The organism is Mycobacterium sp. RTGN6 (assembly GCF_033804605.1).
In the GTDB taxonomy this organism is placed as follows: Bacteria; Actinomycetota; Actinomycetes; order Mycobacteriales; family Mycobacteriaceae; genus Mycobacterium.
The window spans coordinates 172,448-344,359 of sequence record NZ_JAPZKZ010000010.1; the positions used below are offsets into that span (position 1 = coordinate 172,448).

General features: G+C 66.3%; 168 protein-coding genes, 2 pseudogenes and 1 riboswitch (1 of these 171 running past the window's edge). Of the genes and pseudogenes, 89 read left to right on the top strand and 81 right to left on the bottom strand.

Annotation, left to right across the window (positions count from 1 at the left end; genetic code table 11):
- Positions 1–547 carry the 3' portion of an alpha/beta hydrolase gene (locus SLQ33_RS24095; RefSeq protein ID WP_319456403.1) on the top strand. Its footprint begins 290 nt before the window's first position, so only the last 547 of its 837 coding nucleotides appear in the window; its start codon lies off the left edge, out of view; the stop codon is at positions 545–547.
- 21 nt (positions 548–568) lie between these two features.
- On the opposite strand, the gene SLQ33_RS24100 is transcribed toward SLQ33_RS24095, so the two are convergent.
- The 3 genes from SLQ33_RS24100 to SLQ33_RS24110 are packed head-to-tail and all read right to left on the bottom strand — an operon-like array spanning position 569 to position 3,376.
- Positions 569–1,657, bottom strand: a complete 1,089-nt coding sequence (locus SLQ33_RS24100; protein WP_319456404.1) for an adenosine deaminase — start codon at positions 1,655–1,657, stop codon at positions 569–571.
- 4 nt (positions 1,658–1,661) lie between these two features.
- A complete protein-coding gene (locus SLQ33_RS24105; protein WP_319456405.1) occupies positions 1,662–2,972 on the bottom strand; it encodes a thymidine phosphorylase in 1,311 nt (436 codons plus the stop codon).
- On the bottom strand, positions 2,969–3,376 hold the full coding sequence (locus SLQ33_RS24110) for a cytidine deaminase (protein ID WP_319456406.1): 408 nt from the start codon (positions 3,374–3,376) through the stop codon (positions 2,969–2,971). The genes SLQ33_RS24105 and SLQ33_RS24110 overlap by 4 nt, the downstream gene beginning before the upstream one ends.
- A gap of 207 nt (positions 3,377–3,583) precedes the next feature.
- On the opposite strand from SLQ33_RS24110, the gene sdhC reads away from it, so the two are divergent.
- Genes sdhC through SLQ33_RS24130 form a run of 4 tightly spaced genes read left to right on the top strand, consistent with a single transcriptional unit; the run spans position 3,584 to position 7,035 of the window.
- Positions 3,584–4,012, top strand: a complete 429-nt coding sequence (sdhC, locus tag SLQ33_RS24115) for a succinate dehydrogenase, cytochrome b556 subunit (protein ID WP_319456576.1) — start codon at positions 3,584–3,586, stop codon at positions 4,010–4,012.
- Positions 4,009–4,479 (top strand): succinate dehydrogenase hydrophobic membrane anchor subunit, encoded by a 471-nt coding sequence (locus SLQ33_RS24120; RefSeq protein WP_319456407.1) that lies wholly within the window; start codon positions 4,009–4,011, stop codon positions 4,477–4,479. The genes sdhC and SLQ33_RS24120 overlap by 4 nt, the downstream gene beginning before the upstream one ends.
- Positions 4,480–4,493: 14 nt before the next feature.
- Entirely contained in the window at positions 4,494–6,248 is a 1,755-nt protein-coding gene (sdhA, locus tag SLQ33_RS24125) for a succinate dehydrogenase flavoprotein subunit (protein ID WP_319456408.1), read from the top strand.
- A 1-nt stretch (position 6,249) separates the two neighbouring features.
- On the top strand, positions 6,250–7,035 hold the full coding sequence (locus SLQ33_RS24130; RefSeq protein ID WP_319456409.1) for a succinate dehydrogenase iron-sulfur subunit: 786 nt from the start codon (positions 6,250–6,252) through the stop codon (positions 7,033–7,035).
- Between the two features lie 97 nt (positions 7,036–7,132).
- On the opposite strand, the gene SLQ33_RS24135 is transcribed toward SLQ33_RS24130, so the two are convergent.
- Entirely contained in the window at positions 7,133–7,954 is an 822-nt protein-coding gene (locus SLQ33_RS24135) for an LLM class flavin-dependent oxidoreductase (protein ID WP_319456410.1), read from the bottom strand.
- 146 nt (positions 7,955–8,100) lie between these two features.
- Between SLQ33_RS24135 and SLQ33_RS24140 the strand changes: the two genes are divergently transcribed.
- Positions 8,101–8,709: a carboxymuconolactone decarboxylase family protein gene (locus SLQ33_RS24140; RefSeq protein ID WP_319456411.1), complete on the top strand. Its 609-nt coding sequence runs from the start codon at positions 8,101–8,103 to the stop codon at positions 8,707–8,709.
- Here SLQ33_RS24140 and SLQ33_RS24145 read toward each other — a convergent pair.
- On the bottom strand, positions 8,642–9,592 hold the full coding sequence (locus SLQ33_RS24145) for a sigma-70 family RNA polymerase sigma factor (RefSeq protein WP_319456412.1): 951 nt from the start codon (positions 9,590–9,592) through the stop codon (positions 8,642–8,644). The two genes, SLQ33_RS24140 and SLQ33_RS24145, sit on opposite strands and share 68 nt — an antisense overlap.
- 165 nt (positions 9,593–9,757) lie before the next feature.
- Here SLQ33_RS24145 and SLQ33_RS24150 point away from each other — a divergent pair, with 165 nt between their 5' ends.
- From SLQ33_RS24150 to SLQ33_RS24165, 4 genes are read left to right on the top strand one after another with little or no spacing between them, the layout of a single operon-like run.
- The gene (locus tag SLQ33_RS24150; RefSeq protein WP_319456413.1) at positions 9,758–11,272 is read left to right on the top strand and encodes an APC family permease; all 1,515 of its coding nucleotides are present in this window, start codon (positions 9,758–9,760) and stop codon (positions 11,270–11,272) included.
- A 25-nt stretch (positions 11,273–11,297) separates the two neighbouring features.
- Positions 11,298–12,158 (top strand): universal stress protein, encoded by an 861-nt coding sequence (locus tag SLQ33_RS24155; RefSeq protein ID WP_319456414.1) that lies wholly within the window; start codon positions 11,298–11,300, stop codon positions 12,156–12,158.
- A 58-nt stretch (positions 12,159–12,216) separates the two neighbouring features.
- Positions 12,217–13,566, top strand: a complete 1,350-nt coding sequence (locus SLQ33_RS24160; RefSeq protein ID WP_319456415.1) for an NAD-dependent succinate-semialdehyde dehydrogenase — start codon at positions 12,217–12,219, stop codon at positions 13,564–13,566.
- Entirely contained in the window at positions 13,566–14,729 is a 1,164-nt protein-coding gene (locus SLQ33_RS24165; protein ID WP_319456416.1) for an ankyrin repeat domain-containing protein, read from the top strand. Before SLQ33_RS24160 ends, SLQ33_RS24165 begins: the two co-directional genes overlap by 1 nt.
- A gap of 13 nt (positions 14,730–14,742) precedes the next feature.
- Here SLQ33_RS24165 and SLQ33_RS24170 read toward each other — a convergent pair whose 3' ends face one another.
- Entirely contained in the window at positions 14,743–15,939 is a 1,197-nt protein-coding gene (locus tag SLQ33_RS24170; RefSeq protein ID WP_319456417.1) for an enhanced intracellular survival protein Eis, read from the bottom strand.
- Positions 15,936–17,411 carry a gamma-aminobutyraldehyde dehydrogenase gene (locus tag SLQ33_RS24175; RefSeq protein ID WP_319456418.1) on the bottom strand — a complete coding sequence of 492 codons (1,476 nt, stop codon included), beginning with the start codon at positions 17,409–17,411 and terminating at the stop codon, positions 15,936–15,938. Before SLQ33_RS24175 ends, SLQ33_RS24170 begins: the two co-directional genes overlap by 4 nt.
- A gap of 124 nt (positions 17,412–17,535) precedes the next feature.
- On the opposite strand from SLQ33_RS24175, the gene SLQ33_RS24180 reads away from it, so the two are divergent.
- From SLQ33_RS24180 to SLQ33_RS24195, 4 genes are all read left to right on the top strand, one after another.
- Positions 17,536–18,057 carry an Lrp/AsnC family transcriptional regulator gene (locus SLQ33_RS24180; protein ID WP_319456419.1) on the top strand — a complete coding sequence of 174 codons (522 nt, stop codon included), beginning with the start codon at positions 17,536–17,538 and terminating at the stop codon, positions 18,055–18,057.
- Positions 18,054–19,439: an aspartate aminotransferase family protein gene (locus SLQ33_RS24185; protein WP_319456420.1), complete on the top strand. Its 1,386-nt coding sequence runs from the start codon at positions 18,054–18,056 to the stop codon at positions 19,437–19,439. The genes SLQ33_RS24180 and SLQ33_RS24185 overlap by 4 nt, the downstream gene beginning before the upstream one ends.
- 18 nt (positions 19,440–19,457) lie before the next feature.
- Positions 19,458–20,456 carry an SMP-30/gluconolactonase/LRE family protein gene (locus SLQ33_RS24190; protein WP_319456421.1) on the top strand — a complete coding sequence of 333 codons (999 nt, stop codon included), beginning with the start codon at positions 19,458–19,460 and terminating at the stop codon, positions 20,454–20,456.
- Positions 20,457–20,637: 181 nt separating this feature from the next.
- On the top strand, positions 20,638–21,873 hold the full coding sequence (locus tag SLQ33_RS24195) for a D-alanyl-D-alanine carboxypeptidase family protein (RefSeq protein WP_319456422.1): 1,236 nt from the start codon (positions 20,638–20,640) through the stop codon (positions 21,871–21,873).
- 15 nt (positions 21,874–21,888) lie between these two features.
- Here SLQ33_RS24195 and SLQ33_RS24200 read toward each other — a convergent pair whose 3' ends face one another.
- Both SLQ33_RS24200 and SLQ33_RS24205 read right to left on the bottom strand, forming a co-directional pair.
- On the bottom strand, positions 21,889–22,644 hold the full coding sequence (locus SLQ33_RS24200; RefSeq protein WP_319456423.1) for an SDR family oxidoreductase: 756 nt from the start codon (positions 22,642–22,644) through the stop codon (positions 21,889–21,891).
- 15 nt (positions 22,645–22,659) lie between these two features.
- On the bottom strand, positions 22,660–23,433 hold the full coding sequence (locus SLQ33_RS24205) for an IclR family transcriptional regulator (RefSeq protein ID WP_319456424.1): 774 nt from the start codon (positions 23,431–23,433) through the stop codon (positions 22,660–22,662).
- A 164-nt stretch (positions 23,434–23,597) separates the two neighbouring features.
- Between SLQ33_RS24205 and SLQ33_RS24210 the strand changes: the two genes are divergently transcribed.
- The 7 genes from SLQ33_RS24210 to SLQ33_RS24240 all read left to right on the top strand — a co-directional run bounded on the left by SLQ33_RS24210 (position 23,598) and on the right by SLQ33_RS24240 (position 32,252).
- Positions 23,598–24,560: a hypothetical protein gene (locus tag SLQ33_RS24210; protein ID WP_319456425.1), complete on the top strand. Its 963-nt coding sequence runs from the start codon at positions 23,598–23,600 to the stop codon at positions 24,558–24,560.
- A 158-nt stretch (positions 24,561–24,718) separates the two neighbouring features.
- Positions 24,719–26,269 (top strand): APC family permease, encoded by a 1,551-nt coding sequence (locus SLQ33_RS24215; RefSeq protein ID WP_319456426.1) that lies wholly within the window; start codon positions 24,719–24,721, stop codon positions 26,267–26,269.
- Between the two features lie 148 nt (positions 26,270–26,417).
- Positions 26,418–26,933 (top strand): hypothetical protein, encoded by a 516-nt coding sequence (locus SLQ33_RS24220; protein WP_319456427.1) that lies wholly within the window; start codon positions 26,418–26,420, stop codon positions 26,931–26,933.
- Between the two features lie 34 nt (positions 26,934–26,967).
- On the top strand, positions 26,968–28,404 hold the full coding sequence (locus SLQ33_RS24225; RefSeq protein WP_319456428.1) for an aminobutyraldehyde dehydrogenase: 1,437 nt from the start codon (positions 26,968–26,970) through the stop codon (positions 28,402–28,404).
- Position 28,405: 1 nt separating this feature from the next.
- Positions 28,406–28,732, top strand: a complete 327-nt coding sequence (locus SLQ33_RS24230; RefSeq protein ID WP_319456429.1) for a hypothetical protein — start codon at positions 28,406–28,408, stop codon at positions 28,730–28,732.
- 1 nt (position 28,733) lies between these two features.
- Complete coding sequence (locus SLQ33_RS24235; protein WP_319456430.1) at positions 28,734–30,464, top strand: NAD(P)/FAD-dependent oxidoreductase; 1,731 nt, start codon at positions 28,734–28,736, stop codon at positions 30,462–30,464.
- A 39-nt stretch (positions 30,465–30,503) separates the two neighbouring features.
- Complete coding sequence (locus SLQ33_RS24240; RefSeq protein WP_319456431.1) at positions 30,504–32,252, top strand: dihydroxy-acid dehydratase; 1,749 nt, start codon at positions 30,504–30,506, stop codon at positions 32,250–32,252.
- 21 nt (positions 32,253–32,273) lie between these two features.
- Here the strand turns inward: SLQ33_RS24240 and yhjD are convergent, their stop codons facing one another.
- Genes yhjD through SLQ33_RS24255 form a run of 3 tightly spaced genes read right to left on the bottom strand, consistent with a single transcriptional unit; the run spans position 32,274 to position 34,818 of the window.
- A complete protein-coding gene (gene yhjD, locus SLQ33_RS24245; protein WP_319456432.1) occupies positions 32,274–33,296 on the bottom strand; it encodes an inner membrane protein YhjD in 1,023 nt (340 codons plus the stop codon).
- 36 nt (positions 33,297–33,332) lie between these two features.
- On the bottom strand, positions 33,333–34,361 hold the full coding sequence (trpS, locus tag SLQ33_RS24250) for a tryptophan--tRNA ligase (RefSeq protein WP_319456433.1): 1,029 nt from the start codon (positions 34,359–34,361) through the stop codon (positions 33,333–33,335).
- Between the two features lie 25 nt (positions 34,362–34,386).
- On the bottom strand, positions 34,387–34,818 hold the full coding sequence (locus tag SLQ33_RS24255; protein WP_319456434.1) for a MarR family transcriptional regulator: 432 nt from the start codon (positions 34,816–34,818) through the stop codon (positions 34,387–34,389).
- Between the two features lie 51 nt (positions 34,819–34,869).
- On the opposite strand from SLQ33_RS24255, the gene SLQ33_RS24260 reads away from it, so the two are divergent.
- A complete protein-coding gene (locus tag SLQ33_RS24260) occupies positions 34,870–35,508 on the top strand; it encodes a TIGR03086 family metal-binding protein (protein ID WP_413467737.1) in 639 nt (212 codons plus the stop codon).
- Here the strand turns inward: SLQ33_RS24260 and SLQ33_RS24265 are convergent.
- Positions 35,478–36,299, bottom strand: coding sequence for an exodeoxyribonuclease III (locus SLQ33_RS24265; protein ID WP_319456436.1), 822 nt, complete (start codon positions 36,297–36,299; stop codon positions 35,478–35,480). The two genes, SLQ33_RS24260 and SLQ33_RS24265, sit on opposite strands and share 31 nt — an antisense overlap.
- 9 nt (positions 36,300–36,308) lie before the next feature.
- Positions 36,309–36,623 (bottom strand): hypothetical protein, encoded by a 315-nt coding sequence (locus tag SLQ33_RS24270; protein WP_319456437.1) that lies wholly within the window; start codon positions 36,621–36,623, stop codon positions 36,309–36,311.
- Positions 36,624–36,848: 225 nt separating this feature from the next.
- On the opposite strand from SLQ33_RS24270, the gene SLQ33_RS24275 reads away from it, so the two are divergent.
- A complete protein-coding gene (locus SLQ33_RS24275) occupies positions 36,849–37,688 on the top strand; it encodes an alpha/beta hydrolase (protein WP_319456438.1) in 840 nt (279 codons plus the stop codon).
- Here SLQ33_RS24275 and SLQ33_RS24280 read toward each other — a convergent pair.
- Together SLQ33_RS24280 and SLQ33_RS24285 are read right to left on the bottom strand one after the other, a co-directional pair.
- Entirely contained in the window at positions 37,669–38,886 is a 1,218-nt protein-coding gene (locus tag SLQ33_RS24280; RefSeq protein ID WP_319456439.1) for an NADP-dependent isocitrate dehydrogenase, read from the bottom strand. The genes SLQ33_RS24275 and SLQ33_RS24280 overlap by 20 nt on opposite strands.
- Positions 38,887–38,906: 20 nt before the next feature.
- Positions 38,907–41,147 carry an NADP-dependent isocitrate dehydrogenase gene (locus tag SLQ33_RS24285; protein WP_319456440.1) on the bottom strand — a complete coding sequence of 747 codons (2,241 nt, stop codon included), beginning with the start codon at positions 41,145–41,147 and terminating at the stop codon, positions 38,907–38,909.
- Positions 41,148–41,427: 280 nt separating this feature from the next.
- Positions 41,428–41,548: riboswitch (SAM riboswitch) on the top strand.
- 141 nt (positions 41,549–41,689) lie between these two features.
- Here SLQ33_RS24285 and SLQ33_RS24290 point away from each other — a divergent pair.
- The 5 genes from SLQ33_RS24290 to SLQ33_RS24310 all read left to right on the top strand — a co-directional run bounded on the left by SLQ33_RS24290 (position 41,690) and on the right by SLQ33_RS24310 (position 46,014).
- Entirely contained in the window at positions 41,690–43,027 is a 1,338-nt protein-coding gene (locus SLQ33_RS24290) for a bifunctional o-acetylhomoserine/o-acetylserine sulfhydrylase (RefSeq protein ID WP_319456441.1), read from the top strand.
- Positions 43,028–43,032: 5 nt separating this feature from the next.
- On the top strand, positions 43,033–44,151 hold the full coding sequence (gene metX / locus SLQ33_RS24295; RefSeq protein ID WP_319456577.1) for a homoserine O-acetyltransferase MetX: 1,119 nt from the start codon (positions 43,033–43,035) through the stop codon (positions 44,149–44,151).
- Positions 44,148–44,882, top strand: a complete 735-nt coding sequence (locus SLQ33_RS24300) for a class I SAM-dependent methyltransferase (RefSeq protein WP_319456442.1) — start codon at positions 44,148–44,150, stop codon at positions 44,880–44,882. The genes metX and SLQ33_RS24300 overlap by 4 nt, the downstream gene beginning before the upstream one ends.
- A 128-nt stretch (positions 44,883–45,010) precedes the next feature.
- Positions 45,011–45,379, top strand: coding sequence for a type II toxin-antitoxin system prevent-host-death family antitoxin (locus SLQ33_RS24305; protein WP_319456443.1), 369 nt, complete (start codon positions 45,011–45,013; stop codon positions 45,377–45,379).
- Positions 45,376–46,014 (top strand): zeta toxin family protein, encoded by a 639-nt coding sequence (locus tag SLQ33_RS24310; protein ID WP_319456444.1) that lies wholly within the window; start codon positions 45,376–45,378, stop codon positions 46,012–46,014. The genes SLQ33_RS24305 and SLQ33_RS24310 overlap by 4 nt, the downstream gene beginning before the upstream one ends.
- Here SLQ33_RS24310 and SLQ33_RS24315 read toward each other — a convergent pair.
- The 8 genes from SLQ33_RS24315 to SLQ33_RS24350 are packed head-to-tail and all read right to left on the bottom strand — an operon-like array spanning position 46,001 to position 54,245.
- Positions 46,001–47,524 (bottom strand): FAD-dependent monooxygenase, encoded by a 1,524-nt coding sequence (locus SLQ33_RS24315; RefSeq protein WP_319456445.1) that lies wholly within the window; start codon positions 47,522–47,524, stop codon positions 46,001–46,003. The genes SLQ33_RS24310 and SLQ33_RS24315 overlap by 14 nt on opposite strands.
- 5 nt (positions 47,525–47,529) lie before the next feature.
- A complete protein-coding gene (locus tag SLQ33_RS24320) occupies positions 47,530–48,123 on the bottom strand; it encodes a TetR/AcrR family transcriptional regulator (protein ID WP_319456578.1) in 594 nt (197 codons plus the stop codon).
- A gap of 59 nt (positions 48,124–48,182) precedes the next feature.
- Complete coding sequence (locus SLQ33_RS24325) at positions 48,183–49,040, bottom strand: SDR family NAD(P)-dependent oxidoreductase (protein WP_319456446.1); 858 nt, start codon at positions 49,038–49,040, stop codon at positions 48,183–48,185.
- 1 nt (position 49,041) lies between these two features.
- A complete protein-coding gene (locus tag SLQ33_RS24330; RefSeq protein ID WP_319456447.1) occupies positions 49,042–50,286 on the bottom strand; it encodes an NADH:flavin oxidoreductase/NADH oxidase family protein in 1,245 nt (414 codons plus the stop codon).
- On the bottom strand, positions 50,283–51,749 hold the full coding sequence (locus SLQ33_RS24335; RefSeq protein WP_319456448.1) for a class I adenylate-forming enzyme family protein: 1,467 nt from the start codon (positions 51,747–51,749) through the stop codon (positions 50,283–50,285). The genes SLQ33_RS24330 and SLQ33_RS24335 overlap by 4 nt, the downstream gene beginning before the upstream one ends.
- An 11-nt stretch (positions 51,750–51,760) precedes the next feature.
- Positions 51,761–52,354 carry a carboxymuconolactone decarboxylase family protein gene (locus SLQ33_RS24340; protein WP_319456449.1) on the bottom strand — a complete coding sequence of 198 codons (594 nt, stop codon included), beginning with the start codon at positions 52,352–52,354 and terminating at the stop codon, positions 51,761–51,763.
- On the bottom strand, positions 52,354–53,271 hold the full coding sequence (locus tag SLQ33_RS24345) for an alpha/beta hydrolase (RefSeq protein ID WP_319456450.1): 918 nt from the start codon (positions 53,269–53,271) through the stop codon (positions 52,354–52,356). The genes SLQ33_RS24340 and SLQ33_RS24345 overlap by 1 nt, the downstream gene beginning before the upstream one ends.
- Positions 53,268–54,245 (bottom strand): enoyl-CoA hydratase/isomerase family protein, encoded by a 978-nt coding sequence (locus SLQ33_RS24350; protein WP_319456451.1) that lies wholly within the window; start codon positions 54,243–54,245, stop codon positions 53,268–53,270. The genes SLQ33_RS24345 and SLQ33_RS24350 overlap by 4 nt, the downstream gene beginning before the upstream one ends.
- 147 nt (positions 54,246–54,392) lie before the next feature.
- Here SLQ33_RS24350 and SLQ33_RS24355 point away from each other — a divergent pair, with 147 nt between their 5' ends.
- Entirely contained in the window at positions 54,393–55,100 is a 708-nt protein-coding gene (locus SLQ33_RS24355) for a TetR/AcrR family transcriptional regulator (RefSeq protein WP_319456579.1), read from the top strand.
- 9 nt (positions 55,101–55,109) lie between these two features.
- On the opposite strand, the gene SLQ33_RS24360 is transcribed toward SLQ33_RS24355, so the two are convergent.
- On the bottom strand, positions 55,110–55,820 hold the full coding sequence (locus tag SLQ33_RS24360; RefSeq protein ID WP_319456452.1) for a TetR/AcrR family transcriptional regulator: 711 nt from the start codon (positions 55,818–55,820) through the stop codon (positions 55,110–55,112).
- 190 nt (positions 55,821–56,010) lie between these two features.
- Here SLQ33_RS24360 and SLQ33_RS24365 point away from each other — a divergent pair, with 190 nt between their 5' ends.
- The 5 genes from SLQ33_RS24365 to SLQ33_RS24385 all read left to right on the top strand — a co-directional run bounded on the left by SLQ33_RS24365 (position 56,011) and on the right by SLQ33_RS24385 (position 60,771).
- Positions 56,011–56,985, top strand: a complete 975-nt coding sequence (locus SLQ33_RS24365; protein ID WP_319456453.1) for an enoyl-CoA hydratase/isomerase family protein — start codon at positions 56,011–56,013, stop codon at positions 56,983–56,985.
- 4 nt (positions 56,986–56,989) lie between these two features.
- A complete protein-coding gene (locus tag SLQ33_RS24370) occupies positions 56,990–57,949 on the top strand; it encodes an alpha/beta hydrolase (protein ID WP_319456454.1) in 960 nt (319 codons plus the stop codon).
- 117 nt (positions 57,950–58,066) lie between these two features.
- Positions 58,067–58,519: a hypothetical protein gene (locus SLQ33_RS24375; protein ID WP_319456455.1), complete on the top strand. Its 453-nt coding sequence runs from the start codon at positions 58,067–58,069 to the stop codon at positions 58,517–58,519.
- A 1-nt stretch (position 58,520) separates the two neighbouring features.
- Positions 58,521–60,074 (top strand): hypothetical protein, encoded by a 1,554-nt coding sequence (locus SLQ33_RS24380; protein ID WP_319456456.1) that lies wholly within the window; start codon positions 58,521–58,523, stop codon positions 60,072–60,074.
- Between the two features lie 13 nt (positions 60,075–60,087).
- The gene (locus tag SLQ33_RS24385; RefSeq protein WP_319456457.1) at positions 60,088–60,771 is read left to right on the top strand and encodes a DUF169 domain-containing protein; all 684 of its coding nucleotides are present in this window, start codon (positions 60,088–60,090) and stop codon (positions 60,769–60,771) included.
- A 298-nt stretch (positions 60,772–61,069) separates the two neighbouring features.
- Here SLQ33_RS24385 and SLQ33_RS24390 read toward each other — a convergent pair whose 3' ends face one another.
- Positions 61,070–62,845, bottom strand: coding sequence for an acyl-CoA dehydrogenase (locus SLQ33_RS24390; protein ID WP_319456458.1), 1,776 nt, complete (start codon positions 62,843–62,845; stop codon positions 61,070–61,072).
- 110 nt (positions 62,846–62,955) lie between these two features.
- On the opposite strand from SLQ33_RS24390, the gene SLQ33_RS24395 reads away from it, so the two are divergent.
- Entirely contained in the window at positions 62,956–63,540 is a 585-nt protein-coding gene (locus SLQ33_RS24395; protein ID WP_319456459.1) for a TetR/AcrR family transcriptional regulator, read from the top strand.
- A 59-nt stretch (positions 63,541–63,599) separates the two neighbouring features.
- On the opposite strand, the gene SLQ33_RS24400 is transcribed toward SLQ33_RS24395, so the two are convergent.
- The 7 genes from SLQ33_RS24400 to SLQ33_RS24430 form a co-directional block, all read right to left on the bottom strand.
- On the bottom strand, positions 63,600–64,448 hold the full coding sequence (locus SLQ33_RS24400; protein ID WP_319456460.1) for an alpha/beta hydrolase: 849 nt from the start codon (positions 64,446–64,448) through the stop codon (positions 63,600–63,602).
- A gap of 41 nt (positions 64,449–64,489) precedes the next feature.
- Positions 64,490–65,491, bottom strand: coding sequence for an NADP-dependent oxidoreductase (locus tag SLQ33_RS24405; protein ID WP_319456461.1), 1,002 nt, complete (start codon positions 65,489–65,491; stop codon positions 64,490–64,492).
- 140 nt (positions 65,492–65,631) lie between these two features.
- Complete coding sequence (locus SLQ33_RS24410) at positions 65,632–66,558, bottom strand: short-chain dehydrogenase/reductase (RefSeq protein WP_319456462.1); 927 nt, start codon at positions 66,556–66,558, stop codon at positions 65,632–65,634.
- A gap of 62 nt (positions 66,559–66,620) precedes the next feature.
- Complete coding sequence (locus SLQ33_RS24415) at positions 66,621–67,223, bottom strand: TetR/AcrR family transcriptional regulator (RefSeq protein ID WP_319456463.1); 603 nt, start codon at positions 67,221–67,223, stop codon at positions 66,621–66,623.
- A 188-nt stretch (positions 67,224–67,411) separates the two neighbouring features.
- A complete protein-coding gene (locus tag SLQ33_RS24420) occupies positions 67,412–68,215 on the bottom strand; it encodes a strictosidine synthase (RefSeq protein WP_319456464.1) in 804 nt (267 codons plus the stop codon).
- A 44-nt stretch (positions 68,216–68,259) separates the two neighbouring features.
- Entirely contained in the window at positions 68,260–69,120 is an 861-nt protein-coding gene (locus tag SLQ33_RS24425; RefSeq protein WP_319456465.1) for an alpha/beta hydrolase, read from the bottom strand.
- A gap of 547 nt (positions 69,121–69,667) precedes the next feature.
- Positions 69,668–71,176 (bottom strand): amidase, encoded by a 1,509-nt coding sequence (locus SLQ33_RS24430; RefSeq protein ID WP_319456466.1) that lies wholly within the window; start codon positions 71,174–71,176, stop codon positions 69,668–69,670.
- A gap of 107 nt (positions 71,177–71,283) precedes the next feature.
- On the opposite strand from SLQ33_RS24430, the gene SLQ33_RS24435 reads away from it, so the two are divergent.
- Together SLQ33_RS24435 and SLQ33_RS24440 are read left to right on the top strand one after the other, a co-directional pair.
- Complete coding sequence (locus SLQ33_RS24435; protein ID WP_319456467.1) at positions 71,284–71,865, top strand: TetR/AcrR family transcriptional regulator; 582 nt, start codon at positions 71,284–71,286, stop codon at positions 71,863–71,865.
- Between the two features lie 124 nt (positions 71,866–71,989).
- Positions 71,990–72,340: an SRPBCC family protein gene (locus SLQ33_RS24440; RefSeq protein WP_319456468.1), complete on the top strand. Its 351-nt coding sequence runs from the start codon at positions 71,990–71,992 to the stop codon at positions 72,338–72,340.
- A 71-nt stretch (positions 72,341–72,411) separates the two neighbouring features.
- On the opposite strand, the gene SLQ33_RS24445 is transcribed toward SLQ33_RS24440, so the two are convergent.
- Positions 72,412–73,707, bottom strand: coding sequence for a helix-turn-helix domain-containing protein (locus tag SLQ33_RS24445; RefSeq protein ID WP_319456469.1), 1,296 nt, complete (start codon positions 73,705–73,707; stop codon positions 72,412–72,414).
- Positions 73,708–73,852: 145 nt separating this feature from the next.
- Between SLQ33_RS24445 and SLQ33_RS24450 the strand changes: the two genes are divergently transcribed.
- The 8 genes from SLQ33_RS24450 (at position 73,853) to SLQ33_RS24485 (ending at position 81,768) form a co-directional block, all read left to right on the top strand.
- Positions 73,853–74,809, top strand: a complete 957-nt coding sequence (locus SLQ33_RS24450) for a 3-hydroxyacyl-CoA dehydrogenase (protein WP_319456470.1) — start codon at positions 73,853–73,855, stop codon at positions 74,807–74,809.
- Between the two features lie 2 nt (positions 74,810–74,811).
- Positions 74,812–76,329 carry an NAD(P)/FAD-dependent oxidoreductase gene (locus SLQ33_RS24455; protein ID WP_319456471.1) on the top strand — a complete coding sequence of 506 codons (1,518 nt, stop codon included), beginning with the start codon at positions 74,812–74,814 and terminating at the stop codon, positions 76,327–76,329.
- Positions 76,326–77,201, top strand: coding sequence for an alpha/beta fold hydrolase (locus tag SLQ33_RS24460; protein WP_319456472.1), 876 nt, complete (start codon positions 76,326–76,328; stop codon positions 77,199–77,201). Before SLQ33_RS24455 ends, SLQ33_RS24460 begins: the two co-directional genes overlap by 4 nt.
- The gene (locus tag SLQ33_RS24465; protein WP_319456473.1) at positions 77,198–78,307 is read left to right on the top strand and encodes a zinc-binding dehydrogenase; all 1,110 of its coding nucleotides are present in this window, start codon (positions 77,198–77,200) and stop codon (positions 78,305–78,307) included. Before SLQ33_RS24460 ends, SLQ33_RS24465 begins: the two co-directional genes overlap by 4 nt.
- Positions 78,304–79,353, top strand: coding sequence for an NAD(P)-dependent alcohol dehydrogenase (locus SLQ33_RS24470; RefSeq protein WP_319456474.1), 1,050 nt, complete (start codon positions 78,304–78,306; stop codon positions 79,351–79,353). The genes SLQ33_RS24465 and SLQ33_RS24470 overlap by 4 nt, the downstream gene beginning before the upstream one ends.
- A gap of 29 nt (positions 79,354–79,382) precedes the next feature.
- Positions 79,383–79,913 carry a 2,4'-dihydroxyacetophenone dioxygenase family protein gene (locus SLQ33_RS24475; RefSeq protein WP_319456475.1) on the top strand — a complete coding sequence of 177 codons (531 nt, stop codon included), beginning with the start codon at positions 79,383–79,385 and terminating at the stop codon, positions 79,911–79,913.
- 31 nt (positions 79,914–79,944) lie between these two features.
- Positions 79,945–81,009, top strand: a complete 1,065-nt coding sequence (locus tag SLQ33_RS24480; RefSeq protein ID WP_319456476.1) for an alpha/beta hydrolase — start codon at positions 79,945–79,947, stop codon at positions 81,007–81,009.
- Between the two features lie 96 nt (positions 81,010–81,105).
- A complete protein-coding gene (locus SLQ33_RS24485) occupies positions 81,106–81,768 on the top strand; it encodes a hypothetical protein (protein WP_319456477.1) in 663 nt (220 codons plus the stop codon).
- A gap of 135 nt (positions 81,769–81,903) precedes the next feature.
- Here the strand turns inward: SLQ33_RS24485 and SLQ33_RS24490 are convergent, their stop codons facing one another.
- The 4 genes from SLQ33_RS24490 to SLQ33_RS24505 all read right to left on the bottom strand — a co-directional run bounded on the left by SLQ33_RS24490 (position 81,904) and on the right by SLQ33_RS24505 (position 84,972).
- Positions 81,904–82,383: a DUF3237 domain-containing protein gene (locus SLQ33_RS24490; protein ID WP_319456478.1), complete on the bottom strand. Its 480-nt coding sequence runs from the start codon at positions 82,381–82,383 to the stop codon at positions 81,904–81,906.
- A gap of 50 nt (positions 82,384–82,433) precedes the next feature.
- Positions 82,434–83,420 carry a quinone oxidoreductase gene (locus SLQ33_RS24495; RefSeq protein ID WP_319456479.1) on the bottom strand — a complete coding sequence of 329 codons (987 nt, stop codon included), beginning with the start codon at positions 83,418–83,420 and terminating at the stop codon, positions 82,434–82,436.
- Complete coding sequence (locus SLQ33_RS24500) at positions 83,417–84,430, bottom strand: NADP-dependent oxidoreductase (protein ID WP_319456480.1); 1,014 nt, start codon at positions 84,428–84,430, stop codon at positions 83,417–83,419. Before SLQ33_RS24500 ends, SLQ33_RS24495 begins: the two co-directional genes overlap by 4 nt.
- Before the next feature lie 86 nt (positions 84,431–84,516).
- Entirely contained in the window at positions 84,517–84,972 is a 456-nt protein-coding gene (locus SLQ33_RS24505) for a DUF4345 domain-containing protein (RefSeq protein ID WP_319456580.1), read from the bottom strand.
- Positions 84,973–85,461: 489 nt separating this feature from the next.
- Between SLQ33_RS24505 and SLQ33_RS24510 the strand changes: the two genes are divergently transcribed.
- Positions 85,462–86,286 (top strand): SDR family oxidoreductase, encoded by an 825-nt coding sequence (locus SLQ33_RS24510; protein ID WP_319456481.1) that lies wholly within the window; start codon positions 85,462–85,464, stop codon positions 86,284–86,286.
- A gap of 23 nt (positions 86,287–86,309) precedes the next feature.
- Here SLQ33_RS24510 and SLQ33_RS24515 read toward each other — a convergent pair whose 3' ends face one another.
- Positions 86,310–86,915 carry a helix-turn-helix domain-containing protein gene (locus SLQ33_RS24515; protein WP_319456482.1) on the bottom strand — a complete coding sequence of 202 codons (606 nt, stop codon included), beginning with the start codon at positions 86,913–86,915 and terminating at the stop codon, positions 86,310–86,312.
- A 93-nt stretch (positions 86,916–87,008) separates the two neighbouring features.
- Here SLQ33_RS24515 and SLQ33_RS24520 point away from each other — a divergent pair, with 93 nt between their 5' ends.
- The 4 genes from SLQ33_RS24520 (at position 87,009) to SLQ33_RS24535 (ending at position 90,133) form a co-directional block, all read left to right on the top strand.
- Positions 87,009–87,902 carry an alpha/beta hydrolase gene (locus tag SLQ33_RS24520; RefSeq protein ID WP_319456483.1) on the top strand — a complete coding sequence of 298 codons (894 nt, stop codon included), beginning with the start codon at positions 87,009–87,011 and terminating at the stop codon, positions 87,900–87,902.
- Positions 87,903–87,919: 17 nt separating this feature from the next.
- Positions 87,920–88,801, top strand: a complete 882-nt coding sequence (locus SLQ33_RS24525; RefSeq protein ID WP_319456484.1) for an alpha/beta hydrolase — start codon at positions 87,920–87,922, stop codon at positions 88,799–88,801.
- An 80-nt stretch (positions 88,802–88,881) separates the two neighbouring features.
- Positions 88,882–89,595, top strand: a complete 714-nt coding sequence (locus tag SLQ33_RS24530) for an SDR family oxidoreductase (protein WP_319456485.1) — start codon at positions 88,882–88,884, stop codon at positions 89,593–89,595.
- Positions 89,596–89,653: 58 nt separating this feature from the next.
- Positions 89,654–90,133 carry a nitroreductase family deazaflavin-dependent oxidoreductase gene (locus SLQ33_RS24535; protein ID WP_319456486.1) on the top strand — a complete coding sequence of 160 codons (480 nt, stop codon included), beginning with the start codon at positions 89,654–89,656 and terminating at the stop codon, positions 90,131–90,133.
- A 261-nt stretch (positions 90,134–90,394) separates the two neighbouring features.
- Here the strand turns inward: SLQ33_RS24535 and SLQ33_RS24540 are convergent, their stop codons facing one another.
- Entirely contained in the window at positions 90,395–90,991 is a 597-nt protein-coding gene (locus tag SLQ33_RS24540) for a TetR/AcrR family transcriptional regulator (RefSeq protein WP_319456487.1), read from the bottom strand.
- A 73-nt stretch (positions 90,992–91,064) separates the two neighbouring features.
- Positions 91,065–93,182 (bottom strand): Ig-like domain-containing protein, encoded by a 2,118-nt coding sequence (locus tag SLQ33_RS24545; RefSeq protein WP_319456488.1) that lies wholly within the window; start codon positions 93,180–93,182, stop codon positions 91,065–91,067.
- Positions 93,183–93,195: 13 nt separating this feature from the next.
- Here SLQ33_RS24545 and SLQ33_RS24550 point away from each other — a divergent pair, with 13 nt between their 5' ends.
- The 3 genes from SLQ33_RS24550 to SLQ33_RS24560 all read left to right on the top strand — a co-directional run bounded on the left by SLQ33_RS24550 (position 93,196) and on the right by SLQ33_RS24560 (position 95,216).
- Complete coding sequence (locus tag SLQ33_RS24550) at positions 93,196–93,462, top strand: hypothetical protein (protein ID WP_319456489.1); 267 nt, start codon at positions 93,196–93,198, stop codon at positions 93,460–93,462.
- Positions 93,463–93,483: 21 nt separating this feature from the next.
- Positions 93,484–93,765: a hypothetical protein gene (locus SLQ33_RS24555; protein ID WP_319456490.1), complete on the top strand. Its 282-nt coding sequence runs from the start codon at positions 93,484–93,486 to the stop codon at positions 93,763–93,765.
- Between the two features lie 284 nt (positions 93,766–94,049).
- Complete coding sequence (locus SLQ33_RS24560; protein ID WP_319456491.1) at positions 94,050–95,216, top strand: ROK family transcriptional regulator; 1,167 nt, start codon at positions 94,050–94,052, stop codon at positions 95,214–95,216.
- Here the strand turns inward: SLQ33_RS24560 and SLQ33_RS24565 are convergent.
- Both SLQ33_RS24565 and SLQ33_RS24570 read right to left on the bottom strand, forming a co-directional pair.
- A complete protein-coding gene (locus tag SLQ33_RS24565; RefSeq protein ID WP_319456492.1) occupies positions 95,213–95,506 on the bottom strand; it encodes a DUF3017 domain-containing protein in 294 nt (97 codons plus the stop codon). The two genes, SLQ33_RS24560 and SLQ33_RS24565, sit on opposite strands and share 4 nt — an antisense overlap.
- Entirely contained in the window at positions 95,503–96,360 is an 858-nt protein-coding gene (locus tag SLQ33_RS24570) for a bifunctional methylenetetrahydrofolate dehydrogenase/methenyltetrahydrofolate cyclohydrolase (protein ID WP_319456581.1), read from the bottom strand. The genes SLQ33_RS24565 and SLQ33_RS24570 overlap by 4 nt, the downstream gene beginning before the upstream one ends.
- A gap of 28 nt (positions 96,361–96,388) precedes the next feature.
- Between SLQ33_RS24570 and SLQ33_RS24575 the strand changes: the two genes are divergently transcribed.
- Both SLQ33_RS24575 and SLQ33_RS24580 read left to right on the top strand, forming a co-directional pair.
- Positions 96,389–97,588 (top strand): NADH:flavin oxidoreductase, encoded by a 1,200-nt coding sequence (locus SLQ33_RS24575; protein ID WP_319456493.1) that lies wholly within the window; start codon positions 96,389–96,391, stop codon positions 97,586–97,588.
- Positions 97,589–97,634: 46 nt separating this feature from the next.
- Positions 97,635–98,840: an IS4 family transposase gene (locus SLQ33_RS24580; RefSeq protein ID WP_319456494.1), complete on the top strand. Its 1,206-nt coding sequence runs from the start codon at positions 97,635–97,637 to the stop codon at positions 98,838–98,840.
- A 212-nt stretch (positions 98,841–99,052) separates the two neighbouring features.
- Here the strand turns inward: SLQ33_RS24580 and SLQ33_RS24585 are convergent, their stop codons facing one another.
- Complete coding sequence (locus tag SLQ33_RS24585; protein WP_319456495.1) at positions 99,053–99,562, bottom strand: hypothetical protein; 510 nt, start codon at positions 99,560–99,562, stop codon at positions 99,053–99,055.
- A 63-nt stretch (positions 99,563–99,625) separates the two neighbouring features.
- On the bottom strand, positions 99,626–100,189 hold the full coding sequence (locus SLQ33_RS24590) for a TetR/AcrR family transcriptional regulator (protein ID WP_319456496.1): 564 nt from the start codon (positions 100,187–100,189) through the stop codon (positions 99,626–99,628).
- Positions 100,190–100,231: 42 nt separating this feature from the next.
- Between SLQ33_RS24590 and SLQ33_RS24595 the strand changes: the two genes are divergently transcribed.
- Both SLQ33_RS24595 and SLQ33_RS24600 read left to right on the top strand, forming a co-directional pair.
- Complete coding sequence (locus SLQ33_RS24595; RefSeq protein ID WP_319456497.1) at positions 100,232–100,627, top strand: nuclear transport factor 2 family protein; 396 nt, start codon at positions 100,232–100,234, stop codon at positions 100,625–100,627.
- 51 nt (positions 100,628–100,678) lie between these two features.
- Complete coding sequence (locus SLQ33_RS24600) at positions 100,679–103,351, top strand: ATP-binding cassette domain-containing protein (protein ID WP_319456498.1); 2,673 nt, start codon at positions 100,679–100,681, stop codon at positions 103,349–103,351.
- Positions 103,352–103,354: 3 nt separating this feature from the next.
- On the opposite strand, the gene SLQ33_RS24605 is transcribed toward SLQ33_RS24600, so the two are convergent.
- Positions 103,355–105,916 (bottom strand): helix-turn-helix transcriptional regulator, encoded by a 2,562-nt coding sequence (locus tag SLQ33_RS24605; RefSeq protein WP_319456499.1) that lies wholly within the window; start codon positions 105,914–105,916, stop codon positions 103,355–103,357.
- 101 nt (positions 105,917–106,017) lie between these two features.
- Positions 106,018–106,215, bottom strand: a complete 198-nt coding sequence (locus tag SLQ33_RS24610) for a hypothetical protein (RefSeq protein ID WP_319456500.1) — start codon at positions 106,213–106,215, stop codon at positions 106,018–106,020.
- Between the two features lie 168 nt (positions 106,216–106,383).
- Between SLQ33_RS24610 and SLQ33_RS24615 the strand changes: the two genes are divergently transcribed.
- Positions 106,384–108,054 (top strand): GTP-binding protein, encoded by a 1,671-nt coding sequence (locus tag SLQ33_RS24615; RefSeq protein WP_319456501.1) that lies wholly within the window; start codon positions 106,384–106,386, stop codon positions 108,052–108,054.
- A 1-nt stretch (position 108,055) separates the two neighbouring features.
- On the opposite strand, the gene SLQ33_RS24620 is transcribed toward SLQ33_RS24615, so the two are convergent.
- Genes SLQ33_RS24620 through SLQ33_RS24640 form a run of 5 tightly spaced genes read right to left on the bottom strand, consistent with a single transcriptional unit; the run spans position 108,056 to position 112,957 of the window.
- Entirely contained in the window at positions 108,056–108,622 is a 567-nt protein-coding gene (locus SLQ33_RS24620; RefSeq protein ID WP_319456502.1) for a pentapeptide repeat-containing protein, read from the bottom strand.
- A 2-nt stretch (positions 108,623–108,624) separates the two neighbouring features.
- Positions 108,625–109,203 carry an ATP/GTP-binding protein gene (locus SLQ33_RS24625; RefSeq protein ID WP_319456503.1) on the bottom strand — a complete coding sequence of 193 codons (579 nt, stop codon included), beginning with the start codon at positions 109,201–109,203 and terminating at the stop codon, positions 108,625–108,627.
- Entirely contained in the window at positions 109,184–109,570 is a 387-nt protein-coding gene (locus SLQ33_RS24630; protein ID WP_319456504.1) for a DUF742 domain-containing protein, read from the bottom strand. The genes SLQ33_RS24625 and SLQ33_RS24630 overlap by 20 nt, the downstream gene beginning before the upstream one ends.
- A gap of 7 nt (positions 109,571–109,577) precedes the next feature.
- Positions 109,578–109,988: a roadblock/LC7 domain-containing protein gene (locus tag SLQ33_RS24635; RefSeq protein ID WP_319456505.1), complete on the bottom strand. Its 411-nt coding sequence runs from the start codon at positions 109,986–109,988 to the stop codon at positions 109,578–109,580.
- Positions 109,985–112,957 carry a HAMP domain-containing sensor histidine kinase gene (locus SLQ33_RS24640; protein WP_319456506.1) on the bottom strand — a complete coding sequence of 991 codons (2,973 nt, stop codon included), beginning with the start codon at positions 112,955–112,957 and terminating at the stop codon, positions 109,985–109,987. The genes SLQ33_RS24635 and SLQ33_RS24640 overlap by 4 nt, the downstream gene beginning before the upstream one ends.
- 253 nt (positions 112,958–113,210) lie before the next feature.
- On the opposite strand from SLQ33_RS24640, the gene SLQ33_RS24645 reads away from it, so the two are divergent.
- Positions 113,211–113,675 carry a tRNA (cytidine(34)-2'-O)-methyltransferase gene (locus SLQ33_RS24645; protein ID WP_319456507.1) on the top strand — a complete coding sequence of 155 codons (465 nt, stop codon included), beginning with the start codon at positions 113,211–113,213 and terminating at the stop codon, positions 113,673–113,675.
- A 7-nt stretch (positions 113,676–113,682) separates the two neighbouring features.
- On the opposite strand, the gene SLQ33_RS24650 is transcribed toward SLQ33_RS24645, so the two are convergent.
- Positions 113,683–114,336: a nitroreductase family protein gene (locus SLQ33_RS24650; RefSeq protein ID WP_319456508.1), complete on the bottom strand. Its 654-nt coding sequence runs from the start codon at positions 114,334–114,336 to the stop codon at positions 113,683–113,685.
- Positions 114,337–114,359: 23 nt separating this feature from the next.
- Between SLQ33_RS24650 and SLQ33_RS24655 the strand changes: the two genes are divergently transcribed.
- On the top strand, positions 114,360–114,773 hold the full coding sequence (locus SLQ33_RS24655; protein ID WP_319456509.1) for a TIGR03667 family PPOX class F420-dependent oxidoreductase: 414 nt from the start codon (positions 114,360–114,362) through the stop codon (positions 114,771–114,773).
- A 100-nt stretch (positions 114,774–114,873) separates the two neighbouring features.
- On the opposite strand, the gene SLQ33_RS24660 is transcribed toward SLQ33_RS24655, so the two are convergent.
- The gene (locus SLQ33_RS24660) at positions 114,874–118,167 is read right to left on the bottom strand and encodes an error-prone DNA polymerase (protein ID WP_319456510.1); all 3,294 of its coding nucleotides are present in this window, start codon (positions 118,165–118,167) and stop codon (positions 114,874–114,876) included.
- A 101-nt stretch (positions 118,168–118,268) separates the two neighbouring features.
- Here SLQ33_RS24660 and SLQ33_RS24665 point away from each other — a divergent pair, with 101 nt between their 5' ends.
- Together SLQ33_RS24665 and SLQ33_RS24670 are read left to right on the top strand one after the other, a co-directional pair.
- Positions 118,269–118,976 (top strand): DUF899 domain-containing protein, encoded by a 708-nt coding sequence (locus SLQ33_RS24665; protein ID WP_319456511.1) that lies wholly within the window; start codon positions 118,269–118,271, stop codon positions 118,974–118,976.
- Entirely contained in the window at positions 118,973–119,452 is a 480-nt protein-coding gene (locus tag SLQ33_RS24670; RefSeq protein WP_319456512.1) for an ATPase, read from the top strand. The genes SLQ33_RS24665 and SLQ33_RS24670 overlap by 4 nt, the downstream gene beginning before the upstream one ends.
- On the opposite strand, the gene SLQ33_RS24675 is transcribed toward SLQ33_RS24670, so the two are convergent.
- Entirely contained in the window at positions 119,449–120,423 is a 975-nt protein-coding gene (locus tag SLQ33_RS24675) for a GlxA family transcriptional regulator (protein ID WP_319456513.1), read from the bottom strand. The genes SLQ33_RS24670 and SLQ33_RS24675 overlap by 4 nt on opposite strands.
- 51 nt (positions 120,424–120,474) lie before the next feature.
- Here SLQ33_RS24675 and SLQ33_RS24680 point away from each other — a divergent pair, with 51 nt between their 5' ends.
- The gene (locus SLQ33_RS24680; protein ID WP_319456514.1) at positions 120,475–120,867 is read left to right on the top strand and encodes a cupin domain-containing protein; all 393 of its coding nucleotides are present in this window, start codon (positions 120,475–120,477) and stop codon (positions 120,865–120,867) included.
- 11 nt (positions 120,868–120,878) lie between these two features.
- Here SLQ33_RS24680 and SLQ33_RS24685 read toward each other — a convergent pair whose 3' ends face one another.
- Positions 120,879–121,226 carry a DUF1330 domain-containing protein gene (locus SLQ33_RS24685; protein ID WP_319456515.1) on the bottom strand — a complete coding sequence of 116 codons (348 nt, stop codon included), beginning with the start codon at positions 121,224–121,226 and terminating at the stop codon, positions 120,879–120,881.
- Between the two features lie 56 nt (positions 121,227–121,282).
- Positions 121,283–122,149, bottom strand: coding sequence for a MaoC family dehydratase (locus SLQ33_RS24690; protein ID WP_319456516.1), 867 nt, complete (start codon positions 122,147–122,149; stop codon positions 121,283–121,285).
- 89 nt (positions 122,150–122,238) lie between these two features.
- Between SLQ33_RS24690 and SLQ33_RS24695 the strand changes: the two genes are divergently transcribed.
- Complete coding sequence (locus SLQ33_RS24695; protein ID WP_319456517.1) at positions 122,239–124,248, top strand: SDR family oxidoreductase; 2,010 nt, start codon at positions 122,239–122,241, stop codon at positions 124,246–124,248.
- 9 nt (positions 124,249–124,257) lie between these two features.
- The gene (locus tag SLQ33_RS24700; RefSeq protein WP_319456518.1) at positions 124,258–125,301 is read left to right on the top strand and encodes a nucleoside hydrolase; all 1,044 of its coding nucleotides are present in this window, start codon (positions 124,258–124,260) and stop codon (positions 125,299–125,301) included.
- Between the two features lie 70 nt (positions 125,302–125,371).
- On the opposite strand, the gene SLQ33_RS24705 is transcribed toward SLQ33_RS24700, so the two are convergent.
- From SLQ33_RS24705 to SLQ33_RS24720, 4 genes are read right to left on the bottom strand one after another with little or no spacing between them, the layout of a single operon-like run.
- Complete coding sequence (locus tag SLQ33_RS24705; protein ID WP_319456519.1) at positions 125,372–125,794, bottom strand: organic hydroperoxide resistance protein; 423 nt, start codon at positions 125,792–125,794, stop codon at positions 125,372–125,374.
- On the bottom strand, positions 125,791–126,237 hold the full coding sequence (locus tag SLQ33_RS24710) for a MarR family winged helix-turn-helix transcriptional regulator (RefSeq protein WP_319456520.1): 447 nt from the start codon (positions 126,235–126,237) through the stop codon (positions 125,791–125,793). Before SLQ33_RS24710 ends, SLQ33_RS24705 begins: the two co-directional genes overlap by 4 nt.
- A 53-nt stretch (positions 126,238–126,290) precedes the next feature.
- Complete coding sequence (locus SLQ33_RS24715) at positions 126,291–127,841, bottom strand: DNA polymerase Y family protein (protein ID WP_319456582.1); 1,551 nt, start codon at positions 127,839–127,841, stop codon at positions 126,291–126,293.
- 46 nt (positions 127,842–127,887) lie between these two features.
- Positions 127,888–128,595 carry a hypothetical protein gene (locus tag SLQ33_RS24720; protein ID WP_413467736.1) on the bottom strand — a complete coding sequence of 236 codons (708 nt, stop codon included), beginning with the start codon at positions 128,593–128,595 and terminating at the stop codon, positions 127,888–127,890.
- A gap of 301 nt (positions 128,596–128,896) precedes the next feature.
- On the opposite strand from SLQ33_RS24720, the gene SLQ33_RS24725 reads away from it, so the two are divergent.
- The 10 genes from SLQ33_RS24725 to SLQ33_RS24770 all read left to right on the top strand — a co-directional run bounded on the left by SLQ33_RS24725 (position 128,897) and on the right by SLQ33_RS24770 (position 138,552).
- Entirely contained in the window at positions 128,897–129,148 is a 252-nt protein-coding gene (locus SLQ33_RS24725; RefSeq protein ID WP_319456521.1) for a hypothetical protein, read from the top strand.
- Between the two features lie 96 nt (positions 129,149–129,244).
- Entirely contained in the window at positions 129,245–130,858 is a 1,614-nt protein-coding gene (locus SLQ33_RS24730; RefSeq protein ID WP_413467738.1) for a protease pro-enzyme activation domain-containing protein, read from the top strand.
- Positions 130,858–132,084, top strand: a complete 1,227-nt coding sequence (locus SLQ33_RS24735; protein ID WP_319456523.1) for a zinc ribbon domain-containing protein — start codon at positions 130,858–130,860, stop codon at positions 132,082–132,084. The genes SLQ33_RS24730 and SLQ33_RS24735 overlap by 1 nt, the downstream gene beginning before the upstream one ends.
- Entirely contained in the window at positions 132,081–132,800 is a 720-nt protein-coding gene (locus tag SLQ33_RS24740; RefSeq protein ID WP_319456524.1) for a hypothetical protein, read from the top strand. The genes SLQ33_RS24735 and SLQ33_RS24740 overlap by 4 nt, the downstream gene beginning before the upstream one ends.
- Positions 132,801–132,960: 160 nt before the next feature.
- Complete coding sequence (locus SLQ33_RS24745; protein ID WP_319456525.1) at positions 132,961–133,938, top strand: alpha/beta hydrolase; 978 nt, start codon at positions 132,961–132,963, stop codon at positions 133,936–133,938.
- A 5-nt stretch (positions 133,939–133,943) separates the two neighbouring features.
- Positions 133,944–134,771, top strand: a complete 828-nt coding sequence (locus SLQ33_RS24750; protein WP_319456526.1) for an SDR family NAD(P)-dependent oxidoreductase — start codon at positions 133,944–133,946, stop codon at positions 134,769–134,771.
- A 29-nt stretch (positions 134,772–134,800) separates the two neighbouring features.
- Positions 134,801–135,721, top strand: a complete 921-nt coding sequence (locus tag SLQ33_RS24755; RefSeq protein WP_319456527.1) for a ferritin-like domain-containing protein — start codon at positions 134,801–134,803, stop codon at positions 135,719–135,721.
- Positions 135,722–135,724: 3 nt separating this feature from the next.
- The gene (locus SLQ33_RS24760) at positions 135,725–137,221 is read left to right on the top strand and encodes an NAD(P)/FAD-dependent oxidoreductase (protein WP_319456528.1); all 1,497 of its coding nucleotides are present in this window, start codon (positions 135,725–135,727) and stop codon (positions 137,219–137,221) included.
- A 1-nt stretch (position 137,222) separates the two neighbouring features.
- Positions 137,223–138,131 carry a MerR family transcriptional regulator gene (locus SLQ33_RS24765; RefSeq protein WP_319456529.1) on the top strand — a complete coding sequence of 303 codons (909 nt, stop codon included), beginning with the start codon at positions 137,223–137,225 and terminating at the stop codon, positions 138,129–138,131.
- A gap of 10 nt (positions 138,132–138,141) precedes the next feature.
- Complete coding sequence (locus SLQ33_RS24770; RefSeq protein WP_319456530.1) at positions 138,142–138,552, top strand: VOC family protein; 411 nt, start codon at positions 138,142–138,144, stop codon at positions 138,550–138,552.
- 6 nt (positions 138,553–138,558) lie between these two features.
- On the opposite strand, the gene guaA is transcribed toward SLQ33_RS24770, so the two are convergent.
- From guaA to SLQ33_RS24785, 3 genes are all read right to left on the bottom strand, one after another.
- The gene (gene guaA / locus SLQ33_RS24775) at positions 138,559–140,130 is read right to left on the bottom strand and encodes a glutamine-hydrolyzing GMP synthase (protein ID WP_319456531.1); all 1,572 of its coding nucleotides are present in this window, start codon (positions 140,128–140,130) and stop codon (positions 138,559–138,561) included.
- A gap of 9 nt (positions 140,131–140,139) precedes the next feature.
- Positions 140,140–140,616 carry a DUF1003 domain-containing protein gene (locus SLQ33_RS24780; RefSeq protein ID WP_319456532.1) on the bottom strand — a complete coding sequence of 159 codons (477 nt, stop codon included), beginning with the start codon at positions 140,614–140,616 and terminating at the stop codon, positions 140,140–140,142.
- 76 nt (positions 140,617–140,692) lie between these two features.
- Entirely contained in the window at positions 140,693–141,376 is a 684-nt protein-coding gene (locus SLQ33_RS24785) for a hypothetical protein (protein WP_319456533.1), read from the bottom strand.
- Positions 141,377–141,591: 215 nt separating this feature from the next.
- On the opposite strand from SLQ33_RS24785, the gene SLQ33_RS24790 reads away from it, so the two are divergent.
- The gene (locus SLQ33_RS24790; protein ID WP_319456534.1) at positions 141,592–142,995 is read left to right on the top strand and encodes a TIR domain-containing protein; all 1,404 of its coding nucleotides are present in this window, start codon (positions 141,592–141,594) and stop codon (positions 142,993–142,995) included.
- Between the two features lie 10 nt (positions 142,996–143,005).
- Here SLQ33_RS24790 and SLQ33_RS24795 read toward each other — a convergent pair whose 3' ends face one another.
- From SLQ33_RS24795 to guaB, 4 genes are all read right to left on the bottom strand, one after another.
- Entirely contained in the window at positions 143,006–144,742 is a 1,737-nt protein-coding gene (locus SLQ33_RS24795) for a GMC family oxidoreductase (protein ID WP_319456535.1), read from the bottom strand.
- A 190-nt stretch (positions 144,743–144,932) separates the two neighbouring features.
- Positions 144,933–145,346, bottom strand: a complete 414-nt coding sequence (locus SLQ33_RS24800; RefSeq protein WP_319456536.1) for a hypothetical protein — start codon at positions 145,344–145,346, stop codon at positions 144,933–144,935.
- Between the two features lie 43 nt (positions 145,347–145,389).
- A complete protein-coding gene (locus SLQ33_RS24805) occupies positions 145,390–146,526 on the bottom strand; it encodes a GuaB3 family IMP dehydrogenase-related protein (RefSeq protein ID WP_319456537.1) in 1,137 nt (378 codons plus the stop codon).
- 10 nt (positions 146,527–146,536) lie between these two features.
- Positions 146,537–148,078: an IMP dehydrogenase gene (guaB, locus tag SLQ33_RS24810; protein ID WP_319456538.1), complete on the bottom strand. Its 1,542-nt coding sequence runs from the start codon at positions 148,076–148,078 to the stop codon at positions 146,537–146,539.
- Between the two features lie 164 nt (positions 148,079–148,242).
- Between guaB and SLQ33_RS24815 the strand changes: the two genes are divergently transcribed.
- A complete protein-coding gene (locus SLQ33_RS24815) occupies positions 148,243–148,647 on the top strand; it encodes a DUF5319 domain-containing protein (protein WP_319456539.1) in 405 nt (134 codons plus the stop codon).
- 13 nt (positions 148,648–148,660) lie between these two features.
- Here the strand turns inward: SLQ33_RS24815 and SLQ33_RS24820 are convergent, their stop codons facing one another.
- The 3 genes from SLQ33_RS24820 to SLQ33_RS24830 form a co-directional block, all read right to left on the bottom strand.
- A complete protein-coding gene (locus SLQ33_RS24820) occupies positions 148,661–149,860 on the bottom strand; it encodes an anti-sigma-D factor RsdA (protein ID WP_319456540.1) in 1,200 nt (399 codons plus the stop codon).
- Positions 149,853–150,431 (bottom strand): sigma-70 family RNA polymerase sigma factor, encoded by a 579-nt coding sequence (locus SLQ33_RS24825; protein WP_319456541.1) that lies wholly within the window; start codon positions 150,429–150,431, stop codon positions 149,853–149,855. The genes SLQ33_RS24820 and SLQ33_RS24825 overlap by 8 nt, the downstream gene beginning before the upstream one ends.
- Before the next feature lie 90 nt (positions 150,432–150,521).
- Positions 150,522–151,301 carry a hypothetical protein gene (locus tag SLQ33_RS24830; RefSeq protein ID WP_319456542.1) on the bottom strand — a complete coding sequence of 260 codons (780 nt, stop codon included), beginning with the start codon at positions 151,299–151,301 and terminating at the stop codon, positions 150,522–150,524.
- A 444-nt stretch (positions 151,302–151,745) separates the two neighbouring features.
- Between SLQ33_RS24830 and SLQ33_RS24835 the strand changes: the two genes are divergently transcribed.
- Positions 151,746–152,036: a WhiB family transcriptional regulator gene (locus SLQ33_RS24835; protein ID WP_319456543.1), complete on the top strand. Its 291-nt coding sequence runs from the start codon at positions 151,746–151,748 to the stop codon at positions 152,034–152,036.
- Here SLQ33_RS24835 and SLQ33_RS24840 read toward each other — a convergent pair.
- The gene (locus tag SLQ33_RS24840) at positions 152,001–152,882 is read right to left on the bottom strand and encodes a DUF4349 domain-containing protein (protein WP_319456584.1); all 882 of its coding nucleotides are present in this window, start codon (positions 152,880–152,882) and stop codon (positions 152,001–152,003) included. The two genes, SLQ33_RS24835 and SLQ33_RS24840, sit on opposite strands and share 36 nt — an antisense overlap.
- On the opposite strand from SLQ33_RS24840, the gene SLQ33_RS24845 reads away from it, so the two are divergent.
- Entirely contained in the window at positions 152,836–153,153 is a 318-nt protein-coding gene (locus tag SLQ33_RS24845) for a hypothetical protein (protein ID WP_319456586.1), read from the top strand. The genes SLQ33_RS24840 and SLQ33_RS24845 overlap by 47 nt on opposite strands.
- Here SLQ33_RS24845 and SLQ33_RS24850 read toward each other — a convergent pair.
- On the bottom strand, positions 153,079–153,663 hold the full coding sequence (locus tag SLQ33_RS24850; RefSeq protein ID WP_319456544.1) for a TetR/AcrR family transcriptional regulator: 585 nt from the start codon (positions 153,661–153,663) through the stop codon (positions 153,079–153,081). The two genes, SLQ33_RS24845 and SLQ33_RS24850, sit on opposite strands and share 75 nt — an antisense overlap.
- Before the next feature lie 102 nt (positions 153,664–153,765).
- Here SLQ33_RS24850 and SLQ33_RS24855 point away from each other — a divergent pair, with 102 nt between their 5' ends.
- The 7 genes from SLQ33_RS24855 to SLQ33_RS24885 all read left to right on the top strand — a co-directional run bounded on the left by SLQ33_RS24855 (position 153,766) and on the right by SLQ33_RS24885 (position 161,978).
- The gene (locus tag SLQ33_RS24855; RefSeq protein ID WP_319456545.1) at positions 153,766–154,842 is read left to right on the top strand and encodes an alpha/beta hydrolase; all 1,077 of its coding nucleotides are present in this window, start codon (positions 153,766–153,768) and stop codon (positions 154,840–154,842) included.
- Between the two features lie 311 nt (positions 154,843–155,153).
- A complete protein-coding gene (locus SLQ33_RS24860) occupies positions 155,154–155,969 on the top strand; it encodes an ABC transporter ATP-binding protein (RefSeq protein WP_319456546.1) in 816 nt (271 codons plus the stop codon).
- A complete protein-coding gene (locus SLQ33_RS24865) occupies positions 155,966–156,796 on the top strand; it encodes an ABC transporter ATP-binding protein (protein WP_319456547.1) in 831 nt (276 codons plus the stop codon). The genes SLQ33_RS24860 and SLQ33_RS24865 overlap by 4 nt, the downstream gene beginning before the upstream one ends.
- Positions 156,793–158,646: an AMP-dependent synthetase/ligase gene (locus tag SLQ33_RS24870; RefSeq protein ID WP_319456548.1), complete on the top strand. Its 1,854-nt coding sequence runs from the start codon at positions 156,793–156,795 to the stop codon at positions 158,644–158,646. Before SLQ33_RS24865 ends, SLQ33_RS24870 begins: the two co-directional genes overlap by 4 nt.
- On the top strand, positions 158,643–159,530 hold the full coding sequence (locus SLQ33_RS24875; RefSeq protein ID WP_319456549.1) for a branched-chain amino acid ABC transporter permease: 888 nt from the start codon (positions 158,643–158,645) through the stop codon (positions 159,528–159,530). Before SLQ33_RS24870 ends, SLQ33_RS24875 begins: the two co-directional genes overlap by 4 nt.
- Complete coding sequence (locus tag SLQ33_RS24880; RefSeq protein WP_319456550.1) at positions 159,527–160,651, top strand: branched-chain amino acid ABC transporter permease; 1,125 nt, start codon at positions 159,527–159,529, stop codon at positions 160,649–160,651. The genes SLQ33_RS24875 and SLQ33_RS24880 overlap by 4 nt, the downstream gene beginning before the upstream one ends.
- Before the next feature lie 25 nt (positions 160,652–160,676).
- Positions 160,677–161,978 (top strand): ABC transporter substrate-binding protein, encoded by a 1,302-nt coding sequence (locus SLQ33_RS24885; RefSeq protein WP_319456551.1) that lies wholly within the window; start codon positions 160,677–160,679, stop codon positions 161,976–161,978.
- Positions 161,979–161,988: 10 nt separating this feature from the next.
- Here the strand turns inward: SLQ33_RS24885 and SLQ33_RS24890 are convergent, their stop codons facing one another.
- Entirely contained in the window at positions 161,989–162,702 is a 714-nt protein-coding gene (locus SLQ33_RS24890) for an enoyl-CoA hydratase/isomerase family protein (protein WP_319456552.1), read from the bottom strand.
- A 262-nt stretch (positions 162,703–162,964) separates the two neighbouring features.
- On the opposite strand from SLQ33_RS24890, the gene SLQ33_RS24895 reads away from it, so the two are divergent.
- Positions 162,965–163,429: a cyclic nucleotide-binding domain-containing protein gene (locus tag SLQ33_RS24895; protein ID WP_319456553.1), complete on the top strand. Its 465-nt coding sequence runs from the start codon at positions 162,965–162,967 to the stop codon at positions 163,427–163,429.
- On the opposite strand, the gene SLQ33_RS24900 is transcribed toward SLQ33_RS24895, so the two are convergent.
- Together SLQ33_RS24900 and SLQ33_RS24905 are read right to left on the bottom strand one after the other, a co-directional pair.
- Positions 163,426–164,937, bottom strand: a complete 1,512-nt coding sequence (locus SLQ33_RS24900) for an adenylate/guanylate cyclase domain-containing protein (RefSeq protein ID WP_319456554.1) — start codon at positions 164,935–164,937, stop codon at positions 163,426–163,428. The two genes, SLQ33_RS24895 and SLQ33_RS24900, sit on opposite strands and share 4 nt — an antisense overlap.
- A gap of 108 nt (positions 164,938–165,045) precedes the next feature.
- Positions 165,046–166,281: a cation:proton antiporter gene (locus SLQ33_RS24905; RefSeq protein WP_319456555.1), complete on the bottom strand. Its 1,236-nt coding sequence runs from the start codon at positions 166,279–166,281 to the stop codon at positions 165,046–165,048.
- A 412-nt stretch (positions 166,282–166,693) separates the two neighbouring features.
- Between SLQ33_RS24905 and SLQ33_RS24910 the strand changes: the two genes are divergently transcribed.
- A complete protein-coding gene (locus SLQ33_RS24910) occupies positions 166,694–167,425 on the top strand; it encodes a hypothetical protein (protein ID WP_319456556.1) in 732 nt (243 codons plus the stop codon).
- Between the two features lie 78 nt (positions 167,426–167,503).
- Here SLQ33_RS24910 and groL read toward each other — a convergent pair whose 3' ends face one another.
- Together groL and groES are read right to left on the bottom strand one after the other, a co-directional pair.
- Positions 167,504–169,123 (bottom strand): chaperonin GroEL, encoded by a 1,620-nt coding sequence (gene groL, locus SLQ33_RS24915; protein ID WP_319456557.1) that lies wholly within the window; start codon positions 169,121–169,123, stop codon positions 167,504–167,506.
- An 83-nt stretch (positions 169,124–169,206) separates the two neighbouring features.
- Positions 169,207–169,509, bottom strand: coding sequence for a co-chaperone GroES (gene groES, locus SLQ33_RS24920; protein WP_070356489.1), 303 nt, complete (start codon positions 169,507–169,509; stop codon positions 169,207–169,209).
- A 259-nt stretch (positions 169,510–169,768) separates the two neighbouring features.
- Here groES and SLQ33_RS24925 point away from each other — a divergent pair, with 259 nt between their 5' ends.
- Positions 169,769–171,208, top strand: a complete 1,440-nt coding sequence (locus SLQ33_RS24925; protein ID WP_319456558.1) for an HNH endonuclease signature motif containing protein — start codon at positions 169,769–169,771, stop codon at positions 171,206–171,208.
- A gap of 14 nt (positions 171,209–171,222) precedes the next feature.
- Here the strand turns inward: SLQ33_RS24925 and SLQ33_RS24930 are convergent.
- The 3 genes and pseudogenes from SLQ33_RS24930 to SLQ33_RS24940 form a co-directional block, all read right to left on the bottom strand.
- Positions 171,223–171,363, bottom strand: a pseudogene (locus SLQ33_RS24930) (hydrolase); the annotation flags it as partial.
- A gap of 3 nt (positions 171,364–171,366) precedes the next feature.
- Positions 171,367–171,807, bottom strand: a complete 441-nt coding sequence (locus SLQ33_RS24935; RefSeq protein WP_413467735.1) for a nuclear transport factor 2 family protein — start codon at positions 171,805–171,807, stop codon at positions 171,367–171,369.
- Positions 171,804–171,912 (bottom strand): annotated as a pseudogene (locus SLQ33_RS24940) (hypothetical protein); the annotation flags it as partial. The pseudogene SLQ33_RS24940 and the gene SLQ33_RS24935, both read right to left, overlap by 4 nt.

Sequence of the window (171,912 nt, forward strand, 5' to 3'; positions counted from 1 at the left end):
CGTCTTCGGGTCCAGCGGCGGCGCGGTGACCGGGCTGGCGCTCGTCACCCGCCATCCCGGCCGGGTGGGGACGCTCATCGCGCACGAACCGCCGGTGACCGTGCTGCTCGCCGACGCCGCGCAGCAGCGGGCGGCCGCCGAGGACATGGTCGAGACGTTCCACCGCGACGGGCCCGAGGCGGCGTGGATGAAGTTCATGGCCAACGCGGGCTTCGACATGAACGCACGCGACAGCGGTGCACCAGTGGGACCCGAGCCCACCCCCGACGAACAGGCCAAGCAGCTCTCCGACATGACGCGGTTCTTCGATCACGAGATGCGGGACACCATCGCGTACCGCCCCGACGTCTCAGCGCTGAAGGCCTCGTCGACCAGAGTCGTCGTCGGCATCGGCGCCGACTCGCGGCAGCTCTTGACCTGTCGGACCTCGACCGCGCTGTGCGAGCAACTCGGCTCGTCGTCCGTCGACTTCCCCGGTGAGCACGTCGGGTTCATTGGCGCCCCAGGCGAGTTCGCGGACCGCGTGCGCGAGGTGCTCGCCACCTAGCGGTCGCACGTCTTGCGGCCGTCAGCCGATCAGCACCGCGTAGCGCGGCTTGATGACGTCGTCGATGAGCGACAGCCGTTCGTCGAACGGGATGAACGCCGACTTCATCGCGTTGATGGTGAACCGCAGCAGATCGCTCCAGCCGTAGTCGAACGCCTCGACCAGGCGCAGCATCTCCTGACTCATCGTGGTGTCGCTCATGAGCCGATTGTCGGTATTGACGGTGACGCGGAATCGTAACCGGGCCAACAGATCGAACGGATGGCCCTCGATGCTCGGTGCGGCGCCGGTCTGCACGTTGCTGCTCGGACACAGCTCGAACGGAACCCGCTTGTCGCGCAACAGCGACGCGAGCCGGCCGAGCTTGACCGATCCGTCGGGCATGCGCTCGATGTCGTCGACGATGCGCACGCCGTGGCCAAGCCGGTCGGCACCGCAGAAGGCGATGGCCTCGTGGATCGACGGCAGCCCGAACGCCTCGCCTGCGTGAATCGTGAAGCGGGCGTTGTTGGTTCGCATGTACTCGAACGCATCGAGATGACGGCTCGGCGGGTAGCCGGCTTCCGCCCCGGCGATGTCGAAACCGACGACACCCTTGTCGCGGAACCGAATCGCGAGCTCGGCGATCTCGCGGGACCGGGCCGCGTGGCGCATCGCGGTGACCAGGCACCGCACTGTGATCGTCTTGCCCTCCGCGGCCGCCGCCTTCTCCCCCTCGGCGAACCCGGCCAGCACCGCGTCGACGACCGCATCCAGTGACAACCCACGGTCGATGTGCAGTTCGGGCGCGAATCGCACCTCGGCGTAGACGACGGAGTCGGCGGCCAGGTCCTCGACGCATTCGAAGGCCACGCGATGAAGTGCCTCCGGAGTCTGCATCACGCCGACGGTGTGTGCGAACGGCTCCAGATAGCGCACCAGTGACCCGCTGTGCGCGGCCTTGCGGAAGAACGTCGCCAACTCGTCGACGTCGTTGGTGGGCAGCTCGTCGTAGCCGAACTGATCGGCCAACTCCACTACTGTCGCGGGTCTCAGCCCGCCGTCGAGATGATCGTGCAGCAGCGCCTTGGGCGCATGCCGGATCATGTCCAGCGTCAGCGGAGTCGTCATCTATCTACTCTCCTTGGGCCGTGATCCGGTCGATGATGAGGGGACGCTCCTGGGGCACGGAGTCGCCGACGTTCCAGCCGCCGTCCAGCTCGGCCAACGCGGCGCTGAACCGCTCGGGGGTGTCGGTGTACAGCGTGAACAACGGCTCGCCAGCGGCGACGGGCTCGCCGGGCCGCCGATGGATGCGCACCCCGGCGCCGAACTGAACCTGATGACCAGCTGCCGCGCGGCCGGCACCGAGCCGCCACACTGCCAGTCCCACCGCCATCGCATCTATGTCGCCCATGGTGCCACCGCGAGGCGCGATCACGGTCTCGGTTTGCGCACCGATCGGTAGCGGTTGCGACAGGTCGCCGCCCTGGGCGGCGACGAGCGCGCGGAAGCAGTCCATGGCCGAGCCGTCGGCCAGGGTGTCGGCCGGGTCGATGCCGCACACGTTCACGGCGGCGAGCATCTCGCGCGCCAGCGCCAAGGTCAGCTCCACGACGTCCTCGGGGCCGCCACCCGCCAACACGTCGAGCGACTCGACCACCTCAACGGCATTGCCCACGGCCCGCCCCAGCGGTGCGTTCATATCGGTCAGCAGGGCCGTCGTACGCACGCCGTTGGCTTCGCCGAGCGCCACCATGGTCCGGGCAAGTGCGTAGGACTCCTCCTCGGTCTTGAGGAACGCCCCCTTGCCCACCTTGGTGTCGAGCACCAGTGCGTCGGCGCCCTCGGCGAGCTTCTTGCTCATCACCGAGCTGGCGATCAACGGCAACGACTCCGTGGTGCCGGTGACGTCGCGCAGCGCGTAGATCTTGCGGTCGGCGGGCGCCAAGTCGCCGGCCGCGAAGACGGCCGCACCGATGTCTTGAAGTTGTTGCCGGATCTGCGCTTTGGACAGTTCGGCGGTGAAGCCCGCGATGGACTCCAGCTTGTCCAGCGTGCCCCCGGTGTGACCAAGCCCGCGCCCCGCGGCCTGCGGCACCGCGGCACCGCACGCCATCACGACGGGCACCAGCGGGATGGTGATCTTGTCGCCGACCCCACCGGTCGAGTGCTTGTCCACCAGGCGCAGCGGCTTGCCGTCACGCCGCAGGTCACCGAAGTCGAACCGCTCCCCCGACGCGACCATGGCGTGCGTCCACCTGGCGATCTCGGCGGACGTCATCCCGCGCAGGAAGATCGCCATCAACAGCGCCGACATCTGTTCGTCGTGAACCCGACCGTGGGTGTAGCCGTCGATCACCCAGTCGATGGCCTCGTCGGTCAGCACGCCGCCGTCGCGCTTGGTCCGGATGACGGTCGGAGCGTCGAACGTGAACTGGGTCACGGGGTTTCCCGCCGGTGGAGGTCCTCCGGCCCGAACGCGTCCGGCAGGAGCTCGCCAAGTGGCCGCGGACCCGCAGGATGGTCGATCAACATCCCCGGCCCACCATGTTCCAGCAGCACCTGACGGCACCGTCCGCAAGGCATCAACAGCGCGCCCGAGCCGTCCACGCACGTCAGTGCGACCAGGCGGCCACCACCGCTGGAAACTAGGGCGCAGGCCACGGAGACCTCGGCACAGAGACCTAGGCCATATGAGACATTCTCCACATTGCACCCCACGACGACCCGCCCGTCGTCGACCAGTGCCGCCGCCCCGACCGGAAATCCCGAATATGGCGCGTAAGCCCAGCTCGATACCTGGATTGCCTTGTCCCGCAGTAGTTTCCAGTCGATCTCTGACGTCATGTCAACCTCGCCGGATCGATTCTGAATGCATTCCGAAGCTCCTCGTTCCGCAACCTCGCACGTGAGGTAGGTAACCCTCATTTCGGCGCATTTCGCGCAATGTCGGGTAACGGTAGTTCGTTTAGCAGTACAACGGGGTTTAGAGTCGCCCCGAGGTTCGGGCAACCGGCCGAACCCGAGCGTCCATCGATGGCGTTGGAGGTCGAGTTGAGCACGGCGACAACCGGTGGTTCCGACATAGCCGCCCCGAGATCGTCCCCGCGGCGGCGCCGCTCGCTATACCGCGGCGACCCAGGCATGTGGTCGTGGGTCCTGCACCGCATCACGGGTGCGACGATCTTCTTCTTCCTGTTCGTGCACGTGCTCGATACCGCCCTGGTCCGGGTGAGCCCACAGGCCTACAACGAGGTCATCGACACCTACAAGACCCCGATCGTCGGCCTCATGGAGATGGGCCTCGTCGTCGCGGTGCTCTATCACGCGCTCAACGGCATCCGCATCATCCTGATCGACTTCTGGGAGCACGGGCCCAAGTACCAGCGGCTGATGCTGTGGATCGTGCTCGGCATCTGGATCACGGTGTTCATCGCGGCCCTCGGCGTCATCGGAATGCACATGGCGGAGCAGTTCCTGTGAGCGCGCCGTGGACGCCCCACCACCGTGAGGACCGCATCGCCCCGGTGCTGGAGAAAGAGCACGACCGCCCGGCCAGTCTGGACCATCCCCGCGCACCGCGGCGGCCGCGGGGCATCCCGTACTTCGAGAAGTACGCCTGGCTGTTCATGCGGTTCTCCGGCGTAGCGCTGGTATTTCTGGCGCTCGGCCACCTGTTCATCATGCTGATGTGGAGCGACGGGGTGTACCGCATCGACTTCAACTACGTCGCGCAGCGCTGGGCCTCGCCGTTCTGGCAGATCTGGGACATGGCCCTGCTGTGGCTGGCGATGCTGCACGGCGCCAACGGCATGCGCACGATCATCGGCGACTACGCCCGCAAGAACACCACCAAGTTCTATCTGAATTCGCTGCTGCTGCTGGCGACCGGGTTCACGTTGGTGTTGGGCAGTTATGTGCTGGTCACCTTCGACGCGAACATCTCGTGAGCGGGAGTTTGTAAATGATTCAGGAACATCGCTACGACGTCGTGATCGTCGGCGCAGGCGGCGCGGGCATGCGCGCCGCCGTCGAGGCCGGCCCACGGGCACGGACCGCGGTGCTGACCAAGCTGTACCCCACCCGCAGCCACACCGGCGCGGCGCAGGGCGGCATGTGTGCGGCGCTAGCCAACGTCGAAGAGGACAACTGGGAGTGGCACACCTTCGACACCGTCAAGGGCGGCGACTACCTCGCCGACCAGGACGCCGTCGAGATCATGTGCAGGGAAGCCATCGACGCGGTGCTCGACCTGGAAAAGATGGGGATGCCGTTCAACCGCACCCCCGAGGGCCGCATCGACCAGCGCCGGTTCGGCGGGCACACCCGCGACCACGGCAAGGCGCCCGTGCGCCGGGCCTGCTACGCCGCAGACCGCACCGGCCACATGATCCTGCAGACGCTGTACCAGAACTGCGTCAAACACGACGTCGAGTTCTTCAACGAGTTCTACGCGCTCGACATCGCCATGACGGAGACGCCTGCCGGACCGGTGGCCACCGGCGTCATCGCCTACGAGCTGGCCACCGGCGACATCCACGTCTTCCACGCCAAGGCGGTCGTGTTCGCCACCGGCGGATCCGGCCGGATGTACAAGACCACCTCCAACGCCCACACCCTTACCGGCGACGGGCTGGGCATCGTCTTCCGCAAGGGGCTTCCCTTGGAGGACATGGAGTTCCACCAGTTCCACCCGACGGGCCTGGCAGGCCTCGGCATCCTCATCTCGGAGGCCGTGCGCGGCGAGGGCGGCCGACTGCTCAACGCCGACGGTGAACGCTTCATGGAACGCTATGCGCCGACGATCGTCGACCTGGCGCCCCGCGACATCGTCGCCCGCTCCATGGTGCTCGAGGTACTGGAGGGCCGCGGCGCGGGACCCAACAAGGACTACGTCTACATCGACGTGCGCCACCTCGGCGCGGACGTGCTCGAGGCCAAGCTGCCCGACATCACCGAGTTCGCCCGCACCTATCTGGGCGTCGACCCGGTCACCGAGCTCGTCCCGGTCTACCCGACGTGCCATTACGTCATGGGCGGTATCCCCACGACGGTGAACGGGCAGGTGCTGCGCGACAACACCACTCCGGTACCGGGGCTGTACGCCGCGGGCGAATGCGCGTGCGTCTCGGTGCACGGCGCCAACCGGTTGGGCACCAACTCGCTGCTGGACATCAACGTATTCGGCCGCCGGGCCGGAATCGCCGCGGCGAATTACGCGTTGGGGCACGACTTCGTCGACATGCCGCCGAATCCGGCCGAGATGGTGGTCGGCTGGGTCGGCGACATCCTCTCCGAGCACGGCAACGAGCGGGTGGCCGACATCCGCGGTGCGCTGCAGCAGTCGATGGACAACAACGCCGCGGTGTTCCGCACCGAGGAGACGCTCAAGCAGGCGCTCACCGACATCCACGCGCTCAAGGAGCGGTACGCACGAATCACGGTGCACGACAAGGGGACGCGCTACAACAGCGACCTCCTGGAGGCCATCGAATTGGGCTTCCTCCTGGAGCTGGCCGAGGTTACCGTGGTCGGCGCGCTGAACCGCAAGGAGTCACGCGGCGGCCACGCCCGCGAGGACTACCCGAACCGCGACGACACGAATTACCTGCGCCACACCATGGCCTTCAAGGAAGGTACGGATCTGCTCAGCGACATCCGGCTGGACTACAAGCCCGTCGTCCAGACCCGGTACGAACCGATGGAACGGAAGTACTGACGTGAGCGCACCCACCATCGACAAGCCCGAAGCCGGCGACCCACCGCTGCCGCCCGTGCCCGACGGCGCGGTGATGGTCACGATGAAGATCTCCAGGTTCAACCCCGAGGCGCCCGACGATGCAGGCTTCCAGAGCTTCCAGGTGCCGTGCCTGCCCAGCGACCGACTGCTGAACCTGCTGCACTACGTCAAGTGGTACCTCGACGGCACGCTGACGTTCCGGCGGTCGTGCGCGCACGGGGTGTGCGGGTCGGATGCCATGCGCATCAACGGCGTCAACCGGCTGGCCTGCAAGGTGCTGATGCGCGACTTGCTGCCCAAGAAGCCGGGTAAGCAGTTGACCATCACCATCGAGCCGATCCGCGGGCTACCCGTCGAGAAGGACCTCGTGGTCGACATGGAGCCGTTCTTCGATGCGTTCCGCGCGGTCAAGCCGTTCCTGATCACCAGCGGCAATCCGCCCACCAAGGAACGCATTCAGAGCCAGACCGACCGCGCCCGCTACGACGACACCACCAAGTGCATCCTCTGCGCGTGCTGTACGACGAGTTGCCCGGTGTTCTGGAACGAGGGGTCGTACTTCGGGCCCGCCGCGATCGTCAACGCGCACCGGTTCATCTTCGACAGCCGCGACGAGGCGGCCGCGGAACGGCTCGACATCCTCAACGAGGTCGACGGGGTGTGGCGTTGCCGCACGACGTTCAACTGCACCGAGGCGTGCCCTCGCGGCATTCAGGTGACCAAGGCGATCCAAGAGGTCAAGCGCGCGCTGATGTTCGCCCGCTAACCACCCCTGTTCCCCTCTCCTTCCGCGAGCGCGCGTGTCTGCGGGCGACACGCCGATGTTCGGCCGGAGTTTGCGCGCGCTCGTCGACGCGGTAGATCTACTCGGGCCGGGGTGGACCGTCCTGCAGCCTCGTCCGTACTTCGTCGAGCGAGCTCCCCGCAGGCGCGACGTACTCGATCCACCACGTCGCCCCTGCCTCGGCTACAGCACCGACGGTCTCGACGTCGTCGGACCCCGTCGTCTGGCCGAACCGCAACACGTCGAACCCTTCTGTTCCGCCGCGTATCTCACCGATGTAGTCGACCGCCCGCCGAACGTCGTCGGGCGCTACCTCGAGGCCGAACTCGCCGGCGACCACTACGCCGTCCCATCGTGCAGCGCGGCGTAGCGGCTTCTTGGCTGGCCAGGTTGCCGCCACCCACAACGGGACCCGTGGCCGTTGAACCGCTGGCGCAAAGGCCTCGCACTGAACGCGATAGTGGACGCCTTGGTGGTTCACCGGCTCGCCGGAGAGCAACGCCGACAGCACCTCCAGGGCCTCGTCGAATTGAGCCGCTCGGTCGGCTTGATCGCCGACGTCGCCGAAGGACACGTAGTCCGGAAGGTGCGGGTACCCGGCGCCCGCGCCGAGGGTGATTCGGCCGCCCGAGAGTTGGTCCAGCGTGAGGAGCTCGCGGGCGAGCTTTCCCACATGGCGGCGCGGCACCGGTGTCACCAACGTGCCCAGTCGAATGGCTTCCGTACGCAACGCCATGGCCGTCAGGGCCACCCACGGGTCCGCCACCGGCTCGATGAACTGCAGGTGGTCCCAGATGAAGAAGCCGTCCCACCCGGCGGCCTCGGCCTGCGCCGCCAAGTCCGCGAGTACCCGGGCGTCACCGCAGAAGTCGAAGTTCGGTGTGTAGAAGCCGAAGCGCATTGCGCCATCGTCGCAGCTCGACTTCCACCCGCGAGCGCGCGCAATGTTCGGATCTCGAACGGCGTGTCGCCCGCAGACACGCGCGCTCGCGGAGAAGGCGGGCAAGAGGGGTGTCACACATCGGAGGGCTGCCTCGTCTGATGGATATGACTACGCAAACGCCTCGCATCGAACCGCTGTCCCCCGAGAAGGCGCCCCTGTTGGCGCGGCTGATGTACCGCTACGCCAAGCGTCGTTTCGGCGAAGTGCCCGTACCCTTCGCCGTCGGCGCACACCACATGCCACTCCTCGTCGCCAATGCGGTTCACGAAACGCTCTTGGAGCGGGGATCGAATAAGCTACCCGCCAACGTCCGCGAACTCGCGGTGTACTGGACTGCCCGCACCGTCGGCTGCTCGTGGTGTGTCGACTTCGGCGCCATGCTGATCCGGCTCGACGGCCTCGATGTCGAAAGGCTCAAGTCCGTCGATGAGTATGCGACTTCTCCGCTTTTCACCGACGACGAGCGCGCCGCGATCGCCTACGCCGACGCGATGACGACCGACCCGCACACCGTCACCGATGAGCAAGTGGAGGACCTACGTCGTCGCTTCGGTGACGCAGGCACCATGGAGCTGACGTACCAGATCGGGACCGAGAACATGCGCGCCAGGATGAACACCGCGCTCGGCATCACCGAGCAGGGCTTCAATTCCGGAGATGCGTGTCGGATTCCGTGGGCTGACCAGACGACTGAGCCAACGGCGACGCCGTGAACTTGTCCGGGTTGGCGACGTCCCAGATCGCAGCGACCTTGCCATCCCGGACGGTCAGCGCCTGAATGTGAGGCTGGACCTCGGGCCATTCACCGTCGGTGTCCACCCGCTCGTTGTAGAGCCCGAGTTCGCCGTTGACGAGGGCCAACTGCGCAACCTCGAGCAGCTTCGGTCCGTACCGGGCCGACAGCCCGAGGATGAACCGGGCCACCTTGTCGGCACCGTGGATGACGCGGGCGGCGGTGGGCGCCTTGCGGTTCGAGTCGCCGGTGAACGTGATGTCGGGATGCAGAACGGCGACCACGGCGGTCAAGTCTCCGGTCGCAATCGCCGCCATGAGCTTGCCGACCACCTCGTCGTGTGACGCATCGCGCGCGGGTGCATCGGCGTCGGCGACCATCCGCCTTGCCCGGGAGGCGAGTTGGCGGGCGGCCGGTGCGTTGATGCCGAGCACGTCGGCGATCTCGCCGAACGGCACGGCGAAACCGTCGTGAAGCACGAAGGCGACCCGCTGATCGGGGGTGAGCCGCTCGAGCACCACCATCGCGGCGAAGCGGGCGTCCTCGTCGGCGACTACTGAGGCGAGTGGGTCCGATCGATCGAGTGGCGTCACGACGGGCTCGGGCAGCCATTCGCCGAAGTAGGCCTCCCGCCGGTGAGCCGCAGACCGCAACCGGTCGAGCCCGATGCGGCTGACCACCGTCGTCAGCCAAGCCCGTGGCTCGACGATCGCCTCGCGGTCCGTCCCGAGCGCGTCCCACCGCAGCCACGCATCCTGAACTGCGTCCTCGGCGTCGGCGAACGTGCCCGTGAGCCGGTAGGCGACCGACAACAGGTGCGGTCGCAGCCGCTCGAACTCGTCCGTCAGCTCCGCGGTGGTCACGAAACCAGCCTAGTGAGGACGCGGGAGCACCTGAGCCAGCGCGACGGATTCCTTTGCTAAAACGTCGAGAAGAGGAGGATTCCGTCGTCGTTGCGGCATTTGGCAACCGAACGAGAATCTCGAAGTAGAGGGCCAGGAAGTTCACAGGCCCGTATATTCCTGCCCATGGCAGTCAAGGAAGAATCGGCGTCGGGCGTGGTCGTGACCGACAAGGGTCTGCAGGCCGGAGCGCTCGGCCTCGTCGGCAACGTCGTCATCGGGCTGGCCGCGGTGGCGCCGGCGTACAGCCTGGCGGCGACCTTGGGCTACGTCGTGCTCAACGTGGGCGAGAAGGCCCCGGCGATGTTCGTGCTGGCGTTCATCCCGATGCTCCTGGTGGCGTTCGCCTACAAGGAACTGTCTCAGGACACGCCCGACTGCGGCACGACGTTCACCTGGAGCACAAAGGCTTTCGGCCCATGGATCGGCTGGATCGGCGGGTGGGGACTGGCCGTGTCGGCAATCATCGTGCTGGCCAACGTCGCCGAGATCGCGGCGGTCTACCTGTTCAAGTTCCTCGGTCAGGACGAGCTCGCCGAGAACCTCTGGGCCAAGGTCGCGCTCGGATCGTTCTTCATCATCTCGATGACGCTCGTCAGCGCTCGCGGCGTCGTGCTCTCCGAGCGCATCCAGAACGTGCTCATCGCCATCCAGTTCGGCGTGTTGATCATCGCGAGCATCTGGGCCCTCATCCGGGTGTTCTCCGGTACCGCTGGGGCACAGGCGATCACGCCGCAGCTCTCCTGGCTCTGGCCGAGCGGGCTGGACATGTCCTCCATCGCTGCGGCGATCATCCTGTGCATCTTCATCTACTGGGGTTGGGACGCCTGCCTTGCCGTCGGTGAGGAGACCAAGAATCCCGGCAAGACGCCGGGCATCGCGGCCGTCATTACCACGCTGATCCTGGTATTCACCTACGTGCTGGTGGCGTACGCAGTCCAGTCCTTCGCAGGCTTCGGGTACGTGGGCATCGGCCTGAACAACGCCAACAACACCGACGACGTGCTCACCGTCCTCGGGGAACCCGTCGCCGGACCGATCCTCGCATCGCTTCTACTGCTGACGGTTTCGGTGTCCGCGCTGTCGTCCACGCAGACCACCATCCTGCCCACCGCGCGCGGCACGCTGTCGATGGCCGTCTACGAGGCGATACCGAAGCGGTTCGCCAGCGTGCACCCGAAGTACATGACGCCCGCCTTCGGCACCATCGTGATGGGCTTAGCCGCGCTGTTCTTCTATCTGGTGCTGACCTTCGTCTCGGAGAACGCCCTCGCCGACTCGGTGGCCTCGCTGGGCCTGGCAGTCGCGTTCTACTACGGCATCACCGCGTATGCCTGCGTGTGGTACTTCCGCAAGACGCTGTTCCAGTCGGCCCGAAACCTGTTCTTCCGCGGCATCTTCCCGTTGCTGGGTGCCGTGGCCATGACGCTGGCGTTCGGCAAGAGCGCGTGGGACATGATGGCGCCCGACTACGGCTACACCGCGTTCGGCCCGCTGGGCGGCGTCTTCGTGCTCGGCGTCGGCATGTTGGTGCTCGGCATCCCGCTGATGCTGGCGTGCTTCGCATTCGGCACCAAGCGGTTCTTCCGCGGCGAGACGCTCAACGCCTCGACCGAGGTGAAGGTCCCGGACACCTTCTAGTCCCCTCGAGAGATTGGGTACCACAATGCATTTGACGGTCGGCTATCTGGCCACTCCTACGGGCGACGACGGCGTGGCCCTGGCCAGCGCGCTCGCCAAGACCTTCGGCGCCACCGTCGACGTCGTCCTCGTCGTCCGCGAAGAATTTCCGGATGGTCACCCCGGCCGCGCCGAGTACCAGCGGTTGTTGGTACGCAAGGGCGAGGAGTGGGTCGCCATGGCGGTGTCCACACTGGCCGCCAACGGGGTCAGCGCGAACTCGACAGTGCTGGTCGGTGAGTCGTTCGCGGAATCGCTCGTCGGGTTCGCCGAACAGAAGTCCTCGGACCTGATCGTGGTCGGTGGCGCGCGGGACGGGTTCTTCGGCGGCCACACCATCGGCCCGGTGACCGGGGCACTGCTGCACTCCTCACCGATCCCGGTGGCCCTGGCGCCGCGGGGGTACGCCGACGATCCCGACGACGCGATCACGTCCGTCACCGCTGCCATCCCCACGAAGGCGGGCGACGACAACCCGCTGCCCTTCGCCCTCACGCTGGCCAGCGCTGCCGGCCTGGGCATCAGGATGCTGTCGCTCGTGTCGGCCGAGAACCTGACCGAGGCCTCGAGCGCGCGCGAGCTCCGCCAACTCCAGGTATCGGCCGCCGAGGCGAATCTCGTGGTGGCCGCGCGCGCCGTCCCGGATGCACCGGAGATCGAGTCGCTGGTGGCCGACGGCACGACGGTGGAGTCGGCACTGAAGAAGCTCAACTGGGACGATGGCGATCTGCTGGTCGTCGGATCGAGTAGGTTCGCCGTGCCGCGGCGGATCTTCCTCGGCTCAACGGCCGCCCGAATCCTGGCCGGCGTCGACGTCCCCGTCATCGTCGTGCCGAAGGACGAGTAGACAGGAAGGGACGGCGATGTGATTCGCCGTCGAAGACGAAACAAGGAGTGAATTCGCCATGAGCACGTCGATGTACGCGGTCGTTGATCCGTCGACCGGCGAGTTGGTCAAGGAGTACCCGACCGCCAGCGACGAACAGATCGAGGCGGCCGTCGCGGCGGCGGCCAAGGCCCACCGCGAGTGGTCGCGTGGGTCGACGGTTGCCGAGCGCGCCGCCCTGATCCGCAGAGTCGCCGCACTGCACGTCGAGCGGAAGGCCGAGCTCGCGAAGATCATCCAGCGCGAGATGGGCAAGCCGCTGGACCAGTCCGAAGGCGAGGTCGACTTCAGCGCGGCCATCTACGAGTACTACGCCGACAACGCCGAGAAGTTCCTCGCCGACGAGCCCATCGAGCTCGTCGATGGCGAGGGTTCGGCGCTGATCCGCCGCGGCTCGGTCGGCGTGCTGCTCGGGATCATGCCGTGGAACTACCCCTACTACCAGGTCGCCCGGTTCGCAGGCCCGAACCTGACGCTGGGCAACACCATCGTGCTCAAGCACGCCCCACAGTGCCCGGAGTCGGCAGCCGCGCTGCAGCAGATCTTCACCGACGCCGGCTACCCCGAGGGCGCCTACGTCAACGTCTACGCCACCAACGAGCAGATCGCCGAGGTCATCGCCGACCCACGCGTGCAAGGGGTTTCGCTGACGGGATCGGAGCGCGCCGGCGCTGCGGTCGCCGAGATCGCGGGCCGCAACCTCAAGAAGGTCGTACTCGAGCTCGGCGGCTCGGATCCGTTCATCGTGCTCAGCTCCGACGACCTGGACGGCACGGTCGAGGCCGCCATCGACGGCCGCTTCGAGAACACCGGGCAGGCCTGCAACGCCGCCAAGCGGATCATCGTCGCCGAACACCTCTACGATGACTTCCTCGACAAGTTCACCAAGAAGGTGCTTGAGAAGGCCGACGGCCTTGCGCCGCTGTCATCGGTCGCCGCGGCCGAGCGCCTCGACGATCAAGTGAAGCGGGCCGTCGCCGACGGCGCCACGCTGGTCTCCGAGGGCGAGCGCAAGGGTGCGTTCTTCCCACCCGGTGTGCTCACGGGCGTGTCCCCCGAGTCGCCGTCCTACCGCGAGGAGCTTTTCGGCCCGGTGGCGACCGTCTACAAGGTGTCCTCGGAAGAGCAAGCCGTCGACGTCGCCAACGACACGCCGTTCGGGCTCGGCTCGTACGTGTTCACCACCGACGCCGAGCAGGCCCGACGCGTCGCCGACAAGATCGAGGCGGGCATGGTGTTCGTCAACGCGGTCGGGGCCGAGGGCGTCGAGCTCCCGTTCGGCGGCGTCAAACGGTCGGGCTTCGGGCGCGAGCTCGGGCGCTTCGGCATCGACGAGTTCGTCAACAAGAAGCTCATCCGCATCAGCTAGTGCCCGAGTCCGACGGCAACGTTGTCGAACAGGCGCTGTTGTGGCGTGCCACGCTGAACTACAGCGAGCTGCCCGAGCTGGCCGACGCCCGCGCGATGCTGGCCGAAAACCCCGCTTTGGCAGCAGCGTCGGCGTACACGATGGCCGCCTGCGGGCGGGCGGACGACCTCGGGGTGCTGCTGCGTGACGACCCGACGCTGGTCTCGCGCCAGGGCGGGCCGCACGGCTGGGAGCCGCTGCTCTACGCGTGCTATTCACGGCTCGACACCGGCGACGCCGTGCGGACGGTGCGGGTGTTACTCGACGCGGGCGCCGATCCGAACGCAGGCTTCCTGTGGCGCCGGTTGGCGTCTCCGTTCACGGCGGTCACGGGTGTGCTCGGCGGCGGTGAGCGCGGTGAGCCGCCGCACCACGACTCCGTCGCGCTCGCGAACCTGTTACTCGACGCCGGCGCTGATCCCAACGACAACCAGGCCTTCTACAACCGGGCTTTCGAGCCGGACGATTCGCACCTGCCACCGCTGCTCTCTCACGGCGCAGGGCATCCCCACCCCAGCCCGTGGCGTGACCGGCTCGGCACCGCATATCCGACACCGGTCGAGATGGTAGGCGAGCATCTGCGCAGCGCGGCCGAGCGCGGCTACGTCCACCGGATCCGGCTGCTGCTCGAGCACGGCATAGACCCGAATACCGTTGGCTACCACCCGATTCTCGGCGACCAGACCGCCTACGAGGTCGCGGTCCGGCACGGCCATCGCGAGGCCGCCGACCTGCTCGCGGCGGCCGGTGGACGCAGCGACCGACTCGAGGAGGTAGATCTGCTGTTGGCGGCGGCCTTCGCCGGGGACGCGGCCGCCGTCGACGGACTGCGCCGTCCAGACCTGCCGCAACGACGGCCCGACGCGATGCGGCTGGCCGGCGAGCAACACGGGATCGCGGCGCTGGCCCTGCTGCTCGGCCTCGGGTACGACGTCAGCGCAGCCGGCCAGTGGCGGACGACGGCGCTGCACGAAGCGGCGTATCGCGGTGACGTGGCGACCTGCCGGTGGCTGGTCGAGCGCGGGGCGGACCTGTCAGCCCGGGAGGAGCGGTTCTCGGGCACCCCCGCCGACTGGGCGGCTCACGCCGGGCACCTCGACCTCGCCGAGGAGCTCACCCCCTGAAACGCGCGGCGCGTCAGAAGTGAAAACCGAGCTGTGCCGGAACGTCGCTGCGGAAGGCGGCGTCAAGGCGCGCCAGCTGCTCGGCATCCCCGCCGCGGATTCTGTTGGCCACCGCCAACGTCGCGGCCCGATGCACGCCCAGATACAGGCTGGCAAGGACGTCGAGGTCCATCGTGAACTCAGGTTCGGCATCCGTGCGGACACACACGGCGCGCCCGTCGCTGACCCGGAGCGCGAATCTGCCTCCGTCGGAACGGAACCCGTCACCGACCTCGAGCACGGTGTCGAGGTCGGCCGGATAGGTCCGCGCCTGCAACGTCGCGGCCACGTCCATGATACGCAGCCATAGCCCATCCTCCGAGGCGGTGGTCCGCACCAACCGCGGATCGTCGAGCAGGTACGGCAGCGGATCGTCCGGATGGCTCGACGTGGTGATCGTCTCGACCAGGTCAAGGCCGATCAGCGCGCGCCACAGCGCCACGTGAGCCTCGGGTGTCGCGGCCGTGAACTGCTCCACGCGAACGGTTTTCGCCGAGCCTTGGTGCATCCTGTACAGCAGATACCCATCCGCGTGGAGGAAACAGAACCAGGACGTACCGCCACCCCGCGAATCCTCCCAGTCGGCGAGCAAGTCATCCCAGAGCGGCGTCGGTCGCTGCAGTCCTCCCGGCGTGCCGCGACGATAGCGGTCGTAGATCGCGGCGAGCTCGTCGCGATGCTCGCGCGGCCGCACGATGCGCACCCCGCCGGGATCGGGCGCGTCGCGGTGGAACCGCGCGAAGCGCCGGTCCAGGGTGAGTTCGGTCTCGATCGTCGCGGGGCCGTAGCCGAAGCGGCCGTATATGCCGCCCTCCGACGCGGTCAGCGCGGCGAACGGGTAGCCCGCATCGGCGAAGCGTTGGTGCAGTTCGGTGTACATCGCCCGCAGCAGACCCCGCCGCCGATGGGTGGGCGCGACGCCGACCCACGTGATGCCCGCGACGGGCACCACCGCTCCACCGGGCACCGTGAGCTTCATGCCCAGGTAGTGCGCCATCCCGACGATGTCGTCACCGTCGCTGACCACCACCGAGCTTCGTGGCGGCATCAACGTCCGCCACGCGGCGAACGTCTCGGGATGCCAGGTCGCACCGAAACTGGTGGCCGTCAGCAGCGCGACGCCGGGCCAGTCACCCTCGGTGATGTCGCGCACGACCAAGCCGTTGCTCATCGCTTACTGAAGATGATTCGGTGCCAATCCTTTTCGGCGACCGCGGTGATGTCGCTCATGACGTGCTTGATGGTCAGGTACTCCTCGAACGAGTAGTCGCTCATGTCCTTGCCGAAGCCCGAAGCGCCGACACCGCCGTGCGGCATCTCGCTGATGATCGGGATGTGGTCGTTGATCCATACGCAGCCGGCCTTGATCTCGCGCGACGCCCGCTGCGCCCGGTAGACGTCGCGCGTCCATGCCGACGCCGCCAACCCGTAGTCGGTGTCATTGGCTTGCCGGATCGCGTCGTCGTCGTCGGTGAACGAACGGGCCACTAGCACCGGGCCGAAGATCTCGTCGCGGTAGACCTCCGACTGCTCGTCGACGTCGGCGATCAGGGTGGGCCGGTAGAACGACCCGGGTCCGTCGGGCGCGGAGCCCCCGGTGACGATCCGGCCACCCTCACTGGTCGCGCGGGCCACCATGCCCGCTACCTTGTCGCGGTGCGCGCTGGTGATCAGCGGCCCGAGGTCGGTGTCCGGGTCGTGCGGGTCGCCGACGACGATCTTGCCCATGAGTTCGCCGACGCCGGCGACGAAGTCGTCGTACAACGGCTGGGCGACGATCGCGCGGGTAGCTGCGGTGCAGTCCTGCCCGGTGTTGATCAGCGACGCGGCGACGGCGCCGTGGATGGCGGCGTCCAGGTCGGCGTCGTCGAACACCACGAACGGCGCCTTGCCGCCGAGCTCCAGCTGGGTGCGGTGCCCGTGCTGCGCCGCGGCGGCCATCACCCGGCGACCCACCGCAGTCGACCCCGTGAACGTCACCAGGTCGACGCCGCCGTGCCCGGCCAAGGCGGTGCCGACGTCGTGGCCGGCGCCGGTCAGCACGTTCAAGACGCCGTCGGGCAGGCCCGCCTCGCTCGCCAGCCGGGCCAGGGTCAGCGTCGTCAACGGCGTGATCTCAGCCGGTTTGATCACCACCGAACACCCAGCGGCCAACGCGGGCAACACCTTCCAGACCGCCATCTGCAGCGGATAGTTCCACGGCGTGATGGTCGCGACGACGCCGATGGCCTCGCGGCGGATGCTCGAGGTGTGATCGCCCGAGTACTCGGCGGTGGCCTTGCCCTCCAGGTGCCGAGCCGCGCCTGCGAAGAAGTCGATGTTGTCGATGCTGCCCGGCACGTCGAACTCCGTCGCCAGCCGCACCGGCTTGCCCGTTTGACTGACCTCCTCGGCGACGAGCGCCTCGGCGTTGGCGTCGGCCAGCTTGGCCAGCTTGGCCAGCACCGTCGCCCGGTCCACCGGAGTAGCGCTCGCCCATCCGGGTAGGGCCTTGCGTGCGGCCGCCACGGCAACGTCGACGTCGCCGGGGGTGGCCGCCGCGTATTCGGCGACCACGCCGCCGGTCGCCGGATTCACGATTCGAAGGGAATCGCCGCCCGTCACGACCGCGGCACCGTCGATCCAACTGCTCGCAATAGCCATGGCTCCACGCTAGCCGAGCACCGGAACGAACGGCTACGCATTACTACGGTGCTGGCCGCTTCGAACGCGCGGTTTCCTACTAATTAGTTGCTTCGAACGACGGATTCCGTGCACAATCGTGGGCATGGTCAAGCCGGACGTACCACCCGGCGCCCAGGCCGTCTCGTTGCGAATCAACCAGTCCCGGCCCGGCGCCGCGTTCCAACTCGACGAGCTGTCCAAGGCGATCATCGAAAAGCTGCAGCAGGACGGACGCCGATCGTATGCCGGCATCGGCAAGGCCGTCGGGCTGTCCGAAGCGGCCGTTCGCCAGCGGGTTCAACGCATGGTCGACGCGGGCGTCATGCAGATCGTCGCGGTGACCGATCCCATGCAGTTGGGCTTCGCACGCCAGGCGATGATCGGGATCAGATGCACCGGCGACACCACCAAGGTCGCCGAAAAACTCGCCACCATCGAGTCCGTCGACTACGTGGTGCTCACCGCCGGATCCTTCGACGCCATCATCGAGGTGGTCTGCGAGGACGACGGCGACCTGCTCGACCTACTCAATACGAAGATCCGCGCCGTCCCAGGGGTGATATCCACCGAGACTTTGGTTTACCTCAAACTAGTTAAACAGCAATACAATTGGGGCACGCGATGACTATCACCGAATCACGAACCGACCTTTCGACCGACTTGGGCGCCAAGGCGCGCCGCCACCTCTGGGGCCACTTCGCCCGGCACGGCGACGACATCACCCCGCCCATCATCACCAAGGGCGAGGGCGTCCACATCTTCGACGACAAGGGCAAGCGCTACATCGACGGGCTCTCCGGCTTGTTCGTGGTGCAGGTCGGCCACGGCCGCAAGGAGCTCGCCGAGGCCGCCGCCAAGCAGGCCGAGCAGCTGGCTTTCTTCCCGTTGTGGTCCTATGCCACCCCGCCGGCCATCGAACTCGCCGAGCGAATCGCGGGTTACGCGCCGGGCGATCTGAACCGCGTCTTCTTCACCACCGGCGGCGGCGAGGCCGTCGAGAGCGCGTGGAAACTCGCCAAGCAGTACTTCAAGCTGACCGGCAAGCCGGGCAAGTACAAGGTGATCTCGCGGTCCATCGCCTACCACGGCACGCCGCAGGGCGCCCTCGCCATCACCGGCATTCCCGCCTTCAAGGCGCCGTTCGATCCGCCGACCCCCGGCGGTTTCCGGGTGCCCAACACCAACATCTACCGCGCACCCGCGCCTTATGACACCGATCCCAAGGCGTGGGGCCGGTACTGCGCCGACCGCATCGCCGAGGCCATCGAATTCGAGGGCCCCGACACCGTGGCCGCGGTGTTCCTCGAGCCGGTGCAGAACGCGGGCGGCTGCTTCCCACCGCCGCCCGGGTACTTCGAGCGGGTCCGCGAGATCTGCGACGAGTACGACGTGCTGCTGGTCTCCGACGAGGTGATCTGCGCCTACGGCCGCATCGGATCGATGTTCGCCTGCAACGACTTCGACTACGTCCCTGACATCATCACCTGCGCGAAGGGGCTGACGTCGGGCTACTCGCCCATCGGGGCGATGATCGCCAGCGATCGGCTGTTCGAGCCCTTCAACGACGGGCAGACGGTGTTCGGGCACGGCTACACGTTCGGCGGGCATCCGGTGTCCTCGGCCGTGGCGCTCGCCAACCTGGACATCTTCGAGCGCGAGGGCATCAACGCCCACGTCAAGGAAATGGCGCCGGCGTTCCGCGCCACGCTCGAGAAGCTCTACGACCTTCCGATCGTCGGCGACGTTCGGGGCGAGGGCTTCTTCTACGGCATCGAGTTGGTCAAGGACAAGACGACGAAGGAGACCTTCAACGACGAGGAGTCCGAGCGGCTGCTGCGCGGCTTCCTCACGCCTGCGCTGTGGGAGGCCGGCCTCTACTGCCGTGCCGACGATCGCGGAGACCCAGTGGTGCAGTTGGCTCCCCCGCTGATCAGCGGTCAGAAGGAATTCGACGCGATCTACGACATCCTCAGCAACGTCTTGGGTGAAGCGAGTCGCATGCTCTAACCGGGTACGCTCACGCGCGTGACCGCCGAGACCAAGCCCGACATCACTCCGGTTCGCTGGCAGCCGCCACGTTCCCGACCGCTGCCACCGCCGGATCTGAACCGTCGGCTACGGATCGTCTTCGTTGGAGCGCCCGGTCCAGAGGACGTCGTCGTCGACTCCGACGGCGCCCTCTGGACCGGCGCTGCCGACGGAAAGATCATCCGGATCGACGGCGACACCGGGACTACCACCGAGGTCGCCGACACCGGCGGCCGGCCGCTCGGACTGGCCGTCGCACGTGACGGTCATCTGCTGGTGTGCGACAGCCATCGCGGACTGCTGCGCATGGACAGGGCCACCGGCGAGCTCGAGACCCTGGTGAGCGAGGTGGACGGCCGCACGCTGACGTTCTGCTCGAACGTCGTCGAATCATCGGACGGCACAATCTATTTCACCGAGTCAAGCAACAAGTTCCGCTTCGAGCATTACAAGGGCGCGATGATCGAGACCAGCGGCGGAGGCTCACTGTTCCGCCGCGATCTCGACGGCACCGTGACCACGCTTGCGACGGGGCTGTACTTCGCTAACGGCGTGACGCTGACCGCTGACGAGTCCGCACTTGTGTTCGCGGAGACCCTGGGCGCCCGCATATCGAAGTACTGGCTCACGGGTTCGCAGGCCGGCACGATCACACCGCTTGCCGACGAACTGCCCGGCTATCCCGACAACATCTCGACCGGTCCCGACGGCCGGATCTGGGTGGCGATGGTGGCCGACCGCAACGCAGTGGTCGAACGGCTGGCACCCAAGGCGCCCGCGCTGCGGAAGCTGATGTGGCGTTTGCCGTACGGCTGGCTACCGGATGCCAAGCCCATGGTGTGGGTCATCGCGTTCGATCCCGACGACGGTCGCGTGCTGACCCAGCTTCGCCAACGGCATCCGGCGTTCGGGGCATCGACCGGTGTCGTGCAGCACGGCGACCGGGTCTGGGTGGGCGGCATCGGTTCGCCGACGGTTGCGTACTTCGATCTGTAGCGACGCCCCATCGCCAACGTCGAGATAGCGGTGGCGGCGAAGAAGTTCGAGTGACGCTGACGCCTACCGCTATCTCAACGCCGTCGACGACGGGCCCGCGACCCCACTGGTAGCAATAGTCACTCTGGTAACAGCGTGGCAACCCGGAAATCGGCCCGCGATCTCCTACTCTGCACACACGATGGCTACCTTCGGACCTGCGTCGCGCCGCCTCGCCAGCCTGGCTGCGGCCGCAGCTTTCTTGACCGCGCCGGCGTTCGTCGGCATCCCCGTGGCAACCGCCGATCCCGAGGCGGCGCCCGACGCCAACACCTGCCCGTACCGGGTGGTGACGCCGCCTGCGGTGGACTCCTCCGAGGTACCGGAGGCGGGCGACCCGCCACTGCCGATGCCCGTGCCCGCCTCCCCGATGGGCGGGGACGCGCTCTCCGGGTGCGGCATCATCACCGCGCCAGGCACGCCGCCCGTCCCCGGCGACGTGTCCGCCGAGGCGTGGGTGGTGGCCGACCTCGACACCGGTGACGTCATCGCGGCCAAGGATCCCCATGGGCGGCACCGCCCCGCGAGCGTCATCAAGGTGCTCGTGGCGATGCAGGCCATCAAGGAACTGCCCATTCACAAGGTGGTGGCCGGAACCCAGGACGACGCGAACGCCGAGGGCACCAAGGTCGGCGTCGGCGAGAACGGCTTCTACTCGATCAACGACCTGCTGCATGGGCTGCTCATGCATTCCGGCAACGACGCCGCCCATGCGCTGGCCATGCAGCTCGGCGGCATGGACACCACGCTCACCAAGATCAACCAGTTGGCGGACAAGCTCGGCGGCCACGACACCCGTGCGGCGACACCGTCGGGACTCGACGGGCCGGGGATGAGCACGTCGGCCTACGACATCGGGCTCTTCTACCGCTACGCCTGGCAGAACGCGGTCTTCACCGACATCGTGTCCACCCGCACGTTCGACTTCCCGGGCCGCGGCGACGTTGGCTACCCGATCGAGAACGACAACAAGCTGCTCGACAACTACCCCGGCGCGCTCGGCGGCAAGACCGGCTACACCGACGACGCCGGGCAGACGTTCGTCGGCGCCGCCAACCGCGACGGCCGCCGACTCGTTGCCGTGATGCTGCATGGCACCCGGTTGCCGATCGCGCCGTGGGAGCAGGCCGCCCACCTGCTCGACTACGGCTATGCCACTGCCCCGGGAACGAAGGTGGGCACGCTGATCGAGCCCGACCCGTCGCTGATAGCCCAAAACCTAAGCCCCCTCGGCACTCCCGCCACGCAGGACCTCGCCGCCACGATGCCGCCAATCGACGCCACGCCAGTGCGGGTGGGCGTCGGCGTCGTCGGGGCGATCATCGTGGTCGGCTTGATGATGGGCGCCAGGTCGATCAACCGCCGCCCCCAGAACTAGCGTCGCGCGGCAGTCCTACTGGGCGGTGTATCCGCCGTCCACCTTGATGGTGGTTCCCGTGACGTACCGCGATTCGTCCGAGACCAGGTAGACGACGGCCGCCGCGACATCCATCGGTTCGGCCAGTCTGCCCAACGGAATCCGGGAAAGAACGTCACGCTCAGCCTGCTCGGCGCTGTTCGTACCTGCCAGCCACGCATCGTAGAGCGGGGTCTTCGTCATCCCCGGCGCGACGTCGTTCACCCGAATCCCGCGCGGCGCCAGCTCGACTGCCGCAGACAGGGTGAGCGCATGCACCGCCCCCTTCGACGCGGCGTACACCGCCATCGTCGGCACGCCCGCGAACGCCAGCCGCGAGGTGATGTTGACGATCGAACCGCCGTGGTCGGACATCGACCCGACGGCGGCCTGGATCATCGCGATCGTCCCGAACGTGTTGACCTCGAACACCTGTCGGATGCTGGCCATGGGTGTCGACTCCAGCGAGTCGGTGTGGTCGAGGGCGGCATTGTTGACCAACGCGTCGATGGCTCCGAATGATGCGACGCATTCGTCGACCACGGCGGTGGCCGCGTCGGGATTGGTGATGTCGGCCACGACGAAACGCGCGCGTTCACCTAGCGCTCGGGCCAATTCGTTCCCACGGTCAGCAGCTCGCCCGGTCGCCAGCACGCAGGCGCCGTCGGCGTGCAATCGTGCTGCGGTCACCCGACCGATCCCCGACGTCGCGCCCGTGACGACGACCGCCTTTCCAACGAGCCGCTCAGCCATGCTCGACCAGAGGCGTCACGGGAGCTTGAGTGAGATCTCGCGGGCGCCCGCGATCACCTGTGCGCCAGCGTGTTCGAGGTTCTCGGGTGTCGACCGATGAGTGAGGAAGCTGATGCTGAGCGCATAGCGCGAAGGCCCTCCGTTCGCGGTCGGCACCGCTGCGGCGACGCACGTGAGCTCTTCATCGGCCTCTTCGTGGTCGAAGGCGAAGCCCCGCTCACGTATCTCCCTGATCTCGGCGGCCATCTTCTTCATCGACGTGATCGTGTGTGGGGTCAACTCGGGAAGGCCGCCCGAAGCGACGAGGTCGCGCCACACGCTGTCGGGCATGGTCGCTAGGAGCGCCTTTCCCAACGCGGATGCGTGCCAGGGATCGGACTGCCCGACGTCGCTGACCTTCTTGACTGCGCGCCGCCCCTCGACGACCTCGACGATGACGACGCTGCGCTCCTTGTGCGCGGCGAAGTTCACCGTCTCGTTGAACTCGAGCACCAGGCGCTCCATGGTGGGCAGTATTGCGTCGGACGGCACCTGGCCGGAGAACGCGCGCTGACCCAGCCGGAAGAGCTCCCAGCCGAGCCGGTACTGGTTCGTGTTGAACCGCTCGACGTATCCGAGCGAGCCCAAACTGTTGAGATAGCGCAGTACGGTCGCCTCATTGAGCGCTGTGCGCCTTGAGATCTCGGTCAGATTGCCGGATTCCGCGTCGGCGACCGCGGTAAGAATTCGGGCGGTGCGTTCGACACCGATCAGGTTCGAACCCTTCTCAGGTGGCGGCGCTGCTTTCACCCAGTGAAGGTTACCAGTACCCAGTGATCGACCGCCGCGCGCCGCCAGCGCCTGGCGCCTTCCTGTTGACACATCCCCGGCCCTCTTCTAGATTTCATTTAGCGCAGTTCAGTATCACTCAATGAAAATCCGATTTCCGGAGTCCGTTCCTCGAAGGAGACGCGATGCCCACCCCATCCGAGAGCCGTTCGCCCAAGGTCGACGGAGCCAGCATTCTTGCTTCGCAAGGCTTCTTGTCGGCCGACGACTACGCGCTCACCCCGTCGGTGAAAGCATTCGAGGACGGCGGCCAGTACCGGTTGGAAATCTCTGGTGTGGAGCGCCTTTCGACGCTCGAAGCCTTGCTGGACGAGTCGGACAAGCAAGGCGTCTTCATTCACCGCGTCATCGCCTTCGGGGGCGGCACCACATTGCTGAACACTGCGGAACTGCGCGACGTGGCCGTCCTCGCCGCCGAGCACGACATCGAATTGATCGCCGTTCCGGGTCCCCGAACTGGATGGGACCTCGGTCGACAAGCGCTGAGCAGCGAGGGCCAGGCCGGCGGGCGCCGGGTGCGGGGTCTCGACAACGTCCGGTATCTACTCGACGACTACCTGCGGATGTTCTCGACGGGCATCCGGGGCGCACTCGTGTGGGACGAGGGCGTGCTCGACATCTTGAACAAGGCCCGCGATGCGGGGCAGCTTCCGGCCGACGTCAAGTTCAAGATCTCGGTGTATGCGGGCCATGCCAATCCGGCCGCGATCAAGATTCTGCAAGAGTTGGGCGCCGACAGCGTCAACCCCGTCGGCGACTTGAGCCGACCGATGCTCGCCGCCATCCGGCGGTCAGTCGACCTGCCGCTCGACGTCTGGGCCGAGACCTTCGAGTCCTTCGGTGGAATGAACCGGTTGTGGGAAGCCGGTGACATCGCGCGCGTCGCGGGCCCGGTGTACTTCAAGATCGAACCTGGCGAGTCCGAAGCCGTCATGTACAACGGCTGGGTCCGGCCCGAGTTCCACGAAGAACTCGTTCGTCACAAGGTGCGCCACGCCGCCATCCTCAACGAACTCGTGCTCACCAGCGCCCCCGATGTCGTGGTGTCACCGCGGCCACGGACCGCCGCGCGCGCCCTCGCCAACTGACCGCAGCACGTGCCACAGCGCGCCACGCGCTCGACATGAGGAGGTGAGTCACTCCCCTCACCCAGCCTCAGTTCGCAGACACTCCTGCCGAGCAGGAGGACGAAAGGTTGGCCCACCACGGATCGTTAGCCGCCCCAATTCACGAGAGATGAACGACTATGGAGAACGTCACCAAGTCCCTGCAGCCACCGCGACGGCCGATAGAGGCGCCGCCGTCCCCACCAGCCGGCGGTTCCCCGCCCGGCGGGCGGCGCAACCACGGGCTCAAGGAGAACAGCCTCGGCGTGCCGAGCATCTTCTTCTACATCATCGCCGCCGCATCGCCGCTGACGGTCGTGGTGGCGTTGTACCCGATCATCATCGGCGCCGGCAACGGCATCGGCATGCCGGGCGCGTTCGTGATCGCAGCGGTCGTGCTGATGATCTTCGCGGTCGGCTACGTCGCCATGAGTCGCCATGTGACCAATGCGGGCGCGTTCTACGCCTACGTCACACTCGGACTCGGCCGTATCGCCGGACTCGGCTCGGCCTCGCTCGCGATCTTCGCCTACAACGCGATTCAGGCCGGCCTGTACGGCGGGTTCGGCTACTACGCATCCGAGCTGCTCAATCCGAGACTGGGCGTCGACATCCCTTGGTGGGCTTACGCGTTCGTCGGTCTGGTGCTGTGCCTCGGGCTCGGCGTACAGGGCGTGCACTCCGGAGCCAAAGTGCTCGGCGTGTTCATGACGCTGGAAGTCACGATGATCACGGTGCTCAGCGTCTTCAGTCTGTCCGGCGACAACGTCCCCGTATCGGACTTCTCGCTGCAGCCGTTTAGCCCCAGCGTCGTGCTCGGCGGCGCGCTGGGCGTTGCGCTGATGTTCGCCCACGCGTCGTTCATCGGTTTCGAAGGCTCGGCGATCTACGGCGAGGAAGCGCGAGACCCCGCACGGACCATTCCCCGCGCGACGTACCTGTCCATCGCCTTCATGGGCATTCTCTACGCGGTGTCGGGCTGGCTCATCATGAATGCGCTCGGCCTGGACAAGGTCGTCGGGATCGCCAATGAAACCGGTGGCAACTTCATCTTCGTTGCGAGCGACACGATCATCGGGCACAACATCTCGCTGATCTTCCAGATCCTGATCGTCACCGCGACGTTCGCGGCCATCGTCACCTTCCACAACAACGTCGCCAGGTACATGTTCTCGCTCGGCAGGCAGGGGCTTGTGTGGAAGCCGCTCGGCTGGACGCTGGCGCGCCGCCAGACACCGTGGGTCGCGTCGGTGGTGCAGAGCGTCATGGTCGGGGTCGTCATCGCACTGTTCGCCCTATTCGATCAGGATCCCTTCGCGACGTTGTTTACCTGGGCGACGGGCATCGGCACGATCGGCGTGATCCTCTCGCAGCTCGTTGCGGGGGTGGCGATCTTCGTCTTCTTCCGCAAGTCGGACGTCGACAAGCGCACGTGGAACACCGTCATCGCGCCGATCCTTGCCGTGATCGGCCTCGGCGGCTTCTTCGTGTTGACGTTGAACAGCCTGGACGTGCTCCTGGGCGTGCACGGCGCGACGGCGGTGCTCATGCTCTCGCTGGTGTTCGTCGCACTCCTGGCCGGAGCGGCATACGGCGGCTACCTGCGGTTATTCGCCCCGGCGCGGTACGCACTCGTCGGCGAGGCGCTCAACGAGCGAGAGTTGGCCGAGCCGGCACCCGAAGCGGTGTAGGCCTGCTTCGCTGAAAGCCAGCAGGCGTGCGGTCCGTTAGGTACGTTTGTACGTATCGATACGTACAAACGTTCCTAACGGAAGGTGAGCGATGACATCCGCTCCGCGACGGGCACGTCGTCACGATCCCGAGAGAAAGGAGCGCATCGTGGAATCGGCGCTCGTGGTGCTTGCCCGCGACGGCGTCGCAGGCATCACGCATCGTGCGATCGGCGAAGCGGCCGACGTCCCACTCGGCTCGATCACGTATCACTTTGCGACGCTGGACGACATCGTCCAACTCGCGTTCCAGACGCACGTCGACAGGTTGGCGACTCGCTTCGAGGAACGGTTGGCGGCGTGCGAACCCGGAGCGGATCTCATCGAGTGCATCGTGCTGGCGATCACCGACGATCTCGCCGCTCATCCGAACGAACTCGCCGTGACCTACGAACTGTACGGCGACGCGGTGCGCAGGGCTGACAACAAGCGCATCACCCAGGAATGGATGGAGCGCGCGGAAGACGCCCTGGCTCAACACTTCGACCGTGCCACCGCACGCCTCATCGACGTCGTGATCGAAGGCTTGATGGTGCACATGTCCATTGCCCAACAACCGATTCCGAAGGACGCGGTGCGCGCACTCCTGACCACGGCCGCCAACGCCGGCAACGCCGTTCATTGAATACCCCTGCCAAACACTGAAATTGGAGTTGAGCATGACCTTCCACAGCAAGATGTTCATCGACGGCAGCTGGACCGAAGCGTCCGACGGCGCGGTCGACCAGGTACCCGCCCCGACGACCGGGCAGACCTTCGCCGAGATCGCACACGGGACCGTCGCCGACGTCGATCGCGCCGTGGCCGCCGCGCACGCCGCATTCCCCGACTGGGCAAGGACTCCCGTCGGCGAACGGGCACGGGCATTCCTGCGACTCGCCGACCGGATCGAGGATGACCAGCGCACCCTCGCCGAGATCGAATCGCAAAACGTCGGCAAGCCGATCGGGCTGGCGCTGGAGGAAATGGAGATGATCCCCGATCATCTCCGGTTCTTCGCCGGTGGCGCCCGCACCATGGAAGGGCGCGCGGCAGCAGAGTTCGTCCGCGGCAAAACGAGCATCATCCGCCGCGATCCACTCGGTGTCGTCGGCTCGGTGGCGCCGTGGAACTACCCGCTTCTGATGGCGATCTGGAAGATCTCCCCTGCGCTGCTGACCGGGAACACCCTGGTACTCAAGCCCTCTGAGCACACGCCCTTTTCCCTGCTTCGACTCGCCGAACTCGCGCAAGACCTGTTCCCCGCCGGGGTGTTCAACGTCGTCACCGGCGACGGCGAGCACGTCGGCGCCAGGCTGGTCTCGCACCCGACGGTACGGATGTCGTCGTTGACCGGTTCGGTCGACACCGGACGTGCGCTGATGCGAGCCTCGGCCGACTCCAACCTCAAGCGCCTGCACCTCGAACTCGGCGGCAAGGCACCGGTGTTGGTGTACTCCGACGCCGACGTCTCGCTCGCGGTCGGCAAGATCATGGAGGGCGCGTTCTGCAACTCCGGCCAGGACTGTATGGCTGCGTCCCGGCTCTACGTCCACGATGCCGTACACGACGACCTGGTCTCGGGTATCGAAAAGGCGGTCAAGGAACTCAATCTCGGAGACATCGCCGACGAGAACACCACGATGGGCCCGGTGATCACGGCCGCCCACCGCGATCGGGTCGAGGGATTCGTGGCCCGCGCCAAGGCCACCGGTCACACCGAGCTGATTCAAGGCGATAACCCCGGCACCGGTTTCTACACCGCCCCCACCGTGGTCGTCGGCGCACGGCAGGACGACGAGATCGTCCGGACCGAGGTGTTCGGACCGGTCACGTCGGTGACGAAGTTCGGTGACAACGACGACGTCATCGGCTGGGCCAATGACACCGAATACGGTCTCGCGGCTTCAGTTTTCACCAACGATCTGGCGCGGGCCATGACCGCGTCGAGCGAACTGCAGTTCGGCACCGTGTGGATCAACGACCATCTGCCCGTCACACCCGAGATGCCGCACGGCGGGTTCAAACAGTCGGGTAACGGCAAGGACATGTCCGTCTACGCGCTCGAGGAGTACACCGGGATCAAGCACGTGATGATCAACCGCGAGAGCGCCTGACATGGCCGTCAGCGCGGTGAACACGTTCCGCCTCCGGGCCGGGGTCAGCATTGCCGACTTCGAGAGCTTCTCGGTCGAACTCGATCGGCCGAGGTGCCTGGCCTTCGACGTCGTGTTGGGATTCGACGTCTTCCTCGTCGATCGAGTCGGCTCCGCCGGTGTCGACGTCGTCGAGGTCATGACGGTCACGTCGTGGCCGGAGTGGGAACGAGTCCGCGACGCAGCACCGGAGCTCAAAGCCGTCGTCGAGAGGTTCGACGAACTCGTCGAACCCGGCAGCGTATCGACGCTGCTCACCCGCAAATCACCACTGCACCAGGAGCTCTGACATGTCGACGAAGCAGGACTACGACGCCATCGTGATCGGAGCTGGCCACAACGGCTTGGTCACGGCGAACTATCTGGCGCGCGCCGGGAAACGAGTGCTGGTGCTCGAGGCTCGCCCCGTGGTGGGCGGCGCTTGCGTGACAGAGGAATTGATCCCCGGTACGAAGTGGTCGTCGTGCGCGTTCATCGCGGGGCTGCTGCGGCCGGAAATCATCACCGAACTCGAGCTGGCACGGTTCGGCCTCGAGCTGTACCAGGGTGATGCGCTGTCCTTCAGCCTCTTCCGCGACGGGACATCCTTCACGATGTGGAAGGAGACCGACCGTACGCTCCGCGAGTTGGAGAAGCTCAACAAGAACGACGCCCAGTCCTTCCTCGACTTCGGGGTGCGGCTGCAACGCTTTGCCGGACTGGTCACTCCGTATCTGCTGACTTCCCCGCCGGAGCGCTCTGAGGTCATCGCCGCCTTCGAGGCAGCGGGCGAGCAGACGCTCTTCAACGAGTTCACGCTGCTCTCGGTGCGCGATCTGCTCGACCGGTATTTCGAAGACGAACGACTCAAGAGCATGCTGACGTTCTTTGGGATGGTGTCGATCTTCGGTGGCCCATCCTCGCCTGGCACGGCCTACACCTACGGCCACCACTCCTGGGGAGAGTTCAACGGCAACTTCGGGCAGTTCGGCCTGGCCCGCGGCGGAATGGGCGCCATCACCGAGGCGCTCGCCGCCGGCGCCCGCCACTACGGCGCCACGATCCGCACGTCGACTCCCGTCGACAAGGTGGTCGTCGAACGAGGTGTGGCGACCGGGGTACGCCTGCACGATGGCTCCGTCATCACGGCCGCACAGGTGTTCTCCAACGCCGACCCCAAGCGATCGCTGCTGCGGCTGATCGAACCAGGAGTGCTCCCGGCCAAACTCGTCCACGACGTCGAGAACATCGACACCCGCGGCTCGATGGCCAGGATCCATCTCCTGATCGACGAACTGCCGCAGTACCTTCCGTTCCCCGATGCCAAGGCCGGGCCGCAGCACCACGGCCATCAACTGCTGGGCCCCAGCCGGGAGGCTTTCGAGGAGGCCTACGAAGCGCAACGCCGCGGGACGTTCCCGAGCACCTTCGTCATCGAGGCGGTTACGCAGTCGGTGACCGACGACTCGCTCGCGCCGAAGGGACTGCACACGATGACCCTGGGGATCCAGCAACTCCCGTCCGAACTCACCGGGACCACCTGGGCCGTGGAGAAGGAGAAGTGGGCCGACCTGGTGCTCGAGGAGTTGTTCACCTACGCACCCAATCTGCGCGACCACATCCTCGACCGAGCGATCATCACCCCCGACGACTTGGCCAACGAGTACCTGATCACCGACGGGAACATCTTTCACGGCGCGATGATGCTGGACCAGCTGTTCGGGGCGCGCCCGATTCCGGAGTTGTCGAATTACCGCACCCCGGTGCGCAATTACTACCTCTGCGGATCCGGCACCCATCCTGGCGGCGGGGTGATGGGAGCCAATGGTCACAACGCCGCCAAGGTCGCCCTCACCGACACCGAAGGCATCGCCGCGCCGACGAGCGCGACCGGCATCGGGGCAGGCCCTCGCAGACCACCCTGGCAGCAGCGGCTGTTGGGCGCCCTGATGTCCACCAAGGCTGGGCGCTGGGTCGGCTACCGGGCGGCCCGACAGCCCGCGCTGCGCAAGATCACCGCGTACGCCGCCCGCGTCCGATAAGCACCGGCTCGGCCCGAAGTTCAAGAAGGAGCAGCGGTGATGCCATCATCCAACGGTCTGAGAAGTGCCAAATGGTTTGCGGGAAGCGATGTTCCCGGTTTCGTGCATCGATCGGCGATGCGGGCGTCCGGCTTCTCGCGGATGGCGTTCGACGGCCGACCGATCGTCGGGATATGCAACTCTTGGTCGGAGGTCGTCAACTGCAACATGCACTTTCGTGGCCTGGCCGACTCGGTGCGCCGAGGGGTGCTGGCGGCAGGCGGATTCCCGCTTGAGTTTCCGACCATCTCGCTCGGCGAACAGCTGATGAAGCCGACCACCATGTTGTTTCGCAACCTCATGGCAATGGACGTCGAAGAGTCCATCCGCGCCTACCCCTTCGATTCCGTCGTCCTCCTCGGCGGATGCGACAAGACGGTTCCCGCACAGCTCATGGGAGCGGCCAGCGCAGACGTTCCCGCCATCGTCCTGACCGGCGGCGCCGCCGCCCCGGCAGTCTTCGAGGGTAAGCAGCTCGGGGTGGGAACCGACCTCTGGGAGTACATCGACGACGTCCGGGCCGGCCGGAGGTCGATGGCCGACTACGAGCGACTCGAGGCTGCCGCAGGGCCGTCGCGAGGACACTGCCCGGAGATGGGGACCGCCTCGACGATGGCCACTCTGGTCGAAGGACTCGGCATGACGCTGCCAGGAACGGCGGCGGTGCCCGCGATGGACTCACGCCGGCTCCAGGTCGCCGAGGAGTGTGGCGCGCGGGCCGTCGGATTGGCCATCGAGCGGCTCCGGCCGTCCCAGGTGCTCACTCGCGAGGCGTTCGACAACGCCATCACCCTGATGCTGGCGGTCGGCGGGTCGACCAACGCGATCGTGCACCTGCTGGCCATCGCCGGCCGCGTAGGAGTTCCGTTGTCGCTGGCACGCTTCCACGAGCTCTCCGCGCGCACGCCGTTGTTGGTCAACGTGCGGCCAGCCGGCCAGCATCTCGTCGAGCAAGTCTTCCACGCCGGCGGAATACCGGCCGTCATGAAGGCAGTCGAGCCGCTGCTGCACACCGATGTCGTGACCGTCACGGGCAAGACCGTCGCCGACAACATGCCGACCGCCCCGGCGACCGACACGTCCGTCATCGCCTCGTTGAGCGAGCCGTTCCAGCTGCCGCAGGGCCTGGCGGTGGTACGCGGCAACCTCGCCCCCAACGGCGCGGTGATCAAGTGCAGCGCCGCCAGCCCCAAATTGCTGGTCCATCAGGGCCCCGCGGTCGTCTTCGAGGACATGCGAGACATGATGAAGAGGTTCGACGACCCCGACCTCGACGTGACGCCGGATTCCGTCCTGGTGCTCCGATCTGCCGGCCCGCGCGGTGCCCCAGGCATGCCCGAGTGGGGCCAGCTGCCGATACCCAGCAAGCTGCTGAAGCAAGGCGTCACTGACATGGTCCGCGTCTCCGACGCCCGAATGAGTGGAACCGCCTACGGGACGTGCGTTCTGCACGTCAGCCCGGAATCGGCGGTTGGCGGCCCGCTGGCGCTGGTTCGGGACGGTGACGCCATCGCACTCGACGCCCACGCGGGCAGGCTCGACGTGTTGCTCTCGGACGCCGAATTGTCCGCGCGGCGAGCGGAGTTGGTGCCGACGCCGACTCGGCACGTGCGGGGATACACCGCCATGTACGTCGAGCGAGTGCTGCAGGCCGACCAAGGATGCGATTTCGACTTCCTCGTCGGGCACTCAGAGCGGCCCGACGAAGAACCCGAGGCGATATTCGAGGGGTGGATCGGCGGATGGTGACATCACTGCCACAGTCGCTCGCTAACGCCGCCAGAGTCGCGAAAGCCCAAGCGCACCAACGGCACCGACCGCGACGGCAGCGAGCGCACCACCCACGCCCAACCCGTTGGAGACCTCGACACGGGTGGTGATCACCGCCGGTGCCGGCGGGGCGACGGGCACCCTCTCCAGGGTGTCAGCGGACGTCGCCGCCCACGCCGTCGCGAACAGGATCAGCCGAGCGGTGATGTACGCGAACACCATCAGGCCGAGCACCGGTCCGAACGTCGCGCCTGCCGGGCCGGTCAGCACCGTCTTCAGGTAGATCGACGCCACCTGTTTGAAGATCTCGAAGGCGACCGCCGCGAGCAGTCCCGCGCGGGCGGCGCTGCGCAGGCTCACGGATTCCCTCGGCAGCCGCGCGATGATCCACGTGAAGAGCAGCCAGGAGATGCCGAGGGCCACCACGTAGGAGGCGACCCGCAACAGCATGCCCAAGGCGGGAAAGTCGGGGATGCCGATCCAGCCGAGCACGGCTCGCATCACGGAGCCGTTGCCCAGCGCCGTCAGCGCGATCGTGACGATGATGGCGCCGAACGCCGACAGCAGCGCGATCAGATCCGACAGCTTCTTCGTCACGAATCCTGGTGGCTCGCCGCGCTGGTGGCCCCACATCTGGCTGAGCGCCTCGCGCAGGTTGGCCATCCAGCCCAGGCCCGCCCACGCGGCGGCGGCCAGGCCGATGATGCCGACCGAGGTCCTGGAGTCGATGGCCGAGTCCATCAGGCCGATCAGTTGCTGGCCGAGATCGCCGGACACGGCACCCTTGATCTTCTCCTCGATGTCCGCGAGCAGCTCGGGCCTACTCGCCAGGACGAAGCCACCCGCCGCGAATCCGACCATCAGCAAGGGGAATAACGCGAAGATCGTGAAGTAGGTGATGCCCGCGGCGTAGAAGTCGCCCTTGCTTAAGTTGTAGCGATCCTGTGCCCGCATGATGCGGTCGAACAAGGGAAACCTGGTGCGCAGCCGGTCCATCACGCCTGGTTTGGCCGGTTCGGTCATCCCAGCCTCCTGAGCGTTCAGCGGGCCCAGACTCTCCTAGCGGGCACTGTGCAGAAACCCTAATCGGTCGTACACCCGCTGCAACGTCGTCGCAGCCACCCCGGTTGCCCGCTGCGCCCCCGCCGCCAACACCGCGGTCAGTTCGGCCGGATCGGCCAGCAGTTCGTCGACCCTGGTCTTGATCGGGGTGACGAACTCCACGACGGCATCGGCGGTGTCCTTCTTCAGGTCGCCGTAGCCGCGCCCCACGTAGCCCTCGACGAGCTTGTCGATGTCGGTTCCGGTGACCGCCGACTGAATGGTCAGCAGATTCGACACGCCGGCCTTATTCACCTGGTCGAAGCGGATTTCGCGCTCACTGTCGGTGACCGCCGAACGGATCTTCTTGGCCGTCTTCGCCGGATCGTCGAGCAGGCTGATCAGCCCGGCCTCGGTGGCGGCGGACTTGCTCATCTTCGCGGTCGGGTCCTGGAGGTCGTAGATCTTGGCGGTGGCCTTGGGAATCAACACGTCGGGCACGACGAACGTGTCCGGGAAGCGGGCGTTGAACCGCTGCGCGACGTCGCGGGCCAGTTCGAGGTGCTGACGCTGGTCCTCGCCGACGGGAACCAGGTCGGCGTCGTAGAGCAACACGTCGGCGGCCTGCAGTACGGGGTACGTGAAGAGCCCGACCGTCGTCGCCTCGGCACCCTCCTTCTGCGACTTGTCCTTGAACTGCGTCATCCGCGACGCCTGCCCGAAGCCGGTGAAACAGCCCAGCACCCAACTCAATTCGGCGTGGGCGGGCACGTGGCTTTGCACGAAGACGGTGGACCGGGCCGGGTCGATGCCCAGCGCCAGGTACTGCGCCGCGGTGACCAGCGTGCGGCGCCGCAGTGTGGCGGGGTCCTGAGGCAGCGTGATGGCGTGCAGGTCGACGACGCAGAAGTACGCGTCGTAGCCGTCTTGGAGCCCGACCCACTGGCTGACCGCCCCCAACGCGTTGCCGAGGTGAAGGGAGTCGGACGTGGGCTGCACGCCGGAGAAGACGACCTGCGTCTTCGTGCCGTTGATCTCAGTGCTCATGATGACTTCGATCCTCCCATTGGCGTCATCCGGTTTCTTCGCGGGTCAACCGCTCCAGCACCCGCAGGAACACCCGACGCTCGTCGGCGGACAGCTGTGCCAGCCGGCGCTCCTCGCCGCGTTGGATCTCCGCCTGTGCGGCGTCCTTGGCCGCACGGCCGGCGTCGGTGATGGCGAGCAGTCGCACGCGGCGGTCGTCGGGATCGGGGTGACGCTCGATGTGCCCCCGCTGCTGAAGCTCGTCGAGCGTGCCGATGATGCGCGTCTTGTCGGCGCCGATCGCCTCAGCGAGCGCGGCCTGAGTGCGCACAGGCGAGCGGTCGAGGGCGAGCAACACGACGTACCCCCACATGGTCAGGTCGTGGGCGGCCAGCACCGGCAGTTCCGCGGCCACCAGGTCTCTCAGCAGCGGGGTCAGCATCGCCGCGAGGTCGTCGCGCCGTGGCGTCGTAGGCATCGCAACATGCTAGGCGTTGCCATATCGTATGTAGTCGCTTACGATATGCGTATGCCTACCGATACCCCCGACATCCGCCCCTTCCATCGCACCGCCGTGCTGAACTCCATCGAGCTCGTCGCCGCCGTCCGCCCCGCCGAGCTCGACGCGCCGACCCCCTGCGCTGGCTGGACCCTGGCCGATCTACTCGCTCACATGACCGTCCAACACCACGGGTTCGCCATGGCCGCAAGGGGTTACGGGGCAGACGCCGAACTGTGGCGGCCCGAATCCGTGATCGACGCGGTCAGGACCGACCCAGCCACGACGTACGCCGACGCCGCCCGCGACGTGCTGGAGGCCTTCGCCGACGACGCCGCGCCCGACGCGTCGTTCGCGCTTCCCGAGTTCGGGCCTGGCGCCACGTTCCCCGGCGCCATCGCGATGGGCTTTCACTTCATCGACTACGTGGTCCACGGTTGGGACGTCGCCGCGGCACTAGGTGTCCCGTACGTTCTGCCGGCCGACGTCGTCGGCGCGGCCTTGCCGCTCGCGCTCGCCGTACCCGACGGGGAGTTCCGCGCGCTCGACGAGGTGCCGTTCGGTCCTGCAATCCAGCCGGCGACCGGTGACGACCTGGACCGGATCCTGCGCCACCTCGGTCGTCGACCCGACTGGGCTCAGGCGTACTCCACCGTCACCGGCGCGTGATCCGACCACCGCAGCGCGTAGGCGTCGGCCCGTTCGACGCGGGCCGACAACACGCGAGCCGCCAACGGCGCGGTGGCCAACTGATAGTCGATGCGCCACCCCGCGTCGTTGTCGAAGGCCTTGCCCCGCCACGACCACCAGCTGTACGGGCCGGGCACGTCGGGGTGCATAACACGGACGACGTCCACCCAGCCGGTGGCGAGCAGGTCGGTGAGCCACTGCCGTTCGCTGGGCAGGAAGCCGGCCTTCTTCCGGTTGGCCTTCCACGCCTTGATGTCCAGCTCGGTGTGCCCGATGTTCCAGTCCCCGCACACGACGGCGTCACGCCCGTCTTGCCGTAGCACCGCCATCCGCGCGGCCACGGCCGCCATGAACCGCTCCTTCTCCAACTGGCGGTCGGTCTCAGCTTCACCGGTCGGGAAGTACACGCTCGCGACCGTGAGGTCGCCCGTATCCACCTCGAGATAGCGTCCGTGCGAGGCGAACTCGTCACCGGCCCCGGCCGAAGTGTGTGAAGTGGGCCCGATCAGCACACGCGTGATCGGATGCCGGCTCAGCACGGCAACGCCGTTGCGGCCCTTGAGGTGTGGGTCGGCCGAGGCGAGGTGCCAGCCGTCCGCCAGTGCCGGCGTGAGGGCGTCGGCCAGCTGCTCGTCGTCGGCGCGCGTCTCCTGCAGGCACACCACGTCGGCCGTGGTTTCCTTCAGCCAGGCCAGTAGGCCGAGATTCTCGGTTGATCGCTGCCTGACGGCGGCGCGGATACCGTTGACGTTGATGGTGCTCACGATCACCGGCCGACCCTAACCGAGGTCGCCGAAGCGGCGGTGCAGCGACTGCTTCGGGACACCGAGCACGCGGCCGATCTCGCCCCAGGAATATCCGGCGACGCGGGCGGCCCGGATGGCGTCCGCATACCGTAGTCGGGCGCGGTCGAGGTCGTCGCGGGCTTCGGCCAGTTCTCGCCGGCTCGCACCACTGGCAACCTCGACGAAGACGGGATCGGGCCCAGTCGGTAGGGGTGGCCGCGGCTGCGCTTGCTCGATCTCCTCCAAAGCCTCCCGGCGCTTCGCCGCAAGCACCGGGTCAGAAGCCCACCACGGTTCCTTCGCCTCCATGGGAAGCACCTTCCGCTCCGCAGCGTCAACATTTGATGACGGCGCACAAAATCATGTCCCCCACCTACGACACGAACAGCCGCGCGGGGTCCCGACTCGGCGCCTCCATCGGAGGCACCTTCCGCTCCGCAGCGTCAACATTTGATGACGGCGCAGAAAATCATGTCGCCTGCCTCCGACACGGCTTCCTTGCGGTACCGGCGGTATCACCCTAGGGTCGGCCCCATGCCCGAACGCGACCCGATCCACGAAGGCTCCGGAGCGCCAATTCTCTTGCTACACCCATTCTTGTGCTCGCAGAACGTGTGGAACACGGTCGCAGGCCAGCTCGCCGACACCGGCCGCTTCGAGGTGCTCGCACCGACGATGATCGGCCACCGCGGCGGGCGCAGGGCCGGGTCCTGGTTCCTCGAAACCGCAGCGCTGGTGGACGACGTCGAGCGGCGCATGGACGACCTCGGGTGGCAGACCGCGCACGTCGTCGGCAATTCACTGGGCGGCTGGGTGGCCTTCGAACTGGAGCGACGCGGCCGGGCGCGGACGTTGACGGCCATCGCCCCGGCCGGCGGCTGGGGGCCGCATTCGGCGACGAAGTACGAGACGGTGCTGAAGTTCCTGCTCGGCGGGCCCGCGCTGATGGCCGCGCGCCTGCTCGGGCCCCGCATCATCGACCTGCCGTTCGCCCGCCGGTTGGCGACGCTGCCCGTCAGCGGCCCCGCCGACGGCCCGAGCCACCCCGACCTGCTCAACCTCGTCGACGACGCCACCCACTGCACGGCGTACTGGCAAATGCTGATCAAGACACTACGACTGCCCGGGCTGCTGGAACTCGCCAGCGTCGCCGCACCGACCCAGCTGGTGCTGTGCGAACGGGACCGGGTCTTCCCCACCCCGCGGGGCAACCGCTACTTCATCGACAACCTGCCGCCCAGCGCCACGGTCACCAGGCTCGACGGGCTCGGCCACATCCCGATGCTGGAGGCGCCTGGCATCATCACCGAGCTCATCACCGACTTCGTCGACGCCCACACCGAACCCGAGCGGGCTAGTTCAGCGCCCGCTTGAGATGGTCGGCAATGGTGCCGAGGTACTCCTCGCTGGTCTCCCACGGCTGGTCGGGGCCGATGAGCAGCGCGAGGTCCTTGGTCATGTGCCCACCCTCGACGGTGCCGATCACCACGTCCTCGAGCGTCTCCGCGAATTCGATGACCGCCGGTGTGTTGTCGAGCTTGCCGCGGTGCTCGAGCCCACGCGTCCACGCGAAGATCGAGGCGATCGGGTTGGTCGACGTCGGCTTGCCCGCCTGGTGCTGCCGGTAGTGGCGGGTGACGGTGCCGTGCGCGGCCTCGGCCTCGACGGTCTGGCCGTCCGGTGTCATCAGCACCGAGGTCATCAGCCCCAGTGAGCCGTAACCCTGTGCGACGGTGTCGGATTGGACGTCGCCGTCGTAGTTCTTGCATGCCCAGACGTAGCCGCCCTCCCACTTCAGGCAGGAGGCCACCATGTCGTCGATCAGCCGGTGCTCGTAGGTCAGCCCCTTGGCGTCGAAGTCCTCTTTGAACTCCTCGTCGAAGATGCGCTGAAACTCGTCCTTGAACATCCCGTCATAGCCCTTGAGGATGGTGTTCTTGGTCGACAGGTAGACCGGGTAATTCTGTTGCAGCCCATACTTGAACGACGAACGGGCGAAGTCCTGGATCGACTTCTTGAAGTTGTACATCCCCATGATGACGCCGCCGTCTTCGGGGATCTCGACGACGTCGTGCACCATCGGCTCGCTACCGTCGGACGGGGTGAACGTCACCGTGAACGTGCCGCCCTGCTCGACCTTGGCGTTGAAGGCGCGGTACTGGTCGCCGAAGGCGTGACGGCCGATGATGATCGGCTTCGTCCAGCCTGGCACCAGTCGCGGCACGTTCTCGATGACGATCGGTGCGCGGAAGATGGTGCCGCCCAGGATGTTTCGGATGGTGCCATTGGGCGACAACCACATCTGCTTGAGCCCAAATTCCTTGACCCGCGCCTCGTCGGGCGTGATGGTGGCGCACTTGACGCCGACGTGGTGCTTCTTGATGGCGTTGGCGGCGTCGACGGTGACCTGATCGTCGGTCGCGTCTCGATGCTCGATGCCGAGGTCGTAGTAGTCGAGGTTCACGTCGAGATACGGTTGGATCAAGGTCTCCTTGATCAGCTTCCAGATGATGCGAGTCATCTCGTCGCCGTCGAGTTCGACTACCGTGCCTTCGACCTTGATCTTCGACATGCGCGTCCGCCGTCTCTCCGTCAGCTCTTCGACGACTCCAAAACGGCGTTGAACGTCTCGCTCGGACGCATCACCGCCGTGACCTTTTCGGGGTCCGGGTAGTAGTAACCACCGATGTCGACCGAATCTCCCTGCACCTCGTTGAGTTCGGCCACGATGGCATCCTCGTTCTCGGCCAAATTCTTGGCGAGTGGTGCGAAGTGTTCGGCGAGTTCCTTGTCCTCGGTCTGGGCGGCGAGTTCCTGCGCCCAGTACATGGCGAGGTAGAACTGGCTGCCCCTGTTGTCGAGCTCACCGGTCTTGCGCGACGGGTTCTTGTTCTCGTCCAACAGCTTTCCGGTGGCAAGGTCGAGCGTGGTGGCCAGCAACGTGGCGCGCTTGTCGCCGGTCTTGTTGCCCAGATCCTCGAGGCTGGCCCCCAACGCGAGGAACTCCCCTAGCGAATCCCAACGCAGGTGGTTCTCCTCGACCAGCTGACTGACGTGCTTGGGCGCCGAACCGCCTGCGCCCGTCTCGTACAACCCGCCGCCTGCCATCAGCGGCACGATGGACAGCATCTTGGCGCTGGTGCCCAGCTCCAGGATGGGGAAGAGGTCGGTCAAGTAATCACGAAGGATGTTGCCGGTCGCGGCGATGGTGTCCTGCCCGCGCATCGCGCGCTCGATCGTGTGCCGCATGGCGCGTTCCTGCGACCGGATCGAGATGTCGAGCCCCTCGGTGTCGTGGTCGGCGAGGTAGGTATTGACCTTCGTCCGCAGCTCGTTCTCGTGCGGACGCCACACGTCCAGCCAAAACACCACCGGCATACCGGAGTTGCGCGCCCTGTTGACGGCCAGCTTCACCCAGTCGCGGATCGGGGCGTCCTTGACGACCGGCATGCGCCAGATGTCGCCCTCTTCCACGTTCTGCGTCAGCAGCACCTCATCGGTGGCGTTGTCGACGATGTTGGCCACGCCGTCTTCGGGAATCTCGAACGTCTTGTCGTGGCTGCCGTACTCCTCGGCCTTCTGCGCCATCAGGCCGACGTTGGGCACCGTGCCCATGGTTGTCGGGTCGAACTGGCCGTGGGTCTTACAGAAGTTGATGATCTCCTGGTAGATGCGGGAGAAGGTCGACTCGGGGTTGACGGCCTTGGTGTCCTTGGTCCGTCCGTCGGCGCCGTACATCTTGCCGCCGAGCCGGATCATGGCGGGCATCGAGGCGTCGACGATGACGTCGCTGGGCGAATGGAAGTTCGAGATGCCCTTGGCCGAATCCACCATGGCCAGCTCGGGCCGGTGCTCATGGCAGGCGTGCAGGTCGCGGACGATCTCCTCGTGCAGCGATTCGGGTAGCGACTCGATCTTGTCGTACAGGTCGGAGAGCCCGTTGTTGACGTTGACCCCCAACTCGTCGAACAGCTTCTGGTGCTTGGCGAACGCGTCCTTGTAGAAGACCTTCACCGCATGGCCGAAGACGATCGGGTGGCTGACCTTCATCATCGTCGCCTTGACGTGCAGCGAGAACATCACGCCCGTCTCGTAGGCGTCCTGCATCTGCTCTTCGTAGAAGTCGCACAGCGCCTTCTTGCTCATGAACATGCTGTCGATGATGTCGCCGTCGTCGAGCTTCACTTCGGGCTTGAGCACGATCGTCTCGCCGCCCTTGGTGATCAGCTCCATCCGGACGGTGCGCGCACGGTCCAGCGTCAACGACTTCTCGCCGTGGTAGAAGTCGCCGTGGCTCATGGTCGCCACGTGGGTGCGCGACGCCTGGGACCACTTGGCCATGCTGTGCGGATGCTTCCTCGCGTACTCCTTGACCGCCCTGGGCGCGCGGCGGTCCGAGTTGCCTTCGCGCAGTACCGGGTTCACGGCGCTACCCAGGCACGTGCCGTAGCGCTCCTTGATCGCCTTTTCCTCGTCGGTCTTCGGATCTCCCGGGTACTCGGGAAGGTCGTAGCCCTTGGCCTTCAACTCCTTGATGGCGGCAAGCAGCTGAGGCACTGAGGCGCTGATGTTCGGCAGTTTGATGATGTTGGTGTCGGGCAGCTGTGTCAGCTCTCCGAGCGCCGCGAGGTTGTCCGGCACGCGCTGCTCTTCAGTGAGGTAGTCGCCGAACTCCGCGAGGATGCGCGCGGCCACGGAGATGTCGCTCGTCTTGACGTCGATGCCTGCGGCATCGGCGAAGGCGCGCACCACCGGAAGGAAGGCGTACGTCGCAAGCAACGGCGCCTCGTCGGTCAGCGTGTAGATGATGGTTGGCTGCTTGGCGGCAGTCATGGTCACTCTCCCGGCGTCACGGTCGTCAGAATCTCAGGGCTCGCGATGAAGCGGCGGCCATCAGTATCGCTTCGAATACGAACCTACGCGTGACACACGGGCGCGAAGACACCTCCCCCGACATCGTCGCGGCGATCGATCGCTGTCCCCCGACGCTCGCAAATGGGTGGATTCTCCCGATGTCCCCACCCCTGCCCTCGGCCGAGAATTCGAGCATGCCGAAAGGCCACCGAAAGTAGTCACTGGCATCGATACGAGGTCGTGAGCTAGGCTTCGTTTCGGTCATGAGTGCCAGCGTCAAGCCCCGGCTCGCTGGCCGGCAACCCTCCAACCGCGGTGGGGTGCCCCGGGTGATTGACCAGGTTGAGTAGCTGAACCTAGCTACACGGCAAGCGCGGGTCCGCAGGACGGGCCCCCCGAGAGACAGGGAAACCTGATGTGGAGGCCTGTTATGTGTGTGTGCCGTTGAGCTTATTCGCGATCCCCATTACTTCGCGCGCGCTCGCGTCGGCGACGCCGCACATCCCTAGGAGAGACATTCCATGACCACCCCGGAAGAAGACCCGACCGCCGGTTGGGCGTTCGAGACCAAGCAGATCCACGCCGGACAGACCCCGGACACCGCTACCCATGCGCGCGCACTGCCGATCTACCAGACCACGTCGTACACGTTCGACGACACCGCGCATGCGGCGGCGCTGTTCGGCCTCGAGGTCACCGGCAACATCTACACGCGCATCATGAACCCGACGCAGGACGTGGTCGAGCAGCGCATTGCCGCGCTCGAAGGCGGCGTGGCTGCGCTGTTCCTGGCGTCCGGCCAGGCCGCCGAGACGTTCTCGATCCTCAACCTCGCGTCGGCGGGCGACCACATCGTCTCCAGCCCGCGGCTGTACGGCGGCACGTACAACCTGTTCCACTACACGCTGCCCAAGCTGGGCATCGAGACCACGTTCGTCGACGATCCCGATGACCTCGATTCCTGGCGTGCGGCGGTCCAGCCGAACACCAAGGCGTTCTTCGCCGAGACCATCTCGAACCCGCAGATCGACATCCTCGACATCGCGGGCGTCTCGGGTGTGGCGCACGAGAACGGCGTGCCGCTGATCGTCGACAACACCATCGCGACGCCGTACCTGATCCAGCCGATCGCGCACGGCGCCGACATCGTCGTGCACTCGGCCACCAAGTACCTCGGCGGACACGGCACGGCGATCGCGGGCGTGATCGTCGACGGCGGCAACTTCGACTGGACGCAGGGCCGCCACCCCGGCTTCACCACCCCTGACCCGAGCTACCACGGTGTGGTGTTCGCCGAGCTCGGTCCGCCCGCGTTCGCGCTCAAGGCGCGGGTGCAGTTGCTCCGCGACCTCGGCTCGGCGGCGGCGCCGTTCAACGCCTTCCTCATCGCGCAGGGCCTGGAGACGCTGAGCCTGCGCATCGAGCGGCACGTCTCCAACGCGCAGAAGGTCGCCGAGTTCCTGTTCAGCCACGACGGCGTCGTATCGGTGAACTACGCCGGGCTGCCCAGCTCGCCGTGGTACGAGCTCGGCCGGAAGCTGGCACCCAAGGGCACCGGCGCCGTGCTGGCGTTCGAGTTGGCGGGTGGCATCGAGGCCGGCAAGGCGTTCGTCAACGCGCTGACGCTGCACAGCCACGTCGCCAACATCGGTGACGTGCGGTCGCTCGTCATCCACCCCGCGTCGACCACCCACGCGCAGCTGTCTCCCGAGGAGCAGCTGGCCACCGGCGTGACGCCCGGACTGGTCCGGCTGGCGGTCGGCATCGAGGGCATCGACGACATCCTCGCCGACCTCGAGCATGGCTTCGCCGCCGCCAAGGCATTCTCCGGGGTGCCGCAGACCGCGGTGTCGGTGTGACGACCTTGGAGAGCCCGGTCGTCACACACGAGTTGCCCGCCGAAGGCGAGCTCTCCGTGGTGAACATCGGGTCGCTGACACTCGAGAACGGCGCCGTGCTCGACGACGTGTCCATCGCCGTCCAGCGGTGGGGTGCCCTGTCGCCCACCCGCGACAACGTCGTCGTGGTGCTGCACGCGCTCACGGGCGATTCGCACGTCACCGGCTCCGCCGGTCCGGACCACCCCACCGCCGGTTGGTGGGATGGCGTGGCCGGACCGGGGGCGCCCATCGACACCGGCCGCTGGTGCGCGATCGCCACCAACGTGCTGGGCGGGTGCCGGGGGTCCACCGGACCGAGTTCGCTCGCACCCGATGGAAAGCCTTGGGGGTCAAGGTTTCCCGCGATCACGGTGCGCGACCAGGTGAATGCCGACATCGCCGCGCTGAAGCTGCTCGGCATCACCGAGGTGGCAGCCGTCGTCGGCGGGTCGATGGGCGGGGCGCGAGCGCTGGAGTGGGCCGTCGGCCACCCCGACACCGTGCGGGCGGCGTTGGTGCTCGCCGTCGGGGCGCGTGCCACGGCCGACCAGATCGGCACCCAGTGCGCCCAGGTGGCGGCCATCAAGGCCGACCCGAACTGGTGCAACGGCGACTATTACGACACCGGGCGCACCCCTCACGTCGGCATGGAGCTCGCCCGTCGCTTCGCGCACCTCACCTATCGCGGCGAGGTCGAGTTGGATGAGCGGTTCGGCAACGACGCACAGGGCAACGAACGGCCGACGGCCGGTGGCCGTTATGCCGTGCAGAGTTACCTGGACCACCAGGGCGACAAGCTCGCAGCGCGGTTCGACGCGGGCACGTACGTCGCGTTGACCGACGCGTTGAGCAGTCACGACGTCGGCCGCGACCGTGGCGGGGTGCGCGCCGCGTTGCGCGGCTGCGCGGTGCCCGTGATCGTCGGCGGCATCACGTCCGACCGGTTGTATCCATTGCGCCTGCAAGAGGAACTGGCCGCGCTGCTGCCTGGCTGTCCTGGGCTCAACGTCGTCGACTCCAAGTACGGCCACGACGGCTTCCTGGTCGAGACCGACGCCGTCGGCGAACTGATCCGGCAGACCCTCGAGGTGGCCTCACGGTGAGCGACGGGGCAAGGCAACGGCGGTCGCTTTCGTTCGGTGAGGAGGCCGCGGCCTACGAGCGCGGCCGTCCGTCGTATCCGCCGGAGGCCATCGACTGGTTGTTGCCGCCCGGCGCCCGTGACGTGCTCGATCTCGGCGCGGGCACCGGCAAGCTGACGATCCGGCTGGTCGAGCGCGGGCTCGAGGTGGTCGCCGTCGACCCCATCCCCGAGATGCTCGAGGTGCTCAGCAGCTCGCTGCCGGACACCCCCGCACTGCTCGGCACCGCGGAGGAGATCCCGCTTCCGGACGACAGCGTCGACTCGGTGCTGGTGGCGCAGGCCTGGCACTGGTTCGACCCGGTACGCGCCGTCAAGGAGGTGACCCGCGTGCTGCGACCGGGTGGCCGGCTCGGGCTGGTGTGGAACACCCGCGACGAACGGCTCGGCTGGGTCAAGGACCTCGGCCGCATCATCGGCCACGAGAACGACCCCTTCAGCCAGAAGGTGTCCCTCCCGGAGCCGTTCACCGACGTCGAGCGGCATCAGGTCGAGTGGACGAGTTACCTTACGCCGCAAGCGCTCATCGACCTGGTGGCGTCGCGCAGCTACTGCATCACCTCGCCGACGGAGGTGCGCACGCAGACGCTCGACGAGGTCCGCGAGCTGCTGGCCACGCACCCGGCGCTCGTCAACATGACGGGCTTGGCGCTGCCGTACGTGACGGTGTCCATCCGCGCCACGCTGGCCTAGGTTTCCCTCCGCCGAGACTGCTCACAGATCGCTCCAGCGGCCGATTTCGCGATCTCTGCGCAGTCTCGGCGAAGTGGGGTGAGTCAGCACATAGTGGCTAAAATGGCCATTTCGGCTATTATGGGTATATGTCCAGCTTGAGCTTCCGCAACAGCGACGGCGATCTCGTCGACGTCCCGTCGGTGCCTGCCACCCGCTTCAAGAACGAGTTCGGCGCGATCTTCGAACAGGCCGCCCTCGGCGGCGCCGTGGCCATCACCAAGCACAACACCCCCAAGGCGGTGCTGTTGTCCTACGCAGAGTTTCAGGCGTTGACACGCTCGAGCTCACCGGTGCTAGATGAGCTCGACGAGGAATTCGACGCGCTGCTGGCGGGGATGCAGACGCCGGCCGCGAAGGCCGGCATGGCGGCGGCGTTCGACGCATCGCCCGAAGAGCTCGGCCGCGCGGCGGTCAAGGCGGCCCGACCGAAGCGTCGCCGCGCCCGCGCTGAATGAGCCGACGGGCGGCCCCGCGGCTGTACGTCCTGGCGGGCGTCAACGGTGCGGGCAAGAGCAGCATCGGCGGCGCGATGATCCGCGCGGCGGGCGCCGAGTACTACAACCCAGACGAGGCGGCCAAGGCACTCATCGCCGCGAATCCGGGGCTGGAGCAGGTCAAGGCGAACGCCGCGGCCTGGCGGCAGGGCAAGCGTCTGCTAGAGCGGGCGGTCGCCGAGCGGCTGGACTTCGCATTCGAGACGACGCTCGGCGGCGGCACCATGACCCGGATTCTGGCCGAGGCCGCAGCGGCCGGTTTCGAGGTGCGGATCTTCTACGTTGGCCTGTCCAGTCCGGAACTGCACATCGAGCGGGTGCGGCAGCGCGTGCAAGCCGGCGGCCACGACATCCCCGAAGCCGACATCCGGCGGCGGTGGCGGCACAGCCGGATGAACCTGGTGCGGCTGCTTCCGGTGCTCACCGAGCTACGCGTCTACGACAACTCGGCTGCCGCGGATCCCGCCGCCGGTGACCCGCCCAAGCCGGTGCTCGTGCTCCACATCGTCCGAGGGGAAATCGTCGGCCCACCAGAGCTCAAGGGCACACCGGCCTGGGCCCGCCCCATCGTGGCGGCCGCGCTCAAGCTGAACTGACCGTGAGTTCGCTTCCGCACCAACGCGACAACGCCGTGTGCAACCGCGTCAGATCGTCGGTGCCGAGCTCGTCGGCTGCCCAGGCGACGTAGCCGTCGGGCCGGATCAGCAGGGCTGCGGCGGGCCGGTCCGCCATGCTGCCGGTGACGACGTCCACGCGATCATTGGGCACCTCGAGGCCTCCGGTCAGGTCGAGCAGCACCGGACGCCCAGCGTGGAGCAACCCCGCGACGCGTCGGCCGTCGTCGAGCACCAGCTCGGGCACCATGCGGCCCGACAGCGGATGGTCGTCGCCGACGTCGTAGCGGACGTCGGAGCCTGCGAGCAGGTGTGCCATGTGTTCGGCAACGCTCGGCTGCTGCAATAGTTCGTCGAAAAGTTTTCGCAGCGCGGCGATCTCGGGTCCGGGCCCGAAAAGGGCGGTCTGAGACATCGAGTGCATCATCACCCGCTCGCCGACGGGATACCGCTCGGACTGGTACGTGTCGAGAAGTCCCGCCGGCGCCCAGCCGTTGACGGCGGCCGCCAGCTTCCAACCGAGGTTCACCGCGTCCTGCATGCCCAAGTTCAGCCCAGGCCCGCCCATCGCGGAATGCACGTGGGCGGAATCGCCGACCAGGAAGATGTTGCCCGCGCGGTAACGATCGGCCTGCCGGGTGTTCTGCCCGGCGATGCGGCGCAACGCATGTGGCCCTGGACCGGGCGGTGGCTCGACGGGCAGCTCCACGCCGAGCACCCGACGCGCGCTGTCGCGCAGCTCGTCGAGCGTCATCGGCTCCAAGTCATCGCCGGGCTCATCGAACTCGATGGTCCCAACCATCGACCGCTCACTCTCGAACGCGGCGTAGATGAATCCGCCGTTGTCGAGTCGATTGTGCCCGAAGGGAAGTGGACCCACGCCCGGCACGTCGATGCCACCGTTGGGGCCGCGCATTTCCTCCGGAACTCGCACGTGAGCGACTCGGGCGATCGTGTTGGACGTGTGGCCAGGGAAGTCGATGCCCGCCAGCTTGCGAACGATACTGCGGCCACCGTCGGCGCCAACGAGGTACGTCGTCTCCAGCGTGTACGTCCCATCCGGTCCCGACACCTCGACAGTGGCGCCGTCGGCGCGTGTCTGGACGCCGGTCAGCTCATGGCCCCAGCGGATTTCGACACCGAGTTCGCGTGCTCGCTCATCAAGAAGCTGGACTAGCTTTGGCTGCGCCATCATCAGCGCATACATCGGGTTGTCGGGAACGCCGAAGAGCGGCACCGACATTCCGCTGAATATCCACTGGTAGGCGGGGTGCGGCTGCTCGTCGGATCCGGTGAACCTCTGGTAGTGCCCACGCATATCCAGTTGTCGAACCACCTGGCCGACCATGCCGTTGGCCTTCGGCTCGTCGCTGGGCCCGGGCAGGCGCTCGAGCACGACGGGCCGCACACCAGCCAGCGCCAGCTCGCACGCCACCATGAGCCCGTTCGGGCCTGCACCTGAGATAACTACGGGGACTCGGGTTTCAGACATCGGCATCACCTTTCGGGTAGTCCGGCCGCGACGTCGGCAAGTCCGCGGCGAAGGAGTTCGGTATAGGCCACGGGTGGATCGGCATAGGCGTAGGCCTCCATCGCCGTCTCGCCGACTGCCCGGACGACCGCAGTGACCAAGCGCGGATACATATCGCGAGCCGGATCGGTCCCGGTGCGTTCCGCGATCGCGTCGACCCAGTCGGCCATTAGGTCCTTGGTCAGCGCGGCACGCAGATCCCGGGCCGACAGGAGCTCCCGGATCACGGCCAGCTCCCCGGGCGTCGGCCGCATGTCCGTGGCGCCTTCGGCTTCCAGTGGCGCAAGCATGGCCTCTGTGATCGCCGACCACAGCGGCTCGTCGGCGGGCCGCTCACGGAAGGCGGCGAGGCTCTGTCGCGTTCGGTCGACCTGCCGGAAGGCGACGGCCTCGTACTTGCCCGTGAAGTAGTTGTTGAAGGTCCGCAGAGACACCCCGGCCCTGTTGGCGATGTCTTCGCGAGTGACGTTCGCCAGCCCGCGCTCCAACGCGAGCTCCAAGGCGGCATCGCTAAGCGCCCAGCGGGTGTCGGCCTTCTTGCGTTCTCGCAGCCCGAGCATCTGATGGCGGGTCATGCCGCCAACGTAGCCGAATATTGCACGCCGGGCAAGATTGCCTGTTAGGCAATATTTGGATGCGACGAGCGGCGTTCGAGTTGGGCAAGGGCTCGCTGTACCGCGGCGTCGCGCGCGAGCCTGGCGTCGACGATCGGCCCAGCCACGCCTCGAAGCGCGGCGACGGGCTTCCAGCGGCCGGGAACCATGATGGAGGTTCGCCGGCGCGCGAGTCCGTCGACGATCGCGGTGGCCGCGGTCGTCGGTTGGATTCGCTTGAGTATGAACTTGGGCATCACCGAGAGCAGGGCGGATACGTGTGGATCGGCGTCGATGCCCTGACGGATCATGTCGGTTTCGATGAGCGAGAAGTACGCCGTCATGGCCGACGCTCCATGGCTTGCCAACTCGACGCGAAGGCCACGGCCGAGCTGCTCGACCGCAGCCTTGCTCATCGCGTAGGGAATGGCACCCGCCCCATTGAGGTAGGCGAACACCGAACTCACGAGCACGAGCTGGCCGCGGCTGCTGATCACCGATTCCAGCGTGGCCGCCACCGTGTTGACGACGCCAGCCACGTTCACGGACATGACACCATCCACTTGGTCGGGCGTGAGTGTGCGGAATGTGCCGCCACGGCCGAGCACGCCTGCGTTGGCAATGGCGATGTCGATGCGCCCAAACTCCTCGCGTGTTCGCCGCACGGCGTCCTGGACGGAATCGAACTGGGTCACATCGCATTTCACTGCAAGGGCGTGACCGCGTGGCAACGCGGCGGCGACGGACTGCGCCGAAGATGGATCAACGTCGGCCAGTACGACTCGGGCTCCGCGCCGAGTCAGCGCGGTGGCGGTGGCTGCACCAAGCCCGCGACCGGCACCGGTGATGAAGACGACCTTGTCGGCGAGTGAATAGCGCGTCATGTCAGAGCCCACGCTTGCGCCCGAATGAGGTGGTGCCGTTGCGGCGCAGCATCGCCAGTGTGGTGGCGATGCGTCCGCGGTTGAGGTCGGGTGTGAGGCCGGCGCCCAAGCGGTGCAATTGGTCGGTGTGCCAGGAGAGTTCAAGAATCCCGTCGACTGATTTGAGATCCATGAAACGGCCTAGGACCCGGCGCATTCCGGCGCGCACGTGGTGTGAGGCAAGAACCTGTTCGCGCCCGGAGAGGATCATGTAGGCGGCGTCCGTCGTCGTTGCAGTCGGCCGGCCCAGGCCGATGACGTCGCACTCACCGCTGAGCACCGCGTCGTGCATGGCGGTGCGAGAACGGAACCCGCCGGTGACCGCCAGCGGAATGTCACCGGCAAGGCTGCGTACGGTGCGGGCATACTCCAGGAAGTAGGCTTCGCGCGCGCGGGTGCTGTCGGCGGCCTTGCCCATCATGGCGGGCTGTTCGTAGCTGCCGCCGCTGACCTCGATCAGATCGACGCCTTCGCGCGCCAAGGCCGCCACCACCGCACGGGATTCCTCTTCGGTGAATCCGCCGCGCTGGAAGTCGGCCGAGTTGAGCTTGATGCCAACGGCAAAGCTCGGTGAGACCCGGGCGCGGGTGCGGCGCACGACTTCGAGCACGAAGCGCATCCGCCGCTGCGGGTCACCGCCCCACTCATCGTCGCGCTGGTTGGACAACGGGGACAAGAACTGTGCGACCAGGTATCCATGCGCGCCGTGGATTTGCACGCCGTCGAAGCCCGCGGTCTCGCATACCACCGCCGCGGTCGCGAAACGTTCGATGATGTCTTCGATCTCATCGGAGGTCAGCTCTCGTGGGGTGGCCGCACCGGGGAAGTTCAGCGCCACCGGGCTGGGTGCCACCGGGGTATGTCCGAGCGCGAGCGGGTTGGACTGGCGCCCTGGATGATTGAGCTGCACCCAAATCGGAACCCCGGCATCCTTGGTGGACTTCGCCCACCGCGACAACGCGTCCAGGTTGCGCTCGTCCTCGATGACGACGTTGCCCGGCTCGCCGAGCTGCGTACGGTCGACCATCACGTTGCCGGTGACGATCAGACCGTAGCCGCCTTGGCTCCAGCTGGTGTAGAGCCGCTCGAGCCGCTTGTCGGGAGAGTGCTTCTTGTCGGCGAGCCCCTCGTTCAGCGCGGCTTTCATGATCCGATTGGGCAGCACCTGGCCACACGGCAGAGTGAGCGGGTCTTGTAGGGAAGTCATGACGATGTTCCTCTCAGGTGGGCTGCGCGCAGCGGAGCCTTGTCCGTCTTGCCGACGGCGTTCTTGGGGATGCCGTCTAGGACGGTGATCGAGGTGGGGCGCTTGTAGCCAGCGAGCGTGCGTGCGCACAGCGCGTGCAGCGCTTCGGGATTGACGGTGCGGCCGTCTCGAGGTGCCACGTAGGCCGCGACCACCTCTCCCCACTTGTCATCGGGCACACCGATCACCGCGGCCTCCAACACCGTGGGATCGCCGGTGAGAACATCCTCGATCTCCTTGGGGTAGATGTTCTCCCCGCCGCGGATGATCATGTCCTTGGACCGGCCCACCAATGTCAGATATCCGTCGGTGTCGAGGTGGCCGACGTCGCCGGTGTGCAACCAACCGTCGACGATGACGCGCGCGGTCTCATCGGGGCGACCCAGATATCCGCGCATGACGTTGGGTCCGGCGATGAGAACCTCACCATCGGTGCCGGTCGGTACCTCGGTTCCGCCAGCGTCGACGATGCGGATCTGCTGACCCGGGAACGCGATTCCCACCGTGCCCGCCCGGCGTTCACCGGTGACGGGGTTGATGGTGGACGCACAAGTCGCTTCGGACAGGCCGTAGCCCTCGATCAGGGGAAACCCGTAGCGGGCCTCGAACCGGCCCAACAATTCTGCGGAAGCGGGGGCGGCCCCACAGATGCCGAACCGCACCGACGACATGTCCGGGCGAACGTCGTCGGGCAGCGCGGCTAGCAGGGTGTAGATCGTGGGCACCGCCGAAAAGAACGTGGGTCGGTGGCGTTCGACGGTGTCGAAGAAGGTGTGCGGGTCAAACCGCTCGGCGATGCCGACACTGGCACCGGCCAGCAGCGGCATCAGCACGCTGACCACGATGCCGTTGACGTGAAACAGCGGCAGGATCAGCAGACACCGATCCGTCGGCCCGATGGCCAGCGCTTGGCGTCCCATCTCGGCCATCGCATCGAGGTTGGCGTGATCGAGCATCACGCCCTTGGGCACCCCGGTGGTGCCACTGGTAAAGATCAGCAGCGCCAGCGTCGAGGGATCCACGCGCAGTGGTGGATCCGAGCCGAGGACCTCGTGGCGCATCTCACTCACCGCCAGGGTGTTCACCCCGCCGGGAACGGTCGCGTCGTCCTCGGCGACCAGCAGCCGTGCGCTGGAGGCCTCAAGCTGCCGAACGACCTCGGCCTCGGTCAGGCTCGGGTTGACCGGCGTGACCGTCGCACCCAACCGCCACGACGCGAACAACACCACCACGAATTCGACCCGGTTGCGCAACTTGACCGCCACCACGTCGTCGGCACCGACACCAAGCTCGTGAAGCTGACCGGCGACTGCCCGCACACGCTGCAACAACCCAGCGTTGGTCAACGACACGGTCCCGTCGGACACAGCGAGCCTGTCCGGATCTGCGTCTGCACGAACATCCAGTAGAGAAGCAAATGTCATGGCGAGCGGGCCTATTCGGGAGCCGGTATCGCGAACATGGTGAGCGTCGCGCACACCGAGTGATAGATGCCGATGAGGAACGCGATATCGATCAATCCCTTTGTTCCGAAACTGATTTCGGCCGCCTGGTAAAGCGACTCGTCGACCCGGTGATGGACTGACAGTTGCTGGGTCAGCCGCAGCGCGATCGTCTCGTCATAACTGAGGTCGTCTGGTAGCCCACCAGTGGCCACCACCCGAGCGGCATCCTCGGAGAGACCCGCCTTGCGGGCTACGGCCAAATGGGCATAAAGCTCATAGTCGGCCTGCCAGACGGCGCCCACCGAGAGGATGACGACTTCGCGTACCCGCGCACTCAACGATGTGTGCATCTGCTCGGCGAACTGCAAATCCAAGAACGGCGCAGCGATGGCAGGGTTGAGCAGCGCGGGGTTGAACGGACCGATGAGTCGTCCATCTGCTGCGGTGCTTTGGAATTGGGCATCATTCGCCCAGGGGACGATCTTGGTCGCCATGCGGTCGAAGATCTCGCGCTGTGCGGGGTTCAGCTCAGCGGGATCGGCAAGCGGCAAGCGACCGCCCAGGGTGTCGGTTTGATCGGACATCAAACGACTGCTCCCGCGGGCTGCAGCTGGCGAGTGAGAAACTCGACCTGGTCGCGTACTAACGCCTCGAATGGCTCGCCGAGGTAGAAGGCGAAATGGCCAGCGTCGTAGCGTTTGATCTCCCCCTTGGGGGCAGTGCGCGCGTATCGCAGGGTCTGGGCCGGCGGCGTGACGCTGTCGGTGTTGCTGACACAGAACAGGATTGGGAACTTGATCTTCTTCGCCGCACGTCCGGGCCGGTAGGTGGCGATGGTCGGAGCGACCCGTGCCGCTACCTCGTTCCGGAAAGTCGTGTTGGGTGGCAGGAGCGCCTCGTAGCCGGGCAGGGCATCCGGGGCGTTCATCAGGGCCAGCGACCCGGGAGGGCCTGCGAGCGGGATCATCGCGGGTGGCCTGCGCAGGACCATGGATGCGAAATCCCTTGCTACTGACGGCAACACCTTGAGGGATTCCGTCGGGCCCAACGCCAGTGCCGAGGCTAAACCGTCGGTGAACGGGCACTGGGACACCGCGGCCTTCAGTTCAGGATGGCGTGAGGCGACTGTGATGGAATGACCACCACCAAAGGAACTACCCCATACCGCAATTCGCGTGCCGTCGAGGTCGCGTCGAGTCTTCGCGTACACGATCGCGGCGTCCCAGTCGGCGAGCTGTCGCTTGATCGACAGGAGCTGCCGAGGCTGGCCGCCGCTGTCGCCGAAGTGCCGGTAGGTGAAGGCCAACGCGGCGATACCCGCCTGGGCGAAGCGCTCGGCGAACGCGTCCAGGCGCATCTCACGTGTGGCGCCAAGGCCGTGCCCGAGGATGACCACGGGCGGCGACGTGGCGCCGGTGGGCAGGTAAAGCCATGCGGCACAGGTGTCCTCGCCGGAGGTGAACGAGACGTCCTGGCGGGTGTACGACTGCGCGGTGCTCATCGCTTTGCCGCCCCGTTGGTCGAGCCGACCCGCGGCACTCGGCCCGATTCGAGCGCTTGCGCGTAGGTATCCGGGGAATACAGGGGTAGCTCGCCGTTGGACTCCGTATCCGAAAGGTACTGGAGCATCAGTTCCTGACCTTCCTCGGACTGATCGGTGCCGAGGAACTCGGTGCGCTCGACGTGTAGGCCTTCCGACAGCGACATCGAGCCGCCGAAGTACACCGACCTCTTGATGGCCTCGACCGACCCCTTGGTCCGCTTGCCGAAGTACTCGGCAAGTTCTGTAGCCCGAGTGACGACGTCGTCAAGTGCCACCACGTCGTCGACGGCCCCATTGGCGAGCGCCTGCGCGGGCGTGAATGGCTTGCCCTCGAGGATCGCGACCAGCGATTTGTGGGTGCCGATCAGCCGGGTCAGTCGCTGGCTGCCGCCACCGCCCGGCATGATCCCGAGGAGCACTTCCGGCTGACCGATGAAGAACTCCCCATCGGCCATGACGCGCAGATCGCACGCCCAGGCGAATTCCGCGCCCAGACCAAGAGCCGAACCGTTGAGGGCCGCTACGAAGATGACGCCGCTGGCGTTCATACGCAAGAACGTCGCGTGCAGGCGATCGAGCTGTCCCGTTCCCCGAAGCGGGGTCTTGTTCAGAACCGACTCGGGGACGCGGGCACGGTCTAGGCCTCTGGCCAGGCGCAGCACAGCCGAGGCGCTCCGTCGGTTCAAGTCCGGGACCGCCGCACCCTCGGCCTGGAGCCAGCGCACGTCGGCATGGCTGACGAACCGGCCGGGACGCGCGCCGGTGAACACGACGGCGTGGACGCCTGGATCACGGTCGACGCGGTCCACCAATTCATCGAGCTGATCGGCGAGTTGAAGGCCGAACAGACTGTGCGGGCCGCCGTCGACCCGCACGATCAAGGTGGCTCCGCGGTCCTCGACGTCGAGGTGGCCGGTAACTGGTTGTGACATGAGCGTTGCTCTCCGTGATGACTTCGTAGGGTTTCGGAGGTGTGCTATAACGAAGTTATGAACTACCATAACAAAGTTATTCCAGGCGTGGCAAGCGTCACTTTGAACGGGCCTTGAAGGCGCGGTCAGCCGGAAAGTCAGGTGAACATGCGGGACATGTCAGAAGGCGCGGCGCCCGATGGCGTGCCGGAGCGACTCGTTCGGGCCACCATCGGCCTACTGGCCGAGCAAGGGCCGTCCGCCATCAAGGCGCGCACGGTGGCCTCCGCGGCTGGACTGTCGACGATGGCGGTGTACAGCCACTTTGGCGGGATACCCGAACTCACGCTCGCCGTCATCGACGATGGCTTCAGGGAGCTCGACAGGGCGTTCTCTCGGGTGCCGGTGACGGATGATCCGATCGCGGATCTCGCAGGGCTGGCATTGACATGTCGGTGGGTTGCCCGCGAAAACCCTCATCTGTATGACTTGATGTTTGGGCTGTCCACTCGCGCGACGTACCGACCGCAGAACGATCCAGCCGGTCGATTGAGTGGACGATCGCTAGCCTTCCGAGGTGTCTACGCCCGCGTCGAAGAAGCGTGCGCACGGCTCGTGAGGTCGGGCAGAGTCCGGCCCCAGGAAACGGATGTCATGGCCGCTCAATTGTGGAGTTTCGTGCACGGCTTCATCACCCTCGAGCTCGCGGAGACCTTCGCCGATTGTGACGATCCCGTCGGACGTCTGCTCTTGCCGATGGGTGTGAATCTTTCTGTCGGACTGGGAGATACGCGAGAACGTGCTCAGGCCTCGCACGAAACGGCTGCGCGCCTATTTGGCTCGATCACTCAACGCGAGCGTCGGGCGGCGAACTGAAGCGAGGGCTCACACGGGGTCCGCAGTCATCGCGAGCGATGCGGCGACTGCAGCAGTGTGAGAGGCCTCGGTCAGCTCGGCAGTGTCACCCAACCCGACCAGCACGTTCACCATCATCGGTTGCAGGACCTGGCGGACGGGATCGTCGAACGGTGCGAAATGTTCGCCCAATTCCAGGGTGACGAATCCGTGGACGGCGCTCCAGAGTTGGGGAGCGATCGTTTCAGGGGGTTCGTCGCGACGTACGCGGCCGCTGCCCACCAGTAGCGCGCATGCCTGGACCAGATGCGCGTAGGCCGCTTGGAATTCCTCGGACCGTCCGCTTGCGCCCGAATGCGCGGTCTGTTGCGGCCGATAACTACCGCGCGTGGAGAGTCCGAACATCAAGTCGTAGAGGTGGGGATTCTCCTGAGCGAACTTGCGATGCGCCAATGCCATCGCGAACAGAGTGGTGACCGGATCGTCGCTAGCGGGAGCGGTGACGAAGGCCCGACTCAGATCCCGAAATCCCTTGTCGACGACGGCTTGGAGTAACTCGGGCAGTCCGCCGAGGTGGTAGTACACCGCCATCGTCGATACTCCCGCGGCCTCGGCAACCGATCGCGCCTTGATCTCAGACGGCCCCTTCTGCGCGAGCAACGTCGTCGCAGCCTCGACCAGTCGCTCGACGGTTTGTTCAGGAGCCAATCGCGGCGCCGTCTCCTTGCGGGGTTTGGCCATCGGAGCCGCACACCTCCTGTTAGGGCTACTTAGAAGTCGTGAAAACGAGGCTACAAGCAAGGCGGGCACGTCGTCCGACGGCGCTCGGCGAAGACGACGTCTTTCAGGCGGGGGTTGTCATGTGTGACCCAGCGCACTATCTTTGTAACGAAGTTTATAACGAAGTTCTAGCAGAGGAGCGCCAGCTCTCATGTCTCCCCAACAGCACATCAGGCGTCGAATCAACACCGAGGAACTCGACGGTGGGGTGATCGTCGCGCGTTTTGATGGTGACGACCTCGGACTGTTCTGCCGCGACGATGCTCCTGAACTGTCCGCCCTCGTCGAGCGCGCCGACCGCGATCGTGACGTTCGCGCCGTGGTGTTCACCGGGTCGCATCCGCACCGATTCATCAGTCATGCCGATCTACGGTGGCTGCAAGAAGACGGTTCGGTTATTCCGCCGGTCGGACGCGGCGTCACGAGCGTGGTTGCCAGGGTCGCCCACCAGTTCGGCCGCAACAAGCTCACCCGTTGGGTAGCGAGCAAGACGCCGATGACGGGCGCCGTCCAGCTCGACCACGTGCACGAGACGTTGCTCCGCATGACCACCAGCTCCACGATCTTCGTCGCGGCCCTCAACGGGTCGGCGCTAGGTATGGGCGCAGAGCTCGCGTGGGCGTGTGATCTGCGTTTGATGTCCGAAGGCGACTACGTCATCGGGCATCTGGAGGTCCTGCTCGGATTTCCGCCCGGCGCCGGTGGCACTCAGCGCCTGCCTCGGCTCATCGGCTCACATCGTGCGCTCGTCGCGATCCTGGAGGGACGGCCCTTCTCCTCCGAGGAAGCACTGGCAGTGGGGGCGATCGATGAGATCGTCGCCGCCGATCGGCTGATTTCCCGGGCCGTCGAACGAGCCGTATATCTCGCCGCGCGACCGACCGAGGCGATCAAGGCCATCAAGCGGGCAGTGAACGTGGGTGGATCGTTGTCGATGGCCGAAGGGCTGCACCTCGAACGCGCCGAATTCCTGGCCTCACTGCCCCAGCGGCAGGCCCAAGAGCTCATGCTGCGCTATCTACGCGCTACCGCCGAAGCCGGTGAGTTGCCGCTGTACCAGCCCGGCGGATACGCCGCCGCCCTCGCGCACGGAAACACTGCCGTCGACACCACGACCAAGGTCTGAAGACATGGCACGAAAGGCAACGGCCAAATTTCGCCGCCGCACCGTGGACTTCCGGTCGGGCGACTCCTTCTGCTCGGCCTGGCTATACCTACCGGTTACTGCATCCGAGGCACCAGCGCCCGTCGTCGTGATGGGGCACGGTTTGGGCGCCACCCGGGAGCTGGGACTGGCGCCATACGCCGAGCGATTCGCCACTGCCGGCTTGGCAGTGCTCGTCTTCACCTATCGCCATCTTGGCGACAGCGGCGGCGAGCCACGCCAACTGTTGTCGATGTCCAAGCAGCTCGCCGATTGGGACGCCGCCATCGAGTACGCGGCCGGCCTGCCGGAAGTCGACCGTAGCCGAGTCGCGGTGTGGGGAAGCTCGCTGGGCGGCGGGCACGCCATTGCCGTCGCTGCCCGCCATCCAGAGCTTCGCGCCGCGGTCGCTCAGTGCCCCTTCACCGACGGGCCGGCTTCGGCGGGCTCGCTCGGTGTGCGGGAATCCTTGGTGCTCTTCGGTTTCGTGGCACGCGACCTCCTGGCGGCGATGCGAGGCAAGGAGCCGGTCTGCGTGCCCGTGGCGGCCGCACCCGGCCGGCCGGGGCTCATGACCGCACCCGATGCGCTGCCAGGGATGCTGGCGCTGCTTCCTGACGGCTACGAGTGGGTGAACCGTGCAGCGGCTCGAAGTGTGGTGAGCCTGATCCGTTATCGACCGGGCCGATCGGCCAAGAGAATTGCCGCGCCGATCCTGATCTGCATCAGCGCAACCGATTCCGTCGCCCCTCCGGTGCAGACCGAGCGTTATGCGCGCCAGGCGCCACACGGCGATGTTCGGCTCTATGCCGCTGGACATTTCGACTTCTACCTCGGGGACGCATTCGAACAACTGGTCAGCGAGCAGGCAGAGTTCTTGGTCAGCCACCTGCAACCGACGCCTGTTTCGAGCGCCCCTTCCGGGCTGACCGCCACGGACGGGTAGCGGATGTCGAATGCAACGCTGCGAATGTTGCTGTGGTTCCTCGGGCAGTGCATCGAGCAGGGAGCTCGATTCATGCCATCGGTGCGCTCACAAATCACCCGAACGCTGACCTTCGAGTTGTCGGCCGGCGAAAGCGTCGCCCGGCATTGGGCCTTCGACGGGCAGTTACGTCGCGCCACAACACATTCCGGACATGCCACGGCACCGGATTGCTCGGTGCACATCAACTCGAGTTGGCAAGCTCTGCGCACGCTGAGCTCGCCGCGCACGGTCGACAAGATCGTGCATGGCCTCCACGACAGCACGGTCGAGCTTCATGGCAGCGCGTTCGTGCTGCTCTGGTTCTACGGCCTGACCCGAAAATTCGTCAAGATCGGCCGCGCAAGCGGACCCCGCCACCGGATACCCGATCCGTACCTCGCCCATGACGACGCCGCGTGCGGGGCCGAGACGATCGTCATCGAGCCGGCCGTCGTGCGCCTTGATCCAACGTGGACGGCCGCATGGAAAGCGCGCTCGACGTTATCGATGGTCCGCGCCTGCACTGACGAACCCATGCTGGAACCCTGACATGACAACGACATTCGCGCGTCACGCGGATACTTCAGCGGCCGCGGAGGGACTCAACGACCGATCCTTGGGCTGGCTGAGGTTCCTATGGGACAAGGCCACCACCGACGACGATTGGTCCGATCAGGGCGAGCCGCATCTGTGGTGGGACCGCTACAGCGAGCCACCGATGTGTGCCTTCCCCCGGTTCGATCTCGCCATGATGGGCTACGTCCTGCCGATGATGCTGGAAGCGACCCCGGCGTGGCGGGAGGGCTACACCCGGATCCTCGACGAGTTGGCGCGTCGCTACGTGAGCTTCTGGGGCGGCATCGACTGGAACACGCTCATCGGGCCCGACCCTGGCGTCGACAAGTATCCCCCCGAATGGCTGATGGTGGTGCCCGAGCATCTGCGCGGCCGGTACTCCCTGCCGGGCTGGACCGGAAACGGCATAGAGCCGTGGGGGCTGCAGCCGGACCCGGTCGGCTGTGACGGCAACCTGTTCTATCGGGGGTGGCTGAACCTGCTGTTGGGCATGCGCCACTACGTGTCGGGCCAGCCGACACACACCACGCCGTTCGAGGTTTCCGGCTACCAGAACCGACGGTTTTCTTGGACGCACCAACGGATTGCGCAGTTCATCTCTGATCAGCTGGTGGCGCGACCGCAGGGGGCGCACTGCGAGAACACCAAGATCTGGCCGTTCTGCATGAGCGCCGCCGGGTTGGGTCTCAAGCTCTACGACTCGTTGTTGCACACGTCGGTCAACGAGCCGTTCGTGGATTGGATTGCCTTCGCCAAGAAGCACTACATGGGCCGTGACCGGAAGGGCCGCATCGATTGGGTTGCGTTCTACTACGACCCCATCGAGCAGGCGACGATGACGTTCCCGGGTCCGCTGAACGCCTACAGTGCGCTCTGCCTCCTGCACTACATCTATCCGCAGGACCCCCAACTCGGCATCGACCTGTATGAGTCTGCGATGCGTCAGCTGGGCTGGAGCAACCGCAAGGTGCCGGTCGTTCAGTTGGCCGACGACCCGCAGATGCTGTCCATCGGACTGTGGATGGCCCGTGAGATCGGTGACACGACTACCTGGGAGCGTCTGCGCGCGGTATCGGAAAGCCAGTTCGAGCCACGGTTTTTCGGCGAAGACAACAGCCGCTTCGCGTACTGGCTCGGCCGAGGTGAACCATGGCCGCGGGGCCAGCTCAACGCCACCATGATGATGATCGAATGCGCGGCCCCCGGTGCCTGGTCGCGGGTGTTCACTTCCCCGAACACCACCATGTACGACGAGCCAGCGGTGCGGGACGTTGACTACCCGTTGATCGGTATTCGACGTACCCACAACGATATTGCCCGCCGAGTGCTGGAGCTCGACACTTTCGCCGCCACCCCGTCACGACGGGGAACGCCGACGACGTTAACGGTCGACAACCTCCCGGACGACGCGGCGATATCGCTGGAAATCGACAACCACACCTGCGACACCTGGCACCGGTCACGATCCGGTGCCGTAGCGATCGACCTCGACATCGACACCCACCGGATCCGTCTCACCTACTCCTGAAAGGTATGCGCACGTGAACAATTCAGCCGTTCTGGCCCGCCGATTGTCCGAGCTCCTCGGTCTCACCGACGCACCGGTAGCAGTGAGCTTCGACCCTCCCCCGCACGCCGACACCGCGACGCCGGTTCCGGCGCAACCGGCCGGATGCTGTTTTTGGGGACCAGCACAGCAGCGCCGCCTCGACACCGTTGCGGCCGATCACGCAAACTGCAGCGTCGGCAGTTACACGCATGGCCTGATCCCACTCGAACAGGCCGCCGCCGGCGCGGACACCGCCGCCCTCGTGGGGAGCGGCTGGGTCGACGAGGCCGACCTTATGGCCGCGGCCGCATTGCCGTTCCGCCCGTCCTCGATCACCTACCAGCCGCTGGCTGAGGCGGAAGACCCGGACGTGGTCCTGGCCAGACTCTCACCGACCGCTTTGATGACGCTGCTCGGAGCCATCCCCGAGCTCATCCTGGCCAGCAAGCCACAATGCGTGATCGTTCCCCTCGCCCACGCCGGGCAGGTCGCGGTGAGCCCTGGATGCGCGGTCAGCCGGACCCGGACCAACCTCGGAGCAGACGAGTTGACATGTGCGATCCCGGCTCGTGAACTCGAATCGCTCATCGAGCGTCTGGAAGCCTCTACGGCCGCGGACCGAGCCGTCAGCGAATTCGCGGCGGCGGACATGCAACGCAACTTCAGCACGGTCTGACCGTCATTCAGCTCGAGAAACTCCATCCCACCCGTCAGAGAAAGGCCGATGAACCATGTCCGACTACATAGCGGGCCTGTCCTGCCTTGCGCTCGTCGTGTCGCCACTATTCATCCCGATAGCCGTCACCGTCGTCGATTGGGTCCGTAACCGGCGCCCTACCGATCCCGCCGACACACCGGCCGCCGGGACTCCACACCATGCACCGGAACCGAAGGCTGTACGACGCGCCGGGTTGGCGTGAGTGCCTGCTGTCGAGGTGCGGAGCCGAAGGTGTTCAACCCCACCAGCCCAGGTTCTAGAACCAGGCGGCGTGGGCCTCGACGGTGGTGCGATCGAGGCTGGCCAGCAGCTCGAACTGCGGGCCGACCTTCGGCAGCTCGTAGGTGAAGAAGTACTGTGCCGCCGCGCGCTTTCCCTCGTAGAAGTCGCCTTGATGGTCGCTGGCGGCGATCAGCTGCTCGAGCCAGATCCATGCCACCACGATGTGACCGGCCGCCTCGAGGTAGATCGTCGAGTTGGCCAGGGTTGTGCTGACATCGCCTGCCGCCCAGAGGGTCGCGGTGATGTCGACCAACCGCAGCACGGCTAGGCGCAGATCTCTCGCGTACCCCGCGGTGTCGTCGGACTCCAATGCCTTGTCGATGGTCTTGTTGATCCGCTCGGCCAGCAGTGTCAGCCCAGCGCCGTCCTGCATGACGACCTTGCGGCCGAGCAGGTCCAGGCCGTGAATGCCGTGCGTGCCCTCGTGGATCGCGTTCAGGCGGTTGTCGCGGTAGCACTGTTCGACGTCGAACTCCTTGGTGTACCCGTATCCGCCGTGCACCTGGATGGCCAGGCTGTTGGCCTCCACGCACCACTGCGACGGCCAGCTCTTGGCGATCGGGGTGAGGACCTCCAGCAGCAGGTGAGCGCGATCGCGGTCGGCGCCCGTGTTGGTCCGCTCCTCGTCCACGAGCACCGCGCAGTACAAACCGAGCGCCAACGCGCCCTCGACATAGGACTTCTGCGCCAACAGCATTCGCTTGACGTCGGCGTGCTCGATCAACGCCACCTGCGGCCGGGCCGGGTCCTTCGCGTCGACCGGACGGCCCTGCGTGCGCTCCTTGGCGTAGGCAAGCGACGCCAGGTACCCGGCGTACCCGATCGCCATCGCCTGCATTCCCACCTGGTTTCGCGCCTCGTTCATCATGTGGAACATGTAGGCAAGGCCCTTGTGCTCCTGACCGACGAGATAGCCGACGGCGCCGGGTTCGTCCGCGGTCGCGAAGGTGCCGTCGCCGAAGTTCAGCAACGCGTTCGTGGTGCCGTGATTGCCCATCTTGTGGTTCAGGCCGACCAGGGCGACATCGTTACGAGTGCCGTCGGGCAGGAACTTCGGGACGATGAACAGCGAGATGCCCTTCACGCCCGGTCCGCCCCCGGGCGTTTTCGCCAGCACGAGGTGCACGATGTTCTCGGCCAACTCATGGTCACCGCCGGTGATCCACATCTTCGTACCGGTGACGCGGTAGGTGCCGTCGGCGGTGGGGGCGGCCTTCGTCGTGATGTCGGCCAGCGACGAGCCGGCGTCGGGCTCGGACAAGCACATGGTGCCGAAGTAGCGGCCCTCGAGCATCGGGCGAACCCATGTGTCGATCTGGTCCTTGGTGCCGTATTCGGCGAGCAGGTTGGCGTTGCCGACGGTCAGGTTGACGTACGCCGCCGTGCTCGGGTTGGCCGCGCGGAAGAACGACAGCGACGCCTGCGCCAGCACCGTCGGCAGCTGCATTCCGCCGATCGCCTCGTCGAAAGAGCCCGCCAGCAGGCCGGCTTCACTGAACGTGTCCAGCGCGCTCTTGACCTCGTCGATGATCACGACCTTGCCGTCGGGGCCGACCGAGGGCTGGTTCTGGTCGCTCTTCTTGTTGTGCGGCGCAAAGCATTTCGTCGCGATGTCCTCACTTAGGTCAAGGACGGCGTCGAACGTGTCACGGGAATGTTCGGCGAAATGGTCGCGCTTGGTCAACTCCACAACGTCGAGCCACTCATAGAGCAGAAAGTCGACATCACGCCGCGAGAGGAACTCAGCCATGTCGGGGTGGCCTTTCGTGTCGGCATTAGCGATCGCTCATTTTATGAGCGTTCGCTAATAATGCACTTCGCGTCGACGCATGTCAAATGCGTGTAGGATCACCGACCGTCATGACCATCGATCGAAGCGCAGATTCAGCTGCGGCCGAGCGCATGCGGCGGGCCGCGATCGACGCGTTCGCGGAGGCGGGATACGGCGGCAGCTCAACGCGACAGATCGCCAAACGCCTCAACATGAGCGCGACGGCCATGTACCCGCACTACCGCTCCAAAGAGGATCTGCTGTATGCCATCGCGATGGAAGGCCACAGCAGCCTGCTGGCCGCGCTGAAGGAGACCGACGACCCCACCGCCAGCTACACCGAGCGGCTGCGGGCGGTGGTGGCCGCATTCGCCGCCTGGCACGCCGAGAACCACAAGCAGGCCCGCGTCGTGCAATACGAACTGCACGGCTTGACGCCGGCCCACTACCGCAGGATCGCGCCATTACGCCACCAGGTGACCGACGTCATCACGGAGATCGTGGCCGGCGGCGTGACCGCCGGCGAGTTCAACGTCGACAACGTCGACGAAGTGGTGATGGTCATCTCGTCGCTGTGCGTCGATGTGTGCCGATGGTTTCCGTCCAAACGACACCGCGACGCACACAAGCTCGGCGACGTGTACGCCGGAGTGGCCGAACGGCTGGTGCACTGAACATGCGCCGGGCAACCAGAGCCGATCTCAGTATCGAGTGTCTGGTCAGTCCAAAGCGATTACCAGAGAAATTCCAGAACCTGCGGCACGAACTTCTCGTGGCACTGGAACACGCCGCCGTGGCCGGAGTCCGGGTAAATCCGGAGCGACGAGTTCGGGAGCCGGTGGGCGAGGTCGAACGACGCCCTGGTTGGGAGCATCCGGTCGTCCTCACCATTGGCGACGAGCACGGGCTGCTCGATCGAAGAAAGGTCCATGGGGTCCTGGGCTCCCCATCGGTGAATTGCGAAGAGCTGCGCGGCAACTCCCCGTGGTGAGGTGCGCTTCACGCGGTCTCGGGTGCGCTCCTTGAGTCGGTCCATATAGGCCGTCGCCGCAGCCTTGCCGTTTGCCGTCCGGGTAAAGAAGAGGTAGGGCTTGGGGTCGTTGAGAGTGAGCAGCCCATGCAGCGTGTCGCCGATCAGCCTTCTCGAGAAATTGCCGACGCCGTCGCCGCCCGCTGGCCCCGTGCCGGCAAGGATGATCCTGCGGACCAACGCGGGCTTCTTCGTCACGATCGCCTGCGAGATGAATCCCCCCAGCGAGAAGCCCATCAGGTCGACTTGCTCGAGGCCGAGTGCTCGGGTGAAGGCGATGGCGTCGTCTGCCATGGCCGAAACGGTGGTGGGCGTTCGCCCCTGAGTTCCGCCGATGCCGCGGTTGTCGAAGGTGATCACGCGCCGCTGTGACGCAATCCCGTCGATGACCCGGGGGTCCCAGTCGTCGAGCACCGCGGTGAAGTGGTGCAGGAAGACAACGGGCACCCCGGTGCTCGACCCGAACTCGCGATAGGCGAACCGCGTTCCGTCGACCTCGACGCTCATCGTCGGCGAGCTGTTCGCAGTCCTTGGCTCGGCGTGCTGGCTCATCGTTTCCTCTCGTTCATGGCCTAACTGATTGGCGCACAACATCAGTCGTGCGTGACGATGACTTTTCCGGCCTTGACTTTGCCGCTCTCGACGTACGCGAGCGCTTCGAGCGTCTGGTCGAACGCAAAGGTTCTGTCGATGACCGGGCGGAGGTGGCCCGCGTCGTAGAGGGCGGCGAGCTTGCGAAGCTGCGAACCACTGGCGCACATGAAGAAGAACGAGTAGCGCACGCCGAGCTTCTTGGCGGCACTGCGGACCTTGCGGCTCAGGAAGGACAGCACGAGCTCGAAGGGCTTCGGGGCGCGAAGTTGTTTGGCGAATCCGGCATCGGGTGGGCCTGCGACGCCGATCGCCAGGCCCCCGGGTTTGAGCACGGTCAGCGACTTCATGAGGTTGTCGCCGCCGAGCGAGTCCAGCACGAGGTCATAGCCGGAGAGGACTTGGGAGAAGTCCTTCTTGGTGAAGTCGATGACGACGTCGGCTCCGAGCTCGCGGACGAGCGCCTCGGTGTCACCGGTGGTGGTGGTCGCCACGTGCGCCCCAAGGTGTTTGGCGAGCTGGATCACGGTGGACCCGAGCCCTCCGGCACCGGCGTGGACGAGCACCTTCTGTCCGGGCTTGACTTGGGCCTTCTCGACCAAGATCTGCCAGGCGGCCAGGGCGACCAACGGGACGGCGGCAGCCTCGTGCAGAGTGAGCGAGGCCGGCTTGTGCGCGACATCGTTCTGGTCGATCGCGATGTATTCGGCGAACGTCCCGATGCGTAGGTCGCGGGGCCGCGCAAACACCTCGTCGCCGACCTTGAAGTCCTGGACGGTCGCACCGACCTGAGTCACGACACCAGCGACGTCGTGGCCGATCACGAAGGGGGGCTTGTATTTGATGAGCTGCTTGAACTCACCGTTTCGCACCATCTTGTCCAGTGGGTTGATGCTGGCCGCACTCACCCTGACGAGGACGTCACCGCTGCCGACCTTCGGCTCCGGTACCTCTGCGGCGCGGATGCTGTCCTTGCCGTACTGCGCGACGACGAATGCCTTCATGTCTGTTCTCTTCCATCGGAGATCTTGCTCGCGGCTTCGGATTGGTCCCGACCCGAGATAACTTCGTTATAATCAACGGTAACTTCGTTATGCCTATTCCGCAAGGCGCAGGGTCGTCGTGAAAAGTCGGGTGAAAGGCGCTATCGAGCGACGGGTTCAATCGCCGCGGCGTTGGCCGAAGCGACTGAGGCCGAATGATTTTCGGAGCGAGGGACGAGTTGGTCGTGTCTTCCCAATGCCTCGACCTCCCGCTCGAGCGTCGGAGTCACCTCAGCCGCGAATCGCCTCATCCATGGCCATGCGGCCGGCGAGTTCAGGGCGGCCTTCGCCCAGTTGGCGACTACAACGGCACGCGGCACGTAGACGCGGCTGCGCCGGCGCACCAGTCCCTGGACGATCGCAGCGGCCGCACGGTCGACGCTTGTGGTGACGTTGCCCGGATACGGCAACCGCGCGCGCAAAGCCTGGAATGAGGGCAGGTCCTCCTCAGCGCCTCGGACGAGATCGGTGTCGATCCACGAAGGGTGGACAAGCCCGACAGTGATCCCAAGGTGCGCCACCTCTTGGCGGTACGCGAGCGCGAGCATCTCGACTCCGGCCTTGCTTGCGGCGTAGGAGGCCAGCCCGGCAATCGGTGTGAAGGATATCGCCGATGCCACCACCATCGCGTGGCCTCGATTGCGCTCCAGATGGGGCGTCGCGTACTTGAGCGTGCGGAAGACGCCGTTCAGGTTGATGTCCAGGACTCGCTCGAACGATGCCTCGTCAGCCTGCCGCACCGTCCCATACGCGGCCACCCCGGCATTGGCGAGGACGATGTCGATGCCGCCCATGGTCTGTGCGCAATCATCAATGGCCGACCGCAAGGCGGCGCCATCGCGCACATCGGCCTCTCGCCAAGACGCACCAGCGCCCAGGTCGTCGGCGAGGGCGCGCAACCGATCGGGCTCGAGCCCGATGAGGGCCACGCGAGCGCCACGGGCGGCGGCAAGTCGGGCCACCTTCTCCCCGATTCCACGTGCGGCTCCGGTAATTACCAGCTTTCGACCCGACAGGTTACGACGCATGAGGTCAGCATAACTTCGTTATACCCCGAGTGCAATGGGTCACGCCCGGTCCCTACGATGTGTCAAGAACGGAGGAGGACGCGTACTTGGTTCTCGATATCGTGCATTATTTCGTCGACGGAGCTGGCGATGTTGATCGTCGCCGCCATGCTGAGCAGCATGGCCGAGGATATGGTGCGCGCGAGCGTGACAGCGTCGGTGGGGCTGATGTTGCGATCCCGCTGTAACGCGGCAGCGATCATTTCCTCTGTTTGGAACATCAGCCCAAGAGCTTCACGGTGATGAGGTTCGTCAGGGTCGCCGAAGACTACTTCCCGCAGGTACGTACGCCCGTTGTCGACTTGGGTGCGGTTGCATTCCACAATCGGACGGATGATCGCGATCACCGCGTCGAACACGTCAGTGGTCCGCTCCGCTGCCGCTGCGCCGTCCCTGATTGCGGTGGCGTAGCTGGAGTTCTGCACCAGCAGCAGGAGCTCGCTCTTGGTCTTCGCGTAGAGGAAGAGCGTGCCCGTGCCAATGTCGGCCTTGTCGGCGATCTGCTGGGTGGTGACCTCGTCGACGCCGCACTGGCCAAAGAGCTCCCGAGCGGCCGCAGTGATGCGATCGAGCTTGTCCTGTTTGTTTCGCTCGCGCCGACCGACCGGCTTGGACACTGTTGACATGCACTGTTCCTCACGCGGGTGAATATGAATACACTCGTTTTTGAGTGTAGTCACCATTAACTTCGGCGCCGACTCGCACTGTCAGCGCAGACTGGCCCCTCGATCACTCGCGGGGCCAGTTTGCGTTCCGCGAAGCCGAAAGGCGACCGCGAATCGCGCGAATCATGTTGAGCTCGAGGATCTTCCGCCTACTGCCGGTAGTGCGACAGAATTGCGCCGTCGCTCACAAACGTCAGGGCCTCGGATACCTCGTAGGCATGGATGGCGGACGCCACCGGTGCCAGCATCTCGGAGAGGTTCCCGGCCGCATGGCGCTCGAAGAACGTCGCGCGCCCGTGCGCGTCCGCGAACCCCAGGATCAGTGAGGCGTGGAATCGTTCGCTAACCGGGTTGTCGTGCGCGACGTCCGGTGTGTCCCACAACTGCTCGATCCAGGGCAGGAACGTCTGGGTGCGCAGCTCCTTCAGCACCCCCGTGTCGACGAGCGCGGGGACCAGGTCATTCTTGATGACCTTGCGGAAGTCCCTGGCGCTGACACCGTCCCTCCTGCGCAGGTAGGTCAACGCCCGAGCGCCGACTTTCTCGCCGGGCCCGGCGACTTCGTACCAGCGCGACGAGTTCGGCGGCCCGGCGTAGAGCAGGGTGCGGCGAAACACGTTGATCTCATCCTTGTAGGCCAGCCGGGTCTGCGCGCGCCCCAGCAGCGGCGACAACGTGGACCGGAAGGTGACTTCGGCAACGCCGTCGACCTTGCGATCGGCAGGGATCCTGGTCTCGACACCTTCGGTGGCGGGCCAGAGCCCGGGGTTGATTTCGGCGAGGTGGATCTGCCGGTACTCATCCAGCCCGGGGGTGGCCGAGATGATTCCCGAGTGCGGGCCCTTCCAGTGGTCCATCCCTGTCTGCCGGGGCTGGTCGGTGCGCACCCACAGCAGGATGGACGAGGTGAGGCTCTTCGCCTCTACCTTCGGTGCGGACGCTAACTTGCTCATGATCATTCCTACTTTCGTTGTTTCGGTGTGGTCCGGGATGGCGGTCAGCTGCCGAGGAACTCGGCGGCGACGGGGGCGAACTGCTTGTGGAACTGGAAGACGCCGCCATGGCCCGAGTCGGGGTAGATGATCAGTTCGGAGCCCTTGATGCGGCGGTGCATATCCTCGGAGAGCACGGAGGGGACCATGCGGTCGTTGTTGCCGTTGGCGATGAGGGTGGGCTGGGTGAACTTCGACAGGTCCGACGGAGCGGAGCGGCCGAACTTCTGGATCGCCTTCAGCTGGGTCCGGAACTTCGTGATGCTGATCGGCTTGTCACGGTCGACCGTGCGCTCCTGCGTGCGCTTGACGAAGGTCTTTCCGGCGGCCTTGCCGGCGGCGTTGCGGTTGAAGAACAGGAACTCCCTGGGGTCCGACCGGGTGAGCGTCGCGCGGAGGATGTCCCAGTAGGTGACGCCGACGACCTTGTCGATGTCCTTGCCGCCGCGCGGCCCGGTTCCGGTCAGCACGAGCTTGCGGACGAGATCGGGGTGCTTGACGATCAGATCCTGGGCGACGAAGCCGCCCAGCGAGAAGGTGAACGCGTCGATCGTGTCGAATCCGAGGGCCTTGATGAAGGTATAGGCGGCGTCAGCCATCGCCTCGACGCTGTCGGGCACCTGCCCGGTGGTGGCGCCGACACCCTTGTTGTCGAACGTGATGACGTGGCGGTTCTTCGCGATGGCGTCGACGATGCGCGGGTCCCAGTAGTCCATGGTCGCCCCGAGGTGGACGAAGAAGACGACGGGGATGCCGCCCTTCGGCCCCAGCTCCCGATACGAGTAGGTGACGCCGTCGGCACGGATGGTGCGGGTCGGTGCTTTCGCGTACGAGGTGATGATTGGTTCGTTGTTGCTGGTGCTCATGATGAGCCTCCTAGGTAGTCGATAACTGAGTATGCTCAATTATGAGCATAGTCAATTTATCCTGTCAAGTGCCAGCGCCCATCGATTCGTTCTCGCCGTCGAATTCGTGCGACACCGACGACCGACTTCGATCCGTCGGCTGGTCACGAGGGGTTTCCGTGGTGGGCTGCGCAGACACGGGCCAACTCCACCGCGCGGCGGCCGAACCCCTCGCCGATGAGCAGCAGGCCTTCACGGACGTGTTCCACTGACACGATTGCGCCTGAGAATCGGTATCCGCGAAACTGGGAACAGATCGGAATGGAGTCGGTCGAGCAGTCGGGCCGGTAGATGGAGTGTTGGCGATGCTCGTCGTCAGCAAGTGGCCGCTGAGGGCGTTGAGCACCGACAGGCGGCACACGAGGCGCTGGCCGCGGTCACCGATCCAAACGTCGATCCTGACCGGCGAACATGGCATCGCGCCTACGCCGGCCCTGATCCCCATGAAGAAAGTGGCTGCCGAATGCAGTTGGTCGCCGACAACCTCTTCTGGATTGCGCGGGAGTTGTCAGGCGGTGCTGATGACGGACGAGCGGTGTTGCGGCGGGATGCGGTAGCCGCCCAGGATCTCGGTGAGCAAGGCGGCGAACTCCACGGTGGTGCGGTCTCCCCCGGACGGTCCCATCACCTGGATGCCGATGGGCAGACCCGCCGCGTTGGTGGTGATGGGCATCGTCGTCGCTGGAGTTCCGGCGATGTTGGCCAACGCGCTCCATTTGGTTTGGTCCCAATAGGAGCGGGTGACACCGTCGACGTCGATGGTCCGGCCAAAGCGGTCGTGATCCTTGTTGTGATGGCCGGGTGCAGCGGTCGGTGTGACCGGCAGCAGCAGCACGTCGAAGTCCTTGAAGAATCCGGCCCAGCGGTGTGCGATTTCCCGACGTGCCGCATCGCGGAACAGCCACGCCCGGTGGCTTTGGATCGTCCCGCGCAGAGCGGCGGCAGCGTCGCCGCGCGGGCTCATCAGTGAGCGCGCGGCAAGGGCACCGGCGAAGCGCGGACTCATCGTGGAGCGGTCGACCGAGAATGCGGCCATCACCAAGCTCAGGAAGAGGTCGTGTGAGGTCGTGAGATCTACGGGGAGACTTGCGGGTTGCTCGACGACCCGTGCGCCGGCGTCGCGCAGCGCGGTCACGGCGTCGTCGATGGCTCGGTGGGTATCTTTGTCGATTGGGCAGGCGGCGTCGTCAGCCCATATCGCGACACGGAAGTCCTTGAGCCTCGTTGCCCGCGGCGGAGCGAGGGTGTAAGAGAACCCGCCGTCGGGGTTCAGGGGGCCGACGGTGGCTTCCAGCGCAGGGATGATGTCGCGGGCACCCCGCACCTGCACCCCCGCACAGGCCATGTCCGGTTCACCCCACCGCCCGGGATCGCCAGGCCCACCGGGGATGTGGCCGGCCAGAGGAACCGACTGCCACGTCGACTTGTGTCCGTAGAGGCCACAGAAGTGAGCCGGAATCCGGGTGGAGCCACCGATTTCGGACCCGTAGTCGAAGCTCGTCAGCCCGGCCGCGGTCGCGGCCGCGCCGCCACCGGCTGACCCGCCGGATGTGCGCGAACGATCCCATGGGTTGTTCGTCCGGCCGAAAACTGGATTGCTGGCCTGCACGTCCGCATTGCCGGTTGGCATGTTGGTCTTGCCAACGATGATGGCTCCGGCGCGACGTAGTCGGGCGACGGCCTCGGCGTCCTGGGCCGGCACGTAGTCGGCCAGGTCGGGTCGACCACATACCGTGCGCATACCCGCGGTCTCATAGCTGTCCTTGACGGTGATCGGAAGGCCGTGCAGGGGGCCGAGATCAGCTCCCCTCGACCGCGCGTCATCGGCCGCGCTCGCGGCTTGCCGCGCAGCGTCCGCGTCGATGGTGACGATCGCATTCAGCGAGGCGTTGTGCGTGCTGATGCGCGAGAGGTACAGCTCGACGAGTTCGACGCTGGACAACTCCCCGGCGGCTAGCGCCGCAAGTTGTTCCGTTGCCGTCAGCCAGGCGAAATCGTTTGAGGCCAAGGAGGACACAGACTTCTCTTTCTACTGGTGGCGATGGCCAGTGAAACACGCTCGGTATACCGATCAGTCTACTAGCTAGGTCGCCACCATAGTAGACCGAATGGTATACTACAAGTATGCGAGTAGCAGAGCGGCTCACGTCAGCCACGGCCACGCTGATGCAACGACACGGAGTCGCCGGCACCGGTATTGCGGAGATCTTGTCGACCAGCGGCGTGACGCGCCGGTCGATCTATCTGAACTTTCCCGGCGGTAAGGCCGAACTGGTCGCGGCGGCAACACGTTCAGCGGGCGACGAGCTGACAACGACGTTGCGTGACTGCATCGACAAGCCGGATCCGATCAGGGCGTTTACGAACGTCTGGACGGAAACCTTGATCAGCACTGACTTCGAAGGTGGTTGTCCGATCGTGGCGGCGGCATTCAGTCGTGCCGAAGCCCCCGAGGCCGCCAGCACCGCCGCCGAGGTGTTCGCCGAATGGGGCCAGCTGCTAGCAGGCAGGCTCCGTGACGACGGCATCAATCATGCTGCAGCCCAATCGTTGTCGACAACAATCGTCGCCGCGCTCGAGGGTGCAGTCATGCTTTCGCGCGCCGCGCGGTCGACCGAGCCACTCGAGCAGGTCACTCATCACCTCGACGAACTCGTCGCTCAGCACCGTCCGGCTCAACCCCGAGCTCGGCGCCGTCGGCGGTAACGCTACCCGCCCGCTGACTACACCGACCAGTTTACAGCATGGCCATCGGCGCGTACGGTCACATTAGTACACCAATCGGTTTACTAGTGTGACGCGCCCGAATCACCGATGGAGTCGAAGCCTGATGGCGAATCCTTTGACGAGTTCGATCAGCATCGCCAAACCCCCCGGAATCCTCTGGAACCTGTTGACCGCAGCCGAGGGACTCACCGACTGGTATGACAACTGGGATGCGGTTGACTACACGGGCGATCGAGGGTTTCTGCGAGTCGGGTCGACGTTCCGCCTTTTGCGCCAAGGCAACTCCGCATGGTGCCGCGTCACGCTCGCGGATCCACCGCATCTTCTTCGTTGGCTCGAGGTCGCCGACGGCGGGGTAACGGTCGCCGTCGAATTCCGCCTCAAGTCAGATGAGACGGGCGGCACCGTACTTATCCACACCAAAACGGCGATCGAACCCGATGCCGCAACGTAAACCTGTCAGTGTGCTCTGGGGATAGGTTGCGCAGCGTGAAGCTCCGGCCACGACCGGAGTGATCCCGGTCGCTAACTGACCCGGTCGGATTCAAGTCTTCCCAACGCGGGCAATAGGGTCAGCGCGACTTGGAGGTCAAGCGCGTCGGCGCCGACAGTGCGTCCGAGGAGGTCCTCGGCCTGCCGGACTCGGTAGCTGACGGTGTTGGGATGCACTCCTAGGCGCGCTGCCGTCCGGGTGCGGCTGCGATTCTCGCGCAGATAGGTCGCCAGCGTGATTGCCAGCCGGAATGTGAGCTCGTCATTCGCGGTCAACGGCCCGAGGATGCTGCTGACGAATGCCGACGCGTGGTCGCCGTCCGCGGTACACAGCGCCGCAACGGCGACGTTTCGGTACCGAGTGATTGGTCCACCTTGCGGCGCGACCAACGCGGCCACCCTCCGCCCATGGTCGGCCTCGTTGTGAGTACGGCGGAAGCCCTTGAGGTCATAGCCGGGCTCGCCCACCGCGATGCTCACTCCCTCGGGCAAGCCCAGCGTTCGCGGGCCGTCCTCGAAAACGTCCATGGCATCCGTTGCGAAGGCGCCGCGGCCACTGAGCCAAGCGGCCACAGCAAGAGAACCCGACGGATGGGTAATGCTGGTTTCAGCGGCGACAGACCGGGCAATCTCGGCGACCGACGCACTCAGTGTCGATAGCGCGTCACGCTTGTCAGGGACGTGGTCAACCCACGCGAGCACACCGATGTGGTGGCGAGTCAGGTCATAGCGCAAACGTTTTGAGGCAGCCTGGCCGTCACGCTCGCGGTCGCCGAGGATGTCCTCGATCGCTGCGGCCCGAGCCGCGGCAGCGCCGCGCATCCAGGTCTCCCGCTCCAACTCATATGCGTCATTGGCGCGGGTCATCGCCCGATCAACGAAGGCGAAGAGCCACCCCGTCGTCAATTCCAACGCCGTCGCAAGATCGGCCGCGTCTCGTGAAGCCGCGGTGATACGAGTGAACAGCCACTTCCACACCTCGTCCTGTGCCAGACGATAGAACCGCATGTGGCCGGCGAGCGGGACGTGCCGCCAGACCGAAGAACGAAATATGGCAGCCGTCGACGGCGGCAGCTCGGCCCGTGTCGGGTCCCCGGCGACCTCAATGATCTGGGCCAGCTGTCGCAGGCTCTCCTCGGTGCTGGCCAGTGCCTCTTCGACGATCTGAGCATCGGGGAACAGCTCCGGCACCTCTGCCTTGACACGGGCGACCGTCCGCTCGGCAAGCTCAGCGGCAGAGGCGCGCATCTGCGCCGCGGTGGGCTGCAGCACTTCTCGCCACACGCGTCGCGCAGCGGGTTGCCGCATCGGCGGCCAATCGACCTCCATGCCGCTCGAATCTACCCGCGGTTGTTACCTCGTAACAACGGGGCACGAACATGTTGGCGTTTGTGTACGAGCGGACGACCACACAAGCGCCATAAATTGTGCCAACACTCACATTGGTGCTCGGTTGATCGGAGGGAAGGCCCTAGTGTCCCGTCTAGACAGGGTGACGCTGCTTGGATCTGGCGTGCTTGGCGGTCAGATCGCTTGGCACTGTGCGTTCAAGGGCAAGTCGGTCGTCGTGTACGACATCGCCGAGGACGCCATCGCACGCTGCCAGGCGGCCCAGGACCAATACGCCACGATCTACCAGTCCGACCTCGGCGCCACCGACGCGGACATCGCCGCCACGAAGGAGCGGCTGACCTTCACGACCGAGCTGGCCACTGCAGTGGCGCGGGCCGATCTGGTGATCGAGGCGGTGCCGGAGATCCCCGACGTCAAGGCCGCCGTGTACAAGGAGCTGGCTGAGCTCCTGCCCGTGCACACGCTCATCGCGACGAACTCCTCGACACTTCTGCCGAGCGACTTCGCCGCGGCAACCGGGCGTCCGGAGAAGTTCTGCGCGCTGCACTTCGCCACCACGATCTGGCGGATGAACTTCGCCGAAGTCATGGCTCACCCCGCCACCTCCAACGAGACCCTCACCGAGGTGACGGAGTTCGCGATCGAGATCGGCATGATTCCCATCCCGGTTCGCAAGGAGCACAACGGCTATGTCGCCAACAGCTGGGTCGTCCCCATGCTCAATGCCGCGCAGACCCTGGTGACCAACGGGATCGCAGCACCTGAGGACGTCGACCGCACGTTCATGATCGCCGGATCCCCCGTCGGCCCGTTGGGCATGATCGACATGATCGGCATGACGACCACCTACAACGTCCTCGCGCACTGGGGACCGGTGAACGGCGATGCGCAGATGAACGCCAATGCCGACTACCTCAAACAAAACTTCCTCGACCGAGGCCTACTCGGAATTCAGACCGGCAAGGGCTACTACGAATACCCCAACCCCGCCTACCAACAACCCGAATTCCTCGACGTCCCAGACATCTCGGTCGTCCCCAGCATCGTCGCCAAGATTTCGGCGTCGGGAGTGGAGTGATAATGCGCAGAACAACCACGCAGACAACGCAACTCGAGCACGTCGACGTGCTGATCGTCGGCGCCGGAATTGCCGGCATCGGTCTTGCCTGTCACCTGAGCAGGAAGCAGCCGGGCCGGACTTTCGCCGTCGTCGAGGCGCGCGACGCAATCGGTGGAACGTGGGACCTGTTCCGCTACCCGGGCATTCGGTCCGACGCCGATTTGTATACCTACGGCTTCGGGTTCAAGCCGTGGACCAGAGACAACGCGATCGCCGACGCCCACGAGATTCTCGACTACCTGCAGGAGACGATCGACGAGAACGACCTTGCCCGACACATCCACGTCGGACACAAGGTGCTTCGCGCGGACTTCTCACGTGAGCAGGCGCGCTGGACCGTCACCCTCGAGCGTGCCGGCGACGGCGAGCAGTTCAATGCCACCTGCGGCGTATTGGTGTCCGCTGCCGGCTATTTCGACTACGACCAGGGTTACACCCCCGACTTCGCGGGACGAGAAGACTTCCGCGGCGACATCGTCCACCCGCAGCAGTGGCCCGAGGATCTCGACTACGCCGGCAAGAAGGTCGTCGTCATCGGCAGTGGGGCCACGGCCGTGACGCTGCTGCCCGCTATGGCCGACACCGCCGGCCACGTCACGATGTTGCAGCGTTCACCCTCCTACGTCATACCGATTCCGCGTCAGGACCCGATTGCCAACAGGCTGCGCCGGCTGCTGCCGGACACCGCCGTGCACACGATCGCGCGCAAGCTCAACAGCGCTCGCACATATCTGATAGTCGCGCTCAGTCAGCGGTACCCCAAGTTGGTCAGGCGCCTGGTCCGCTGGATCAACACCCGCGCACTGCCCGAGGGATACGCGGTCGACACCCACTTCAATCCGCGATACAACCCGTGGGATCAGCGGATGTGCATGGTGCCTGACTCCGACATGTTCAAGGCCATCTCACGTGGCGCGGCGTCGGTGGTCACCGACCGCATCGTCCGGTTCACCGAGCGGGGGATCCTGCTCGAGTCGGGCGGCGAGCTCGACGCCGACATCGTCGTCACCGCAACGGGTCTGAAAATGGTGCCGTTCGGAAAGATCGACCTGCACGTCGACGGGCAGCCCATCGACGTTCACGAACACCTGATCTACAAGTCCATGATGCTCAGCGACATCCCCAATTTTGCCTTCATCATCGGCTACACGAACAATTCGTGGACCCTCAAGGTCGACCTGGTCGCCGATCATCTGTGCCGGCTGCTGGCCCACATGGATCGTCACGGGTATGAAACCGTCACACCGGTTGCCCACAACGAGATTGGCGCCCGGCGACCGTACATCGACATGGGATCGGGGTACCTCAGTCGGGCCATGCACCTGTTCCCCCAGCGTGGTTCGGACGTCCCGTGGGCGGCGGACCAGGACTACAAAGTCGACCGGGTGCAGCTGGGAGCGGTCGCCGATCCGGCCTTGAGGTTCACCGAGTCCATGATCGACTCGACTGCGACCTCCGCCGAGGTGGTCACCGTATGAGCGTTCCCAGCTTCATCTCGGTAAACGGACGACGCACCCGCGTCCGCATCGAGGGCGACTCTGCCAACCCGCCGATGCTGCTGCTGCACGGCGTCGGCCGCAGTCTTGAGGACTGGGCCCCTCAGTACCTACGCCTGGCCGACACCCATCGGGTGATCGCCCTCGACCTCCCCGGCTTCGGCTTTTCCGCCCGAGCAGACGAACCCACCACACTGAAGGTGCTGGCACGGGGGGTGCTCGAAACGCTCGACACGCTGGATGAGCGGCGACCAGTGCAGGTGATCGGCAACTCTCTCGGCGGAGCCGTCGCGCTGCAACTGCTCGTCCTCGATCCGGACCGGGTGGCCGGCCTCGTGCTGGCCAACAGCGCGGGCTTTGGTGCCGAAGTCGCACTCGTCCTGCGACTGCTGACAATTCCCGTCCTCGGGGACCTCGCAACTCGACGCACCACCCGCGCCAGCGCATTGTTCACCGAACGGATGCTCTACGACGACCCGGCACTGGCGACAACTGCACGCATCGAGCATGCCCTGGCCATCGCCGGCCAACCAGGCGCGGGCGCCGCGATGCACGAAATCTCCAGCGAACTAGTCACCCCGCGCGGCATCAAGCCGCGCTGGCGTGCCGACCTCCTCGCCGCGGCCGCAAAGCACCCCCGCCCCACTTTGATCATGTGGGGCGACCGTGACCGCATCCTGCCACCACATCATCTCGACTCCGCCCGCCGACTGCTCCCACACGCGCAGACGCATCTGTTCACGGGCATCGGTCACGCGCCGCAGCTCGAGTGCCCCGACGAGTTCGCCGACCGCGTCCACGCTTTCATCGCCGACACAGAGGCTCCCGCCGCGAACGCAAGGAGTCACCGATGACGATGACTGCAGTCGTCATGCGCAGAGGCAGGCTCGAGCTGATCGACGCGCCGATCCCACGGCCCCAATCGGGAGAAGTTCTGGTCAGGACACTCGCGACGGGAATCTGCGGGAGCGATCTACATGCCGTTTCGCACGGCGCCGAACTCGTGGCGGGTGTGCGGGCGGTCGCCGGGTTCGAGCTGTTCGATCTCGACGAGCCGATCGTCCTCGGCCACGAGTTCTGCGCTGAGGTAGTCGAATACGGACCCGGCTGTCGCGAGAAGTTTCCGCTGGGCAGCCGAGTGGTGTCGGTACCGATTCTTCTTCGGCCGCAACCGGTTCAGATCGGTTTCGGCGGTGTCGCCACACCCGGCGGATACGCCGAGTACATGGTGTTGTCAGAAGATCTCCTCATTCCGGTGCCCGACAACGTCGCCGACGACACCGCCGCGCTTGCCGAACCGCTGACCGTCGCGCTGCACGCCGTCAATCGGGGTGACCTCGGATCCGACGATGTGCCCATCGTTATCGGCTGCGGCCCCATCGGACTCGCAGTGATCGCGGTGCTCAAGATGCGCGGCATCGGCCCGATCATCGCTGCGGACTTCTCGCCGGCGCGGCGTTCGTTGGCGTCGGCCCTCGGCGCCGACATCGTGGTCGACCCGCGCGAGACGTCGCCGTACGACTCGTGGCAGTCGGTCGCGGCCGTGACGGACCCGGCGCGCTACGGCCGCCAGACCACGATGTTCCCGGAGTTCGCGTTCCGCCCGTCGGTGGTGTTCGAGTGCGTCGGCGTTCCCGGTGTCATTCAACAGATTCTGGCGGGTGCCGCCCCATGCTCCAAGGTCGTCGTCGCCGGCCTGTGCATGGAGCAGGACACCTTCCAACCCACGTTCGCCATCCTCAAGGAGATCGATCTGACCTTCTGCATCTCCTACACATTCGAGGAATACGAACAGTCGCTCGCGCACCTCGCCGCAGGCGAGCTGCGCGTCGATCCACTCATCACCAGTCGTATCAGCCTTGACGGCGTGCCCGCCGCGTTCGCCAGGCTGGCCGACCCGGAGTTGGACGCCAAGATCATCGTCACTCCGACAACCCGCAACACGAGAGGACTCACATGACCACCACGACTTCCGCATACGCCGCAACGTCGGCCACCGAGCCGCTGACCAAGACGACGATCACACGCCGCGCCGTCGGTCCGCACGATGTGGCCTTCGACATCCACTTCGCCGGCATCTGCCACACCGACATCCACATCGTCAAGGAAGAGTGGGGCCCAGCGCCCTACCCGGTGGTCCCGGGCCACGAAATCGCCGGTGTCGTCACCGAAGTCGGCCCCGAGGTGACCACGTACAAGGTCGGTGACCGCGTCGGCGTCGGCTGCTTCGTCGACTCCTGCCGGCAGTGCGCGAACTGCCAAGCCGGCCTCGAACAGCACTGCACCGGCAGCGGTATGGTCCTCACCTACGGCGGGGTCGGCACCGACGGCGAGCCCACCCAGGGCGGCTACAGCGGCACGATCGTCGTCGACGAGAACTACGTACTGCGCATCCCCGACAGCGTCCCGCTCGACGCCGCGGCACCGCTGCTGTGCGCCGGCGTCACGGTGTACTCACCGCTGCGACGCTGGAACGCCGGGCCGGGCAAGCGAATCGCGATCATCGGCCTGGGCGGGCTCGGCCACCTGGCCGTCAAATTCGCCAAGGCGATGGGCGCCGAGGTGACCGTGCTGAGCCAGTCGCTGAAGAAGATGGAAGACGGTCTGCGGCTGGGCGCCGACCACTATTACGCAACCAGCGACCCGGACACCTTCACCAAGCTCGCGGGCAGCTTCGACCTCGTCGTCAACACCGTCTCCGCCAAGTTGAACATGGGCGACTACCTGGGTCTGCTGGTTACCGGCGGCACCCTGGTGGAACTCGGCATGCCCGCACATCCGCTGGAGGTGCCGGCCTTTCCGCTCGCCGCTGGGCGCCTCAATGTGGCGGGTTCGCTCATGGGCGGAATCGCGGAGACCCAGGAGATGCTCGACTTCTGCGCCGAGCACGACGTGGCCGCCGAGATCGAGGTCATCGCACCGGATTACATCAACGAGGCGTATGAGCGCGTGCTGTCCAGCGACGTGCGCTACCGCTTCGTCATCGACACCTCGTCGCTGCGTTAAGGCAGACAAAGAAAGTAGTGAGGGAAACCATGACCATCGAATCGACCGCGAGCAAGGTGCCCGTCTTCTCGCTCCCGCAGACCGAACTGCTCACGCTCAACGTAAACGATGTACCGATCATGAAGGACGCCCTGGGGCCGGGGGTCAACTTTCAGCCACTGTTCCTCGACCCCGAGATCGGCGTGTGGTCGGTCCTGGGCACCTTCGCTCCCGGAGCGGAACTGCCCATCCATCTGCACACCGGTGGCGTGCACGGATACACGCTGAAGGGCAAGTGGATTTACCGCGAATACCCGGATCAGCCGCAGACCGCCGGCTCGTATCTGTATGAGCCGGCCTCGTCGGTGCACACGTTCTACGCACCTGCGACGAACACCGAGGACACCGTCGTGCTCTTCATCGTGAACGGCGCCAATGTCAGCTTCACCGATGACGGCCAGTTCCATTCGGTGCTCGACGCGCTCGCCGTCCAGAAGCTCACCGAACAATGCGCACAGGCCCAGGGACTGGACACCGTCAAGTACCTGACCGGCGGCACGGCGAAGTACACCGCCGAATAGCCCGACAATCCAACGCAACACGGAGGCGACGATGCCACTATCTGAATGGGAATCGCGGACGGTTCGAGCGAACGGGCAACGGATACACGTCCGGATCGCCGGTTCGTCGGGGCCGATGGTGTTGTTATGCCACGGATTCCCCGAGTCCTGGTACTCATGGCGACACCAGCTCGATGCATTGGCCTCGGCGGGCTTTCGCGCGGTCGCGATGGACATGCGGGGGTACGGTCGGTCCTCCAAGCCCGCCGAGGTTGCCGCCTACCGGATCACCGAGCTGGTCGCCGACTGTGTGGGCGTTGTCGAAGCGCTAGGTGAGCCCACCGCCGTGATCGTTGGCCATGACCTTGGGGCGCCGGTGGCGTGGACGGCGGCATGGACACGGCCTGATGTCTTCCGGGCAGTGGTGGGGCTGAGTGTGCCGTTCGGTGGGCGCGGGTTGGCGGCGGTGCCGGGCAGTCCCTTCGGCGAGCTACGACCCACTGTGGCGCACCGCCAACTGGCCGGCCCCGACATGTTGTTCTATCAGGATTACTTCTCGCTTCCCGGTGATATCGCGGCGCGCGAAGTGGAACAGGATCTGCGGAGCTGGCTGATCGCGGGGCTTTACAGCCTGTCCGCGGACCGGCCGCTGCCGCCAGAGCTTGCCGGGGTGGACCTAACGTCGTTGCCCGAGGACATGGTGCGCGAATTCGTCCGCAGCGCAATGTGTGTGCCGCAAGGGAGCACCTTCGCCAGCGTGCTCGAACGGCCGGAGAAGCTGCCGGGTTGGCTCGGCGAGGACGACCTGGAATTCTATGTGTCCGAGTTCGAACATGGCGGGCTGAATGCGCCGCTGAATTTCTACCGCAATGCCGACGTGGACTGGGAGGTGCTCGGCCAGTACCAAGACAAGCCGGTTACCGTGCCCGCCTTGTTCATCGGCGGTGACCGCGACGTCGTCACGATCTGGAGTCAGGAGGCCATCGCTCGGGCGGAAGAAGCGCTCACCGATCTGCGCGGGTCGATCATTCTGCGCAACTGTGGGCACTGGATCATGCAAGAACAGCCGGATGCGGTCAACAAGGAGCTCTTGGTATTCCTCCAAGACCTGTCGTGAAGCCGTCGTCGTTGACGAACAGCCTGGTAATCCCACTGCGGCAAGGCCGAGGATTAGCCTGTCGAGTCCACCCACCCGAGGGAAGCGGGCGACGCCATGGCGAATCGTGAGGTCGGCGCCGAACAAGCTGATAGTGAGCCAAGCCCTGCGGCAGTCGCGTTTGTGACCACCGAACATTTCACCCTGCAAGGTGCCCGCTCGTCGACGATCGCCGAGGCAACCGGTCGAGCGACGATGTTTATTGGCGCACTCAGCGGGAGCCTGGTTGCCCTCGGGCTGATCGCCACCGCCGCTGGCGTCCACACGACGTTCTACGCTTTCGCGCTCATCCTGTTGCCCACTCTGGCCGGTGTGGGGCTGGCGACATTCAACCGGACGCTGCAATCAGGTGTCGAGGACTTGGCCTACGCGATCCGGATCGCCCGGCTGCGCGGCTATTACTTTCAGCACGCGCCCGAACTGGTCGATCATCTGTTCAGCGTCCCGCCCGAGGAGCGGCTGCGCCTGCAGGGGATCGGGGGTGGGCGCTGGCAGAAATTCGTGACCATCGCGGCGATGGTCGGCCTCGTCACCGCCGTGCTGGCCGGCTCGGCGGCCGGGCTACTGGCAGCCATCGTCTTCAACCGCTTGCTCCTCCCGGCGCTCATCCCGGCGCTCATCGCCGGCCTCTCGATCGCCGCCGTCGTGTTCGCCGCACTGATCCGCTTCCAGGTCTCGACCTGGAAGCGGGCGGCAGCGCTCATGCTCGACGAGGAATGACGAACGCTCCACGGCCGGGCCTGATTCGGGCGCGCGGACGCGTCAGGCGCTGACGCCCTGCGGCAGGAGTGCGTCGCCGAGCATGCCCCAGTACTGCATCGCAGGCACCTGCGCACCTCCCGACATGTCCGCGGCTTACGTCACGCGGTAGATGCGTGCGTTCACACCCGAGTCGGGGGCGAACCGACCCTCGTAGATGAACACGTTGTGGTTGACCCAGGCGTATCGAGGGTCTCCCGTCTCCAGCGCAACCGCAGCTCGCATGTACTGATCCTCGAACTGAGTCCCGCCGCCGGTCCCGACCGCAGCCGCAACGGCCTCGTTCATCTCGACGTGCCCGGTGTATGACGCGTAAATGACTGCGCCGTCAGAGGTTTCGAACTGGGCGCGGGCATCCAGCCGGCCCCATCCGTCCGGACCGACCAGGAACCAGTCCCCACCTCCGGTCAACACGCGTCCTGAGACGCGCTCGCCGACCAGTTCGCCTTCGACGGTTTCGAAGAACATCCTCATTCCGTGCGGGCCGGGCCCGATCGCCACCGGTGCCTTTACCTTCGCGTTGAACTCGAACTCGAGCTCGAGCCCGACGCCAACCGCTGCGTCTGTACTGCTCATTGCTGACCGCTCCTTTTGGGGTTGATTGGCCGGGGGCCTATGCAGACTTGTTAGACATCCCAGGGCTGCAACACGACCTTGCCCGTGGTCTTGCGGCCTTCGAGGAGTCGATGGGCTTCTGCCGCCTGCGACAGCGGCAGCACCGTGCCGACCTGAAGCGACAGCGAACCGTCCGTGACATACCCGATGAGTTCCATCAGCGTGGACACCGTGAGCTCGAGATCGGTGGTGTAGGCCCCGATGTAGAACCCCGTCACCGTGTGATTGGGCACGGTGAGTCGCCAGGGGTCGATCGACGCCGACTCGCCACTGGACTGGCCGATGAACACCATTCGCCCAAAGGGCGCCAACGCGTCGAGCGCCTGGCCGGTCGTGTCACCGCCGGCCGTCTCTAGCACCACGTCCACGCCGCGTCCGTCGGTGAGCTCCCGAACCTGCTCGCTCCAACCTGGCGCCGTGTAGTCGACCGATGCATCTGCGCCGAGGCCTTCGGCCATGGCCCGCTTCTCAGGCGTACTTGCCGCGGCGATGACGTTGCCGGCCCCATAGAGCTTGGCGAGTTGGACTGCGAACGACCCGACCCCGCCGGCGGCGGCTTCGACGAGGACGCTCTCACCCTTCTGGAGCCGTGCAGCCTTGCGCAGTGCGAATGCTGCGGTCAGGCCGTGCCCCACCAGCGCGGCGGCGTTGATGGTGTCAATGCCATCGGGCAAGGGGATGACTGTCACCGCGGGCACGCTGATGTACTGCGCATATCCACCAACGCCGGGCGTCGCAAAGACGGGGTCTCCGACGTTCAACCACGTGACGCCTTCCCCGACGGCGGCAACGGTGCCCGACACTTCTCCCCCCAGCGTGAATGGTGGGGGTGACGGGTCCGGATAGTCATCGCCTCGTCGGCGCATCACGTCCGCAAAGTTCAGACCCACAGCCTCGACTCGGATCAGAACCTCACCGGCCGCGGGTGCTGGATCCGGTACGTCTTCGTAGACGAGAACCTCAGGCCCTCCGGTGCTGTGGAATCGCACTGCCTTCATGACTTGCTCCCTTTCACTGTGACAACGACCTTTCCCTTTGCGCGTCCAGACTCGACGTACGTCATGGCGTCATTGGTTGCTTCGAACGGAAATACCTTGTCCACCACCGGACGTATGACGCCCGAATTGATGAGAGTCGTGAGCTCTTGTAGCTGGTCACCGTTGGCTCTCATGAAGAGAAAGGAGAAGCGTGCCTTGAGCTTCTTTGCCCTTCTCCTAACCCCAAAGCTCAACACGCGCATCACTAGCTTCACGAACCACGGCGAGCCAATCTCCTTCGAAAAATCGGGATCGGGTGGACCAGAGATCGAGATGAGCGTCCCGCCGGGCCTCAAGATTCGAAGCGACTTCTTGAGCGTCGCGTTGTCTTGGCTGTGCAAGACCACGTCGTAGTCGTGCAGGATCGATTCGAAATCCTCGGTCTTGTAATCGATTACGACATCTGCACCCAGGCTCTTGACGAGGTCGAAACTGGCCGGGCTGCAGGTTGTGGCCACTGTTGCACCCAGGTGTTTGGCCAGCTGGATGGCAAGTGTTCCCACGCCGCCAGACCCCGCCTGGATGAAGACCCTTTGCCCCGCCTTGAGGCTCGCCAGCTCGATCAGCGCCTGCCACGCGGTCAAGCCGACCAGCGGGATGGAAGCCGCTTCCTCCATGGTGAGGTTCGTCGGCTTGTCCGCCACGTCACGTTCATTCATCGCGATGAAGTTCGCGAACGTGCCGATTCGGTCCTTGTCGGGCCTCGCGTACACCTCATCGCCGGGCTTGAATCGCTGCACTCGAGCTCCGACTTGCACGACGACGCCTGCCACGTCATTGCCCATGATGAGCGGCAAGCGGTAGGGCAGAATGAGTTTGAACTCGCCATCCCGGATTTTGGAGTCCAGGAGGTTCACGCCGGCCGCATACACCTCGACCAGGACATCGGTGTCTTGTAGCGGCGGCTCGGGCAATTCGGCCGCCCGAAGGGGGCTGCCCTTTCCGTAACGAGCGACGGTAAAAGCCTTCATTGAAGATTCGTCCTCTCATTCAGACCGGGTCGAGCCGACCGGCATGCGTCGCGTGTCACGCGACTCGGACAGCCGATTCGTCGGCTTCACCCGGTGACTCGGTTGACATTTGACGGCCCCGCGAACGCTCCATTGATCACCGAAATGTCGCTCGACGAGAGGCGCCTCTTCCAGACCAACAGAATCGATATTCCGACGGTCTCGAGCGCTATTGCCACCACTGACACGGGATGTGGTCGCCCGCTCTCTTGCCATGACCTGATTCGGGCTAGCCCGCCGACGAAGATGGTCGAGAGTGCGAAAGTCAGGCCCCGAGACTGCTCGACACTTCCGAGCTGAGACCAAATGACAGGCCCAACCGCGAGCTTGAATACGTTGGCATACCGAAGCGAACTGTCGACGGTGGGTACCACGTCTGGCGAACCGCCCGGGACGCCCTTGGCGCCGCGTGCGATTTCTCCCAACGCGCTGGCCATCGGTATCACTGCAAGCACCGCCAGTGTCCTCTGCAATGAGCGCCGGCTGCGACCACTTTCCTTCATCTGCACTGCCCTTTCTTTGACACATGTTGGCCGCGAACGGGTTTCGCAAACACAAAGCTGCAGAAGGCCATCATGTCGAGTCGGCCGCTGGTGACGGTTGCACGGTTTGCGCGGTACTCCATGTAGACCGATTGGTGTACTTCTCCATGCGAAGCTACACCTTCGTGCGTCCTCTGTAAACCAATCGGTATGCTTTTTGAACACGCGCCCGCCCGCAACACGATGCGCGACCGGCAATCGCGAGGGCGTCACCGACGCTGGCGTGCGCCTACGCCGCGAACGCGTGCGACGCCGAACTGCGCGCCAGAGTTGGAGTCGGACTCACGTTGTGCTGCAAGTCATTCAGCGGCGCATCGGCGCTCGGGCGCCGATCTTGATGGATTGCCGTAACCGCCAGTATTGACAGAGTACACTGATCGGTATACTTTCGTGAACTTACGAATCTGCTGCCCTGAAGGGGTGCGGCCTGCAAGCGAGAAGAGTGAGCACATGCCTTCTGTATTGGTTACCGGCGCCGGCCGAGGCATCGGCCTGGCGATCACCGAGCACATGAGCGAGCGCGGCTGGGACGTCTATGCCACGGCCCGGTCTGAATCTGCCCTGCACCGCCTGGACAAGTTGCCCAACGTGCACCCGATCGCACTCGATGTCACCGATCGCTCGGCCATCGCCACGCTTCCCGAGTACCTCCCTACCGCGCTCGACGGCGTGGTCAACAACGCCGGCATCATCGTGAACGGACCAGTCGAGGCATTGTCCATCGACGACCTGGGAACGCAACTCAACGTCAACGTCGTTGCCCAGATCGCGGTGACGCAAGCGGTGCTGCCCAAAATCCGCGAAGCCCGAGGGCGAGTGGTGTTCATCTCCTCGGTCAGCGGATTCATCACCACCCCGGGCACCGGTGCCTACAACGCATCGAAGTACGCGATCGAATCATTGGGCGATGCACTCCGGATGGAGCTGCGCCCGTGGCGGATTCCCGTCTCGCTCATCGAGCCCGGGCCGATCCGTACCGATATGTGGGGTGACGTGCTCGACGACTACGACCGGATGACCAAACAACTCAGTGAGGAGCACCGACGGCTTTACGCGTCACACCTCGCGGGGAGTCGGAAGTTGTTGGGACGTATGCAAAAACTTGCCGGCGATCCCAAGCGGGTCACCAAGGCGGTTGATCACGCACTGACTGCGCGACGTCCCAAGCGTCGCTACCTGTTGGACATCGCCAGTCGCGCGCAGAAGGCCGTCGTTGCCGTCACACCCACCGCGATCAACGACGCAGTCCTCGCAGCGGCCACCACGTCGAAGTAAGGATGTGTTGGGTGCCCGCCATGTCATGCCGGGCCCTTTAGCGCCCGGCCGATCAGAGCGTCGGCCGCTGCTCGGGCACGCGTCCATGGCGCGGGGTCGTTGAGCGAGGTGGACAGTGCGGATGCGCCCTCGTAGAGCAGCGCGATCTGGTTGCCCAGCATGTCGGGGTCTACTGCGCCAGCCTCTCGGGCCAACAGGGTGAGGCCCTCGACGTAGTCGCGCTTGTGCAGGTGCACGATGTGCTCGACTCCGGGCATGGACCCCGCCGCCTCCACGGCCGCGTTGTGAAAGGGACATCCCCGCATCCGGCCGTCGCCGGCATCGGAGAGTTCGAACAAGGCAAGCAGCCGCGCCCGTGGTGTCGAATCCGAGGCTCCCGACGAGGTGCCCTCAGCCTCGCCGGCCGCTCGCCGCAGCTGGCACAGATACTCTTCCACCAAGGCGGTCTTGCTCGGAAAATGCTGGTAAAGGGTCCGTTTGGATACTAACGCCGTGCTCGCGATCCGTCCGACACCGGTGGCATTGATGCCCTCGCTGTAGAACAGCTCAGCAGCTGCGTTCAAGATGCGCTGACGCGCGCCGCGGCCTCGGCGTCGGGTCGGCTCCTTCGTTTCGGTGAGCGATGTCATATCGATAGTATACCGATCGGTTTACAGGCCTGTGAGCCGCGTGCTACATTCAGTCGCGTAGAAGTACACCAATCGGTTTACAAAGGAGAAGTCATGGCATCCAAGCGACCAGCCCGCCACGTCCATCAGCACCCGGCCAGCGCTCGCTGGGATGGCACCTCGTATCAGAAGGCGCCGACCAAGTCGGTGTCCGTCGGCGGCACTCGATTCGCCTACCGGGAGCTAGGGCTGGGTGCCGGCGTACCGGTGATCTTCGTCAATCACCTGTACGGCAACCTGGACAACTGGGACCCCAGGGTCGTCGACGGCATCGCCGCGCACCACCGCGTGATCACCTTCGACAATCGCGGGATCGGCGCAACCGAGGGCAAGACCCCCGACACGGTCGAGGCGATGGCAAAGGACGCCGTGGCGTTCATCCGCGCACTGGGCTTCAGCCAGGTCGACCTCCTCGGATTTTCACTAGGCGGCTTCGTCTCGCAGGTGATCGCCCAACAGGAACCGGCACTGGTACGGAAGATCATCCTCGCCGGGACTGGGCCGGCCGGAGGCGAAGGCATCGTCAACGTGACGAAACTGAGCTACCTCGACACATTCCACGCCTACGCCACCTTCAAGGATCCCAAGGAGCTTCTGTTCTTCACCAGAACGGCCAAGGGCAAGTCCGAGGCCATGGCGTTCATCAAGCGCTTGAAGGAGCGCACCGTCGATCGGGACAAGGCCGTCACCGCGCGCGCCTTCCAGACCCAACTCAAGGCGATCCACACGTGGGGTCTCGAGCGACCAGCCGACTTGTCACGCATCCAACATCACGTCCTGGTGGCCAACGGCGATGACGATCGCATGGTGCCGACGAGCAACACCTACGACCTGGCTCGGCGCCTTCCGAACGCGACGCTCCGGATCTACCCGGACGCTGGACACGGCGGCATCTTCCAATTCCACCAGCGGTTCGTTCCCGAGGCGCTCGAGTTCCTGGGATCGTGAACTCAGCAGCGACGAGTATGTTTCGCGGATTCACGGTCCAGGATGTCGACGTCGGCGGCGTGCGCATCCACGCACGCGTCGGCGGCGAGGGCCCACCAGTGCTCCTGCTGCATGGCTATCCACAGACGCATGTGATCTGGTGCCATGTGGCACAGGCATTGGCCCAGGCGCACACCGTCGTCGCCTCGGATCTGAGAGGTTACGGCGACTCGGGCAAGCCAGCCTCGGAAGCCGACCATTCGTCGTACAGCAAGCGCGCAATGGCCGCCGACCAGGTCGGGCTGATGACAGCCTTGGGGCACGAGCGCTTCGCGATCGTCGGCCACGACCGCGGCGCCCGCGTCGCACACCGACTCTGCCTCGACCACGCCGAACGGGTCGAACGCGCTGCAGTCCTCGACATCGTTCCGACCCGACACGTGTTCGCGAACGTGGATCGCGCCCTCGCCACCTTCTACGACCACTGGTTCTTCCTCGCGGAGCAACCGGACATGCCGGAGGTGCTCATCGGCGGCGCGCCGGAGTATTTCCTGCGGCGAAAGCTCGACCAATGGTCCGGCCCGCATGCGATGTTCGACGTGGAAGCGGTGTCGGAGTACGTGCGCTGCTTCAGCGATCCCGAGACGATCCGAGCGAGTTGTGAGGACTATCGCGCCGCCGCGTCCATTGATCTCGAGCACGACGACGCGGACGCCACGGCAGGCCGGCGCGTCACTTGCCCGCTCCTCGTCCTCTGGGGCGAACGGGGGTTCGTCGGAGCCAACTATGACGTGCTCAGGGTATGGCGCCACTACGCCGACGACGTTGGCGGGCGAGGTTTGGACTGCGGGCATTTCGTCCCGGAGGAAGCACCTGAGCAGACGGTCGCCGCGTTGCGCGAGTTCCTCGCCCAGTCATGACGGCCGGTTGTAGAAGCCAACCGATCGGTGTACCTTATTCGGAAGTAAACCGATCGGTATATATCACTGAGGAGGATGCAATGACTTCGCTTGCCGGCCAGACCGTGCTCGTCACTGGAGCCAACCGTGGGATGGGCCACGAATACATCGGCCAGCTGCTCGACCGGGGAGTGGCGAAAGTCTATGCCGCCACCCGCGACTCAGGGACCATCGACACCACGGACCCGCGGGTGATCCCGCTGCAGCTCGACGTCACCGACACAGCATCCGTCGCGAAGGCAGCCGAGGTTGCCTCCGACGTCAGCGTGCTGATCAACAACGCCGGCATCTCTCGCGCGACCTCGGTCCTCGACCCCGACACCTCCAACCTGCGCGCGGAGCTGGAGACGAACCTGTTCGGTCCACTCGCAATGGCATCCACATTCGCCGGTCGGATCGCCGAAAGGTCCGGTGCCATCGTCAACGTCGCGTCCATCCTCGCGTGGATGCCCGTCGGGGCCAGCTACGGCGTGTCGAAGGCGGCGATGTGGAACGCCACCGATTCGATGCGTACCGAACTCGGGCCTCGCGGCGTGCAGGTCGTGGGCGTCTACTTTGGTTTGGTCGACACCGACATGGCGAAGTTCACCGACTACCCCAAGTCCGATCCCGCCGATATCGTCCGCCAGGTCCTCGACGGCATCGAGTCCGGTGCCGACGAAGTGCTGGCCGACAACATGACCCGCGGCGTACGCGCCGAGCTGGGCAAGCCGATTCATGCGCGTACCGGCGGTATGTCGCGGGCCGACTTCTGACGGCTGGGCCCGCGATTCATTCGATGCAGCCCACCCCCTCCAGGAGGAACTCCGAAACATGACGACACCAAAACCCCCCAAGCAGTTGAACTCTCGGTCGACATTGGTGATCACCCGCCATCTGAGCAGGGCACATACCTTCGTCTATCGCATCACCCGAGGACGACTCGGCGGGAATCTGCGCGTCGGCGCCGGCTTCCGTAAGCCGGCCCCCACCCTGCTACTCGAACACCGAGGCCGCAAATCCGGCAAGCAATTCACCACACCACTGCTGTACATCACCGACGGCCCCAATGTCATCATCGTCGCCTCCGCCGCCGGACGCGACGAACACCCCCAGTGGTACCGCAACCTGCTGGCCCACCCCGACACCCACGTCGAGATCGGAGCCGATCGCCGCGCCGTCACCGCGGCCCAGGCCGACCCCGACGAAAGGGCGCGCCTCTGGCCCCTACTGGTCAACGCCTACGCCGACTTCGACTCCTACCAAACCTGGACCGACCGCGAAATCCCAGTGATCGTTCTTCAGCCGCGCTAGCGAGCGTCACGATGCACCGGTGTCGGCGAGCGATCACCGTCCGTCATCGCCAAGCCGGTGCCACACGTGGATACTCCGAAGCGGAATCAACAGGAGGCCACATGCACGTCGATGGCACGCCGCGTGGCTGACACGCACCAGCCGCCCCGATCCTCGAACGCGACATCTTCGGTCAGTACGCCAGCAGTTCATTCCCGTTGTGGGCGAGGCACTTACCGCTCGTGCGAGGACGTGAACCGTTACGCGGACCCGTTGCCACCATCATTCGCTCACCGCTTGGTCGATGAGCGTCGTGGCCGCCTTCCGCGCGTGGGTCCAACAAGCGGGGTCGTCGAGGGAGGTCGACAGCGCGGCCGCACCTTCGTAGAGAAGCGCCAGCTGGTTGCCCAGCAGTGTGGGGTTGTTGGCACCGGCCTGCCTGGCTAGTTTGATCAGGCCCTTGATGTAGCCGCGCTTGTGTTCATGGACGATGTCTTGAATTTCGGGCATGGCCTCGGCTGCCTCGACGGCGGCGTTGTGAAAGGGACAGCCGCGCATCGGCCCGCCCGGCGACGGGGTTTCGAACAGGGCCAATATGCGCTCGCGGGGCGTGCGGTTCGCGACGTCAGCACCGGGCCGGATCGGATCGCCAACGCCCTGCTGGATACAACGAAGATACTGCTCGACGACGGCCGTCTTGCTAGGGAAGTGCTGGTAAAGAGTCCGTTTGGACACCGACGCTTCGCTAGCGAGCCGCTCGACACCTGTGGCGTTGATGCCCTCGCGGTAGAACAGGTCAGTGGCCGTGTCGAGGATGCGCTGCCGTGCGCCGCGGCCGCCGCGTCCCTTCGTGGCCCGTGCCTCACGCTGGGTGGTCATGGGTCAAGGATACCGATGGGTTTACACCCTGCGCATGTGACGCCGACACTGCAACAACTTGCCCTACCGTCGACTACACATCCGCCAGATCGGCGGCTACGCGGGCAGGGTCCAGCAGGACCAGCGTGTCGCCATCGAGGGTGGATTGGATCTGGGAGCCGGCGGTTGTCGGGGTTATCGTTCGCGTCAACTTGTTGATGGTGGCATCCCCGGTCAGGGAACCGGTGTGGGTTCCCGTGACAGTGATGTCGGCGACGTAGTGGATGGTGTTCTGGGCAGCGCTTTGGTCGGTGGATTCGGTGCCATTGAGAATCATGCCTTCGCCGTTGACGTAGTCGGTGTACTGGACGGTGCGAATGACGTGACCCGTAGTCACGTTGGTCGTCTCGGCGACCAACGCGGTGCCGCCTCCGGCGCCGGTATACGTTCCAGTTGGAAGCAATTGCACCTGCTTGGGTGTGTTGGTGGCCAGCGTCGGGAAGCTTGACGACAGGGCCGGAGTCGACTTGTCCGCTGCGGCCCCAACGCTGGTGGTGTACTTCAGCTTGGCGACGACCAGCCGTGACCGCTGACCTGTCGGGTCGGTACTGTCGGCCTCCCAGAACGCGACCGCGGTGCCGTCGGCATTCCAGCTGGGCATGCTTCGGGCGGTCCAGTTGTCGCCCTCGTCCGCGGGGGTATTGGGGTCGTCGCTGACGAAAAGTGGAATTCCGTTCTCGCCGTTGAGGTCATCGTCGACGGCGACCAGCCACGGTTGATTCGAGACATTAGTGGCATTCGACGAACCGGCATAGACCGTGTATACCGACCCTTGGATCAACAGCGGAAGGAACGCCGGCCTTACGATCCTCGTCACCGGCGTAAGCGCGTCCAAGCCGCGCGTGCTATCGATCGCGAGCCACTGATTGTTGGGCGACAGGTCGACGTCTTCGTCGTAGTCGAGGTTGCCGGTCAGGCGGGTCACCTGTCCGGTAGCGATGTCGACGACGACGTCGTCGACGTTGCCCGACTCATAGAGCCCACCGAGGATGATCACGCCCTTGCCGTCGTGTGTCCATTGCTTGTCCTCACCGACCGGGAAGACCACCCGCGCATCCGTGATGTTGTAGACCTTGTTGCCGCTCCCGTCGACGCCGGCGGTCAACGTGCCCACGATCGGGACGGCCGTGATGAAGCCGGGTGGGTCCGAGGGATTCGGAACCAGTTGAATTTGGCTGAACAGCACGTGCGTCCCGTCCGGGGAGATCCTCATTTCCCGTTGAACGTCGGTGGCAATGACCCCCGGCTTTCCTGGCGGCGTGAGCACGCGGACGAGTCGTGTCCCGTTGGCATCGCTTTCGTAGACGACGTGGGTGTACGCCCCGTTTCCTGGGTCTACGGACTGGAACAGAATCCGCCCGGAGCCGTCCTCGAAGGGAACCGGCTTGAACAGGTTTCTAGGTGCGGTGGTGCCCGCGCGAAGAGGGGTGGGGTCGACAACGCCGCAGGTCACGCACGTCAGGCCGGTGCCGTCGACATTGACGTGATAGATCTCCCGGCGAGCGCCGGCCGCCGCGCCCGGCGGGGTGGCGCTGAACAGGAGGGACTGTCCGTCGGCGGAGAAACGTGGAATGGCCGCGTTGGTGAAACCAGCGGGTAGGTTCACGATCACGCGCTCGGCCGTGGGGTTGAGCACGGTCAGCCCGATGCTTGCCTGGTCACTGTGCGGCATTCCGAACAGGCTGAGCAGGTTGGCCTTACCGTCGCTGGCCGAGACGGTGAACGAATCCGTCTGTGCGGCAGTGTAGTTGATGTCATCGGGGATGTAGGTGAAGTTGCCGGTGGCCTGGTCGATCGTCAGACTGCCGTGCTGCGGCCCTTGCGTGACCGTGTAGGTCAAGGCATCGCCCTCGGCGTCGGTGGCACCGAGGTTGCCGGTGACGGTCTGCCCGGTCTGCAGCGTCGTGGTCGGGTTGTACGCGATGGTCGGGGCCTGGTTGAAGAAGTTGCGTCGAACCCAGGCCAGCACCGCCCAGATCGCGGGCGTCACGGGTTCGGGCGTGTTGGGAGCCGGTGCGAGGAACGGATTGAGCAGGTTGGTGACGATGCCGTTGAGGAATCCCACAACGCCGATAGCGGGCGCGGCGACTTGAGCGGCCGGGCCGACTGGTGCGACAGCCGCGGCAGCCTCGGCGACCGTCTGGGTCGCCACTTCACTGCTTACGGTGTTGACCTTCAACGCTTGCGCGGTCGGCGCCGCACTCGACTCGGTGTCCTTCGCGGACGGTTGCGCGGCGGTCGCGGCGGCCACCACACCGGGCGAGGGCAGTGTGTTGGTCGCGGCGGTGACCGTGGCAGAGTGCGTCGAATTCGATTCGTTCTTGGCCGGAGTCGACGTCGGCTGCTCGGGCTCCGGCGCTGATGTCGCGGGCGGCGTGCTCGACGCAGTGGGTTCGGGCACCCCGACGGGCACCGTGGGTTCGCTCGACTGAGGTGGCGGCTCAACGCCGCTGGTGCTCGTCGACGAACTCGGTTCCGTGGTGCTGGTATGCGCACCGCCGCTGCTGCTGACGGTCACACCGGGCGCTACCTCGGCACTCGACGACGTCGCACCCGACGGCTTCGTCTCACCGGTCGCCGTCGTCCCGCTACCGGTCGTCGTCGAAGTGGACGAGGTGGAGGATCCCGCAGTCGACGTGCCCGCGGGTTCACTGGACGTCGTATTGCTCGACGCCGAACTCGTCGACGACGAATCCGAGGACGCGCCGGTGGTGTCGGCCCCGGCCACTCCGTAGCCCGTCGCCACCGCGGTCACCAGCCACGCCGCCACCGCCATCCCACCGTATCCACCAAGTTTTGAGGCACTTTGGGCCGCACTTCGAGATGACGCGGTGCTCGCCGAAGAGGGCGAAGCGAACAGAGGATTGACGCGTGGATGGGTACCGGTCATGGGTCGGCTCCGATGCCTTGAGGACTGTTGCCATATTTAATTCATGTGACGAACTTAATAGCAGTTTATGATCGATGGCGTCAAGGAGGTCTACTGAAGCGATCAGAGCCGGCGGGGCGGGGAACACAGGTGCTGCGCCTGCTGCATCGCCAGCGAGTGGTGCACCTGTTGCGGACCTCCGGTCCGCTGGCGAGGGCTGACCTGGCCGACAGGCTCGGCCTGGCTCGCTCGTCGATCACGGCAATCGTCGGTGAGCTACTCGATGAGGGAACACTCGTCGAATTGGATTCCCGTGTTGAGGGTCCGGGTTATCGTGGCCGCCCGCGCACCCTGCTCGGCTGCAACCCTCAGGCGCAACGAGTACTCGGTATCCAGATCGACGGACGCCGCGCTCGCGTCATCGTGGCCGATGCCACGGGGACCGTCTCCCACGAGGGCGAGACGCCCACCGATGGAAGAAACCCGGCGTCGGTCATTCGCTCGATCATCCGCATAGCCAAGCAGTTGATGAACGACTCGACCGGCGGTCCCGTTGCCGCGGCTGGCGTCTGCATACCCGGGTTCGTCGACGGCCCTACCGGGGTCGTCGTCGAGTCCCCGGAACTCGGCTGGGCGAAAGTCGAACTGGGCCGGTCGATCTCACGGGCGCTAGGAATACCGACCGCCGTACAGGACACCACTCAGGCCATGACGCTCGCCGAAGCGATCGCCGGTGAAGCCCGATCAGCGCGGTCCGCGGTGGTACTCGATTACGGAGGACGCATCGGCGTCGGACTGATCATCGACGGACGACCGTACACCGGCGGGACGGGGATCGCCGGCGCAATCGGGCACGTGCCCGTCCTCGGCAGCCACGCCCCGTGCCAGTGCGGGCGCACCGGCTGCGTCGATGCACACATGTCCCTCGTCGCCATGCAGGCCGCTGCTCCGCAAACCGCAGGCATGTTGTATGAAGACGTCGATCTCGACGCGGTAGCGGAGGACACGCGACAAAACCCACACTCACAGAACATCATCCGGGATGTCATCGATCGGATGTCCCACACCGCCATGCTCATCGAGGCGCTGATCGATCCAGAACTACTCATCCTCGGTGGGCTCATCATGGAATTCGACGAACTCGCCGATGCCCTCGAAACACGCATCAACGAAATCAGACCACCCGACAGGCGAGGCCGCACCACCACCGTCCGGTCCCAGATCCGTCGTGATTCACCGATATCGGTCATCGTCGCGCTTCAACAACTCGACCCCGACATCGCGGAGATGTTGCGCACGCCGCCACTGCCGAACTAGCTGGTTCCCAACGGGTCGATGGTCCATGCGATGTAGAGCATGGCTGCACTGACCGACGCGGTGGTGGCGCAGTCGATGCCCCTGGATCGCACCACCAGCAGCCCGGCCCGGTCCTCGCTCATCGCCAGCCTCATCACGGCGGCGATGCCGACGCCGATGGCCATCACCAGGGCGCCTCGGCGCCAGTATCCTGCGACGACGAGTGCGAATGCGGCCAGCAACACCAACCCCACCGTCAGGATCGGCCACTGCCCGTGAAACACCTTGCGGGCGAACTCCTTCAGCGTCACGAGCGGACGAGTGCTTCTTCGAGTTCGACGACGTTGGTCAGCAGGAACGCGCGCGTCAAGGGGCCGACACCGCCCGGATTCGGCGATACGTGGCCCGCGACGTCCCACACGTCGGGCGCCACGTCACCGACGAGCTTGCCCGCGTCATCGCGGCTGACGCCCACGTCGACCACCGCCGCGCCCGGCTTCACCATGTCCGCGGTCACCATGTGCGGCACCCCGACGGCGGCAATCACGATGTCGGCCTGGCGCAGCAGCCCGGGAAGATCGCGAGTTCCGGTGTGGCACAACGTCACCGTGGCGTTCTCCGACCGCCGGGTCAGCAGCAGCCCCATCGGCCGCCCCACTGTCACGCCGCGCCCGATCACCACGACGTGCGCCCCGGCGATCGGGACCTCGAACCGCCGCAGCAGGTGCACGATGCCCCGCGGCGTGCACGGCAGCGGCGCGGGCTCGTTGAGCACCAGCCGGCCAAGGTTGGTGGGGTGCAGCCCGTCGGCGTCCTTGCCGGGGTTCACGCGCTCAAGCGCGGCATTCTCGTCGAGGTGCTTGGGCAACGGCAGCTGCACGATGTACCCCGTGCACTCCGCGTTGGCGTTGAGTTCGTCGATGGTCGCGTCGAGCGTGGCCTGGCTGACGTCGGCGGGCAGGTCACGCCGGATTGACGTGATGCCGACCTTCGCGCAGTCCGCGTGCTTGCCGCGCACGTAGGCGTGCGAACCGGGGTCGTCACCGACCAGGATCGTGCCGAGCCCAGGGGTCCGGCCCGCGGCCGTCAGCTTCGCGACCCGTTGGCTCAGGTCGGTGAAGATCTCGTCGCGCGTGGCCTTGCCGTCCAGAGTGATCGCTCCCACGGCAGTCATTGTGGCAGGCTCCCCTGATATGAACACTCAGCCCAAGGTGTTCACCGATGTGTTTGGCGCCGCCAAGCTCGGCCCGGTGACATTGCGCAACCGAATCATCAAGGCTGCGACGTTCGAGGCCGCCACCCCGGACGCGCTGGTCACCGACGACCTGATCACCTATCACCGGCTGCCCGCCGCGGGCGGCGTCGGCATGACGACCGTCGCCTACCTCGCGGTCTCGCCGGGCGGACGCACCGAGGGCAAGCAGATCTACTGGCGCCCCGAGGCCATCCCCGGACTGCGCACGCTGACCGACGCGATCCACGCCGAAGGCGCCGCGATAAGCGCGCAGATCGGCCACGCCGGCCCCGTCGCGAACGCCCGGTCGAACAAGGCCAAGGCGCTGGCGCCGGTGCGGTTCTTCAACCCGTTGAGCATGCGGTTCGCCAAGAAGGCCACCCATGACGACATCGACGACGTCGTCGCGGCGCACGCCAACGCCGCGCGCTTCGCCATCGAGGCGGGGTTCGACGCCGTCGAGGTCCACCTCGGTCACAACTACCTCGCGAGCGCCTTCCTCAGCCCGCTGATCAATCGCCGCAACGACGAGTTCGGTGGCTCCCTCGCCAATCGTGCCAAGGTCGCGCGCCGCACGGTGCTGGCCGTGCGGGAAGCCGTGAAGGACCAGATCGCCGTGACGGCGAAGCTCACGATGGCCGACGGCGTGCGCGGCGGCATCTCACTGGAGGAATCGCTGCAGACGGCGAAGTGGCTCGAGGAGGACGGCGGGCTCGACGCCATCGAGCTCACCGCGGGCAGTTCGTTGGTCAACCCGATGTATCTGTTCCGCGGAGACGCACCGATCAAGGAGTTCGCCGGGGCGTTCAAGCCGCCGCTGCGCTGGGGCATCCGCATGACCGGCAAGAAGTTCCTGCGCGAATATCCCTACCGCGAGGCGTTCCTGCTGGAGCAGGCCAAGCAGTTCCGCGCCGAGCTCACATTGCCGCTGATTCTGTTGGGCGGCATCACGAATCGCGAGACCATGGACCTGGCGATGGCCGAGGGATTCGACTTCGTCGCCATGGGGCGGGCACTGCTCGCCGAACCGGACCTGATCAATCGCATCAAGGACGACGGCGACGCGCACACCGTGCTATCGGCGTGCACGCACTGCAACAAGTGCATGCCCACGATCTACAGCCACACCCACTGCGTGGTGACCGGCTCGCCGGGTTAGCCCCAATACCGTTCAGTTAAGACTACAAGGGTGTAGTTTGTAGGGCATGCCTCGTGCGGGTTGGCGTAAGCCGGAGTCGGATCGTCGGTTGTCGGATTTGGTGTCGGTGGGCGTGTTGACGCGGGTGTTCCCGCCGGCGTTGGTTGATGAGGTGATCGCGGCCTCGGGTCGGACTCAGGTGCGTCATCGTGCGTTGCCGGCGCGGGTGATGGCGTATTTCGCGATCGGGATGGGTCTGTACTCCGATGGTTCTTATGAAGATGTGTTGTCGCAGTTGACTGATGGTTTGGCGTGGGCTTCGGGGTGGCGTGAGCAGTATCAGTTGCCCAGCAAGTCGGCGATTTTCCAGGCTCGGGAGCGGTTGGGGTCTGCGCCGTTGGCGCAGTTGTTCGCGCGGGTGGCTGCTCCGGTGGGTGGGCCGGATACGCCGGGAGTGTGGCTGGCGGGTCGGCGGTTGGTCGCGATCGACGGGACGTGTCTGGATGTGGCGGACACGCCGGTCAACGAGGAGTTCTTCGGCCGGCCGGGAGTGAACAAGGGTGAGAAGTCGGCGTTCCCGCAGGCGCGGTTGCTGGCGGTCGCCGAGTGCGGCACGCATGCGATCTTCGCCGCCACGATTGGCGCCTACCGAGACTCAGAATCCGCCTTGATCGAGAATCTGCTCACGGCCGTGACTCCGGGCATGCTAGTTTTGGCCGATCGAGGATTCTTCTCATATGCGTTGTGGCGTAAGGTTTCTGGAACTGGGTCAGATCTATTGTGGCGGGTGAGCACCGGCAGGAACGGACCGACCCCGGTGCATGTCGAAGACCTGCCCGACGGTTCCTGGCTGGCGCATCTGCGCGCTGACGGGGACCGGCACAATGAGCCGATGCTCGCCCGGATCATCGACTACACCCTCGACGACGGCCGCGAGAATCCCACCGTCTACCGCCTCGTGACCACGATGCTCGACCCAGTCGAAGCGCCCGCGCTGGCTCTGGCCGCCGCCTACGCCCAGAGGTGGGAAATCGAGAGCGTCTTCGACGAACTCAAGACCCACCAGCGCGGATCGAAAGTGGTGTTGCGCTCCAAATCCCCGGACCTCGTGCTCCAGGAAATCTGGGGATACCTGTGCTGCCACTACGCGATTCGCTCCCTCATGACCCAAGCCGCCGACCATGTTGGGCGCGATCCCGACCGACTCAGCTTCACCGCTGCGCTGCGCATCGTGCGCCAGTCCGTCGCCCAGCAGGGCGCTTTTTCCCCCTAACCACTCCCGATCCGCAGATCGGCACTGGCAGGCGTTCCTACGTCGTCTCCTCGACCGCCTCATCCCAGCACGACGGCAACGCTCAGCACCCCGAGTCATCAAACGCAAAATGCCCAAATGGCACGTGAAGAGAGCACATCACGCCAACTGGCCTCAGCCCCGCCACCCGCCAACCATCTGCATCCGCCGCTCTTAACTGAACGGTATTGGGGTTAGCCCGTGCTGCCCGACGCCTTGTTCACTGGCGCAGTCACCGGCGCAACTGGCGCGCGGAAGTCCCTGAACTCCAGCATCGGCTCGTCCCTGATCACGCGGAGCCCCGCCGTCAGGAGCAGCTTCTTCTCGGACACCGTGTAGGCGACCTGCTCGGTGCGCGCCCCGAAGCATCCGTTGGCCATGGCCGCCGCGGGCAGCTTCAGCAGCGCCCCATCCCGCAGGCGCATGCCGCGGTACTCGTAGTGCCCGCGGTTGTCCGTGCAGATCGCAATGAGCGACAGCGGGGTGCGTCCGATCAGCACCGCGGTCTGGGGTCCGTCGCAGCGCGCGGGCGAGTTGACGTAGCCCTGGCTGTCCGTGGGCGTGGTAGGTGGCTTCGCGCTGGCCAGGGGCAAAGCTCCGTTCGTAGCCAGCAAGGCGAAGCCGGCGCAGCCCAAAATCAGTGCCGCAACCGCTGTGCGCAGCGGCGCGCGGCGGCGTTCAGCAAGCACGTCGTTCGTCTGCATGTACCAACGAGACCACGTTTTACCCTCGATTTGGCGAACCTCGCCCAATCGAACACCGAATCGTTAACCCACTGAAATTAACGCCAGCGCGCAATCGGTGACGATTCCGTCGGCCGACGCCGGGATCGTTTGCCCCGCAACGAGGTGACGACGCACGACGGCGTACGGCACGTCCATCAGCGCGGCGCGCAGCCGGTCGGGGTCACCGCGCAGCCCGTCGAGCGCCGCGTTCAACGTGCGGTGAAGCTCGTCGCGCCTGGCGGCCAGGGACGCAGGCCATTCGGGACGCCTCAGCGCCTCGGCGCCGCTGAGCAGCACCTGGGCTTCGTCTGGGTGGTCGCGGCACCACTGGACGGTGAACCGGGCCGCGGCCACGCACCGGGCCTGCTGGTCACCTGGCGAGGCGAGCGCGTCGACGAATCCACGTTGGAACCGTTCCTCCGTGCGCATCCAGAGTCCCCCGCACAACGCCGCGTGGGTCGAAAACCGGTGGTACACCGAACCACTCGGCGCGCCGACCCGCCGCGCGACGGCACTCATGGTGACCGCCGCGGGACCGTCGGCCGCGAGCAGTGCCGCCGCGGCATCGAGAAGTTCGTCGACGGTGTAGCGCGCAGGGCGTGGCACGAGGTAATAATAGAGACTGATCTCTAAAAAGGACTCAACGACATGCCGACGCCCACCGCCATCGCGCACCAGTTCTACGACGCACTCGCCGGCGCGAACGCCGCCGCGCTGCTCGACCTGCTCACCGACGACTTCGAAGGCCTGGTCAGCACCGGTATGCCTAACGGCGTCGGCGGCCCTCACCACGGACCCGAGGACATGCTCGGCGTGTGGGGCACCATCGCCGCGGTTTACGACGTGGCCGTCGAACCAAGCGAATTCCTGCCGGTCTCCGACGACCGCATCGTCGTCATCGGCACCTATCGAGGCGCCGCACGTGACGGCGACGCCGTCGTCGACGCCGCGTTCGCACACGTCATCACCACCAGAGGCGAGCAGATGGCCGCGCTGCAGCAGATCACCGACACCGCCCGCTGGGGGTTTTCGCAGCCGAGGTAACCGCCCGGACCCACGTCGCGCGCGCCGGTGGAACCGATAGAGTCAGACGCGATGACGCGACCCGCCCCGCCCGTGCTGACGGTCAAGTACGACGGGTCGGCCCGCACCGTCGCCGCAGGCAACGACGTAGTCGTCGGCCGCGACCTGCGCGCCGACATCCGTGTGGCCGACCAACTGATCTCTCGGGCGCACGTGATCCTGCGCTTCGACCAAGGCCGATGGCTTGCCATCGACAACGGCAGCCTCAACGGGATGTACGTCAACAACCAGCGCGTGCCGGTCGTCGACATCACCGACGGCCTCAACGTGAACATCGGAAACCCCGACGGCCCACGGCTGCAGTTCGAGGTCGGGCGGCATCAGGGTTCGGTGGGCACGCCGCCGCCGACCTCGTCGGTGCCGATCGCCCCGCGGCCCAGCGCGTCCTGGCCCACCGCTCCCCCGCCGCAGGCGTACTCGCAGACGCCGTCGCCGTCGGCCTACCCCCAGACGCCACCTCCGCCGTCGCGATCGCAGCCGATGTACCCGTCGGCGGGGCAGCCCCGGTATCCGTCGGGCCCGGCACCCACCCCGACAAGCGGAGGCCACCGGCCGCCCAGCGCACCGCAGCCCCATCCGAGTGCGCCACATGCCTACACGCCGCCGAGCGCACCGGCGCAGCCGCCCGCGTCGGACGTCTACCCCGCCACCGCGCTCGGGCCGTCGGCGGTGCCCCGCCAGCAAGAGGGCAACCTCGCGACCAGCATGCTCAAGATTCTGCGGCCGGGCCGGGCGGCGGACGTACCTACCGGGTCCATCAAGATCGGGCGCGCCACCGACAACGACATCGTCATCCCCGACGTGCTGGCGTCGCGGCATCACGCCACGCTGATCCCGTCGCCCGGTGGCACCGAGATCCGCGACCACAAGAGCATCAACGGCACGTTCGTCAACGGCCAGCGAGTCGACTCCGCGATGCTGCGCGATGGCGACGTGGTCACCATCGGCAACGTCGACCTCGTCTTCGCGGGCGGCACGCTGGCCCGGCGCACCGAGACCGAGGCCGCCACCCGCACCGGCGGGCTCGACGTCTACGGCGTCACGTGGACCATCGAAGGCAACAAGACGCTGCTGGACAACATCTCGCTGAGCGCGCGCCCCGGCACCCTGACGGCGATCATCGGACCGTCCGGCGCGGGCAAGTCGACGTTCGCCCGGTTGGTCGCCGGGTACACGCATCCGACGACGGGCCAGGTGGCCTTCGAGGGACACGACGTCCACGCCGACTATGCGTCGCTGCGCTCCAGAATCGGAATGGTCCCGCAGGACGACGTCGTGCACGGCGAGCTCACCGTCCGCCAAGCCCTGATGTACGCCGCCGAACTCCGGCTGCCTCCTGACACGAACAAGGCCGACCGCGAACAGGTCGTCAACGAGGTGCTCGAGGAACTCGAGATGACCAAGCACCTCGACACCCGTGTCGACAAGCTCTCCGGCGGGCAGCGCAAGCGTGCCTCCGTCGCGCTGGAGCTGCTGACCGGTCCGTCGCTGCTGATCCTCGACGAACCGACGTCGGGGCTGGACCCGGCCCTGGACCGGCAGGTCATGACCATGCTGCGCCAGCTCGCAGACGCCGGCCGCGTCGTGCTGGTCGTGACGCACTCGCTGACCTATCTCGACGTCTGCGACCAGGTGCTGTTGTTGGCACCGGGCGGAAAGACGGCGTTCTCCGGACCGCCGAACATGATCGGCCCCGAGCTCGGCACCACCAACTGGGCCGACATCTTCAGCAGCGTCGCGGGCGACCCGGAAAGCGCCAAGCGGCGCTACCTCGAGCGACACGGCCCGCCACCGCCACCGCCCGCCACCCAAAAACCGGCCGACCTCGGCTCGCCGACGCGCACCAGCGTGCCAAAACAGTTCTCCACCATCGCGAGACGCCAGATGCGACTGATCATTTCGGATCGCGGTTACTTCATCTTCCTGGCGTTCTTGCCGTTCATCATGGGCGCGCTGTCACTGTCGGTGCCCGGAGACGTCGGCTTCGGCGTACCCAAGACCGCACTAGCAGGCGGCGAAGCGCCGAACGAACCGGGCCAGATTCTGGTGCTGCTCAACGTCGGCGCCATCTTCATGGGCACCGCGCTGACGATCCGGGCGCTCATCGGCGAGCGTGCGATCTTCCTGCGTGAGCAGGCGGTCGGTTTGTCCACGACCGCGTACATGCTGGCCAAGGTCTTCGTCTTCGCTGGGTTTGCGTTGCTGCAGTCCGGAGTCGTCGTGGCCATCAACATCTTCGGAAAGGGTTGGGGCCCTGGGGCGGTCACCAGCGGTGCGGTGATACCCAACCGGTCCATCGAGTTGTACGTCGACGTCGCGGCGTGTTGTGTGGGCGCGGCAATGGTCGGCCTTGCCCTCTCGGCGCTGGCCAAGTCGAACGAGCAGATCATGCCGCTGCTGGTGATCGCGATCATGTCGCAGCTGGTGTTCCAGGGCGGCATGATCCCCGTGACAGGTCGGATCGTGCTCGACCAGATGTCGTGGGTCACCCCGGCCCGCTGGGGCTTCGCCTCGACGGCGTCGACGATCGATCTGCTCAGGCTCGTGCCGGGCCCGCTGACACCGCAAGACGAGCATTGGAAGCACACCGCAGGTGCGTGGTGGTTGAACATGGCCTTCCAAGGCGCGATCTGCGTCGGCTATCTGAGCTTCGTGCGCTTCAAGATTCGACTCAAGGGCGGCTGACCCTTAGCACCCCTGCAGAATCGAGATCAGCTGTTCGCGGCTGTTGGCTCCGACGCGTTGGGAGGCGCGGAACAGGTGCCCTTCGATGGAGCGGGTCGACATGGTGAGCCGGTCGGCGATGTCCTTGTTCGATAGCCCTTGTGCGGCAAGAGAAATGATTTCGCGCTGACGGGCAGTGAACGGTTGCGATGTCGTCGCGGCCCGTAGCGCGGGAGTCTGGGCCCCTTGGCATTCGGCTGCCAGTCGCTGGGCGATGGTGGACGCGCTCATCGCTGCGCCGCGCGACCCGGCTTCTTGATACGCGACGACGGCTTGGGCCGCGGCGTCAGCGGCGGCGATGCGATCGCCGAATGCTTCGTATTGGTGTGACGCGTCGACGAGTGCGTCCCCGCTTCCCGCCGCGAGCGCTGCGGCATGAGCCGCGGCGGCCAGTGCACGTGGTCCTTGAATCTGGGCCTCCAGTTCGGCCAACCTCGCGGCGGTCGTGTGGTCACCGAACTGCGTCGCGGTCTGGAGTAGCACGACTTCCCAGGCGGTTCGGCCGCGTTCGGCTTCGTTGGCAGCTGCGTCACGGAGGATCGAGATCGCTTGCGACGTGGCGCCTTCGGCGGCGCACGTCCATGCCTCGGCGATGAATCGCTCGAGGTCCCACGCGCCGGCTTCGGCGTCTTGGGGAGACCGCTCGATGGCCGCGAGCTCGCGGCGCGCGTCGACTGCTCTGCCAGTCATAGCGGTCACGGCCGCCAACCATGACCGCGCGAAGGTCCTCGTCATGCGTCCGCCGCCGTCATTCTCCAGATGCGCGATCGCTTCTTGCAGGGCACGTTGCGCCGCGGGGAGCTCGCCTCGGCTCATCGCTGACAGGCCGGCGAAAAGGCTGTGCCACGCCTGCTGAAACGGAACGTCGATCGTGTCGCGCCCGATGCGGACGATCATCGCGTCCAATGACGTCAGCGCACCCGCGAGTCGATACGCGATGACTTGCACTGCGGCCAGCGGCAGGCGCAGATGCGAGGCTTCGGCAGACTTTTCGGCAAGTTGGTAGCCGGCGTCGGCCGCCGATTCGAGCTCGTCGATGCGGCCAAGATCGCCCAGCCCGGTGACCACCACCCAGATCGACATCATGTGTGCGATGTCGTTGGCCGGCGCTCCGGCGAGGATGATGCCGGCACGATCGACGGCTGAGGACTGGCCGCGCATCAGGTCGATCATGGCGCGCAATGCATTGGCGATCGCTTGCGCCGCTTCGTCGTCGGCGGGTATCGACTCGTCGAGTTCCCTTTCGGCACTGGCCGCATCACCGAGACTGATGGCGAAGTTCATCGCACGCAGGATGGCGATCTGAGCACGGGTGGGGCCGTTCGTCTCGCGGGCGAGTTCCGCGAGGAGGGCCTCCGCGTCGACTCCGCGCTCCTGCCACGTGATCGCCATCGCCAGGATCATCTTCGGCGGAAGCCCGCCTCCCGCAGCTACGGCCCGCTCAGCCAACATCTCGGCAAGCCGAAGATCACCGAGCTGCATCGCCGACGACGTGGCGGCGAGTAGCAGGTCCGGATCGAGTACGAGGTCGGATTCCAAGGTGAGGACCGCTTGTCGCACCAAGCCTCGCGGATCGGTCGAGCCCACTCTGGCGAATTCGGTGGCGATGCGCCCGCGCAGCCGCCGCAGCCGGAGGGACCCGCTGCGGCGCACCTCGCCGAGTAGCGGGTGAGCGAGCCGCACGGACGCGGGTCGTACGTGGGGGTCGACGCTGATCAGGCCAAGTGATTCGGCCTCGGCCACTGCGTCGGAATCGGTGATCGCCTCCAGGACCTGAGTTTCCATCGGTTCCGCCACCGCGAGGACGTCAAGCACGTCGCGCACGGAGCTCGGCACTTGGGAGATCCGCTCTTCAAGCAACTCTGCCAGTGTCGGGGATAGCTCCGGTTGACCATCCCAGAGCCACACTTCCGAGCGCTGCGTCATCCGACCGGCGCTTATTTCGTTGTCGAGGAGGTGGCGCAGATATAGCGCATTGCCTTGGGTGTACCGCCAAAGCCGTTGTGTGCTAAAGGAGTCCACCGCACCACCGAGCACATGCTCCACTAGGCCCGCGATTTCTGGCAGCGATAGCGGTTGCAGTTCAAGGCGTTCCAGATGCTGATCTTTCCAGATCGCGGTGATCGCGTCGGGCGGCGCCTCTCCCGAGCGAATGGTCAGAATCACGGTGGCCAGTCCGCGGGTGACGAGCTGGTGCACGGTGAACGCCGACAGGTCATCCAGGAGATGAGCATCGTCGACACCGACGACGACCTCACCATCGCGTGCGTCGCCAATGAGTCCGTCGATCACCTCACGCACCCGGCGCAACGGATCCGGGCCGAAATCGCTGGCGATGTCGGCGAATGCGCCTAGTGGGACGCTGCGCGCCGAAGCCGTGCCGACGATCCAATGTCGGCGCGCGGTACGCGGACCACAGCCCGCGACGGCTTCCCGCGCCACCCGCGTCTTGCCGACACCGGCGGAGCCGGACAGCACGATCCCGCCAGCGTGGTCGGCGGTGACCCGCGTGGCGTCGGCGATCACCGCAAGTTCCTCTGATCGCCCGATCAGTGGCCACTGGCGTATCACTGCCAGAGTCTAACCGGCACAGGCATTCCGCAGCGGGGATCGAGCAAGCGCGAAAACTAGGTCGGTGGCTCGTCGGACGCAGTTGCGAGCTTGGCTTCAGCCACTCGCATGAACGTCGGGAGCGCGGCCCGGTCCACCCCAACACGCTCGGCGATCATTTCGTCGGCCACCCCCGCATCGCGCAACCGGAGCGCGACCGCATACGGCAACGGCAACCGCTTCAGCGACTCGGCCCGGCGCGCATCAGTGGTCATGGATTCGATGGTGGACGCTGCGTCAACGTCGCGCTGGGGTATTTCACTACCCCACTACTGGCGGAACTGGGGTAGTCGACTACCCCAGCCGGCCCACCGCAGCGGACTTAGGTTTCTGACAACCACCTGCGAACCCGCAGTGAGTGTTTCGGTGAAGGGAACGTTCTCATGGCCAAGCATGCGAAGCAATCGCGGCAGCAGCGGATTCTTGCGTCGGCGGTCGCTGCCGGTGCGTTGGCGGCGGCCGGGGCCGCTCTAGTAGGTGGGCCGCTCAGCTCGCCAGCTCCGCCGCGCATTGTGAGCATGCCGGTCGTCCTGGTCGATAGTTCGGTGCCCATTCCAAACGATCTGCTCGCGGCGTCGTGCGCCTCTACCGACATCGTTTGCGCACTGGGCGCTGGACGGGGTGCCGACGGCGTGTTCGCCCCGGCAGTGTTCGTCCCGGCGGCGGTCCGCGCGGCCCAACCCGCGGCTCCCATCGACCCGATCCTGGCTCGCCTGTTGGGCGCACCGGTTCAGATCCTGGCCAACCCGTTCAACGTCGTCGGGCCGGGCGGTTGGCTCATCGGTGATGCCGTCACCGCCGGCGCCAATGGCGGGTTACTCATCGGCAACGGCGCAAACGGGCGCACACCGGGACAGAACGGCGGGCTCGGTGGCCTGCTTGTCGGCGCAGGCGGCAACGGCGCCAACGGCGGAATCGGCCAAGACGGCGGCAACGGCGGAGCGGGCGGCGTGTTCATCGGCAACGGCGGTCACGGCGGCAACGGCGGCGCCGCTGACCCCCTGACCGGTATTGCGGGCAACGGCGGTGACGGCGGCCGCGCATATAGAGGCGATGGCGGGGACGGCGGCAACGGCGGCGACGCCGGCTCGATCACCATCGTCAACGGCGAGCGGGTCGACAATTCGATCGCGGTGGCTGCGACCGGCGGCAACGGCGGCGACGGCGGCAACTCATCCGACGGCGACGGCGGCAAGGGCGGCAACGGCGGTAGTGCCGCCACGACGGTCGGTGACGCGACCGCTGGCAGCGGCGGTGACGGCGGCAACGGTGGTGGGGTCGGCAACGGAGGCAAGGGCGGCAACGGCGGGATCGGCGCGGCCACCACCGCCGCCAACGCCACTGCCTTCGGTGGCGACGGGGGTAACGGCGGCGACGGGGGTAACGGCGGCAACGGACCCGTCAGCGGCGGGGACGGCGGCGACGGCGGCGACGGCAGTCACAGCGTCGTGAGTGGGGCCGGCAACGCGTTCGGCGGCAACGGCGGTGACGGCGGCGACGTCGGGCCCGACGGCGAATTCGGCGGCAACGGCGGTGACGCCAATGCTTCCGGCGGCGATTTCGCCACGGGGGTCTTCGCGGACGGCAACGCGACTGGCGGTGACGGCGGCGACGGCGGCGCAGGCTGGTCCAGCGGCCTAGGCACCCCCTTCAGCCACTCAGACGGCGGTGACGGCGGCCCAGCCGCCGCAGGCGGTTTCAGCGGCGGCTTCAGCAACACCGTTGCCACCGGCGGAAACGGCGGGCGCGGCGGAGACGGCACAACCAACCATGGCGGCTATGGCAACGCGGGCAACGGCGGCCGCGGCGGAGACGCCAAGAACCCGCAAGCAGACGGCACGTCCATCGGCGGCAACGGCGGCGACGGCGGCAACAGCAGCCCGATTGAAGGCGCTGGCGGTGCCGGCGGCGCCGGCGGCAATGCCCAGAGCCCGGCCAGCGGCAACGCCACCGGCGGCGATGGAGGCGATGGCGGCACCGGCAATCCCGCTTCCGGCAACGCCCCCGGCGGGTCCGGCGGCTCCCCCGGCGGTCAAGACGGCGCCGACGCGTAGCTCAGTCGCCGTGGATGTCGAGGCCGTGCGCCGCGGCGAACGAGAATGCCTGGTCGACATCGATTTTGGCGCCGCGCACCGAAGCCGTCGTCCAGAACGTCGGATCGAGGCGCGCTCCCCGAAGGTCCGCCTCGTCGCACTTGAGGTTCTGCGTGCGGGCGCCGCGCAGGTCAGCGCCGCGTAGCACGGCCTTGCGCAGATCGGCACCAACCAGGCTGGTCTCCCGCAGCCGGCAGTCGGACAGCTCGATGCCGCGTAGGTCACACCCCCCGAGCACCGCCAGCGTCAGGTCGACCTCGACCATCGTGACGGGCCGCAGCCGGCATTCGGAGAACACCGATCCCAGCAGGCTGCAATGCCGAAAGGTGCTGTGGAACAAGGCGGTTCGACGAAACGTGCAGTTGCGGAACGCCGACCCAACGTGCTCGGACTCGGACATGTCGACGCCGCTGAAGTCGCAGTCGGTGAACACCACCCGTTCGGTGCGCACGCGGCTCAGATCGTCGTCACGGAAGTCATGGCCGACATACTCCCGGTCCACCCAGGAGTCGTCGTCGGGCGCCGTCACCGTCAGCCGGGCAGCGAGCTGAGGTTCATCAGCGCGTACTCGGTCACCGCGATGAGCGCGGCCCGCGCCGAATGCCTGTCACGCGCATCGACGGTGACGATCGGGATGTGCTCGGCCAGCGCCAGCGCCTTGCGCACCGCCTGCGCCGGAAACCTTGGCCCACCGTCGAATTCGTTGACCGCGATGAGGAACGGAATGCGGCGCGCCTCGAAGAAGTCCACCGCGGCAAAGCTGTCGTCCAGCCTGCGGACGTCGACCAGGATCACCGCCCCGATGGCGCCACGAACCAGGTCGTCCCACATGAACCAGAACCGCCGCTGACCCGGTGTCCCGAACAGATACAGCACCAGATCCTCGGCAAGAGTGATGCGGCCGAAGTCCATCGCCACCGTGGTGGTGTTCTTCTCGGGAGTGGCCTCGAGCCCGTCGATCCCCTGCGAGGCGTTGGTCACCAGGGCCTCGGTGCGCAGCGGCATGATCTCCGAAACCGCGCCAACGAACGTCGTCTTGCCGGCGCCGAAGCCGCCCGAGATGACGATCTTGGTGGACGCAGAGCGCCGCTCAGAGTGCCCGTAGGCCACGCAAGGTCCTCCCTATGAGTTCGCGTCGTTCCTCGGTGGTCGAGGTCTCGCCGAGGGTGTCCTGCACTTGAAGGTAGCCCTGTGTGACGAGATCACCGATCACGACACGGGCCACCCCGAGTGGCAAGGATAGGCGAGCGGCGATCTCGGCGACCGACGGGCTTTCGACACCCAACCTCACGATCTTGGCACGCACGTCGCTCGCCGGCCAACGTGGCGCGGGTCCGAACTCCAACGTCCTGATTGGCGCCTCGAGCGCCAGCGCAATGCGGGCCGTGGTGCGGCCCGACGTCAAGATGTACGGCCGGACCAGGTTGGCTTGATCCCTCGAGGTGCCCGATTCCCACCCGTCGCGCTGACCGTCCATCGGCGACTCAAGAGGATTGGGCGGCGCGGCGTCGGGCGGACTGAATCACGGTGCCCACCTGTTCGACCAAAACCGCCATCTCGTAACCGATCTGACCGATGTCGCACGATCGGGTGGCCAGGGTGGCCAGGTTCGAACCGTCACCGACCCGCATCAGCAGCAGGTATCCGTGCTCCATCTCGACGATCGACTGCATCACGTACCCACCGTCGAAGAGCTGCGCCGCCCCCATCGACAAGCTGGCCATGCCCGACGCGACGGCCGCCAACTGATCGGCCCGTTCGATCGGCATGTGCTCGCTCGACGCCATCAGCAGGCCGTCGGCCGACACCAGGATGGCATGCGACACCCCTGGCACCTCCCGGGCGAACTTGGCGACCAGCCAATCCAGGGATTCGCGTTGCCCCGAACCGGTCATCGTTCGTCTGCCTCCCTGCTGTCCCTGGCATGCGTGCGGCCTGCGTGCACGCCGCCGAAGTGATTGCTGATGGTTTCGCGCACCGCGTCGGGGTCGCGGTGCGGCAGTTCGGCCGATCCTGCGTCGCCCTCGGCGTCGGCGTCACCGTTGCGGTGCCGCCCGTTGCCGTTGCCATTTCCGTTGGCGCCGTGGCCATGCTCGGGTGCGTCAGCGGCGCCGGGAACCAGTCGGGCACCCGGGTCGCGCATGGGCAGGCCGTGTTCGGTGTGCTGCTCGACGGGCGCGTCCGCTGCGGCGGCGGCCGCCGACCAGCCCTTGTCCCACACCGTCTGCCAGTCGAGATCCGTGCTGGCGGCCAGCTCGACGGGATCATCGATCAGCCACTCCGACAACATCTTCGAGAAGATCGACCCATCCGAATCTGTGGCCGCGGCGGGCTCGGCCTGCGGAACGGACTCGCTCGCCGCCGGTTCGACGACTTCGACCGGCTCGACGGGTGCGGGCGGCTCAACGGGTACGGGCGGCTGACTCGGCACGCCGTTGGCGTGTTGGCCCGGCACGCCATTGGTTGCCGGCTGGCTCGGCTCGCGGTACTGACTGGGCACCTGGTCGCGGGAGGCGAAGAACGCCGACGTGTTCGTGGGCGTCGGAGCGGGACGGTCGGCCTGCGTCCACTGCGGCGGTGCGACGGGCGGCTCCTCGGGTGCATGCGGGGGTGTCTGCGCAGGCATCGAATCCTCGGGCCACTCGTCCTCGAGCCAATCCGACTCGGGTTCGGCGACCGGCTCGTCCGGCACCGATGGGATGCCGGAGATGCCGCTGGCACCCGGATTGCGTTGTGGCAGAAGCGAAACGGGGATGTCCGCGTGGCCGTTGCGGTACTCGGCCGCCGGGTACTCGGGTTCAGCGCCGTAGCCTGTTCCGTACTCGTCGTACTCGTCAGACTCGTCGTATTCGGCGTACTGGCCGTTGTCGACGGGCCCCGCGTCGAGGGACAACGCCGTCGCGATTCCGGCGTGCGCATCGGCGGCGACGGGGTAGCCCTGACCGTTGTCCTGGTAGCTGCCCGCGTGCTCGATGAGGAGCCCCGCGGGGATGAACACACCCGCCGTGGTACCCGAATTCTGGTCCCCCGCAACGGTACTGCGCAATCGGACGACGAGCCCGTGCTGCGTCGCCAATCGACCGACGACGAACAGACCCATGTGTCGCGCGGTGTATGGGTTGACCTCGCCACCGGATTGCAGACGCACGTTGGCCACCCGCAGGTCCGAGTCCGTCATCCCCAAGCCGATGTCGCTGACCTCGATGACGAGCCCACCATTGCCGGTGTGCACCGCCGAGACCCGCACCTGCGAGATCGGCGGCGAGTACCGCAACGCGTTGTCCAGCAGCTCGGCGAGCAGATGCACGAGGTCACCGGCCGCCACGCCGAGCACTTCGCTCTCCGGCACCGACGCCGTGATGACGCGCGCGTAGTCCTCCACCTCGGAGGCCGCCGCGTTGATCAGTGCCGCGACGGGTACCGGGTCGGCCTGCTCGCGCGGAATCTTCGAGCCCGCCAGCACCAGCAGGTTGGCGCCATTGCGCCGCATCCGGGCGGCCAGGTGGTCGAGGCGGAACAGGCTCTCGAGTCGCTCGGGATCCTCTTCGTTGCGCTCCAAGCTGTCGATGAGCGTGAGCTGCTGGTCCACTAGCGACCGGCTGCGCCGAGACAACGTCTCGAACATGTCGTCGACCTGCATCTGGAGGTTGGCCTGCTCGCCGGCCAGAAGCACGGCCTGCTCGTGCAGTTCATCGACGGCGTGCGCCACCTGACCGATCTCCTCGGTGGTCTGCACCGGCAGCAGCTGCACTGGACCCACCGCGCCGCCGGCCCGCACCCGCTCCAGTTCGCGCGCGAGGTCCTCGTGGGCAACCTTGAGGGCGCCGTCGCGCAGCCGCCGCAGCGGGCGAACCAGCGTGCGTGCCACGAACGTGACGATCAGGAGCGCGACGAGCATGGCGGCGGCGACGATCGCGGAGTCACGAATCGCCTCGGTGCGCTTGGCACTGGCCTGATCCTCGACGGCGGAGGAGACCGCATTCGACGTCGACTTGATGACGGAAAGGGCGATCTCGTTGGTGGTCGCCAGCGACTGGCTGTAGTCGGGGTTGTTCACCAGCGGAACCGCGGGATCGGAGATCATCCCCATCCGCTTGACGAACTCTTCTTGCAGCTTCTGCGCGTCGGGCGAGCCGACGCCGAGCACCTGACTGATACCGAACAGGGTCGACGGTTCGGTGCCGGCCAACGTGATCATGGAGGTGCGGAGTTCGGGCTCGGGAAGCTCGCCACCCCTGTTCACCAGCAGCTGCTGCATCATCATCTGCCCGCGGGCGCCCATGGCCCGGCTCAGCCCCAACGCCTCCGTACGGATGCCCTCGTCGTCGACGCGCACCGACCCGTTGACGACGTCCTCGGCCGTCAGCAGGATCGGCGCGTAGGAGGTGATGCGGTCGCGCAGGCCGATGCTGTTGGCCGTGACCTTGTCCAGCAGTGCCTGCCCGCCCTCGAGCAGCGTGGTGACGCCCTTGGCGACGTCCGGGGAGACGTCGGTGTCGGCCAGCCGCCGCTGGAGGTTCTGCTTGCTGTCGTCGAACGCGGCCAGCGCGGGCTGCGGATCGGCGCCCGTCGAGTTCGCCAGCATCGCGCCTTCCAGCGCTGCCGTGTACTCCTCGGTGGCGGGGACGAGCGCTGCGCGGTCCGTCGCGAGCCGGAGTTCGGATGCCGCGGTCCAGCCCGAGTAGATTCGCAGACCGCCGAATGCACCCGCCAAAAGCAGCGGCACCAAAACGATCGCAAACACTTTCCAGCGAACGGGCCAATTGCCCATCGACCACCGCGAGGGTCGCTTCGTCGGCTGCGCCAGATTGCTCTCGAATTCAGCAGATGCCGCGACGTGGGGTTGCTGCGCGAACGCCGTCATCGCGGCCCAGCCGTGCTACCAGCCGCTGGTCCGCATTTCACTAATCGCGCGTAGTTCATAAGGCTTCCTGCTGCTCTTTGCCCACGTTCCGCAGGCCTGGGACGATCGAGTCCGCCTGGCAATTGGTCGAGTATGACAGCGATGCGCGACCGTTTCCACAATTCTTACTGAACAGACAGAGTTCGTGACCGGGCCGTTGCGCCCCTGTGTGCTATACGAGCAAATATCGACGCACGACTGAGATCATGTCGGAATGTTCCGCGTGATGTTCTTCTCGCCACGCATCGCACCCAACACGGGCAATGCGATCAGGATGGTCGCGGCGACGGGCTGCGAATTGCATCTGGTGCAGCCGCTGGGCTTCGACCTGTCCGAACCGAAGTTGCGGCGGGCCGGCCTGGACTACCACGACCTGGCCTCGGTCACGGTGCACGCCGACCTGCCGGCAGCCTGGGACGCCGTGGGCCCCGCCAGGGTGTTCGCGTTCACAGCGCACGCCGAGACGTTCTTCGCCGACATCTCCTACCAGCCCGGGGACGTGCTGCTGTTCGGCCCGGAGCCGACGGGGCTGGATGCGGCCACGCTGGCCGATCCGCACGTGACGGCTCAGGTGCGGATTCCGATGCTCGCCGGCCGCCGGTCGCTGAACCTGTCCAACGCCGCGGCCGTCGCCGTCTACGAGGCCTGGCGCCAGCAGGGCTTCGCCGGCGCGGTGTAGCTGAGCCCTACCAGGTGTTCCAGTGGCTCAGCTGCTCGGCGGGCAGCCGCTTGGCCGGCTTGAAGTCGGTGCCCTTGGTGTAGGCGATCGGAAAGAGCCCGCCCTGGGCGTACTTGTCGAACGGGATGCCCAGGATCTCGGCGGCCTTCTTCTCGCCGTCGCCGATCAGGTGCAGCGTCGTCCACGCCGAGCCGAGCCCACGCGAGCGCAAGGCGAGCATGAAACTCCATGCCGCGGGCAGCAGTGAACCCCAGTACGACGCGCTCATCCCGGACGGTGCGCCGTCCGGGCGGCCCTCCAGGCACGGAATCATCAGGATGGGTGCCTTCTCGAAATTCTGGTTGAGGTACTTGGCGGAGCTCATCACCGCGTCGATCTGCTCATCGCGGATGTCACCGCGTTCGGGCTTCGGCAGGTCGAGGTACGGGTTGGCCGCGGTGCGGTAGATGTCGGCGAGCGCCTTCTTCTTCTCTGGGTCGTCGACGAAGACGAACTGCCAGCCCTGCGCGTTGGACCCGGTCGGCGCCTGCAACGCAATTTCGAGGCATTCCATGACGACGTCGCGGGGCACCGGCTTGTCGAAGTCGAGCCGCTTGCGAACCGAACGGGTGGTGGTCAGGAGTTCATCGAGGGACAGGTCCAGCGTCGGCGAAGTCGTCATAGCCGGAGACTACATTCGCGAACATGACCACCGAACTGGGCGCAGAAGTGACCGAACGCCTCACCTCCGACCACTACGGCTGGCTGACCACCGTCGCGAAGTCCGGTCAGCCAGTTCCGAGGCTGGTGTGGTTCTACTTCGATGGCACAGCACTGTTCGTCTACACCACGCCGTCGGCCGCGAAGGTTCGTCACGCCACGAATCACCCTCTGGTGAGCCTCAGCCTCGACTCCGACGGACAGGGCGGCGGCATCATCGCCATCGGCGGCACCGCGACCATCGACGCCGAGGGTGTCGACTGCCGCGACGACGCCCCGTACTGGGCGAAGTACGGCGAGGCCGCGGAGAAGTTCGGGCTGGCCGACTCGATGGCGTCCTACAGCACCCGACTGCGGATCAACATCGACAAGGTGTGGACCACGCCGACGGAAGGCTAAGCCCGACGAGGCGTGCGTCGAACGTGCGCCGAGGGTTGAGATTTCGCCGTTTCGACACCCTCACCGCACGTTCGACGAAGGTGTCACTGGCTGAAGTCGCTCACTGGAAGTCACGCGACCGGGACGCCACCTTCATGTCGACGGGCCGCATCCGGTCGGCGATCACCGTCACCGCACCCGTCGCGTTCTGCACGATGCCACGGATCACCAACGCCGACGCCGTCTGCGCCAGCTTGCGATGGCGCGCCCACACCCCTTGCGAACACAGGACGTTGACCATCCCCGTCTCGTCCTCGAGGTTCATGAACGTCACCCCCTGCGCGGTGGCGGGCCGCTGGCGATGCGTCACCGCCCCGGCGACCAGCACCCGCGTGCCGTCGGGCACCGACAACAACTGGTCGGCGGGCACGACGCCGAGGGCATCCAGTTGCTCGCGCAGGAACTGGGTGGGATAGCTGTCAGGTGAGATGCCGGTGGCCCAGACGTCGGCGGCAGCCAACTCCAACTCGGTCATGCCCGGTAGCGCAGGAACGTGCGAGGACGCCCCAACGCCCGGCAGTCGGTCCGGGCGCTGGCCTGCCGCGGCCCCGGCAGCCCACAGTGCCTCGCGCCGGGGCGTGCCGAAGCAGCCGAGTGCCCCCGCGGTGGCCAGCGCCTCGGTCTGCGGCACCGACAACTGCACGCGGCGGGCCAGGTCAAGCAGTTCGACGAAAGGCCCACGGGCGCTTCGGTCTTCGACGATCCGTTCGGCCAGTTCGTCGCCGATGTGGCGGACGCTGCCCAACCCCAACCGCACCTCGGTACCCGAGTGCTCCAGCGTGGCGTGCGCCAGGCTGGCGTTCACGTCCGGCCCGTGCACCACGACCCCGTGCCGACGGGCGTCGGCCACCAGCGACTGCGGCGAGTAGAAACCCATGGGCTGCGCCCGCAGCAGCGCCGCGCAGAACACCGCCGGATGGTGAAGCTTGAACCACGACGAGTAGAACACCAGCGACGCGAACGACAGCGAATGACTCTCCGGGAAGCCGAAGTTCGCGAAGGCCTCCAGCTTCTCGTAGATCCGGTCGGCGACCTCGCCGGTGATGCCGTGCCGTGCGCGCATGCCGTCGTAGAACCTGCCACGCAGCCGACGCATCTTCTCGGTGGACCGCTTGGAGCCCATCGCCCGGCGCAACTGGTCGGCCTCGGCGGCGGAGAACCCGGCGCAGTCGACGGCAAGCTGCATGAGTTGTTCCTGAAACAGTGGGACGCCCAACGTCTTCCGCAGTGCTTGCTCCATCGACGGATGGTCGTAGCCGACCGGCTCCTCGCCGTTGCGGCGCTTGATGTACGGATGCACCGAGCCACCCTGAATGGGACCGGGCCGGATCAGTGCGACCTCGACCACCAGGTCGTAGAACGTTCGCGGCTTGAGCCTGGGCAGCGTGGCCATCTGCGCCCGCGACTCCACCTGGAACACTCCGACGGAGTCGGCGCGCTGCAGCATCTCGTAGACCGCGGGCTCGGACAGGTCGAGCTTAGAGAGGTCGACGTCGATGCCCTTGTGCTCGGCGATCAGATCGATGGCGTAGTGCAGCGCCGAGAGCATGCCGAGGCCCAGCAGGTCGAACTTCACCAAACCGATTGCCGCACAGTCGTCCTTGTCCCACTGCAGCACGCTGCGGTTCTCCATGCGCGCCCACTCCACCGGACACACGTCGGCGATGGGCCGGTCGCAGATCACCATGCCACCGGAGTGAATGCCCATGTGCCGCGGCAGGTTCTTGATCTGCAGCGCCAACTCGATCACCGACTCCGGGACGTCCTCGACGTCGGGTGAGTCGGCCAGCCCGTTCCACCGGCTGATCTGCTTGCTCCAGGCATCCTGCTGCCCCTGGGAGAACCCGAGTGCGCGCGCCATGTCGCGCACGGCGCTGCGGCCGCGGTAGGTGATGACGTTGGCAACCTGGGCGGCGTAGTCACGGCCGTAGCGTTCGTAGACGTACTGGATGGCCTGTTCCCGCAGGTCCGATTCGATGTCGATGTCGATGTCGGGCGGCCCATCTCGGGCCGGCGACAGGAACCGCTCGAACAGCAGCTCGTTGGCGATCGGGTCGACGTTGGTGACGCCCAACGCGTAGCAGACCGCAGAGTTGGCCGCCGACCCCCGGCCCTGGGCCAGGATGTCGTTGTCCCGGCAGAACCGGGTGATGTCGTGGACCACCAGGAAGTAACCCGGAAAGTTCAGCTGGCTGATGACCTTCAGTTCGTGCTCGAGCTGGGTGTAGGCCCGCGAGGCTCGCTCCGGCGGTCCGTACCGGTTGCGGGCACCGGTCATCACCAGGTGGCGCAACCAGCTGTCCTCGGTGTGCCCCTCGGGTACGTCGAACGGCGGCAGTTGCGGGGCGATGAGCGCCAGCCCGAACGCGCACTGCTCACCGAGCTCGGCCGCCGCCGTCACCACCTCCGGGCAGTGGGAGAACAGTCGCGCCAGCTCCTCGCCCGACCGCAGGTGCGAACCACCCAGCGGGGCAAGCCAACCGGCCGCCTCGTCCATCGAGTTGCGGGCCCGGATGGCGCCCATCGCCATCGCCAACCGGCCGCGAGACGGCTCGGCGAAGTGTGCGGCAGTGGTGGCGACGACGTCGCACCCGAATCGTGGCGCCAGCGCGGCCAGCGCGGCGTTGGCCTCGTCGTCGCGCGGATGACCATGATGGGTCAGTTCGATGCTGACCCGGTCGGAACCGAAGCGGTCCACCAGGTCCGCCAACGCCGCGGCCGCTGCATCGGGCCCTCCAGCCGAAAGCGCCTGGCGGACATGCCCCTTGCGGCATCCCGTGAGGACGTGCCAATGCCCGCCCGCAGCCTCGGTCAACGCGTCGTAGTCGTAGCGTGGCTTGCCCTTCTCCCCGCCGGCCAGGTGCGCCGCCGAGATCTGGCGGGACAACCGGCGGTACCCTTCCGGCCCACGGGCCAGTACCAGCAGGTGCGGGCCTGGCGGATCGGGAACCTCGGTGCGGGGGGTGTTGCCCAGCGAGAGCTCCGCGCCGAACACCGTCGCCACGTCCAATTCCTTGGCCGCCTCGGCGAACCGCACCACGCCGTACAACCCGTCGTGATCGGTCAGCGCGATGGCGCGCAGGTCGAGCCGGGCCGCCTCCTCGACCAGCTCCTCGGGCGTACTCGCCCCATCGAGGAAGCTGTACGCCGAGTGGGCGTGCAGTTCGGCGTACGGCACCGACGAAGTGCCTCGGCGCTCCCCGACCGGTTCGTAGGCGCCGCGCTTGCGCGACCAAGCCGGGCTGTCCCCGCCGTCGGCATTCGGCTCGGGTAAGCGCGAGCCGGCACGTCGCGGCTTGCCCGTGAGCACGCGCTCCATCTCGCCCCAACTCGGCGGTCCGTTGTGCCAACCCATCGCCACAGTGTATCGAACAAATGTTCGAATATTGAGGTCCGATGATTTCCGCACCCCGATCCGGTCAACACTTCAGCACAGGCCATATCCAGGAGGAACTCATGACCGACCAGCAGACCGCCACCGCACTACCCCCGGTGGTCGACCAGGACACCTGGCGCGCCGCCGTCGACGACCTGCGTCGTCGCGAAAAGGCCGCCACCCGCGAACTGGACGCCATCGCCGCCCAGCGCCGCCGGCTGCCCATGGTGGAGCTACCCAAGTACGTCCTCATCGGGGAGAACGGCCCGGTCTGCTTGGCCGAGGTGTTCGACGGCCGCCACCAGCTCATCGTCTACAACCACATGTGGACCGACGGCGCCGAGTGGCAGTGCGGCGGCTGCACCGGCTTCACGTCGCAGTACACCCGGCTGGAGTTCCTGGAGAACTACGACGCCCGCTTCGTCATCGTCACCAACGGCCCGATCGAGGAGGCCCTGGCCTACAAGGCCAAGGTCGGCAACAAGATGGACTGGTACTCGTCGTCGGAGAGCTCCTTCGGGGCCGACGTCGGCGCCGCCCCAGGGACTGGCTTCGCGGTCAACGTGTTCCTGCGCGACGGCGAAACCGTGTACCGCACCTGGCACACCGACGGCCGCGGCACCGAACAACTCAGCCACTCGTTCGCGCTGATCGACCTGTTGCCGTGGGGCCGCCAGGAGGAATGGCAGGACTCCCCCGAGGGCTGGCCGAAGTCGCCGACCTACTCGAACTGGCTCGACTCCCCCGACATCGCAAAGGCATACGGACCGAACGGGAACGCCCGATGAGCGCCCCAACCCAAGAGCGCTACGTCGTCACCCGCACCATCGCCGCAACGCCGACGGACATCTTCGCCGTGCTCGCCGATCCGACCCGTCATCAGGACACCGAGCCCGGCGACTGGGTCCGCGACGCCGTGGACCCCGCCCCGATCACCGCACCGGGGCAGATGTTCGCGGTGAACATGTTCCTGGAGCAGGCCGGCGGCCACTACGTCATGCACAACCTGGTCACCGAGTTCGAGCCGGACCGGACCATCGCATGGCTGCCTGGCCTGCTGGACGAGGCGGGCGAGCACGGTCCCGGCGGCTGGTGGTGGCGGTACGACCTCACCCCCAACGGTGAGCACACCGACGTCACACTGACTTACGACTGGACTGACACGACGCAGGAGTTCCGCGACACCATCGGAGCCCCCGTCTTCGGCGCGGACTTCATCGAGGCATCGTTGGCGACGCTGGACCGCACGGTGACGGGAGGCTAGCCGGCTGCCGCACGCCGCGGCCCGAAGCGCTGTCGATACGCCGTGGGCGTTACGCCCATGTGTCGACGCATCTGGGCGCGCAAATTGGCCGCGGTACCCAGCCCACTTCGCTGCGCGACGGCGTCCATGCTCAAGGTGGTCGATTCAACGAGCCGACACGCCAAGTCGACCCGCTGAGCGGTAATCCATTGCAGCGGTGTGCATCCCAATTCAGCGCGAAACCGGCGATGCAGGGTCGGGACGCTGACGGCGCCCTTGGCCGCAAGCATGGGCAGATCCAGCTCCGCGTCGAGCCGGCCCCGCGCCCACTCGAGTACCGGCGCAAGCGACTCATCACGATGCTTGGGCAGGGGCCGGCTGATGTACTGCTGTTGACCGCCGTCGCGGTTGCCCGAGTACACCAGTCGACGACTCACCTGATTGGCCACCTCACGGCCGTGGTCGATGCCGACGAGGTGCAGGCAGAGGTCGACCGCGGCGGCGCTCCCCGCCGCGGTGAAGATGCGTCCGTCGGCCACGTAGAGCACGTCGGGATGTAGACGCACAGCCGGGAAGGCGGATCGGAACGCATCGGCCCACATCCAGTGGGTACAGGCGTCGCGGCCGTCGAGCACCCCGGCGGCGGCGAGTACGAACGCTCCGGTACAAAAGCTGACCAGCCGAGCACCTCGCGCATCGGCGCGTCGGATGGCCTCCAGGACAGCAGGATGCGGCGAGTGCTCGGTATCTGGTCGGTTGGGCACGATGACGGTGTCGGCCGATTCGACGGCATCGATGTCGGCGACGCCCGCGATCTCGAAGAGCCCTTCTCGCATTCGTGCGCCACCACCGGGCGCGCACATCGTCAACTCGTACCAAGCTCCGAACTCCGGACGCGAGAAGCCGAAGAACTCCGTGGCCACGGACATCTCGAACGGGTTGGAACCGTCGGAGACGATCGCCACCACGCGGTGATAGAAATCTTTCGACACATGTCATTTTTATCACTCGTCACCACGCGGGCAACACCCCAAAGTGGAGTCATGCAGAGCGAGCCGATAGACCTCAGCACGGCGCTGGCCACCTTCACCGAGCACTGGCAGCCGCGAATCATCGCCAATTTCAACGACTATGACGTGCGGGTCGCCAAAGTGCTCGGCGAGTACGTGTGGCACGCGCACGACGACACCGATGAGTTGTTCATGGTGATCAGCGGCGAGCTGTCCATCGATCTCGACGGCGACGGCGGCAATCAGACCGTCGTCCTGCCTGCCGGAAGTGTCTTCGTGGTTCCTCGTGGCGTCCGGCACCGCCCTAGAGCTCGATCCGAGACCACGCTATTCCTCCTCGACCCGACCGGTACCCGCACGACGGGCGACTTCGACGGCGCAGTCCCAGACCACATCGTGTCGACCACCGGTGTCCCGCTGGGCTGAGCACGTAAGACCTAGCATCCGAGCAGGTCGTCGACCCGCTTGGCGCCGGTGTGTCGCGGGGCGACGCCCTCGACGAGCGCCGCGATCGAATGCGAGTTGTTCAGGCGCAGAGGCAGAATGCGTTGATAGTCGGCAGACTCGTACCAGGCCACCGCCGACTCCCGGTCCGGGAAGCGGATGATCACCAGGGCCCCGTCCCACTGACCTTCCTTGGCCTCGAGCTCACCGCCATGCACGACGAACTCGCCGCCGAAAGGCGTGAACGTGTCGTCGATCTCGCGCATGTAGCGAATGATCTCGTCGCCGAAGTCGACGTCACGAAGGTAGGCCACCGCGTAGGCGGGTTTGGTGTCGGACATGACCCCATCGTCACCGAAGTCCGCCCCGAAAGCGATTACCCGCCAGGTAATCCCGCTCAGTCGACGTACTCGACCGTGCCGTCGTCGAGCACCAGCCGCGAGTTCGAGCCGTCAGCTTCAGCGGCCTCGGTGCGGAACACCGCGCGGCCGGGTTCGGTACGCCACACTGACGTCGTCAGCGTCTCGCCGGGGAACACCGGCGACGTGAACCGCGCGCCGACGGCCCTGATCTTGGTGGCGTCCCCGCCACCGAGTTCGGCCACCAGCACCCGGCCTGCGACGCCGTACGTGCACAGCCCGTGCAGGATCGGCTTCGGGAAGCCGGCGAGCGTCTCCGCGAACCATGGGTCGCTGTGCAGCGGGTTGCGGTCGCCGGACAGCCGATAGATCAGCGGCTGATCCTCGGTGGTGGGCAGCGCCACCTTCGCGTCCGGTTCGCGGTCGGGGAATTCGGGAGCGACGGGCCGCTCGCCCGGCTGGCCGCCGAATCCGCCCTCGCCGCGGATCACGGCGGTGGACACCGACTCGGCGATCACGTTCCCGTCGTCGTCGGTACCGACGCCCTTGAACACCAGGATGGCGTTCTTGCCTTCGCCCTTGTCCTGGATGTCGACGACCTCGGAGTACACGTTGAGCTTGCCTGCCGGCGGCAACGGCCGATAGAGGCGGATCTGCTGGGAGCCGTGTAGCAACATCGCCCAGTTGAAGCTGCCGACCTCGGCCGCGGCCCCCCACGCCGGGCAGGCGATCACGGCGTACGTCGGCAGCACCTGCTGCTCGGTGTCGTGGCTGTTCTCGGTGGTGAAGGCCAGGTCCTTGGTGCCCGCGCCGACGCCGAGCGCGTACAGCAGCGTCTCGCGGTCGGTCCATTCGAACGGTTGCGGTGCGGTCTTGGCACCGATGGCGTTGGGGTTGATCGGCATACGTCGGACGATAGCGGCCCCGACAGGCGACTTTGCGATCAGGTCACACCTTGTTGACGAAAGCCCCGGACGGGGTGACCATGGCTCGCATGCGCTATGTCGTTACCGGCGGTACCGGGTTTATTGGCCGCCGTGTCGTATCCGAACTCCTGGCCCGTGAGGGTGACCCCGAGGTGTGGGTACTGGTGCGCCGCGAGTCGCTCGCCAGGTTCGAAGGCCTCGCCGCACAGTGGGGCGAGCGGGCCAAACCGCTGGTCGGCGACCTCACCGCCCCTGACCTGGGACTCACCGCCGAGACCATCGCCGAGCTCGGCACCGTCGATCACCTGGTGCACTGCGGCGCGATCTACGACATCACCGCCGACGACGACGCTCAACGCGCGGCCAACGTCGACGGCACCCGCGCGGTGATCGGCCTCGCGACGCGGTTGGACGCCACCCTGCACCACGTGTCGTCCATCGCGGTGGCGGGCAACTTCCCTGGCGAGTACACCGAGGAGGACTTCGACGTCGCGCAGGAGTTGCCGACGCCGTATCACCAGACCAAGTTCGAGGCCGAGCTGCTGGTGCGCTCTGCGCAGGGCCTGCGCTATCGGGTCTATCGTCCCGCGGTGGTCGTCGGGGATTCACGAACCGGCGAGATGGACAAGATCGACGGCCCGTACTACTTCTTCGGCATCCTCGCGAAGCTGGCCTGGCTGCCCAAGCTGACACCGATCGTGCTGCCAGACACCGGGCGCAGCAACATCGTTCCCGTCGACTACGTGGTTGACGCGATGATCGAAATCATGCACGTCGAGGGCCGCGACGGACAGACGTTCCACCTCACCGCGCCGAAGACCGTCGGGCTGCGCGGCATCTACCGTGGCGTGGCCCGCGAGGCCGGGCTGCCGCCGTTGCGCGGCACCCTGCCTGGTGCGACCGTCGCGCCGTTCCTCAAGGTGAGCGGACGGGCCAAGGTGCTGCGCAACATGGCGGCCACGCAGCTCGGCATTCCCGCGGAGATCCTCGACGTCGTCGACCTCGCCCCGACGTTCACGTCCGACAACGCCTCGGAAGCGTTGCAAGGCAAGGGCATTAGCGTGCCCGAGTTTCGCGAGTACGCGCCGAAGCTGTGGCGGTACTGGGCCGAGCACCTCGACCCCGATCGGGCCCGCCGCGACGACGCGGCCGGGCCGCTCGTCGGCAGGCACGTCATCATCACCGGCGCGTCCAGCGGCATCGGACGCGCCTCCGCCATCGCGGTGGCCGAACGGGGTGCCGTGGTCTTCGCACTGGCGCGCAATGCGGCCGCACTCGACGACCTGATCGCCGAGATCCGCGAATTCGGCGGCACCGCTTACGCATTCACCTGCGACGTGACCGAATCGGACTCGGTGGAGCACACCGTCAAGGACATCCTCGGCCAGTTCGGCCACGTCGACTACCTGGTGAACAACGCAGGCCGGTCGATCCGCCGATCAGTATCGGCGTCCACCGACCGGCTGCACGACTACGAACGCGTCATGGCGGTCAACTACTTCGGTGCGGTGCGCATGGTGCTCGCCCTGCTCCCGCATTGGCGCGAGCGCCGATTCGGACACGTCGTCAACGTCTCGAGCGCGGGCGTGCAGGCGAGCAGCCCCAAGTACAGCGCGTACATCCCCAGCAAGGCGGCACTCGACGCGTTCGCCGAAGTGGTGGGCACCGAGACGCTGTCCGACCACATCACCTTCACCAGCATCCACATGCCGCTGGTCAAGACGCCGATGATCGCGCCGTCGCGCCGGCTCAACCCGATGCCGGCGATCAGCCCCGAGCACGCCGCGGCGATGGTGGTGCGCGGCCTGGTGGAGAAGCCCGCGCGCATCGACACCCCGATGGGCACGCTGGCGGACGTCGGCATGTACTTCACCCCGAAGCTGTCGCGCCGGGTGCTGCATCAGCTGTACCTGGGCTACCCCGATTCGGCCGCGGCCCGCGGGGTCGAGCCGCCCGCCCCCACCGAGGATTCCCCGACCCGCCGGCCCAAGCGGCCGGCCCGCTCCGCGGCCGCGAAACTCCGGGTGCCGGGGCCCGTCAAGCGGGTCGTTCGGCTGGTTCCCGGCGTGCACTGGTAACACTTACGCATGACGAAAGCCTCGCCCGTCTTCGCGGACGTGGACACCGGCGTGGACGATGCGATGGCGCTGGCGTATTTGCTCGCCAGCGAGGACGCCGAGCTCGTCGGGTTGGCCTCGACCGCGGGCAACGTACCGGTGGACCAGGTGTGCATCAACAATCTGGGCCTGCTCGAACTCTGTGGTGCACTCGACATTCCGGTGTCGAAGGGCTCCGAGCGTCCGTTGACGGCGCCGTTGCGCACCGCGGAGGACACCCATGGCCCCACCGGGCTTGGCTACGCCGAACTCACCGACGGCCTCCGAGCGCTCACCGAATACGACGCGGCCGAGGCGTGGGTACGCGCGGCGCACGACCGACCCGGCGAACTGATCGGGCTGGTCACCGGTCCACTCACCAACCTGGCGCTGGCGCTGCGCATCGAGCCCGCACTCCCCCGGTTGCTGCGTCGGCTGGTCATCATGGGCGGCGCCTTCGGCTACGGCGGCAACACCACCCCGGTAGCCGAGTGGAACGTCAGCGTCGACCCCGAGTCGGCCGCCGAGGTGTTTGCCGTCTGGGGTGCGGCGTGGGGACTCGAACCTCCGACGCACCTGCCGATCATCCTGGGGCTCAACCTGACCGAACACGCGGCCATGACCCCGGCGATCCTGAGTCGGCTTGCCTCAGCGGCGGGTTCGGCGACGACGCCCATGAGTGTGCTCGACGACAGAGGCACCCGGTCGGTGGCGACCAACCCGCTGATCCGACTGCTCGAGGACGCGATGCGGTTCTACTTCGAGTTCCACTTCGACCAGGGCGAGGGGTATCTGGCCCATCTACACGACCCGCTGGCGGCGGCCGTCGCATTGGACCCCGACCTGGTGCGCTACCGGCAGGCCGCCATCGACGTCGAACTGACCGGCACGCTGACCCGCGGCATGACGGTGGCCGACTGGCGAGGGCAGTGGGGCAAGCCACCCAATGCGCACATCGGCGTCGAGGTGGACCCCGACGCGTTCTTCGACCGGTTCATCGCGCGGGTGGGGCCGTTCGCCGCCGGTCTGGCGTGACGCAAACGCCGAAACTGCAGGGAGATCGCAGATTTGGCTGAAATCGCGATCTCCCCGCAGTTTCGAGGGCTCAGTCGTCAGTGACGACGAGCTTGACGTCGATGTTGCCGCGGGTGGCATTCGAGTAGGGGCACACCTGGTGGGCCTTCTCGGCAAGCTCCTGCGCGGCGTCGCGGTCCAGGTTGGGCAGCGTGACCTCGAGTTCGACCGCGAGGCCGAAGCCGCCGTTGTCGAGCTGCCCGAGCGAGACCCGGGCGCCCACTGCGGAATCCGAGACGTCGGCCTTCTCCTGGCCGCCGACCAGCCGCAGCGCCGAGTGGAAGCACGCCGCGTAGCCGACGGCGAACAGCTGCTCGGGATTGGTGCCGTTGCCGCTACCGCCCATCTCCTTCGGAATGGCCAGGTCGAGGTCGAGCTTGCCATCGGAGGTGCGGCCGTGGCCGTCGCGACCTTCGCCCGTGGCCAAGGCCTCAGCGGTGTAGAGCGTCTTCATGCGGATTCCCTTCGTGAGGATGCGTTGAGCGCATCGGTGAGTTGACGGACCGCATCGCGCAGATCCGCGGCTTGCTTCTCGGACATCCCGGTGGCGGTGAACAACTCCCCCGGGATGCACTGAGCCTTCTTCTCGAGGCGGCGTCCGGCCGTAGTCAGCGTGACCTCGACGAGGCGTTCGTCGTCCCGAGACCGTTCGCGACGGACGAATCCGTTGGCCTCGAGCCGCTTCAACAGCGGCGAGAGCGTGCCCGAGTCGAGCTGTAACCGCTCACCGAGCCGACGGACGGTGACGTGCTCGTCCTCCCACAGCACCAGGAGCACCAGGTACTGCGGATAGGTGAGGTTCATGTCGGCCAGGATCGGTCGATACGCGGCCGTCATCGCTCGCGACGCCGAGTACAGGGCGAAGCAGAGTTGACTGTCGATTCCGAGCGTTGTCACACCAAGAACTGTAGCCCACAATTCAATTGTGCACAACTAAATGGTGGGAGCGATCACTCGTACACCCCTTCGAGGTACCACCTCCGCTGCCGGTAGCACAGCAGCATGGCCGGGCCGCCACCGTCGAGCAGCACCTGCACTCTCGCCGTCCGCCCATTCTTGGATTGTTCTGGATCCCACCATCTTTCGTCGACTGGCCACGGCCCGGCCCACCAACTCAACTCGCCCGCACCGGTGGCCAGCACTGCAACGGGACTGGACGTCAGGCGGGCCGGATCGGCGGAGAAGAGCCCCCGACTGGTCACCCGCACCGGGTTTCCCTCGGCGTCGAGCAGCTCGATGGGATCGTCGAGCAGCACGGTCGGCGACGGCTCGGGCAGTTGGCCCGGCCACGGCTGGCTCGGATCGGCCCGCGGCACCGGCTCGTCACCCAGGGGCGTGAAGGTGATGCGTTCGGCAGGCCCGCGGCCGCCACTGAGCACCGGCACCTGAACCGCCTCCGGCCCGAGCAGACCTTGGACCCGCACCAAGGCACGTCGAGCCCGCAGCCGGTCGTCGTCGCCGGAGGAACCCCACAACGGCAGCTGCAACGCTGCGGCCGACACCACCTCCACCGGGTGCAGGCTCAGCGTGGTGATGGGGGCGGTGGGCCGGTCATCCCTTCGCCGGTTGAGCCAGCCGTCGAGCTGCCAGCGCACCCGATCGGCCGTGGCGTCCTCGGTCAGTGGTTCGGCGCAGCGCCAAACCCGTTGCAGTTCTTCACCGTTGGCGGTGACGGCACGGATGGCCAACCGAGTGCAGCCGACGCCTGCGGCCTCCAGGCTGCGGTGCAGTTCCCCGGCCAGCGATCGTCCAGCGAACGCCGCCGCGTCCACTCGGTCGACCGGAGGATCGCAGCCCATCACCGCGTCGAGCTCCGGCGACAACTCGCGGCCCGACGGACCCCGGGCGGGCTCGCCGCGGGCGAACCGGTGCGCGACGACCGCATCGGCGCCGAACCGGGAGGCCACGTCGCTGCGGGACAGCGCCGCGAACTTGCCCACCGTGCGAATACCCAAGCGCCACAACAGATCGGCCAGGTCCGTTCGGCCGGGCGCAGCCAGACTGGGTTCGGCGGCGAGCTGCCGGATCGACAGTCCGGACAGGAACCGAGCGTCTCCTCCCGGGGAGACGATGTGTCCCGTGCGGGCGGCGAACACCGCGGTGGGCAGCTGGTCGGCGATACCCACCTGACATTCGGCTCCCGCCGCGGCCACGGCATCGACGAGCCGTTCCGCGACGGCCTGTTCCGACCCGAAGTAGCGGGCCGCCCCACGCACCGACAACACCAGCAGCCCTGGCCGCATCACCTCGGCCCGTGGCACGACGTCGTCGACTGCAGCCGTCACGGCCTCGAAGTGGCGGGCATCGCGCGCCGGATCCGCGGTGACGACGTGCAACTGCGGACACCGTGCCTGAGCCTCCCTGCGCCGCAACCCGCGCCGCACGCCGACCGCACGGGCCGCCGCCGAACAGGCGACGACACGGTTCGCCAGCGTGACCGCTACGGGGTCGGTCGCGGGCAGGCCCGCCGCGGCCGCCGCGGCCACCGCAGGCCAATCCATGCACCAGACGGCCAGCACCCCGGCGCCGGCGGATCGATCTGACACTTCATTCGCCCACGGCGCGAACGGGGCGGGCGAGCCTGCCGCGAGCCGTCGTGTCCAACCGCACGCGACTGATCCGCCCGCACCCGGGAGTGGGCGGGCCCGAACCCGCGCCGGTGACCTCGTAACCGCAGACTCGAGCGTCGAGGCGCGCGGACGCCCCCGGCCAGTCGCCTCCGGTGACCAGCAGGGTGCACCCCTTCTGCCGAGCCCGCGCCGTCACCGCCCTGGCTCGGGTCGGCGCTATCGACCGCGCACCCAAACCCAGCACCACCAAGTCCATCCCGTCCATCAGCACGGCGGCCACCTCGACCGGATCAGTCCCCGGATCCGGAACGACCGCAAGGCGGCTCAGATCCGCACCCATCTCGACGGCCGCCAGCAGCCCCACGTCGGGCTGGCCGACGATGGCGGCGTGCCCACCCGCGGCGGTGACGGCGGCCACCATCTGCAGCACCAACGACCGCGCCCCCGACAGCACCGCCACCGACCCGCGGGGCAACGGGCCAGGAAGCCGCCCGGCCAGTGATTCGGGGAGCGGCAGCAAAGTCTCCGAGTCGGGTAGCGCAGCACTCGAGAGGGAGGGCCCACGCCACGGCGAGCCCCCCGATCCGGACGCCTTCCCGGACATCCCGGCGATCTTGCGGCGCAGGTGTTCTACCTGGTCAGCACGGTTGGATCGGTCTCGATCCAGGTTCATCGCCGCTGTCACAGCAGCACCTCCCGCACCATCCGAATCAGTACTTCATTCGAACATTTGTTCGATATCACGAGTAAACACGCGCCCTCCGACACTCGTCAAGCGGGCGCCCGCTCCCACTGCTGGTCAGCAGTACGCCGACTGCGAAATGCCTGTGCGGCGAACTGGGCGTTGGGCTAGAGTTCGATCACCAGAACCCGCTTCGGGATGGGGCTGGTGTACGGCCCTCAGCTAAAGCCACGGGGCGTGCGGAATCGCAAGACGATTCGCCGAAGACCACGTGTTCGCTACTCGGGGATAGTAAGGACTGCACATGAAGTCGAATCGTTTGGCTCGTCGCATCGCGGCGGTCGTCGGCGGCACCGCGATCGTCGCCATGGTCGGTCTGACCGCGGCCTGCGGTGGCGAAGAGAAGAAGGCTCCCGAAACGTCCACCACGCCGTCGTCGACCTCCGCTCCGTCGGTGACCCCGACGGAGAAGTCGATCAACCCCACCGGTGGCAACCTGTTCACGCCTCCGGTCAAGGCTCCGCCGGCACCGACCGCCATTCCTGGCGACAACTGACGTCGTGATGTCCCGGGAGCCCCACGCGAAGCAGTGACGGCTCCCGGGACACCGCGAGATCATTTTCTTGAGATGGTTTGGCGGCCTTCGACCGTGATGGCCCGCGGTCAGCACATCACCCCCGTGCACTGGATGCTGGTGCTCGTCACCGCTGCGGCCCTGATATGCGCGTCGTGCCTACGATCCGCACCGAGCCCAGATGCGCCCACCGAAATCGATGGCCCCTTCGCCTCGCTGCTCGATTCGTCGACGGATCTCGGCCCTGCACGGGGCGAGCACGTCCAGCTCACCGCCAAGCTCAAGGCCGCCGCGCAACCGGACGGGTTGATCGGTTGGGCCGACCAGCAGCACATGTCGGTGAACTGGCGACCCGGCGACGACTGGGCGATCGTCGAAGGCACCCCAGGTGCCGTGGCGAGCGCATTCGGCGTCGAGATCCACGACTACCGCGGCAAGAAGGGGCAAGAGTTCTACGCCTCTCCCCAACAACCCGTGGTGCCCTCGCAACTCCGCGACGAAGTCGCCGAAATCGGCCGAATCCTCAGCTACACACCGCATCACAGCTCAGTGCCGCCGACCTTCCCGCTGGAAGTCCCCGATCGCGGGCTGAGCCCCAACGCCTTGCTGACGACGTACAACGCGGCCAAGCTGGCCAGGGACGGCTTCACCGGCAAGGGCCAGACCATCGTGATCTTCGCGTTCAACGGGTTCAGCCAGAGCGATCTCGACCTGTATGCCACGACGTCCGGGCTACCCACGTTCACCCCGACCCTCGTTGGCGACCAGTTGCCCGAACCGTACGGCGAAACCACGATGGATCTCGAAGTCGCACACGCGATTGCGCCCGATGCGACCAAGGTCGTGGTCAACGCGCGGCCGACCGTGGAGGGCGAGGGTGGCTACCAGAAGATCGGACAACTGCTCGAGGACACCGAACGCCGCTTTCCCGGTGCGGTGTGGAGCTTTTCGATCGGCTGGGGGTGCGACAAGCTGATCACCGCCGCCGATCTGGCCCCCGTCCGGTCCGCGTTGGCCGACGCGCACGAAAGCGGCACGACGGCCTTCGACGCGAGCGGCGACCTAGCCGGATTCGAGTGCAAGAGCGGCGACGACTGGGACTCCCCGCCCGGCCCGAATGACATCGGACTTGACTCGGTGGCCTCAGTACCCGAGATGACCAACGTCGGCGGCACCACGCTGTCCACCGACGCGCAGGGCGTCTGGCTCTCCGAGCAGGCCTGGTTCGACGTCCCGCTGTCCCAGGGCACCGGCGGCGGTGTGTCACACCTGTTCGAGCTACCACCCTGGCAGCGTGGAATCGCTGAAAGTGTTGCGCCAGAACGGAAGACCGGCAAGAGAATGACGCCAGACATCGCGGCGGTGGCTGATCCGTTCACCGGGGTGAGGATCGTGCACGACGGCCAGCCGGCGGTCGGCGGCGGCACCTCGCAGTCGGCACCCATCCTGGCGGCGCTGACCGCCGTGATGAACCAGTACCTGCTCGCCAACGGCGGCAGGCTCATCGGTGACATCAATCCCGTGCTGTACCGCATCGCACAAGGTGCTCCGCTGCCCGCGTTCCGCGACGTCGTACTCGGCGGAAACGCCGTCGACGATGCGGGTCCCGGCTACGACCTGGTCACCGGGCTCGGCACCCCGGACGTCGACAACCTGGTGCGCAACATCCTCCTCTTCCAAAGGGCCACTTGATGAGCACCGACGGTAGTGACTCCGGAGTCACCGACGACCCACGCCCCACGATTGAGTGCTCGAGGTGCGAGCTGGCCGTGCCCGCAGGCGAATTCTGCGGGTGGTGTGGCGATCCCCTCGACGAGGAGAAGCGCAAGGGACCGAAGTGGTTGCGCATCGGGGCATTCAGCGCCTCGCCCGGCGAACACCTGCTGACCCCGAACATCGCCAGCTCGCTGTTCCCGCACCTTCCACCTGCTTCGCGGATCGTGTTTCTGCTCGGACTGGGGCTACTGCTGGCCGCCCTGGTCGCGGCCACGCTGTTTCGGCTTCCCGCGGCGCTGATCACCGTTGCGGCGCTTGGCTTGCCCCTGCTGTTCCTGATCTACCTGCAGGAGGCCGACGTCCACCGCGACATCCCGTCGGCCACGCTGGTGTTGACGGCCGCGCTGGGCATCGGCCTCGGCGTCGGCTGGGTGCTGCTGACCGGCGCGGCGGTGGCACGTTCCTACGGCGTGCCGCTGGGGGCAGGCATCAGCGGAGCCCGACTAATGCGCGACGGGCTCGGCGTCCCCGTGGGCGGCATGCTTCTGATGGTGGTGCCCGCCGCGTTGGTCCGACTGTTCCGGCCGGGCACGCGAGAGTCGTTGGACGGCTTCGCACTCGGTGCGCTTGGCGCCCTGATGTTCACCGGCGCGGCGACGCTCACCCGGTTGGCGCCCCAGTTCGCCACCGGCATGGTGGCCAAGGCGCGACCGATGGGAGGGCTGATCGTCGAAGCCGGCATCCGCGGCATCGCGGTGCCGCTCACCGCGGCCTGCGTCGGCGGGCTCGTCGGTGCGGCACTATGGTTCACCCGGCCGGCCAACAAGAAGGGGCAAGGGCGCAACTACGTGCGGCTGTTGCTCGGGCTGATGGCGCTCGTGGTGATGGCGATGTACGCCGCGCTTGGCCTCGTCGACGTGGCGCGGGTACCCCAATTCCTCCAGTTGGCAGTACATCTCACGATGGCCGCCATCGCTGTGCTGGCGCTGCGCGTCGGACTGCACCTCGCTCTGCTGCACGAGGCGCATGACGACGTCCACGAAGACGAACCGATCCTGTGCCCCCACTGCGGCCACGTCGTCCCCGACATGGCGTTCTGCGTCGCATGTGGCGCGGCCACCCGGGCGGCTTCGCGGTCGTCGCGGCAGACGCGCCGAGACACCCGGCCGGTGCACAACGAACCGGAGTCGGATTCCCCATGACCACCGTCGTTCCGGGCCATACCTACTTCTCGGGCACGTACACCGCGCCCGCCGTGAAGAAGACGTCACACCGCCACCTGATCGTCGTCTGGGTGCTGGCCATCGCCGTCGTCGCGGCCGGACTGGTCACGCTGTCGGGAGCCCTCGAGAAGCCCAAGGCCCGCTATGTCTGCCCGCCCAACTGCGGAAGTCCGCCGATCGGCGAGCCGGTGACGGCCAATCCGCGGTTCACCTCCGCAGACGGCGCCTTCTCGGTGTCCTACCCCGCAACCGGTGCGGCCTACAACGTCACCACCGCACCGGACAGCGTCACTGCCGACCTGTTGGCGGGCGACGGTGGCACCATGCGCCTGTTCAGCCAGCCTGCGGCCGGGCGCACGCCCAAACAGATCGCCACCGCGTTGGTGAACCAGACGTTCCCCGACACCAAGACGGCCTACGAGATCCCCAACGCCATGGTTGGCTACCAGCCGGGCTACGGCCTGGTCGCCGACTGTTGGCCCCAGGGCGCGACGGCGAGCTACTCCCGGATGCGCGTGATCGTCATGGTCGCGATCAAGGGCGACCTCGCGCTGGTCGCTGGCGCGGTTGGCCCGTACCACGCGTTCAGCCCGGAATTCGGCTCGGGAAAGCCGTCCGCCGCCAGCCTGCAACTCGCCCTTGACATGGGCAAGTACGTCAACAGCTTCACCTGGCGCGGCGACCCGCTGCGCTGAACCCACGGCTTGAGCGTTGAGGTAGCGCTCACGGTCATGGCCACTCGCAGTTTCGCGCAGCCAGCACTATCTCAACGACCGGGTACAACCCGTGACCTGATTCACCCACGGCCAAATGTTGACATTGACAAATGTCATCATTCGCTGCTGTACTCGATTCGTGACGGATACCTTGCCCGTCCGCGGCTCGATGAGGAGTCGCGGCGCCGCCGCGGTCAGCACGTTGACCCTGCGTCCTGTTAGCGCGGTGCTCCCACCCGAGCGCGCTTGGGGCCTGTGGGCCTCCCGCCGGATCGTCGCCCGGATCATGAACGCGTTCGGCCCGTCGCTGGCCGGGACGCGCGTCGAACCCGTCGACGTTCGGATGGCCGACGGCCGCCGGGTCGTCGGGGAATGGGTGCGCGGCCCGGGGGTAACGACAGGCGAGCGCGCCGTCTACTTCATCCACGGCAGCGGCTTCGCGTTGTGCTCGCCGCGGACCCACCGCAGGCTGACCGCCTGGCTGTCCCGCTTGACCGGGTTGCCCGTGTTCTGCATCGACTACCGGCTCGCGCCCGAATACCGGTTCCCGACGGCCGCCATCGACGTCCGCTCCGGCTGGGACTGGCTGTGCAGCGAACGCGGGCTGTCCCCGGACCGGATCTTCGTGGCAGGCGACTCGGCCGGTGGTCACCTGGCCGTCGACCTGATGTTGCAGCCCGACGTCGTCCACCCGGCCGGAATGGCGTTGTGCTCCCCCCTGGTTGACCTGACGTTCGAGCTGTCGCGCACTCGGGAGGCGCTACGACGCGACCCGGCGGTCCGTGCGGCGGACGCGGCCCGGCTCGTCAAGTTGTACTGCGCGGGAACGGATGTCAGTCATCCCCGGCTCACGCTCGACGTGGCGGGTGGGCGGGCGATGCCGCCGACGCTGATCCAGGCCGGCGGGGGCGAGATGCTCGTCGCCGACGCCCGCAAGCTCGCCGCCGACATCGTCAAGGCAGGCGGCGACTGCGAACTGCAGGTGTGGCCCGACCAGGTGCACGTATTCCAGGCGCTCCCGAGGCTCACCCCGGAGGCCGCACCCGCGATGCGCCGGGTGGCCGCCTTCGTCTTGGAGGCGCTGAGCCGCAACATGATCCACGAAGCGGTGGGGTGAACGCCATGGGCATCTTCGGATCACAGAAGCGCAGTCGCCGCGCGGACGCCGTCATCACCGGCGCGGGCAGCGGCATCGGTGCGGCGTTCGCCGTCGAACTCGCCACGCGTGGCGGCCGGGTGGTGTGCAGCGACGTCGACGAGGTTTCCGCCCGTGCGACGGCCGACCGGATCAACACCGCGGGCGGCGACGCGACGGCGCTGCGCTGCGACGTCTCGCAGCTCGCCGACGTCGCGCTCTTGGCCAAGGAGGCGCAGGCCTGGTTCGGCGGACCACCCACCCTGGTGATCAACAACGCGGGCGTCGGCGCAGGCGGCAAGGCCATCGGCGAGGCCGAGCTCGACGACTGGAACTGGGTGCTCGGCGTCAACCTGTGGGGGCCCATCCACGGTTGTCACGTGTTCGCGCCCATCCTGCGCGAGGCGGGCCAACCGGCGGGCATCATCAACGTCGCCTCCGCAGCGGCGTTCGGCGCGGCGCCAGGAATGGCGGCCTACAACGTCAGCAAGGCCGGAGTGCTGTCGCTGTCGGAAACCTTGGCCGCCGAACTGTCCGGCACGGGAGTCAACGTCACCGTGCTCTGCCCGACGTTCGTCAAGACCAACATCGTCGAAGCCGGGCGGATCACCGCACAGTCCACTCAACTAGCCGAACGCCTGATGCGCTGGACCGGCTTCTCTCCCGAGCGCGTGGCCCGCACGTGTCTGGACACGCTCGACCGCGGCGACCTCTACTGCATGCCGCAGCCCGACGCCAGGATCGGTTGGGGCATCAAGCGTTTCACCCCGACGGTGTACACCCGCGCCGTCGGGCTCACCACTCGGTTGACGTAACTCATCCAAAACCGACTAGGAGGTTCGCGATGGCTATCGACATGGATGCGATGCTGGCGAAGATCAAGGACCGCCAGTGGGCGCTGGCCGACATCGATTGGGATGCGCCGGGCGCCGAGTTCATCTCTGACGAGCAGCGGCCCAAGCTCAAAGCCTTCATGGCCGATCTGTGCTGGATCGAGAACATCGGCGCCCGCGGCTTCGCGGCACTGGCCAAGAAGGCCCCGACGCCAACGATCGCCGAGATCTACCGCTACTTCCACGCCGAGGAGCAGCGGCACGCCAATGCCGAACTCGCGCTGATGAAGCGGTGGGGCATGCTCGAGGACGGCGAAGTCCCGGAACCGAACGTCAACATCCGGCTGGCCATCGACTGGCTGGACCGCTGGGCGGACGACATGCCGCTGTCACTACTCGGCACCGTGATCCCGATGCTGGAGGTCGCGCTCGACGGCGCGTTGCTGAAGTTTCTGCTCGACGAGGTGGATGACCCCGTGTGCCACCAGGTGTTCGAGAAGATCAACAACGACGAGTCACGACACCTCGTGGTCGATTTCGAGGTGCTCGACATGATCGGGCACGCCAAGGTCCGGCGCTTGCTGATCGACTTCGTCGGCCGCAACGCCACTCCGGGTCTGGTCATCGGCGCGATCATGGGTGCGCCGCTGATAAACAGGATCCGCAACGAGATCGTCGCAATGGGCATGGAGCCAGAGCGGCTGTACAAGGCCGTGAAGCGGTTCAAGGAACTCGGCGATCGGGGCGAATCCACCCGGCGGGTACCGACATACCGGTTTCTGAGGCGGTACGCCGGCGTGGTCACCAACCCCCGCCACCCCTACCATCTGCTGGCCAACTCGATGGTCTGGCTCTCCGATCGGTACCCGCGGCCGCTGCTGCCGTCGGTACCGAGCTGGGTCAATGAAGTTACCCACGAACCGGCGGCCTGAGCCGTGGCCAAACACGTCTACGACACGCTGATCGTCGGGACCGGGTTCACCGGAATCGGTGCCGCCGCCAAGCTCACCGAGGCAGGCGTCGACGACCTCGTAATCCTCGAGCGCGAACAACGCGTCGGCGGCACCTGGCGGGACAACACGTATCCCGGTGCGGCGTGCGACATCCCGTCGCTGCTGTACTCGTTCTCGTTCGTGCCCAACCCGACGTGGTCACGCGCCTACTCCCCTGCCGAGGAGATCCGGCTCCACATCGAGGGCATGGTCGACGCCTTCGACCTACGCCGGCGCATCCAGTTCGGCGTCGAGGTCGACGGCCTGCGCTTCGACGAGGCCGAAGGCACCTGGACGGTGAACACGACGGGCCGAAAGCAGTTTCGCGCCCGCACCGTCGTGCTGGCATCCGGACCGCTGCCCGACCACGGGTGGCCGGACATTCGAGGCCTCGACACATACGAGGGACACAAGATCCACAGCGCCCGGTGGGATCACGACTACGACTTCAGCGGCAAGCGCGTCGCCGTGATCGGCACGGGTGCCAGCGCCGTCCAGATCGTGCCCGAGCTCGTGAAGACCGCGGGGTTCGTCAAGGTGTTCCAGCGCACTCCCGGTTGGGTGATGCCCCGACTCGACGTCGCCACCCCAAGACGCGCCCAGGACTTGTTCGCCAAAGTGCCTGCCGCCCAACGACTCGCACGCCAGGCCTTGTACTGGGGGCATGAGGCCAGCGCCACCGCCCTGGTGTGGGACACCCCGCTGACCCGGCTGGTCGCGCGGCTGGGCAAGGCGCACCTGCACCGCCAGGTGAAGGATCCCTGGCTGCGCCGCCAGCTGACCCCGGACTTCACCCCCGGATGCAAGCGCATGCTGGTCTCCAGCGACTACTACCCCGCGCTGCAGAAGGACAACTGCAAGCTCATCGACTGGCCGATCGCCACCATGAGCCCGGTGGGAATCCGCACCAGCGACGGCATCGAACACCACCTCGACGCCGTCGTCTTCGCCACCGGCTACGACGTGCACCTGACCGGCCCGCCGTACCCCGTGACGGGACTCGGCGGACGATCGCTCGCCGACGAATGGGCAAGCGGCGCGCAGGCTTACAAGAGCATCAACGCGCATGGCTACCCCAACCTGTTCTTCATGACCGGGCCCAACTCGGGCCCCGGCCACAACTCGCTGCTGGTCTACGTCGAGGGCCAACTCGACTACGCCGTCGCGGGCATCACCACGATCCTCAACGACGACCTGCGCTACCTCGACGTCCGCGCCGACGTCCAGCGCAGGCACAACGAGTGGCTACAGAGGCGACTGACCAAGACCACCTGGATGAGCGGATGCAGCAGTTGGTACCTGACCGCCGACGGTTTCAACGCGTCGATGTACCCCGGGTTCGCCACGCAGTATCTTCGACAGATGCGGGACTTCCGATTCGCCGACTACCTGGCCGTGGCGAGCGACGTGCGCGCGCCAGCCATCGCCTCGTCGGGCTGACGTGCCCGCACGACAGCCGCGACAGCAGGCGGGGGCGATCTCGACGATCCTGACGGGTCTCCGCCGGGCGCCACGACGCGTCCGGCGCGGCTCACAGGGCGTCATCGAGAATGCGGTGTCGCAGCTGTTCGACGCTGCCGTGCGACCGCACGGCGTCGAGGCGTCCGGCGAGTACCGCATCGAGGAGCTGGCGCGGCTGGGCGGCACCACCACCCGCAACATCCGGGTGTACCGCGATCGCGGCCTGCTGCACCCACCGCTACGGGTGGGCCGAATCGCGTTGTTCAACGACACGCACCTCACGCGGCTGCGGCTCATCACGTCGATGCTCGACCGCGGCTACAACATCGCGCACGTCCACGAAATGCTCAGTGCCTGGGAACAGGGCAAGAACCTCGGCGACATGCTGGGCCTTGAGTCGGCGATCGCGGGCAGCTGGGCGACCGAAAAACCCGAGCGCATGTCGGTGGCCGACGCCAAGCGACTGGTCGACGACGAGGCCGGTTTCGAGCGCATGGTCGGCCTCGACGTCATCAAGCTCCAGGACGGCGAGGCAATCGTCGTGCGGCCCAAGCTGATCGAGGCGTTCAACGAGATCCGTCGGTACGGGGTGACCACCGACACCCTCATCGACATCCACGAACAGATCGCGCCGCTGATCGATCAGATCAGCGGAATCCTGGTACGCGCCGGTGTCGAGCACGTCGTCGACCAGATCAATCCTGGCGCCGCGCTGCCTCCGGATACCGAAGTGGCCGAACTGATCACGATGCTGGTGAGGTTTCGCACCCAGGCGGTCGCAGCGGTGTCCGCAACGCTGGCCTTTTCGATAGAGTCGACCATCGAGTCGGTGGTAGGCGAGATCCTGACCAACTTCATCGACAAGGAAGCCGAGAAGGATCCGGAATGAGGAATCCGCGTTGCACCGCATCTTGTTGAATACGTTCGTCATCGATGCACCGTCCGAGGTTCGAGATCAGACCGTGGCGTTCTGGTCCGGTGCCCTCGGTGCGAATGCCACCCCGACAGGCATGGACAACTACCACATCCTCGACGGAGCGATGCCGCCCAACAGGGTCGTCGTGCAGGACGTGGGCACCGGAACCGCGGGCGTTCACTTCGACATCCACACCGACGATCTCGACGCCGAGGTCGATCGGCTCCTCGGACTTGGCGCCACGATGGTCGACGCCACCTGGGCCAAGCATCCCGGCCGGTGGGTGATCATGCGGGATCCCGCGGGCGTTCAGTTCTGCGTCGTCGACGCGCTCAATCCGCTTCGCTCGCAGGAGCACCGCGATGACTTCGAGAAGCGTGCTAAACCCGTCTGAGCCGGGTCACTCCCACTCGATGGTGCCTGGCGGCTTGCTCGTCACGTCGAGCACCACCCGGTTGACCTCGGACACCTCGTTGGTGATGCGCGTCGAAATCCGTTCCAACACTTCGTAGGGCACCCGCGTCCAGTCGGCGGTCATCGCGTCCTCGCTGGACACCGGCCGAAGCACGATGGGGTGGCCGTAGGTGCGTCCGTCGCCCTGAACGCCGACCGAGCGGATGTCGGCCAGCAGCACCACCGGGCACTGCCAGATCTGGTGGTCCAGCCCGGCGGCGGTCAACTCCTCGCGGGCGATCGCGTCGGCGCGGCGCAGCGTGTCGAGCCGTGACGCGGTGACCTCGCCGACGATACGGATGGCGAGCCCAGGTCCTGGAAACGGTTGGCGCGCAACGATTTCCTCGGGCAAGCCGAGCTCGCGTCCCACCGCGCGGACCTCGTCCTTGAACAGCAGCCTCAGCGGCTCGACGAGTTTGAACTTCAGATCGTCGGGCAGCCCGCCGACGTTGTGGTGGCTCTTGATGTTCGCCGCACCCGTACCGCCCCCGGACTCGACAACGTCGGGATACAACGTCCCCTGCACCAGGAATTCGACGTCGGATCCACTGTCCCCCACGATATCTCGCACCGCACCTTCGAACGCGCGGATGAACTCGCGGCCGATGATCTTGCGTTTGCCCTCGGGGTTCGTCACCCCGGACAGCGCATCCAGGAAGCGGGCCTCGGCGTCGACGGTGACCAGCTTGGCACCCGTCGCGGCGACGAAGTCGCGCTGCACCTGCCCCCGCTCCCCCGCCCTCAACAGCCCGTGGTCGACGAACACGCAGGTCAACCGGTCACCGATGGCGCGCTGCACCAGCGCTGCCGCCACGGCGGAGTCCACCCCACCGGATAGCCCACAGATGGCCCGGCCGTCGCCGACCTGCGCGCGCACCTGTTCGACCAACGCCTCGGCGATGTTGGCCGCCGTCCACGTCGCGCCGATGCCGGCGAACTCGTGGAGGAAGCGGCTGAGGATCTGCTGGCCGTGCGGGGTGTGCAGCACCTCGGGGTGATACTGCACGCCTGCCAACCTGCGGGCGCGATCCTCGAACGCCGCGACCGGGGCACCGGCGCTGACGGCGACGACGTCGAACCCCTCCGGCGCCTCCGTGACCGCGTCGCCGTGGCTCATCCACACCGACTGGGTTGCGGGAAGATCCGAATGAAGCTCTCCGCCAGTCACTTTGAGCTCGGTGCGGCCGTACTCGCTGGTTCCAGTGTGCGCGACGGTACCGCCGAGCGCCTGCGCCATCGCCTGGAAGCCGTAGCAGATGCCGAACACGGGCACGTCGAGCTCGAAGATGGCCGGGTCGAGTTGCGGTGCCCCTTCGGCGTACACACTGGCCGGCCCGCCGGACAACACGATGGCGCTGGGACCCTTGGCCTTGATGTCGTCGACGGTGGCGGTGTGCGGGATGACCTCCGAGTACACCCGCGCCTCGCGGACCCGCCGTGCGATCAGCTGCGCGTACTGGGCGCCGAAGTCGACCACCAACACCGGCCCGGGACCCGGGTGATTTGCGGGGGAATTCACCACCCCAGTCTAGTGGCGGACGTCCGCCTCACCGTTCGAGCCCGGCCCTGGCGCCGCGGGGGTGTCCGCGCCCATGTACTGGTGCACGGCCCTCGTGAGTTCCAGGATCTGCTGCGATAGCTGCAACAGCTGACAGTTCTGCTTGTCCTCCTCCTGAACCAGCTGCCACTGATGGTCCGCGATGACCTGGCGCTTGGCGTCGGCCCGGTTCTGACTGATCATCACGAACGTCGACAGGAAGATCGCCTCGAGCGACACGATCATGGTCAGCAGCCCGAAGGGATAGCTGTCGAATCCGAGCAGCGTCCCAGACACGATCCAAACGGCGAACCAAACAACATGGAGGTAGACGAAGGCCATCGACCCAGCGAAGGTCGTGATCTTGTCGGCGATGCGGTTCTGCAGGCTGTTGGCTCGCTCCTCAGCGTGTTTGAGCAGAGCCGGACTGATGTGCGGGTGGAGGTGCGTGGTGGGCACGGTTGACATGGCTCACGGTAACCAGCCAACCGGTGTCCAACCTGGTTTGGCCAGCGCATTCACAGTGAGGTGACAGGAGTTTGGGTCACTGCGCATTTGCTCGCCACAGCACCGAGATCCCTTCCTCGCTGACCGCCATCGCCCGGATGAACGTCTCGTTGTCGAAGCCTGGCAGCTCCTGCATCTCGTTCAGCAGCGCGTCGTCCTCGCCGAGCGGCACCGACTTGGTGGTGCCGTCGCGGTAGGTCAGCACGAAGAACACGTCGTCCGAGACCGGGCCGGCCGACGTCGTCATCAACGCGACCTCGGCCAGTCCGTCGGAACGGGCGGCGACTTGCGGTGACCCGGCGAGGTGCGCTTCGAGCAGGTCGTCCACTTCACGGCCGAACGGCTGCAGTACGGCCGGGCCGCGATCGGGGAACCCGAAGCGGATCGCCCGGTACGTGCCGAGTTCGACCGGGCCGACTTTGCGGTCGAAGTTCTGCTCGGTCAGCCGGACCTCGCTCAGCGGCCAGCTTCCGAACAGGGCGACCCCGCGGTCGGGGTTGGCCCTTGAGGACTCGACGACGAACAACCTGCTGGCGCTCGCTGCGATCAAACTCCAGTTGGGCAGCCCGCCAGCCAGATCCTCACGGCCGAGCACGCCGGGTTGGGCACCCATGCTGTTGCCCAACCAGGTGAAGTTGGCGGCGGCAACGAGCGGCGCGTCGGCGAAGGGCTGCGTTCGCTTGATCAGCAGCCGCATCCGGCGGCGCTGGAGGAAGTTCACGCGACCATTCTGGCAGCGGATACCCAGCCGACGCGCGCGACTAGGTAACCAACGGGTCTCGACTCGGGTATTCCAGCTGAGCCGCCGCAGGCCAGCACGGCGTTTCCGTTAGCCGAAGGGCCGCTCGTCCCTATGATGTGGGCCATAGTCAGACGTGCTGATGCGGTTCCTGAACCAGGGGGAGGACCGGGGACGTGGACGTAACGAATGAAGACGTGACGAAAGTATTCGTCAGCCACTCGAGCGAAGACGGTCGCGCGGTGACGTCGCTCGTCGGTGACCTTCAAAGGGCCGGAACGCAGGTGTGGCTGGACCATCAGCTGAAAGGTGGCGACGCCTGGTGGCCGTCCATCTTGAGTCACATCCGCGCTTGCACGGTGTTCGTCTTCGCCGTCTCGGAGAACTCGCTCAACTCCGAGCCTTGCCAAGCCGAATTGCGCTATGCGATGGACTTGGGCCTACCAATCCTGCCTGTGCAATTGGGTGAGGTGCGAAGCTATCGCATCGACACGATCTTCTCCAGGCAGATCATCGATCATCGCAACCCCACGGCCTCCTCCGCAGCGGCGCTGTTCGGCGCGATTGCAGAGTTGCGCACGTTCCGGAGCAGCCTCCCCGACCCGTTGCCGACTCCGCCACCCGACCCGTACGAGTACCTGCGACGACTTGGCGAGGTCGTTAATGGGCCCGAACCGGTGTCGTACACCCAACAGGTCGACATCCTGAATCAACTTCGTGAGAAGTATCGACAAGAGCGGGATCCAAAGGCTCACGCTGACGTCCGCCATCTTTTGGAGACACTGCGTGATCGACCCGAAACTGCCCAATCGGCGGCCGAAGACATCAACACGCTTCTCCAGTCCGCGAATCGAAACACCGGTCCCCACAGGCAGGTACCTCCGCCACGCACGCGTAGCCGAAAGCCGCTCGCCTGGCTGGCGGCCATCATCGTCCTGTTAGCGGTCGTTACCGGCGGCATCATCGGTGGCTACCTGCTGCTGAAGCCGTCGCCGACCCCGGTCGCCGGTCCACCCGAGCCTGGCGATCTCCAGGTGGCGTGGAGTGACGACGGCTTCGGCATCGACGTGGGCGACCCGAACGCACCGTCGAGGATTTCGCTCTTCATCGACCCCCAGTGCTGGCATTGTGCGAACTTCGACGCCCTCTACGGAGATGAGATCTCGCGTGGGATTTTGGACGGTGACCTGCAGGTGACGTACCGGCCGTTGATTGGCCAGGACGAAGAGAAGCAGAATGATTACTCGAGCCGGGTGGCCAACGCGTTGTTCCTCGCCGCGAGTCCTGATACCGGCACCACGCCGCAATCATTCGCCAAATTCGTAAAGCTGCTGTGGAATCCGCCAACGGAAGGCACACCGGACAACGCGGGCATTGCGGCCATGGCAGAGGACAGCGGCATCCCATCGGACGTCGTCGAACTTATCGACTGGGGCGAAGCCGCCGTCGAGGTCCAACAGATGTACGAAGCGAATCTCGACGAGTTCTGGCGCAAGGCCCCCCGCACCAATACGACGCCCGTCGTCTACGACGAGGTCGCTGGTTCCACCGTTGACTTCGACAATCGCGATTGGCTCAACCGACTCGACAAGTCCGGCTAGCCGGTACGACTCACCCGGCCGAGGTAGCCGGCACGATCGGCAACCGCCGCAAAGCGCCAGGGGCGTCCGCAGGCACCACCGGATGTTCGGGGGCGATGGGTGCCAAGCGCTGGTACGGCTGCCCCTGCGCGGGGCGCTTATCGTCCTGGTTCTTGTTCGGCCACAGCGCTGCCGCGCGTTCGGCCTGGGCGGTGATGGACAGCGACGGGTTGACTCCGAGGTTCGCCGAGACCGCGGCACCGTCCATGACGGACAGTGTCGGATACCCGTACACGCGTTGGTACGGGTCGATGACGCCGTGCTCGGGGGTGTCACCGATGGCGGCGCCGCCGAGGAAGTGCGCAGTTAGCGGAATGTTGAACAATTCGCCCCACGTGCCACCCGCGACGCCGTCGATCTTCTTGGCGATGCGCCGGGTGACCTCGTTGCCCGCGGGGATCCACGTGGGGTTGGGCTCGCCGTGGCCCTGCTTGCTGTCCAACATGCGGAAGCCGAACTTCGTTTTCCGGGTGAACGTGGTGATCGAGTTGTCGAGGTGCTGCATCACCAGCGCGATCACCGTGCGCTCGCTCCACTGCCGGGGGTTGAGCATCCGCAGCATCTGCTTCGGATCCTCGCCTGCCTGATCCAGCAGCTGCCGCCACCGCGGGGTGTCAGTGCCCTGCGGTCCGGTGCCGTCGGTCATCAGCGTCTGCAGCAGACCCATCGCGTTCGAGCCCTTGCCGTAGCGCACGGGTTCGACGTGGGTGTCGGCGGTCGGGTGGATCGACGACGTGATCGCCACGCCGTGGGTGAGGTCGTACTCGCCGGTGACCTTCAGCGTGGCCGCGCCGACGATGGACTCCGAGTTGGTCCGCGTCAGCACGCCGAGCTGGTCCGACAGCTTCGGCAGCGTGCCCTTGTCGCGCATCTTGAACAGCAGCTTCTGGGTGCCGTACGTGCCCGCCGCCAGGATCACGTAGCGCGCCGTGAACGTCTTTCGCCTCCGTCGCAGCTTGCTGCCGGTGCGCGCCGTGCGAACCTCCCACAGTCCGTCCGCGCGCTGCTCGAACCCCTTGACCATCGTCAGCGGATGTACTTGTGCGCCAGCCGATTCCGCCAACCCGAGGTAGTTCTTCAGCAGGGTGTTCTTGGCGCCGAATCGGCAGCCGGTCATGCACGCTCCGCATTCCAGGCAACCCGTGCGCGCCGGGCCCGCCCCGCCGAAGTACGGGTCGGGGACGGTCTTGCCTGGGGTCTTCTCGCCGTCGGGCCCGAAGAACACCCCGACCGGCGTCGCGACGAACGTGTCGCCCACGCCCATGTCGTCGGCGACTTCCTTCAAGATCCGGTCGGCGTCGGTGAACGTCGGATTCGGGACGACGCCGAGCATCCGCTGCGCCTGCTCGTAGTGCGGCATGAGCTCGGCGCGCCAGTCGGTGATGCCCTTCCACTGCGGGTCGTTGAAGAACGGCTCCGGTGGGACGTACAGCGTGTTGGCGTAGTTGAGCGATCCGCCGCCGACGCCTGCGCCCGCCAGGATCATCACGTTGCGCAGCAGGTGGATGCGCTGGATGCCATACATCCCAAATTGCGGGGCCCACAGGAACTTGCGCAGGTTCCAGGAGGTCTTGGCGAACTCGTCGTCGGCGTACCGCCGACCCGCTTCGAGGACGCCGACGCGGTAGCCCTTTTCGGTCAGGCGCAGCGCGCTGACGCTGCCGCCGAACCCCGAGCCGATGATCAAGACGTCGTAGTCAGGCTCCATCGGTCGATTATGAACTTACTGGCGGGTAACTTCTAGAGAGGCGACCCTAAGTACGCGAGTTCTGCGTGGTAGCTGCGATCAGCGGGAGACAGCGACGACCCTGCTGCAGAACTCGACGATCACCACGCCCATTTCTGCGGAATGGTCGTGATCACCTCCGGACCACGACCCTGCTGCAGAACTCGCGTACTCAGAGCCCGCCACACGCCGATGGGGCGAAGAAGGGGACGTTGAAGGGCGGGCAGTAGTCCGGCCGCTGCGGCGGAGGCGGCGGGGGCACGTCGGGCAGCGGAGGCGGGGGCGCGATGACGTGCGGAGTGCCGTGCCACGGGTAGACGATCATGGTGGCCACGTCGACGATGCCGTCGGAGTTCCAGTACCAGTCGTGGCAGACGTTCCAGTCCCAGCTGAGGACGCCGAATTCGCTACCAGGAATGGGCGGGTCGCCGGGGCACCAGTGGGTGCAGCTCATCCCGGCCGGACAGTTCCCACCTGAATAGCTGGGACCCCAGCCGGGTTCGGCCTGGGCAGTGCCGCCCGCCAACCCGAGACCGCCGGCCACCACGGCCGCTGCTGCCAATCCCGTGATCAGTGTTCGCTTCATGGAACGAGTACAGCGGATCGGGATGGCTACCGATCCCAATAACTCAGGAGCCGATGGCCAGTCCGACCTTCTGGAATTCCTTGAGGTCGCAGTAGCCGGCCTTGGCCATCGAGCGACGCAAACCGCCCACCAGGTTGAGCGACCCGAACGGATCGTCGGACGGCCCACTGAGCACCTGCGCAAGCGACGGGCGCTCGCCCAGCGCGACCTGCAACAGCGCGCCGCGTGGGAGTGACGGGTGCGCCGCCGCCGATGGCCAGAACCAGCCGTCGCCCATCGCCTCGGCCGACACGGCCAGCGGCGTGCCCAGCACGACGGCGTCGGCGCCGCACGCGATGGCCTTGGCCAACTCGCCGGACGTGTGGATGTCGCCGTCGGCCAGCACGTGGACGTAGCGGCCACCGGTCTCGTCGAGGTATTCGCGACGGGCGGCCGCGGCGTCGGCGATGGCGGTGGCCATCGGAACGCTGATGCCGAGGACTTCGTCGCTGGTGGTGACGCCGGACGTCGATCCGTACCCGACGATCACGCCGGCCGCGCCGGTGCGCATGAGGTGCAGGGCGGTGCGATGGTCGAGCACTCCGCCCGCGACCACGGGGATGTCGAGCTCGGAGATGAACGTCTTGAGGTTGAGCGGCTCGCCGTCCTGCGCGACACGTTCGGCCGAGATGATAGTGCCCTGGATGACGAGCAGGTCGACGCCCGCCGACACCAGTGCGGGGGTCAGCGCCTGGGCGTTCTGCGGGCTGACCCGGACCGCGGTGGTGACCCCGGCGTCGCGGATCCGCGTGACGGCCGCACCGAGCAGCTCGGGATCCAGCGGCGCGGAGTGCAACTGCTGGAGCAACCGGATCGCCGCGGAAGGTTCCGGCTCCTTCTCCGCGGCCTCGATGACCTGGGCGATCTTGGCCTCGACGTCGGCATGCCTGCCGATGAGCCCTTCGCCGTTGAGCACGCCCAACCCGCCGAGCCTTCCGAGCTCGATGGCGAACTCGGGCGACACCAACGCGTCGGTGGGATGCGCGACGACGGGGATCTCGAAGCGGTACGCGTCGAGTTGCCACGCCGTCGACACGTCCTGCGAGGAGCGGGTCCGACGCGACGGGACGATGTTGATGTCGCCGAGTTCGTATGTGCGGCGGGCGGTTCGGCCCATGCCGATTTCGACTAGGTCACGCATGCTCTTAGTCCTAGCGGGCGTAGTAGTTGGGCGCTTCGGCGGTCATCGTGATGTCGTGCGGATGACTCTCCTTCAGACCCGCCGCGGTGATCTGCACGAACTGTGCCTGCTGCAGCTGCTCGATGGTGGCCGAACCGGTGTAGCCCATGGCCGCCCGCAAGCCACCGGTCAACTGATGGATGACCGTCGAGAGCGGACCGCGGAACGGTACCCGGCCCTCGATGCCTTCGGGTACCAGCTTGTCCTCGGAGAGCACGTCGTCCTGGAAGTAGCGGTCCTTGGAGAAGCTCTTCTGGGGCCCGCGGGTCTGCATGGCCCCCAGCGAACCCATGCCGCGGTAGCTCTTGAACTGCTTGCCGTTGACGAAGATCAACTCGCCAGGCGCCTCGGCGGTACCCGCCAGCAGCGAGCCCAGCATGGCCGTCGATGCGCCTGCGGCGAGCGCCTTGGCGATGTCGCCGGAGTACTGCAGTCCGCCGTCCGCGATCACCGGGACACCGGACGGCGCGCACGCCGCCACGGCCTCGAGGATCGCGGTGATCTGCGGGGCCCCGACGCCGGCCACGACGCGCGTTGTGCAGATGGACCCCGGTCCCACGCCGACCTTCACGGCGTCGGCCCCCGCCTCGACCAGCGCGGCCGCCGCAGCGCGGGTGGCGACGTTGCCGCCGATGACGTCGACTCGTCCGGCCGCCATGGTCTTGACCCAGGACACCATCTCCAGCACGCCGCGGTTGTGAGCGTGTGCGGTGTCGACGACGAGCACGTCCACCCCGGCGTCGACGAGTGTCATCGCCCGCTCGCGCGCGTCCCCACCCACGCCGACGGCCGCCCCGACCAGTAGCCGGCCGTCACTGTCCTTGGTGGCCAACGGGAACTGCTCCGTCTTGACGAAGTCCTTGACCGTGATGAGCCCGGTCAGCCTGCCGTGCCCGTCGACGATGGGCAGCTTCTCGATCTTGTGGCGGCGCAACAGCCCAAGGGCGGCCTCGGCGGACACGCCCGCCTGGGCGGTGATGAGCGGCGACTTCGTCATCACCTCGGCCACCGGCTTGTCCATGTCGACTTCGAAGCGCATGTCGCGGTTGGTGATGATGCCGACGAGTTGACCGCCGCCGTCGACCACCGGCAGCCCCGAGATGCGGAAGCGCGCGCACATGGCGTCGACCTCGGCCAGCGTGTTCTCGGGCGAGCAGGTCACGGGGTCGGTGACCATGCCGGCCTCCGAACGCTTGACGGTCTCCACCTGTCCGGCCTGTTCGGCCACCGGCAGGTTGCGGTGCAGCACGCCCATTCCGCCGGCCCGCGCGATGGCGATGGCCATGCGCGATTCGGTGACGGTGTCCATCGCCGAGCTCACCAGCGGCACCCTCAGCCGGATCCGCTTGGTGAGTTGGCTGGACGTGTCGGCATTGGCGGGGACCACGTCGGACGCGGCGGGCAGCAGCAGGACGTCGTCGAACGTCAGCCCGAGCATCGCAACCTTGGTCGGATCGTCGCCGCCGGTGGGCACCGGAACGGCGATGGGAAGGCTGCTTTCAGCGATCGACATGGGTGAGGCCTCCATACGGCAGGACTAGGCATTCATCTTATCTGGACGGACCCCAGTCGCTGGTCGCCCCACACGGTTCGAGGTGCGCTCAGCACGCACGAGAACCAGGGCGCAGCGGCGTGGAGCGCTGGCGCGATACCCCGGCCACTGCGTACTGTGGAGCCGTGCGCGACCACCTGCCGCCGGGTTTGCCTCCGGACCCGTTCGCCGATGACCCGTGTGATCCGTCGGCCGCTCTTGACGCCATCGAACCGGGACAGCCGCTGGACCCGCAGGAGCGCGTCGCCGTCGAGGCCGATCTGGCCGACTTGGCCGTCTACGAGACTCTTTTGGCGCACAAGGGAATCCGCGGCCTCGTCGTCTGCTGCGACGAGTGCCAGCAGGACCATTACCACGACTGGGACATGCTGCGCGCGAACTTGCTGCAGTTGCTGGTGGACGGCACCGTCCGGCCTCACGAGCCGGCCTACGATCCGGAACCCGAAGCCTACGTGACCTGGGATTACTGCCGCGGATATGCCGACGCATCGCTCAACGAGGCGACGTCGGAGTCCGACGGATATCGCTGACGGCGTAACGCGCTCAGCGCGGCGGTGCGACCGTCGTCGTCACGACTTCCTGCTCGTCCTCGCTCGGCTTTTTCGGCGCGTTCTGAGTGACCGTCGTGGGCTCGGACTGACTCGGCGCGGACTGACTCGGCGCGACGGCCGGGCCCGAACCAGTTGATCCTCCCGCAGGTGGCGCGGGCGCAGCAGGTGGCGCGGGCGCTGCAGGCGGCGCCGGCGCCAGTGCGACCGACGAGCTGGCCGGGACCGGTGCCTGGGTAGCCGTGGACGGCTGCGCGGCGGCGGTCTGCGGCACCGACGTCACTTCCGGAGGCCGCGACGTCGTCGTGGTCGTGGTCGTCGTGGTGGACGTGGGTGCGCTCGTCGTGGTCGTCGTCGTTGTCGACGTGGGCGGGCTCGTCGGGGTCGACGTCTCCGTCGCCTCCGTCGGACTCGTCGGACTCGTCGGGCTGGTGAGCGCGATCTCGGGACCCGGGAGCTCCGACGACGTCGACGTGGACGTCGTCGTGGTGGACGTCGTCGTCGACGAAGACGTGGACGTCTCGATCACCGGCACCGGCAGCAGCGTCAGCGGCGAGTCGGGCAGGACCGGCAACGGCTCACCGGCTGGCGGCAACGTCGCGGCAGGATCCTGCTCAACGACCTTGTACGTCAACGCATTCCACTGCTGGATCAGATCCTGCTTCTGCTCGGGCGGCGCCTCCACGCTCTGCACCGTGGTGCTGAGCTCGGCGAGCTTGTCCTGCGCCTGCTCCCATTGGCCTTGATCGATCAGCTGCTGCACCTGTTGGAGCTGCTGCGACGCGAGCGTGACCTGCTCGTCGCGCACCTGCTCTTGACCGAACAGGGTGGTGCGCATGCCGTAGAAGGCGTCCCCCGGGCTCGAGCCGAACACCGCGACGCCGAACCCACCGAGGCACAGCACCGCAGCCGCGGCCGAACCGACGAGCGCGAGCGAAGTTCGGCTGCGCTTGCGAGTGTTGAGCCCACCGCGCAGCGCGGCTGCGGCGTCACGCGGGGTTACCGGCGCGGTCACGGGTGCGTCGCGGACGTCGTCACGCCAGTCGGCGAGCAGGAACGCGAGCTCGGCCTCCGCGTGATCGGTGGAGTACGCGGTCTGCTTGTCGCTGAGCGCGTCGAAGAACCGGTCGACGCGGTTGATGTCGTTGAGCGACGGATCTCCGCCATTGGAGGTCCAGCGACCGAAGTCAGGCATCGCTTTCCCTCCTTCCGTCGAGTTCAGCCTTGAGCCGTGTCAGTGCGCGGTGCTGCGCGACGCGGACCGCGCCAGCGGTGCTGCCGACCGCCTCGGCGGTCTCCTCGGCACTCATGCCGACCACCACGCGGAGGATGACGATCTCGCGCTGCTTCTCGGGCAGGACCGCCAGGAGCCTGTCCATGCGGGCGGCCGCATCGGAGTCCAGAGCGAGTTGCTCTGGGCCCAGATCGCCCGAGGCACGGTCGGGCAGAGTGTCCGTGGCGTCCGATTGGTTTCGTCCCATGGCGCGAAATGCGTCGGCAACCTTGTGGGCGGCGATGCCGTATACGAAGGCCAGGAACGGTCGTCCCTGATCCTTGTAGCGCGGCAGCGCCGTGATGGCGGCCAAGCACACCTCCTGAGCCACGTCGTCCGCAGACAACCCGCTTCGCTCCGCCGTCCCGACCCTCGCCCGGCAATACCGGAGCACGATCGGACGGATGGTTTCCAGCACCTTCTGGAGCGCGTCTCGATCGCCCGCCACAGCCCTAGCAACGACATCATCGAGACCATCTCCCGAAATTGTCATCGTGGGCAGTATCTCCAGCGTTACGGATGGGGCGATAGCCCAAGTGGATGTGTCAGCTAAAGACTAATGATCCGGCTCTTGCGCGTGGAATCAGCGGTCCGACCACACGCCACCTCGAGCACGCACGACGCTTGCACATTCGTCGCGCAGGGCGGTGATCTCTTCCGGCGCGCGCGAGGCACTGCCGATGTCGGCGAGCAGACACGCCAGTGCCCAGGTCAACGGCACCAAACCGTGTCGCTCCGTCGCCTCGAGCGCGGCATCTGCGACGTGTTGCGAGCGCTCGGTGAAACCCGCGGAGCACAGTGCCGCGGCGAGCACCACGCCGGACTTCACGGCGTGTCGCACCGAGCCAAGCGGGGCCGCGAAAGCCACCGCGTGTTCGGCGTGTCCCACCGCCGCGGCACCCTGCCCGGTGAACATCGCCAGCTCGGCGCTGACCCACGCCAGTCGCACCGGCAATCGCGCCGAGTCGGTTGCGTCGACGAGTAGTTTCGCGCGTTCCAACAACCGGGCCGATAGCGGGAACCGGCCGACTCCGAGCGCGTCGGCGGCCAGCCCGATCAACGCGTCGGCACGCGCGTCGGCATCGGACCCCGCGATTGCCAGGGCGCGACCATCCCACTCGCGCGCGTGGTCGTGCCATCCGAGCTGGCGAAGAAACGACGCCCTTGTGCTGAGCGCGAGCGAGCCAGTGGGATCGCCCGCCCCGGCCCGGCGCACCGCCTCGAGTTCGGTGAACGCGACGGCGTAGCGACCCTGCCCACCGGCGGCCACCGCGCGTAGCCAGTGCTGTTCGCCGGTGCTCGCCGAGCGCAACGGCCAACGACCAGGGTCGGCACCGAAGGCAGCGTCTGCCAACGTATTCATCGAACGGCGACGCTATCAACATCGGAAATCGTGGTCACAGGTACCCGATACCGGCGGGCACGGATGACGAAACTGTCGCCAAAATAACTTTCGTTAACAGTTGATGCTGGTGATGTTAACGGCATGTCAACTACCTACTGAGCGCTGGAAGTGATCAACGTAAGTCCGTTTACAGCGAACAGCGGAAACACGAAAAGAGATCGTGCGGTTGGCGTTTCGTGATCCCCTTCCGCGTTGCTCGCGGGTCGCAATGATGAACGTGATGTAAATTCTCACGCTGCTGTTATGTGGTTGAGCACACGTGCCGGCTATTGACTCGATTTCCTGAGCCCTTCTACGTTGTGTGCACGAGTAGTCATCGGCGACATGTGCTCGGATCGGTTCCACGACTCACGCGCACCCCTAGTTCCACGAAATGGGGTTGTGTAGAGAGGGGTTTACCCAATGCCACAGCCGCAGCAGCTACCCGGGCCCAATGCCGACATCTGGGATTGGCAGATGCAAGGCCTTTGCCGAGGTGTCGAGTCATCGATGTTCTTCCATCCCGACGGAGAGCGCGGCCGGGCCCGCGCACAGCGGGAGATGCGCGCCAAGGAAATGTGCCGCAGTTGCCCCGTGGTCGCTCAGTGCCGCTCCCATGCCCTCGCCGTCGGCGAGCCCTACGGCATCTGGGGCGGACTGTCTGAGTCCGAGCGCGAACTATTGCTCAAGCGGGGCATCCGCCGCACCGCCTGACTGTTCATCCGACCCAACCGACGATCCCCGGCCCGTCCGGGGATCGTCGTCGTTTTGGGGACCTGCCGCGACGGGTCGACGCGCCCTCGCCAAGCGCACGACTACGTACACGAGCCCGCAGGCCACGGCCAGCGCACCAAGCCACGGCAGCAGCAGTCCGAACAGTAGGACCAGGCTGCCCACCACCGAAACCATTGCGTCCCAACCGCGTTCGATCTGACCGGTGAACCCCTTGTACTCCTGCGGCGCAGGTCCGCCGATCTGTTCGGCGATGAAGCTGACGTTGACCGTGCTGTAGTCGATGCGATCGCCGAGCTGATCGCGCTGCGCCCGCAGGCTGTCCAACTCGGACTGTCGCTCCGAGAGCGCATCCTCGGCCTTGATGAGCGCATCAGAGTCCTTGGCGTCGCGCATGATGGCCAGAAGCCGATCCACCGAGGTCTGCAGGGCCTTGATCCGAGCGTCGAGGTCGACGCGTTGGGCGGTGACGTCCTCGGAGCTGGTCTCGGCGGTCTTCACCGCCCCGAGTGATTTCAGGTCCCGCACCACACCGTCGAGTTTCGAGACGGGGACGCGCAACACGACGGAGGTGCTGGCCCGCCCACCGCCCGAGCCGGCGTCCTCGGAGCGACTGTCCACTCGACCGTCAGCGTCCTCCGCAAGCACGGCGGCCTTGTCCGCGGCCTCCGAGGGGCTGGCAACCGTGATCGTCATCGACGCTGTCTTGACGACGTCGCGCTGTTCGGTCGGCGGTGGCGGTGGCCCGAACTCCGGGGCAGGCGCCGTAACGCTGTCCTTCATGCCGGCCGCCGGAGCGCTCGTCATTCTGCTTTCCGGCGGCGCCATGTTGTCGTGTGATGCAGAGCAGGCCGTCAGCACACTCAGCACCGCGAAACCCACCATCGCCACCGACACCCATTTGCGGTTCAACCTCGAAACTCGGTTCATGATCATCAACCTTGCCATCGGCTGTGAAGTACAACCATTAGTGCAGTTCAACGTCCATGCAGCGACGGCCACGGCCGTCGCTAAGGAGGTTTGGTCAGCTGGCCAACCCGTTCACGAGCGCATCGACGAGCTGCGCGATGTCGTGATCGTCGATCGGCTGGCGGGTTAGCAATGCCCGAAAGTGCAGCGGTGCAATGACGAGTTCGAGGGCCATGGCCGCGTCGAGGTCGGTCGGGACCTCGCCTCGGTCCTTGGCGCGGGCGATGATCGCACTGGCGAGGTCGAGTCGCGACTTCCAGAACTGGGCACGTCCCGCGGCGAGGGTGTCGTCATCGCCGGCGACTGCCATCGACCTGACGAGTGTGCGCCCGAGCGGCGAGTCGAGGTAGCCGGCAACCGCGGTCGCGAACGCGATCAGGTCGTCCCGCAGGGCCCCGGTGTCGGGGATGGGGAGCTTGGCTTCGCTGTAGTCCAGCAATGCGTCGAGCACTAGATGTTCCTTGGTGGGCCACCGCCGGTAGATCGACGTTTCGTGCACGTCTGCCTGGCGAGCGAGCTCACTGATGCTGACCGCGTCGGCGCCGTGCTCGGCCACCGCCTGCAGTGTCGCCTTCAAGACCGCCTCGCGGACCCGGGCCGAGCGGCCGCCGGTTCGGCGCCGAGAAGTTGGTTCACCCACGGGTTGCATTCTAACGCAGCTTTCTTGCCTTTAGCGGCAGGTGGTGCTACCGTCCGTTAACGCAGTATTCCTGCATTAAAATGGAGGGTGAAGGAGCTCGCGATGTCCTTTCAGTGGCCGGTCGACGCCGAGGATCTGTTCGGCGAGCGGTATCCCCAGATGGTCAACACCGGGCTACCCGCCCCAGACGTCGACGCGGTGCGCGCCGCGATCACCCAGATGTGGACGGATGCGCCCGGCGGTTGGGTGTACGAGTGGTCGGCGCTGGCCGCGCGCTACGCCAGTGAAGGCTCGCACCAACTTGCCTCGCTGGCCTACGGGTGGGCGAAGTTCCCAACCCTGGCCGACGACTCCAAGCGCCTGGCCTTGCGAAACCAGCTTGAGCAATATCTGCTTGCCGCACCGGATTTCGGGGTGGACTTCCAGCGGCGGGTGTTTGACGTGCCGTACCGCGGTGCCACGACACCGATCCCGGTGCACGTCTTCGCCGCGCCCCGCCTGCCGGCAGGTGCGCCGGTGCTGCTGGCCTCCGGCGGGGTGGATAGCTGGAAGATGGACATGCACGGCATCTTCGTGCTCGCCGCCGCGACGGCTGGAGTCCGGGTGGTGGCCTTCGACATCGCAGGCACCGGCGAATCGGGGGTGCCGATGACTCCCGACGGTGGCGGGGAGCTGGTGCGCGGCCTGATCGCCGAAGCCCGGACGCTGGGCAACGGCATCGTCATCCACATGGGCATCTCGATGGGCGGCTACTACTCGGCCCGGTCGGGGCTGGCTGGCGAGGTGGACGCCGCGATCGTGCTTGGCGGACCGGTCGAGGCCGCGTTCAGCAAGGACGCTTCGATGGCGCAGTTCGGAATGGACGGAATCATCGGCAATGCGCTGGGGTTCTCCCAGCGCCCCAGCGCCGCGGAACTGGCGGCGACGTTCGGCGCCTTCTCGCTGCGTCCGCTGCTCGACCAGGACACCAACGCCCCGATGCTGGTGGTCAACGGTGCCGACGACGTGCACGTCCCCCAGCACGACACCACGGTCTTCGAGGGCCGCCGCGACACCGTAGTCCACCTCATCCCCGACACCGGGCACTGTGCGACTTCCAAACTGCCCGAAGCGATCGGCCTGATGTTCGGCTGGTTGCAACGCACTCTGGAACCCCTTCGGGCGACGGCGAATTCGTGACTGACTCAGGCAACGTTGGCAAGAAGCGGGCGACCCGCAGAACCACCGGGGTCATGTACTTGATCTGTAGCCGGTCCACCCAAGTCGGAAACAGCAGCGGCACGCCTGGGGCGCTGTTTGGATGATCCTTGGGCCGGGAGACTAAACGTCCTCGCACAGCTGCAATTGTTTACACCCAAACCGAACCCCCTGGTAGGCGGCGGTATGCAACTTGCCGGAAGTGGTTTTAGCAAACGACCCCGTCTTTGAGTGATATGGGTCACAGTTAGTGCAGCACAGGTGGGTCCACTCGAGGGGGGAGGACATTCGCGATGCGTTCAGGGGCCTCGGCCGCCTCGGCGCTCCTGTCAGTGAACAACCTGGAGGTCGTCTACGACGACGTGATCCAGGTGCTCAGGGGCGTCAGCATGACCGTGCCCGAAGGCAAGATCGTCGCCCTGCTCGGCGCCAACGGGGCGGGTAAGACCACGCTGCTGCTTGCCATGACCGGACTCCTCGACGTCAACGACGGCGAGATCACAAAGGGCTCAGTCGTTTTCGACGCCCAAGAAATCCACCACCGACCGCCGACCAAGATCGTGGCGCTGGGCATCAAACAGGTCATGGAGGGCCGTCGGATCTTCGCCGAATTGACCGTGGACGAAAACCTGCGGATCGGCGGGCATGTGGCACCCAAACAGCTATCCGAGAATCTGGAGCGGGTGTACGGCCTGTTCCCCGTGCTCGCGCAGCGCGGCAAGCGCACCGCCGGCTACCTGTCCGGCGGCGAGCAGCAGATGCTGGCGATGGGCCGAGCGCTGATGTCGCGGCCCCGCTGCCTTCTGCTCGACGAGCCGAGCCTGGGCTTGGCGCCGATGGTCGCGCAGCAGATCCGGGACCTGATCGTGGAAATCAACGCGAGCGGAACCACCGTGCTTCTGGTCGAGCAGAACGCCGCCATGGCACTGGCCATCGCCGACCACGGGTACGTGATGGAAAACGGCAAGATCGTGATGGACAAACCGGCGGCCGAGCTGCTCGAGGACGAGGACGTGCGCGAGTTCTACCTCGGATTGGGCGCCGAGGGTGCGGCCAAATCCTTCCGCGACGTCAAGCACTACAAGCGGCGCAAGAGGTGGCTGTCGTGACCGCGACCGCCGAGCGGGCCGCCGCGGAGCCGGAAGTCGATGCCCCGGTGCTGGAGTTCGACGATGTCCAGTTGTCTTTCGCGGGCGTGACGGCCATCGACGGGGTGTCGTTCAAGGTCGGTGGCAGCGAGCTGTTCGCGATCATCGGCCCCAACGGCGCAGGCAAGACCTCGATCTTCAACGTGCTGTCCGGGGTGTATCGCCCTCAGTCCGGCCGGGTCACCTTCGCCGGCACCGACCTAGTCGGCAAGCGTCCCGACGAGATCGCCGAGCTCGGGATTGCCCGCACGTTCCAGAACATCGAGCTGTTCGCCAACCTGACCGTGCTCGACAACCTCATGCTCGGCCGCCACCACCACAACACCTATGGCGTGCTGTCGTCGTTCGCCTGGCTGGGCAAGGCGCGGCGGTGCGAGCTGCTCAACCGGGCAGCGGTCGAGGACATCATCGACTTCCTCGAACTGGAGCAGTGGCGGCGGTTCCCCGTCGGCCAATTGCCTTACGGCGTGCAGAAGCGCGTCGAACTCGGCCGCGCACTGGCCATGGGCCCCAAGCTCTTACTGCTGGACGAGCCGGTGGCCGGGATGAACCTCGAAGAGACCGAGGACATGGCCCGCTTCATCCTCGACGTGTGCGACGAGCTGCGCATCCCGATCGTCATGGTCGAACACGACATGGGCCTGGTGATGGACCTCGCCGACAGGGTGCTGGTGGTGGACTTCGGCAGGCCGATCTGTATCGGCACGCCACGGGAAGTCTCCACCAACCCAGACGTCATCAGGGCCTATCTAGGCCAGGAGCACCGAACCTCCGGGGGCGCGGCATGACCGTTGTCGCTCAACAGCTCAGCACCAAGGTCACCACGGTGGCGAGCCGGGTCCGCGATCGAGGTCGCGAGATGCCTGATCGGATTGCGTTACGGGAGAAGGACTTCGGCATCTGGCAGGAGGTCAGCTGGGCGGACTACTGGAACTGCGCCGTGTTGGTCGGGCACGCCTTGCTTGCGCTGGGCATCGAGCCTGGCGACCGGGTCGCAGTGCATTCGGAAAACCGCCGCGAATGGCTGTACTCCGACATAGGCGCGATCGCGGTGCGGGCCACCACCGTTGGTCTGTACCCGACCAATCCCCCTGCCGAGGTCGCCTACTTGCTTTCGCACTCCGGCGCCAGGGTGCTGATCGCCGAGGACCAGGAGCAGGTCGACAAGGCGTTGGAGGTGCTCGACCAACTACCCGAGCTAGAGAAGATCATCTACCTCGAGCCGCGCGGAATCCGATATCGCTACACCGACCCGAAGCTGTTGTCCTGGGACGACTTCCTCGCCCTCGGCGCCAAGCACCGCGAGTCCGATCCCGACGCGGTCGACCGCCGGATGGCCGAGGCTAGCGAGGCCGACGTCATGACTCTCGTCTACACGTCGGGCACCACCGGGCCACCCAAGGGCGCGATGCTCGCGGTGTCCAACGTGGAGTTCTGCATCAAGGTGCTCGTCGAGGGCGGCGGGTTCGCCTCTCCCCCGCCATCCCCGTCGGACGTCATGCTGTCCTACCTGCCGCTGTGCCACGTCGCGGAGCGGGTTTTCACCACCTGGTTCTCCGCGAGCGCCGGCATCCAGGTGCATTTCGCCGAGTCGATCGAGACGGTGCAGGCCGACCTGCATGAAGTGCAGCCGACGATTTTGTTTGGGGTGCCGCGCATCTGGGAGAAGATGCTCGCCGGAGTTCAGATCAGGGTCGACCAGGCGACCTGGCTCAAGCGTGTGTTCAGCCGGTTCTGGTTGCGGGTGGCTGACGACATCGCCGAGACGCTGGTTCGCACCGGTGGCCGCCACACCGTGAGTACCCGCGTGCGCTACACGATCGGTTGGGTCTTCTACTACCGGGCGCTGCAGGATCGGATCGGCGTGCGCAAGGTCCGCCACGCGACGTCGGGCGCCGCCCCGATCGCGCCCGAGGTGTTGCGGTTCTTCATGGGTATCGGGGTGCCGATGCACGAGGTGTACGGGATGACCGAGAACACCGCGATCGCCACGGCCAACCGGCCTGGCAGGGTGAAGCTCGGCACGGTCGGCGAGCCGCATCCCGGCATCGAGCTGCGCATTGACGAGGCCACCGGGGAAATCCTCACCAAGCATCCGGGGACCTTCGCCGGGTACTGGAAGAACCCGGAGGCAACCGCCCGCACCATCGATGCCGACGGCTGGTTGCACACGGGCGACGTCGGCGAGTGGGTGGACGGCACGTACCTCAAGATCACCGACCGGATGAAGGACCTGATCATCACCGCAGGCGGCAAGAACGTGGCGCCGTCGGAGCTCGAGAATGCGCTCAAGGCCTCGCCATACATCAAGGAGGCCATCGTCATTGGCGACGCGCGGCCGTATCTGACCGCGTTGATCGGGATCGAGCTCGACACCGTCGGCCACTGGGCGCAGATGCGAAAGCTGCCCTACACCACGTATCGCGACCTCGGTGAGAAGAAAGAGGTGCGCGGGCTCGTCCAGTCCATCGTGGACGACGTGAACGGGCGGTTCGCGAGGGTCGAGCAGGTCAAGAAGTTCTCCATGCTGACCAAGGAGTTGGACCACGAGGACGGCGAGCTGACCGCCACCCAAAAGGTGAAGCGCAAGGCGATCGCGACGATGTTCGAAGACCAAGTCGAGGGCATGTACCGATGACCGAACTGGTGCAGTGTCTGGTGCGCGGACTGGGCGACGGCTCGGTGTACGCGCTCCTGGCGTTCGGCTTCGTGATCATCTTCAAGTCGATGGGAGTGATCAGCTTCGCCCAGCCGGCATTGATGCTGTCGGGTGCGGTGCTCGTGACCTATCTCGTCACGACCGTGAACTTCTACCTGGCAGTGGTCCTGGCCGCAGCTGCGGTGGCGCTGCTCGCAGTCGGTGTGGAGCGGACCGTGCTGCGCCCGATGATCGGCAAGCCGGTGTTCGTCATCTCGATCATCACGCTGGGCGTCGACATCGTGATCAGGGTGGTGGTAAACGCCTACATCGGGCTGGACGTGCGGCAGGTGGGCGCCCCTTGGGGGCTGTCGACGTCGCGCCTGCTTGGCGTCGAGGTGCAGCAGCGGCACCTGATCATGTTCGTTACGACTATGGTGCTTGTCGCCATCCTGTTCGCGTTCTTCCGCTATTCGCGCATGGGCCTGGCGATGCGCGCTGTCGCGTTCGATCAGGAAGTGGCGCTGGCCCAAGGGGTTTCAGTGGGCTTCGTGTTCGCCCTGTCGTGGGCGATCGCCGGTGCGCTCGCCACCGTCGCCGGGGTGTTCGTGTCCACCGGCGCCGGGGTCGACCAGCAGTTGTGGATCATCGCGCTCAAGGCACTACCGGTGATCATCCTTGGCGGGCTCGACTCGCTGGGCGGCGCAGTGATCGCCGGGCTCGCGATCGGCGTGGTCGAATCGCTGGTCGCCACCTACGGAGCGGACATCGCGCCCTGGCTGGGCGGCGAGTTCTCCCTCGTCACACCGTATTTGGTGATGATGGTGGTATTGCTGGTCCGGCCGTACGGCTTGTTCGGCACCCGCGAGGTGATCCGAATATGACGTCATCCTTGCGGACCAGGTTCGGCCGCCCCGAGTTGTACACGTCCTACAGCCAGGACATGGCACTGCTGAACACCACGCCGAAAAAGGTCTTCCTCGCCGGGGTGCTGGTGGTCGCACTGGCCATGACGTTCTCGGTCGACGATGGCTTCTTGCAACTGCTGGCCACGGGGTGCGCGCTGGCGATCGGGGCGATCGGGCTGAACATCGTCACCGGCTACGCGGGCCAGGTGTCGCTGGGCCACGCCTTCTTCGTGGCCATCGGCGCATACACCGCCGCGGTGCTGTCCGGCGACCCGAACGGCAGGCTGCTCGGCTTCGGGATCACCGAGGTACCGGTCTGGCTGCTGGCCGCCGGGGCGATGTCGGCGCTCGCCGGCGCGCTGGTTGCGCCGCTGGCCGTGCGCCTGCGCGGGCTGTATCTGGCCATCGTCACGCTAGGCCTGGTCTTCATCGGGCAGTACGTATTTCGCGAGTGGACGGAGCTAGCCGGCCCGCCCGACATCGGTCGGCCCGCGCCGGTGGCCACCCTGTTCGGCACCCGTATCGATGTCGATAGCGCGGCGCTGACCCGCGTCCAGCAGCTGTATCTGCTGATGCTGGTACTCCTGGTGGTCTTCGCCCTGCTCGCCCGCAACCTCGCCCGGTCGCGCACCGGCCGGGCCTTTGCCGCGATCCGAGACCGGGACATCGCCGCCGCAGTGATCGGGGTCAACCTCACCCGATATAAGGTCATCGCGTTCGCGGTCTCCTCGTTCTACGCCGGGGTCGCCGGAGCGCTGCTGTACGTCATCCCACAGACGTTCACCGCGGGCAACTTCAACCTGCTGATGTCCGTGCAGTTTATCGCCATGATTCTGATCGGCGGCGTCGCAACGATTTCCGGGTCGATCATGGGCGCGATGTTCATCACGCTGCTGCCGCGCATCACCTCCGAACTGCCTGCCGTGCTGCCGTTCATCAGCACCAGCGCGACCGGTGGAGGGATCACCGTCGTTCAGGTCGAATCGATCCTGTACGGCCTACTCATCATCGGGTTCCTGCTATTCGAGCCGAAGGGCTTGTTCGGCATCTGGATTCGCGTCCGCAACTATTGGAAGGCGTGGCCGTTCTCGTACTGAGTGCGACCGGAAAGTGAGACATCCCATGACCATTCGACGAAGCATGGTCGCGGCGCTGACCGTGCCGCTTGCCATCGCCTTGGCCGTCCCCGGCTGCCGCTCCCAGGAATCCGCCGCTCCCCAAACGGGCAAGGAGGGCATCACGGTCGACTTCGGGGTGACCAACGATCCGTGCCCGCAGGCGATCGATACCAGCAAGGGCTGCGTCTACCTCGGCACGATCTCCGATCTCACTGAAGGGCCGTTCAAGGCGCTCGCCGTGCCAATCACGGACGCGCAGAAGGCCTTCTGGCGGCGGGTGAACGAGCAGGGTGGCATCGGCAGCTACGAAATCGACGTGACGAAGTACGTCAAGGACAACAAGTACAACCCGCAGATCCACAACCAGGTCTATCAGGAGATCAAGCCCCACATCTTGGCGCTGGCCCAAACCCTCGGCTCGCCGCAAACCGCAGCCATCCTGCCGGACCTGAAGGCAAGCAACATCGTCGCGGTACCGGCCTCGTGGACGTCCTTGTGGGCGTTCGAGGACGTGGTGGTCGAGTCGGGCGCGAATTACTGCATCGAATCGATGAACTCGGTGGACTACGCGGCCGACAAGCTGGGTGCCAAGAGTGTGATGGCCGTGCACCTTGCCGGTGACTACGGTGACGACGCCGCGGCCGGCGCCAGGGTCGCGGCCGAAAAGCGGGGGCTGACGTTCACCGACGTCAAAACCGCGAGCGGACAGGACAATCAGGCGGGTGCGATCGACGCGATAGTGTCCGGCAACCCCGACGTGGTCATACTCACCAACGGCCCAACCGACGCCGCAGTGATCATCGGTCAGGCAAGCGCACGCGGATTCAAGGGCAAGTTCATCGGCACCAACCCCACTTGGAACCCCGGCCTGTTGAAGGGCCCAGCCGCGGCCGCGGTCATGTCGCAGTATCTGCAGTCCTCGCCGTTGCAACCTTACGGCGCAAGCACTCCTGGCCATGAGGCAATGCGATCGGCCCTCGGCAACGTGACAGGCAATGAGGGCTACACCGCGGGCTGGGTGTTCTCGTACCCGCTGAAGGCGGCATTGCAGAAGGCGGTCGAGAACAAGGACCTCACCCGAGCCGGGCTCCTGGCTGCGGTGAACTCACTGACCTCCGTGGACTACGAGGGCATGCTCCCCGAGGGGGCGGGCAATTACAGCGGCACGCCGAACGAGATTGTGTTTCGGCGGAGCGAGATCCACAAACCCGACGAGGCCGCGCCGTCCGGAGTCAGTGAGCTCGAGCCATACTTCACCGGGCCAACGGCGAAGGACTTCGTGTTCGAAAAGCCTTGCTACCAGTAGTTGTTCGGCGCTAACCCGGATCGCGGTCATCGAGGCACCGCTGCTGCGCCTCGCGAAATGCGTGCTCATACCCGTCCGTGTCGAGTGTGCCCGCTCTCGCCAGGAGCGACTTGCACTCGCGCAGCGCCGCAGCCGAGAACCCAAGCACACGTTCGGCAAGTTCGCGGGCCGTGGCGTCAAGCTCGGCGCGGGGCACGATTCGGTCAACCAGTCCGATTCGCAACGCCTCATCCGCATCCACATACTCGGCGAACAAACACAATCGGCGGGCAGTGGCGGCGCCGACGATCGCCGGCAGCACCTCGGGTGCTGTGCCGGGAAGGATGCCGAGGCGCAGCGCGCCGAGCCCGATGTAGAGATCGTCACTGGCGAGCCGGTAGTCGGACTCAAGGGTGAGCATCGTTCCGCCACCGAGGCAGTGGCCGTGAATCGCGGCGATCAACGGAATCGGAAGCTCCCGCAGCGATCGCATCATGCGGTTCCAGTCGACGAAGAATTCGACTTCTAGCGCGCCGCGGACGAGTTCCTTCACGTCGAGCCCGGTGCAGAACGACGGCCCGGTGCCGCACAAGATCGCGACACGCGCCTCCGGGTCGTCGGCGAGCTGGTGCACTCGCTCCGCCATCAGCGCCATCATCTCCCTGCTGAAAGCGTTGTGCGCCTCAGGGCGATTCATGCGCAACCACGCGATCGGCCCTTCGCGCTCCAGCAGCACCTCGGCCACGTTCTCAAGCGTAAGCCGGAAGATCGCATTGACGGGCAGAAACCGGTCAGAGATTGTGGCTCTGACCTGCATCTTCTTGTGGTGCTGCAGGGCATCAAACCCGCTCTAGAAATCACCTCGACCTGCGGAGACGTCCGAATTGACTACGTGAGCCACTCGACGCGCTGCGCCCCTTCGGATTTGCCAACACGGATCTACAGACAGCGGTCGGTCGCTAGGCTCCTCGATGTCTGGGTCACATCGCGGATCGGGGAAGCCCACTATGAACGAGCGTGAGCGTCAGAAGCAAGCCGCCGCCGCGAAGGAAGCCGAGTATCAAGAAAGCGCCCGTCGGCTCCGGGAATTCGTTACGGAGGCGACGTTCTCCGACAACGACCTGCAGCGGATCGTCCGAGCAGCACATCGCACCTCGACGTCCGGGCCATGGCCGCTGATTCAGGAACAGACACCTTCGGACGCCTGCTACGTCCTGCTCAGCGGGGAGGCGGCGGTGTACGTCGGCCAGGACCGCGTTGCCGTGGTGGGACCGGGGGAGGTGTTCGGCGAATCCGCGCTTCGCCGCGGGAAACTGCGGAATGCGACCGTGACGACGACCGGAAAGGCCGAGGTGCTGCATATTGCGCGCGATGACCTCGACCGCTTGCTCAACGAGATACCTGCACTGCGTGGAGTCATGGATGCGACTGCCGCGCGACACACGCCTGGGGGAACTGTCGATCCGAGTTAAGACCCAACTGGGTCGAGGCCGAAGACCTGCACGGCGGCTGACTTTCCCTTCAGTTCGTGTGATCCCCGGTCGATGAGTCCGTGCGGTCGAGATGCCAGGGCGTCGACGGTCTGGTGGGTAAGAAGGATCGCGTCACCAGTGGTCTTGGTGAGCTGCTCGACGCGGGCGGCGACGTTGACGGTGTCACCGATCAAGGTGAACTCGAGTTTGCTTCCGCCGCCGATGGTTCCGGCGATCACCTTGCCGGTGTTGATCCCGATGCCGATCCGAAGCTCCCCGCTGAATCGCTCGGCCACCAGGCGGTAAATCAGCACCGCGGCGCTCACCGCGGCCTCGGCATGATCGGCGAGATCGTTCGGTGCGCCGAAGACGGCCAGCGCGCCGTCACCGAGGAACTTGTTCACGTGCCCACCGGCCTCGACGACGGCAGGCACCACGATCTCGAACAGGGCGTTGAGCCGGGCGACGGTGTCCTCGGCGGTGTTGGCCTCGGCGAACGGGGTGAAGTCACGGATGTCGACGAACATCACCGTCACCTCGCGGCGCTCCCCGGTGAAGACATCGTCACCCTGCTCGAGCAACCGCGCCGCCAGAGCCGGGTCGACGTACGTGCCGAACGCCGCCTGAAGTCGTTGCCGCTCAGCCAAACCCGCCTGCATGCGGTTGAACGACGCCGCCAGCGCGCCAAGGTCGTCGTCTTGAACTACCGGTACGCGTTGGCTGTAGTCGCCAGCCGCAACTCGTTCGGTTCCGTGCGCGATGTCGCGGATGGGTCGCAGGGACTGAGAGAACGCGACGCCGACGGTGATCGGCACCGCGAAGAGAAGCGTCAGCCCACCGCCGATCACGACCGCAAGTAGGGGCACCTCTCTTGACTGATCGACCACGGCTGCCAGCATGGCGCCCGCGACGGCGTACGAGAAGGCGACCGCGAGCATGGACACGTCCGACCACGCGGCAAACGTCGGCCGGGAGCGGGGCAGGGAGTCACCGATCCCCGTGTCACCGGCGAGGGCGACGCGGCCTGGACGCAGTGCTGCTTCGACCATGCTGTGAATGGCGATCAGCTGGACGGCAGCAGCGAGGATGGCGGTGACGATCGCGTACTGGACGAGTCGCGATCCACTCGCCCCGGCGATGGTGCCGACAATGACCGCCAGCACAGCGGCCCACACAGCGTTGCACGACACGGACCGGGCAACTATCCGCCGAGCGTAGGAGTAGGTGGCGTCCAGTGCCCTTGCCCGATCGACCTTGTGGCCAGCAGCCCACTGTTCAGCAGGGCGAATCAAGCCCGACCCGGGAAGCACCGTCACGTACGCCACCACCATCACGCCGACGACTGTGATTGCTACCGCCTCAACGTAGCGGCCGGAGTCTTCGAACGCGACGATCACAAACGCTGGAACAAGGTAGATCTGCAGCAGAATCCAATAAATGATCGCACCGATCGCCCACGAGTACTTCGCTCCGTGCCGATCCCACGCCCACTGCCAGATTCGGTCCATGCCGAGAACGAAACACCCCTGGCCTCGCGACCGAGGGAGTTTCGTATTACCTCTGGTGCTCTAGCATCCGTGGCCGTGATGGCCGCCGTGGCTGTGGTCTTCCTCAGGTCAGGACGGCGACGAGCCGGTATTGCCTACCTCGACGCGCCCTTTCTTGGCCAGCCAGTTGATGCCTGGCCACACGGTGAGGCTGTGCAAGAGGAGACTCAACGAGACCGTGACTCCTACCGTTTGCATGATCCAGTACTCCCGTTGGGGCACAGTTTGTTCGATCATTATCAGGCCCAAGACGATGGTGCCGAGGCCACGCGGGCCGAACCAACCGATGAACATCCGATCTCTTGCCGGCAGGTCGGTACGAATCAGCGCGACCGAGACGGCGATGAGACGCACCCCGAACAGCGCGACAATTGCGAAGGCGACGACCTGCCATCCCACGGCGCGCCAGGACTCCACCACCGCGTAGGCGCCGAACATCGCGAAGATCGCCAGTTCCAGCAGATGAGCGACGGCATTTGAGACGTGCGAATCGGGGCGACCCCCTGCCCGTTTGGCCGCGAAGGCGAACCCCAGGCCGCCGGCGAACGCGGCGACCAGCCCGCTGCCGTCCAATGCCCCACCGATCTCGAAGCAGAGCAACGCCCCCGTCAGCATGGAGAGCTGAGCCCATGTGTCGCTCATCCATCCACGCCGAAGTGACCACGTGATCACCAGGCCCCCGATCGCGCCCAGGGCCAGACCCACGACCACCGACATCACTTCGGTCCGGACCAGGAACCACACCAAGTCGCTGTATCCGTGGTGGGTGTCTTCCTTTTCATTGGATACCGCCAACGCGGCGATCATGGTGGTCAGGGCGAATCCGTCGTAAAACCCGCTCTCGGTGGACAACGCATGTCGAACCGGCTCGGGGATGCGGCGGTCCTCGAGGAGTGCAGCGATGAGTGCCACTTCCGCCGGGGCCACGATCGCCGCCATTGCGACCGCCTCCCACAACGGCATGATCGGAATCAGGAGTGCGCCGGTGAGGGTGCCCAGCCCGAGTGACAGCGGTATGCCGATCACCAGCAGCCGGAAAGTGATGCCGCCGCGTCGCACTACTGCCGATAAGTCGAGAGCGGACGCTTGGTTGAACAGGATCAACGTCAGCGCCAGCTCGGCGGGGAGCAAGAAGTTGTCGACGTTATTGCCCACGTCGATCGCACCGATACCGAACGGCCCCAAGGCCATTCCGCACAGCACGAATATCAGAGCGGGCGCTACGTACCACCGTTTGACCAACGCCGAGATCATCGCGTAGCACAACACCATGGCGGTCAGAGTGAATATTGTGGTGTTATCCATCTGTGGTCCTCAGTGCCCCGTTGGTGGGGCCACCCGAGGTCAGGTCCGAGATGAACGGATAACCCAGATCGACTGTGCTGGAGTAGGTGTCGTGGGACCACAGGGCTGGTCCCGACTTGGCTTGTGTCACCAACGTATTGCGTCCGTCGCGGCCGTAGAGAAGCATCGTGATGCGAGGTTAACCCCACGACGTGCCCGCAGAGCGGATTCTGCGCTAACTATCGAAAAACCGAATCCTCAAAGGACGTTGCCGCGCATACGCCTATGCTTTCGCAACAGACGGCCGGCAACCGCTGCGATCGCCTAAAGGGTTGGAGAGCGTGTGCCAGAGGACCCGAGTACCCGACGCGCACCATCCGACCCGAGCCCGATGGGTGACCGACGAGCCGACGAATCAGCCAGTTCCCGATCGATGTGGCTGCTGCTGGCAGCCACGCCGCTGGTCCTCCTCGTTACCTACTACGTGTCCTTCATGACTCACGAATACGGCCACTCCTTCGCCGCGTGGCTCCTGGGCATTAAATCGAGCCCGTGGCCAATCCACTGGGGCAGCAACAGCATCGGCAACATCTTGTTTCTTGACGAAGTAGACGAACACGTCGACTACGACACTGCGATGGCATCGGGTAAGAATCTGGCAGTCGCTGTGGTCGCAGTTTCCGGCATCGCCGTCAATGCTCTGCTGTACCTCGTCTTTCGCTTCGCCGCCCCTTTGTGGCGCACAAGTACGCGCCGGCTCGTCGCTTACTCGACGTTCTGGTTGTTGTGCATGGAGGTCGGCAATTTCTACTGCTACGTCCCGATCCGGGTCGCCTCGCCGAGTGGCGACATGCACAACTGGACCGTGGGATCACATCAGTCGTGGTGGTGGCTGTACGTGATCATCGGATATCTGACGTTATGGGCGATGATCGACTTCTACCGAACCGTGCTGCCGGCGTCGCTCGATACGACCGGCATCGGCACCCGGGCTGGCCGGGCGCTGGTGTTGGTGACTGCCACCCTCCTGCTCTTCGGCTACTTCGCGGGGCCCGGTCTGCTGAAGGACGATGACCTCACACAATTCATATCCCGAACGTCGCTGCTGCTGATTCCCGTCGTCCTGTTGGCCAGCTGGCGGCGGGTTGTGAGGACTGCGCACTAGATCGCAAGTGAGGCGCTATGCATGACGAAAACACCCCCGGTCGTTGTGACCGGGGGTGCTCCGTGTTGGTCCTTCTACCTAGTGCGAGTGACCGTGGTGTCCGTGGCCGTCGTCCTCGGACTCGGCCGGCTTGTCCACGATCGCCGTTTCGGTGGTCAGCACCATGCGGGCCACCGATGCGGCGTTGAGCACCGCGGACCGGGTCACCTTGACCGGGTCGACGATGCCATCGGCGAGCAGGTCGCCGTAGGTGAGCGTCGCGGCGTTGAAGCCCTGCCCGGCGGGCAGGCTGGCGACCTTGTTGACCACCACCGAGCCGTCGAGCCCGGCGTTGGCGGCGATCCAGTACAGCGGCGAGGACAGCGCGGCGGCGAACACGTCGACGCCGAGCGCCTCGTCACCCTTGAGCGACTCGCGCAATGCCTTGAGCACCGAGCCGGCCTGCAGCAGCGCGGCGCCACCACCGGTGACAATGCCCTCCTCGACGGCCGCCTTGGCCGCCGAGACGGCGTCCTCGACCGCTTCCTTGCGCTTCTTGAGATCGGTCTCGGTGGCCGCGCCGACCTTGATGACCGCGACGCCGCCGGACAGCTTGGCCAGCCGCTCCTCGAGCTTCTCGCGGTCCCAGTCGGAGTCGGTCGCCTCGATCTCGGCGCGCAGCTGTGACTTACGGGCGTCGATGGCGTCTTCCGTGCCGCCGCCATCGACGATGACGGTGGTGTCCTTGGTGACGACGACGCGGCGGGCAGTGCCCAGCACCTCCAGGCCGACCTCACGGAGCACCAGACCGACGTCGGGGTTGACGACCTGTCCACCCGTCACGACCGCGAGATCGTCCAAGAACGCCTTGCGGCGGTCGCCGAAGAACGGCGCCTTCACGGCGACGGCCTTGAGCGTCTTGCGAATCGCGTTGACCACCAACGTCGAAAGGGCCTCGCCCTCGACGTCCTCGGCGATTATCACCAGCGGCTTGCCCGACTCGGCCACCTTCTCCAGCAACGGAAGCAGGTCCGGCAGCGAGCTGATCTTCTCGCGGTGCAGCAGCACCAGCGCGTCCTCCAGCACCGCTTCCTGCGCATCGAAGTCGGTGATGAAGTACGCCGAGACGAAGCCCTTGTCGAAGCCGACGCCATCGGTGACCTCGAGTTCGGTGTCCAGCGTCGAGGACTCCTCGACGGTGACGACGCCGTCGTGACCGACGGTGGTCATCGCCTCGCCGACCAGCTCGCCGATCTGCTCGTCGCGTGACGACACGGTCGCGACCTGAGCGATCGACTTCTTGTCGCTGACCGGCGTTGCGGCCGCCAGCAGCGCCTCGGATACGGCGTCGGCGGCCTTGGCGATGCCTGCGCCCAGTGCGATCGGATTGGCGCCGGCCGCGACGTTGCGCAGCCCCGCCTTGATGATGGCCTGCGCCAGCACGGTGGCGGTGGTGGTGCCGTCACCCGCTACGTCGTTGGTCTTGGTGGCCACCGACTTGACGAGCTGGGCGCCCAGGTTCTCGAACGGGTCCTCCAGGTCGATCTCCCGGGCGATGGTGACGCCGTCGTTGGTCACCACCGGGCCGCCGTACGCCTTGGCCAACACCACGTGGCGGCCGCGCGGCCCCAGCGTGATCCGCACGGCGTTGGCAAGCTTGTCGACCCCGGCTTCCATTGCCCGGCGCGCAGTCTCGTTGAACTCAATCTGCTTGCTCATGAATGTCCTTTTTCGACTCGAAACGCGTACCGCCCCGGAACTCTCCCGTCGAAACGGGAAGCTCCGGGGCGGGACACGGGTGCTTACTTGTTGACGACAGCCAGCACGTCACGGGCCGAGAGGATCAGGTACTCCTCGCCGCCGTACTTGATCTCGGTGCCGCCGTACTTGCTGTAGATGACGGTGTCGCCCTCGGCAACGTCCAGGGGGATGCGCTTCTCGCCATCCTCGTCCCAGCGGCCGGGGCCAACTGCGACGACGGTGCCTTCTTGCGGCTTTTCCTTGGCGGTGTCGGGGATGACCAGACCAGATGCGGTCGTGGTCTCGGCCTCGTTGGCCTGTACGAGGATCTTGTCCTCGAGTGGCTTGATGTTCACGCTCGCCACGATGGGGCCCTCCAGTAGTTCGGGTGTAGGTCCGGGCATATCCCGGGCCTTTGGGGATTTACAGGTGTTCGGCACGCATCCGTGCCCGTTGCGCCGTCGTCGCGGGTGCCGGCGCAGGGGGTTGGCTGCCTGCCACCTAGCACTCTATACACGCGAGTGCTAGCACTCAAGGGTGGGGTTGTGCGGATTCGCCAGCGGCCTATCCGCAGGGCAGCGAAGCTGCCTAATCCTGTCGGACATCGCGACTACAATCGCACGTATGTTCGAATCGCTGACCGACGCTGAGGTGATCGACACGATCACCGGCCGGGCGCGGGCCAGCGCGATCGCCGACGCCGAACGCTACTCCGCGATCGCGGAGTTGCAGCGGCGGCGCTGCACCGGCGATGACGAGCGCCGATTCTGGGCGTGTGATGACTGGGACGGTGCGGCCGCGGAGCTTTCGGCGGCGCTGAACATCGGGCACGGCCGCGCGTCTGGGGAAATGGATCTGGCTGTCGCGCTGCGTGACCGGCTGCCCCGGGTGGGCGCACTGTTTCATGCCGGTGTGCTCAACGGGCGTCGGGTTTGGCTCATCGAGCAACGCACCGCCCACGTCACCGACCCCGAGACCCTCGCGGCACTCGACGAGGTGATCGCCGACCGGATCCTCGGGTGGGGGCCGCTCTCGGAATACAAGCTCACGATGACGTTGGACGCCGAAGTGGAGAAGCTCGACCCGGCCGCGGTCCGGCGGGTCCAGCAGCAGATGCGGGCACGCGACTTCGTCGTGGGCACCGATCACGAATCGGGCACCACGGCGGTGTGGGGTCGGCTGTCGTGCACCGACGCCGCGCTGACCCGCACGCGGGTCGACACGATGGTCCGCAGCGTTTGCGCCGATGACCCGCGCACACTCAAGCAGCGTCGTGCCGACGCCGTCGGTGCGGTCATGGCGGGCTCGCAGGTGTTGTCGTGTCAGTGCGGCAACCCGGCCTGCCCCGCCGTCGTCGACGACGGACGGGCCAGCAGCGTCGTCGTCCACGTCATCACCGATCAGGCCAGCGTCGAGGCTGCCGACGCCGACCCCGCCCTACACGGCCCGCGCGACGCCGACGAGGACGCGCAAGCCGAACGGTCGCGCCGTCGCCCCGTCGCGGTCATCCCCGGCCACGGCGTCGTACCGGGGCCGCTACTGGCCGAACTCATCGCCCGCGGCGCCAGGATCACGCCGGTGCTGGCACCCACCGGTGGTGCCGAACCGCGCTACCGGCCGTCGACCGCGCTGGATCGGTTCGTCCGGGTGCGCGATCTGACCTGCCGTGCGCCGGGGTGTGATCGCCCCGCTGAATTCGCCGACATCGACCACACCGTTCCCTACCCCGCCGGTGCGACGCATGCGGGAGGGGTCAAGTGCTACTGCCGAAAACATCACTTGGTCAAGACGTTTCATGCCGGCTGGTCGGATCGGCAGCTGGCCGACGGCACCGTCGTCGTCACCACCCCGACCGGGCACACCTACACCACCACACCCGGGATCGCCCTGCTGTTCCCGACCTGGAACGTGACTACCCCGGCCCCACCCAGCTCCCCCGTCGAACCCGGTGCCCACCGATCGATCATGATGCCGCGCCGAAAACGCACCCGCGCCCAGGCCAAAGCCGACCGCATCAAGGCCGAACGCGCACTCAACGAGCGCGCCGACCCACCACCATTCTGAACTCGGCTCGCTACTTAGGTAGAAGCAACCGCGAACAGATCCCAGTCACCAGGCACGCCCTTGAGGGCGTGAGCGCCGCGGTCATCGAAGTCAAGTCCCGACCCAATCACGAGGTCGCGCAACGTTCTTGACATGAGCCAATCGTTCGGTCCGGCGCATTAACCAAATTCCGTCGGGTCGATCAGCAGGTGGTCGGACACGTCGCCGATCATCTGGACGTCCACCGTGCGCTCGGTGAAGTACCAGCCTGTGTCGTCGCGTGCGAAGGCGTCGGCGTAGCGCCCGACGACGATCGGTTGCAGCGCAACCGCTTCGGTCTGCTGGATGACCACGAAGGTGGAGCGCGAAGTAGCCGTGTCTCCGTCGACGTCGACGATCGGGTTCTGCACCAGGTGCCGCGTCCGTGGCGTGTTGTCGTGGTCGGGAAAGCGGCGGGTGGTGGTGGCGAACAGCTTGCCGATCTTCGCGGCGCCCGCGACGCCCATGAAGTTGCCCCGGCCCAACAACTCCCCGACGCCGTCGAAGTCGCCCGCGTCGATCAATTCGGCGTACCGGTAGAGCAGTTCGGTGACGGCCAGCTTGTCCCCCAGCAGGCTCACTGGTGGACCATCCTTGTGTCGGTGATCTTCGATGGATTGCCGATGCACCCGAGGTGCCGCTGATCTACCGCCCTGCTTGCTCGACACATTTGATGTCCAGCATGA

Coding starts and splice junctions, on each gene's coding strand:
- SLQ33_RS24170 (WP_319456417.1), bottom strand. CDS start 15,939: ATGAGCAACGGCTTGGTCGTGCGCGACATCACCGAGGGTGACTGGCCC.
- SLQ33_RS24900 (WP_319456554.1), bottom strand. CDS start 164,937: ATGGACCGAATCTGGCAGTGGGCGTGGGATCGGCACGGAGCGAAGTAC.
- SLQ33_RS24355 (WP_319456579.1), top strand. CDS start 54,393: ATGCGGGACATGTCAGAAGGCGCGGCGCCCGATGGCGTGCCGGAGCGA.
- SLQ33_RS24595 (WP_319456497.1), top strand. CDS start 100,232: ATGCCGACGCCCACCGCCATCGCGCACCAGTTCTACGACGCACTCGCC.
- SLQ33_RS24860 (WP_319456546.1), top strand. CDS start 155,154: ATGCGTTCAGGGGCCTCGGCCGCCTCGGCGCTCCTGTCAGTGAACAAC.
- SLQ33_RS24600 (WP_319456498.1), top strand. CDS start 100,679: ATGACGCGACCCGCCCCGCCCGTGCTGACGGTCAAGTACGACGGGTCG.
- SLQ33_RS24735 (WP_319456523.1), top strand. CDS start 130,858: ATGAGCACCGACGGTAGTGACTCCGGAGTCACCGACGACCCACGCCCC.
- SLQ33_RS24540 (WP_319456487.1), bottom strand. CDS start 90,991: ATGACCACCCAGCGTGAGGCACGGGCCACGAAGGGACGCGGCGGCCGC.
- SLQ33_RS24350 (WP_319456451.1), bottom strand. CDS start 54,245: ATGTCACAACCAGTTACCGGCCACCTCGACGTCGAGGACCGCGGAGCC.
- SLQ33_RS24175 (WP_319456418.1), bottom strand. CDS start 17,411: ATGGCTATTGCGAGCAGTTGGATCGACGGTGCCGCGGTCGTGACGGGC.
- SLQ33_RS24370 (WP_319456454.1), top strand. CDS start 56,990: ATGGCACGAAAGGCAACGGCCAAATTTCGCCGCCGCACCGTGGACTTC.
- SLQ33_RS24875 (WP_319456549.1), top strand. CDS start 158,643: ATGACCGAACTGGTGCAGTGTCTGGTGCGCGGACTGGGCGACGGCTCG.
- SLQ33_RS24415 (WP_319456463.1), bottom strand. CDS start 67,223: ATGTCAACAGTGTCCAAGCCGGTCGGTCGGCGCGAGCGAAACAAACAG.
- SLQ33_RS24855 (WP_319456545.1), top strand. CDS start 153,766: ATGTCCTTTCAGTGGCCGGTCGACGCCGAGGATCTGTTCGGCGAGCGG.
- SLQ33_RS24585 (WP_319456495.1), bottom strand. CDS start 99,562: ATGCAGACGAACGACGTGCTTGCTGAACGCCGCCGCGCGCCGCTGCGC.
- SLQ33_RS24360 (WP_319456452.1), bottom strand. CDS start 55,820: ATGGCCAAACCCCGCAAGGAGACGGCGCCGCGATTGGCTCCTGAACAA.
- SLQ33_RS24240 (WP_319456431.1), top strand. CDS start 30,504: ATGCCATCATCCAACGGTCTGAGAAGTGCCAAATGGTTTGCGGGAAGC.
- trpS (WP_319456433.1), bottom strand. CDS start 34,361: ATGAGCACTGAGATCAACGGCACGAAGACGCAGGTCGTCTTCTCCGGC.
- SLQ33_RS24310 (WP_319456444.1), top strand. CDS start 45,376: ATGAGCCGACGGGCGGCCCCGCGGCTGTACGTCCTGGCGGGCGTCAAC.
- SLQ33_RS24845 (WP_319456586.1), top strand. CDS start 152,836: ATGCCGGCCGCCGGAGCGCTCGTCATTCTGCTTTCCGGCGGCGCCATG.
- SLQ33_RS24200 (WP_319456423.1), bottom strand. CDS start 22,644: ATGGCTGAGCGGCTCGTTGGAAAGGCGGTCGTCGTCACGGGCGCGACG.
- SLQ33_RS24725 (WP_319456521.1), top strand. CDS start 128,897: ATGAAGTCGAATCGTTTGGCTCGTCGCATCGCGGCGGTCGTCGGCGGC.
- SLQ33_RS24345 (WP_319456450.1), bottom strand. CDS start 53,271: ATGAGCACCGCGCAGTCGTACACCCGCCAGGACGTCTCGTTCACCTCC.
- SLQ33_RS24840 (WP_319456584.1), bottom strand. CDS start 152,882: ATGGCGCCGCCGGAAAGCAGAATGACGAGCGCTCCGGCGGCCGGCATG.
- SLQ33_RS24530 (WP_319456485.1), top strand. CDS start 88,882: ATGACTTCGCTTGCCGGCCAGACCGTGCTCGTCACTGGAGCCAACCGT.
- SLQ33_RS24750 (WP_319456526.1), top strand. CDS start 133,944: ATGGGCATCTTCGGATCACAGAAGCGCAGTCGCCGCGCGGACGCCGTC.
- SLQ33_RS24680 (WP_319456514.1), top strand. CDS start 120,475: ATGCAGAGCGAGCCGATAGACCTCAGCACGGCGCTGGCCACCTTCACC.
- SLQ33_RS24825 (WP_319456541.1), bottom strand. CDS start 150,431: ATGACAATTTCGGGAGATGGTCTCGATGATGTCGTTGCTAGGGCTGTG.
- SLQ33_RS24665 (WP_319456511.1), top strand. CDS start 118,269: ATGACCGACCAGCAGACCGCCACCGCACTACCCCCGGTGGTCGACCAG.
- SLQ33_RS24140 (WP_319456411.1), top strand. CDS start 8,101: ATGACTACGCAAACGCCTCGCATCGAACCGCTGTCCCCCGAGAAGGCG.
- SLQ33_RS24110 (WP_319456406.1), bottom strand. CDS start 3,376: ATGACGTCAGAGATCGACTGGAAACTACTGCGGGACAAGGCAATCCAG.
- SLQ33_RS24500 (WP_319456480.1), bottom strand. CDS start 84,430: ATGAAGGCTTTTACCGTCGCTCGTTACGGAAAGGGCAGCCCCCTTCGG.
- SLQ33_RS24575 (WP_319456493.1), top strand. CDS start 96,389: ATGAACACTCAGCCCAAGGTGTTCACCGATGTGTTTGGCGCCGCCAAG.
- SLQ33_RS24215 (WP_319456426.1), top strand. CDS start 24,719: ATGGAGAACGTCACCAAGTCCCTGCAGCCACCGCGACGGCCGATAGAG.
- SLQ33_RS24640 (WP_319456506.1), bottom strand. CDS start 112,957: ATGACGGCGTTCGCGCAGCAACCCCACGTCGCGGCATCTGCTGAATTC.
- SLQ33_RS24410 (WP_319456462.1), bottom strand. CDS start 66,558: ATGCGTCGTAACCTGTCGGGTCGAAAGCTGGTAATTACCGGAGCCGCA.
- SLQ33_RS24340 (WP_319456449.1), bottom strand. CDS start 52,354: ATGTCCGATCAAACCGACACCCTGGGCGGTCGCTTGCCGCTTGCCGAT.
- SLQ33_RS24495 (WP_319456479.1), bottom strand. CDS start 83,420: ATGAAGGCAGTGCGATTCCACAGCACCGGAGGGCCTGAGGTTCTCGTC.
- SLQ33_RS24700 (WP_319456518.1), top strand. CDS start 124,258: ATGACGAAAGCCTCGCCCGTCTTCGCGGACGTGGACACCGGCGTGGAC.
- sdhA (WP_319456408.1), top strand. CDS start 4,494: ATGATTCAGGAACATCGCTACGACGTCGTGATCGTCGGCGCAGGCGGC.
- SLQ33_RS24260 (WP_413467737.1), top strand. CDS start 34,870: ATGCCTACCGATACCCCCGACATCCGCCCCTTCCATCGCACCGCCGTG.
- SLQ33_RS24225 (WP_319456428.1), top strand. CDS start 26,968: ATGACCTTCCACAGCAAGATGTTCATCGACGGCAGCTGGACCGAAGCG.
- SLQ33_RS24195 (WP_319456422.1), top strand. CDS start 20,638: ATGGCTACCTTCGGACCTGCGTCGCGCCGCCTCGCCAGCCTGGCTGCG.
- SLQ33_RS24580 (WP_319456494.1), top strand. CDS start 97,635: ATGCCTCGTGCGGGTTGGCGTAAGCCGGAGTCGGATCGTCGGTTGTCG.
- SLQ33_RS24185 (WP_319456420.1), top strand. CDS start 18,054: ATGACTATCACCGAATCACGAACCGACCTTTCGACCGACTTGGGCGCC.
- SLQ33_RS24885 (WP_319456551.1), top strand. CDS start 160,677: ATGACCATTCGACGAAGCATGGTCGCGGCGCTGACCGTGCCGCTTGCC.
- SLQ33_RS24150 (WP_319456413.1), top strand. CDS start 9,758: ATGGCAGTCAAGGAAGAATCGGCGTCGGGCGTGGTCGTGACCGACAAG.
- SLQ33_RS24465 (WP_319456473.1), top strand. CDS start 77,198: ATGACGATGACTGCAGTCGTCATGCGCAGAGGCAGGCTCGAGCTGATC.
- SLQ33_RS24275 (WP_319456438.1), top strand. CDS start 36,849: ATGCCCGAACGCGACCCGATCCACGAAGGCTCCGGAGCGCCAATTCTC.
- yhjD (WP_319456432.1), bottom strand. CDS start 33,296: ATGACCGAACCGGCCAAACCAGGCGTGATGGACCGGCTGCGCACCAGG.
- SLQ33_RS24490 (WP_319456478.1), bottom strand. CDS start 82,383: ATGAGCAGTACAGACGCAGCGGTTGGCGTCGGGCTCGAGCTCGAGTTC.
- SLQ33_RS24400 (WP_319456460.1), bottom strand. CDS start 64,448: ATGAGCCAGCACGCCGAGCCAAGGACTGCGAACAGCTCGCCGACGATG.
- SLQ33_RS24835 (WP_319456543.1), top strand. CDS start 151,746: ATGCCACAGCCGCAGCAGCTACCCGGGCCCAATGCCGACATCTGGGAT.
- SLQ33_RS24800 (WP_319456536.1), bottom strand. CDS start 145,346: ATGAAGCGAACACTGATCACGGGATTGGCAGCAGCGGCCGTGGTGGCC.
- SLQ33_RS24270 (WP_319456437.1), bottom strand. CDS start 36,623: ATGGAGGCGAAGGAACCGTGGTGGGCTTCTGACCCGGTGCTTGCGGCG.
- SLQ33_RS24670 (WP_319456512.1), top strand. CDS start 118,973: ATGAGCGCCCCAACCCAAGAGCGCTACGTCGTCACCCGCACCATCGCC.
- SLQ33_RS24280 (WP_319456439.1), bottom strand. CDS start 38,886: ATGTCGAAGATCAAGGTCGAAGGCACGGTAGTCGAACTCGACGGCGAC.
- SLQ33_RS24685 (WP_319456515.1), bottom strand. CDS start 121,226: ATGTCCGACACCAAACCCGCCTACGCGGTGGCCTACCTTCGTGACGTC.
- SLQ33_RS24780 (WP_319456532.1), bottom strand. CDS start 140,616: ATGTCAACCGTGCCCACCACGCACCTCCACCCGCACATCAGTCCGGCT.
- SLQ33_RS24755 (WP_319456527.1), top strand. CDS start 134,801: ATGGCTATCGACATGGATGCGATGCTGGCGAAGATCAAGGACCGCCAG.
- SLQ33_RS24645 (WP_319456507.1), top strand. CDS start 113,211: ATGTTCCGCGTGATGTTCTTCTCGCCACGCATCGCACCCAACACGGGC.
- SLQ33_RS24160 (WP_319456415.1), top strand. CDS start 12,217: ATGAGCACGTCGATGTACGCGGTCGTTGATCCGTCGACCGGCGAGTTG.
- SLQ33_RS24695 (WP_319456517.1), top strand. CDS start 122,239: ATGCGCTATGTCGTTACCGGCGGTACCGGGTTTATTGGCCGCCGTGTC.
- SLQ33_RS24440 (WP_319456468.1), top strand. CDS start 71,990: ATGGCGAATCCTTTGACGAGTTCGATCAGCATCGCCAAACCCCCCGGA.
- SLQ33_RS24690 (WP_319456516.1), bottom strand. CDS start 122,149: ATGCCGATCAACCCCAACGCCATCGGTGCCAAGACCGCACCGCAACCG.
- SLQ33_RS24255 (WP_319456434.1), bottom strand. CDS start 34,818: ATGCCTACGACGCCACGGCGCGACGACCTCGCGGCGATGCTGACCCCG.
- SLQ33_RS24895 (WP_319456553.1), top strand. CDS start 162,965: ATGAACGAGCGTGAGCGTCAGAAGCAAGCCGCCGCCGCGAAGGAAGCC.
- SLQ33_RS24650 (WP_319456508.1), bottom strand. CDS start 114,336: ATGACGACTTCGCCGACGCTGGACCTGTCCCTCGATGAACTCCTGACC.
- SLQ33_RS24180 (WP_319456419.1), top strand. CDS start 17,536: ATGGTCAAGCCGGACGTACCACCCGGCGCCCAGGCCGTCTCGTTGCGA.
- SLQ33_RS24235 (WP_319456430.1), top strand. CDS start 28,734: ATGTCGACGAAGCAGGACTACGACGCCATCGTGATCGGAGCTGGCCAC.
- SLQ33_RS24425 (WP_319456465.1), bottom strand. CDS start 69,120: ATGAGCACCAGCAACAACGAACCAATCATCACCTCGTACGCGAAAGCA.
- SLQ33_RS24285 (WP_319456440.1), bottom strand. CDS start 41,147: ATGACTGCCGCCAAGCAGCCAACCATCATCTACACGCTGACCGACGAG.
- SLQ33_RS24830 (WP_319456542.1), bottom strand. CDS start 151,301: ATGAATACGTTGGCAGACGCTGCCTTCGGTGCCGACCCTGGTCGTTGG.
- SLQ33_RS24730 (WP_413467738.1), top strand. CDS start 129,245: ATGGCCCGCGGTCAGCACATCACCCCCGTGCACTGGATGCTGGTGCTC.
- SLQ33_RS24910 (WP_319456556.1), top strand. CDS start 166,694: ATGTGGCTGCTGCTGGCAGCCACGCCGCTGGTCCTCCTCGTTACCTAC.
- SLQ33_RS24405 (WP_319456461.1), bottom strand. CDS start 65,491: ATGAAGGCATTCGTCGTCGCGCAGTACGGCAAGGACAGCATCCGCGCC.
- SLQ33_RS24635 (WP_319456505.1), bottom strand. CDS start 109,988: ATGACCGGTTCGGGGCAACGCGAATCCCTGGATTGGCTGGTCGCCAAG.
- SLQ33_RS24155 (WP_319456414.1), top strand. CDS start 11,298: ATGCATTTGACGGTCGGCTATCTGGCCACTCCTACGGGCGACGACGGC.
- SLQ33_RS24820 (WP_319456540.1), bottom strand. CDS start 149,860: ATGCCTGACTTCGGTCGCTGGACCTCCAATGGCGGAGATCCGTCGCTC.
- SLQ33_RS24610 (WP_319456500.1), bottom strand. CDS start 106,215: ATGACCACTGATGCGCGCCGGGCCGAGTCGCTGAAGCGGTTGCCGTTG.
- SLQ33_RS24795 (WP_319456535.1), bottom strand. CDS start 144,742: ATGGAGCCTGACTACGACGTCTTGATCATCGGCTCGGGGTTCGGCGGC.
- SLQ33_RS24520 (WP_319456483.1), top strand. CDS start 87,009: ATGGCATCCAAGCGACCAGCCCGCCACGTCCATCAGCACCCGGCCAGC.
- SLQ33_RS24380 (WP_319456456.1), top strand. CDS start 58,521: ATGACAACGACATTCGCGCGTCACGCGGATACTTCAGCGGCCGCGGAG.
- SLQ33_RS24515 (WP_319456482.1), bottom strand. CDS start 86,915: ATGACATCGCTCACCGAAACGAAGGAGCCGACCCGACGCCGAGGCCGC.
- SLQ33_RS24315 (WP_319456445.1), bottom strand. CDS start 47,524: ATGTCTGAAACCCGAGTCCCCGTAGTTATCTCAGGTGCAGGCCCGAAC.
- SLQ33_RS24335 (WP_319456448.1), bottom strand. CDS start 51,749: ATGACATTTGCTTCTCTACTGGATGTTCGTGCAGACGCAGATCCGGAC.
- SLQ33_RS24395 (WP_319456459.1), top strand. CDS start 62,956: ATGACCATCGATCGAAGCGCAGATTCAGCTGCGGCCGAGCGCATGCGG.
- SLQ33_RS24230 (WP_319456429.1), top strand. CDS start 28,406: ATGGCCGTCAGCGCGGTGAACACGTTCCGCCTCCGGGCCGGGGTCAGC.
- SLQ33_RS24325 (WP_319456446.1), bottom strand. CDS start 49,040: ATGACGCGCTATTCACTCGCCGACAAGGTCGTCTTCATCACCGGTGCC.
- SLQ33_RS24390 (WP_319456458.1), bottom strand. CDS start 62,845: ATGGCTGAGTTCCTCTCGCGGCGTGATGTCGACTTTCTGCTCTATGAG.
- SLQ33_RS24290 (WP_319456441.1), top strand. CDS start 41,690: ATGACCACCCCGGAAGAAGACCCGACCGCCGGTTGGGCGTTCGAGACC.
- SLQ33_RS24475 (WP_319456475.1), top strand. CDS start 79,383: ATGACCATCGAATCGACCGCGAGCAAGGTGCCCGTCTTCTCGCTCCCG.
- SLQ33_RS24715 (WP_319456582.1), bottom strand. CDS start 127,841: ATGGATTGGCCTGCGGTGGCCGCGGCGGCCGCGGCGGGCCTGCCCGCG.
- SLQ33_RS24655 (WP_319456509.1), top strand. CDS start 114,360: ATGACCACCGAACTGGGCGCAGAAGTGACCGAACGCCTCACCTCCGAC.
- SLQ33_RS24505 (WP_319456580.1), bottom strand. CDS start 84,972: ATGAAGGAAAGTGGTCGCAGCCGGCGCTCATTGCAGAGGACACTGGCG.
- SLQ33_RS24435 (WP_319456467.1), top strand. CDS start 71,284: ATGCGAGTAGCAGAGCGGCTCACGTCAGCCACGGCCACGCTGATGCAA.
- SLQ33_RS24925 (WP_319456558.1), top strand. CDS start 169,769: ATGTTCGAATCGCTGACCGACGCTGAGGTGATCGACACGATCACCGGC.
- SLQ33_RS24880 (WP_319456550.1), top strand. CDS start 159,527: ATGACGTCATCCTTGCGGACCAGGTTCGGCCGCCCCGAGTTGTACACG.
- SLQ33_RS24460 (WP_319456472.1), top strand. CDS start 76,326: ATGAGCGTTCCCAGCTTCATCTCGGTAAACGGACGACGCACCCGCGTC.
- SLQ33_RS24305 (WP_319456443.1), top strand. CDS start 45,011: ATGTCCAGCTTGAGCTTCCGCAACAGCGACGGCGATCTCGTCGACGTC.
- SLQ33_RS24660 (WP_319456510.1), bottom strand. CDS start 118,167: ATGGGTTGGCACAACGGACCGCCGAGTTGGGGCGAGATGGAGCGCGTG.
- SLQ33_RS24470 (WP_319456474.1), top strand. CDS start 78,304: ATGACCACCACGACTTCCGCATACGCCGCAACGTCGGCCACCGAGCCG.
- SLQ33_RS24905 (WP_319456555.1), bottom strand. CDS start 166,281: ATGGATAACACCACAATATTCACTCTGACCGCCATGGTGTTGTGCTAC.
- SLQ33_RS24210 (WP_319456425.1), top strand. CDS start 23,598: ATGCCCACCCCATCCGAGAGCCGTTCGCCCAAGGTCGACGGAGCCAGC.
- SLQ33_RS24525 (WP_319456484.1), top strand. CDS start 87,920: ATGTTTCGCGGATTCACGGTCCAGGATGTCGACGTCGGCGGCGTGCGC.
- SLQ33_RS24615 (WP_319456501.1), top strand. CDS start 106,384: ATGGCCAAGCATGCGAAGCAATCGCGGCAGCAGCGGATTCTTGCGTCG.
- SLQ33_RS24705 (WP_319456519.1), bottom strand. CDS start 125,794: ATGAAGACGCTCTACACCGCTGAGGCCTTGGCCACGGGCGAAGGTCGC.
- SLQ33_RS24870 (WP_319456548.1), top strand. CDS start 156,793: ATGACCGTTGTCGCTCAACAGCTCAGCACCAAGGTCACCACGGTGGCG.
- SLQ33_RS24510 (WP_319456481.1), top strand. CDS start 85,462: ATGCCTTCTGTATTGGTTACCGGCGCCGGCCGAGGCATCGGCCTGGCG.
- SLQ33_RS24630 (WP_319456504.1), bottom strand. CDS start 109,570: ATGGACGGTCAGCGCGACGGGTGGGAATCGGGCACCTCGAGGGATCAA.
- SLQ33_RS24100 (WP_319456404.1), bottom strand. CDS start 1,657: ATGACGACTCCGCTGACGCTGGACATGATCCGGCATGCGCCCAAGGCG.
- SLQ33_RS24445 (WP_319456469.1), bottom strand. CDS start 73,707: ATGGAGGTCGATTGGCCGCCGATGCGGCAACCCGCTGCGCGACGCGTG.
- guaB (WP_319456538.1), bottom strand. CDS start 148,078: ATGTCGATCGCTGAAAGCAGCCTTCCCATCGCCGTTCCGGTGCCCACC.
- SLQ33_RS24330 (WP_319456447.1), bottom strand. CDS start 50,286: ATGACTTCCCTACAAGACCCGCTCACTCTGCCGTGTGGCCAGGTGCTG.
- SLQ33_RS24740 (WP_319456524.1), top strand. CDS start 132,081: ATGACCACCGTCGTTCCGGGCCATACCTACTTCTCGGGCACGTACACC.
- SLQ33_RS24420 (WP_319456464.1), bottom strand. CDS start 68,215: ATGAGCAAGTTAGCGTCCGCACCGAAGGTAGAGGCGAAGAGCCTCACC.
- SLQ33_RS24320 (WP_319456578.1), bottom strand. CDS start 48,123: ATGCTCGGGCTGCGAGAACGCAAGAAGGCCGACACCCGCTGGGCGCTT.
- SLQ33_RS24455 (WP_319456471.1), top strand. CDS start 74,812: ATGCGCAGAACAACCACGCAGACAACGCAACTCGAGCACGTCGACGTG.
- SLQ33_RS24365 (WP_319456453.1), top strand. CDS start 56,011: ATGTCTCCCCAACAGCACATCAGGCGTCGAATCAACACCGAGGAACTC.
- SLQ33_RS24805 (WP_319456537.1), bottom strand. CDS start 146,526: ATGCGTGACCTAGTCGAAATCGGCATGGGCCGAACCGCCCGCCGCACA.
- SLQ33_RS24535 (WP_319456486.1), top strand. CDS start 89,654: ATGACGACACCAAAACCCCCCAAGCAGTTGAACTCTCGGTCGACATTG.
- SLQ33_RS24485 (WP_319456477.1), top strand. CDS start 81,106: ATGGCGAATCGTGAGGTCGGCGCCGAACAAGCTGATAGTGAGCCAAGC.
- SLQ33_RS24480 (WP_319456476.1), top strand. CDS start 79,945: ATGCCACTATCTGAATGGGAATCGCGGACGGTTCGAGCGAACGGGCAA.
- groL (WP_319456557.1), bottom strand. CDS start 169,123: ATGAGCAAGCAGATTGAGTTCAACGAGACTGCGCGCCGGGCAATGGAA.
- SLQ33_RS24135 (WP_319456410.1), bottom strand. CDS start 7,954: ATGCGCTTCGGCTTCTACACACCGAACTTCGACTTCTGCGGTGACGCC.